The organism is Sediminibacterium sp. GW821-FHT12F12, assembly GCF_058806635.1.
The window spans coordinates 240,880-405,799 of the sequence record NZ_JBXAPW010000001.1 but is presented as its reverse complement, the minus strand read 5'-3'; the positions used below and the strand labels follow the sequence as shown (position 1 = coordinate 405,799).

General features: G+C 45.4%; 118 protein-coding genes, 3 tRNA genes and 3 rRNA genes (1 of these 124 cut by a window edge). 18 read left to right on the top strand and 106 right to left on the bottom strand.

The features are described from left to right. Nucleotides 1-142: 142 nt before the first annotated feature. The 8 genes from rrf to AC1RNB_RS01555 form a co-directional block, all read right to left on the bottom strand. Nucleotides 143-253: ribosomal RNA gene (gene rrf / locus AC1RNB_RS01590) — 5S ribosomal RNA — on the bottom strand. Nucleotides 254-373: 120 nt separating this feature from the next. Beyond that, a 23S ribosomal RNA gene (locus tag AC1RNB_RS01585) occupies nucleotides 374-3,174 on the bottom strand. 266 nt (nucleotides 3,175-3,440) lie between these two features. Then, nucleotides 3,441-3,514: transfer RNA gene (locus AC1RNB_RS01580), tRNA-Ala, on the bottom strand. Nucleotides 3,515-3,529: 15 nt separating this feature from the next. Next, nucleotides 3,530-3,603, bottom strand: a tRNA-Ile gene (locus tag AC1RNB_RS01575). Nucleotides 3,604-3,687: 84 nt separating this feature from the next. Continuing rightward, nucleotides 3,688-5,214, bottom strand: a 16S ribosomal RNA gene (locus tag AC1RNB_RS01570). Together the 16S, 23S and 5S rRNA genes with 2 tRNA genes alongside form the textbook arrangement of a ribosomal RNA operon. 319 nt (nucleotides 5,215-5,533) lie before the next feature. Next, nucleotides 5,534-5,800 (bottom strand): hypothetical protein, encoded by a 267-nt coding sequence (locus tag AC1RNB_RS01565; protein ID WP_493080105.1) that lies wholly within the window; start codon nucleotides 5,798-5,800, stop codon nucleotides 5,534-5,536. 133 nt (nucleotides 5,801-5,933) lie between these two features. Beyond that, nucleotides 5,934-6,680, bottom strand: a complete 747-nt coding sequence (truA, locus tag AC1RNB_RS01560; RefSeq protein WP_493080103.1) for a tRNA pseudouridine(38-40) synthase TruA — start codon at nucleotides 6,678-6,680, stop codon at nucleotides 5,934-5,936. A gap of 9 nt (nucleotides 6,681-6,689) precedes the next feature. Further along, on the bottom strand, nucleotides 6,690-7,439 hold the full coding sequence (locus AC1RNB_RS01555; protein WP_493080102.1) for a hypothetical protein: 750 nt from the start codon (nucleotides 7,437-7,439) through the stop codon (nucleotides 6,690-6,692). 127 nt (nucleotides 7,440-7,566) lie between these two features. Here AC1RNB_RS01555 and AC1RNB_RS01550 point away from each other — a divergent pair, with 127 nt between their 5' ends. Next, a complete protein-coding gene (locus tag AC1RNB_RS01550; RefSeq protein ID WP_493080100.1) occupies nucleotides 7,567-10,026 on the top strand; it encodes a M1 family aminopeptidase in 2,460 nt (819 codons plus the stop codon). Between the two features lie 230 nt (nucleotides 10,027-10,256). On the opposite strand, the gene AC1RNB_RS01545 is transcribed toward AC1RNB_RS01550, so the two are convergent. From AC1RNB_RS01545 to gap, 6 genes are all read right to left on the bottom strand, one after another. After that, entirely contained in the window at nucleotides 10,257-11,069 is an 813-nt protein-coding gene (locus tag AC1RNB_RS01545) for a hypothetical protein (RefSeq protein WP_493080098.1), read from the bottom strand. A 29-nt stretch (nucleotides 11,070-11,098) separates the two neighbouring features. Next, nucleotides 11,099-11,890 (bottom strand): TPM domain-containing protein, encoded by a 792-nt coding sequence (locus tag AC1RNB_RS01540; RefSeq protein WP_493080096.1) that lies wholly within the window; start codon nucleotides 11,888-11,890, stop codon nucleotides 11,099-11,101. Nucleotides 11,891-11,974: 84 nt separating this feature from the next. Further along, nucleotides 11,975-12,436, bottom strand: coding sequence for a TPM domain-containing protein (locus AC1RNB_RS01535; RefSeq protein ID WP_493080094.1), 462 nt, complete (start codon nucleotides 12,434-12,436; stop codon nucleotides 11,975-11,977). A 10-nt stretch (nucleotides 12,437-12,446) separates the two neighbouring features. Continuing rightward, entirely contained in the window at nucleotides 12,447-13,037 is a 591-nt protein-coding gene (locus tag AC1RNB_RS01530) for a LemA family protein (RefSeq protein WP_493080092.1), read from the bottom strand. Nucleotides 13,038-13,300: 263 nt separating this feature from the next. After that, nucleotides 13,301-14,497 carry a phosphoglycerate kinase gene (locus AC1RNB_RS01525; protein WP_493080090.1) on the bottom strand — a complete coding sequence of 399 codons (1,197 nt, stop codon included), beginning with the start codon at nucleotides 14,495-14,497 and terminating at the stop codon, nucleotides 13,301-13,303. 98 nt (nucleotides 14,498-14,595) lie between these two features. Next, nucleotides 14,596-15,612, bottom strand: coding sequence for a type I glyceraldehyde-3-phosphate dehydrogenase (gene gap, locus AC1RNB_RS01520; RefSeq protein ID WP_493080089.1), 1,017 nt, complete (start codon nucleotides 15,610-15,612; stop codon nucleotides 14,596-14,598). Nucleotides 15,613-16,293: 681 nt separating this feature from the next. On the opposite strand from gap, the gene AC1RNB_RS01515 reads away from it, so the two are divergent. The 3 genes from AC1RNB_RS01515 (at nucleotide 16,294) to AC1RNB_RS01505 (ending at nucleotide 18,505) form a co-directional block, all read left to right on the top strand. Beyond that, nucleotides 16,294-16,368 (top strand) — tRNA-Glu (locus AC1RNB_RS01515). 272 nt (nucleotides 16,369-16,640) lie between these two features. Further along, entirely contained in the window at nucleotides 16,641-18,122 is a 1,482-nt protein-coding gene (locus tag AC1RNB_RS01510) for a hypothetical protein (RefSeq protein WP_493080087.1), read from the top strand. An 8-nt stretch (nucleotides 18,123-18,130) separates the two neighbouring features. Further along, nucleotides 18,131-18,505: an HNH endonuclease signature motif containing protein gene (locus AC1RNB_RS01505; protein WP_493080085.1), complete on the top strand. Its 375-nt coding sequence runs from the start codon at nucleotides 18,131-18,133 to the stop codon at nucleotides 18,503-18,505. Nucleotides 18,506-18,814: 309 nt separating this feature from the next. Here the strand turns inward: AC1RNB_RS01505 and AC1RNB_RS01500 are convergent, their stop codons facing one another. From AC1RNB_RS01500 to AC1RNB_RS01450, 11 genes are all read right to left on the bottom strand, one after another. Beyond that, complete coding sequence (locus AC1RNB_RS01500; protein ID WP_493080083.1) at nucleotides 18,815-19,180, bottom strand: hypothetical protein; 366 nt, start codon at nucleotides 19,178-19,180, stop codon at nucleotides 18,815-18,817. A 90-nt stretch (nucleotides 19,181-19,270) separates the two neighbouring features. Then, entirely contained in the window at nucleotides 19,271-19,939 is a 669-nt protein-coding gene (locus AC1RNB_RS01495; RefSeq protein WP_493080081.1) for a hypothetical protein, read from the bottom strand. A gap of 19 nt (nucleotides 19,940-19,958) precedes the next feature. After that, complete coding sequence (locus tag AC1RNB_RS01490; protein ID WP_493080080.1) at nucleotides 19,959-21,011, bottom strand: nucleotidyltransferase family protein; 1,053 nt, start codon at nucleotides 21,009-21,011, stop codon at nucleotides 19,959-19,961. Then, a complete protein-coding gene (locus AC1RNB_RS01485; RefSeq protein ID WP_493080079.1) occupies nucleotides 21,008-21,748 on the bottom strand; it encodes a DUF6602 domain-containing protein in 741 nt (246 codons plus the stop codon). Before AC1RNB_RS01485 ends, AC1RNB_RS01490 begins: the two co-directional genes overlap by 4 nt. Beyond that, entirely contained in the window at nucleotides 21,745-22,680 is a 936-nt protein-coding gene (locus AC1RNB_RS01480) for an AAA family ATPase (protein WP_493080078.1), read from the bottom strand. The genes AC1RNB_RS01485 and AC1RNB_RS01480 overlap by 4 nt, the downstream gene beginning before the upstream one ends. Next, nucleotides 22,680-23,195: an HORMA-1 domain-containing protein gene (locus AC1RNB_RS01475; RefSeq protein WP_493080077.1), complete on the bottom strand. Its 516-nt coding sequence runs from the start codon at nucleotides 23,193-23,195 to the stop codon at nucleotides 22,680-22,682. The genes AC1RNB_RS01480 and AC1RNB_RS01475 overlap by 1 nt, the downstream gene beginning before the upstream one ends. Nucleotides 23,196-23,200: 5 nt before the next feature. Beyond that, a complete protein-coding gene (locus tag AC1RNB_RS01470; protein ID WP_493080076.1) occupies nucleotides 23,201-24,166 on the bottom strand; it encodes a CBASS oligonucleotide cyclase in 966 nt (321 codons plus the stop codon). A 318-nt stretch (nucleotides 24,167-24,484) separates the two neighbouring features. Continuing rightward, nucleotides 24,485-24,967: a hypothetical protein gene (locus AC1RNB_RS01465; RefSeq protein ID WP_493080074.1), complete on the bottom strand. Its 483-nt coding sequence runs from the start codon at nucleotides 24,965-24,967 to the stop codon at nucleotides 24,485-24,487. Continuing rightward, the gene (locus tag AC1RNB_RS01460) at nucleotides 24,964-25,455 is read right to left on the bottom strand and encodes a helix-turn-helix domain-containing protein (protein WP_493080073.1); all 492 of its coding nucleotides are present in this window, start codon (nucleotides 25,453-25,455) and stop codon (nucleotides 24,964-24,966) included. The genes AC1RNB_RS01465 and AC1RNB_RS01460 overlap by 4 nt, the downstream gene beginning before the upstream one ends. Then, nucleotides 25,418-25,834, bottom strand: coding sequence for a hypothetical protein (locus AC1RNB_RS01455; RefSeq protein WP_493080071.1), 417 nt, complete (start codon nucleotides 25,832-25,834; stop codon nucleotides 25,418-25,420). Before AC1RNB_RS01455 ends, AC1RNB_RS01460 begins: the two co-directional genes overlap by 38 nt. A gap of 736 nt (nucleotides 25,835-26,570) precedes the next feature. Next, on the bottom strand, nucleotides 26,571-27,767 hold the full coding sequence (locus AC1RNB_RS01450; RefSeq protein ID WP_493080069.1) for a redoxin domain-containing protein: 1,197 nt from the start codon (nucleotides 27,765-27,767) through the stop codon (nucleotides 26,571-26,573). A 124-nt stretch (nucleotides 27,768-27,891) separates the two neighbouring features. Here AC1RNB_RS01450 and AC1RNB_RS01445 point away from each other — a divergent pair, with 124 nt between their 5' ends. The 4 genes from AC1RNB_RS01445 to AC1RNB_RS01430 all read left to right on the top strand — a co-directional run bounded on the left by AC1RNB_RS01445 (nucleotide 27,892) and on the right by AC1RNB_RS01430 (nucleotide 32,682). Further along, entirely contained in the window at nucleotides 27,892-29,382 is a 1,491-nt protein-coding gene (locus tag AC1RNB_RS01445; RefSeq protein WP_493080068.1) for a sensor histidine kinase, read from the top strand. A 6-nt stretch (nucleotides 29,383-29,388) separates the two neighbouring features. After that, entirely contained in the window at nucleotides 29,389-30,078 is a 690-nt protein-coding gene (locus tag AC1RNB_RS01440; RefSeq protein ID WP_493080067.1) for a response regulator transcription factor, read from the top strand. Between the two features lie 1,070 nt (nucleotides 30,079-31,148). Then, entirely contained in the window at nucleotides 31,149-32,180 is a 1,032-nt protein-coding gene (locus tag AC1RNB_RS01435) for a helix-turn-helix domain-containing protein (protein ID WP_493080065.1), read from the top strand. Next, nucleotides 32,170-32,682, top strand: coding sequence for a PIN domain-containing protein (locus AC1RNB_RS01430; RefSeq protein WP_493080063.1), 513 nt, complete (start codon nucleotides 32,170-32,172; stop codon nucleotides 32,680-32,682). The genes AC1RNB_RS01435 and AC1RNB_RS01430 overlap by 11 nt, the downstream gene beginning before the upstream one ends. A 92-nt stretch (nucleotides 32,683-32,774) precedes the next feature. Here AC1RNB_RS01430 and AC1RNB_RS01425 read toward each other — a convergent pair whose 3' ends face one another. From AC1RNB_RS01425 to AC1RNB_RS01395, 7 genes are read right to left on the bottom strand one after another with little or no spacing between them, the layout of a single operon-like run. Beyond that, on the bottom strand, nucleotides 32,775-34,097 hold the full coding sequence (locus tag AC1RNB_RS01425; RefSeq protein WP_493080062.1) for an MFS transporter: 1,323 nt from the start codon (nucleotides 34,095-34,097) through the stop codon (nucleotides 32,775-32,777). Between the two features lie 35 nt (nucleotides 34,098-34,132). Then, the gene (locus AC1RNB_RS01420; RefSeq protein WP_493080060.1) at nucleotides 34,133-35,269 is read right to left on the bottom strand and encodes a sulfatase-like hydrolase/transferase; all 1,137 of its coding nucleotides are present in this window, start codon (nucleotides 35,267-35,269) and stop codon (nucleotides 34,133-34,135) included. 5 nt (nucleotides 35,270-35,274) lie between these two features. After that, a complete protein-coding gene (ilvD, locus tag AC1RNB_RS01415; RefSeq protein WP_493080059.1) occupies nucleotides 35,275-36,951 on the bottom strand; it encodes a dihydroxy-acid dehydratase in 1,677 nt (558 codons plus the stop codon). Then, the gene (locus tag AC1RNB_RS01410) at nucleotides 36,941-38,269 is read right to left on the bottom strand and encodes an FAD-dependent oxidoreductase (protein ID WP_493080057.1); all 1,329 of its coding nucleotides are present in this window, start codon (nucleotides 38,267-38,269) and stop codon (nucleotides 36,941-36,943) included. The genes ilvD and AC1RNB_RS01410 overlap by 11 nt, the downstream gene beginning before the upstream one ends. Next, nucleotides 38,266-39,252, bottom strand: a complete 987-nt coding sequence (locus AC1RNB_RS01405) for a hydroxyacid dehydrogenase (protein WP_493080055.1) — start codon at nucleotides 39,250-39,252, stop codon at nucleotides 38,266-38,268. The genes AC1RNB_RS01410 and AC1RNB_RS01405 overlap by 4 nt, the downstream gene beginning before the upstream one ends. 15 nt (nucleotides 39,253-39,267) lie before the next feature. Continuing rightward, complete coding sequence (locus AC1RNB_RS01400) at nucleotides 39,268-40,137, bottom strand: NAD(P)-dependent oxidoreductase (protein ID WP_493080054.1); 870 nt, start codon at nucleotides 40,135-40,137, stop codon at nucleotides 39,268-39,270. A 33-nt stretch (nucleotides 40,138-40,170) separates the two neighbouring features. Continuing rightward, nucleotides 40,171-40,941, bottom strand: coding sequence for an HpcH/HpaI aldolase family protein (locus AC1RNB_RS01395; protein ID WP_493080052.1), 771 nt, complete (start codon nucleotides 40,939-40,941; stop codon nucleotides 40,171-40,173). Nucleotides 40,942-41,249: 308 nt separating this feature from the next. On the opposite strand from AC1RNB_RS01395, the gene AC1RNB_RS01390 reads away from it, so the two are divergent. Further along, on the top strand, nucleotides 41,250-42,119 hold the full coding sequence (locus tag AC1RNB_RS01390) for an AraC family transcriptional regulator (RefSeq protein ID WP_493080051.1): 870 nt from the start codon (nucleotides 41,250-41,252) through the stop codon (nucleotides 42,117-42,119). A 16-nt stretch (nucleotides 42,120-42,135) separates the two neighbouring features. Here the strand turns inward: AC1RNB_RS01390 and AC1RNB_RS01385 are convergent, their stop codons facing one another. From AC1RNB_RS01385 to AC1RNB_RS01355, 7 genes are all read right to left on the bottom strand, one after another. After that, nucleotides 42,136-44,460: a DUF2264 domain-containing protein gene (locus AC1RNB_RS01385; protein ID WP_493080050.1), complete on the bottom strand. Its 2,325-nt coding sequence runs from the start codon at nucleotides 44,458-44,460 to the stop codon at nucleotides 42,136-42,138. 327 nt (nucleotides 44,461-44,787) lie between these two features. After that, the gene (locus AC1RNB_RS01380; protein ID WP_493080048.1) at nucleotides 44,788-45,516 is read right to left on the bottom strand and encodes a copper homeostasis protein CutC; all 729 of its coding nucleotides are present in this window, start codon (nucleotides 45,514-45,516) and stop codon (nucleotides 44,788-44,790) included. Between the two features lie 13 nt (nucleotides 45,517-45,529). Beyond that, nucleotides 45,530-46,555, bottom strand: a complete 1,026-nt coding sequence (locus AC1RNB_RS01375) for an isoaspartyl peptidase/L-asparaginase family protein (RefSeq protein WP_493080047.1) — start codon at nucleotides 46,553-46,555, stop codon at nucleotides 45,530-45,532. A gap of 85 nt (nucleotides 46,556-46,640) precedes the next feature. Continuing rightward, nucleotides 46,641-47,777, bottom strand: a complete 1,137-nt coding sequence (locus AC1RNB_RS01370) for a BT3233 family polysaccharide utilization protein (protein WP_493080046.1) — start codon at nucleotides 47,775-47,777, stop codon at nucleotides 46,641-46,643. Nucleotides 47,778-47,830: 53 nt separating this feature from the next. Continuing rightward, complete coding sequence (locus tag AC1RNB_RS01365) at nucleotides 47,831-49,810, bottom strand: heparinase II/III domain-containing protein (protein WP_493080044.1); 1,980 nt, start codon at nucleotides 49,808-49,810, stop codon at nucleotides 47,831-47,833. Between the two features lie 22 nt (nucleotides 49,811-49,832). Then, complete coding sequence (locus tag AC1RNB_RS01360) at nucleotides 49,833-51,566, bottom strand: RagB/SusD family nutrient uptake outer membrane protein (RefSeq protein WP_493080043.1); 1,734 nt, start codon at nucleotides 51,564-51,566, stop codon at nucleotides 49,833-49,835. Nucleotides 51,567-51,651: 85 nt separating this feature from the next. Further along, on the bottom strand, nucleotides 51,652-54,765 hold the full coding sequence (locus AC1RNB_RS01355) for a SusC/RagA family TonB-linked outer membrane protein (protein WP_493080041.1): 3,114 nt from the start codon (nucleotides 54,763-54,765) through the stop codon (nucleotides 51,652-51,654). Between the two features lie 480 nt (nucleotides 54,766-55,245). Here AC1RNB_RS01355 and AC1RNB_RS01350 point away from each other — a divergent pair, with 480 nt between their 5' ends. The 3 genes from AC1RNB_RS01350 (at nucleotide 55,246) to AC1RNB_RS01340 (ending at nucleotide 60,269) form a co-directional block, all read left to right on the top strand. Further along, complete coding sequence (locus AC1RNB_RS01350; RefSeq protein ID WP_493080040.1) at nucleotides 55,246-57,927, top strand: ROK family protein; 2,682 nt, start codon at nucleotides 55,246-55,248, stop codon at nucleotides 57,925-57,927. 12 nt (nucleotides 57,928-57,939) lie between these two features. Then, nucleotides 57,940-59,325 (top strand): sugar porter family MFS transporter, encoded by a 1,386-nt coding sequence (locus AC1RNB_RS01345; protein ID WP_493080039.1) that lies wholly within the window; start codon nucleotides 57,940-57,942, stop codon nucleotides 59,323-59,325. Between the two features lie 503 nt (nucleotides 59,326-59,828). Next, on the top strand, nucleotides 59,829-60,269 hold the full coding sequence (locus AC1RNB_RS01340; protein WP_493080037.1) for an SWIB/MDM2 domain-containing protein: 441 nt from the start codon (nucleotides 59,829-59,831) through the stop codon (nucleotides 60,267-60,269). 150 nt (nucleotides 60,270-60,419) lie between these two features. On the opposite strand, the gene AC1RNB_RS01335 is transcribed toward AC1RNB_RS01340, so the two are convergent. The 10 genes from AC1RNB_RS01335 to AC1RNB_RS01290 all read right to left on the bottom strand — a co-directional run bounded on the left by AC1RNB_RS01335 (nucleotide 60,420) and on the right by AC1RNB_RS01290 (nucleotide 76,976). Further along, nucleotides 60,420-66,518 (bottom strand): PAS domain S-box protein, encoded by a 6,099-nt coding sequence (locus AC1RNB_RS01335; RefSeq protein ID WP_493080035.1) that lies wholly within the window; start codon nucleotides 66,516-66,518, stop codon nucleotides 60,420-60,422. Between the two features lie 326 nt (nucleotides 66,519-66,844). Next, nucleotides 66,845-67,882, bottom strand: coding sequence for an LLM class flavin-dependent oxidoreductase (locus AC1RNB_RS01330; protein ID WP_493080033.1), 1,038 nt, complete (start codon nucleotides 67,880-67,882; stop codon nucleotides 66,845-66,847). 66 nt (nucleotides 67,883-67,948) lie between these two features. Further along, nucleotides 67,949-69,289, bottom strand: a complete 1,341-nt coding sequence (locus AC1RNB_RS01325; RefSeq protein WP_493080031.1) for an alpha-L-fucosidase — start codon at nucleotides 69,287-69,289, stop codon at nucleotides 67,949-67,951. A 169-nt stretch (nucleotides 69,290-69,458) separates the two neighbouring features. Then, nucleotides 69,459-70,898, bottom strand: a complete 1,440-nt coding sequence (locus AC1RNB_RS01320; RefSeq protein ID WP_493080029.1) for a PAS domain-containing sensor histidine kinase — start codon at nucleotides 70,896-70,898, stop codon at nucleotides 69,459-69,461. 6 nt (nucleotides 70,899-70,904) lie between these two features. Continuing rightward, on the bottom strand, nucleotides 70,905-71,348 hold the full coding sequence (locus AC1RNB_RS01315) for a response regulator (protein WP_493080028.1): 444 nt from the start codon (nucleotides 71,346-71,348) through the stop codon (nucleotides 70,905-70,907). Beyond that, nucleotides 71,345-74,317, bottom strand: a complete 2,973-nt coding sequence (locus AC1RNB_RS01310; RefSeq protein WP_493080026.1) for a PAS domain S-box protein — start codon at nucleotides 74,315-74,317, stop codon at nucleotides 71,345-71,347. The genes AC1RNB_RS01315 and AC1RNB_RS01310 overlap by 4 nt, the downstream gene beginning before the upstream one ends. A gap of 284 nt (nucleotides 74,318-74,601) precedes the next feature. Then, the gene (locus AC1RNB_RS01305) at nucleotides 74,602-75,027 is read right to left on the bottom strand and encodes a hypothetical protein (RefSeq protein ID WP_493080025.1); all 426 of its coding nucleotides are present in this window, start codon (nucleotides 75,025-75,027) and stop codon (nucleotides 74,602-74,604) included. Continuing rightward, entirely contained in the window at nucleotides 75,024-75,245 is a 222-nt protein-coding gene (locus tag AC1RNB_RS01300; protein ID WP_493080024.1) for a ferredoxin, read from the bottom strand. The genes AC1RNB_RS01305 and AC1RNB_RS01300 overlap by 4 nt, the downstream gene beginning before the upstream one ends. Continuing rightward, a complete protein-coding gene (locus tag AC1RNB_RS01295) occupies nucleotides 75,238-76,485 on the bottom strand; it encodes a peptidase U32 family protein (protein ID WP_493080023.1) in 1,248 nt (415 codons plus the stop codon). The genes AC1RNB_RS01300 and AC1RNB_RS01295 overlap by 8 nt, the downstream gene beginning before the upstream one ends. Next, entirely contained in the window at nucleotides 76,482-76,976 is a 495-nt protein-coding gene (locus AC1RNB_RS01290) for an acyl-CoA thioesterase (RefSeq protein WP_493080021.1), read from the bottom strand. Before AC1RNB_RS01290 ends, AC1RNB_RS01295 begins: the two co-directional genes overlap by 4 nt. 60 nt (nucleotides 76,977-77,036) lie before the next feature. Between AC1RNB_RS01290 and AC1RNB_RS01285 the strand changes: the two genes are divergently transcribed. Then, nucleotides 77,037-77,438 carry a c-type cytochrome gene (locus tag AC1RNB_RS01285; protein ID WP_493080020.1) on the top strand — a complete coding sequence of 134 codons (402 nt, stop codon included), beginning with the start codon at nucleotides 77,037-77,039 and terminating at the stop codon, nucleotides 77,436-77,438. Continuing rightward, a complete protein-coding gene (locus AC1RNB_RS01280; protein WP_493080018.1) occupies nucleotides 77,419-78,819 on the top strand; it encodes a cbb3-type cytochrome c oxidase subunit I in 1,401 nt (466 codons plus the stop codon). The genes AC1RNB_RS01285 and AC1RNB_RS01280 overlap by 20 nt, the downstream gene beginning before the upstream one ends. A 3-nt stretch (nucleotides 78,820-78,822) precedes the next feature. On the opposite strand, the gene AC1RNB_RS01275 is transcribed toward AC1RNB_RS01280, so the two are convergent. The 35 genes from AC1RNB_RS01275 to AC1RNB_RS01105 all read right to left on the bottom strand — a co-directional run bounded on the left by AC1RNB_RS01275 (nucleotide 78,823) and on the right by AC1RNB_RS01105 (nucleotide 139,832). Continuing rightward, on the bottom strand, nucleotides 78,823-80,373 hold the full coding sequence (locus AC1RNB_RS01275; RefSeq protein ID WP_493080017.1) for a sulfatase family protein: 1,551 nt from the start codon (nucleotides 80,371-80,373) through the stop codon (nucleotides 78,823-78,825). 48 nt (nucleotides 80,374-80,421) lie between these two features. After that, the gene (locus tag AC1RNB_RS01270) at nucleotides 80,422-82,569 is read right to left on the bottom strand and encodes a chitobiase/beta-hexosaminidase C-terminal domain-containing protein (protein WP_493080016.1); all 2,148 of its coding nucleotides are present in this window, start codon (nucleotides 82,567-82,569) and stop codon (nucleotides 80,422-80,424) included. After that, nucleotides 82,570-83,595, bottom strand: coding sequence for an NHL repeat-containing protein (locus tag AC1RNB_RS01265; RefSeq protein ID WP_493080015.1), 1,026 nt, complete (start codon nucleotides 83,593-83,595; stop codon nucleotides 82,570-82,572). It abuts the gene before it with no gap. Nucleotides 83,596-83,604: 9 nt separating this feature from the next. Next, nucleotides 83,605-85,059 carry a DUF1501 domain-containing protein gene (locus AC1RNB_RS01260; protein WP_493080013.1) on the bottom strand — a complete coding sequence of 485 codons (1,455 nt, stop codon included), beginning with the start codon at nucleotides 85,057-85,059 and terminating at the stop codon, nucleotides 83,605-83,607. 2 nt (nucleotides 85,060-85,061) lie between these two features. Next, nucleotides 85,062-87,383, bottom strand: coding sequence for a PSD1 and planctomycete cytochrome C domain-containing protein (locus AC1RNB_RS01255; protein ID WP_493080011.1), 2,322 nt, complete (start codon nucleotides 87,381-87,383; stop codon nucleotides 85,062-85,064). 180 nt (nucleotides 87,384-87,563) lie between these two features. Next, a complete protein-coding gene (locus AC1RNB_RS01250; protein WP_493080010.1) occupies nucleotides 87,564-88,676 on the bottom strand; it encodes an SGNH/GDSL hydrolase family protein in 1,113 nt (370 codons plus the stop codon). 33 nt (nucleotides 88,677-88,709) lie between these two features. Beyond that, a complete protein-coding gene (locus AC1RNB_RS01245) occupies nucleotides 88,710-89,336 on the bottom strand; it encodes a peptidylprolyl isomerase (RefSeq protein WP_493080009.1) in 627 nt (208 codons plus the stop codon). Between the two features lie 125 nt (nucleotides 89,337-89,461). Continuing rightward, nucleotides 89,462-90,787, bottom strand: a complete 1,326-nt coding sequence (locus AC1RNB_RS01240) for a Gfo/Idh/MocA family protein (protein WP_493080008.1) — start codon at nucleotides 90,785-90,787, stop codon at nucleotides 89,462-89,464. 32 nt (nucleotides 90,788-90,819) lie between these two features. Then, nucleotides 90,820-93,102, bottom strand: coding sequence for a GH92 family glycosyl hydrolase (locus tag AC1RNB_RS01235; RefSeq protein ID WP_493080006.1), 2,283 nt, complete (start codon nucleotides 93,100-93,102; stop codon nucleotides 90,820-90,822). A 6-nt stretch (nucleotides 93,103-93,108) separates the two neighbouring features. Beyond that, nucleotides 93,109-95,424 carry an alpha-L-rhamnosidase-related protein gene (locus AC1RNB_RS01230; RefSeq protein ID WP_493080004.1) on the bottom strand — a complete coding sequence of 772 codons (2,316 nt, stop codon included), beginning with the start codon at nucleotides 95,422-95,424 and terminating at the stop codon, nucleotides 93,109-93,111. Between the two features lie 8 nt (nucleotides 95,425-95,432). Continuing rightward, nucleotides 95,433-96,776: a 3-keto-disaccharide hydrolase gene (locus AC1RNB_RS01225; protein WP_493080003.1), complete on the bottom strand. Its 1,344-nt coding sequence runs from the start codon at nucleotides 96,774-96,776 to the stop codon at nucleotides 95,433-95,435. Nucleotides 96,777-96,805: 29 nt separating this feature from the next. After that, the gene (locus AC1RNB_RS01220; RefSeq protein WP_493080002.1) at nucleotides 96,806-97,843 is read right to left on the bottom strand and encodes an SO2930 family diheme c-type cytochrome; all 1,038 of its coding nucleotides are present in this window, start codon (nucleotides 97,841-97,843) and stop codon (nucleotides 96,806-96,808) included. Between the two features lie 2 nt (nucleotides 97,844-97,845). Beyond that, nucleotides 97,846-99,063, bottom strand: a complete 1,218-nt coding sequence (locus AC1RNB_RS01215) for a parallel beta-helix domain-containing protein (RefSeq protein WP_493080000.1) — start codon at nucleotides 99,061-99,063, stop codon at nucleotides 97,846-97,848. A 1-nt stretch (nucleotide 99,064) separates the two neighbouring features. Further along, entirely contained in the window at nucleotides 99,065-100,780 is a 1,716-nt protein-coding gene (locus tag AC1RNB_RS01210; protein WP_493079998.1) for a hypothetical protein, read from the bottom strand. Nucleotides 100,781-100,810: 30 nt separating this feature from the next. Next, nucleotides 100,811-101,956: a glycoside hydrolase family 88/105 protein gene (locus AC1RNB_RS01205; RefSeq protein ID WP_493079996.1), complete on the bottom strand. Its 1,146-nt coding sequence runs from the start codon at nucleotides 101,954-101,956 to the stop codon at nucleotides 100,811-100,813. A gap of 179 nt (nucleotides 101,957-102,135) precedes the next feature. Further along, nucleotides 102,136-104,055 carry a DUF8769 domain-containing protein gene (locus tag AC1RNB_RS01200; RefSeq protein ID WP_493079995.1) on the bottom strand — a complete coding sequence of 640 codons (1,920 nt, stop codon included), beginning with the start codon at nucleotides 104,053-104,055 and terminating at the stop codon, nucleotides 102,136-102,138. A 9-nt stretch (nucleotides 104,056-104,064) separates the two neighbouring features. Continuing rightward, nucleotides 104,065-106,077 (bottom strand): NPCBM/NEW2 domain-containing protein, encoded by a 2,013-nt coding sequence (locus tag AC1RNB_RS01195; protein ID WP_493079993.1) that lies wholly within the window; start codon nucleotides 106,075-106,077, stop codon nucleotides 104,065-104,067. A gap of 14 nt (nucleotides 106,078-106,091) precedes the next feature. Continuing rightward, nucleotides 106,092-108,062 (bottom strand): NPCBM/NEW2 domain-containing protein, encoded by a 1,971-nt coding sequence (locus tag AC1RNB_RS01190; RefSeq protein ID WP_493079991.1) that lies wholly within the window; start codon nucleotides 108,060-108,062, stop codon nucleotides 106,092-106,094. An 84-nt stretch (nucleotides 108,063-108,146) separates the two neighbouring features. Further along, nucleotides 108,147-110,315 (bottom strand): hypothetical protein, encoded by a 2,169-nt coding sequence (locus AC1RNB_RS01185; RefSeq protein WP_493079989.1) that lies wholly within the window; start codon nucleotides 110,313-110,315, stop codon nucleotides 108,147-108,149. A 24-nt stretch (nucleotides 110,316-110,339) separates the two neighbouring features. Then, nucleotides 110,340-111,842 carry an alpha/beta hydrolase-fold protein gene (locus tag AC1RNB_RS01180; RefSeq protein WP_493079987.1) on the bottom strand — a complete coding sequence of 501 codons (1,503 nt, stop codon included), beginning with the start codon at nucleotides 111,840-111,842 and terminating at the stop codon, nucleotides 110,340-110,342. A gap of 54 nt (nucleotides 111,843-111,896) precedes the next feature. Next, on the bottom strand, nucleotides 111,897-113,486 hold the full coding sequence (locus AC1RNB_RS01175) for a glycoside hydrolase family 28 protein (protein WP_493079986.1): 1,590 nt from the start codon (nucleotides 113,484-113,486) through the stop codon (nucleotides 111,897-111,899). 10 nt (nucleotides 113,487-113,496) lie between these two features. Next, nucleotides 113,497-116,205, bottom strand: coding sequence for a glycoside hydrolase family 2 protein (locus AC1RNB_RS01170; RefSeq protein ID WP_493079984.1), 2,709 nt, complete (start codon nucleotides 116,203-116,205; stop codon nucleotides 113,497-113,499). Nucleotides 116,206-116,276: 71 nt separating this feature from the next. Next, nucleotides 116,277-118,451: a hypothetical protein gene (locus AC1RNB_RS01165; RefSeq protein ID WP_493079982.1), complete on the bottom strand. Its 2,175-nt coding sequence runs from the start codon at nucleotides 118,449-118,451 to the stop codon at nucleotides 116,277-116,279. A gap of 9 nt (nucleotides 118,452-118,460) precedes the next feature. Beyond that, the gene (locus tag AC1RNB_RS01160) at nucleotides 118,461-120,089 is read right to left on the bottom strand and encodes an arylsulfatase (RefSeq protein ID WP_493079980.1); all 1,629 of its coding nucleotides are present in this window, start codon (nucleotides 120,087-120,089) and stop codon (nucleotides 118,461-118,463) included. Beyond that, nucleotides 120,086-121,273: an alginate lyase family protein gene (locus AC1RNB_RS01155; RefSeq protein ID WP_493079978.1), complete on the bottom strand. Its 1,188-nt coding sequence runs from the start codon at nucleotides 121,271-121,273 to the stop codon at nucleotides 120,086-120,088. Before AC1RNB_RS01155 ends, AC1RNB_RS01160 begins: the two co-directional genes overlap by 4 nt. Before the next feature lie 22 nt (nucleotides 121,274-121,295). Then, nucleotides 121,296-122,339 (bottom strand): glycoside hydrolase family 88/105 protein, encoded by a 1,044-nt coding sequence (locus AC1RNB_RS01150; RefSeq protein ID WP_493079976.1) that lies wholly within the window; start codon nucleotides 122,337-122,339, stop codon nucleotides 121,296-121,298. A 136-nt stretch (nucleotides 122,340-122,475) separates the two neighbouring features. Continuing rightward, nucleotides 122,476-124,047, bottom strand: a complete 1,572-nt coding sequence (locus AC1RNB_RS01145; protein WP_493079975.1) for a sulfatase family protein — start codon at nucleotides 124,045-124,047, stop codon at nucleotides 122,476-122,478. Next, the gene (locus tag AC1RNB_RS01140; RefSeq protein ID WP_493079974.1) at nucleotides 124,047-125,582 is read right to left on the bottom strand and encodes a sulfatase-like hydrolase/transferase; all 1,536 of its coding nucleotides are present in this window, start codon (nucleotides 125,580-125,582) and stop codon (nucleotides 124,047-124,049) included. The genes AC1RNB_RS01145 and AC1RNB_RS01140 overlap by 1 nt, the downstream gene beginning before the upstream one ends. A 4-nt stretch (nucleotides 125,583-125,586) precedes the next feature. Next, nucleotides 125,587-127,005, bottom strand: a complete 1,419-nt coding sequence (locus AC1RNB_RS01135; protein ID WP_493079973.1) for a sulfatase — start codon at nucleotides 127,003-127,005, stop codon at nucleotides 125,587-125,589. Between the two features lie 6 nt (nucleotides 127,006-127,011). Continuing rightward, complete coding sequence (locus AC1RNB_RS01130; protein WP_493079972.1) at nucleotides 127,012-128,553, bottom strand: sulfatase family protein; 1,542 nt, start codon at nucleotides 128,551-128,553, stop codon at nucleotides 127,012-127,014. A gap of 63 nt (nucleotides 128,554-128,616) precedes the next feature. After that, nucleotides 128,617-131,274, bottom strand: coding sequence for a DUF4962 domain-containing protein (locus tag AC1RNB_RS01125; protein WP_493079970.1), 2,658 nt, complete (start codon nucleotides 131,272-131,274; stop codon nucleotides 128,617-128,619). Between the two features lie 45 nt (nucleotides 131,275-131,319). After that, entirely contained in the window at nucleotides 131,320-132,351 is a 1,032-nt protein-coding gene (locus tag AC1RNB_RS01120) for a LacI family DNA-binding transcriptional regulator (RefSeq protein ID WP_493079969.1), read from the bottom strand. Nucleotides 132,352-132,372: 21 nt separating this feature from the next. After that, complete coding sequence (locus AC1RNB_RS01115; RefSeq protein WP_493079967.1) at nucleotides 132,373-134,760, bottom strand: GH92 family glycosyl hydrolase; 2,388 nt, start codon at nucleotides 134,758-134,760, stop codon at nucleotides 132,373-132,375. Nucleotides 134,761-134,954: 194 nt separating this feature from the next. Further along, nucleotides 134,955-136,823 carry a RagB/SusD family nutrient uptake outer membrane protein gene (locus tag AC1RNB_RS01110; protein ID WP_493079966.1) on the bottom strand — a complete coding sequence of 623 codons (1,869 nt, stop codon included), beginning with the start codon at nucleotides 136,821-136,823 and terminating at the stop codon, nucleotides 134,955-134,957. 21 nt (nucleotides 136,824-136,844) lie between these two features. Continuing rightward, nucleotides 136,845-139,832, bottom strand: coding sequence for a SusC/RagA family TonB-linked outer membrane protein (locus AC1RNB_RS01105; RefSeq protein ID WP_493079964.1), 2,988 nt, complete (start codon nucleotides 139,830-139,832; stop codon nucleotides 136,845-136,847). 203 nt (nucleotides 139,833-140,035) lie between these two features. On the opposite strand from AC1RNB_RS01105, the gene AC1RNB_RS01100 reads away from it, so the two are divergent. Beyond that, nucleotides 140,036-140,827 (top strand): DUF4350 domain-containing protein, encoded by a 792-nt coding sequence (locus AC1RNB_RS01100; protein WP_493079962.1) that lies wholly within the window; start codon nucleotides 140,036-140,038, stop codon nucleotides 140,825-140,827. A 66-nt stretch (nucleotides 140,828-140,893) separates the two neighbouring features. Here the strand turns inward: AC1RNB_RS01100 and AC1RNB_RS01095 are convergent, their stop codons facing one another. The 14 genes from AC1RNB_RS01095 to AC1RNB_RS01030 all read right to left on the bottom strand — a co-directional run bounded on the left by AC1RNB_RS01095 (nucleotide 140,894) and on the right by AC1RNB_RS01030 (nucleotide 156,336). Continuing rightward, nucleotides 140,894-141,301: a hypothetical protein gene (locus AC1RNB_RS01095; protein WP_493079961.1), complete on the bottom strand. Its 408-nt coding sequence runs from the start codon at nucleotides 141,299-141,301 to the stop codon at nucleotides 140,894-140,896. Between the two features lie 110 nt (nucleotides 141,302-141,411). Next, entirely contained in the window at nucleotides 141,412-141,792 is a 381-nt protein-coding gene (locus tag AC1RNB_RS01090; protein WP_493079959.1) for a hypothetical protein, read from the bottom strand. Nucleotides 141,793-141,803: 11 nt separating this feature from the next. Beyond that, nucleotides 141,804-143,213, bottom strand: a complete 1,410-nt coding sequence (locus tag AC1RNB_RS01085) for an NADH-quinone oxidoreductase subunit N (protein WP_493079958.1) — start codon at nucleotides 143,211-143,213, stop codon at nucleotides 141,804-141,806. A gap of 9 nt (nucleotides 143,214-143,222) precedes the next feature. Beyond that, nucleotides 143,223-144,707, bottom strand: coding sequence for a complex I subunit 4 family protein (locus tag AC1RNB_RS01080; RefSeq protein ID WP_493079957.1), 1,485 nt, complete (start codon nucleotides 144,705-144,707; stop codon nucleotides 143,223-143,225). A 7-nt stretch (nucleotides 144,708-144,714) separates the two neighbouring features. Further along, nucleotides 144,715-146,646, bottom strand: a complete 1,932-nt coding sequence (gene nuoL, locus AC1RNB_RS01075; RefSeq protein ID WP_493079955.1) for an NADH-quinone oxidoreductase subunit L — start codon at nucleotides 146,644-146,646, stop codon at nucleotides 144,715-144,717. A gap of 4 nt (nucleotides 146,647-146,650) precedes the next feature. Then, nucleotides 146,651-146,965 carry an NADH-quinone oxidoreductase subunit NuoK gene (gene nuoK, locus AC1RNB_RS01070; protein ID WP_493079953.1) on the bottom strand — a complete coding sequence of 105 codons (315 nt, stop codon included), beginning with the start codon at nucleotides 146,963-146,965 and terminating at the stop codon, nucleotides 146,651-146,653. 1 nt (nucleotide 146,966) lies between these two features. Next, complete coding sequence (locus tag AC1RNB_RS01065) at nucleotides 146,967-147,560, bottom strand: NADH-quinone oxidoreductase subunit J family protein (protein ID WP_493079951.1); 594 nt, start codon at nucleotides 147,558-147,560, stop codon at nucleotides 146,967-146,969. Further along, on the bottom strand, nucleotides 147,560-148,036 hold the full coding sequence (locus AC1RNB_RS01060) for a 4Fe-4S binding protein (RefSeq protein ID WP_493079950.1): 477 nt from the start codon (nucleotides 148,034-148,036) through the stop codon (nucleotides 147,560-147,562). Before AC1RNB_RS01060 ends, AC1RNB_RS01065 begins: the two co-directional genes overlap by 1 nt. Nucleotides 148,037-148,186: 150 nt before the next feature. Then, nucleotides 148,187-149,263 carry an NADH-quinone oxidoreductase subunit NuoH gene (nuoH, locus tag AC1RNB_RS01055; protein ID WP_493079948.1) on the bottom strand — a complete coding sequence of 359 codons (1,077 nt, stop codon included), beginning with the start codon at nucleotides 149,261-149,263 and terminating at the stop codon, nucleotides 148,187-148,189. Nucleotides 149,264-149,371: 108 nt separating this feature from the next. Continuing rightward, nucleotides 149,372-150,508: an NADH-quinone oxidoreductase subunit D gene (locus tag AC1RNB_RS01050; protein WP_493079946.1), complete on the bottom strand. Its 1,137-nt coding sequence runs from the start codon at nucleotides 150,506-150,508 to the stop codon at nucleotides 149,372-149,374. Nucleotides 150,509-150,514: 6 nt separating this feature from the next. Further along, complete coding sequence (locus AC1RNB_RS01045) at nucleotides 150,515-150,967, bottom strand: NADH-quinone oxidoreductase subunit C (RefSeq protein ID WP_493079944.1); 453 nt, start codon at nucleotides 150,965-150,967, stop codon at nucleotides 150,515-150,517. Nucleotides 150,968-150,981: 14 nt separating this feature from the next. Continuing rightward, nucleotides 150,982-151,527: an NADH-quinone oxidoreductase subunit B gene (locus tag AC1RNB_RS01040; RefSeq protein WP_493079943.1), complete on the bottom strand. Its 546-nt coding sequence runs from the start codon at nucleotides 151,525-151,527 to the stop codon at nucleotides 150,982-150,984. Beyond that, nucleotides 151,518-151,868, bottom strand: a complete 351-nt coding sequence (locus AC1RNB_RS01035) for an NADH-quinone oxidoreductase subunit A (RefSeq protein ID WP_493079942.1) — start codon at nucleotides 151,866-151,868, stop codon at nucleotides 151,518-151,520. The genes AC1RNB_RS01040 and AC1RNB_RS01035 overlap by 10 nt, the downstream gene beginning before the upstream one ends. Before the next feature lie 154 nt (nucleotides 151,869-152,022). Beyond that, entirely contained in the window at nucleotides 152,023-156,336 is a 4,314-nt protein-coding gene (locus AC1RNB_RS01030; protein WP_493079941.1) for a PAS domain S-box protein, read from the bottom strand. A 258-nt stretch (nucleotides 156,337-156,594) separates the two neighbouring features. On the opposite strand from AC1RNB_RS01030, the gene AC1RNB_RS01025 reads away from it, so the two are divergent. Beyond that, the gene (locus AC1RNB_RS01025) at nucleotides 156,595-156,852 is read left to right on the top strand and encodes a hypothetical protein (protein WP_493079939.1); all 258 of its coding nucleotides are present in this window, start codon (nucleotides 156,595-156,597) and stop codon (nucleotides 156,850-156,852) included. Between the two features lie 18 nt (nucleotides 156,853-156,870). Here the strand turns inward: AC1RNB_RS01025 and AC1RNB_RS01020 are convergent, their stop codons facing one another. From AC1RNB_RS01020 to AC1RNB_RS01000, 5 genes are all read right to left on the bottom strand, one after another. Beyond that, nucleotides 156,871-157,926, bottom strand: a complete 1,056-nt coding sequence (locus AC1RNB_RS01020) for a hypothetical protein (RefSeq protein WP_493079937.1) — start codon at nucleotides 157,924-157,926, stop codon at nucleotides 156,871-156,873. A 12-nt stretch (nucleotides 157,927-157,938) separates the two neighbouring features. Continuing rightward, nucleotides 157,939-158,667 (bottom strand): NRDE family protein, encoded by a 729-nt coding sequence (locus tag AC1RNB_RS01015; RefSeq protein ID WP_493079935.1) that lies wholly within the window; start codon nucleotides 158,665-158,667, stop codon nucleotides 157,939-157,941. Further along, a complete protein-coding gene (locus AC1RNB_RS01010; protein ID WP_493079933.1) occupies nucleotides 158,655-159,155 on the bottom strand; it encodes a hypothetical protein in 501 nt (166 codons plus the stop codon). Before AC1RNB_RS01010 ends, AC1RNB_RS01015 begins: the two co-directional genes overlap by 13 nt. A gap of 111 nt (nucleotides 159,156-159,266) precedes the next feature. Continuing rightward, on the bottom strand, nucleotides 159,267-159,668 hold the full coding sequence (locus AC1RNB_RS01005; RefSeq protein WP_493079931.1) for a DoxX family membrane protein: 402 nt from the start codon (nucleotides 159,666-159,668) through the stop codon (nucleotides 159,267-159,269). Nucleotides 159,669-159,685: 17 nt separating this feature from the next. Next, complete coding sequence (locus AC1RNB_RS01000) at nucleotides 159,686-160,153, bottom strand: YHS domain-containing (seleno)protein (protein ID WP_493079929.1); 468 nt, start codon at nucleotides 160,151-160,153, stop codon at nucleotides 159,686-159,688. Between the two features lie 177 nt (nucleotides 160,154-160,330). Here AC1RNB_RS01000 and AC1RNB_RS00995 point away from each other — a divergent pair, with 177 nt between their 5' ends. Next, entirely contained in the window at nucleotides 160,331-160,915 is a 585-nt protein-coding gene (locus AC1RNB_RS00995) for a peroxiredoxin-like family protein (protein WP_493079927.1), read from the top strand. A 2-nt stretch (nucleotides 160,916-160,917) separates the two neighbouring features. On the opposite strand, the gene AC1RNB_RS00990 is transcribed toward AC1RNB_RS00995, so the two are convergent. Together AC1RNB_RS00990 and AC1RNB_RS00985 are read right to left on the bottom strand one after the other, a co-directional pair. Further along, entirely contained in the window at nucleotides 160,918-161,367 is a 450-nt protein-coding gene (locus AC1RNB_RS00990) for a DinB family protein (RefSeq protein WP_493079925.1), read from the bottom strand. 12 nt (nucleotides 161,368-161,379) lie between these two features. Continuing rightward, nucleotides 161,380-162,069: an SDR family NAD(P)-dependent oxidoreductase gene (locus tag AC1RNB_RS00985; protein ID WP_493079923.1), complete on the bottom strand. Its 690-nt coding sequence runs from the start codon at nucleotides 162,067-162,069 to the stop codon at nucleotides 161,380-161,382. A gap of 180 nt (nucleotides 162,070-162,249) precedes the next feature. On the opposite strand from AC1RNB_RS00985, the gene AC1RNB_RS00980 reads away from it, so the two are divergent. After that, complete coding sequence (locus AC1RNB_RS00980; RefSeq protein ID WP_493079921.1) at nucleotides 162,250-164,658, top strand: hypothetical protein; 2,409 nt, start codon at nucleotides 162,250-162,252, stop codon at nucleotides 164,656-164,658. A gap of 226 nt (nucleotides 164,659-164,884) precedes the next feature. On the opposite strand, the gene AC1RNB_RS00975 is transcribed toward AC1RNB_RS00980, so the two are convergent. Beyond that, nucleotides 164,885-164,920: the final stretch of a MutS-related protein gene (locus AC1RNB_RS00975; RefSeq protein ID WP_493079919.1), read on the bottom strand. 1,743 nt of this gene lie beyond the right edge of the window; the window shows 36 of its 1,779 coding nt (coding positions 1,744-1,779); its start codon lies off the right edge, out of view; the stop codon is at nucleotides 164,885-164,887.

Here is a 164,920-nt window from a genome sequence, read left to right as displayed (position 1 = left end):
GGGTTATAATAAATATGGCAGCTACCTACTCTCCCATCCCGCCATCGGCGGGAGAGCACCATCGGTACAACCTGATCAGTCAGTTTTCCTTCAGTTCCGGGCACAAAAAAACCCGATCATTTTATTGATCGGGTTATAATAAATATGGCAGCTACCTACTCTCCCAGCGTGATGCGAGTACCATCGGCCATGGGGGACTTAACTTCTCTGTTCGGAATGGGAAGAGGTGAACACCCCCGGCAAAACCACCATAAGATCTTCATAAGCTGTGAGCCTATAGCTGCGAGCTGCGAGCTTTTGCTCGTGGCTCATGGCGCGTGGCTCATGGCTTAAATAAGTTACATATTGGGAAGCTAGAAAAACTACAAGAAAAAAAATAAAGCTTACGGGCAATTAGTACTACTTGGCTTTGTTGTTACCAACTTTACACCTATAGCCTATCAACGTCATAGTCTTTGACGACCCTTAAAAGTAAACTCATCTTGTGGAAGGTTTCACGCTTAGATGCTTTCAGCGTTTATCCTTGCCGTGCGTAGCTACTCTGCATTGCACCTGGCGGCACAACAGATACACCAGCGGCACGTACGTCCCGGTCCTCTCGTACTAAGGACATGTCCACTCAATTTACTAGCGCCCACCACAGATAGGGACCGAACTGTCTTGCGACGTTCTGAACCCAGTTCACGTGCCACTTTAATCGGCGAACAGCCGAACCCTTGGGACCTTCTCCAGCCCCAGGATGTGACGAACCGACATCGAGGTGCCAAACCTTACCGTCGATATGAGCTCTTGGGTAAGATCAGCCTGTTATCCCCGGAGTACCTTTTATCCTTTGAGCGATGTCCCTTCCATACAGAAACACCGGATCACTTTAGCCAGCTTTCGCTCCTGCTCGACGTGTTTGTCTCACAGTCAAGCACCCTTTTACTAATGCGCTCTTCGTACGATTACCAACCGTACTGAGGGTACCTTTGCGAGCCTCCGTTACTTTTTAGGAGGCGACCACCCCAGTCAAACTACCCACCATGCAATGTCCCCCGCAAGGGGTTAGGTTCTAAGCAACAAAAGGTTGGTATTTCAACGATGACTCCACAATGCCTGGCGACACTGCTTCAAAGTCTCCCAACTATCCTACACATTTGTTGCTCAAAATCAATGCAAAGTTGTAGTGAAGGTTCACGGGGTCTTTCCGTCCCGTGGCGGGTAACCGGCATCTTCACCGATACTACAATTTCACCGGGCTCGTGGAGGAGACAGTGTACAACTCATTAGACCATTCGTGCAGGTCGGAACTTACCCGACAAGGAATTTCGCTACCTTAGGACCGTTATAGTTACGGCCGCCGTTTACTGGGGCTTCAGTCAGGAGCTTTGGCTTGCGCCGAACACCCTTCCTTAACCTTCCAGCACCGGGCAGGTTTCAGGCTCTATACGTCAACTTTCGTTTTTGCAGGGCCCTGTGTTTTTGTTAAACAGTTGGTTGTACCATTTTACTGTGACCGCATCGCTGCGGTACGCTTTATCCCGAAGTTACAGCGTTAATTTGCCTAGTTCCTTCTCCACGGCTCACCCGAGCGCGTTAGAATACTCATCCCGTCTACCTGTGTCGGATTCCGGTACTGGCTGCTATGCTCGCTTTTCTTGGCAGGGATTTTATGGTTTCGCTTTGTCCGAAGACTCCACTCAGGCGTACACTTCCGTCCGTACGCAACCACCACGTCCCTGCGTCACTTTTAATGCATAGCAGGTGAAGGAATATTAACCTTCTTTCCATCAGATACCCCTTTCGGGTTTTCCTAAGGACCAGACTAACCCTGATCCGATTAACGTTGATCAGGAAACCTTAGACTTTTCGCGTTAAAGTTTTTCACTTTAATTATCGTTACTTATGCCTACATTTTCTTTTCAAATCGCTCCAGCATACGTCGCCGTACACCTTCTGTGCAGATTTGAATGCTCCCCTACCACTCTAGCAAGCTAGAATTTAGAACTTCGGTTCGTAGTTTGATGCCCGATTATTTTCCGTGCAGGATCTCTCGACCAGTGAGCTGTTACGCACTCTTTAAATGAATGGCTGCTTCCAAGCCAACATCCTGGCTGTTATAGAAATCCCACCTCGTTTGATCAACTTAACTACGTATTAGGGACCTTAGTTGCTAATCTGGGTTATTTCCCTCTCGGCCACGGACCTTAGCGCCCGCAGCCTCACTCCCGGAGATATATGATAGCATTCGGAGTTTGTCAGGGTTTGGTAGGCGGTGAAGCCCCCTAGCCCAATCAGTAGCTCTACCTCTATCATACTTCTATATCCGAGGCTGTTCCTAAAAACATTTCGGGGAGAACGAGCTATCTCTCAGTTTGATTGGCCTTTCACCCCTATCCACAGGTCATCCCAAGACTTTTCAACGTCAACGGGTTCGGTCCTCCATTCTGTGTTACCAGAACTTCAACCTGCCCATGGATAGATCACAAAGTTTCGCGTCTACCCCGACTGACTAATCGCCCTATTTGGACTTGCTTTCGCTTCGGCTCCGTTAAATAAGAACTTAACCTCGCCAGTCAGGAGTAACTCGTAGGCTCATTATGCAAAAGGCACGCCGTCACATATATTTCAATGCTCCGACCGCTTGTAGGCGCACGGTTTCAGGTACTATTTCACTCCCCTGTTCGGGGTGCTTTTCACCTTTCCCTTACGGTACTGGTTCACTATCGGTGTCTGAGGAGTATTTAGCCTTACCAGATGGTGCTGGCAACTTCATGCAAGATTCCTCCGGTCCCGCATTACTCAGGATACCTCTCGTCCCTACTAATTTGTATCTACAGGGCTATCACCTGCTATGGCTTAACTTTCCAGTTAATTCGATTTGATAGTAGTTTCTAAATGAGGTCCTATAACCCCAGATCGGCACGCCGACCTGGTTTGGGCTCTTCCCTTTTCGCTCGCCACTACTTGGGGAATCATTATTATTTTCTTTTCCTCCCGGTACTTAGATGTTTCAGTTCTCGGGGTTGGCTCTCTTTCGAGTGCTACATCTTCAATGTAGCGGGTTGTCCCATTCGGAAATCTACGGATATAACGATCGTGTGCATCTCCCCGTAGCTTATCGCAGCTTACCACGTCCTTCATCGCCTCTCAGACCCTAGGCATTCACCATGCGCCCTTAATTGCTTTAAAAAATTTGTCAGTTATGATCTTGCATATAATCATAACCTTCTTGTAATTGATTTCGCTTTCCCAATATGTCAAAGAGCTAAATAAGTAAAAAGTCAAAAGTTAAAAGTCAAAACGTATTTTGAATTTTGCCTTTTTAATTTTTAATTAAATGGCAGATGTTAAGGTTATGAACCTCCAGGCCTGTTGCCTACATCTATTGTTTGAAAAGAACTTGTTACTTTAACTTGTACGCTGCACCCACATCATGTAAACTTAGTACTTAAATGTGGAGGATAACGGATTCGAACCGTTGACCCCCTGCGTGCAAGGCAGGTGCTCTAGCCAGCTGAGCTAATCCCCCCGCTGTTATTATTAGTAGACCCGACCAGAGTTGAACTGGTGACCTCTACATTATCAGTGTAGCGCTCTAACCAACTGAGCTACGGGTCTGATTCGGGTACTAACAGTACTTGTTAAAGAGCTTAAAAAAATTGAAAGAGTTGGAAACAACAACAACGATTTACACCGTCTCTAAAAGGAGGTATTCCAGCCGCACCTTCCGGTACGGCTACCTTGTTACGACTTAGCCCCAGTCACCGATTTTACCCTAGGCAGCTCCTTTCGGTTACCGACTTTAGGTACACCCGGCTCCCATGGCTTGACGGGCGGTGTGTGCAAGGTCCGGGAACGTATTCACCGTATCATTGCTGATATACGATTACTAGCGATTCCAGCTTCATGGAGTCGAGTTGCAGACTCCAATCTGAACTGAGAGCAGGTTTTTGGGATTGGCTTCATATCACTATGTTGCAGCCCTTTGTCCTGCCCATTGTAGCACGTGTGTAGCCCTGGGCATAAAGGCCATGATGACTTGACATCATCCCCTCCTTCCTCACGCCTTACGGCGGCAGTTTCAATAGAGTTCCCAGCATTACCTGTTGGCAACTATTGATAGGGGTTGCGCTCGTTGCGGGACTTAACCCAACACCTCACGGCACGAGCTGACGACAGCCATGCAGCACCTTACTGGCAGTGTATTGCTACAAAGTGAGCTTTCACCCACGGTCTCCCAGCATTCTAGCCCAGGTAAGGTTCCTCGCGTATCATCGAATTAAACCACATGCTCCACCGCTTGTGCGGACCCCCGCCAATTCCTTTGAGTTTCAACCTTGCGGTCGTACTTCCCAGGTGGATTACTTAATGCTTTCGCTCAGACACTTATAGTGTATCACAAATGTCGAGTAATCATCGTTTAGGGCGTGGACTACCAGGGTATCTAATCCTGTTTGATCCCCACGCTTTCGTGCCTCAGCGTCAATATATGCGTAGTAAGCTGCCTTCGCAATAGGTGTTCTATGTCATATCTAAGCATTTCACCGCTACATGACATATTCCGCTTACCTCCACAATATTCAAGACAGATAGTATCAATGGCAGTTCTAGAGTTAAGCTCTAGGATTTCACCACTGACTTACCTGCCCGCCTACGCACCCTTTAAACCCAGTGAATCCGGATAACGCTTGCACCCTCCGTATTACCGCGGCTGCTGGCACGGAGTTAGCCGGTGCTTATTCATCTGGTACCGTCAAGTGACGAAGAATCGCCTTTTTTCGTCCCAGATAAAAGAAGTTTACAATCCAGAGGACCTTAATCCTTCACGCGGCATGGCTGGTTCAGACTTGCGTCCATTGACCAATATTCCTTACTGCTGCCTCCCGTAGGAGTCGGGCCCGTGTCTCAGTGCCCGTGTGGCTGATCATGCTCTCACATCAGCTACTGATCGTAGACTTGGTGGGCCGTTACCCCGCCAACTATCTAATCAGCCGCACACCCATCAAGAAGCGCCGAAGCTATAATAACAATGTGATGCCACATCGTTATGTTACGGGGTATTAATCCAAATTTCTCTGGGCTATTCCCCACTTCTCGGAAGGTTGTGTACGTGTTCCGCACCCGTTTGCCGGTCGCCGCCCAGTATTGCTACCTGCGCTGCCCCACGACTTGCATGTATTAAGCCTGCCGCTAGCGTTCATCCTGAGCCAGGATCAAACTCTCCATTGTAAATGAATTGTTCAATCTGACTATTACTCTCAATAAATTGAAATTAACGTCGGATATGTTTTGTTATTTTTTTTGATAGCGTAAATCTTACCATAAAATTCTAAATTTTATGCTGCTGTTGTTTCCAAACTTTCAAAGATCTTTTTGGCTTTACTTAGCCACCCTTTTTATCGGGGTTGCAAAGGTAAGAGCCTTTATTTTATCAGCCAAAATTATTTGAAGAAATTTCAAACTTTTTTTGCCGTAAAAGACTGTGTAAGAACTACCGTTTTTTCTAACGGGTTGCAAAGATAAGAGGCTTTTTTAACTCACCAAATTTTTATTCAAAAATTTGTTTTTTTCTTTCTCTTTTCTCCTTCAATGAACAACCGTTTTGTTGAACGGGCGGCGAAGATATGATTGTTGTAATAACCACCAAATTTTTCTTCCCAAAAACCAGAAAATTTTTATTTCCTGTTGTTATTGAATCCTGCAAAGAACTTCCTCTTTTTCTAAAAGCGGGTTGCAAAGATAACCCCGGAATCCTTATCTCCAAATCTTTTTCACCACTAATTTCCCGCTCAATACAGGAACCCTTTGCCAGCAAGGGTTTCAGCTGATAAAAAATTTGCCAAATAATTGTTATACCGGTTACATCCGAAGGAAACTGCGGCAGCTATTGTCGTAAATCACAGCTGTTTATATCTGCGTAGGGCTGAAAAGAGTTGTACACAGCACCGCTATAAGGGCTGTAATGCATCCTTGTAATATACACGATGTAAAAAGAGTCCCTGTGGCGGTGTAGAGAAGTCGGCCAGACTGCAATCCTTCGCTTCTATAATGCCCCTGAAAGCCGCTTCATCCAGCTGCCCCCTGCCCATTTTCAGGATGGTGCCTACCAGGCCCCTCACCATGCCTCTCAGGAAGCGGTTGGCTTTTACTTCAAACACCAATATCCCGCTTTGCCAGTACCAGCCGGCTTTTTCAATACTGCAGTTAAAATTGTTAACCTGGGTATTACGCTTCGAAAAACTGGTGAAATCACGGTATTCCTGTATAATGGCCACTCCCAGGTCTAAAGCTGCCTGGTTCAGCGGATAAGGATATAACCAGCCCCGATCGGCCAGAAAGGGATTTTTTTGCTGATAAATGAAATAGCGGTATTCCCTCGCCACCGCATCAAAGCGGCAATGGGCTGTGTCAGGCACAGCATAAAGGCCTTTAATGGCGATATCGGCCGGTAAAATGGCATTGAGGTTATATATATGTTTCCCCTGCAGGTTCTGTTCCGTATCAAAATGGAAAAAATTCTGGTCGGCATGCACCCCCGCATCGGTTCGGGAAGAGCCGGTAAGGGTAAAAGACTCCCGGAAAAAGGTCTGCAGGGCTTTTTCTACCTCCGACTGCACCGTTTCAGCATTATCCTGCACCTGAAAACCACTGTAAGCCGTGCCTTTGTAGGTTAATTCCAGAAAATATCGGGGCATAGACTCAATTTAAAAAAGGGTTTCAGGCAAAAGAAATACAGAACAGCTCATCGGCGAGCCTGATTTTACCGTTTTGGATGCATGGATGCTTCTGTGAGGCCCAACAAGGGCCGTTTGGCGGATCTCTGGTTCGAGCACCGGTATAAAGAGTGCAAGGGTATCGGTACGGTTGCCCGTTATAATTACATATACCTGGTCTATGCCGGAACTGCTACCCTTATCAAAAATCTTACGGATAGCCGTGGTAACCGGGATCCGGACTTTTGCTACGGGGGTGGTTTCTTTTTTAACTGGTAACGGTTCAGGCTTTTTTTGCTCAGGCGTTACAACACTGATTTTCTCCGCCAGCGGCGAAACCAGTTCTTCATACACCGGTTTGGGGTTGGCAGGAGGTAAGATCTCTTTGCCGGCTATCTCGGTAAAACTGACCATATCAAACAGCACCCATCGGTTCTGCACCGTTTGCCTGAGGGAGAATCCGCGGGGTTTATCAGCCATTTTAATGGTAAAAGAACTGTTATGCCAGATGGTTCCCGGAAAACTGATCTCCACAACCTGCTCGCCTGCCGGCATTTGTGGCACCACGAGGTAACCGGTGGGTGAAGAAGGATAACTGTTTCCGTTCCATATTAACTGAAAACCGGTGTTATTTTCAGATTGCAGGTAGATAAACCCTGCAGGTTGGGCTTTTGCAGCAGTACCCAGTATCATGCCAACAGTGAAACAGAAGAAGAGGGTACTATTTTTCCAGGAAAACATGCTGCTATGATTTGTACAAAATTACTTAAATAACTCTTTCAGCCTGATCCACTTATTCTGCCACTGGTAAAAATCTGCGGAGATAGTATCCTCTCTCCTATATCTTTATGGTACTAAAAAATACTTCATGAAGAAAATGCTATTCGCGCTGGCCTTACTGGTTGCCGGCGTTGTTAACGGCCAGGATGACTGGAAAAAAATCTACCGGTCCTTCCCTACCAAGATCAATGACCTGGTGCATACCAAACTGGATGCAAAATTTGATTACAGCAAATCTTACCTGAATGGTAAAGTGTGGCTGACCCTCAAACCCCATTTTTATGCAACCGACTCTTTGCAGCTGGATGCCAAGGGTATGAACATTAATACAGTAGCGCTCGTGAAAGGGGGTAAAAATATCCCTTTGAAATATAGCTACGACAGTCTGTTTCTCTCCATTCAGTTAGACAGAACCTATAAAAAAGACGAAAACTACGTAGTGTATATCGATTACACCGCCAAGCCGGATGAATTCAAATCGGAAGGCAGCGCAGCCATTACCGATGCCAAGGGTATGTATTTTATCAATCCGAAGGGAGAAGATAAAACCAAACCTACGCAGATCTGGACCCAGGGCGAAACCGAAGCCAGTTCTGTTTGGATCCCTACCATCGACAAAACCAACCAGAAAACCACGCAGGAATTCAGCCTTACCGTTCCGGCCAAATATGTAACCCTCTCGAATGGTAAACTGACCGCTCAGAAGAAAAATACAGACGGTACCCGTACCGATACCTGGGTAATGGAACTGCCGCATGCCCCTTACCTGTTTTTTATCGGTGTAGGAGATTTTGCTGTGGTGAAAGACAGCTACAAGGGCAAGGAAGTAAATTACTATGTAGAAAAATCTTATGAAAAAGTAGCCCGCAAGATCTTTGGTAATACGCCGGAGATGATGAAATTCTTCTCGGAGAAAGTAACCGGCGTGGAATATCCCTGGGTAAAATACAGCCAGATCGTTGGCCGTGATTACGTTAGTGGCGCCATGGAGAACACCACGGCCACCCTGCACCAGGAAAGCGCCCAGCAGAATGCACGCGAACTGGTGGATGCCAACAGCTGGGAAGGAACCATTGCCCACGAACTGTTTCACCAGTGGTTCGGCGATTATGTAACTGCAGAAAGCTGGAGCAACCTGACCGTTAACGAAAGTTTTGCCGATTACAGCCAGTACCTCTGGCAGGAATACAAATACGGTGCAGACGAAGCAGGCTTCGAAAACTACAGCGAAATGCAGAATTACCTCGGCAGTGCCGAAAGCCGTACAAAAGACCTGGTGAGATTTTTCTACCGCGATAAAGAAGATATGTTTGACCTGGTAAGCTACCAGAAAGGTGGCCGCATCCTGCACATGCTGCGCAAATTTGTGGGGGATGATGCGTTCTTCAAATCACTGAACAAATATTTAACCACCAACAAATTCGGTAATGGCAGTGCCCATAAACTGCGCCTTGCCTTTGAAGAAGTAACCGGCAGGGACCTGAACTGGTTCTTTAACCAATGGTATTTCGGCAGCGGACATCCCAAACTCGAATTCAGTTCCAGCTATGATGCTCCCACGCAAACGGCGCATGTGTATATCAAACAAACACAAACCGGCGATAAGCTGTTTAAACTGCCCATCCCGGTTGATATTTATCACGGAAGTAATAAAAAAAGATATACCGTTTGGGCTGAGAACAGGTCAGATACTTTTTCTTTCCCGGTTTCGTCTAAACCGGACCTGATCAATGTAGATGCCGACAAAGCCACACTGGCTGAGAAAAAAGACAGTAAAACACTGGCCGAGTATATTCACCAGTTTACGTATGGTCCGCAATATTTAGACAGAAGAGAAGCTCTGGATTTTGCTGCTAAAAATACCAGCGATCCGGCTGCGTATAACCTGATCGTTAAAGGATTGAGTGATCCTTCCTACCGCATCAGGATGCGTGCCATTAACAGCCTGGCCTCTGCCAAAGCAGATGCCGCCACTATCAGCAAGCTGGAGTCTATTGCCAAAACAGATCCTCGAACTGTTACCAGGGCTGTTGCTATAGATGCATTGGCAAGATTGAAAAATGAATCTTACAAAGAATTTTTCACCAAAGCCACCAGGGACTCATCTTATTCAGTAGCCGGTGCGGCACTGGAAGCGTTGGGACAGCTGGATGGGAAAGAAGCCTATGCCATTGCCAATAGCCTGGTGAAAGAAGAGAACAAGGGCCGTTTACTGATGGCTATCACCAATGTGATCATCAAATACGGCGATGAATCTGCTTTTGACTTTGTAACCGGCAAATTTGATGAAATGCCACTTTCGCAGGCTAAGTTCAGTGCAATTAATCCACTGGTTGAGTTCCTCGGTAAAGTGACCGACCTGGCCAAATTCAAGAAAGGGGTTGATATGATCGTGAAGTTCAGGGAGGAGATTCCACAGAGTGTGAGAGCACAGACCGATCCGTTCATCAATGGTGTGGCGCTGAAAGGCCTGGCAGATAAGAAAGAAGCTGCGGGTGCGAAGGAAATGGCAGAATATGTGAGATCGAAAATGCCGAGTGGGAAATAATGAGTGAATGAGTGGGTGAGTGAATGAGTGAATGTTTTGACTTGCGTAACATGAAAGAAGCCATCCTCAATTGGGGATGGCTTTTTTGTGTGGTTGATGTTGGGATGCTATATGATAATGAGTGAATGATAGTATGATAGAATGATAGAATGTTTTGAGTGGCGATCATGTAGTGAGTAATTGCCCGTCGACCACTCACCATTCGCTACTCACTACTCACCATTGACCATTTATTGAACGATCTGTGTAGATTGAAATTTAATTTGCATGGGGATGCGCTGGTCCAGCACTACCGTTTCGCCCTCGGCTGTGCCGCTGGATTCTTCTTTGATCAGCAGACCGGTGTTTTTGTTGTACCAGCGTTTGCTGTTGATCAGTCCTTTCACATTAGTTTTTCCTTCCATGCCCATCTGCTGAATGGTGGCATGGATATCCATGGTTGTTGTAACGGACAGTTCTATTTCTGTTTCCGTCATCCCCGTTACTTCCGACTCGGCGAGTAGGAATAATTCGTTGTTACGGATAGAGTCTACCCATTTAGTGCCTTTCGTAAACTTATCAAGGTCGGTTTTGTATAAGATGAATTTGAGGAGTTCCGACAGATTATCCTTCATGCCCATTTGCGCCATCATCGGATTGTTCAGCACTTCTCCGCTTAGCACACTGGCTTTTCTATCCTCTATCAGTATCTCGGAAGGTTTGCCGATCAGGGCAACTACTCCTGCAAACATTGGATCATTCCTGTCGGCTTCATTGTTAGTATCAAACGTTTTTTCAACACCGCCTCCTGCATAGCTGCCTTCAGTGCGCAGAAGTTTGGTGCGGAGCGAATATCCTTTTTCTGTAACGCCAGTGATTTCGTAATCGGTAGTTGCTGTATTTGAAGAAGCCATTGTTACATCCTGCCCCATGGCAGACATGGTCATATCTGTTTTAGACGAAGCTACCACGATCATTCTTTTGCCTGCAGGCACTTTCACCGACTGGGCCCGCGCATTGAAGCTGCACACAAGCATGCCCGCGAACAAAAAGAGGGTTTTCATATATAGGGATTGGTTGTAAAGCAGGAAAATTACCAGCTACCGCCGGCACCGCCGCCACCGCTGCTACCGCCGCCGAAGCCGCCAAAACCGCCGCCACCACTATCTCCACCACCCCAGCCGCCGCCACTGCTGCCACGGCCTCCGTTGAGGAGTGATGAAAGAATAACTGCTTCGGCAATATTGCCAAAGCCGCTGCGGCGTCCACCGCCCCAGCCGCCGCCACCGCCACGGCCTCCGCGGGCAATAGCCAGGATCACGATAACAGCAAGTATAAGGAAAGTGAAAATGGAACCACCACCCTTGCCATCGCCATTACCTTTCTTTTCGCGTTTTACCTTGTATTCGCCAACGGCTGCTTTGGTAAGTGCATTAATGGCATTGTCAATACCGCGGTAATAATTCTGTTTTTTGAATTCAGGAACGATCTCATTCCGGTAAATGCTGGAAGCTGTAATATCGGGGATGGCACCTTCGAGGCCATACCCTACTTCTATCCATACTTTCCGGTTATCAATGGCTGCGATGATCAGCACGCCGTTATTGGTCTTTTTATTTCCGATCCCCCACTCACGAAATAATTTAACCGCATAATCTTCAATGGCATAATCGCCGAGGTCTTTGATCAGTACAACGGCTATCTGGTTAGAGGTACTGTCGTCCAGTGCCACCAGTTTACGTTCAAGAATATCCACCTGTTCGGGAGAGAGCACACCTGCCGCATCGTTCACCAGTCTGGGAGGATTGGGTTTGGGCAGTACATTCTGTGCAAAGCCCGCAGACAATGCAAAAAAAGTGATCAGTATAAGAAGTAGTTTCTTCATGAAACCTGGTTATCGTTTTGTGTGGGCGGGTGGAATGAATGGTTGGGTTGAAAATAAGGTCAGGCCGCTGGAGCGTCCTGACCTTTATTTCCCAAATACGATATCATCCGGCAATTCGTTGGTATCGGTTGTTCTGTTGAAAGGAAAATGTTGCACCAATGCTTCGCCGATCTCACCAATGATCTTGGCAATACCGCTGGCATAGTGCTGACTGTTAAAATCAGCCAGCATTTTCTGCACTTCCTCATTCCAGAAAGCATTACCCACTTTGGCATGAATTCCTTCATCACCATAAATGGCCAGTTGCCTGTCTTTCATAGCAACATATACCAGCACACCGTTACGCGCTGCTGTATCGCCCATATTGAGTGCCGCAAACACTTCGCGGGCACGCAGCACAGGATCAACATACGTGCAATGGCTCTCCACATAAATCCTCACTTCGCCACTGGTGCGTTGTTCGGCTTTCTGTATGGCCGCTACGATCTGCTGTTTCTCTTCCGCAGAAAAGAACTCAACGGGTTTTCTTTTGAACCATCCCAGCATGCCGGTGTTTTTAGAATTTTACTTCAGGTGCTTTTTCAGATCCGGCTTCTGCTTTGAAACCTTCTTTGGTTTTGAAACCAAACATACCGGAGAAAATATTCATCGGGAATGAACGCACTTTTACATTGTATGCCTGAACAGCATCGTTAAAGTCGTTACGTGCCACTTTGATCCGGTTTTCGGTTCCTTCCAGTTGTGCCTGTAATCCGCGGAACGCGTCGTTGGCACGCAGGTTAGGATATTGCTCAGATACCACCAGCAAACGGCCCAGGGCCTGCGACAGTTGTCCCTGGCTGGCCTGGAACTGCTGTAATTTTTCAGGAGTCAGGTCTTTGGCGTCTACTTTCATCTGGGTAGCACTGGCACGGGCTTCGATCACCTGTGTTAATGTGGTCTGCTCAAAATTGGCTTCGCCTTTTACGGTATTAACGAGGTTGGGGATCAGGTCTGAACGACGCTGGTAATCGCTCTGTACTTTATTCCAGGCATTGGTAACGTTTTCGTCCTGTTTAACCAGTCCGTTATAACCATTGCAACCCGACCAACCCAGGATCACCACAATGGCGAGGATAACGATCAGGGTAATGTTTTTTGTGCTCATACAAAGTTTGATTTAGATGTAATTTACTTGTTTGTCGTAATAACGTTCCAAATATTACAAAACAGGTGCCACCGGTTTGGGGGTGGCAATTTGGCGGGGTTTGGTTAAAGAATTGTGAAGGAAGGAGTTAGCTGATAACGGTAAAGCGCAATGCCATCCGGTTGGGATGGCATTGTGACTGATAAAGAAGTTGCAGCCGGAGGCTGGGGGATATTTGTCACTCGGCGGAGCCGAGCGACTGAATGAGCGACTGAAAGAGGTGATTATTCGTTGATGGCAGCAATACCCGGTAATACTTTTCCTTCAAAGTATTCAAGCAATGCACCACCGCCGGTGGATACATAACTTACTTTATCGGTAAAACCAAACTGGTTAACTGCAGCTACACTATCGCCGCCGCCTACCAGTGAGAAAGCACCGGATTGGGTTGCTTCTGCAATGGCCGTGGCCACCATTTTGGTTCCGTGCTGGAATTTTTCCATTTCAAATACACCCATAGGACCGTTCCACAGAATGGTTCTGGAGCGTTTGATGCAGTTGGCAAACTGTTCGCAGGCGTTGGCACCGATATCAAGTCCCATCCAGCCATCGGGGATCTCGTTGCTGGGGGCGGTTGATACGTTGGCATCGGCCGCAAACTTATCTGCGATCACCGAATCAGAAGGAAGGTGAATACATACTCCTTTGGCTTCGGCTTTTTTCAATAATTCCAATGCGGTATCCAGGCGGTCCATTTCGCAGAGAGAACTGCCGATATGGCCACCCTGTGCTTTCATAAAAGTATAGGCCATACCTCCCCCAATAATGATATCAGTGGCACGTTCGAGCAGGTTTTCGATGATCAGGATCTTATCGCTCACTTTGGCACCGCCAATAATAGCGGTAAACGGTTTTTCGCTTTTGTGCATCACTTTTTCTGCGCTGGATACTTCGCCTTCCATCACCAGTCCGAACATTTTTTTATCGCCCGGGAAAAACTGCGCAATCACCGCCGTAGAAGCATGAGCGCGGTGGGCGGTACCAAAAGCATCATTGATATATACATCGCCCAGTTTGCTGAGTTTTTCGGCAAATGCGGCATCGCCTTTTTCTTCTTCTTTATAAAACCGGAGGTTCTCGAGCAGCAATACTTCGCCGGGTTGCAATGCAGCCGACTTGGCATAAGCCTCTGCACCAATACAATCATCGGCAAATTTTACGGTAGCACCGTTCAGTAATTTGATAAGGTGGTTAACGAGGTGTTTGAGCGAATACTTATCGGTGGGTCCGTCTTTCGGCCGGCCCAGGTGGCTCATCAGTATCACAGATCCCCCATCGGCCAGGATCTTGCTGATGGTGGGGATGGTAGCACGCATACGCGTATCATCCGTGATATGGAAATCGGCATCCAGCGGCACGTTAAAATCTACGCGGATCAGGGCTTTTTGTCCGTTGAAATTGTGTTCGGTAAATCTGCTCATAGTTGGTGGCTTAGGTAGTGGAAGGAAGTCAAAATTAAAAAGTCAAAAGTCAAAAAACTATTCTTTCGACTTTTGACTTTTCACTTTTGACCTTTAACTTATTTAGAGATCAGACCGGCAAAATAATGCACGGTACGAACCAGCTGGCTTACATAACTCATTTCGTTATCGTACCAGCTTACGGTTTTTACCAGTTGTGCATCACCTGCGGTGATTACTTTGGTTTGGGTAGCATCGAACAGGGAACCGAAACGGATACCGATGATATCGGTGCTTACGATCTCGTCTTCTGTATAACCAAAGCTTTCGTTGCTGGCCGCTTTCATGGCTGCATTGATCTCTTCTGCGGTTACTTTTTTAGCCAGGATAGACGTGAGTTCGGTTAATGAACCGGTAATGGTGGGTACACGCTGGGCGCTGCCATCCAGTTTGCCTTTCAGTTCGGGTAATACCAGGCCAATGGCTTTGGCAGCACCGGTGCTGTTAGGAACAATATTGGCGGCTGCGGCACGTGCCCTGCGGAGGTCTCCTTTGGGGTGTGGTGCATCCAGTGTATTCTGGTCGTTGGTGTAGGCGTGAATGGTGGTCATGAAACCGGTCTGGATACCGAATTGATCGTTCAGCACTTTGGCCATCGGCGCCAGGCAGTTGGTGGTACAGGATGCGCAGGAGATAATGGTTTCAGAACCATCCAGGATGGCATGGTTTACGTTGAAAACCACTGTTTTCAGGTCGCCGGTAGCTGGTGCAGAGATCACTACTCTTTTGGCACCTGCGGTGATATGTGCGGCGGCTTTGTCTTTATCGGTAAAGAAACCGGTAGACTCGATCACCACATCTACCCCGTGGTTACCCCATGGAATCTGGGCGGGATCGCGCTGGGCGTATATTTTAACGGTATCACCGTTTACAATGATCGAATCTTCTGTGGCAGTTACAGTAGCGCCTTCAAAGCGGCCCTGTGCACTGTCGTATTTTAAGAGGTGTGCCAATACTTTAGGACTGGTCAGATCGTTGATAGCCACTACCTCAATTCCTTCCATGTTATAGATCTGGCGAAAAACCAAACGGCCGATACGGCCGAAGCCATTAATGGCAACTTTAACTGTACTCATTGAATTCCGTGTTTAAAGATGAAAAAATCGAAAACGAGCCGCAATTTACAAGGATTGAGAGGAAATAACAGATTTTTTTAGATAACGGACGTTTGTTTACGTGAATCGTGAGTGGTCAGTAGTGAGTAGGTAGTTGGGAGATAGCATACCTCCAGCCAGCCCCCCTACGCACACCTCAGGTCTGACGACTCACCACTGACTACTCACACCCTCCCCCGCGCCAGCACTGCATTTGCGGGGAAAACGGGTAATAATTGTCATTAATTTTCAAAAATGTTTGGCAGAAATCGTGAGTAGTCAGTAGTGAGTAGGGAGCTCGAGGATAGCATGCCTCCAGCCCCCCTACTCACGCCTCACGCCCCACGACTCACCACTCACCACTGACTACTCACTACTCACCACTCACTACTCACTACTCACTACTCACTACTCACACCCTCCCCCGCGCCCCCATTGCATTTGCGGGGAGTTCGGTGGGCGAGTCTGACAATATCCAGCCAGCCCCCCTATTCACGCCTCACGCCTGACGACTCACCACTCACTACTCACCACTCACTACTCACACCCTCCCCCGCGCCCCCATTGCATTTGCGGGGAAAAGCGCTAATAATTGCCATTAATTTTCAAAAATGTTTGGCAGAAAAGGTGTGGAAACCTATTTTTGCGTCCCATTAAACGAACGGCCGGTTCGTCTATCGGTTAGGACAGCCCCCTTTCACGGGGCAAAGACGGGTTCGATTCCCGTACCGGCTACCAGTAAAGCCATCTGTTTCAGGTGGCTTTTTTTGGGCCTGCCCAAATTCACATTGTATTCTATAACACCTGCACGCAGAGGCTCTGCCACTGATGGAGTTATCATTACTCCCCCTTTTAAAACAAGAACTGCTTTAACTGAGCTTTCAACTGCTTCTAAACAGCTGAGTCCCCTACCGGGAGAGATCAGCGGGGACGTTTAAGATGGCTTTTTAAAAGGACACCCTACGGAGAATGAAAACAGCCTAATATGCGATCTTTGTATAATTTTAAAGATGGCTAATGAGATAAATGAAACCCTGATCACAGATACAGCATTAGAATTCAGTCAACACCTCGCCATCGAAGGCAACGAACGTATTTTATTTTCAGGAAAATTTGGCAAGGGAAAAACAACTTTCCTTCAGGAAATATTTATCAACCAGGAAAAGTATTTAGGTGCAAATCTATACGAATCAACATTCCTAGATCCTGTAAACTATTCGGTGGCAAACACGGAAGACGTTTTCAGTTATATAAAATACGACATTTTGTTATCGTTATTACAGAAGCAAATAGAGCTTGACACATTTGAATCAACTACCAAAGAGGCGGTTGAGTATTACCTATGGCAACACCCGGAAGAAGTAGTCAGGCAATTATTAAGGTTCATTCCTAAAATTGGAAAAGAGCTGGCTGGGGTTGTAGCTGGTATCGAAAATTTCTATGACAAGATAAAGAACTTAAAACGCGGGGTTGATGAAGCAACTGAAGAATCAAAAGTGCTAACCTTTATTGACTCGATCGAAAAAGGTGCATTTTCAATTTATGAAAATGACATCATTACTTTTCTTATACGTAAAATGCTCTCACAAAAAGAAGAGTCCAAACAAAACGTATTGGTAATAGACAACGTTGATAGGATAGACCCTGAACACCTCTTCCGTATCCTGAATATTTTCTCTTCACAGATGGATCACAAGCAAACTAACACCATCATCAATAAATTCCATTTCGATAAAGTGATTTTAGTTTGTGATATTGAAAACGTAAGGAATATTTTCGCAAATCGATACGGGGCGACTGTTGATTTTAGCGGCTACATTGATAAGTTCTATTCGACTAAAATCTTCCACTTTCAAAATTATGAACGGATCAAAACAATTTGCCATAAGCTCTTGCGGAAGCTTTCAATTGGACCTGATATGCAGAGGCTGACAAATTTGCCCAGTCTTGGCAATTATGGTTTATTCAATCTCGCCTCGGTACTAGTTCATACGAACAGACTCTCACTACGTAAAATGGTTACCTATGTAAAAGCCCCATTGATTGCTGATGAAATTACATTCATTACAAAAGGAAAGAACAGGACTTTTAATATCCACGAAACCCCGGTTTTAGAAATGCAGATACTGGCAGGAATTGTTGGCGGTTATAAGCAATTAAAGGAAGACATTGAATATTTAATAGAATTAGATGCGGGCTTATATCAGCTTGATCAATGGTTTAAAAAGTTGATGTTTTTTGAGGCTAGGCATAAGCATGATTTTAAGTCTGGATCATTCACTTTATATTATAAAAATCCAAGAAAAGAGCTGAATGTCGAATTCACTGTTTCTTCAAACATCTGTGAAGCAGATACGATGGAAGTTAAATATCTGTCCCAACCAGGCGATAAAACCGTTGGTAATATTCATTACGATATTGAGTCAATAGACTATTACGAACTGTATCTAAAGATTCTTAAAGAGTTCCACACTACTAAAGTCATCGAGTAATGAAATCTATGAAGAAAATACCGGAGGATACTGAAGCAGAAATATTGTTCAAAGCAAACCTCCTATGCTGTGTTGATCAAGAACGCGATGACCACATACATCACATTGACGGTGATCCATCGAACGCAGACATTGACAATCTCGTGCTGCTATGTTTTAATTGCCACGACCGCGCTACCGTAAAAAGCACACTGAGAAAGAAACTATCTCCCAAAGCACTTATGAAATTTCGAAACCATCATTACCAAGTCACCCAGTCTGCCCGAGACAAACTATTGAAAAAACTCGATCGCCCGATTACTCAATTAACCGAACAGGTTTTATTAAAAGCATCGATGGAAGTTACGATCCAATTTCAAAGTTCAAAAGGAATAGGGGAATAAGCATTGACGAAGACATACAAGGATACCGCTTAAATAATAATATAGATTAATTTGGGCTTACAAAACCGAAATACATGATTTCTCTATAACATTAAATACTATTGAAAACTTTATGCTCGCTAATTTGAATTACCGTGAAATTGAACGTCTTTTTGAAGATAACCGGATTCGCAGATCTATCTTTTATCTATCAAGACAAATGGTAATTCATTCAACTGATTACATAGCAGACAATAAATTTGGGTGACGAAAAAAAATCGGTATACAAAAAAGGAGAACCGGCGCTCTCTTTTTCGTTTTGCCTGACACTTATTTCTTGTAAGGATTTTGATTAATCTTGCGGATCACCGGTTTTTTTTTCGCAGGGTCCGGGTGTCCTGTCGCAATCGTCGCTACTGTTTCCACCTTAAGCACCGTTGCGCTTTCCCGGTTCTCGTCATTCCATACCGCTTCGTCGGACCCCCAGTATATGCAGTGAACAGGCTCTTTCGATTTCAAAATTCCCTTTTCATAAGACCCTTTTCCGGTCCATAGAGAGACATATTCACCCTGCTTCACCTCGACCGAAGGAAACCTGAAAAAATGCCTGAACACATTCGATGAATTACCATCTTCATCGAAAGTTTTATCGATCACGGCATAGTGACTGAGGTTGATGTCTGCGGTTGCTTTCAAAAGCAAATACTCTTTTGAAGCGTCTCCGTCTTTTTTGCAGCTTGTTAATTTCTAAATTCATATTATTTACTATTTTTTGTTCCCTGTTTATTACAAAAGCTTTTTTAGTTCGCTGATCATCGCATCTACTTTCGGATCGGTGACATTTTTATACCGCAGTTCACTCGCGCGCATCACATCCACCACGATACAGTTTGAAGTGTTCACCGAAAAACCCTTCGCGTAATTGGCCGAAAGAAAACGATAAGCGAGTTCAGCGAATACGCCGAGTTCTTCTTTTTTATAACCGTGCTGATATGCGACGAACCAGACTGCACCCACCTGTGCATCGCCATCCGGTTTGTCCTTGTAGGTGAATACATAACTCGGCAGTACCTGTACGGGCAGACCCTTTATCATCAGCAGTTCGGTGGTCTTCGGCACATGCATGATGTGGAGTTCCGCTTTGGCCTTAATGGACGCGAGATCGAATCTCTTAAAACCACTCAGCATGGCAATGTTACGCTTGTACATATCTTGTGTCTGCGGGCGCCTGGTTTCTTTGATCAACTTTTCAAGGCCCAGGATCTTTTCATCGATCAGGTCCGCATCATCATACTTCCATGCATTGCAGATGGCACTGGTCGCCGGGATCCAGTAGTCGCCACCGCCGCCCTCTTTTGGTGCCACAGGTTTCTTCAGTTTCTCAGCGAAGGTTTTCCTGGCTGCCTTGGACCTGTTCTGAAAGTCGATCAGTTTTTTTGCGTTCAGCTTTTGCATGTTGGTACATTTGGCGGGATTAGAAATGCTTTAGTATATCGTTCGGTTGATATTCTACGTCCGTGATAACCCTGCGGCAGGCACTTGTGATCGCACTGCGTTCACTACCCGAAAAATCAGTCAGGCAATTATTGGTATTTTCACGTCCGTAGAAATGATATTTATCGATGGAAGTTTCCATGTGTTTCACCACCATCATCAGCTTACCGGTCAGCGAAGCCGGAATTCGTCCCCTGTTTCGCATGTACGCATCATTCACCACAGTCTGCAGCAGGTAAGTCGAAAGAAGCAAATCATTTTCCCGCTTCCACTCCTTGAGTAGTACCATCAGTTTTTTTTGCGCGTCATTCAGCGGAAGGGACAGCGAGGCATTCAGATCTGTTTTGGTGCGTGAAGGATTTGAGAATAGGCCGCCGCTGTTCACAAAAAGATAGCCAACCGTTTTACTCACCCGCACGTTGCTTACACGCAAGGGAACGACATCTATCTTCAAATGACTGTTCCCATACGGGAACAGGATGCCGATCGATTTATCCTGGAGCCGCACCCTCGCGCCGCCATGCCTGGCTGCGAACGTTTCTACTGCATCCTGCAGATCATCGTACATACTTCCGGTTGAAAACCTGGAGGCATGAAAAGGCACACCAAGATCTATATCAAAATCCTTTGCAAGCGCGATCCCTTTCTCAGTGGAACCGTAAAAAGCCGGAGCCGATACAAGGTCACCATGATATTCGCTTTGAAGAAAAAAGGAAAGTTGATCCGCTTTTGTACGAAGGAAACAGTAGCGCGGATCAGACTTGGTAAGTACAAGTTCCCCCGCTCTCGTATGTAAGATGCAGTCAGTATTGATGCGCTTCTCACGCGCGTTGTAGTAATCCCTGACAGCACCCAGAACATACCCGCTGCCGCCGCCGATCAGCGCGCCGCCGGCCGTATTGCGCCCAAAAGCCTGCCAGTCGAACGGTTTGCCCATAACCAATGCAGGCGTTTGTTTTACAACACTGTAAATGGCTCCGCCTGCAGCGCCAAGCAGCAGGCCGTTCAACCCGTATTTGTTTCTCTTTTTCATTCGTCAGGTGTTAACCAATCCGCGTACGCCAGCACATCGATCATCGGAGCGGTTGCAAGCGATTGCAGTAAGGCGATCAGGTGAAATAAAAATGCGGTTGCGGGTTTGTCAACTTCTGCCCCGCGGTATTTTTTCATACCGGCATTCGCAGGGTCATCTTCCTGCAGGAAGTAACCATGCGCCGCCACGCAACCGATATCAATACAGTTTTTGTGATGTGCAAGATTGTCCAGCAATGTCTGACCGAGTGCAGGCGACCAATCGCTGCCAAGTGCAAGGTACCCGCCGAAAATATACCCCGGTTTCTTCGCAGGCGCCCATCCATTCGCTGTTGGAATAGGAAGACTCGTTCGGTGAAGGGCGCGTACGCTTTCGATCTTTCCACATGCATATTTGAGTTTTGCCGCATCGATCACCTGCTTGGCTTCAAGCACAGCATAGACGCTCTCAGCGGGTACGATCTTCGAACCCTTGAAATCAAAAATAAAGGGCGAATACTGGCGGTCGAAAACGACCACGTCGATCTGTTCACTGAAACTCCCTTTGGAATCAACCACGAAGGCCTTTTCAGCCTGGTAGCGCTTGGGCAGGTAGGTCTGCAGGAATTCGAGCCAGATATTCTCTGACGCGTCTCCCTTGGACCCCGGGTGATCGATCGATTTGCGTGCGATATCCAGCTTGGAATGAATGTCTTCGTGCAGGCTCTGCAGAAGTTGCGATAATGACCAATTGCTCATACTTGTGATTCTTTAAAAGGTGGTGTAGGTTGAATGGATCTGGCCACTTCGATGGCATGTTTTCCCGTAACGGCGTGATCCGGGTATGCTTCCAGCAATATAGTCGGCAGCAAGCGCTGCGTGAGATCGGAGAATGTAAAGCCAACAGGTCTGCCTGTACCCTTTCCTGTCAGTTCGACAATGTTTTTGATCTCTTTTGCAGAAAGACCCAGTTCTGTGAGCGGCGCTTCAAGAACAGACAATCTCTGTTCATCGGTTGGTCTTCCGAAAAGAAAAATATCTGCTGCCCTCCGTTTGATGGCAGGATCGAGGGATTCAGGTCGGTTGGTGCACATGATCACTGCCGCCGGCAACCTCCCGTTACCCAGGCGGTCAATGCCACGGATGAACGCATTGACGCCCGCTTTGTCTTCGTGGTGCATCTGCCCGCTCTCACGCGATTGGGCGAGTGCGTCCGCTTCATCAACCAGCAGGATAACCGATCCGCTTGCACACCCACCGTTACCCTGCATTTTTTTTGCGCGCTCGATGGTATAGTCAAATGCTGCAGAAACAAGTTTTGTCATTTCCCCGACCATGCCCTGCCCCCTTGCAGAAAGGCTCAACGGCAATAAGGTAACGGGGATGTTTTCCTGCCTCGCCACAGCATCGCCTATTGTCATGGCTAGTTCTGATTTACCTGCACCAACATCTCCGGCGAGAATCACCAGGGGAGGCCGTCTTGTAACGAGTGAAATGATTCGTTTGCTGTCCGGGTGGTGCTTGTCAGCCCATTTCTTGATCCCGTTCGTGTTCACAAGTAACCCCAGTATTTTAGCGAGCCTGCTTTTTGTCTGGTCGAGGCCCACCAGCATGTTGAACCTTTCGCGCATATCCATGTCAGGAAACTCAAGCGCCGGTTCGAATAATTGATCAAATGATGGTTTTTCCATTAGCAGCTTTTTACAGATGAACGGTTCAGTGATGTACCGCCTGAATGATAGTTTTTGTCTTGTGTCAATTGCCCGTTGATCCCCGGCTGAACACCGGCCACCCTTTGAAAGGGAAGACTGTTTTTGAATTTCTGTTTTTCTTCGGCGTTCAGGTTCATGTAAGCAGTAGAATACGACAGGAACGAAGTAAACTCTGCTCCATTGATATTTGCCCCGGTTCTGATTTTGCCGGGATCGTCATCTGTGTTGTACATTGATGAAAGCTCGCTCGCGGTGTAGCGCACAGTTGGCTCGATCCAACTGCCATCCTTTTTAAAACCATAAGTCACGTTACTTAAATAACCGTTACGCAGTAACTCGATCAGTTCAGTTTCATACTCGCTGATCTCGTTGTCGCTCGGGTTGGTATAGTAACGCTGTATACGTTTCAGATCGGTCGCTACTTTGGAGGCCAAGTAACGTGCATGCGTGACGTTAAAGGTCTGGGTTGTTGAATTGGTAAAACTTCCTGTCATGGTAATTAAATTTGAAATGAAGGCCCGAATATTTTCTGCCAGTAATAAATGGTTTTTTCTTTGGTGGTGGCCGCGAGCGCCGAATCGATGGCGTCACCGGCTTCCACTGCGGCTTCCACTATCGCTGCCGCCTGTGCGGTCGTATACAGGGAAGCCGCGTTGTTTTTTGGGTTCACCGGATCGATGATCCGAACGCGCTCCGTATATTTTTCCAGCGCCGAAGCTGGGTAATAGTCCGTAAACGAGATCAGTTCTTTTAAGTCGGAGGTAGCCAGATAAGTGAAGAAATGCTGCAGTCCTTCCGGGTAATCCGAAAAATCCTTACCCGCGTCCAGTAGTTTGCTTAAGACCAGCTCCACCATGAAAGATTTGAATTTGAAGTCCGGATTCTGCTGCTTCATATACCTGACCCACTGTTTGGCAAGCCGGATTACCTGCACGAAATGCGTGGGTTGTTTCGCCTTGCGGCTGCGGATGAACTCCAGGTGGCGCGGAATGCAGGTTTCAAGGAAGCTGCCGTCTTCCTGGCTCACAACCTTACCGTACCAGTCCGGATCGCCTTCATAGATCACGGGCACGACATCAACGTCGAGTCCGGTCCCCATGAAGGATACGGTTACGCTGTAGGTCTTGGGCTTGACTTGTTCCGGTTTGAAATTAGGGAACGCCTTTCGCAGTTTTTCGGTGAGGTATTCCAGCAGCGCGGATATGTCTTTTGGTGCGTCTGACCCGCTAATATAACAGGCGATGTCGATATCGCCCAGGCTTTTTAAGGCCGTGCCTTTAGGCAGGCTGCCCGACAGCTGCATTTTTTTCAGGGTAAAATCAGGATGCTCCTCCAGGTATTTTTCAAGCCTGGAACGCACGCCGTTCGCCTGCTCCCGCAGTGCGTCTGCTTTATCCTTCGGCAGATTCACCTTGTCTTTGGCGAACTGCGCGATTTCCGCGTGTGATACGTGTTCTCGTGACATTATATACGTTATTTGTTTACAGTCCGGGCATAGAGCTGGATATCACAGCCGGCCTGCCGCTCGTGATGAGCGGGGTCGACTGTAGTGATAACCGGACAACGTATAGAATGGCTAGTGATGAGGAAAAAAAGGCGGCACTACTTGGAAATGAACTCGTTCCGCCTATATTTGTACCTGAACACTTTGGAAAAAGAAAGCTTCTCTAGGGCTCGGCGCGATCATTTGCGCCGTTTATTCTCGATCCATTTTGTCTATACAGCCCGGCTAAAAAACCGGGCTTTTTTTATCCGAATGGTCATGCCCGAAAGCATACCAGCTTTATTTCTTTTTAACCAGTTTCTTTTTCACGGGCTTTTCCTGCTGCTGCTTTTCCTGCTGCTGCTTTTTCTTCTGCTCGATCAGCTCATTCAGGTCCAGCGAAGGAAGGATATACCTCCCGAACGGCGCGTTGGCAGTAAAACTGCTGATCAATCCCCTCAGGCTGTTGAGCCCGATGTAGATCGCGGAAAAACCTTCGAGTGTTTCCCGGTTCTGCACAGGAAGATCGCTTTTGTCATCAAAGCTGAAAAAGCAACCCGCTTCTGCATCGATGCTGTAACCATTCAGTTCTTCATCCGCATTGATCTTCGCGCGTACCCACACCTGGATCGTTTCATCTTTGCGCACCCCGAAATCAATGTCAATATCGTATCGGCTGAAAAGCTCGCTGATATCGGTATTATCATCCGGTGCCGAGATCCGGAAATCCATGCGCGTTATCGCAAAATCTACTATCGCTAATGGTGACGCGTTTGGCTTCATGCTATTTGCTTAAATCTTTCTTTGTAACCCGGTTTGTCAATCAGGCTCTCAATAGCCTCGCAGGTCTCCTTCGGACTTGGTGTTCCCCGCAGTTGTTCCATCTTACACCACACACCCGAGCGCACGGGCACCCTTCTGGTTCCGATCTCCTCAACCTGCCCGAAAATAAATTCCGCTTTAGCCTGCTCCAGACAACGGATCCTAATTTCAAAACAGGCGTCGAGCGCGTCTTCGAAGCGGGCCATCATATCCATATTGACCTGTTTAGCCCCCCTGAAGAGCTGCGTGATATAACTGGCCGAAGTCCCCACAGCTGCGGCGAGGTCTCTTTTGGTCATACTACGGTCTTCGCAGATCTTCTCAACCTCGCTCAAAATACGGTACGACATCGCCTGGGCCTCATGCGCCCTTTCTTCTTCTTTGGTCTTGAATGCAAACAACGCCTGGTATTCAGGGTTGATCTGCAGGTGTCTGAATTTTGTACTCATAACTTGCGACTTTATGGATGATAGGAATTTCTTTTTTACTCACACCTTCTGACTTCTTCCGTGGATACACCTCTGCTGTTACCACGACAAACACCCCATCCGTTGTTCTCATTTCCTTACAGTAGATCCTGCCGTTCTCCTGCCCCTTGAAAAACTTCATGGCAGTGACATGTTTTGACTTTGCATCGATATCCTCCTTATCGTAGAGATCCGTGATGCGGTGGCCACTTAGGATCAGTTGAACGATATGCATGAACTTATCCCTGTACCGGGGCGTCTGCAAAACGTACCCCATGATCTCTCCTTCGTTCTCGACATCTATACAGACTGCCTTTTTCCCGTCCGGCGATTGAGCGAATATCTTACAAAGTCTTGTCAAAGTTAAGCAATAGGTTAATATCTACAAAATAAAGCTATAGGTTAATTTTTGCCAAATTTTTTAGGCAAAGGTTTTCCACCTGAAATATTGGAACGTAAACAGGTAGCTCTTTAAATGCCATCGGGGGTATGGAAGAACGCATCGCGCGCATGGCAATGGTAAAACAATTCCTCAATTTAATCCTGAATATTTTGCCTTGAGAGTGATCAGGTGCTAACCGTTGAAAGACATCCAGGGGCTATTGCAAAACTCAATGCCGTATGCGTGGCTCCGCAATAGATACAATTATAAACGTTGCACAAAGTATGTTTATACACGGGTGAATAAATATAAAACAACCAAGGGTGCCAAAAGGCAGTCGTAGCTGATTCCAAAATTTTCTACTGCGTAATCTAATTTGGATTTGTCGATAGAATCAAATTTTACAACAGTGCCCCCCCGGCACAAATTGCCTGTTTTCGAACCGAGTAGAAAAAATTTATACTTATTGATTAAATATATCATAACACAATGTCATCAATCACTCTAGGCCAAATGCATCCCTGCTAACAGCTTTAAATCACCCAAAAAAACGTCCGAAATCTCCGCCGCCTTGGCTACTTAAAAAAATACCATCAGCATTCAACTGATGGTATTTTTTTGCAGTTTCCTATTATAGGGTTCTACCTCACAGGCAGAACTGCCGGAGGTTTATACTTGACTGGTGCAGGGAAAAATGGTTACTATTACAGGATTATTAGTAGATCCGTTTCAACACCAGAACCTCTACCTCCCTTTCCGCTATCTCCCAGTAGAGGCCAAGATTGGTGAAAGCTGTTTTTAAACTTTCTTTCCTCTCCGGCTGCCATTCAAAGAATATGTCATACCGTCCCGCAATGCCGGTTTCATCCATCACTTTCCCATTATACAACCCAAAATCTTCCAGGTACTCTGCCAATGCCTTAACCTGCACGCCATCACCTTCAAAATGACTACCCCCTGCACCAAACCTGTCGTTCGACTTTGTTGATGGCTTTAATTTTTTAGCGGCCGTACTGTCTGCTTTGATAATCAGCACTTTCATTTTCCTTTTTTCCATTACCGCATCAACATCCACAAACTGTTCCTTTAGTTTCTGTTGAAAAAAAGTATGTAACTGATTGTCATCTTCCTGTGCTATCCAGAAATCAAGGCAATATTTTTTTTCATCAATATATTTTCGTTTCACCGTATCATATTCATTGATCATCTGCGAATAGGTTTTGTTGTAAGCAAGCCGGTATAACCCATCCATCGGCATATTTACGATGGTCATCCGTCGGCCTTTAAAAAAACCTTCCGGGTAAACCCTGCTCATGGTCCCGGTTCCTTCAACTGGGGGAAGCATATTAAATGCCTGTTGCAGGGAGCTATCCACTTTGAAATAAGTATCTATATTAAAACTGGTATTGTCTTTTTTAAGTGGCAGGTTTACCACTACATTTTTTAAGGCAAGCTGCAACACTTCCGGGGTAATATGCTCCGCATTGGTAATCGCATTTACTTTGCCGTCTATCCCGATCAATATCGTATGGGGTATGGTACGGTGTGGAAATATGGGGCGTAAACTTCCGGCTGTATCACTACTGATCAAAAGGTTGGTGGGTCTATTGACCATAAACTGTTTTAACCTGCTTTCAGTTTCATCAGATACGGCCAAAACAACCAGTTTATCACCAAACTGTTTCTTGTAATTTTCAAATTTACCCAAAGCAGCCACACAGGGGCTGCACCAGGTAGCCCAGAAATCAAGGATCACCAGTTTCCCTTTCAGAGATGCAAGGCTGATCTTCCTGGATTTGCCGTTAATAACATTAACAACCTGTAGCCCTGGCAGGGAACTGCCAACTTTTGCTTCCTGCGCAGTAGTTACAATAGCTATTGCAACCATGGATAATACGATTATTGCTTTCATGTGAATGATTTAAGTGTAAAATTATTCGGGGCAAAAGAAGCAAGGCGTTAACCTAAACGAAACTGTGTTAATGTTTGTTAATGAAACTTCTATAAACGCAACAGGACGGATACATTTGCTGTATATGAACTCATCCCTTCGCCGCTTATTTGTTCTCGCACTTGCTGCAGGCACGGGCCTGCTGTGTTTGCAGGCATTCTGGATGCACAATGAATGGAAAAATTCTACCGATGTTTTACAACGCCAGATAACGCATGCCTTTCAGTCTGCTATCGACAGTGAAGAAAACAAACGAAAACAAATATTAACTGTTTATCTCAAATCTATCCTGTCCGATACAAATTATGTTGATATTAAAACGCGGTATAACGAGAAACAGCATCAATGGATGATCAATATGTATGATACGCGCAACAAAAAAGATTATTCCTCCTGGACCAATTCAGAAATGACCCTTGGGCCGGAATTAACGGCAGAACAAAAGAAAATGATCATTGACAGATATGTCAATGACAACGTAAAAAAAAATGTAGAAGAGAATGTTATCTTTTTTTATACACAACGTTTTGGCGAATTATGGACTCAGAAGTTTAAACAGCTTTCCCTCGATAGCGCTTACCTGCAAGCAATATTTAAAAAACAACTGCTCGAAAAAGATATTACCACTCCTTTTGTCATCAGGTATTTTGACACATCCCTTGTATCCCTCCCATTAGAAAATACCGGCAACGCCTTTGTAACAAAACCCGTATACATCAACTATTTAACCATTAATGATTACCGAAAAAAATATATGGCAATGGCCTATATATACAAACCGGCATCACTGCTTTTCGGGCGCCTCTGGTTGGCACTGCTAACAACCTTTTTATTGCTGTCGCTGACGCTGTATTGCCTGTACCGGATGTATAGAACCATCCTGCAGCAGAAACAACTAAACGAATTAAAAAATGATTTTATCGGCAATATGACCCATGAGCTGAAAACACCTATTGCCACTGTAACCGCCGCCATCGACAGCCTGCAGTATTTTGACGGGTTAAAAAGTAGTGAAAAAACAGAGCGCTACCTCAATACATCGCGAATGGAATTGCAAAGACTTAATGATATTGTTTCAAAGGTCCTCGATATTGCTATATACGAAAGACAAGAGGCAAAACTCAATAAAGAACCGGTAGAAATCCTGAGCCTGTTAAAAATGGTTGTACAGTCTTTTGAAGTAAAAGGGGTGGTCTTTTCATACGAAATACAATCCGATCAGGATAATATCACGGTGCAGGCAGATAAAACCCACCTGAAAAACGTTTTATATAACCTGGTTGATAATGCGGTAAAATATGTTCCTGAAAAATTGCAACTCGTTTTTTCTGTATCAGTACAAATGAGTACTGTTATTATTACTGTAAAAGACAACGGTAACGGCATAGAAGAAAAACACCTGTTGCGGATCTTTGAAAAATTTTACCGCGTTCCTTCAGGCAATGTGCAGGATGTAAAGGGTTTTGGGCTGGGACTTTTTTACGTTAAACAAATCATCGGGCAGCATGGCGGCAGTGTGGAAGTGAACAGTAACCAAACCGATGGAACTTCATTTACAATACAATTACCTGTATAAATACTTATGGATAAATTACCCAACATATTATTGGCGGAAGACGAAGTGGCCTTAGGTAATATCATAGCTGAAAGTCTTGAAACAAGTGGCTTTTCGGTAACCCATGTTACCGATGGCAAAGAGGCGTTACATTTATTATACACCAACAGTTATGAACTTGCCCTACTCGACGTAATGATGCCGGGAATGGATGGTTTTGCGATTGCACAGCAATTACGTTTGGCCAATTACCAGTTACCTATTTTATTCCTTACCAGCAAAACAATGCCACATGATGTAGTAACGGGTTTTGAAAGCGGTGGTAACGATTACCTGAAAAAGCCATTCAGTATGATGGAACTTGTGGTACGCATAAAAGTATTACTTGGAACCAACCGTTTACAGGCCGGCAGTACGCAACAGGTACCAGTAGCAATTGGCCGTTATCATTTCGATCCCACCCGGCAACAACTAACATTCAGCGCCGATATCCGTCAACTAACAGCCAGGGAGAATGATATTTTATGGCTCTTATACCGGCAAAAGCAAAGTTTATTAACCAAGCATGAATTGCTTACTACCATTTGGGGGGATGATAATTTTTTTAACGCCCGTACCCTGGATGTATTTATTACGCGGCTAAGAAAACTGCTTAAACAGGATCCCCAGGTTCAGATCATCAATATCCGTGGTGCCGGTTACAAACTGGTATGGTAAGTTGATCATTGTTGTTTAGGAAGCATAGTACAAATCATAGCATGATACGGCACTAAAAAATTGGCCATCCCGGCTACAAAAACGGATTGGTGTTATGCTATTCCTGCCAGCTATTTCAAATCCGGCAGAAAATGATGCGAAATTTGTACCGCATCCGCTACCATACAAGCCATCTGAAAGAGCTGGCTTGTATAACCTCCCCAAATCCACCTTGTCTCCCCCCCTTCGCAGTATATCCTACTGAGAATCTCCAACTTACGTAGTCTTCATTACTCCTTCTACAGCACAAAATCCCCCACCGGGAGCTACGATATACCCACATCTTCGCAGTTTTCCCCTTAGGCACCTGACTCCAGGTTCATAAAACACTGTAAAGCTTATTTAGTGCCACCGCTAAACACTGTAAAGCCCTGGTAGTAATTTGCCCCTCAACTGTAAAGTTTTTTCAGTACAAGACACAGTACAAGACAAGTACAAGACACCCCCTTCTGGTTCGGTATTGGTTCGGTATTCATTCGCTATTCGTTCGCTTTCCTTCGTCCCTTATTCGCTGTTTGTTCGCTTGTATACCGAAGAAACTACGAACGAAACAAGGGCCAAGTACGAGTGAAGTGTGAGTAGAACCCCTGCCCGGCCATTCTCTTCGCTTCCCTTTTGCCCCCTACTTATATTTTGCGTAATCATCTGATAACCATACACCTTCAAACACTCCCGGACGTTTATATGAGAAAATTTTCTCGCCAGGGTGCGGTTATCAGAACAGATTACGCTTGCCTTGTTCTAAAAACCGCCCGGTGGGAAGAGAGATTGTAAAAGTTATGCCTCGCCAGGAAATGCGGGTTCAATTACACTGAATAGCGTACCTGATCACTATAATCAGCTATAGTATGGGTGCTGTTGGGCATTACAATACTCCAAAGTGGTGGGTACACAGTAGCCCCTACCGGTCAAGATCGGCGGGAACGTTCAGGAGGGCTTTGTTTTTATACTATTCGGCAGAGAAAGAAAAGAATGGTTGACAAAATAATAAATTTATTTACTTTTGTCAACAACCGCCAAACTCCGCTATCATGAACCCGTTTCCCGAAAGACTCCGCGCAGCACGTAAAAAAAAGGGCTGGTCGCTGCAGGATCTGGCCAATCATATGCCCGTATCCATTTCAAAGCAGTCACTTAACAAGTATGAGGCTGGGCTTATGCAGCCAACCGGTGAGGTTTTGGTAGCACTCGGAAAAGCATTGGATGTGAAGGCAGACTATTTTGCAAGACCCCTGGTTGTAGACCTTCCCCCGGTAGCGTTCCGCAAAGCTGCTACTCTTCCTGTTAAACAGATAGAAAGCATTAAAGAAACCGTTCGGGATGTTATTGAAAGATACCTCGAAGTTGAGAACCTGCTTCAGATCAATGATCAGTTCATCAATCCGCTGCCAGCGCATATTGTGCAAGAACCCGAAGAAGTTGACGATCTCGCATACGCACTGCTCAAACACTGGAAAGTGGGTATCGATCCGATTCCGAATGTAATTGAGATGCTGGAAGAAAAAGGCATTCGTGTTATAGAAATCCCCGGGCCTGCTTCTTTTGACGGATTAAGTACCCTGGTTGGTAAAGTAGCCGTTATTGTTTTGAATCACAACTTTTCAATAGAACGTAAAAGGTTTACTGCACTCCATGAGCTGGGGCACCTGGTACTCACTATTGATGAAGCGGCCGATCAAGAAAAAATCTGTCATGCTTTTGCCGGCGCGATGCTTTTACCAGGGCAAACCCTGCAGCGTATATTAGGTGACAAGCGAAATAATATTGCACCAGGAGAACTGGTGAATATTAAAGAACAGTACGGAATCTCTACACAAGCTATCATGATGCGCGCCCTCATTCTGGGAATTATCACCCCTGCTACTGCAAGCCGGTTCTTCCGGTCCATGACCGGCAATAAAAAAGAAACCGGAATGGGGAGTTTCCGTGGTAATGAAAAAAGTTACCGCTTTGAACAACTCGTATTCCGCCTTGCTGCTGAAGACATCGTTAGTATGAGTAAGGCCGCAAGTCTTGCCGGGTTGAAATTGGCTGAATTCAAAGACAAACTGGATGCACGCTAAGATTGCTATACAGGATGCGTGCATCCTTATCGACCTTATCAACATTGAACTGTTGAACAAGTGCCTGCAGTTACCTTTCTATTTTTGTACAACAGAGATTATTATTGAAGAATTATACGATTGGCAAAAAGAAAAATTATTCCACTGCATAACAACAGGAAACTTTACCGTTATCTCTATCACGGAAAGTGACATGGAAGAAATCACATCCCTGGTAGAGAAACATCCCAGGCTATCCGCAGAAGATCTATCAGCCTATCAATATGCTACTACCAACAATGCACTTTTATTAACGGGTGATAAACTACTTAGAACACTTGCTGTAAATGCAAAAATTGAGACCGCGGGAATACTTTTTATTTTTGATCAATTGGTGGAGCACCAAATCATATTGCCTCAAAAAGCCGCTGAATTATTAAAAGACCTTTGCCAGAGAAATAAGCGCCTTCCTAAAGTGGAATGCGATCAGAGAATCAGGAGCTGGCTTCAATCAGTACGTTAAGCTTCCTTCGTATTGATTGATTCAGGTGACTATTTCATTCAGGGTGTTAATGAATATCTCCCTATTATCGCCCAATGCCTGTAATTGTTCATTTACACGCTGTCATCCTGCACAACCACCCGCTCCATGCGGGGCGTGAGAAAATGAATGATGAGCCATGCCAGCAGGTAGGCACAACCGCAGATCAGGAACAGCAGGTTGTAGCCGGTAGTGATATTTCCTTTTAGCTTATAGAGATCTAATAAATAACCCACCAGCATCGGAAACAGGATGCCCCCTACCGAGCCCGCCATGCCACCGATTCCGATTACGGAGCTCAATGCTTTTTTGGGGAACATATCAGAAGCTACCGTAAATATATTGGCACTCCAGGCATTATGGGCGGCGGCAGCCAGGCTGATCAATCCTACCGCCATCCAGATATTGGTGGCATACCTCGCAGAAATAATGGGTATTACACAAAGGGCCGCTATAAGCAGGGTTGTTTTCCTTGCCTTAAAAACCGGCCAGCCTTTTTTGATCATACGCGATGAAAGATATCCGCCACCAATACTTCCGATGGTAGTGGCCAGGTAAACAGCACCCAGCTGGAGACTTGGTTTGGTAAGATCTAACGCAAAAGTGGACGAAAAATAAGACGGTAACCAGAACAGGAAAAACCACCAGATGGGGTCGGTAAGGAATTTGCCGGTTATGAAGGTCCAGGTTTGCCTGAGTCCAAGCAATGTTATCCACCGGATGGGGCGTCCCTGTTCGGCGGCCTCATCCCGGTCGCTGTTGATATGATCATACTCCATAGAGCTGAGTCCTTTTTTACGGGAGGGAACCTCATAAAAAAGCAGCCAGAAGATCAGCCATAGAAAACCGAGTGCCCCTGTAATCAGGAACGCTTCTTTCCAGCCATAGGCCGCCAGGATCAGCGGAACCATGATGGGTGCTATTACGGCGCCGATACTTGCTCCTGAATTGAACAACCCGGTAGCCAACGCCCTTTCTTTTTTAGGAAACCATTCTGCAATGGCTTTGATGGCTGCCGGAAAATTACCCGACTCACCCAGGCCCAGGCCCGCCCTTACCCATACAAATCCCGTTGTACTTTTTACGAGCGAATGCAGCATGGCAGCAATACTCCAGAATATAATAGAAATGGTATACCCCAGTTTGGTGCCGATCTTATCAATCATGCGTCCAAAGAATAATAAGCCAATGGCATAGGTGAGCGAAAAAGCCATCACAATTCTGCTGTAATCGGTTTCAGACCAGTTAAACTCTTTTTCCAGTGTGGGTTTTAATAACCCGATCACCTGCCTGTCTATATAATTAATAGTAGTGGCAAAAAACAAGAGCACCACTACCACCCAACGAAAATTTCCTGTGTTGCTTTTCTGTGGATCAGACAAATCTGTTGGCTTCATGGTCAATCTTTTAGCGCATGGGGGTAATAAAATGGTTATCTGTTTGTCTTATCCAGTTTGGAAAGTTCATCACGCATCTGTTCAAGGATCTGGTTGTTCACCTCGATCAGGTGTTGTGTATTACCCGCCCGCTCCCATTCCAGGAACCTGTCGTGATGGTAAAATGGTTCAGGGGTCAGTAATTCATTTTCGAGGTAACTGATCAGGCTGGAGAAATACACATCTTTTTCACCGGCAATCATGATCCTTGCCCGCAGGGCATTATAGGCATTCAGTTGCTGGTTAAGGGTCTGTATATAACGGGGATGGGTAAAGCCTGATGCAACTGTTGTTGACAATACTTCTTTGACAAATACACCCGCTCCGCCTCCTGTGTTGGGTGGTTCAATCCCCATCAGCCCGGTTATGGTGGGTGAAAGGTCTGTGTGTTCGAAATAAGGAAGTACCCTTTTTTTCGCAACAGTGGGGCCCACAAATACCAGCGGCGTCATTACACTGTCTTCATCTATCATCGGATGCCAGCCCTGTTCAGATTGTCCATGATCGGAAGTAACCACCAGCAGGGTAGATTCCCATTTACCGGTTCTTTTCAGTTCATCGATCAGCTTACCGAGTAAACGGTCTGCCTGTTCAACAGCTGTTACATAAGGAGATCCTTCGCCCCAGATATTCCGGTAGTAAGGTTGATCGGGAGAAGTGGCCGAGAGATAACGCCCCTCGTTACCGGGTGTTTGCAGGTGTATTCTGCAATAGCGGATCTCCTGTTGGTGCAGCAGTTCCATACTACGGTTCACCACTTCTTCATCAGACATAGCGGGTTCATGGATATTGATATCGAAACCCCTGCTTACAGAAACATAGGCTTTTGTGTTGGCAATAAAAGCAGTGGTATCTGCTGGTGCAAACATTTCCTGCAGCATTTTATTGGCGGGGCTGATGAAGAGGGTGCCCTCCTGCAATACCGGGTTGGGAAAAGAAGAAGTATGGATACGACCGTATTCGCCAACGGTAGGATGGTGGGGAACAATCATGTACGATTTTTCGATATAAGTTCCCTCTTCTATCAACTGTTTAAACACCGGCATAAACAGTTTGCCCGGTGCTTTCCAGTGAAGCCCGTCTATCAGGAATACAATCACTCTTTCCGGTTTCCCATTCAATTCTGTATGCATACGTTTTAATTCCTTCTGCCGAATACAGCACCCTGTTCTATCGGCATTACATTATCAGCATAAAATTTCAGCCAGTTATTGTCTAGTTTGCGCTGCTTGGGTTGCCAGTTGCGCATCCTGTTTTGGTATTCCGCTTCCGGAATCTGCAGGTCTATTTTCCTGTTATCGAGATCAATCAGTATACTGTCGCCTTCTTCAATAATGGCCAGTGGCCCGCCACAGGCCGCTTCGGGCATTACCTGACCGATGGTGATTCCTTTGTTTAACCCCGAAAGTTCTCCATCAGTAACCACCGCTACACTATCTGCCAGTCCGGCCCCACTCAGTGCCGCCATAAAACTACAGGCAAAAACAGTACCCGGTCCGCCAACAGGTCCCATCATCCGCAGAACCACAATATCTCCTTTTACAATATTTCCTTTGGCCAGTTCCTGCATGGCCAGGTCTTCATCTTCATACACCCTTGCCGGCCCTTTAAAAATACGGTTTGCCCCATCAATTCCCGAAAGTTTCACAATAGCGCCCGAGGGTGCCACATTGCCGCGGATAATGGCCAGCCCGGGTTCTTTACGGAAAGGATCCGTTGTTTTCCGGATGATCGTTTCATCAATCACAGTTGCTTTGCTGAGAATTACCGAGAGTGTTGTGTTCTGTACTGTTTGTACACCGGTATTCAGTTGTGCCTGCAACCGGTGCATCACCGCATTCGTTCCTCCTGCCCTGTCAAGATCTTCGATACGGTCGGGACCATTGGGCCTGATCTGCGTAATGAGTGAGAACCCGGCCGATTCTTCTTCAAACATTTTTACAATATCCAGATCCAGTTCCGCTTCTACAGAGATGGCAGCAAGATGACGCACCGTGTTTACAGAACATCCGATAGAGATAGCTACCCTTACCGCATTCTGAAAAGCTTCTTTGGTGAGAATATCCCTGGGCCTCAGATCCTGTTCTACCAACTCCATGATCTTGGCCCCTGCAGTTCTGATAATCTGTTTCAACCGCTCGCTACCCGCCCGTACCGGGGTGGTTTGGGGTAATGCCATACCCAATGCTTCTGCCATACAATGCATGGAATTGGCCGTTGCCAAGCCGGCGCAAACACCGGGCCCCTGAATGGCGCAGCGGGTCCAGTCTTTCATATCATCCAGGGTCATTTTTCCTGTTAGTAAGGTACCCACTCCCTTGTATACTTCTTCTATATCTACCGCTTTGCCGTTGCAATTACCGCCCAGCTGGTATCCGCAGGGAACAATAATTGCGGGAACATTTAGCCTGGCTGCCGCCATAATATGAGCGGGGGTGGTTTTATCGCAGGATGAGAGCAGGATCATACCATCCAGTACGGCTCCTTCCATCATCACTTCTATATCATTCACCATCAGATCGCGCGTGGGCATGAGGTAACGTGCTTTTTTTCCGGCAGATGTTACAAAATCAGACGGTGCAATGGTATTGATCTCGAAAGCCAGTCCACCCGCTTCTTTTACAGCCTGCTGTGCCAGTACCGACAATTCATCCAGGTGCTGGTAACAGACAGAGAGTCCTGAAGAAGAGTTGATGATGGCGATCTTGGGTTTATCAAAATCCTGTTCAGGAATGCCCATGGCTATCCATTGCGCTCTGCGAACGGCCCAGCGGGTGCTTCCTTCCTCAAAATTGCTTCTTAGCTTATTGTTCATGTGTATCTTTTAATTGCTGTTGTTTCATCCATTGTTTTACCATCGTCCCATCCAGTGCTGTGGCTGCCAGTTTTTCATGCAGCATTAAACCACAGGCGGCTCCTGCTGCATAACCCATTCCGAAACACTGGGCCGTAACCCGGGCAGAAGCCAGCGCCTCGTGCTCGGCAGACATACACCTGCCGGCTACGAGATAATTAGTGGCATTTTGCGGAACCAGGGTTTCGAATGGAATATCATAGTAATCATTTTCCAGTTGAACAATGGTAACTTCTCCTGTGTTATGAATCTCCATGGGCCATGCAGAATACGTAATGGCGTTTTTATTTTTCCGTGCCTGCATCACATCTTCATTCAGCAGTTTGCTTTTTCCGAGAATGGAACGGGTTTGCCTGATACCTACCTGCGCTCCTGTATCAGAGAGGTATGCGTTTTTAAAAGCGGGTATTTCGTTGATGAGGAAGCGTGCATATTCGCGGGCCTGTTTTCTGCCCTCTATTTCGGCAAAGCTGAGGTCGGCAGAATCTATTCCCAACGGGATCCGGCCATCGGGGTAAGTGATCTTTGTCATATTACAAAGTACTTCGCCCGAATTAGGCAGCGGGAACACATATACATGATGCCTTGGCAGTTGATAGGCACCGGAGAGAGCCGCTTCTTTCACTTTCTGGTTCAGTTGCGTCGGACTTACCTGCTGAAAAAGATGATTGTCTACATTCCCCATTTTAAAGATCATGGTAGGGGTTTGCACCACGCCCTTATTACCCAAAAAAGTAGGGCCGGATATGCTATGAACCACTTCGGCATCTCCCGATGCGTCTATAACAAACCCTGGCTTAATAACGAACTGGCCTTCTTGTCCCTTTACTAACAAAGAAGTGATCCGGCCCTGGTAATCTGTGAATGCCTGCAGAAAACGGGTGTGGTATAAAATGTTGCAATGACCTTCCTGCAACAGCCCATCTGCGATTTCTTTCCAGCGGAGGCTATCGTGCGGTACCAGTAAGGTATTACCAAAGTGTACCGGATTGGCCACGCCGTTTTTCTGTTTTAATAATGTATAAAATTCATTGGCAAAACCAAATACGATCTGTTCGGGTTTTTGTCCGCTGCTGAATAAACCGCAGATGGTTCCACTCAGGCCCGCTACAGTAGCCCCACCGCTGAATCCATATTTTTCAATCAGCAGTACAGACAAATGCTGGCGTGCCGCCGCAACGGCAGCAGCCACTCCCGCAGGCCCGGCTCCAATGATGCATACATCAGGTTTGTACCTGACGGGAACCTCATACGCCGCTACCTGGAAATATTCTGTCATGCAAACTGTTTCAGTTTTTGTGCTTCGGGTAAATAATCGAGGTTACAGATATGCAAGGGAACCTGGCCGTTAAAAGTGTCGAGTACGGCCTGCGCCGCTGCAATGGCAATACGTTCATTGGATTCTTTGGTTGAGCCGGCCACATGCGGGGACAGGATCACGTTCGGAAAATGTAGAAGCGGGTTATCGGCAGCCAGTGGCTCCTCCTTAAAAACATCCAGTGCGGCACCTGCTATCCTGTTTTCGGCCAATGCCGTTACAAGGGCTGGTTCATCAATCAGTTCTCCGCGCGAAGTGTTGATCAGGTAAGCCGTTTTCTTCATCAGGTTCAGGTATTTTGTTCCGATGAATTTCTGCGTGAGCGGAGTGGATGGACAGTGTAGACTTACAAAGTCGGACTCTTTAAAAATCACTTCTATATCGTTTGTAAAACAGGTGTCCAATCCCACCTGGGAAATAAATGGGTCGTAGGCAATCACCTGCATGCCCAGGCACCTGCAGAAATGAGCTGTGGCCAGCCCGATATGGCCATACCCGATGATGCCCACTTTTTTATTCCTGATATCCATCTGTCTGGGCGAGAAACGTTCTTTCCATTGCTGGTTCCGCACGGCTTTGTCCATCAGGATGATCTGTTTGGCACAAGCCAGTATCATTGCCACCGCATGTTCTGCCACTGTTTCATCATTGGTTCCGGGAGTGTTACAGACATAGATGCCTTTTTCGCCGGCAAATTTGAGATCCACATTATCTACGCCAATGCCGGTTCTTACGATCGTTTTTAATTTCCCTCCTTCACCAATCACCTCTTTATCGAAGATCGTAGTAGCCCGCAGTATGGCAGCATCTGCATCGCCTATCAGGGCCAAAGCCGTTTCTTTGCGGGTATCAGGGGCTATCACTATGTCAGCTTTCCCCTGTAGCATTTCCATGCCTTTTGCATTGATAGGTTCTGATATAAATACTTTTGGCAGATCCTTCATATAAAAATTTTAGACTTAATTATTTTCCAGTACCTGTATCAATGCACTAAAATCCAGTTCACCTTTACCCGCCTGCAAAAGCGTTTCCATTTCCTGGAACATCAATTGTGTTCCCGGTAAAGAAAGCGAGTAACTACGGGCCGCATTTTGTGCAATACGCAAATCTTTTGAGTACAGTTTCAACTTAAAGCCGGGAGAGAAATCTTCACGGATGATTTTATCCCCGGTGATGGAAAGAGCTTTACTTTCAGCAAAACCTCCCAACAATGCTTCCCGCACTTTAACAAGATCTACCCCGGCTTTTTTGGCCAGTGTAAAAGCCTCGATCACCCCCTGGGTAGCCAGGGCAGTAGCAATCTGGCTGCAGGATTTGGTGATCTGTCCCGAACCGATATCACCCATATGGCTGATTCTTTTTCCCAAAACCTGAAATACCGGAACGGCCCGTTCAAAAGCGGCTTTACTGCCTCCTGCCATGATGGAAAGGGAGGCAGATTCAGCACCGGGCTGTCCACCGGAAACAGGCGCATCCAATGTATCTACGCCTATCTGCCTGAATGTTTCGTGTATCTCGATTTCTGTGGCGGCATCAATGGTAGACATGTCGATAAAAAGTTTACCGGCACGCAATCCGGCCATCAATCCATCCTTACCCATGGCCACTTCTTTTACCTGTGGCGAATCAGGGAGAATACTGATGATGATATCACTGTTTGCCGCCAGGTCTTGCAGCGACTTTGCTATCACGGCACCCTGTTGTGCAAGATCTTTCAGTGCATCCTGGTTGATATCATACACAGAGAGTTGGTACCCTGCCCTGATAAGGTTAACCGCCATCGGTTTTCCCATGATACCCAGTCCAATGAACCCGATATTATTTCCCACTTGTTTTTTTTAATGAATTAGGTAAATGCTCGTTTAGGAAAAACTGATGGCTTTCAGCATGGTTCCGGCGGTTTGCTGGGCTCCCTTGCTCAAAAAACCGGCATCGGTACCACAGGCTATAAAATGAATGCCCATCTCACTGTACTTTTTCACATCGGCCGGATCTGAGAGCAGTATACCCACCTGCTTTTGGGCATCTTTTGCAGCTTTGATGATCTGCCCGATTGTTTTCACAAACAACGGATGATCTGTCTGGCCAAAAATACCCAGTGCCATAGAAAGATCTGATGGACCGATAAATAACACATCTACACCCGGTGTATGGGCAATGGCATCGAGATGTTGTAAAGATGCCAACGTTTCGATCTGGATAACACCCAGCAATTCGTCACCGGCCGTTTCTCTATAACCATCAAAATCATCACCATACCTGGTAGCCCTGATCATTTTGGCTACACCCCTGATTCCTTCCGGTGGATATTGCATGGCTTTCACCGAGAGTTCCGCTTCTACGGCTGTTTCAATTCTGGGAAACATGATGCCATCTGCACCAAGATCAAGCACGCGGTGAACACGCTGGCGCTGGTATCCTTCTACGCGGATGATGGCAGATACATTACTATTCTTCAATGCCATTAACTGATGCACCACATCGCCCTCAGCGCCCACCCCATGTTCAAGGTCTATGACCACCCAATCAAATCCTGCATTGCCTACAATTTCGGTAGTAACAGGATTTCCCAGGCTTAGAAATGTTCCGATCAGTATCTCTCCTTTTTGTAATCTTTGCTTTAATCCTTTCATTCGTTTCTCAGAGTTTCGCAGAAAACATGATTAATATGTGTATATATTATTCAGTGCAGGAATTCCGGGTTTTACCATATACGCCGGGACTCCAACCTTCTTAGCAAATAAACTCATGTTTGCCAGAAAGACCGGCTTCTTAATTTGCAAAAATGAATACAATATTTGCCTGAGATCTGAGTAAAAAAAAGGGGGGTGCCAACAGGTATTCCGGATAGCTCATCAAACACATATACAAAGCAGAACCATGTGATGATTGTGTGAAATAATTATTACATTGAGAGTGAAATAACGATTGCCCGCCCCCCATGAAACCGATTCTGATTAAAAACAGTGCTTCGCCCAACCATTCTTTTTCAATTGAAGAACGGATCAGCCCTCATTTCAGCGTACCCTACCATTTTCATAAGGAATATGAATTAACGGCCATCCTGAAAGGGCAAGGTTCCAGGTTCGTTGGTAACAATATCCGCAGTTTTGAAAATACAGATATGGTGCTGATTGGCAAGAACCTGCCGCATCACTGGCATAATAACAAAGACAGCGATGTTCCGAGCGATGGTGTACAAGCCATCATCCTGAAATTTGATTCAGATTTTAACGGGATCAGGTTATTTGATCTTCCGGAGAACTACCCGATCCGGAAACTGCTCGACAAAGCTGCCAACGGCCTGCGGATTTATGGTAATACATTCACTGAACTGGTATCGCTGATGCAGACGCTGCTTACGGCTACCGGACCCGACAGAATATCCCTGCTACTGAAAATACTGCACAAGATTGCTGTTTCTGAAGAGCTCGAGATATTATCGAACGATGGGTATGTGCCCAAGAGCAAAGACAACGAAAGCGACAGGATGAACAGGGTGTATGAATACATTATGACAAATTACCTCGGTGATATCAGCCTCGCCAAAGCCGCGTCGGTAGCTTGTATGAATGAAGCCGCGTTCTGTAAATATTTCAAGAAACGCTATACCAAAACCTTTATACAGGTGGTAAACGAGATCAGGATCAGTTATGCGTGCAGGGAGTTAATGAAAGATGATACCAATGTAACAGAAGTATGTTACCAGAGCGGGTTTAATACTTTTTCAAATTTTACCAAGACCTTTAAAAAGGTAACAGGAACCAGCCCGAGAGAGTATAAAACGAAACTGAAAAAGCTGGGGAACTAACTTATCGTTTTCTCAATTATTTAAACACGCTTTGATCTGCCAGGTTTTCTCCGCTCCATATCTTTTGTTGTGTCCATTTTCCGGCGCTTTCTGTCCAGAACCTGTCCTGGGCAGGAATGCCGAGATGCGATAATCCTACTGTACACATATACAAGGCGCCTGTGTAATTATAATAATCGCGGGCATTAACCTGTTCGCCTACGATGCCTGCATTTAACCATCCGTTCTCATCAAAAGTGCCCGGTGCCAGCATCATTCTTTTGATCACTGCGGTAATAGCTGCACGGGTAGTAGCGGGATGTAAAGATTCCGGAAGTTTTTTCTCCCGAAAAGCCATATACGCTATCTGTTGTAATGCTGCTATACGATACACAGAAGAACGGCCGATAACAGGGAAAGTACCTTCGGGTGAGATCAGGTGCTCCAGTACTTCGGCATACCGTATTCCGCGTTCAATGGCCTGTGCCTGCAGTTTGTCAACCGGCATGCCCATTTCTTTTGCATTACGCAGTACTTCGAGTAATAAAGGATGTATCACATAACTGTTGTAATAATCCCAGTGAAAATCCGGACCATCTCCATACACGCCATCTCCCAGGTACCAGTCTGCATGTTTTGTAAGCGCGTATTCGATCGGTTTTTTATCACAGCTGCCGGTTAGTTTCCAGATCGCAGCTTCGATCAGTGCCGGGAACAGCAGCCAGTTGGTTTCATTGGGTTTGAAATTACGATGCGTTTTCAGTGCCGCAATCACCTGATTGCGTTGTTCTGTTGTCAGCGGATCCCATAACTGACTGGTAGCAATCAGTAGTGGATAGGCGATATAGGCTGCATGCACAATCCTTTCCTGCGTAGCATCTCTGAACATATAATCGCGCGAACCGGGATGGGTGGCATTAACCAGGCACTGTTGGGCCATCCGGCTATATTTGGCGCGGAGCACACCTTCTGCTGTTTTATCCGGCCCCAATGCTAACCAGGGTGCCATACCGGATAAGGTACGGCCAAATGCCTGTAAAGGAGAAGTCTGAATATTGCTTTCCCTTGTTTCCCATTCCTTCCTCGGAAAATTTACGGTAAGTTGTTCTTTACTGAGGGGGATCAACACCGGGTCAGCTATTTTCAGCAGCATGTTGAGTGTGAAAGACCTGTCATCCGTAGCAGGATAAACAGCAGCAGCAACTTTTGTTGCCGATGGTGCCAGTAGTTTATACAATTCGGATGCAGCAAGTAAAAAAGCACCGGTACCATAGGTTTCAGAATCGTCGTACTTTACATTGGTAGGAGAATCGCCTACTTCCTGTACATACCCCAGCTTTCCATTGGCATGAACCGATTCTTTGAGTGCAGCCCAGCCTTTTTCAATTACCGGTAAAAATTCATTGCGGGGTAATAATCCATTGTTTACCCCCCAGGATAACGCGAATACATAAAAGCCTGTACCACTGGATTCTTTTTGCGGATAGTTTTCGGGATCCAATAAACTCTGGCTCCAGAATCCGTTCTTCATCTGGATCCGTTTTAATTTATAGCTCATTTCCCTGAACTGCTGTTCAAAGAATGGGCGGGCAGGATCGGTCATGGGTAAATATTGCATTACACGGGCCAGCCCTCCCAATACCCACCCGTTACCACGCGACCAGAAGATTTTTTCACCATTGGTTGATTTCATTGTAAAGAAACGATCATCGCGGAAGAATAAACTGTCTTTGGGAGAATAGAGATAGGCGGCCGTTCGTTTCCATTCCTGCACCATAAAATCACGATACTTGGGTTCTTTGAAAATGGCAGCCATCCGTGCCAAAGCAGGGGGTGCCATAAACAGGGCATCGCACCACGACCACCATTCCCACCAGTATTTGTTCTTATCAAAACTGATATCCGGCACCAGGTCTCTTTTCATGGGGGCATCCATCACAAAACGCGATTTATCAACTACTGATTTTTTGCCGGTTAACTGGTACAGTTCCAGAAATACCTGCGAAATGGCAAGTACATTGGCATCGTAAGGACGGGCCTGGGGTTCCCAGTTTACTTTTTCGCCCATGGCTTCTATGGCTGTCAGGTATTTTTTTTCATGTGTAGTCTGATACAATGCCATCAGGCCAATATAAAATGGACCATACTCCCAGGAGTTCAATTCTTTCCCGGTAGGATTGGCCAGTTGCCAATCGGCTACTTTTTTCATCAGGCTTCTGATCTCATCGGGATGGATGGTTCCTGACGGCGTTTGCTCCGTTTGCTTTTTGTCAGTACCCTGCTTTTTGGTAACCTGTGCCGTAGAAGTTACTTGTAACAACAAAAACATACAAAGAAAAAAAGTAAAATAAATTCTTGTCATGGAAAATAGTTTATGGCATTTTGTTTGTCTGATAATTTAAGCTTTATTGTGTTGTACTATTAAAAATCACCTTGATAGTCCGGATTTCTTGTCGCTCACGGCCGCTAGGCCTCGTCCCTGTTCCCGGGCTGCTTTTTCTTCTGCTCCCGCTTTGCAGCGGGATGCTACGCATCATTTTGTCTGCCTTCGCCTTCGCTCGGCACCGAACAAAAAGAGGCCCGTCCGCCAAAGGCGGACTGATTAGATTTTTTCATCGATCACTCCGAATTGGCAGTTTTTATTTTTCTAACAACAGAAATTTTGAATTACCTAATAGAGCACAACACGTTAACCTTTCAGTACCTGAACCATGGCCCTTACTTCGGCAGCATCTGCAATATATACATGGCCATAGTCGCTTACTTCCGTATTAATATAAGTGACCGGGTTAGCGGCAACCCGCCGGGCAGAAGAATGAAATTCTGTTGCGCCTGATACAGCTCTCAGCCTGGCAAGATTAGCAGAATTAACCCCTGCGCCAGGCATAATGCTGATGCGGTTTCCCGCCTGTTGTACCAGTTTACCCAGCAACTCACCCGCATCAGGCGCGGCAGTTTTTAATCCGGAAGTAAGTACACGTTCACAGCCACATTCAATGATATCTTCCAATGCCTGAAAGGGATCGGGGGCGCAATCAAAAACGCGGTTACAGGTTACACCCATGGGGCCGGCCAATGCTACAATCTGTTTAAAGCGTTCTTTATCAATTGCTGCATTGATCAACTGTATCCCTACAGAAATACCATCACAGCCCAGTTCACGGCAGATCTTAATATCATTCTTCAGTATTTCAAACTCCTCTTCAGAATAATAATAACTGCCCGATCTTGGTCGCAGGATGGGATATAATTTAATAGAAATCTTCTCCCGTACCCGTTTAATGGTACCATAACTGGGTGTGGTTCCGCCTTCAATAGGGTTATCGCATAATTCTACCCTGTAAGCGCCTTCTCTTTCTGCTATGATACAGCTGTCGATATGAAACGCACACACTTCAAGTATTGCCTGGTTATTCATGTAATTGGTTTTCTTATTTATAAAAACTATCTGCTTTAAAAATCTGTTCTATCGTATGGCTTTTTACTGCGTAGGTAAAACCGGGTTGTATACTGTACCCGCCATAATTACCCTGGTTATCGAGCGCCAGGAATCCGACCTGTATAGACTTGCATTTTACAGGATTCATCTTAACCAGTCTTTCAACCGCTTTTTTACAGGCGGCTGCAGGTGCTGATCCTGAGCGCATATATTCTACCACTAAATGTGAACCTACCATTCGGATCACTTCTTCGCCTACACCGGATGAGGTGGCGGCTCCTGCTTCGTTGTCTACATACAACCCTGCACCTATTACCGGGGAGTCTCCTACCCTTCCGTGCATTTTATACGCGAGACCGCTGGTGGTGCAGGCTCCACTCAAATTCCCGGATGCATCCATCGCCAGCATACCAATGGTGTCGTGGTTTTCAGGCCCGCCGGGCATGGGATCATTTTCTTTTGAATATTTCCTGTTCTCTATATTGATCTCAGGCGAGTACTTCGATGATTTCAGCCATTCCATCCAGTCTTTCCGGCTTTTAGGGGTAAGCAGGTCCATCTTTTCAAACCCATTGGCCAGTGCAAACTGCAAAGCCCCTTCCCCGGCCAGCATAATATGCGGTGTTTTTTCCATAATCAGCCTCGCTACTGAAATGGGATGTTTGATATACTGCAGACAGGATACGGATCCGCAGTTGTAGGCTTCATCCATGATACTGGCATCCAGTGTAACAAAACCATCCCGGTCTGGCAAACCACCATACCCAACTGTCTGGCACAAAGGATCTGCTTCTGCAATTTTAACCCCGTTTTCTACTGCATCAAGGGCCCGGCCATTTTTACCGAGTATATCCCAGGCGCCTACATTGGCTTTTATCCCATAATCCCATGTGGAAACTACTACCGGTTTGTTTTTAATTTTTTGCGTAGAGCTGTTCCTGCCTGCAAACAGATCCAGGGAACTTAAGCCGAATGAAGTAAGTGCTGCGGAGTGTATAAATTTTCTGCGTGATGCCATAAAGATTCTTTTTTGTTTGATAGATCTCAATTCACAGGAACCAGGTCCATCGCAATATGCAAACCGATCCTTCCTCTCGATCTGTTCATCTGGAAGATTTTTTTATCGTAATCTGCACAGGAAACTGTTGTTTTTTCTGAAACGCCTGCAGGTAGGCGAACCATTGATCAGCGTTGGTAATTTCACCCGCTTTATCCCATGCCGCTCCACGGTAATAGGTTACCGGTTTATCCGGTTGGGCATCCAGCAACGTAAGCAGCTGCCCTTTTTGTACCAGTATATTTTTTACAGGCTGGGTAAACAGACAGCCTACGCCGGTTGTACCGTTATTGGCATCTGTGGGTTCCCAGTAAGCCATCAGTGCCTTTTGCTCATCAAAAAATGTAATGCCCGGTTGTTCCCGTTTCACAATACCCACCACTACCGGCAAAACAGGTGTGTTCTCAAAATGGTAACTGGCTTCCACTTTATGCAGCTGCGAGCCGGCATCGATGGTCAGTGTTTTTACCACACTTACTTTCTGAGCCGCTACGTTCCATTCATCATATATCAGCTGAAAAGTGGAACGGAGCGGGCCATTCTCCAGTATTTTCCAGCCACGGTAGTTTCCGGAATACCAGATCGAATCATTTGCGTAGGGAGCAATATTTCCTGCCCCCAAAGAAAATCCGACATGATAATAATCCATCCCGTCTCCATGATCATTGTGGTAGTCTCCTTTTCGATAACGCTGATCCAATACCAGCTGATCGGTACGTTTTACCCATACATCAAACCCATAGGCATCTTCACTGGTATTCTCCAGCGCTTTGCCATACGCGCGAAAAGCGATCTTATCATTCTCCCAGGCAAAATCATCTTTGCGTTCCGGTACATAGCGGCAGAATGTTTTGGATGGGAATTGCTGCGGCTTGGCTTTTTTGATCTGCAACACCTGTTTGGCACCTGCCCCAATCGTAACCTGGATCAACAGTTGCTGAACCGCTTTCTCTCCTTTGTATTCCAATTGATGGGGAACCTGTTTTCCTGTTACGGGATCGGCTACAACAAAATAAGCTGTATCAATACCCGGGTAGGCAGCTAATACTTCTTTCCAGGCAACAGACACTACCTCGCCGGTTCTTGTTACAGGTGCCGGGTTCGTAATCGTAATAACCGCCTGGCTATTGGCTAACAATGGGGTTAACAGAAAACCCATGACCCTTATCAAATACTTTTTCATACGCAACTTCTCATTAAACTTGTATAATCGTATCTATGCGCTGCTATCAGGCTTTACTTAGCAGGCGGAAGAGTGAATTCGAACCTGTTTTCGCCCGCCAGCTCTTTGTTATCAATAACAAAAGACAAACGGTATATTTTTTTACCCCAGGAGTTCACCATCTTGTCATCGTCCAGCAATTTTTCTTCTATCTCTGCCAGCGTTACACCTCTGTGATAGATTACCTGTAATACCCGGGTGCCTTTCTCATCATAAAAAATAAGCTTCCCGTTTGTATCCTTTCTCACTTCGCAACTGCTCAGAAAACTGATCTTTGTTTTCCCGGTCCTTTTTTCAAACAGGTATTTTTCAGAAAGTACCAACCGGTTCCTGTTCTGATCAAACAGAAATTGCCTGTTCCAGTTCTTTACAAAAGCAGTTGGTGGGTATGCAGTGGCTATGTCCATATCAATCGAAACAAGCCCCTTATTCTCTTTATAAGAAAGATTTGTAGCACCGTAGGCTTTCCCGTCTTTTTGCATCATACCGTTTATCAAGGGACAATTGTGCCATTGCGACTGCATATTCCACAACTCATACCTGTCGGCACTGAAGGTTTGCGCTGTATAAGTGCCCACACCGGCATCAATGATCACCGGTTTACCGTTTACATACACCAGGAAATTACCGATATCATTGTGGTTATGGCTTTCACCATTATGTCCGCCCTGCACAGCCAGAAATAAACCGGATGTAGATCCTGCCCGAGTCCTTGCAGTAAGCACCTGCAGATCGGGAAGGAAAGAAGCAGCCGGCAGCGGTGCTATTCCGGCGGTTCCGGTTAAGGCAGCAAAAGCATCTGCCGTTTCTAAAAAGTCAACCACGCTATTGGCCGGCATGGCATGCTGTTTCTGTGCAAAGAGGTAAGCGCCAAACTGTTTCAGCAGCTCATCGTTGAAGATCTCCCCAAAACGGTAAACACTTCCCGGATCAGGCACTGTTCTGGGCGTAGCATCTGCGAAGTTGACAAAATAATCACCCGCTATATGCATTTGATAAATATAGGTACCGATGCTGTGCAGTAACCGGTTATCAGACCAGTTTAGCTTACCGCCGGATATACCATTGGCGAGTTGCAGTAAACGAACCAGTTTACCTCCGGCAATACTCCAGTAAGACGGTCCCTCATCACAACCTCCATCATCCGGGTACTGATTTAAAAAATGATCCGTACTCCTGAATATTTTACGGATGAGCTGCGCAATTTTTATCGTATCCGTTTCTGCCAACAAAACTGTTTGTAATACATTGGTATTGATCCAGGCATTCCAGTTATTCACGGCTTTGCCTGTAAATCCCATCCACCAGTAATCATCCCGCTGCCAATAAGGATCCAGGATTCTTTTGTGCAACTCAAAAGAAATCCTTTTATGGATGATGGGAGAGATTGTTTCTAACTGGTCATACAGCATATACTGGATGGTTGCTACCATCACGGCCGTTTCGCCTCCCACCAGTCCGATAATTTCTTCAGCAGGATCGGGCAGATCTGTACCGGCTTTCTGCAAAGCAACTATTGCCGGAATCTCCCAGGTACTTTCTTCCAGCGTAGCCCATAAACCATTCAGGATCTGGGACAGGTATTTTTTATTGCGGGTGATCAATTCACCGATCACCAGGTTGTTCAGAAAATGTCTTCGCTCATTCTGTTTTGCCTCATACCTGACCCTGTTTCCGGTTTGTTTGTATTCGAGATACATACCGGCAGGCAGAGCGGGCCAGTTATAAGCAAGTGCGTGGTCTGCTTTGGCAACGCAGGCTGCTTTTACAGAATCAGGCAAGCTCCCGATCTTACGGAGGTAGTTTTCTTTTTGCCGGGCTCTCCAGGCTGATACCGTTTGCTGAGAAAAATCGATACCAGAAACATTCAAGGCAGTTGACAGGTAATTTCTTTCGTGGATCACCGGCTGCTGACTGTACGCATTGGTACACAGACATACCCAACACAGCAACATGGCAAAGAATGGTATTAAACTACAACGATTCTTTGCCATGTTACAATGTGTTTAGGAAAAATTACCAGTTAGGATTCTGGGCTAATTTAGTATTTAAAGCCAACTCCTGTGTTGGCAGGGCCCACAAATAATCTTTAGCCGGATTAAACTTGCGGAAAGAAGCTGCTTCCAGCACCACATACCCATTCAGGAGATTGGGTGTAGTACCTGCCGGATTTTCTGCCGCAAAATATTTTCTGCCCAATATAGCCTGCGGCAATACTGTTTCAGCTGTTTTCCACCTGAGCAGATCCCAGTAAGCCAGTCCTTCGAATGATAATTCAATGGCTCTTTCCCTTCTGATTTCTGTACGCATATCCAAACCATTGGCCGTTACAAATGCATTGGTTAGTAAAGGCAATTTGCTTGCATCGTTACCAGTGGCGCGGTTGCGGATCTCGTTAATGGTCTGGTTTAACTCTGCATCGCTGATAGAACCATTCAGTTCAAATTTGGCTTCTGCATTGGTGAGCAATACTTCTGCATAACGTAGTACGTTAAAATTGATAAAGCTGACATTGGCTGTCCAGTCGCTCACAATCCAGTATTTCCGGTAACGATACGTAATCCCTGCCACATAAGGAATCAAACCTCCAACAGAAGGTGTGATCAACGTTCTATTATACACAGACATAGCCATACGGGGATCCCTGTTCTGGAACTCGGTTAAAGAACTTGTCTGGTTACCGGAAGAATCAAAAGCAGATTTTCCCTGCGGTAATCCGTCTTTATATAAATAGGCATCCATGATTACCCGGGTAGGGGCAATGTTGGCCTGGTCCAGGTAAGTTCTGCCAAAAGAATGCGAAGCAATATTATTGCTTTGGTTCTGGCCATATAATCTTACCAGTATGTTCTCCTTGTTGGTGGCATAGGTGTAATTCACCTGCGGACCTGGAACTGACTGGATGGGGTTTCCATTGGCACCACCATCGTACTGGAATTCATAGAAATAACTTTCGGCTCCCTGTGAAGTGTACAACCTGTGTTTCCCTTCTGTTATTACGGTATTACTTGCCGTAACCGCTACCTGCAGATTGGTGTTGGCAGTGCTGATACCGCGGAATTTGTCCCAGGTTCCTTCAAACAAAGCCACTCTTGCCTTAAACGAGAGTGCAGCGGCCCGTGTAATACGTCCATACTCTGCTGCGGGTAAAACATCCGGCTGCGGGCAATTAGCAGCTGCAAAATCAAGATCGGCATAAATGCTGTCGATAACCGCCTGCCGGGGGGTGCGTGCTGAATACAGTAGAGAATCCGTTGGCGTCAGAATTTTGTTGATGTAAGGAACATCACCAAATCTTTTTACCAGTTCAAAATAGGCCATCCCTCTGAAAAAACGGGCTTCGCCCACATACCGGTTAATGGCCGCAGCATCGCCTGTAACACCGGGAGCTTTTTGCAGGATATTGTTGGCTGCGCGGATCGCTTTGTAATAATTAGACCACTCGTTGGAAGTAGCCGGTGCGGTGCTGGAACCATCGCCAAAACCTACAGAGCGTGCGCCGAAAGTTTTATCAGAATAATTATCCTGCAGCGGTGTAGGATAACCCGTTGGATCATCCGTACTCAGTCCACTTAAAAATGTATACAGATAATTACAGGCCTGGCTCAGGTCTGAAGTCGTTTTCCAGAAGTTGGCATCTGCCAACTGCGACTCAGGAAGCAGGTCAAGGTTCTTGTTACAACCCACCAGCCAGATAATGGCTGCCGGTAAGACCCACAGTATACGCCTGAAATGATATTTCCTTATCATGATTTTAATTTTATTTTTTAATGACTGGATTTCAAAAAGGAGAGCAGGGCGTTAACAATACCTGACCTGCTCCCGTTTTCTGAAATTAGAAAGTGACATTTACACCAAATGCATACGTACTGAAATAGGGATACGCGTATGAAACATTGTTCGGACTTTCGGGATCAAAATACTTGTACCACATTTTGGTCATGGTAAACAGGTCCTGTCCGCTGAAGAACACACGCAGTTTCTGTATTTTATACTTACTCAGCAGCTGTGCAGGTATGGTATAACCCAATTGCACGTTTTTGAGCCTGAGGTAAGCACCATCCTGTACAAAAGCACTGTTGATGCGCATATTGGTACCACCACCGGCAATAGGTCTTGGGAACCTGGCATTCCGGTTGCTTTCGGTCCAGTAATTATCAATATAATTATCCAGCGGGTAACGCCAGCTTTGTCCGAATGGAATTACCTGGTAAGGATAGAGAATAATATTCCTTTTGCCGGTTCCCTGGAAGAAAACAGAAAGGTCAAAGCCATTCCACTGCGCACCGAGATTGATGCCAAAATTATACCGGGGGGCTGTATTGCCAAGGTATACCAGGTCTCCGTGGTTGGCCGGGGTACCGGTACCACCATTGATCACACCATCTCCATTCACATCCTGGTATTTAATATCCCCAGGGCCCTGGTTGGTGGCTCCAAACTGTTTGGCACTTTGTGCTACTTCATCTACCGATTGAAAATACCCTGTTGATCTGTAACCAAAGATTGAGTTGATGGGCATGCCAGGTAATGCCTGGTTTACTCCTTCGCTGTACACTACGTTTCCGAGGTACTTAGTGATCTCATTTTTATTATCACTCAGGTTGAACCCTACAGAATAAGCTACTTTGCCGATTTTATCTCTCCAGTTCAGGTCAAGATCCCAACCCTTTGTTTTCATGGCAGCTGCATTAGAAGTGCTGGGTATTACGCCCAATACTGCCGGAAGGTTAACGGGGATCAGCATGTTATCGTTCACTCTTTCATACACATCAAAACTTCCACTCAGCCTGCTCTGGAAAAGGGAGAAGTCGATACCAATATTGGTAGTAGTAACGGTTTCCCATCCAAGTGCGTCAGAGGGTAATGCGCGCTGGTAAATAAAAGTGGAAGCGGCATTGTTAAAGGGATATACTCCATTTACCAATGTGGCGATAGATGGATAATTGTTCTGGTACAACTGACCCAGCTGTGCATTACCCAGTTTACCCCATGAAGCTCTTACTTTTAACTCGTTGACGAATTTGATCTTCTCCATCCATTTCTCCTGCGACATACGCCATGCTACAGAAAAAGCCGGGAAAGTCTGTGCACGATTACCAGGTGCCAAACGGGAGCTGGCATCATTGCGCAAAGTGGCTTCTACATAATATTTATTCTTATAATCATAGTTAATACGTCCGAAAAAAGACTGCCATGCATTGGCCTGCAGATCATCAGAGATGGATGTTACCGGTAAGGTAGCATTGGTGGTATAATTCAGGGTAGCCAGGTTATTGTTGATCAGGTTGGTAAGGCTGGCATTCATCCGGTTAAAATTATAACCCTGGTATTGTACACCTCCGAGCAGACGTAAATGATGTTCGCCAAAAGACGTACCATAATCTGCCAGGAAATTGGAGGTATAGGAGTTTTGAGAGATCCGGTACTTATTAAGCGAATTAGATCTGTTTACCCATGCGTTCTGTGCAAAAGTGCCGGAAGCTTTTACGAAACTGTACATGGGTACGGTTTTAAAGAACATATCCTGTACACTCTGCTCCAGATGGGGGCTATAGTTGGCACTTAACTGTAATCCCTTAACCAGGTTATCTGCTTTAAAAGTAAATACGGCATCCAGCACATTCTGCGTGGTATTGTTAAAACCACCATCCTTTAAAGTAGCATAGGTATTAACACCGGATAAATATTTTGATTCATCGCCCGGAACAAATATCGGGGTGATCGGCCTCAGGTTATAAATATTGTAGAGCAAGCCATAATCACCATCCAGTGAACCGGCCGCCGCTTCTACTTTATTCTGTGTAAAAGATAAACGTGAATCAAGGCTGAATATGTGATTGAATTTAGTAGTGAGATTGATCCTGGCGTTATAACGTTTATTCCTGTCGGGCCCCACTTTCAGCATACCACTGTTGTCGTTATAACCCAGTCCGATAAAATACCTTGTATTCTCATTACCGCCGGTTAAGTTGATATTGTGTGATACGGCACCGATATTCTTTTTTACCGTCATGGAAACATAGTCCATCTCGCTATAATAGAATGTATTGGCCGGATCGGTAGGCAGGAATGTGATATTGGGATCTTTGAACATGGCTATCTGTGCATCACTCCAGGAAGGAGCTCCCCCGTTGTTTTTATTGGCCAGGTTCTGCAGTGTGGCACTGATATTAAAAGGAACGGTCTTAGGAAGACTCAGTGGACTTTTATTCTGGAACATACCGGTATAATTCACCGTTACCTTACCGGCTTTACCATTTTTGGTGGTGATCAGCATCACACCATTAGAGGCTTTGGCACCATAAATGGCAGCGGCTGAAGCATCTTTCAACACAGAAATAGACTCAATATCATCCGGGTTAATCAGGGTAAGGTTGGCATATTCTACCCCATCCACCATTAACAGCGGGTTATTGGTTCCGTTTAACGAAGAAATACCACGGATATTGATATTCCATCCTTCGTATCCGGGCTGTCCGCTTGTACGGGTAACCACCAGGCCGGGAGAAAGCCCCTGCAATGCCTGGATAGCATTGGTAACCGGCCTGTTTTCCAACGATTTTCTGCCAATCACAGAAACGGAGCCGGAGAGACTCACTTTCTTCTGCGTGGCATAACCTACTACCACTACATCAGACAGCACATTATCTGCACTCTTACTCATTTTAACGGTCAGATAGCTGCCCGATACTTTCTGGGTAACCGTTACATAACCAATGAATGTAAATTCAAGCGTTGCGCCCTGCTGCGCCTGCAATGTAAACTCCCCCTTCTCATTGGTTGTGGTTCCCCTGGCAGTATTCATAACCTGTACAGACACGCCGGCTAATGGGGCATCATTTTCATCAGTTACTTTTCCACCAACGGTTTGTGCAAAGGAGATAAGGTACAGGCAACACCCGCAAAACAAAAGTAGCAATCGTTTTAAAAATTGATTTTGAGTCATGGCCTTGTTTTTATCGTTTTTAAGTGTTTAAGAAAATGCATAAGGCTTACAATTATTTCTTCTGTGTCAGGCATACATATTACATGCTATTACCCGGGATATGGCAACCCGGCTATGTTTCAACGAAACAACCCAAACCAGAATAGGATACTTGTATTTCCAAAAATAGATAGTTGCACAAAGGGTATCAACGCCAAAATTTGCTAAATGAAGTAAAATATTTGCCTCCTTTTTTTTACGCAATTTCTGCGTCAATTAAGTTGTTGATGAAGGTTTTCTTATTTAGTATTGTGTCCGCAGCATAGTATACAAACCGCAGTGCAGGCTACATTTTCAACAATTATTTTAGGCAGTAAAAAATAAAAGCGGCTCTGATCCGGCAATAAACAGCAGTCTATTTCAGCAGGAATACAAAACGTCAAAATCGTGTTGCACCCCAGTTATACACAGCAATCATTATAAGAAAAACCGATCACTCATATGACAGCAGCAACCAACCGGATGGGGATAGACATAGGAGGAAGCCATGCTTCTTTCAGTGTTATTGATATTACCGGAAAAGGAGAACCTACTTTAGAAGTATTTCGGAAACAAATAAACAGCACGGCCTCTGCCAATGAAATTGTAAACGATATTGCCGGCGGCATCCTGACCGTTCTGAAAACCTCCCCTGGCATCCATTCTATTGGCCTGGCGTTCCCGGGGCCTTTTGACTACCCAAAAGGGATCAGCAAAATAACCGGTGTGGGCGGAAAGTTTGCAACTACCTATGGACTTCATATAGCACAGGCATTGAAAACTGTTACCGGCTTGTACAATATGCCTTTTCATTTTTCTAATGACGCGCATTGTTTTGCATACGGCGTATACCAACGTCACCGGTTACGCAGCAGCAGAACCGTATGCATTACCCTCGGAACCGGTTTAGGTTCCGCTTTTATGAAAGATGGCAATCTGGTTACTGCGGATGACGCCATCCCGGAAAATGGTTGTTTTTATAACCAACCCTTCCTTTCCGGAACTGCAGAAGAATATATCTCTACCCGCTGGTTTTTTCAGGCATATCAGCAACAAACCGGCACACAACTTACATCAGTTAAGGAACTGGCCGATAGCAATACAGCTGTTTCCCAATCCATTTTTACTCAATTCGGCACTAACCTTGGGACTTTTTTATTACCCTGGTTACAACAATTCGGTTGCAACGAGCTGATCGTAGGTGGCAACCTGTCAAAAGCCCATCATCTGTTCGGTGCTGCTTTAACAAAAGAACTTGCCCCACTGATACCGGCACTGGACATTCTGTATTGTAACGATACAGAAGAATGTATTTTAACCGGTGCCGCTTTACAGGCACCATCCGATAACTATCCACCAACTGAAAACACAATGATCCATACATACCGAAAGTCAACACAACCATTATTACCTGTATCAACCGATATTTCAGAACAAAGCGGGTACCAGGTTTTCCCATCTTACCAAAGCCCTCACCCGGTTTTCACGGGGTTTCATTCCCTGGCCGAAAAAATACATAATGAAAAAATAGTTGTCATTGATGGATATGGAGGCGTACTGTGGGAACCTTTCAGGCAACAGCTGCAGGAAGCTTTACAGGCAAACAAGCGGAAAGCATACTGGTACGATATCAGCACCTGCCTGCATGACAGTACCAGGATCAACAGTATGTTGGCGGAAAATGTAAACGGCAACGATCCCGTTTTTGGAAAACGATATACCGGCGAACTGGCTGATTTTTTTGACCAGGAAAAAATAAACTTACTACAACCAGACCCCGCGGCCGACATCTGCATCGTGTATGGTACCGGTGCCGCTTTAAGTAACTGGCAGGGGCCGTTGATTTATGCAGATACACCCAAAAACGAGATTCAATACCGCATGCGGGCCGGTAGTATCACCAATATTGGCGCAACATCTGTTTCGTCCAACACCCAAACCTACAAACGGTTTTATTTTGTTGACTGGCCCGTACTGAACAAACACAAGGAAAAACTGCTTCCTGCAATTGATTATATAGTTGATGAACAGCGGATCACCACCATAACCTGGATGCAGGGTAACGATTTCCGCAACACTTTACTTGACATGACCAGTCATGCACTGCGTGCAAGGCCCTGGTTCGAAGCAGGTATATGGGGCGGTAACTGGATGAAAAAGAAAATTGCCGGACTAAACCAGGAAGAGATCAATTATGCATGGTCTTTTGAATTGATCACACCAGAGAACGGGATTGTGCTGGAAGGAAATAGTTACCTGCTGGAAGTATCTTTCGATTACCTGTTATTCATGAATAACCAAAACCTTTTGGGTAAGGCAGCCAAACGTTTTGGTAATGAATTCCCGATCCGTTTTGATTTTCTCGATACCTATGACGGGGGTAACCTATCTGTACAATGTCATCCCCGGCCTGCTTATATCCGGGAAAGGTTCGGTGAAAACTTTACACAGGATGAGACCTATTATATACTCGACTGTGAACCCGGAGCTAGTGTGTACCTCGGTTTTCAACAAGGCATTGACCCTGCAGAACTAAAGAATGCTTTAACCGATGCGCAGGAAAAAGCGGTGGCAGTGGATATTGAAAAATTTATCCAGAAAAAAGAAGCGCACAAGCACGATCTCTTTCTCATCCCTAACGGCACCGTTCATGCCTCCGGGAAAAACAATATGGTGCTGGAGATCAGTAACACCCCTTATATTTTTACTTTTAAAATGTACGACTGGCTAAGACTGGATCTGAACGGCCAGCCACGTCCGATCAATATTGAACACGCGTTCAATAATCTATACTTCGACAGGCAGGGTGATTATGTGCAGCAGCAACTGATCTCTCATCCTGTTACGGAAGCTGAGTGGCCAGGCGGTAGAAAACTGAAACTGCCCACCCACTCTGAACATTTCTACCGTATTGACCGCTATGAGTTTACCGGGCAGATCACCATTCCCACTAACGGCCACTGTCATTGCTGTATGCTGGTAGAGGGAACGCATATTAACGTACAAACCGGAACCAGGCAACAGGTATTTCATTATGCCGAAACATTTATTATACCGGCCGCTGCCGGTGAGTACCAGGTTTGCACAGAACCGGAAGAGAAAGCATACCTCGTAGTGGCTTACGTAAAAGATGAACACTGTTAAAATACAACAATCATGAAAAAAATAAATAGCGTTAATATCGGTTTCTTAACCCTGCTAACCTTTACGGCAGCACTGGGTGGTTTTTTATTCGGATTTGATACAGCTGTTATCTCCGGCACCATCAGCTTTGTAAAAAAGCAATACCACATGAGCACCCTTATGGAAGGTTGGTATGTTAGCTCTGCACTGGTTGGTTGTATTGCCGGTGTGGCCATAACCGGAAAACTCAGTAACCTGTCCGGCAGAAAAAAAGTAATGTTTTTATCTGCCTTACTGTTCATCATTTCCGTTATCGGGTGTGCCGTTACACCGGGCGTTTTTATGCTCATCATCTTCCGACTCATCGGAGGTGTGGGCATCGGGGTTTCTTCTGTTATTTGCCCCATGTACCTGTCAGAAATGGCTCCTGCCAACCTGCGGGGTAAATTAGTTACCTATTACCAGCTGGCCATTACCATTGGTATCCTGCTGGCTTATTTTTCCAACGCCTATATCCAGGCTTCGGCTTCTCCCCTTGCTACAACAGGATGGGCAGAACGGATATTTATACTGGAACCCTGGCGGGGTATGTTTGCTGTTGGTATTATCCCTGCAGTTATTTTTCTGCTGATGACTTTTTTGATCCCGGAAAGCCCCCGTTGGCTGGCTTTACAGAACAGAACCGGTGAAGCAGACAGTATTCTCACAAAAATTTCGGGCAGGGAATATGCTGCTAAAGAGATGGTTGCTATCCGTGATTCACTCAGTCCGGCCGGCTCCGTTAAAATAACCACTTTATTCAGCGGCAAACTCAAACGCCCTTTATTCATCGGTATCTTATTAGCGGCTTTATCGCAGTTCAGCGGTATCAATGCCATTATTTACTATGGACCTTCCATACTCGAAAAAGCAGGGTTTCAATTAGGCGAAGCACTGGGCGGACAGGTAACCATCGGGATCGTAAATATGTTGTTTACGGTAGTAGCCATCTATTTTATTGACAAAGCCGGCCGCAAGCCATTGCTTTTATGGGGTATTGGTGGAGCCGTTTTCTCTTTGTTACTGGCATCGCTCCTGTTTGCTACGGATATTTCAGGTGGTTGGCTGGTACTGGTACCTGTGATCCTGTTCATTGCCTGTTTTGCTTTTTCCTTCGGACCGGTTACCTGGGTGGTGGTATCTGAAATATTCCCTACCGGAGTAAGGGCCGAAGCGGTGGCTATTTCAACCATGAGCTTATGGATTGCCAATTGGATTGTTGGACAGTTTTTCCCGGTACTGCTCAACGGGGCAGGGGCTTCTGTTACTTTCCTTGTGTTTGCCCTGTGTAGCGTGTATGCATTTTATATCACCTGGAAAAAAATCCCAGAAACCAAGGGCAAAAGCCTGGAAGAAATTGAAAAGTTCTGGAACGGGTAACAACCAACCTTCAGGGAAGATGCGGAGTAATAAAATGAGTGAGTACACAGTGAAGAAAATGAATCTGACAAAAGATCGATTGTGAGTGATGAATAGGCAATAGGCAATAAACCAACCCAATCCATCAATCTGCCATATACCGACACCTCCTAATCCATTGACTTTCAGCACCAACTACCAATTTCTACTAAAACACCCTACATAAACCGTCACGTGCTGGCGGGTGATTTTGCCGCTTTTTGCTGAAACCTTACCCGCTCTGCTAATTGACCGCATTTGTTACTTGTCTAATGTGATCTTCCCGTATTTACCAGCCGTTTCAGGTATTGTTTCGTTACTGATGGAACAAACCTGGATTTTGCCCCGCTACAGCTACAGATACACCGGGAATCTACTTCTTCCCAAATAGGTAAGAAAATGTGAATTACTCAATGCCTTTAAAAGGCAGGATTTACGTAATTTGAGGCTGCAAACTGACCTGTTCACTTAAATTCTAAAACATTATGGCAAAAGTTGCAAAGAAACCCGCAAAAAAAGCAGTGAAAAAAGCTGCCCCAAAAAAAGCCGCCAAGAAGGCTGCTCCTAAAAAAGCTGCTCCTAAAAAGGCAGTAAAAAAAGCCGCTCCTAAAAAAGCAGTGAAAAAAGCTGCTCCTAAGAAAGCCGCCAAAAAAGCAGCCCCTAAAAAAGCTGCCAAAAGAAAAGCAAACCCTGCCTTATTAGTTCCTATGACTGCTAATGATAAACTGGCGGCTGTGATTGGTAACAAACCATTATCACGCGGACAGATCGTTAAAAAACTGTGGGACTATTTCAAAAAGAACAACCTGCAGGATGCAAAGAACAAAAGAATGATCAACGCAGATGCATTGCTGAAACCTTTATTCGGTAAAGCACAGGTATCTATGTTTGAGATCGGAGGCATTATCAGCAAGAATGTGAAATAATACCTTCTGCTTCATACCAAAAAGTGGCACCTGAACAGTGCCACTTTTTTATTGTACCAGGCTCATGTAGGAACTGCAGTAACACTGGTTATCTATTACTCCTGCTGCTGGTCGGCAACCAAGCTAGCAGGAGTAACAGTATACCTGATCTTATTTAGGTATTTCAACATAAAAAGTAGTTCCTACACCTTCTTCAGACTCCAGCCATATTTTTCCTCCTAGGCTTTCTGCTATTTTTTTACTGATGGTTAATCCCATACCGGTTCCTGAATATTCACTGTTTGTGTGCAGGCGCTGGAATAAAATAAATACCTTCTCAAAGTAATCGGAATGGATTCCGATGCCATTGTCGGCAACAAAAAACTGCCAGCGATCCGGGTATTCCTTCACCCCGATATGTATTTTTGGCGGAGTATCTTTTTTACTGTATTTAAGTGCATTACTGATGAGATTCTGGAATACCTGCCTCATCGGAGCTGTATAGGAAAAGATAACCGGTAAAGGATCAATGCGGATAACGGCTTGCTTTTCTTTGATCTTTTTCTGCAACAGAAGGGTAACTTCATTGAGTAAGGTTTCCATATTAATATTCTCCTGTACACTTTCTACCCTTCCCACCCTCGAATATTCCAGTAAATCAAGGATAATCTGCCGCATACGTTTAGCGCCATCTACTGCGAAATAGATATACTGTTTTGCCTTATCATCCAGCACTGCCTCGTATTTTTTATCTAATTGAGTAAGAAAACTGGTAATCATCCGCAACGGTTCCTGCAAATCATGAGAAGCTACAAAAGCAAATTGTTCCAGTTCCATGTTAGAAACTGCCAGTTCTTCCGCCCGTTTCTTTAACTGCAGTTCATTTTCTTTCATCTTGCTTACATCTTCAGTAGACCCGATCATCCGCAATGCTTTACCCGTTTCATCCCGTAAGATGTAGGCTCTCTCATACACATAGGCATAACTGCCATCAGCTTTTTTAACGCGGTATTCATCATCCATATAAAATGTTTCCGTATTTTCTATCATACTGAAAATTTTCTGTTGAATCCGGTCTGCATCTTCAGCATGTATCAGCCGTAACCAGTCAAAGTCGGCCGATTGTGATATTTCCGGAGGATAACCCAACATTCTTTCTACATTGTCTGCATTGCGAACAAACAGGTTGTTGGTAAGATCCCAATCCCAGATAATATCGTTGGTGGCTTTTGCTGCGAGGTGATACCTTTCGTTGGATTCTCTGACATCTTTTTCGGCCTGTTTACGGTAGGTGATATCTTTCACATAAACAGATAATCCCTGGTAAGAAGGGTATACACTTACTTCATGCCATAGATCCAACGAAGCAAGGTGCATTTCGAAACGCTGACTTTTCTGCTCTGAAAAAGCGGCATTCAGATAATAATGGTAGTTGTCATCAAAATCATCCTGGTAAACTTCATACAAATGACGGTCCATTACCTCAGCTCTTGATTTACCCAGCACAGTTTCTGCCATCCGGTTCCAGTAAGTAATCCTTAAATCCTGGTCTACGGCAAAAAAAGCGTCCCCGATACTTTCCAGAATCGTATCTTTTTCATGAAGAATTCGTGTTACCGCCAATGCATTTAATTTCTGGGCATTGATATCCTGACAACTTCCAAACACCCGGATACATTTATCATTGATAAACTCTGCCTGCCCAATAATTCTGACCCATTTTTCTTTTCCGCTGGCAGTAATCAATATTACTTCTATATCATACGAGGTTCCATGCATCATGGCTTGCTCGTACGATTTTTTAATGAGGGGTTGGTGTATTTCTTTCACAAACTGAATACTTGATTCCAGATCTGGAACATATGATTCGTCAACTTCGTATATGTCGCGGGTAATATCCGACCAGAAATAGGTCTGCTGAATCAGATCCGATTCCCATCCGCCAATCTGGGCCAGTGTGGTAGCGGAATCAAGCAGTTGCTGCAATTCCTTTCCCTCTGTTACATTTTTTCCGACAGCAAAAAACAGGTTTTCTTCCAGCAGTGGGGTAGCCGTCCAGGAGATCCAGATATATTTTCCGGATTTTGTTAGCCACCTGTTTTCATACAGAAAGGAAAGATCGCCTTCGAGAAAATTTTTTTGCTCCCGGATGGTTTCTTCCCTGTCGTTGGGATGAACAAATTCTATATAAGGAACCGATAATAATTCCTGTTCGCTATATCCCAGCATATCTGTGAGTGCCGGGTTAATCTTTTTAAAATAACCATCTGTACCCACGATGGAGATAATATCAGGTGCAATACTGAAAACGCGGCTTAACTCCTGTTCTAATTGTTTTCTTTTTATCTCTGCACTGAGGTAATTGCCGATTTTACTGAAAAGCAGTTCATTTTTTTGATGCGCATCCGTTGATTCGTGCCTGTTCAGGAACATCAATACGCCTACTTTTTCCTGCCCATTCAATAAAGGAACACCCCAGATATGCTGTAAACCGGAACTCAGCGCATCTTCTTTACGGATAAAATCGTCTATCGCAGGAATATCGTTCCAGTAATGGATCGTTCCTGTATCCAGCGCTTTTCCTACCAGGCCTTCTTTAGTGGAAAGTGACCAATAGTCTCTTACATTGGCAACCCACCCGATCGTATTGTTTCTTTCAAATTTTGTAATCTGGCGAATACGCGTCTGGTCGGCACTGAGTAACCAGGTTTCTGCCACGTCTATATCTGCAAAACTGCATATTTCTACCAAAACATTTTCGAGGATCTGTTTCAGTTCTACCGGCTCTGCAAACAGGAGACTGATTTTTGCGAAAAGTGCATTCTGCAATTCCTCCAGTTTCCGGATGGTTACGTCTCTTTCTATGGCGATCCAATGGGTAAACCAACCATTTTTATCAGCTATGGGACTGACTGAAAAATTGATCCAGAACTCTTCCCCTGATTTTTTATAGTTGATGGTAGTTATCTCACAGGGTTCCCAGTTACGCAAAGCATTTCCGAGTCGCGCCAATTCATTTCTATCAGATTTCGGCCCCTGTAGTATTCTTGGCGTTTTGCCAATAACTTCTTCAGCCCGATAACCTGTCATTTTAGTAAACGCCTCATTCACATATACGATTGTAGGGCCCGGAGCATTAAATGGTTCTGCTTCCGTTATCAATACGGCATCCTGGGTATTGGTGATAACAGATTCTAATAAGCGCAAATGCAGCTCTTCTTCTTTTTGTTTGGTAATATCCTGCATCGCACCAATAACCCGTACGGCTCTGCCTTCTTTATCTCTGATGATAAGGGCATTGTTGGATACAAAAGCATAACTCCCGTCCGACCGAAGGAAACGATGTTCTTCTTCCCAGGTAGTTACATTTGAATACAGCGATTCATTTACTCTTTTCACCAGGTAGTCCTTTTCATCCGGATGAATTCTTGCCAGTACATTTTCCATATCGGATACAGAAGGGTCTTCCTTAAATCCAAAAATCCGGTAGTAGTTCTCCCCCCAGATCACTTTCCGCGTAGGTATATCCCAATCCCATACAGCATCAAATGTTGCTTTGGTTACATATTCATAACGCTGGTTAGCATCTCTGATATTCTGCTCCGCTTTTTTCCGCTCGGTGATATCCTGGGCTGTACCGAATATTCTTATCACAGTACCCGCAGCATTTTTCTGCCCATACCCGAACTCTTCGATGACTTTTTCTTCGCCCGCCGGGGTAGTGATATGATATTCCATGGAAAAAGGATCGCCCATGATCCGGGTATGCCTGTTATTATTAATCACCAATTCCTTGTCTTCCGCGTTTACCAGGTTAACAAAGGATTCAAATGAATCTGCAAAAGATGATTTATCAATCCCGAATACTTCGTACAATTCATCTGACCAGGTAACTTTATCTGTACTTAAATCATAATTCCAGCTTCCCATTTTGGCTAACCTACGTGCTTCTGCGAGATAGGTTTCTGTTTCTTTCAGTTTCTCTTCTGCCTGTATCTTTTCTGTAACATCATTACTGATTACCAGCGATGCACGTCGGCCATTATAATCGATGATTTGTCCTTTCAGGTCTATCATCATGATTTCCCCGTTCTTCTTCTTATGCCGCCATATCTTCCGATGTACCGGTCCGTAAGAAGATTCGTCCCTTACAAACTCATTCAACAGAGGAATATCCTCCTCCGGCCTGAGATCCCAGATGGTGAGAGATAAAAATTCTTCTCGCGTATACCCGTATTTCTCCAGGGCAATGGCATTACAGTCAAGGATTTTTTTGGTCTCAAAATCCCATATAACCATCGGAAAAGGATTTTCATCGAACAGCGTTTTATATTTCTGTTCAGATACAACCAGGGCCTTTTCCATTTCTATTTTCTCTGTCACATCCCTGCCTACGGCATAGCGTAGTTTTGATTCAGGATCCCATCTGGCCGACCACTCCATCTGCACAAGCCTGCCGGTTTTATGTACGTACCGGTTTCTGATAAACTGAACAGGGTCGCCCCCCATGATTCTTCCGATTTTATGCTGGGTATCCGACAGATCCTCTTGATATATGATATCAGTAAACTTTTTCCCGATCAGTTCCTCCGGCGTATATCCCCAGATCCTTTCTGCGGCATGGCTTACCTGTATAAAAACGCCTTCTGCCGTTAATGCACAGATCACATCCAAAGAAGAATCAAGTACTCTTCCAAGTTTATACTTGGCCTCCTTTAATGCCTCAATATTCAAGACCTCTTCGGTAATATCTTTTGCATTACAGCACACCCCGTACAACTGCCCCTCATCGTTGTACATACCGCTGAATGAGACGAGGCTATGCTGCTCCTTATTTGTAAAAGGATTCAGAAAACTTTCGCGGATATTAAAATTTTCACCATTGAATGCTCTCTGATAGTAATTCACCCATTCCTTGTTTTTGGCAGAACCGTATACCTCTGTCAAAACAGGATCACCTTCTTTAATGGACTTTCCGGTAGTTTGTTCTGTCAGTTGCCGGAATGCATTGTTGGCAGCAATCATACAAAAATCCTTATCAACGGACCAGATCAGGTCATTGGTTCCATTAATCAATGCATCCTGGTTAAACTTGGCCTGTTTCAGGGCCGCGGCCTGTTGGGATTCGTTTGTAACATCCAGCACGGTAGAAATCATGAGATTCTGATCATAGATCGGAATATTTCTGGCATTGATGATTCTTTCTTCACCTGTGCGCGTTGTAATTTGCACTTCATTCCATTGCATCCTATCCCTTACCCCACTCTGCATATCGGCCAGGATCCGCGCTTTTATTTTATTCCGGTAAACTTCATCGGGGTATACTTTTGTAAAAAACGTTTCTACATCTCTGAGTTCTTCTTCTGACCATCCGTATATTGATGCAAACTGGCTGTTAATGAGTGTAACGGCTCCATCATCGATATTATTTACAGCAATGCCGATGGGCAGATATTCAAGTATCAGTTCAATGAACTTATTACGCGACCACAATTGTTCCGAAAGTTTTGTCTGCGTCGCCTCAAGTTGTTTCTCTACAGTTTTATCAATGGAAGTGATAAATACGCCGATAATTTCGCCGAGTTCATTTTTGGCTGGATGATATCGTACAGAAAAATATTTGACAGTCTGATCAGGCAGGGTAACTGTATATTCCAGCACTTCTGTCTTACCCGTTAATACCCGCTCATAGATACCAGCAGATATCTCTCTTCTTTCAGGAACAAGATAATCGAGCAGGTATGCACCCTTTTTAAGGTCCTGTTTAAAATGCTCTTTATAAAACCTTTCACATTGTGCATTAAAAGAAATGATTTTCAGCTCCCTATCTACCAGCACAAATGATTCTTCTGTATTTTTGATCATAAGAGCGGTTTCCTGTTCCGCCCGTTTTCGTTCCGAGATATCATTAGCAATGATACTGGTATAGGCCGTTCCTACGGCATCATAGAAAACCGAAGATGAGATTTCTATGGTAAACCTTTCCCCGTTTTTTCTGATAGCGATCAATTCCCCTTTGGCGTGGCCAGTGGTATTTCTTTGCGCAATAAGGTCTTGAAAAGATTTTGTAGTGGTATCCATTATTTCCGCCCACCCCAACTTCCTGAACTCTTCCACCGTATAATAAAACATATGGCATGCGGCCGGATTGGCATCCAGTATGGTTCCATCTGGTTTTGTGAAGAAGATGGCAGACATTGAATTTTCGATCAATGCTTTGTAGTGAGACAGGCTAATTTCGTCTAGTTGTTTATTGGAATCTTCTCTCATACAACACAGTAGTTGGATATCAGGAAGATACGCAACTTACCCTGTAATTACTATTCGTTTGTAGTGATTAGTGTAAAATTCTGGCGTACATCTACGCAAAAAGTAGTACAAATTCTACAAGTGAAATTTACTTAACAGGATAAGGCAAGTAGGTGCATTAACTGTAGTATACATGGGATATATAAATAAGGCTATTCACTTTACATGCATTGTTGCTGTAACAAGTAAATTATCCTGTACAGAAAGAATACGCATGTAAAATATAGCCAGCCGGTGGTTATTTATCATAATTGTACTCTCCGGGGTTTACCCCTAACTCCAGGCTCCTAACTTTTAACTCCCAACTCTTTCCGCACAGCCGGCACCACTTTTGTACCAAACAATTCAATCGAACGCATGGTCATGGTATGAGGTACCAAACCCAGGCTGGCCTGTGCCAGAAAGCGGGTATTACCGAACAATTCATATTCAAAAAGAATTTTTTCAACCACCTGTTCTACACTGCCTACCATTAAAGCTCCACGGGGTGAGCGGGCTGCTTCGAATTGCGGGCGTGTTAAGGGTGGCCATCCCCTGTCGCGACCCACACGGTTCATCATGGCCGCATAATAAGGGAAGAAATTATCAGCTGCCTGTTGCGAATCTTCCGCAATAAATACATGATTGTTAACCCCGACCTGCAGATCGTTGATTTGTTGGCCCTGCTGAAGGGCCGTTTGTTTATACAGATTGACAAATCCGGCAAACTGTTCAGGCATGCCGCCAATGATGGCGAGCATGAGTGGCAATCCCAGTTTGGCGGCTCTTACGGCAGAAGCCGGTGTACCACCTGCTGCCAGCCATATGGGTAGCCTGGTTTGATATGCTCTCGGATAAACACCCAGTTCTTTTATTTCCGGTCTGTGTTTACCCGTCCATGATATTTTTTCAGTTTTATTCAGTTTTAGTAAGAGGTCTAATTTTTCCGTGAAGAGGGAATCGTAATCGTCCAAGTTGTATCCGAACAGCGGAAAGGATTCAATAAAAGACCCACGGCCAGCCATGATCTCTGCACGGCCACCAGATAACAGATCAACCGTAGCAAATTCCTGGTACACCCTTACCGGATCATCTGAACTGAGTACGGTTACGGCACTCGTCAGTTTTATTTGTTTGGTAACCATGGCGGCAGCAGCCAGTACTGTGGCCGGAGAGGATACAGCATAATCGGGGCGGTGATGTTCCCCGATACCGAATACATCCAGGCCCAACTGGTCTGCAAGCTGTATTTCTTCCAGCAGATTTTTCATTCGCTGCAAACCATTCACCCCTTTACCACTGGTTTCCGGTTCCATATCTGCAAAACTCATCATGCCGATTTCCATAGTTGTCTGTTTTAAAAGCTACGCAAATTTAACAGGTAAACCAGTGCAACCCAGAGAAAGAAACATCTACTCCGCAAGTCCGCCCCTGCCACTGTATAACTGTATCGGTTTATCCAGTTTCACTTTTAATACGGTAACATAGGGATCCTGTACGCCTTCCGGCACCTGTATATATACCAATCCCGGAACGGGACTCCAGGAAATCTTTCCTACGATCTTGTGAGACAATTTTGTGTTATTACCCAATACGGAAATATCCTGTATTTTATTCTTTAATCCCTTCAGGGTAATTTCTCCACTGATTTTTCCCTGGAGAAAAAGATACAGGCTGGTAGAATCTTTCGACAAGGTAGTAGCACCATAAAAATGACCTTTCGGAATGCCCGCTATGGTATTGAATATGGCTTCTCCGTTTTTCCGGTTCCACTTACCAAGTTCTTTCAGCACATGGATCTGCGGTTCGGGAATGGTGCCATCTTCTTTGGGGCCCATATCCAGCAACAGGTTACCGCCATTGGCCACAGCATCTACAAAAATAGTGATCACTTCATACGGCGTTTTCCAGTTCTCGTCGTTGTGAAACCCCCAGTTATCGTTGGTGGTCATGCAGAGTTCCCACCAGTGGTAAGGTGGTTTGGTTACAGGAAAATTCTGTTCGGGTGTTTCATAATCGCCGTAGCCCTGTAAACGACTGTTAAGGATCGCGTTTGAATTACCGGATAAAATCATATTCCGCACTTTCTGCGCTTCCCATTCTTCGGCGCTGTGTTCCCAATCGCCATCAAACCACCAGAGATCGGGGTTAAACAGGGAATTGATTTCCTGGATCTGCTCCTGAAAGAAAGTTCTAAACCGGTTCCAGCGGCTGTAGTCCTTTGCCACCTGGTAGCGGGCACTATCTTTCAGGAAACCCGGATAATCCGGATGCGACCAATCGATGAGTGAATAGTAAGCGCCGGTTTTGATATTTCGTTTACGCAGTTCTTCAAAAAAAGGTTTGATCAGGTCTTTTTTGGCGGGAGTGGCTTTTACAGAACTGAGATTATTCAAACGGGTATCGTACATGGCTACGCCATCGTGGTGTTTGGTAGTAATAACCGCATAACGGGCACCGCTTTCTTGGATCAGATCGGCCCAGAAAGCCGGGTCATATTTAGCCAATGTGAACCCGTTTAACTGCTGCATATACTCTGCGTAAGGAATTTTTTTATTATAAAAACCCCAGGATTCATCTACTCCTTTTACACTATAAATTCCTGCATGAATAAAAATGCCCAGTTTGGCATCTGCAAACCATTGCATTTTAGGGCGGATGGATGCAGGATCGATTTTTGGCTGGGACTTACTCAACAGACCTGATAAACAAAACAGGAACAGCGGAATACCTTTTTTTATAATCGTTGGCATAGAGACAGTTTGTGATGATTGGCTATTTTTTCTACAGTATGCACCGGTAATGTAAACTGCAGCAGGCAGTACTGTAAATTTTCTGAAAAATACGGCTAAATTGTTTCAGTTGCTTACGAGGAGATAGCAACTCGTTGGGGACTTCTGCAGTATCTGATAAACCCTGCATTTATTTCCAGCGGTTGGGCACTATCACTTCTATCATAGTTCCCTGCCCCAATCCGGTTGTCAGGGTTAGTTCTCCTTTCAACGAATGGGCTCTTTCTCTGAGACCGATCAGTCCCAGATGGGTTGTTTTCTGGTTGGTATCAAACCCCTTTCCATTGTCTTTGATCAAGAGATGTATATTTTCACCTTGTTCCTTGATGTAGACCTCTACCTGGCTAGCCTGCGCGTGGCGCAATACATTGGTCATAGATTCCTGGCAGATCCTGAAAAATTCGGTTTTCGCTTCGGGTGATAATTTACTGTCGTCAAAATCCCGTGTAAATCGGCAGTTAATCTGATGGTTCTCCTGCAGTTGTTCACATTGCCATTGCAGGGCGTCGTTCAAATTACGTTCATCCAATGCAATGGGCCTGATGGAAGTAGCGATCCGCCGGACAGAGCTGATCATCAAATCAGACAGTTCCATTGAACGGTTTATCTTTTCAAGACAGGGTTCACTGAGATCAGCTGATTTCAATTTCAGCATGTATAACTGCAACTGAATAGCCGTTGCGAGCTGTCCTATTTCGTCATGTATTTCGCGGGCGATAAACTTCCTTTCATCTTCCCTTGCCTCTTTTAAGTGCTGGGAAAGCTGTTGCATTTCATCCAGTGTATTCCGTAACTGCTGTTCCGCATTACGCCTGGCAGAAATATCGGCGATCATGGAACATCCGATCTGTTTGCCATGTATGTCATGAAAAAGAACAGAAGCGATCTCGCAGGGAAATCTTTCTCCGTTTTTCCTGATCCCGGTAAACTCTCCCTTCACCTTTCCTTTTTCATCCCGCTCAATGATTTTTGCCTGTACGGTTTCATCTTTGGTATCAAACAGTGTATGATGGTCAAGTTGGGTAAACTCCTCACGGCTATACCCGAACATAGCAGTGGCTGCGGCATTGGATTCCTGTATACAACCCGCCGGAGGTGCAAGAAAAATAGCATACAACGAATTGTCAATCACTGCCCGGTATTTTTCTTCATTGGCCCTGATAATGCTTTCTGCTTCCTGTTTGGCTTTTCTTATTCTGAATTCTTCCAGTTCTCTTTTCACCGCTTCTCCCAGGCGCTGCAGGTTCCCTTTCATCAGGTAATCACTGGCACCCTTTTTCATCATCTGCACCGCTGCTTCTTCTCCAATGGTACCCGATATCAGTATAAAGGGGATATCAAAACCTGATTTCTTTACAATCGCCAACGCTTGTGCCCCACCAAAACCCGGTATATTAAAATCTGACAAAATAATATCCCATGCCCGTTGGGTTAACGCGTCTGATAGTGCGTCTGCATTATCTACCCTTTCCCATTCAATCTCAAAATTTTCTTTTTCCAGCTGCCTGATTATCAGGGCAGCATCCATTTCATCGTCTTCGCAAAGCAGTAACTGCAGTTTCATTTTCATAACCAATTATTTAACAGGTGGTGGAGTTTCATTTAGTATTAACCAGTATATCCCCAGTTGTTTGATCGCTTCTACAAACTGGTTAAAATCAACCGGTTTTCTGATATAACTGTTCACGCCCAGGTCGTAACTCGCTGCTACATCCTGTTCTTCTTTGGATGTAGTTAAAATCACCACCAGTGCCCGTCGGGTAATGGGGTGCTCTCTCACCCTTCGCAACACTTCCAGTCCATCTACCAATGGCAGTTTCAGATCCAGCAGTATCAGGGCTGGCAGATCTTCGATATTCCGGTCGGCATATTTTCGTTCTGCAAATAAAAAATCAAGTGCTTCCTGGCCATCTTCCACATGAATAACCGGATTCAACAGTTTGTTTCTGTCGAATGCCCGCATGGCCAATGCGGCGTCGCTGGGATTATCTTCTACCAGCAGAATAGATTTGCTATTCATGGTTTTTCTTTTATGGTGAAATAAAAAGTAGCTCCTTCATCAGGTTTGGCTTCTGCCCATATATCACCCTGGTGCAAACTGATGATCCGTTTTACGATAGCCAGCCCGATACCTGTTCCCGGAAATTCACTTTGCCGATGCATTCGCTGAAAAGCGCCAAACAGATTTTTGGCCGTAGCCATGTCAAAACCAGCGCCATTGTCTTTGACAAAAAAAGCCGGTTTCCCGTCATATTCCGTTAGTCCGAATCCGATCTCACCCCTTTCTTTTCTGGAAGTGAACTTGCAGGCATTACTGAGCAGGTTGGTGAGGGCAATCTCCAGCAGACTGGCATCACCCTTTACCATCAAACCGGGTGTAATATTGAAATGAATTTGCCGCCCGGAAGTTTCCTCCTGCAAACGCGCTACAATTATTGCCGTAATCTCCGACAGATCTACCTTTGCGGGCTTTAGTTCTGTACGGGCTATTCTTGACAATTTCAACAGGTCATCAATCAGTTCCCCCATTCGTTGTGTCTCGGTTCTTACTCGGTTAATATACTGGTTGGCTTTTTCATCGAGTTGTGTTCCGTAATCTTCCAGCAAAGCCAGGCTCCAGCCATCAATACCCCGTAAAGGAGCGCGCAGATCGTGTGATACGGAATAAGAAAAAGCCTCCAGTTCTTTATTGGCCGTGATCAGTTGGGCCGTTCTTTCATCTATAATATGCTCAAGTGAAATATTCAGCTTTTCAAGCTCCTTTTGTGCCTGCTTCAGTTCTGTTACATCAATAATGATTACCATCACTCCATGCACTTCGCCTGTCTCATCTTTCAACGGTATATAAGAAGAGATGGTACTGTATCCCACCATACTATCTTCCATCCTGACCTGGCCGCCACGCAGCACTTTTTGAAAAATGCCCATGATCTTTTTCGCCCTGTCGGGCGTAACAATATCCATTACTTTTTTCCCAAGCAGCTCTCCTTTGCTGTAACCAAATTTTTCCAGCATATCCCCTTCCACCAAAGTATAGGTGAGCTCTGTATCCAATAAACAGATAGCCGAACCCGGTATATTGGAAGCAATTGTACGGTACAGCCTTTCGCTTTTCTGCAATAATTGTTCTGCTACTTTTCTTTGTGTAATATCCTGGAGGTTAGCCACAATTGCCTGAACTGCATCATCGTTCAAGAGGTTGGTCAGAAACCCTTCGAGCCATACATAATACCCTTCAAAATGCCGCATCCGGAACTTGATGGGTACCGGTATTCGCTGGGTATGTAATATTTTTTCAATGCTTTGGTTATACGCAGGAACATCTTCCGGATGCACCCTCGACAGCCGGTACTCCGGTGTATTCTCTTCCATATACCCAATAATTCTGGCAGCAGACGGGCTCCGGTAAATGGTGTTAAGATCTGCATCCATCAATAAAAAAATCTCATGACTGCTTTCGATCACCCCGCGGAAACGTTTCTCGCTTTTGGCAATGGCTTCGTTCAGTAACCTTACTTTCTCATCCAACTCCCTTTTCATGGTTACGTCTGCAGAAAGTACGAAAATGCCTTCGGGCACGGGTTGCACACTGATCTCAAAAGTCTGAACCGTCTGGTCGGGGAAATCGAATTTCTCTTCGAAATGCAAGGGTTGGCGGTCTTTCAGGCATTTCTGGTACGATTGGTAAATGGGCGCCTGTTCCACACCGGGATATAATTCGGGTAATGTACGGCCGATCATCTGCTCTTTGGTGAATTTGGCCTGGTCGGCCAGTTTATCATTTACATAAATAAGGCGTCCATCAAATCCAATGATCTGTACGCCTTCCATCATGGTATCCAATGTCTGCCGGTACCGCGCTTCACTCTTCTGCAGTTTCTCTTCTGCTTCTTTCTGGCTGGTAATATCAAGACTCATGATCAGTCTTGCTTTTTTGCCTTCAAAGTCAATATCGCTTGCGTTAATACCCACACGAATGCGGGTGCCATCTTTTTTAACATGCTCCCATATACCTCGGTTGAACGTTTTATGGGGGTCGATGATTGGTGTTGTACTCAGAAATCGCTCTTTTTCTTTTTCAGTGCGGATATCTGCCGCACTCATACTGAGAAACTCTTCTCTCGTGTACCCGTAGTTGTCAATGGCTGCCTGGTTTACATCAAGGTAACGGTAACCGGGAATTTCTACCACAAACATGGGTATCGGACTTTTTGCAAAGTAGGTCCGGTATTTTTCGGAGGCTTCTGCCAGTATTTTTTCTTCCCTTTTACGCAGACTGATATCCTGTGCAATTTTGGAAATACCTACCAGTTTACCGGCCATGTCTTTTACGGGTGATAAAGAAATGGCTATGGGGATCCGTGTTCCGCTTTTGGTTATCCTTTCTGTTTCATAGTTATCCACCCTTTTGCCAGACAGGATATTCCGTACCAGAGTCGCGTCTTCCTCCATCAGATCCGGGGGAATCAAGATGGAAATAGTTTTACCGATCAGTTCCTCCTTGCTATAGCCAAACAGCTTTTCTGCGCCGTGATTACAACTGATAATCTTTCCGTTCAGGTCTTTACTCAGCACGGCATCATCGGTAGAATTGATGATCCATTCCTGCAACTGCTGTTTTTCTTCTTTGTCTTTTTTTTCTGTGATATCTATACTGATGGATAAAGACTGAACCAAAGTACCTTCACTATCAAACAATGGAATAATGGTAGTATCCATCCAGAATAAGGAACCGTTTTTGCGTTTATTTTTGATCTCGCCCTTCCAGATATGACCGGAATTACTCGCTTTCCATAAACTATCGAAAAAAGATTGGTCATGATAACCAGAAGCGAGGATTTTCCGGTTTTGCCCCAGCAGTTCATCAGACCTGTAACCCGTAACAGAACAGAACAACTCATTCACATGAAGAAATACGCCTTCCTTACTGATCAGCGCAATCATCTGCTCAGGATTTTTCAGAATTAGATCGGATAGCGGGAGATGCATTTTACACTATTGATTCAGTTATCAGATGAAACAAGTGAAACGCCTCTTAAATATATAATAAAAAAATTATCTATCCTACACTTTTTTGTTTTTCCAGCACTCCAATTCTACTATTCTGATCTTCAGTCAAATAAAAATATACTGTTTCACTTTCTATCAATCAGGTAATCAATGCGTAAGCAAATATTACCCTTACCAAAAATCAATTTCGGCGGCTTACGAATAAAATGGGTAATCAAATCGGCAGTTTATGAATCGGGCGGTTCGGCTTTACCGGAAAGCTGTCAGGCCTGGCGGCTCCAGACTATTTTTTTTCCGAAACCCAGACTGCTATCCGTCATTTTAATATTGTCGATGCGGATGGTCCAGACAAATCCAGGTATGGCCACTGCCATCGGGTTCTTCAGATAATACTGTGTAGCGGCATGCCGGGCAAGCGGATCTTCTTCGGATAATAATGCGCCTTCAAACTGTATCCCTTTTACCAGCATTTTCTGCAGTTTGTCAGGCAGGATGGTTCCGGCCACTTGCGGTTTATCCTTCAACAGGATAGAATGGCGGGTATCTTTAGATGATTTATAATACAATAAATGCTCTTTGCTATCGTATGCATAAAAACAACTAAAACAATAAGGCATACAGTTGGTATCCATACAACAAATGCTCGCAGCGGTCTGTTGTGATATGAAATCGTTGATAGGATCTTTCATACAATTTTGATAATGTTCACCGGGCAGGCTTTGGCTACAACTGCAGACTGTTCCATAACCTCCCCGGGAACGGCTAACTGAAAAATGCCCTTTTTGCTGATGCTTCGCAGCAATATGGCTTTGCCATCTTTTCTCGACATACGCCAAAGCGAAGGTTGCTGTTCATAACACACGCCACACCCGACGCATTTATTGCGGTAATGAATGATCTTAGGCATGTGTTGTGTCTACCATTTTATACAGTTTATCTGCTGCGGTTACTTTTAAGGGAAAGAGAAGCGTGATCCTGTCTCCTTTATCTGCTTTAAGAGCCTGCACTCCATTTACATACAGTGTTTCCGGTTTTTCTTTTACCATGCCGCAAAGCGGGCCTGTGATGAGTAAGGTATCTCCTATTTGTATACTGCCCGACTCAATTGTAAACTCTGCCACTTTTTTTTGTGGATAGTAACGGCTGCCTTTCCCGATATAGATCTTTTTCTCTGTGGCAGACGAGCCGGATTGTGTGGTCCATTCGCCTGTTTTGCGGCCCAGGTAATAGCCTTCCCAGAAACCCCGGTTATACACTTTCTCCAATGCTGTTTTCCAGCTGGCGATTTTTTCGGCGGTAAAACTGCCTTCCGCTACGGCATCTGCTGCTTCCCGGTAACATTGGGTAACAGTGTGTACATAATCGGCACCCTTTGGGCGGCCTTCTATTTTCAATACAGATACACCAGCCTGGATCACTTCGTCAAGTATGTCAATGGTACAAAGGTCTTTCGGCGACATAATATATTCATTCTCTACCAGCAGTTCATCACCGCTGTCGGTATCTTTTACCAGGTAAGAACGGCGGCAGTTCTGTGTGCAGGCACCGCGGTTGGCGGAAGCATTCTGCTGGTGCAGGCTGAGGTAACATTTGCCTGACACGGCCATACACAAAGCCCCGTGAACAAAAATTTCGATCCTCACCAACTCGCCCGAAGGGCCCGTAATGTTTTTTCGTTTGATGCCGGCAACGATCTGCGCTACCTGTTTCAGCGTTAATTCTCTCGCTAATACGATCACATCTGCAAAAGCAGCAAAGAATTGTACGGATTCGATGTTCGTGATATTAGCCTGTGTAGAAATATGCAAAGGCATTTCCAACTCCCGGCAGTAGCCGATCACGGCAAAGTCGGCCGCAATCACGGCATCTATGTTTTGCTTTTTCGCTTCCTTGATCAGGCTCCGCAGCAACTGCCTGTCGTGATCGTACATTACCGTGTTCAGTGTGAGATAGGCTTTGATACCGGCAGCTTTACAGGCCTGACTGATTTTTTTGATATCTGTTACTGAAAACACATTGGCCGAGCGGCTGCGCATATTCAATTGTTCCACCCCAAAATAAATGGCGTCGGCACCGGCGTTGATCGCTGCCTGCAAACTATCGAAAGAGCCAACGGGGGCTAAAATTTCTACCGTTCTTTTTTTCATACCAATACAGGTTTCGTTGATAGCTTTCGTGCGACGGCTGTTTCTCTCCGTATCAAAGCCCCTTCGTATTCCTCTTTTTCTGATGCAGTTACAGGTTTCATACTGATCACTTTTGTTACTTTTCCCTTTTTATCCAGGGCCACAAAAGTGAAATAAGCTTTACTGATCAGGTATTTTCTGGCTTTCAGCACTTTACGCGCATGCGCTTCCACCAGAATTTCCATAGAGCTGTTAAAGGCCCTGGTGATGGTGGCCCGGATGATAATAATATCTCCGCTATACGCCGCCGCTTTAAAAGCCACTTCATTGATGGAGGCGGTAACACAGATCTGATCAGCATGGGTTTGCGCACAAACAGCTGCAGCAATGTCCATCCATTCTACCAATCTGCCACCCTGTAGTATTCCCATCGGGTTGGTATCGTTGGGGCATACCACTTCGGTTTTAATGGTGACTGATTCAGCTGCTGTTTTATCATTCACTTTTTTCATTCGGTAAATATTGGCAAATATAATAATTAAGGATAGTTTTGTCCTTAATTATTTAATCCTATGGTTACAGACAAGTCCAGGCTGCTGACGTTGGTGTTGCTCGCTATCGGTTTTCTCCTGTATTCCATTACTTTATACTCAACCCAGCCCCGAAAAACCCCGGCAGTTACTGAATTGAGCAGTAAGGGTAAGCTTGTTTGGCAGCAGTATAACTGCACCGGATGCCACCAGGTATATGGGTTGGGAGGATATCTGGGACCCGACCTGACCAATACCTATTCCCGCAAAGGGCCCGCGTATATCAAAGCGTTTTTAGCTGGTGGCACAGTTACCATGCCCAACTTTCGGCTCAGCGCGGAAGAGATGGAGGCGCTGGTGGCTTACTTACAAAATATAGATGCATCGGGTACAGCTGACCCGAGAAGTTTTACGATTCATACAAATGGAACCATTGAACAGTAAACAATTATCGACCGCCAAATTATTTTGTATTTCTGGCCTGTTATTACTCGCCAGCGGTATGGTATGGGGTGTTACCGGCGGACTCCAATACCTGGTACCCGGATTTCTTAAACAGTATCTTTCATTTGAAAAAGTCAGGCCCCTGCATGTATCTTCTGTGGTATTCTGGATCATTTTCGGCGCCATGGGTGCAGTGATGAGTTACCTGCAGCAGCATACCGGTAAAAAAATGTATTCGTCTCTGCTGTTCAGGATCCAGTTCCTGCTTTTTGGTATTACTGTAATCCTGATACTGGTTTCTTACTGCGCAGGTATTTTTGGCGGAAGGGAATATTGGGAATTTCATCCCCTGTTGGCTTTACCTATTGTGGTGGGTTGGCTTTTATTCCTTTTCAATTTCCTGAAAACAGTAGGTAGCCTGCGGCAACAGCCGGTATATGTGTGGATGTGGCTAACAGGTATTGTCTTCTTCCTCTTCACCTTTCTTGAATCCTATTTATGGGTATTCCCGTATTTCAGGATGCATGTAGTAAAGGATATGACCATTCAATGGAAATCCTATGGTTCGATGGTGGGTTCCTGGAACATGCTGATCTATGGCAGCAGTATTTTTCTGATGGACAAGATCAACCAACACAAAAAATACAGTTATTCCACTATTGCATTTGTTTTGTACTTCACCGGACTTTTTAACCTGATGTTCAACTGGGGTCATCATATTTACACTTTACCCACCCATGCCTATGTAAAACATATCAGTTACGCGGTAAGTATGACAGAATTATTTATCCTGGGCAGGATCATTTATTTATGGAAGGTTTCGCTTACAGAAGCTAAAAAGCATTTCTTCAGGCTAAGCTACCGTTTTCTCGCAGCGGCAGATGTATGGGTGTTTTTAACCCTCGTGCTGGCGATCTTTATGTCTATTCCCGGCATCAATGTGTACACGCATGGCACGCATATTACGGTGGCACATACCATGGGTGCTACCATTGGTATCAACAGTTTTATCCTGCTTGCCATTGCTTTTGATATACTGTCTGATACCTGCCAATCCTTCGAGCCTTTTAAGAAACTATTCAACAGGGGTTTCTGGCTGGCTAATATTTCGCTGCTGGTATTCTGGCTGAGCCTGATCGGAGCAGGCTTCCTAAAAGCCAAATGGCAGATGCAAACTGACCCCGTGCCGTTTCAGACCATGATGCTACAACTACGGCCCTTTTTCGTCCTGTTTTTGATATCGGGTATTACCCTGATGAGTGGCATGTTACTGCTGATCTACCCGCTGGTAAGAAACCAATGGGTATGTTACTTCCAGCAATCAGGTGATAGACAAAAACCACAGCACTTCCCTCGTATGAGTCGATTTTCCATTGAATAATGTTCAGTGCCCGGGTGTTGCTTCTTTGGCTAGAATATCCGCCGCTTCTGTATCCCGGTAATGTGCTATCTGCACACGCAGTTCAGCCTGTAGTTGCCGCGTTAATCGTTCATATCCTTTTTGCCCGTATACATTTTTCAGTTCGGCCGGATCAGCTGTCAGATCAAACAACTCCCAGTTAACATCCGGACCATAAAAGCGGATCAGTTTATGCGTAGCGGTGCGGATACCGAAATGAGGTGCCACCCGGTGTGGCTCAGGATATTCATAATAATGATAGTATATGGTATTACGCCATGCCGTTTGTTCTCCGGGTTTGGTGAGCAGGGGCAGAAAACTTTTTCCCTGCATTTCCACCGGTGTTTTGATGCCTGCGATGTCGAGTATCGTTGGGGCAAAATCGATATTCACCACCATCTTGTCTACGGATGTACCGGGTGCAATCTGACCGGGATAGCGCATTACAAAAGGAGTACGGAGGCTTTCTTCATACATGAACCGTTTATCGAACCAGCCATGTTCACCCATATAAAAACCCTGGTCGGATGCATAGATCACCACCGTATTTTTGGCCAGTCCGGTAGCGTCAAGATATTGCAGGATGCGGCCGATATTTCTGTCGAGAGATTTTGCCGTAGCAAGATAATCTTTCAGGTATCGCTGAAATTTCCAACTCTCCAGGCGGGCGCTATCATTCTTTACTGCATCGTATTGTAATGCAATGCGATCATAGTATTTCTGAAAAGCCGCCAGCTGTTCGGGATCAAATCTGCCGAACTGGTTCCTCGCATCATAATCAGGACGCACTTTCAGGTCATTTTTTACAGACATGGTTCTCCTGATCAGCATATCCTGTTTCTGTGCTGCCGTTCTGCCCTCATAATTGTCGTGAAAAGTAGCTGGCTCCTGAAAATCAACGGCATCATACGCACCCAGGTCAGGTATATCCGGCAGCCAGGAGCGGTGTGTGGCTTTTTCGCCCACTACCAGAAAAAAAGGCCGCGCCGTATCGCGCTGGTTCAGCCAATTCAGCGAAAACTCACTGATGAGATTGGTAACATAACCTTTGTACCGGATTGTATCATTGGGCATATTGATAAAATCAGGCTGGTAATAATGTCCCTGATCAGGTAAAATGCGCCAGAAATCAAAACCCTGCGGTAAAGTCTGCAAATGCCATTTGCCGATCCAGGCAGTTTGGTATTGCTGGGCAGCTAATAATTTTTGTACCTGCTGCTGACTGCCATCAAAACTGCGTTTTACATCATTATCTTTTAAACCATTCAGATGACTGTACTTACCCGTCAGCAGTACAGCCCTGCTTGGTGCACAAAGAGAGTTGGTCACAAATACATTACGCAGGATGGCCCCTTCACTGGCAATGCGGTCTATGTTTGGCGTCTGCATCAAGCTGCTGCCATAAGCGCTGATAGTTTGATCAGCATGATCGTCTGAGAAGATCACCAGAATATTGGGCCTGGTTTGCTGGGCAGTTACCGGAAGAGATAACAACAGTAAAAAAAGATATACAGCGAGAGACAGGATCTGTTTCATATCAATGTGGTTTATATAGCATAGTGCTTGTTTTCTTCTATTGCGTTATTAGTGAAAGATTACTTCACTCATAAAAAACCAACCTGGTTTTCCTTTGGCCGGATGCCATAGCGGAAGTTTGGGAACAGGTTCTGCTTCCAGTTTAATATAGCGGGCATTAGCGGAAGGGAAGGAAAGCTGGTATAGATAAGTAGTTACCGGCTCTATTTTCGCAGGTGGCCTGGGTTGTTGGGTAGAAAGCAAGCGCCAGTGCTGCTGATCGCTGCTGCCCCATACCCGCAAAACTACCGGTGGAAAAACATGTGCTGCAGTATTGTGCAGCGAATTGATCAGCACTTCTTCCAGTTTTACAGATGCACCCAGATCACACACCACCACCGCTTTGTTTTTCTGAAAACCCAGCCATTTGGAACTGAAGTCTGACTGATCGCCCAGATCCAGGTCAGACAATATCTTTCCCCCTCCCATATTATATTTCGCATCAGCAGGTTGCAGCAAAGTGGTGTTACTAATGGGCAATCCCGCTTTCAGAAAAGAAGCTTTTACTACTTCGCTTGAGATCCAGCCTTTTTTGAAAGCTTTTACCTGCAGCGTTGTATTCTTTGTGATCCTAATCGGCGTTTTGTATACCAGACTGGTACTACTGTCCGGAGCCAGCCCATCCAGCGTATATCGCAGTTCTGCGCCTTTGATCACATGTGAGAGAACGATCTTACCGGTATCTTTAAAAAAACCTTCGGTTGTTTTAATCAATGGTTTGTTCAAGGTAACAATCGTCGTATCCGCTCCCTGGAAACCCGTTTCAATGAGCAGTTGCGGATATTTTTGTTTCACGGTAGTCAGTTCGTTGGCAGCGATCCGGCTATCCCATACATACACTTCTTTCAGATGCAGATTGGCTCCTAATGTGAGAAGTCCATCAGTATCTACTGCAGTGCCAGACAGCGATACGGCCATCAACTGTTTCATCCGCGCCAGTTGTTTCATTCCTGCATCGGTGATCTCGGTATAATTCAGGTTCAGTCTTTCGAGGTTGGGAAAACCGCTGATGAATAACAACAGTTCATCCGTTACCGGCATCTTGGCAAGGTTGAGGTGAATGATCTGTTTTTTGAGCGGCTCCAGTTCTTTCAGCCTGTCAGCTGTAAACATAGCTTTTCCAAAAAAGGATACCGATAGTGCGGGAGAGTTTTTACCGAGTGGTTTGATGACCCGGTAATTATCAGATAACTTTTGTATAGTAGCCGGATCGGCTTCCGCGAAATCATACACAGGTTCATCCGAAACTTCCTGCCGCGAATGGATATAGGCATCTGCCGCCAAACGCAGGCTATCGTTAGTATTTCTTTCCCTCAGTTTTTGTGTAAAGGGCGCTCCTGCTTTAACCCATGCCTGTAACAGCTCCATCTCTTCGGGTGTTAACTGCGGTTTGCTGGCGAGTGGCATGTGTTTTTTGTCGGAGAGCGGTAAGTGCAAACGCGAGATCAACAGACTTTTCTCCAGGTCGCCCAATACCAGCGCCTTAGCAGTTTTACCGCCTTTCATAATGGCGATACTATCTGCCAGCGATAAACCTCCTTTCTGGTTACCTGCTTGGTGACAGCTGCCACATTTTTCTTCAAGCACTGTGTAAATGAGATCTGGAAAAATAACCGCCTGTTCCGGATCAATGGTTTTTTTGGTTGAGCCAAGAATGGGACCACTGAGAAAGTTTTCGCCATGGGTGAGGTTAGCACCGAGATGACCGGTTACCAATAACAGGCAGGCAGCCACTACAGAAGTGCCTTTCGACAAAGAAGCTTTGGCAGCTATCAGTTGCGCATGAAAACTATACAGGGCCCAGGCCATCAGTGCCAAAGCAGTGCCTGACCATTTATGATACTGTAAACTCGTACCCTCCGTACCCTGTTCGATAGATAAAAAGATCCCCATGATAGCGCTGGCCAATGCAGAAAGCGCAGCAGCTAACCGAATGAGTTCCCATGTATTTTCCATCGCTGCTTCCTTCGGAATCCAGTAAGGAAACAATGAGATCAATACCAATACAATCGGAAAATGCAGTAACAGCGGATGCATGCGGCCCACCACCTGCAACCAGGCGGGAACAGACAACTGCCCGGCAAACACGAAGAGGAACAACAAAAAAACCAGTCCCGCCAGCGCTAACAGATTACCTATGCTCCTGATCCTGTTCATTTATGCCTGGGTAAATTTATAAGGATATACTTTCCCGGATGCCCATTGTGCCACGTAGATACTTCCTTCCGTATCTACACAAACATCGTGTGGATGGGTGAAGATCTTTTCGGTTTGCGATAGGGGATTGAGTTTACCATTCTCGTATACCGGTTCTGAGCCACCGAGATTAGACACCACTTTAAAATCTTTATTGAGTATGGTTACAAAACCGGAACCGGAAGTATTCAGATCAGGAGAACGTAATACCGCGGCATACAGGTAATCTCCTTTGATCACAGGGCGGCATACACAGGCACCGGGTAAATGAATTACTTCCAGCAATTTCCCATCCAGCGAAAATCTTTTGAAAGCATTGCGGCTCCGGTCTGTTACCACCAGTGTTGGTGTTGCTTTTCTGCGGTCGATGCAGATCCCATGTGCATTATCGAGAAATTGTTCTCCCTCACCTCTTCCACCAAAGTAACGGATCAACTTACCCGTGGCCGAATAATGCAGGATATACTGGGCACCATATCCATCTGCTATATAAAACTCTCCATTATCGAGTACTGCTGTTTCGGTTGGAACAAACGCTTCTTTTTTGGAATAGATGCCTGTTTCCAAAGGAGCATCTACCGTAAACAGTATTTTACCATCGATCGTGGTTTTGTATACCTGGTGGCGATTGGTATCTGTGATAAACAGAAAATCTTCCTTACCGGTTTTCTGAATAGTCAATCCATGTGCGCCGGGAAATTCTGTGCCCCAGGTACTGATCAGTTTACCGGAAGTATTGTAGATGATCACATTATTTTTTGTTTCGTTGGTGAGCAGTAAGATCCGCCCTTTACTATCCTGTACCATTTCATGACAGTCGTTCACCGGTGTTGTATCCGGATTCAGACTGCCCCATTGGGTATTTAACCGGTAACGCATGTCATTGTGCCCATACACCGTGCCCTGCCTTCCGGCAAACATATCTTTCGCGATAAAAAAACCGGCGGTACCCAATACGGCCTGTTTTACAAATTGTTTTCTGTTCATAGCTGCTTTTTAGGCAATGATATTTTTAACAACGTTTCCGTACTGATCCGTTAAACGGTATCGTCTGCCCTGGAATTTATACGTTAGTTTTTCATGATCCAATCCTAACAGGTGTAACACGGTTGCCTGAAAATCGTGCACATGTACCGGATCTTTGATAATGTTGTATCCAAACTCATCCGTTTCGCCATATACCATGCCGGGTTTTACACCTCCGCCTGCCATCCAGATACTGAAACAGCGTGGATGGTGATCGCGGCCATAGTTATCGGCCTGCATTCGGCCCTGGCAGAAATTGGTGCGCCCAAACTCGCCTCCCCAGATCACCAGTGTTTCATCGAGTAATCCTCTTTGTTTCAGGTCGGTGATCAAGGCGGCAGAAGGCTGGTCTACGTCCATGGCCTGCCCTTTCATTTCTGCGGGCAGGTTTCCGTGCTGGTCCCAGCCCTGATGATACAATTGTATAAACCGCACACCGTTCTCTGATAATTTCCTGGCCAGTAAACAATTGGCAGCATAGGTACCCGGCACCAGGCAATCGGGACCATAAAGTTTGATGATGCTTTCTGATTCTTTAGACGTATCCATGATCTCCGGCACGGCCGTTTGCATACGGTAAGCCATTTCGTACTGCTGTATCTTGGCCGCAATTTCGGGATCACCAAAGTTTTCATATTCCAGCTGGTTCATCTCATTGATCTTATCAATCATCATTCTTCTGGTCTTCCGGTCCATCCCCTCCGGATCCTGCAGATACAGGATCGGATTTTCACCACTGCTGAACTGCACACCCTGGTGTACAGAATCGAGAAAACCATTGGTCCACAATTTGGAGTATACACCCTGCCCGTTTCCTTTTCCCCTTGATAACAATACGCAGAATGCCGGTAAATTATTATTCTCTGTTCCCAATCCATAACTTACCCAGGAACCCATGCTGGGGCGATTGCCCTGCTGTGCGCCTGATTGAAAAAAAGTAAGTGCCGGATCATGGTTGATGGCTTCGGTGTGCATTGACTTAACAATACATAGATCATCCACGATCTTAGCCATGTGCGGAAACAGATCACTTACCCAGGCACCCGATTTTCCATACTGGTTGAAGTTGTAATAAGAACCCACCAGTGGGAAAGATTTCTGCGAAGAGGTCATGCCGGTTAACCGTTGCCCCTGGTGAATGGATTCGGGCAGATTCTCTCCCATCATCTGGCAGAGCAGAGGTTTGTAATCAAAGGTTTCTAATTGAGAAGGTGCCCCATTCTGAAAAAGATAGATCACCCGTTTGGCCTTGGGTGCAAAATGCGGTAATCCGCGCATGATGGCTTCTTCGGCCCCCTCGCCACCACTGAAAAATTCAGGTATCAGCAAAGAACCCAATGCGGCTGAACCCAAACCAACACTTAACCGTGACAGAAATTTTCTGCGGTTAATATTAAGGCCATGTTCGAGTATTTCTTTTTCCATAATCAGGTTTTGGTAATGGCTTCCTGCATATTATACAAAATCTGGATGGTCTGCATGGTAGCTGCCAGTTTGATCTTATGGGTGGTTCGGGGTTGATAGGCACCCGGTGTCAGTAATTTTTCTGCTTTGTTTTGATCAATGTCCTGCATTGCCTGTTTCCAGTACACTACTAACTGATCTATCTCTTTGGCAGAAGGGGTACGACAGATAATGGCACGGAATGCTTTCTCCAGCAATTGTGCGGGATCGCTATACTGCTGCAGTAATTTATCGGCCAGTGCCTTCGATGCCTCCAGCATGGTAGGATCATTCAACATTACCAGTGCCTGTAAAGGTGTATTGGTACGGTAACGGGTTACCTGGCATTCGTCGCGGTTGCTTCCATCAAATAACATCATAGATGGTGGTGGTACCGTTCGTTTGATAAAAGTATACAAACCTCTTCTATACAAAGCCTGACCCGTATCCTGTACATATTTTTTCAGCAAACCTCTCCCGGAAGTAGCCAGTTCCCACAAGCCTGGCGGCTGGTAAGGCTTTACACTGGGGCCACCGATGGTTCTGTTCAACAAACCACTACTCGTCAGCAATACATCGCGTACGATCTCGGCCGGGTAACGTACCCTTGGTGCATAGGACCAGTAAAGGTTCAATGGATCCGCTTTCAGTTTTTCTTTGGTTACCTGGCTCGATTGGCGGTAGGTAGCAGACAGCACGATCTGTTTCACCAACCGCTTCATATCCCATCCATGTTCGCGGAAATCAACTGCCAGCCAGTCCAGCAAAGCCGGATGTGTAGGCAGTTCTCCCTGCATGCCAAAATCTGCTGCTGTTTTTACAAAAGCCCTTCCAAAAAATTCTGCCCAGATCCGGTTTACAAATACACGTGCCGTTAAAGGATTTTTCTGATCAAAGAGCCATTGCGATAAACCCAGCCTGTTTTTGGGATAATTTTTATTGAACGGAAGAATAGCCGATGGTGTGGCCGCCTGTACCGAATCGGTGGGTGCATCATAACTTCCTCTTGCGAGGATAAAAGTTTTTCTTTTGGCCGTATCCCGATCGGCCATGATCGATACTTCGAGTTTGCCGGTATCCTGCTTGTTGATAAAAGCCAGTGTGGTACGCACATCTTCATTGGTGATCTGCATACGTGGGTTCTTGGCAAAAGTTTCGGGTCCACCTACCGTAGATTCCAGACCTACTTCTTTGATATTATTAAAAAAGGCAGAGAGCTGGTAATATTCTTTCTGCAGGATGGGATCATATTTGTGATCATGACATTTGGCGCATTCTACCGTCATGGCCAGCATGGAGCGGCTGAAAGTGCTGGTGCGGTCGTCTACATACATCAGGCGGTATTCCTCATCTATCACGCCACCTTCTTCGGTGATCTTATGGTTACGATTAAACCCAGTTGCCAGGATCTGTTCTTTGTTAGCATTGGGCAAGAGATCGCCTGCCAATTGCCAGGTGATGAAGGTATCATAGCGCAGGTTCCGGTTAAAAGCACTGATCACCCAATCGCGCCAGGGCCATTGCGAGCGGTAATTATCATCCTGGTATCCGTGCGAGTCTGAGTACCGGGCAATATCCAGCCAGCTGATGGCCATACGTTCTCCGTACTGCGGTTTCGCTAATAAACGATCCACCATTTTTTCATAAGCGGCCGGATCAGTATCTGATACAAATTGCCGGGTCTCTGCTTCGGTTGGCAGTATACCGGTCAGATCCATGAACACACGCTTTGCAAGCCTTTCTTTATCGGCCGGTGCATTGGGTGTAAGTCCTTTCTGCTCCATTTTCTGGAGGATGAAAAAATCGATCTCATTCACGGGCCATTGCCGGTCTGACACTTCCGGTACGGGTTGTTTTTGGGGCACTACAAATGCCCAGTGAGGTTCATACACCGCTCCCTGTTTGATCCATTTTTTCAGGATATTGATTTCCCTTTCGGTTAAGGCAGGTAAACCGCTTTTAACAGAAGGCATCTGCAGTGAAGTATCCTTAGAACTGACACGAACGATTAGTTCAGACAGATCCGGGTTACCGGGAACGATCGCATGTTTGCCCGGATGATCCTGCAAGGCTTTGTAGGCTTCTTCGGCTATATCGAGGCGCAGCCCGGCTTCTCTTTTCTGTGCGTCCGGACCGTGGCAGTTAAAACATTTATCAGATAAGATAGGACGTACATCATAATTGTAACTGATAGTGGCAGGAATACCCTCTCCACCACCACTGGCACTGGTACAGCTGTCAAAGATCGCAAAGAGCGAGAACAGGCACAGCGGTGCCGCAATCAGCAATCGTTTGGAGTGGAGCATGTAATGTACTTGTGGTTACAGAATAACATCCCGACGGGCATGTATCACTACCCGCCTGTACCTGCTAATAAATATACCTGAATTTGTTTAAAAAAACACGAATGTAATAGTTGTTAACTGGCATAGCGGAAAAGTCTTCCTTATTGTGGAATAAAGGGGTTACAACTTTCTGTTTATCCTCTATTTTACACGGGCAGGGGGAACCAGTTTGTATTTTCTGAAAGCGGCAATCAGGTGGTCAGCAAAACGACTGAAACCCAGATCGGTAAAATGCACCCCGTCTACCGTTCCTTCATGGTCGCTGCCGAGGGCATTCTTTGCAGGAACATAATAGAGATTGGGTACGGCTTTGGCACGCAGGCTGTCAAAGATTCGTTTGAGATTGCTGTTCTTCTGCTGTAATTGCTCCTGCAGTTTCAGATCGTGTACCGCCGTTTCGTAGAAGGTATTTTCTACCAGTACAATAGGTGTAGTGGGGCGTTTGTTACGGATGGTGGCCACCAATACACCTGTATTGGCTGTGATCAGCTCTTTTGTCATGTTGGGTACACAATCTATCACGTACAGCAGGGCGTCAGTATCCGCCAGCAGGGCTGCCAGGGGTTGCTCCATTCTGCCATTACCACTGAAGCCGAGATTCACACATTCGATATCCAGTTTTCTGGCAATAATGTTTGTATGTGCCATCCCGGGCCTGGAGGCACAACCTCCCTGCGTAATACTGGTTCCATAAAAGATGATTGGTTTGGCAGTAACCGGCCTGGGTTTCGAAAGGATTTTACCAGAATCAATACCGATCTGCAGCGATACCACTCCGTCGTACAAAGGAAGATATAAACGGTACTCCCGCAGTTCCCCTTTCATATTACTGATCAGCGTTGCATCTGTATCCTTACCCGAAGCCGGTCTGCCGGTATTCACATATTGCCATTGGCCCGCCTCTTTCACATACAGGTCAACACCTTTTACACCCGAAGCCGCCATGTGATTCATGGAGAAATTATTCAGTACCGTCCACCGGGCAGCGATAGTGGTTGCATTGGTGACAAAACCAACGGTGATACCAGCAGATGCTTTAGACAGGTCCCATACTTCTTTTCTTACTTTTTCTTTGTAGGCTAGTGGCAGTCTGTCGTAGGCATTTTCTTTTTCCTGCTCATTAATCCGGGTGCCGCCTATCTGAAAATATTCTTTTGAAAAATAGACGAGGTTCTTTTTATCCGTTTTAGCCGGTTGCGAATAAGCAAGCGTGCAAATGAATGGTATCCATAATAGGCAGAGGGTTCTTTTCATAGAAGGCTATTAGCAGTGAATGCAGTATCGGATTTATTTTTTGATCAAACGTATTTTCTGCAGGGAATCCAGCCGGGGATATTTTTCGAGAAAGGCTTTTTTATCTCTCATCAAAAGACCATACTGCGCAAATACCCGGTCTCCGTATCCATTGTACAGGCTATCTACAACTTCCATGCCTTTGGTTACCTTGCCCAATACGGGATAACCTTTTACACCTTGTGAGACCAGTGTATCCAAACGGGGAGAATTATTCTGCAGGTTAATGAACAGATCATTATCACGACTGTCTTTCCCGCTTCTGGCATAACTTATGGCACCCCGTTCATTGGGTTGCAGAACGGGTTCATCGGGCAGTTTTACCGTATTCCATTTTTGTAATTTCAGTGAATCGTCTCCGCCAAACTGTACCACATAGTTGGGCCGAACGCGGTAAAACAAGGTATGATCGTAAAACCTGTGTTTGATCTGTGCATATAACCTGTCTACCGCCAGGGGTGACCATTGCCTCGTAAAATCAGCCTCAAAATTACCTCGTGATGTTTCGAACAGCACACTGAAATGCTCCGGCGCTTTTTCTTTGAGCCATTTTGCACGGAACAACGGTCGCTGACAGGCAATGGCCAGGAAGAATATGCAGAATAAGAGCAGGTATCGCATATGGTTGGTTATTTGTTAACTGAAATTACACAATCGCCTTAAACCAACCGTGCCTTCGTGCCTTTGTGTGGAATTTTATCACACAAAGGCACGAAGGCACGGTTGGTATTATATTTTAGAAGCGCTTATAGCTTGATGGCCCACTCATTTACCATCTTGCGACCCAGCAGGGCATTGGCTTCTGCATCGTTTTTGAACTGCTCAGTAACAGGGTTCCACTCGAGCCTGCGATTGAGCTGGTAAGCGATATTACCAATATTACATACGGATGAAGTGCGGTGACCGATCTCTACATCGCAGATGGGCTTGCTGCGCAGGCGCATGGCACTGAGAAAATCCTTGTAATGATCCTCGCTTTTGTACACATGTTTCTCATTGGCACCAATGCCTTTGTCTTTCAGTGCCGCAGGCGAAGTTTCCAGTTTACCTCTTTGTACTTTCAATTCTCCCCTGGTTCCAAAGAAATGGATCGCATTGTTCCATTCCCATTTTTCATGTGTCATAGTTATGCCATTGGCATACCGGTAAGTGAGGAAGGGATGGTCCTTACCATCCGGTGCGATCACTTCAACGGGGCCGGTATGATCCATATCCAACGCCCACTGTACAATATCAAACATGTGTGCTCCCCAATCAGTTACCATACCTCCGCCAAATTCACGGTAGTTACGCCAGTTTGGATACACATCTTTGCTGACAGGAGGTGCCAGTTCTGCATTAAAGGCAACGGGAGCATTGGGTCCGAGCCATTTTGCCCAGTCAAGTCCATCAGGTATGGGTTCTGCCGGCAGATCATAGGGTTTTGGTGGCGGACCCACATTTACTTTTACAGATTTGATATCACCGATATAACCATTCCGGATCAGTTCTGCTGCCTGCCTGAACTCGGGCCAGGAGCGCTGCATACTGCCGGTCTGGAATACCCTGTCGTATTTGCGTGCGGCATTCACCATAGCTCTACCTTCCTTAACGGTTAAAGCCAATGGTTTTTCGCAATAAATATCTTTACCCGCCTCTGCCGCTTTTACGGCCATCACTGCATGCCAGTGATCAGGTGTAGCTATTACTACGGCATCCACATCTTTTCTTCCCAGTAATTCGCGGAAATCATTGTACACAGCTATCTCGGAATAAGTACCATACTTTGGATTTTTTTCATATTCCGCTTTGATTCTTTCGAGCGTGAGATCGGCTTTGGCTTTATACACTTCGCTGAGCGCCGTAAAACGGATCTGTTCTGTTTTCAGGAAATAACCAGAAAGGATCTTCCCCTGTTTACCGCCCCCGATCAATCCAAGATTAATTATATCGCTGGGGGCGGTATATAATACACCTGCCTGGCTTTTTCCACCCAATACATACCTGGGAACGATCATAAATCCTGCCAGCACTTTAGCCGAGTTGGTCATGAAATCACGCCGGGAGACGGAGTTGGTTTTTTCTTTTTTCATACGGGCTGTTTAATGTTATATAAATGGTTGTATTATTTCTGATCAGAAAATGAATAAGGTTTTGCTGCCTTACTGACCCCTCTTCCCAAAGCGGGTTTGCTTCCCATATTGAAACGGAGGGTACCTCCTTTCAGTATGCTGGCATGTTCAATATAATTTTTCTCAAACGATTTTCCCCGCAGGTCAGCAGATTGAATGTACACATTTTTACTGCTGTTAAGCGGTGCTTCGATCACAAAATATTTTCCATTCTCCAATTGCAGGGTGGCTTTTTTAAAGAGGGGCGAGCCAATTACGTATTGGTTGGTACCGGGTGTAACAGAATAAAAGCCGAGCGCGCTGAAAACATACCAGGCGCTGGTTTGTCCATTGTCTTCATCGCCGCAGTATCCATCGGGTGTGGCCCGGTATAAGCGGTTCATGGCATCGCGTACATGGTATTGGGCCTTCCAGGGAGCGCCGCAATAATTGTAGATATAGATCATGTGCTGGATGGGCTGGTTACCATGCGCATACTGGCCCATGTTCATGACCTGCATCTCTGTCATTTCATGTATCACACCTCCTTTATAGGCAGAGCCATCAAATACCGGTGGTTGATGATACACACTGTCGAGCATCCGCTCCATCTGTTTATCACCACCCATCAATTTCGACAACCCTGTAAAATCCTGGAACACACTCCAGCTATAGTGCCATGCATTGCCTTCTACAAACTCTCCGCCCCAACGCAGGGGATTGAATCCGGGATCGAAACTTCCATCCAGGTTCCTGCCACGCATCAGTTTGTGTTTCGGATCAAAAAGGTTTTTATAGTTCTGCAGCCGAGAAACAAATTTATCGATCACTTCCTTCGGCTTCTGCAAAGCAAGACTGATCTGATACAAACAGAAATCTGCATAGGCATACTCCAGTGTTTTGGCCGCACTTCCGCCATATTTATCTGCAGGCACATAACCGATCTCGTTGTATTCTTTCACACCTTCTCTTCCCAATGTCCTGATCGGCCCCATGTTCTCGGTATTCTTCATCAGCGCTTCGTATAATACCGTGGTATCAAAATTTTTGATGCCTTTCATAAAAGCATCTACCACTACAGAAGCCGAATTACTGCCTACCATGGTGGCACGGTGGCCCGGACTGGCCCACTCAGGCAGCCAGCCACTTTCTTTGTACGTGTTGGCCAATCCCTGTATCATTTGGCTCTCCATTTCGGGATAGAGTAATGTGAGAAAAGGAAACAGGGAACGGAACGTATCCCAGAAGCCGGTATCGGTAAATAAATAGCCTTCAGCAATTTTTCCTTCGCCATAAGGACTGTAATGGATCATTTTGTTGTTGACATCAAACTCATAAAACTTTCTGGGAAATTGTAAGATGCGGTACAAACAGGAGTAAAAAGTCTGGATCTGCTCCTGTGTACCGCCTTCTACTTTGATCTTGCTCAACTCCTTGTTCCAGGCAGCTTTGGCCTGATCGCGGATCTGCGTAAAGGATCGTTTGCCTATTTCGCGCTGCAAATTCAAGTCAGCCTGTTCAAAGGAAATAAAAGAAGAAGCTACTCGCAGCCGGACCTGTTCGCCCTTAGTTGTTTTGAAACCCACAGCTGCCTGTGCATGCAAAGTTTTTATTTCGTTCTGAGAAATATGAATCACACTATCGTCTATCGTACAGGTAAGCGTAAAAGGTTTGTCGAACTGAATAACAAAATAGTTCTTAAAATTAGCCGGTACCCCTCCGCGGTTACGGGTGGTATAACCGATGATCTTGTTTTCTTCGGGAATGATCTTGATATAGGAGCCCCTGTCAAATGCATCGATCACAACAAAGGAACTGTCTGACGCAGGAAAGGTAAATTGCAAGATGGCCGCCCGTTCGGTGGGGGTGATCTCTGCCAGCACATCATGATCGGCCAGGTACACACTGTAGTAATATGGATTCGCTGTTTCGGCTTTGTGAGAGAACCAACTGGCTCTTTTTTCTTCGTTCACCTGTAGTTTGCCCGTTATGGGCATGATGGAGAACTGGCCGTAATCGCCCATCCAGGGCGAGGGTTGATGGGTTTGTTTGAATCCGCGGATCTTATCAGCCGTATACGTGTATTGCCAACCATACCCATTGGTGCCGGTCTGTGGTGTCCAGCAGTTCATTCCCCAGGGAAGGGTAATGGCAGGATAAGTGTTACCGTTTGAAAAACTGTATTTGGAATCGGTGCCCATCAGCGGGTTCACCCATTCTTCCGGACGAAAAGAAGATTGGGCAGCTGCAGAAAAGCAGATACACAGACAGCAAAACCAGCTAATTGTTTTCATCATCTTCTTCTATTGTATCGTAACCTGGTGTTGGCCCGCCCCCATTAATGGGAAACGGTAATACCCTTTATCATTATTGAGTGATATTCTTTTCCCATCCAGTGTCACTGTTTTACTACCGGTTCTGACAGGAAGCGATACTTCTGCCTTTGTTCCACCGGGAAGCCGGATCTGGTAGAGATCCGCTGCAGTAGTTCTTTCAAAAGCAACCAACACCTCTCCCTTGATAGTAGGTGTTCTTAGTTTGGCAAACTGCAGTGAACCCATTTGTGGTTTGATGCGGATGGTATCTGCGCCCGGTGTAAGCGGTTCTACCCCCATCAGCTTACGCACAATAATATTCGCCGGCGCCGCCCCCCAGGCATGGTTCCAGTCGAGATTGGGTTTGTATAATTTGTCCCATGCTTCAAGACTAACCGTTGATCCGAGGCGGATCATGTGGTACCAGCTTCTTTCTGTGGTAGACGAGAGTAAGGACAAAGCATAGTCCTGTTCCCCGGCCTCATACAACGCATCCAGCAAAAACTGTGAGCCATACACACTGCAGGCCATCTTGCGCGACTTGATGAATTTGACCACCGCAGGAAGATCCTGTTCCTGTATCAATCCAAAAGCCAATGCAAACATATTGGCGTGCAAAGAAGTATGTGATGTGGTATCGCCATCTTTGATCAGTCCGGTTACCGGGTTGCGGAACACCTGCTGAAAAGAGCGGTAATGTTCTTTGGCTTTGGAGAGATAATCAGCTGCCTCGTTCGTTTTTCCAAGCGCTGCTGATATCTTATGCATTAATACAAGTGTTCGGTAGTAAAACGCGTTCACCACCGCATTGTAATCTGTGAATACAAAACCATCCGTTTCGCCGCCATGTTCTTTTTCAGTACCAATATAACTGCCGCGCTGGGGCCAGTCTACGATGTCTTTCAATCCACGTTTACCATCGAATATTTTGGTGATATGGATGGAGCGTAGAAAATCATCTTCCTGGAATTTAGCGGTGGTGCTGATCAATCCGTTCGGTGCTGCCAATGGCATCAGTATTTTTTTCTGCAGTTCCGGATAATACCGGCAGATAAACTGGTCATCGCCGGTATACAGGTAATCGTTCCATGCCAGCAGGATATTCTGCAGACTCCACTCCGTGGGCCAGGTAGGATGAAATAACAGGTAGGCCATGGTACGCCTGGCGATGCTGTATTCGGCATCTACTGCATAATGTGATAACTGGTTGATCACTGCATCGGCTTCATAGGGAAGCCTCTCCCGGTCGCCATCTACATAATAACCTGTAAAACTGGTGGCTTTCATGGAATATTTGCAGAGTTCCCATACCTGGTTCAAAACGGTATCGCTGGAAACAAAATCAGCTGCGGTATCATCAAAAGGATAAAACACAGCCTTACGTGTCAGGTCGCCCCTTTGTATGGTGCCCGACAAATTTGTAACAGTAAGATAGCGGAAGGGGAATACCTCACCGATATAGTCCGGCATCTGAATGGGGTTACGCGCATTCCGTTTGGCATCTGTCGGCCAAACCAGTGTATAGTCATGTGTTCCTTTCTTTACAAAAAGCCCTTGTTTGCGGTAACGGATATTACCCCCATTCGAAAGCAGGTTGCCGGGCGACTGCAACGCTTCTGCTACTGCTATCCAGATAGAATCTTCCTTGTTGCTGGTAATACGTAACTGCACCTGGGCAAAAGCCGCTTTACCGAAATCATAGAAATAACTGCCATCTGCTTTTGGATAGTGCTGGATGGGTTGCTGTATCTCTGCCGTTAATGGATAGTAGGAAAAAGATTCTGTCGTGTCTGCAGCTTGATATACAAAAGAACTTATAGGTGAAAAAGTGGATGCCCGTTTTTTCAGATCCCATACCTGCACTCTCCAGTAATAAACCGCTCCCGACGAAAGTGTTTTACCGCTGTACCGGGCTTTTGCAGCAGTGCCATTGATCCTATGTGAATCCCATAAATCTGGTTTACCTGTTTCAAGTTGTTGCAGCGAAGAAGCCACGTGTATGCGGTAAGCCGTGGAGGATAATGCAGCAGGTAATTCCCAATATAACATCGGTGCTGCACTGCGTACCAACGGAAACCGGAAGCCGTTTTCTTTTTGGGCTGCAGCCAGTGAAGTATTTACCGGCAATCCATTTTTCCAGACTTTACCGGCATGCAACAGTCCATCTGCCCGCAAACGATAGGGTTGCAAAGATGACTGACCAAACACGGAACTGGCTGTTAGCAGGGAGATAAAAAGGGCCAGTAAGCTTTCGCTTACCGACCCAAAACCAAACTGCCTGCGAACTTTTTTTTTACCCTGCATACCAGTGGTTATTTAATCTCTCTGATCTTGATATTTCTGAAGTACACAGAATTATTATGATCCTGTAACAGGATTGGTGTCTGATCCATTTTGGCAAAGTCTTTGTTCTTTGCGTATTTACTATGCGCCAGCAGTACTTTGTAAATATTGCTGTCTTTCTCGTACTCTACCACTTTAAAACCATTCAGCCAGTGTTGTATCAGTTTGTTTGGATACACAACAATTTTGGCCTGGTTCCACTCGCCTATTTTTTTCTGAAAACGGGGATCTACTTTGTTGGAAGGGATCAGATCATACAAACTACCCATGGTACGGTTACCTTCGGTTCCCATTTTGGCATCGGGGTGTTTGGCGTCATCCAGGATCTGGTATTCCAGTCCCAAACCGGCATTTTGATAGGTTTCTGCCACAAAATACTTAACCCCCGAATTGGCGCCTTCTGTTAATTTGAAATCGAAGTTCAGTTCAAATGCCTTGTATTGATTTACAGAGATGAGGTCTCCGTATTTGGTACCATCGTTCTCACTAGGCAAAATATGCAATACACCCTCTTCCACTATCCATCCTTTTTCAGGTGCGGTTTGTTTGCCTACCGACCTCCAGCCACTGAGGTCCCTGCCGTTGAACAGTAAACTGAATCCCTGTGCCAGCTCCTGCGGCGTCAGTGTATTCTGCATATAATTCGCTACCGGTGTTGAGAGATCCAATGGTTTGGGTTTCATAGCTGCGCCTGTTTGGATGCGTATATTTTTCCACTGAATACTTTCGCCCCCTTCTCCTTTTACCGCATGCACCTGCAGGGCAATAAATCCTTTCAGCGTAAGATCATCCACCATATAGGCTACCGGCACATCATTCACCCAGGTTCTGAATACCGGCCCAATAGCTTCTATGCGATAATGGTTCCAGTCGCCTTTCTTAAATGCTTTTTTAGCAGCCGGATTCATTTCTGTCTGGTACATCCAGCCTCGGCGCGCTTCATCGTAAATACCGCCAGACCATGCCCTGTCTGAAGGATCGATCTCTACCTGGTAACCATGTACCCGACCATTATTGTATTCGGGTTTTGACAAACTCCGGATCTGTATGCCTGAGTTCATATTACCCACTTTCAAATCCACTTCCAGGATAAAATCACCATATTCCTCATCAGAAGCGAGAAAAGAATTGGGTTCTCCTTTTACGGTAGAGCCAATAATGGTTCCATTCACCACTTCATATTTGGCTTTGCCATTCAGCTGGTGCCAGCCCTTCAGTGTTTTTCCGTCGAACAGGTTTTTCCATCCGCTGTTTTGTGCCCAGGCACCTGTAGCAACCAGTAAAAAGAGGAAGAGTACGCTTTGCTTTTTCATGCTGTTATTTTTATCTATCTGTGTATATATTACTTCATTTTATCGATCCATTCCTTTACCAAAGCCAGCCCTTCTTTATGCACCAGATTCCTGCCCAGTTCCGGCATCCTTTCGCCGGGGTCGCGGGTCTGCATCCGGTACCAGAGAATAGAGCCTTCTGCATCACCCGGTTTAATATCTACCATGCGGCCACCAGATCCCTTACCTGCAGCCACCGGCGATTTGTTGATTCCGATCACCGCAGGATCGGTTTCTGCCTCTGTTAGAAACAATCCTGATGTTTGCGCCGGCCCTTCTCTCCTGTGACAATGCGCACAATTGATGGCGAGATAAGCCCTTGCCCTCGCGTTCAGGTTTCCGGTTCTGGCATCGTTCCACACCGCTGTCCGTGGTACGGTTGCCAAAGCTGGCAATTGCGTCAGCATACCCTGTTTTTTCCAGTATGTGAGCTGGTTCTGTACACCGGTTGCATACGCATAAGATCCATTCAACTGTGCTACACCCGGACCGATCGGCATGATCCTGTCGTTCGAATTATGACAACCCTTACACTGGTTCTGGTTAGGTATTACATAACGTACCTGCTGTTTTTCGCCATCTTTGTCAATGAAACTGATATTCCTGTCATCACCAGCAATTTCGAGCAGGGCATCCGACTGGTCTTCGTTCCATACATAGGTGATCGCCTGCCATCCTGCTTCTTCTTTTACCAGTAATCTTGTTTCTACTATGTCTTTCGCTACGCCCGGTTTCCTGAAATCGGCGGAGTAATAAAATGTTTTTACCAGCAGCGTTCCCGTTGGAAAATCCAACGTGGTGGCTGCTGAATAGTTAACTGACTTACCCAGCGGCAAACGCACAAACCGCAACTTCTCCGCATAGTCTGTATACAAGGGTGTATTCAGCCCATAAGGTACAACGCCTTTGGCAGGTTTCAATGCATTCATCTTACCTTCAAAAATGCCCCAGGCCGATAATTTTTCGGGATAATTTTTTATCGGCTTATTCGCTATAAAGGGTCCCGAAACAATAAAACAGATAACCCCTATGATTACACCCCTTAGCATACTCAGTTATTGCAGTTAAATGAATCATCCGCCCGTTTCATATCCCTGAAGCCGTGTTCCGCATCCAGGTTCACCACAGATTGCTCTTTGTTATTGATGATGGTGATACACTGACCCGAGATCCAGTTACCTGCCGGATCCAATAGTTTGGGATTCTTGATCCCATCATACAGGATATGCGGAATATCCTGTCCGTATTTTCTGCCTACGATCATACCCAGCGGGTCTTTGCTGACCGGCAAACCCGGTTTTCTTTCATACACATTATCATGAATAGAAATGGCAGAAGGATAGGGATCATAGGATTTGTCTTTGATAGGTTTCATCGTTGTAAAATAGCTGATGATACCGGTACTTACCGACTGGTTATTGATGATCCTGTTACGGTACACTTCGATACCCTTGGTGGCGAGTATCAACAAACCCGTACCACTGGGAACTGTAGCTACGATATTTCCCTTGGGAGCAAAGTTTTCATAGTTATTATCATGGATATAGTTATTATACACTTTTACATCACCACCACGTTTCTGTACCAGGTCGGGTAGATCGAACACGAGCATACCGCCGGTATTTTCCCAGGCTTCATTATCATATACCCGGGCCCGCAAAGAATTTTCGATCTCGATACCCGCCACATTGTGCCAGGCTTTCGAATTCTTAACGATGATATCCTGCGATTGACCCACATAAATACCCGCATCAGAAGCACCCACTGCCATACATTGATCTATCAGCACACCGGTACACTGTACAGGATATAATCCATAACCACCGTTCTGCGGACCAGGTGTACCTGTCCACTCTGTTTTCACATCACGAAAAGTGATGCCGGTCACGTGCATGGTTTTGATGGCATCACCCTTGGCGTCCTGTACCGTAAATCCTTCGAGTACAATATCGGTACCATCGCTTACACGGATGCCTTCAGCCCCATCGGTCTGCCCCTTGAAACTGAGAATGGTTTTATCCATTCCCTTACCCCGGATAGTGATTTTTTTCTTTCCTTCCAGCGACAGTGTATTGGTGAGTGTGAAAGTTCCTTCCGGCAGTTCTATCACCGCGCCGGTTTCGGCGAGGATCATTTCTGTCTGGTATTTTTTCTGAAAGGATTTCTGTGCCGGCAGAATTGCGGGTAATAACAGGACACACAGTATACAAAGGACCACCTTCTTTTCTATGGTATGAATTAAAAAATTCTTTGCTCGCTTATGCATCATATCAGGATAATTGAATGGTATGTTTGAATGGGGTAAACCCTGTCAGGTACACCGTAGGCGCATCTACCGCCGGTAAGGCACCTCGTAACTGGATTCCTTTGTGTTCCTTTTTACCCGGACCGAAACGGATCGTATCTTTTCCTACCGTATACGTTCCCTGTAAATCGTTGAATAAATAAGCATCTGCTTTACTACCATGCGCCTGCACACCGGTAAACTGTCCGCCTTTTCTGAAAATCAGTTCCATCGATACCGGAACATTATCGGTTCCTTTCATTTCTATCTCAACAGCAATGCCCTGGTTAGCTTCAGTGATGGTGACAGTTGTTTCGAGGTATTGCACTTCGCTCTGCTTACGCGCCGATTTGGGCATTTTGGCCATATCTCCGTCGGCGGCAATTTTATCCGCCGGTAGTGGTTGAAAATAAGGGCCTTCCAGTTTGCGTGTTAAAACCCAGGCATTGCCTTTTTGTGTGATCGTGTCTGATTGAAACTGCCCTTTCCCAAAAAAAGAAGCAGCAATACGCATACCCTGTAATACCGCGTTCCCTTTGTGAAAAGTGAGCCAGCCCGGATTGTTGGAGAGAATGGTAGTGTCCCATTCATTTCTGCGGATACGCACCACACCGGAATAGGGAAATGATTTTACATAACTCACCGGTAAAGGTTTGGTGGCAGGTAACTCTTTCCATAACGAAGGATCTTCCAGGAAATAACTCAGCGAATCAGTCAGTTTTCTGAAAGAAGTTTTTTCGATCAAACGGCACATGGCCGCCATTTCGCCATCGTTGTCCAGTAAGGCAAGGTAACGACAGGCATAATAATAATTTTCCATGGTGCCGATCTGGCCCTTGTCCTGCCGGTTAGAAGCTTCCGTTACCACTTCCCCATTGGGATGGAGGTAGTAATGCATCATACGCAGGTTCTTCCGAACGGCATCCAGCAATTCGGGCTTGTGTAACCCTTTGGAAACGGTGATCAGCACACGATCTATCACGGCAGAATACCCATAGGTACTTTTTTCTGTGTATTGTCCATCAGGATCAAGATCGATATGTTCTGCCAGCCACTGGTTCACCCGGTTCACGTAACGTAGATCGGGCCATTTCTCATTCAGCTTGGTTAATGCGGCAGATACCACCCAACGATGATTGGGCGTATGAATACCACCAACGATCAATGCCTCGCCGGCACGTTGTAAAAACTGTTGCAAAAGTGAGAGAACAGTAGCCGTATCTTTTATACCCGAAGCCTGCAGAATATTATACGACTGTACCAGCCGCTTCACCATAAATGCCGTATCGGGTGTAGAGTGAAAATTAGTGTCCATCAGATCAATGGTACCATCGGCATGTTGCATTTTCAATAAACTGCCCAGTGCCAGTTCCATGTCTTTGAGGATAGGTGCCGATTGGTAATACTCCGACTCCTGACTGGCCACTGCTTCTGCGGCTTTATTGATAAAGGCACAGGTACTATGCGGATTGGGGATATCAACACCGGAAAGGTATCCTCCATAAAACCGGAGAGCGGTATCGGTGATCTTGTATTGGCGAAGGTTTTTCAGCTCCCCGTCGTTGAACTTGATCAGTTCTACCAGCCAGGCAGGTTTTACTGCCGGTGCCGCATATTGTGCTGTACGAAAAGCGGCTGCACCCAGAAAAGGCATCATACAAACCGACGTGGCACCGAGTGTTACAAATTTTCTTCTGTTCATCCGTGAATTTTATTGCTGAAAGATTGATGCTTATTTGCGTATGCCTTTGTATTGTTCATAAGCCAGGCCGAACATGATAAAAGATCCATAACCAAAACCGGTACCCTCGGTGATCTTCCTGGTAAGATAATAATTTTCATCGCCCACACAGGTGCCGCCTGATACCCTTGCCGGAACCAGGTAACCGTTGCCGGCATTGGTCATACTCAGGTTACGAAGTCCTTTATAAGCCTGCTCTACCATGGGCCTGTATTTTTTGGGGTTCAGCAGTTTCAGCTGCAGGCCCTTGGTAATGGTATACGCAAACATGGCCGTGCAGGAACTCTCCAGAAAATTCTTCGGATTATCCGGAAGCGTGACCAACTGGTACCAGTGACCGGATTCCTTGTGCTGCCAGGGAGCCACACTTTCTACATAATGCAGGAAAGCTTTTTCCAATGGTTTTCTGTATCCTGAATTTTTAGCAATCGTTTCCAGTGCATCTGCCAACGCCATCCCTACCCAGCCATTTCCACGGGCCCAGATCTGGCTGCTTTTGCGGGTGGTTTTATCGGGCCAGCCCATGATGCTGCAACCATCGTTGTAATCAGTGTCGTCTGCGTCCCAGCCATGCACCCATAAACCGGATACGGGATCGGTGAGTTTTTCATTGTGTGCGTTGAACTGTTCTACAAAATCCGCGATATATTTTTCATCACCTGTTAAACGATACATTTCAAGCAGGAACATGTTGAGCATATACACCGTATCGTCCCATAACTCAACGGTTTCGGCACGGTGCGAGAGGCCGCCATTGGGTGAGCGGGGTACCTGCAGGTATTGGGCATAGATTTCCTTGCTTTTATCGAGGTATTTTGGATCGCCCGTGATCCTTGCGAGAAAAGCCATGCCATGCGCCGAAGCTACCGCGTTGGGATGTTTGCCATTGGCTACCGCATATGTGGCATCCATGGCTGTTTTGATATAGTTGAGATAGGTTTTTTTCTCTGTGTCTGTTTTGCTGTTATACAGATGCACCAATGAATTGAGGAAAGTAGCCTGGCCCCAATCCCACTTGTATTTATCCGCAGGCATAAACACTTCGCGGCCATGTTTATCAACTGAATCTACCCATGACTGGGAAAAGGAAGAAAAGTACAATAAGAGGGCAATACCCAGGATGGTTACTCTTTTCATGGCAGTTGGTTTGTTCCTGTAAACAGCTGTTACAGTGCAATCGGTTTCTGTTTAGGATGGGTAAGTTAAAACGTTTTAGTAGAATTAACAATAAACCGCCGCTTGCTTTTCTGCGAAATCGTTTTCGTGTAGAAACTATCCTGAAACCAACAGTCAGATCCAGGCAGTCATTACTGACTTTACCTGTATTTTGCCATAATGGGTTTACCCAATTCTTCACCATCAACCATGAACAGAAAATCTTTCGGCAGTGTGAAGGGGTTGGCATATGATATCCGCTTTTTATTGAGCAGGTCTGCCTGCACACCCAGTTTTCCGGAAGGGGTTTGTACGGAGATATCGGTGATACCATTGGTTTCTTTCACCGTTACCGGTGCAGTTAATACTGACTGGCGGAATCGGGCGAAATCAGCCTCGGTACGGATGCCTTCAGCCGTCTTCCACCACATGGCGATAGTGGCTTTGCCATCGTTGGGATGTTGCAGTGTCAGTCGTAAAGCTTTATTATTGCTCAGGGTGAATTGCTCCCTTGTGGAGGAATACGCGAACCCATCGTTATACAAGACGGGGCTTACCCCTTCAGCAGCATTATACTGTAGGTAGCGAAAAGCAATGGCCACCTCTTCGAACCTAGCAAAAAAAGTGTTGGTCTCATCCAATATGAGGCTCTCTCCTTTGGCAGGTGCATTCTTCTTCGTTTTACCGATCCATATCTCATCAAATACATCAGGGAGAATGATGGTTGAGTTCAGGTATTCCTTGATACAGTTATGGTCTTTTGCACCGGATACCAACATGACGAACTCACCCTTGTTCTGCGCCGACTGCATAAAAGGCATCAGGTGTCTTGTTTTACCCCATCCGCCATTGGAGGGATAATTGGGCGGCATCAGGTGTTTCATCTTTTCGCCCATACCAGTAGCACCCCAGGTACCATAATGATCATCCCTTCCTTCCAGCACGTAGGCAATATTGGCCATGGCGGGTTTTTTAGCACTGCTCAGGTACATCACAAAGGGTTTATCATCCGGACTATATGCCTGGTTGGTAGAAGCGATAGATACTTGGTTGCCGTGGTAATCGGAAGCATAGGTATGTGCGAGGCTATCCCATCGCTGCACTATGAAACGGTTCTTCCGGTTCATGAGCTCTTTTTGTTTGGCCGACAAGCCCAGTTTTTGCAGGGCATCGAGGCACACCTGGTGAAACAGGTGTGTGTTGGTACTTTTACCACCTAAAAGGGGATTGAAATATTTTTCTTCCAGCAGATCGCGGCCGAATACCCGGTTGTAATCGCGGCTATGAGCACCTTCGAGGTAACCACCGCGTTGGTTATAATGCGCACTGAGATCGGTCAGGAATAATCTGATCGCATCAGCCGCTTTATTTTTAATATCCGCATCGGCGATGAAAGTATGAATCAGCAACAAAGATTCAAGATCTACCCCGCAATAGGTAGGACTATCATATTCGCGGTTACCATACCTTGCCACGTGCTGTAGCCAGAGATCAAAATATTTTCTTCCTTCATCCAATACGGACCGGTCATGGTACACTTCTCCATACGCCACAAAATTCCAGATCCGCATGAGGTAGATATTGGTATAAGAGATCCTGATCTCCTGGTTCCGGCCACCTTTCAGCGCAAGCGAAAAAATATCATCCAGCTCGTTCCGTGCTGTAGCCGATAAGCGATCATTGAACAGTAATTTTACCAGCATCCCGTATTGCATACAAAACTGTACGTTGTTACCGTCTCCTATATCAGTTCCCGTTTCGTGCCAGCCCCAGAAAATATTGCCATAACTTCTTCCCGCTTTCGGATCGGTGATCATTCTTGTTTTTACCAGTTTCAGTAACCATTCTACCTCTGCGGGTTGCAGAAAATTCGCATCCATGGCATCTACCAGGAACAGAAAACAATCTCTTACTCCCAATTGCCGCGGCGTTTTCTGCACAGCTGCCCATTCACGTTCCAATGTGGCTTTGCGTTCTGAAGCATTGGGCATAGCAGGAATGGTATAACCAGCTGGTTGCTGTGCCATCAGACAAGAAGGAACCAAAACGGTAAGCAACAGGGAAAAGAATATTTTTTTCATATCAGTATACTATTGTTTGGTGAGTCTGAATATGACCACACCATGGTGAGGGATCGTTGTTGGAAAACCCTGCTGGAAATAACCCAGGTCTTTCTGCCGCCACAGATCACGGATCTTCCATTTTCCTTTCAGCCCCAATGCGGCAAAATCGAATGTATATGATCTGGCAGATTCATTACCCCAGCGGAAATAAGATTGCGGCGTAGTGCCAAACCCGTCGATATTAAATAGTCCCACTGCATAAGAACCATCTTCCAGTGGTTTCAGCCAGGTTTGTACGCCGTTGGTATCTGCTACCAGTCGCGCAGCTTTTCCCAATGGATCCTGGTTAACAGCGATCACTTCATCATTGGAAAGAAGGCTCAGCGTAAAATCATCCAGTCTTTCAATCGGGCACCCGATCAGCATCGGAGCAGAGAGCAGACTGAAAATACTCACATGACTGTATTGCTCATCCGGTGTTAAGCGTGTGGGATGTAATACGGGGCCAATCGATACATCTCCCACAATCATCATATCCGGATCGGCCCAATGGCCCGGCCCGGTATAAGGGCCCCATTTATCCAGCGAAAAACTGGTCTGGTATAAACTGTTCCAGCTGTCTTTGATATCGGGCCCGGTGCGATACATATTCGATAAACGTACCCAGTCTTTTACTTTTTCGAAGGGTGCGTTGTTAGATAAACTCAATACAATATCTCTTCCTGAGTTACGCAATGCCTGCGACATGCGCTCGGTAGAAGCCACATCTATACGCCAATCGTATTTCAGAAAATCCACTCCCCATGCCGCCATCTGCCTCGCATCGTTCGGCTCAAATTTATATCTGGCAATACGACTAAAAGGAGGGCGGTTTACTTTGATAAGCTCATGCGTTTCGCCGCCAGCCGGATAATCGGAAGAAGCGCCTACATAGCCTGCATAACTGGCAATATAGGGGGTGGAATAGAGGCCGGCTTTTAATCCCATCGAGTGGATCTCATCGATCATGCCTTTGATATCGGGAAATTTTTCATTGGGTTGCAAAGCCGTATCCTTTCCTGTTCTGATCCCCTGCCAGGCATCGTCAATATTGATATAGGTCCAGCCATGATCACGTAAACCTTTATTCACCATAGCATGGGCAGAAGCCAGTACTTTTTCGCGATCAATTTTTGATTCCCATGAATTCCACCCGTTCCAGCCGATAGGAGGTGTTAATGCGATTGTATCGCCAATTTTGATCTGTAATTTTTGCGTTGCTTCTCCCAAGCGATTCTTTGCTTTGAGTATGGCGGTATAGGTTCCCCGTTTGGCCACAGTACCAGTGATAATCCCGGTTGCTGCAGATACCGACAAACCTTCGGGCAGCTGTTGCGCCGAGAACTGCATAGGTCTTTCGCCGGTAGCGGCAATAGCATACAGAAAAGGATTACCAGGTGTAGCACCAAATACTTTCGCCGAATTGATCCTCGGCTTGGGTGATGGTTTGGGTGTAAGAATATATTTTTCGTCCGTGAACTGGATATGCCCGGGTTGGTGCCCCGCATACATTTCCAGTCTGGCATTGGCCCAGTTGGCATACGTGCGTTTATTACTGATACCTCCGATCTTATCTGTGATCAGCAAACCCAGCTGTTTGATCCCGGTAAGATCAAGCTCCACTTGTACAGGTGCATCGCCCATTTTCATTTCCGGACTCTGGAAAAGGATCTTTTTATCTCCCAACACATAAAAGGTCAGGGGGATCTCCTTATTGCCCTGATCATCCAGTCCCACCAATGCCGAAAACTGTTTTGCTTTTTTATCCAGGTCAAATACCAGGATACTGATGCTTTGTACACCCACGCCCCGCAGGTACCGAACCCCACTCATCCGTATGGTATCGTGGGCATAATTACTTTTCACAGAAACCGGTCGGATGGCTTCTGAAAATGTTTGCATGGGTAGATCATCCAGCCATACAGTATGGGTTGTTTGCGCGGTAACCATGGTTGACAGGCACAAACAGGTGCTCAATAAAAATCCTGCTATTTTTTTCATGATACAGATACAATTCATTTGGTTTGGAAAAGCCGGATCATGGTTACGCCATGATGCCTGATCTTGGTTTCGAATGTGTTGGTATAAGTGCCCAGCTCTTTTTGCCGCCATACATCTTTCACTTTCCATTTGCCTTTGAGGCCAAGCCGGGTAAAATCTAGGGTATATTTCCGCTCCTGCTCATCGCCCCAGCGGAAATAGGATTGCGGGGTCTTTCCATACCCGTTGATATGAAACATGCCCACGGCATAAGACCCGTCTTCCAGTGTTTTAAACCATACCTGTACATTACCATCATCGGCCACCAGTCTTGCCGGTTTACCTAGTGGATCCTGGTCTATGGAAATTACTTCATCATTGGTCAGCAGGTTCAGGGTAAATGCATCCAGTTGTTCTATCGGACAACCAATCAGCAATGGCGCGGATAATAAACTAAACAGGCTCACATGACTGTATTGCTCATCCGGTGTTAAACGGGTGGCATGCAGTTTGGAACCGGTGGTAACATTACCGAGGATCATCATATCCGGATCGTTCCAGTGCCCCGGTCCGCCATAAGGCATCCATTTATCCAGTGTAAAAGCAGATACATAAAGACTTAACCAGTTATCGCGGATATCCGGACCTGTGCGCCAGGCATTGGCAATCCTTGCCCAGTCTTTGGCCAGTGCGAAGGGAGCGGAGTTGGATAAACTGTATAAGATATCTCTGCCTGATTGTTGTAATGCTACAGACATGCGTTCTGCAGAATTGAGATCGATGCGCCAGTCGTATTTTAAATAATCCACGCCCCATTCCGCCATCTGCAAAGCATCTTCTCTTTCGAAACGGTATTTGCCGACATAACGGTTGGCGCGTTTATCTTTTTCGATAGAATCGGTGTAAGCCCCATTCTCGAAATTGGAAGAGCCTCCCGTTTTCCCCACATAACTGGAGATCCACGGAGTAGAATAGAGGCCCAGTTTTAATCCTTTTGCATGGATCTGGTCTGCCATGCTTTTAAAATCCGGAAACTTTTGTGTATTAGGCTGGATGGCATTGTATTTACCGCCCCGTAATCCCTGCCAGGCATCATCAATATTGATATAGGTCCAGCCATGACGCTGTAATCCCATATTCACCATGGCATTGGCCGATGCCAGTACTTTTTCCTGGTCTATTTCTCTGGCCCAGGAGTTCCATCCATTCCAACCGATAGGTGGGGTAAGCGCAATGGTGTCGCCAATTCTGATCCGTAAGGTTTTGGAAGCTACTCCCAACTTATTTTTCGCACGGAGTGTAGTGATATAAGTTCCGCTTTCTTTTACGCTTCCACTGATTATGCCTGTTGCCGGATCAAGCTGTAATCCCCTGGGCAAACCCGATGCTGTATATACAATGGGCATATCTCCGGTGGCTACGATCGTATATAAAAAAGGATTACCCGGCCTTGCACCAAAAATAGCAGGTGAATTGATGCGGGGAGAAGCAGCAGGTTTGGGTGTGAGAATATATCGTTCTCCATCGTTCGGAATAGAAGCTGGCAAAGCATTCCCCAGCATTACCAACTGCGCATTGGCCCAGTTGGCATAAGCCCGTTGCGATTCTTCTTTGGGCAGAATCAGCAAGCCGAATCGTTTGATTCCGGTCAGGTCTACTGTTACTTTTCTGGCAGCTTCTCCTTTTTTCATTTCACCACTTTCAAAAAGGATTTTTTTATCACCGATTACATAAAAACGACTGACTGTTCCTTCTGCGGCTTTATCATCAATACCTGCTTCCGCAGTAAATGTCGCAGCTTTTCCATCCAGTAAAAAAAACATGGCACTGGTACCATGAATACCCAGTCCCCGTTCGTACCGTACCCGGTTGATCTCGATAGCTCCACCGCCCGATGCTGTTTTCAGCGAAACAGCCGGTATAGCCTCGTTAAAAGAAGGGATACTGAGTTCGTCAAGGTAAACAGCTGTTTGGGTTTGCGCACCGGCAGTGTTCAGGAGGGCCATTGTTAGTAAAAAGGCTACAGCTTTTTGCCATATCCTGTTCTTTTTTCGGTTCTGAATAATTTTATACATCTCGTTGAATGATTACTATAAGTTAGTTTGTATGGTTGCTGACCGGGTGGAATCAGCGATAATTGTTTTTGCTATTCCTTTATCCACGGTAAAAAATACATCCGCTTCTCTGCTGAGTCGTAAGATGTCCTTTCCGTTTTGTTGTATGGCAGTAAATCCCGTAGCTGCCAGTTTTTGTACATTTCCCTGCGCATCCAGTTTTACGGCTGCCAATCCTTTGTATTGCCCGGTGTACAGTTTACCCTTGTATGCAAACCGGAATACCGCCGGCTGGTTATTGGCGAGTGAGGCTGTATTGGTAAAAGTGAATGACCCTTCTTCGTTGGTTACCCCATCTTCCAGCTGATTGGCTGGTATCCCCAGCCGAACCAGGTTCTCAAGAGAATAACCGATGGATACTGCTTTACTGGCAATCTGTTTCCAGGTGGCAGTAATATCTTTCCCCAGAAAATCATGGGTGGCATTTCCTTCCAGCAATAACTTACCTCCCTTGTTTACATAGTCCTGAAAAAAACGGGTGGTAGCTGGTTTGGTATATTGGGGGTTGAGGAAAACGATCGCATCAAACGTATATCCGTTCAATATGGGTTTACCCGCAGCGTTGAGATGTAAACGTCCGTCTTCGATCAGATCTGTAGGTACGGACGCATTCAGGTATCCTTTCTGCCAGAGCTGAATGGATTTTTTTTCCATTTCCAGCTTATCATTGATATCATACATTCCCCGCTTCGAAATATCGGGATACCAGTTGTACATGGCTTCCATACCATATACCACCAATAATTTGATCTGTGGAAAAGGTGGATCAAAACGGTTCAGCAACCGGGCCGCGTTCTCTACTTTATTGATTCTTTCCAATGCAACAGGATCATCTATCGAAACACCCCAGCCCTGCACATCATTGGCCGCATGGTAATGTGTGCGGATGCCATAGCGGAGATCGGTAAGGGCTTTGGTCCAGATGCGGGTCAGGTCTTTGCCATAATACATATTGTACATTGCATTCTTCTGGTACCCCATACCTATGCCGATCTGAATAGGTGTAGCTGTTTCCTCATCACTATGGCCGTAATCTCTTTTAATGCTCCACCAGCTTACACCGGTTTGCCATACTTCATCCCTGTCCAGGTTGTTATGAAAGGTATTATGCAAACCGATAAAGGCCTTTTTCCCATACATTTTTTTCCCCAGATCATACACGGCTGCTTCTACCGGTAAAGTAGCAAACCGCAAGAGGTTCATATATTGATTGATCGCACTGATCCTGACTTCAGGTTTATCTTGTGGTGCGTACCGCATATCCAGCAACACCCGATCCAGCTCTTTACCGGTCTTCTGTTTCATTTGTTTTGCCATACCCAGTGAATACAGCCGCTCCCTGAAAACACCGCCTTCCTTTTCCAGTACTTTCTGCTGGGTGATTTTCAGATTCTTGTACTCGTCGAGGCCAATCCCATCAAAAGGGATATCGCGGTAGGCCTTGAATACATTCAACAACACAGACATGGCCTGTTGAGAAAAATTACTGCAGGAGTTATAATAATGCTGCGTAAGAATATAAGCGGTATACCCTTTCATTTCTTTACCCACTGCAAGCGATAGGGTAACCTGATCCTTTGTTTCAACCGTTTTGGCAGCAGCGGTTATGTCTTTCAGTGAAGCCGGGTCATATATACCCTCTGCGGTTTTCTTAAATGCATAGACTTTGAACAATTCGCTTTTTAACAGGGTCTGCATTTCTCTTGCTCCCTTGGCAGCAACCGTATAGGCGGCCGTACCTGCCTCATCCAATGTCACTTCGCCCTCCTGTATCAGTCGGTCCGTATTTTCGATGGCGATGTTAAAATCCCTTTTCCATACCTGTAGTCCTATCTGCAGCCCCTTCCTGTGCGCATACGCTACCAGTTTCTCAAAAACCGGGTGCATAGCGGTTGTGTCGTAAAAACTATTCCCGCTTCTTTCTGTGAGAAAGACCAAAGTATACTTACTGAATTTGGCAAAACTGTCTATTTTGGCCTGATAGGTTTCTTCCTTCGCCATATTCTCCGTAAAGAACCAATACGCTACCTGTGGATGATTCACATTTTCAAACGCATCTACATAACTGGTTTTAACGGTTTGTGCATTGCCATTAAAAACAGCCAGCCAGCAAAGTGATGTTACTATAAAAAATTTGACATTCATTATTTTCATTTTAGCATGAATCGATTATTTACCCGCCGCCTTATCCGCTACCATCTGCAATACCGTTTTATCGTTCCATTCGGCCGTGTGGCCGGCCATGGCGGTAAAGGAGATCTTGGCATCTGATACAGGATGGGTTGTTTTATCCAGGAACGTTTTCAAAAAACGTGTTGCTACATTGGAATAGAGCCCATCCATATCACCGGTCCAGATCCAGAGCTTGCCCTGTAGTTTAGGTCCTAATGTATTCCAGTTCTTTTCCAGTATTTTTTTCAGGTCATATTTTTCCCATTGCCGGGCAATCTGGTGATCAATTTTTCCGGTAAACGGATCAAACATAAGGGAAGGAAGTCCATCTGCCCCCCTCGGCCCGAAAACCGCATTATAGGCTCCGAACTGCCCACCGGATATCCGGTAATCGCCGGTTCTGCTGTTCACATTTTCGCCCGCTATCCAGTCCTTCATCGAAAAAGTAGGTTCACCATAAATGGTTCTTCTTCCGGGTTGCAGGTATCCGAATTTGTTATAGAAGATGGTTTCATCCTGGTAAACATTGATGAGGCCATAGTGTTCAAAATCCACGGGGTCGGGACTATAAGACCATGTACCATCAAAGAAATCAGGATACATAATCTGTAACCCCAGCGATACCCAGCCGCCTGTGGAAGCTCCGCATAGATAACGTTTCCGGGTTTCCGGTTTATATCTTATCTGTTGTTCTATGGCAGGGATCAGTTCTTCTGTCAGTGCTTTTCCGCAAGGACCGTTGTTTTCAGAATCCATCTGGTACGTATCACCATAAGGCCCCTGCGAATCCAGAAATACATACATCACCTGTGGAGCTTCTTTGGCAAACCACCAGTCGGTAAAACTTTTCTGTGCCATCAGGTTATTAATGGCACTATATCTTCCATTTAATCCTGCCGCCCGGTAACAGATTGGATAATCTCTTTCCGGATGATCGAAATAGCCGGAAGGAAGCAGTATCGCAGCCTTCAGTTGTCGTGGTTTACCAAAGAAAACGGAGAGGTATTTACTTTCAACAGTAACTACTTTCACAAAAGGATGGTCAACGATTACAGTGGGCGGGACGATTTTACTCAGCCTAAGATGTAAAGATGCTGCACTTGTCAGTGAAAAAGAATCTACCTCGCTATACAGATTACCCGGCACATTCTCATTACCATCATCCATGTTCTGCTTATATGTTATCTGATAATAATATTTTTCGGAAAGATGGTCGCTTAACTTCTGCATTCCCGTGAACAGAACATTTCTCTTATGGGTATTGATCACAAAATCATTTTCCCCATCCCAATTTTCCGGTGTAACACCAATGGTTACTTCGGAACGGTTTCGGGGTTCACGTTCATGCTGACTGGTGAGATGAAAAAGCAAACGCCCGCCCCTTTGAAAAGCAGCACGCATCGCCGGCGCTACCGATACCGTTATCTTCAGCGATACCTGTTGCTGACTTTGAACAGCAACAGCAATAAACAATACGCAAACGGTTACATATTTTTTCATCTTAACATACATTCAGATCAATGTGTTTGTCAGCTGTCGCTGTTATATCAATCCTTATTTATAATTCGTTTTCAGTATGCCCTTCGCTTCCGAAAACGGCATCCGGAGGTTTTTAAAATTCACATTACTGGCATTATTCAATTGTATTACCGGCATTTCTTTCGCTGTAGGGATCTGCACATCAGTGAATGTGATCCGCTTTACATCATCCAAAACAAATGCTGGCCTGAAATCGTCTTCGAGGTAGCTTACTTTTACATTCTTTAGTTGTATCCCTTCTGCATGACGCATGTATAATCCCCAGGCAGGCAATTCACCAAACATGGAAAATTCAGGATAAGCGGCTGCATTTTCAGGGATGCGGGTAATCTCTGTTAAGGGAATATGTGCAATAGACTTATCTGCCCTCCCGCCATAACTGATCTCAATATTTTCCAGTGTCACATTCTGTACCGGGTACCCGGGTAATCCCACAATAGAAGAAGGCACCAGGTTATAAGGCAGATATGGATGCCCATAGATATGAAAATGAGAAGGACGTACAGGCATTTTATCAAAACCCGGACGTAAATGATCAGGTGGTCCTTCGATCGGATATCCCTGATCCGGTTTCAGTAAAGGTGTTTCCACTTTTACATTAGCGATATAGATGTCTTTGAGCGTACCCACTTCACCTGTGGTATTTCTGCGGCCGCGACGGATAAAAATGGCATTACCGGTATTTTTGGCCTGTACATTCCGGATATCGATATTATCCATAAAACCTCCATCCACCGATTCCAGTGCAATAGCTGAACGATATGTATCAAAAATGGTAAGATTGGTGATCTTGAAATTCCGGAAACCGCCATGGTTAGCGGTACCAAACTTTAAACCGTTGGCACTGGAACGTAACGTACAGTTGTCTACATACACATTCTCGCAGGAACTTTTTGGATTATCCGATTTAAAACAAAGTGCATCATCCGATGCATTGATAAAACAGTTAGTGATACGTACATTTTTAGAATCGGTCACATCCAGCCCATCATTGTTCCAGTAAGCAGTACTCTGTACAGTGATCTTATCAATAACCACTCCATCACATTCGCGGTAATCCTGCACCCAGTCAGAAGCATTTTTCAGCGTAATACCCGTTACAGTAACATTTTTACAACCTTTCAGGTACAATCCCAATGCACGGCCCGGACCGGGTCTTTTCAGTAACCAGGCAGAGTCTGACTTCACTTCTCCACTTCGTAATCTTTTAAACACATCCAGCATGAGTTCCTGGCCCTGAAAATCAATGATCCCCTCTCCAGTAATGGAAATATTTTTTTGTCCCTCTGCTATAATCAAAGCGGCCCGGCCAGCCAGTTTTTTGTAATCGGTGGTAAGATGAGAGCCCAGCAACACAGCTCCCAGTTCCACATGCAATTCCACACCGGATTTCAGTTCCAGGGTTCCTGTCATATAATTACCGGGGGGAACGATCAGTTTTCCACCGCCTTTTGCAGACAGATCATCGATCAACTGCTGCATAATTTTGGTATTCACCGTTCTTCCATCAGCCACAGCACCGTACTGGCTGATGATCACTTCTTTCTGTGCGTTTGCTGCAATAGTAGTTATCAGCAAGGCAACAACAACATACAATTTTTTCATAGTATTCATTTTACTTGAGTTCGTAAGTAATCGCTGGAATATTCCATCCCTTTACCACCAGTTTTACCTGATCAAGGCTTTTGCCGATGGCATAGGTTTCTATGGTAACCTGTTTGGTTTCGCCTGGCAAGAGCGAAAAGAAATTATCTGTGTAAAAAGAGGGGCGAACTGGTTTTAGCGCCTGATCCAGTAACTGCAGTTGTGTAAAAAATGCAATTTGCTTGCCGGGATTTTTGATCTCGATTGCTATGTAATGAGCTTCCCCTTGTTTATGCACAGTTAACTTTGTTTGCAACTGCACCTGTTTCATGGTGGCCAGTGATTCAAAACCGGCAGATGCAGGACCGGAAAGGGTTTCTTTACCGCGATACGGATCGGTGGAACGCCAGTAAAAACTGTTCGTTACCGGATTTCCCTTTCCATCTTCAATAGATAACCTGATAAAATGTACCGGCGTTATCTGCTCACCAAATTCAATGGTCAACAGGTTATTCAACACCGCATCTTCCGGTATGGAGGGCAATACAACCGATTTTGAAAACAGTTTTTTACTGTTCAGATCATATACGTCTGCTTTGAGACGATAGTTGACAAAGGAGATGAAATAATCATTATACACAGACACTGTATTCTTCAGGTAATCAAATTGAGCATGCAGTGGCTCCAGTGCGTTTTGCGTATAATACAAAGCGGAAGTAGGCTCCAGCGACCAGTCCCACATTCTGCCACATACCTGCCGGGTAGGTGAGTTGTGATACCAGAACAACAAACCAGAACAGTATCTGTTGCCATAACCAAACTTATTCGCATTCCATACTTCCCAAACAGACTTCGCATTGATAGCATTCAGCAACTGGGCTTTTTTTGCGAACTCATCAATAGAAACAGATGTGCCATACTGATTAACGAGATCTTTGAACTTGCCTGTCATTCCGTGAAAAGCATCTCCATCCAGGTAATCCCATACGGTTTTGTTAATGGGCCAGAGATCTTTTTCATCCATCATCTCCCTGAGTACTTCTACAGTAGGTAATGAAGGCGCGCCATATTCCGGATTAAATCCATCCACCCTGCTGCCGCGTGCCGATGCGGTGTTTTCGTAATGCTGCATAGGGTTTACCTGCTGGTAAGGGCTCCCGTCATGTACACCATCTACTTCAGACTGCATCTGGTAAGGTCGGGTGCCATCCAGATTATTCAGTACATCACGGATACCCGATACTTCTGTGCTTTCGTTGGAAGCTACATAAAAAGCCACGGAAGGATGATTACGGATTCTTTTGATGGTAGAACTAAGATTACTGAAATACAGATCCTTATCGTTCGGATGTTTGGTATCTCCTGTAAGCCAGAACTCCTGCCATACCAGCAAACCCAGTTCATCGCAGCGCTGGTAAAAATAATCTGACTCAGCAATACCCCCTCCCCATAAGCGCAACAGGTTAACACCGGATTGCCGGGTATAACGCAATTCCGCATAAGTACGTTCATCTGAGCCACGTAACATGGCTTCCGGAATCCAGTTGGTACCCCGGATAAAAATCTTGCGGCCATTCACATAAAAGGTTTTGGAACTGTCGGGTGTTCTTCTGTCTGCTGTGATCTCCCTGATTCCGAATTTGGTTTTAACAGAATCACCTGCTACCCCATTTACATACGCCACCATTTTTAATTCATATAATTCCGGTTTGCCTTTAAACACGGGCCACCACAAACGGGGATGTTGGATGCTGAGTTGCGGAAAATCTTTTGCTGTAAAACTGACTATCTTATCCTCGCCCCGCAAAAGGGTAACTGTTTTTTCAAACTGTATGCCTTCGCCCACAATTTCGCCCTTTACCACACAGCTAACCATTTTCATGGCTACATTAAACAGTTCTACCGAAACAGTTTCATCTGCTTTGTCGTAAAGCGGTTTGGCCAGCGCTGAACGTACAAAGGGATGTCGCAAGGCCACTTTATTGGTAGCGTACAAACTGATATTTTTCCAGATCCCGGTATTCCGGTCGCGGATACCGTCTTTGAAAGTAAAGTCCCAGCCAACCGACATCAGCATGGTTGTATTTAAACCGATATTACCATCTCCGCCATTGCGGTTCTCGCCCCTGGCACGCCAGGGTTTGGCTTTATTGGTTCCGGGAATATCCACCGGGTATACTTTGATGGCGATCGCATTTTTTTCTCCTGCTTTGGCAAAATCGGCAATATCCACCTGGTCCTGGCGGAACATGCCCGACAGGTTCATTACCTGGTTGCCGTTTACCCAGATCTCTGCACGGTAGTTAATGCCATCTACCTGCAACCAGATATTTTTTTCTTTGAAAGAAGCCGGAATGAGTAGTTCTGTGCGGAACCAGTACGTATAAAAATCCCTGCCCACCTGTGCGATATCCGGAATCAGCTTACTGGATAATTTATTGTTGATACCATAATAAGGCTCTGGATACACTTTGTTAAACACCAGTGAATTGAGTACCGTTCCCGGAACGATGGCGGGCATCCAGCCACTGGTGGCAAAACCGGGGCGGGAGATCTCTTCCGGCGAAGTCGTTACTTCTGCTGCTTTTTTCATTACCCAGTCAGAAGAACCACCATGCACTTCTTTTGAGTTGAGGTAGATCCTGCTGGCATCCAATGCAAGATTATTCACCTGTGCATTGACAGCCGTGAACAGCAATCCCATCCAGATAATAGATAACCCGATTTTCAACTTCATCATTTCACGGCTTTGTCTGTACAACTTTTTCTGCTTCCTGAGTAACAGTAACACTATCTTATCAGAGGGCAGCATTATAATTTATTGATCACCGGTTTTTTCTTCCCGGTTTTGTCGGCAATGATCAGCTTCACTTCTTTCGCCTTCCGCTCCACAAAAACATCTGTAGGCTCCTGAAAGCGTAATATTTCTTCTCCGTTACGACGTAAACTGGTAAAACCGGTTACCCCCATTTTCTGCAGTCCTGTTTTTTTACCTGCCTTGATTACGGCCAGTCCGCGGTATTCACCTGTATATTCATCTCCCTCAAAATTCACTGTAAAACTGGCTGCCTTACCGGTACGCATTGATACCAGGTCGTTGAACGTGTATGATCCATCTTCGTTACGGCAACCATTGGGCAACAGGTTCTTCTGTAAACCCAATCTTGGCAGGTTCTCTACCGAATACCCCACCACTGTAGCTTTATCGTAAATCGCTTTGAAACGGTTAGTAATCAGGTTACCTGTAAAATCACGATCTGCATTACCTTCCACCATCAGTTTTCCACCTTTGCTTACATATTGTTCCAGAAACTTCAGTACAGGTTCTCTGGCATATTGGGGATTGATATAAAGTACCGCATCAAACTTGTGTCCGTTCAGTACAGGTTTGCCATCTGCACCAATGGTAAGCTGGTTGTTTACAATCAGGTCTGATGGCACGAGCGCATTCAGGTAACCCGATTTCCAGATCTCTACGGCTCTTTCTTCGATCTTCATTTTGTCGTTGATATCATACACCCCCCTGTTAGCATAATCAGGATACCAGTTAGAGAGACCTTCCATTCCAAAAATCACCAGCAGCCGGATATCGGGTAAAGATGGATTGAACTTGTTCAGCAGCCGGGCACAGTTTTCATTGGCATTAATACCCACAATGGCATCCGGATCTTCCAGGTCAAAACGCAAAGGGCGTTTATCATTCATAGCATGGTAATGGGTTCTCACGCCATAGCGCAGATCATTGAATGATTTTACCAGTACCGGTTCCAGTACAGCATCATAATACTGGTTATACATGGCGTTTTTAGGATGTGCCATGGCAATACCCATCTGTGTGGGCAGAAACGTTTTTTCGTCTGTTTGTCCGTAGGCGCGGGGAGCGCTCCACCAACCAATACCATTGGCCCAGATCTCATCATTGATCAAACTGTTGTGATATGTATTATGGATTCCGCTGAAAATCTGTTTGCCGTATATTTCACGCGATGCATGGTATACCGCCGTTTCTACCCTTACGCCGCCTTTGCGCATAAACTCCATGTATTCGTTGATGGCTTTGATGCGTACTTCGGGTTTACCGGTGGGCGCATAACGGCCATCAAAAAGCGTTTGCTCCAACGAACGACCTGTTTCTTTGGTATACTCCCTGGCCATGGCATTGGAATACCAGCGGCCGCGGTAAGGAGTGGGTGTATTCAGGTCAAAAATGCGCTCTATAAATTTGTTTCCATATTCATCCAGCGAAAAACCATCGAATGGGATATCGCCGTAGGCTTTCATGGCTGCTATAAAACCATCGATCTCTACATTGTCCCAGTTACTGCTCTGGCTGCAGTATTGCTGTGTCATGACGCAGGCTGTTAGACCTTTCATAGACTCCCCGGCTTTGATCTTTACAGCTACCGTTGCTTTATCAGGCAAACCCACTTCGCAGTGTTGGGTAATATCTTTCAGTGTGGCGGGGTCGTAAAAACCATCTCCGGTTTTCCTGAATGCATATACTTTAAACAGATCCGATTTCAACAACCGGTGTTCGAAACGAATGAACTGGGCTTTGATGGTAGCTGCTGCATTACCTGCCTGATCCAGCGGCAGTTCCGTTTCAATGATCATTCGTTGTGAACCCTCAATCGTTTTATCATTGTAGTTGCCCCAGAGCTGCAGTCCTACTTTTAATCCCTTTTTATGTGCCGCTGCTACCAGGTTCTTGAAAACAGGATACATTTTTTTGTAGTCGTAGAAATTCGCTCCTTCCCTCGCGGTTAAAAAGATCAGGGTGTATTTACATTTTTCTGCAATACTATCGATATGTTTCAGATACAGATTTTCATCGGTGATCAGATTGGGAGAGATAAACCAATAACCGATCTGCTCATGGTTTTCATTGGCAAACTCAGGTACATGGGTTGTTTTTTTTGTCTGTGCAAAAGTTACAGCGGTACTCACTGTTAACAGAAAAGCAATGGGGAGAAATAATTTTTTCATTAGTGGTGTTTATTCGGATTTAGTAGCACTTCTTCTGGGTGTTTTTACATGCATGTTCTGCGCCCAGGTTTCATATTCTTTTTTCATACTGCTTACCCTATCGGGATATTCTGTAGCCAGGTTGCGGGTTTCAGAAGGATCGGCTGCAATGTTATACAGCTCCCAATCGGGATCTTCCCAATCTTTCACCAATTTCCAACTACCGGTACGGATCGCTTTGTTACCCTCATGTTCCCAGCAAATGGTCCGTTCAGGAGCCTGTTTGTTTTTCCAGAGATAGCTGAGACTTTGCCCGGCTATCCCTTCCGGGGCAGCGGCCCCAGCCAACTCAAGTGCAGTGGGCATCAGGTCTGTTACATGCCCAGTTGAAGACAGATATCCTTTCTTCGGTTGAATGGCTTCTGGCCATTGCAGTATGCAAGGAGTAATAATCCCCCCTTCATGCATAAAATGTTTGTATTTGCGGAACGGGGTATTGGATACATTGGCCCAAGGCATATCATAGGTATAGTAAGAGCCGCGTTGGCCCACCAGTTTGGTACTGTCATTAAAATTTCTATTATTGGTATTTTCAGCACAGCCCCCGTTATCCGACAGAAAAACAATCATGGTATGCTCATATTGTCCATTGGCTTTTAATGTAGCAATCAGCCTGCCTATGTTCTGATCCATCCGTTCTATCATAGCAGCATATACCGCCATCTTCCGGATCCATGTTTTTTTGTCGGTAGCATTTTCCCAAGCAGGAATATCAGCAGGTCTTTCGGTCAGATGATAACTTGCATCTACCAAGCCCAGTTTTTTCATTTTGGCATACCGTTCTTTTCTGATGGTGTCCCATCCTCTGGCATATATCTTTTCATACCTTGCAATGAGTGCCTCATCGGGAGAATGGATCGGAAAATGAGGAGCTGTATAGGCGAGGTATAAAAAGAAAGGGGCCGCATCTTTTCTTTTTTTCTCTGTTTCCAGGTATTCCATGGCATGATCCGTAAACGCGTCCGTCATATAAAACCCTTCCTGCGGAATATCATAGTCCTTATCTTCCAATACCACATGTCTTTTGTTTTTTTCCTGCGGCAGGATCTCATAATAGCTGCTGGCGCCCGAGATCAGTCCGAAATAATGATCAAACCCTCTTTTCCTGGGCCAGTGTTCCGGGCGTTCTCCCACATGCCATTTACCCGACATGTAAGTATGATAGCCTTCATTTTTCAGCAGCTCCGCTACAGTGGCATAACGGGGATCAAGAAACCCCTGGTAATTACCCGGCTCATATGATGCGGGGGGCGTAGTAACCATTAAGCCCATTCCCACCTGGTGCGGGAAACGGCCGGTAAGCAGACTGGCGCGGGTAGGGCAACAACGTGCGTTGTTGTAAAAGCTCCGCAACTTGATTCCATTGGCCGCCAGCTGATCGAGGTTGGGTGTATTCACTTCTCCTCCGTAGCAACCGATATCGGAATAACCCATATCATCGGCCATGATATAGATGATATTAGGACGGGAGGGCGTTAAGCGAGGTACATTAGCAGATAACAAAAACGAGCAGGTAGTTACCAACAACAACAGCTGTAACTTATGCTGCTGGTACCATGCCTGCTTTGGCGCATCTGTGCATTTTTTTATTGTATTCATAGTATCCAGATTAAAGGATGACGGAGAGGAAGGTTACGTATCACTTCATCGCCCTTGGGCTGATGATCAAGTCGTTTCCAGATATCGAACCAGCTTTGTGTATGGTAAGCAACAGCACCCAATACCAAAGCCGGTTGGGCAACAGGCCATTCATCCCAATGCATTACATCTTTACGATAAGGCCAATCATTTTTCTCAGCAATAAAAGGAACCATATACTCCATTGCTTTTCGGAAACTCCGGCCATCGGGTGTGGCATAGTTCCAGAGATTGTCTTCGGGAGTAGAGAGCAGCTGACATACTGTTGCCATCGCATCCAGGTTAAAGAGCGAATAGCCGTAGGGTTTGGTCCGTTTTAATTCCAGCGGAAAACTACCATCAGTGCCAATTTGCTTCGGAAGCAGCGTGTTTTTAAACCGATCCTTACAAAAAGCAATCTCAGCAGGCATTTGTGCGAACCTTGCAAATGCCGCCACCTGCATTACCCAGCAAGTGCCATGATTATTTTCCCGCTTCATTTCATCCTGTCCGTAAGGATGCTGCATCAACCAGTTTACATAATCTGCAAACCATTGGCGAATAGGCGCTATATCTGCCTGAGAGCTTTGGTCTTGCCCCAGCATAGCTATCAGTCCCTGCGCCACTTCTATCAGATGGATGGTATCAATGATCCCGATACCTCTGCCGGTTACACGTCCTTTAATGGCCTGTGCATACAGCAGTCGGGGATTCATACGCGTTGCCGTATCAACAAACCAGGCCCGGCAGTGAAGCAATGCCTGGTTCAGGTATTTTCTGTCATGTGTAAGTGTATAGGCCGAAGCCAATGCCGCCACAATATTGCTGAAGCGGATCATAACATGACGGTGGGCCACAAAATTGCCGGGATTAGACATACCATCATGATTGATATACGGGCTATCCGGATGTGTGGGATTGGGCCAGAAATAGTCAGCTTCAGAAAAAAAATCGTGAATTCCCCCGGCAGTTCCGGGTGCAGCAAATGCGGTAATAGTTTGTGGTACCTGCTGCATGGCCCATGCTGCTTCTTTCATTACCTGGTTTCGCAATACCTGTACAACAGCCTCTCTGTAGGAAGCTGTTCTGCGATTATTGCCCGCTTGGGTGAAAGCACACAACAGCACAGTTACAAAAAGCAAACAGGTAATGGCGTATTTTTTCATGATACGTTTTCTGGTAATATTTTTATTTAAGAATCTGCAGCATGGCCGAACCTGCCAGTAAAAAAGCCCCTGCCCCGTATGACTCCCAGCTTTCTGCATTAAAATTTCTCCTTGGGTCTGCCCCAATGGGCTGTACCCAACCTACTTTACCTTCTTCTGTAACCAACGTACTCAGTGCCTCCCATGCTTTTTTTACCACGGGCATATATGTTTTTTTATCGAGCAGTTTCTGCTGTATCCCCCAGGCCAGCGCATAACAATAGAAACCGGTTCCGCTTCCTTCTCCCCCTACGTAAGATCCCGGATCCAGTAAGCTGGTTCTCCATAAGCCATCGGGTTGCTGCAGGGTGATGATTTTTTCTGCCATTTCTTTGTATAACTGTATATAAAATTTCCGGCCGGCATATTTTCCGGGCATTTCCTGCAGGTATCTCGCCAATCCGGCCAGTACCCATCCATTACCCCTCGACCAGAATATTTTTTCGCCATTGGCTTCTTTTTTGCCCACCCCATTTGCATCTATCAGGTAAGAGGCATCTCTTGCAAAAAGATGAGCCTCTGAATTGTAAAGCAATGCATAGGTCTGCCGGAAAAGTGTATCGCTCCATACAAGATAAGAGGGTTCGTGCAGGGTTTTGGCAAGTTTGGCCATAGCGGGCGGTGCCATAAACAAAGCATCACACCACCACCAGGTAATACCGTGCTTTCTTACCTCATTACCCTCCACTTCTTTCATTTTCTGCAAAGAATCGAGTGTGGGTTGTATCATTTTTTGGTCTTTCGTTAACCTGTACAGGTCTATATAGGTCTGGCAGATAGCATAATCATCAGCATGATCAAACCGGCGGCCAGGTTGCCATTGTTTCCGCTCTCCCATTGCCATCATAGAATCCAGCAGTGTGTTAGACCCGGTGGCTTCAAACGCAGCAAATACGCCTGTGTAAAAAGCGCCATTGGTCCAGTCGTTCAGGGGTTTCCGGTTGGAATGATTCATTTGCCAGTCTGCAACTTTCAACATAGTTGCCCTGATCTGATCAGGCTGAAAAACGGCTGATGTCTGTGCCATTGTTCCGGAATACATGCCAAAACAAATAACCAGCAACAACATAATCCTTCGCTTACAATAAGGTAGATGCATATAATTGATTTTATCAATGGTCATGTCAGTAACGTAACTACTGACAATCCTTCATACAAACGTTTTATTGGGTAACCCTTCTACCCCTGGGTGCTTTCTGTATCTTTTTTAATTCTTCCATCAGTTCATTCACTTTTTCAGGATGCTCATTATACAGGTTATGGTCTTCATGAATATCTGTTTCAAGGTTATACAGCTGACCCACAGGTTGCCCCGGCTGGGGGGTGATATTAACCGGAACAGTAAACCCGCCGGATCCAAGTTTGGTAATCAGCTTCCAGGAACCTTTTCGGATATTCAGTGTTCCCTTGGAAGAAATATTGACAATAGCGGGTTGTTCTTTGACCACCTCAGTTTTACCCGTCAGTATCGGAAAAATAGAATAGCTGTCTTCTGTTTCAAAACGCTCAGCATGATTGCCGATGAGATCGGCACAGGTGGCCATAAAATTGGCCAGTGTTGTAGAAACAGCTGATTGGGTTCCGGCTTTTACCTTACCGGGATACCGAACAATCAGCGGCACCCGATGACCACCTTCAAATACATCCCCTTTCATTCCCCTGAACTCGCCGGCAGCTTTGTGTCCAAACTGCTGTACAAAATTTTCGCGCCAGTAGGGTCCATTATCACTGGTAAAAACCACCATCGTATTTTTAGAAAGTCCCATACTATCCAGCACCTGCAGTACTTTACCCACGGTGGCGTCTACTTCCTGTACATAATCGCCATACTCACCGGCCTGTGAAGTACCGGTATATTCCTTCGTTGGAACCCAGGGTGTATGTGGTGCAGGCATAGGGAAATACAGGAAAAAAGGATTTGACGCACCTGCCTGCTTACGGATAAAATCATTTGCTTTACGGGTAAAAAAAGGCAGTACATCGAAAAAATCAAAAGAGGGCGACATTAACCCTTCTCTCCAGAACGGACCGGTATAACCCGATTCCAGTTTATTCCCTTTGGTATATCCGTTCAGGGATTCCGTTAAACGGTCATTTTCGAGATAACAGTAAGGTGGCATATCCAATGAAGCCGGCAGAATAAAAGAATAATCAAACCCCTGTGTGATGGGGCCACGGTCAGGCGCTTTGGTAAAATCGATCTGTTCAGGTTTCATTTCGTTGAGGATTCCATACAGGTTATTGCGGTTGTTCTCCGGCTTCAACGAATCTTTGTATGCTTCTTTCGGTACCCAATCCAAACCCAGATGCCACTTACCCACTACACCTGTTCTGTAAGATTTTGTCTGCAGAAGATTGGCTACTGTTGGCAACCCATCTTCAATCAACGTACGGCTGTATCCACGCAGCACACCCACCGGCAAACGGCTTCGCCAGGGATACCTGCCCGTAAGTATGGAATAACGCGATGGCGTACAAACAGAAGAAGTGGTATGCGCATCAGTAAAACGCATACCCTGCTTAGCCAGTCTGTCTATATTGGGCGTTTTGATTTTTCCATCCGGATTATTAACAGATACATCTCCATACCCAAGATCATCGGCCAGGATGTAAACAATATTGGGGAGCTGCGTTTTCTGCGCAAACAGTCCTGCATTATTGCTCAGCAAGCCATATCCCAGCATAACAGCAAGGAAGAGCCGGTATTTTACGAAAGTGTAGGATTTTTTATTCATTATTGTACTTTATCTGATTTTTGAATACCGTTTTTATAATTTTTCAGGAACCGCGTACGCAGATCATCCGGCAGGGTGAGCCTGTCGCCTGTCTGTTTCATGTAAGTGGATAATTCACGGATCATATCGTCTGCAATAGCGGCAAACGACGGATTGAATAAAAGGTTTACACTCTCTTTGGTATCTTCCAGCACATCGTATAATTCAAGATAAGCTTCATCTTTGAACATGTCTACCACCAGTTTATAATTTCCTTTGATCACACAACGCTGCGAACTACCCAGTGATCCATTACCATCATATTGCAGGAAAATAGATTGCCGCTGCTGTGGTTTGCCCTTGATGACAGGTATGAGAGATGTTCCATCCATGGTAGCAGTAGTTTTGATACCGGTATAATCAAGCAGGGTAGGCAGAAAATCTACCAGGCTGATAAGTGCTCCCGACTCTTTTACAGACACGGATTCACCGGCTGGCATTTTCAGAATAAACGGGACCCTTGCCGATTCTTCATACATGCACATTTTCTGCCACAAAGAATGGCTACCCAGCATTTCACCATGATCGGCGGTAAAAAGAATGATGGCCTGATCATATAGTCCTTCTTCTTTTAAAGCAGCTATCACACGTCCCACTTCATCATCCAGTAATTTTACCAGACCCAGGTATTTGGCCCATACTTCTCTCCATTGCTCCCTGTTGTATCTTGAACCGATAAAACCTGTAAGATTATACATCTGCAGAGGCGATTGACCGGGATACCATTGGCCTATATTATCCGGTAACGTAAAATCCTTTGGCCCATACATAGAATAATAAGGTTCCGGGATGCTGAAAGGCGGATGTGGTGCCAGAAACATGGTATTCAGTAACAGCGGTTTCTTTTTATCCCGGTTCCGGATGGCTTTGATACTTTCATTGGCGATATACCTGTCGAGGAAAAAATCCGGCCCGTCCTTATACACACCCACTGCCGGAGTTGAATAAGAACGCAGCTGCGTATGTGTGCCCGACACCAATTCCGGCGCATTGTCTTTATACTGTTTTCCACCGGGTTTTGTTTTCTTTTGCTCTTTTATCCAGTTGCTGTAATCCTCCTGTGTAATCCATTTGGTTCCGGAAGCTGGATTCTTATCTATTTTCTCTTCGGTAAAAAAATGTTGTTTACCAACATGGTAACTGTCCCAGGTTCCCTCCATCAACTGGTACAGATTGGGTAATCCGGCCCGGGTATTACCAAACACTTCGTCTTCCTTTTCCCATGGATTAATCATTGATCCGGTTCGGTTGGGATAATTGCCTGTAAAAAATGATGCCCGCGAAGGCGCACAAAGAGGTGCAGCACAGTAAGCCCTTGAAAATACAATGCCATCTTTCTGAAGGGCGTTGATATTAGGCGTGAAAGGGCCTAACACATCGGCCCGTAACTGGTCTGCCATGATAACAATCACGGGCGGGGGCACCTTTTTTTGTGCAGATATGTTTATTTGCAACAACAAAACCAGGAACAGCAATAGGTTATATTTTACAGACATGGCATCAGTATGTTTTAGCTAGTGTTGGGTTTACCTGGTTGATATACCGTAGTAGTTTTGCTTCCAGTTCTTTTACTTTTCCGGGTTCACGGGAAGCGATATCAGTAAGCTCACCTATATCATTGTGCAGGTTATAGAGTTCGATCTTTTGGGTCTTCCAGAATTTGATCAGCTTATAGTCACCGGAGATGATAGCTGAATGCGGATAACCGTTGTTATAGCGATGAAAATAAAAATCATCCGTTGTGCGGTGCAGGCTTCCTTTGCCTCCGTTACGCAATAAAGTTGCCAGGCTTACGCCATCCCTATCAGCAGGTGCCTGTTGAACCGTTTGTCCAGCCAGTTCGGCTATCGTAGGCAGTAAATCCCAGCCCGCCACCGGAATATCCGTTTGTGCACCACCACTAATGCCCGGCCCTCTTACTATAAAAGGTACACGGATCCCTCCTTCATACAGGGTCCATTTACCGCCACGCAACGGGTAGTTACGCATCTGTGCGGTAAAAGAGGAAGGAGGATCCAGGCGATTACGCACAGGTGGTATAAATTCCACTGCGCCATTATCAGCCATCAAAAAGATATAGGTATTATTGGCGATACCCAGGGCGTCTACCGATTTCAATAATTCCCCGATAGCTGCATCGAGGTCATTGATCATACCTGCCCAGGCTGGATTATTGTGTTTATTTCCGACCGGCTTACGACTGAACCGTTCATAGCTTTCTTTTCTGGTTTCAAAATTGACATGTGTGGCATAATGTGAAACCTGCAGATAAAACGGTGCCTTTGTTTTCACCTGCTCTTGCATAAAACGGATGGAACGATAAGTAATACTGTCTATCTGTTTGGGATTATCTGTAATAAAAAACTGTGACCATTTCTCTTCCCTGTCGGATGAAATGTCACCATTTTTATTGCCTGTATCTCCATCGCTTTCATCATACCCCAATTGTTCAGGGGTAATTTTTGCCCGAAAATCCCATTTGCCAAAATGAGCGGCTTTGTAACGGCTATCAATACCTTTTAATACCTGGGGTATTGCCTTGTGACGGCTTTCTGGAGGTGCATACGCAGCAACAAATGAGTCATCGCCCTGCCGAATGGATGTTTGTCCGAACTGAATACTTCTCCTGCTGGGGGTGCAGATGGGGTCGGGGGCATACCCTCTTGTAAACCGTAAAGATTGTGCAGCCAGACGATCGATATTGGGTGTTTCATAATAATCACTTTTCGAATCGGGCAGCCTGTCATCCATACGGAAAGAGAAACAGGACCAGCCAAGATCATCCGTCAGGATCAGAATAATATTCGGGCGTTGTTGTTTCTGTGCCTGTAAAACGGAGATTGATACAATGCCTAACAGCATCAGGCAAAGTAATTTCCGAATGATTTGCATAAAAGATATGGTACTGTTATACTGCATAGATTTTTATTTTTTAAGGTAAGCCGGATTATACTTACCCCGTTCTTTAAATCCATCAAAAGGGCGCATGAGGCCAAACCTTGGATACGCATCAAACACATCTCCCTTACCTGTCATCCGCGGATCACCTTGCAGGGTCAATTGTTGCTCCAGCTGTTTTCTGAGTGAGTTGCGGATTTTTTTCATACCAGGATTACCCGAAAGATCATGCAGGCAATCAGGATCTTTGCTGATATCATATAATTCTTCACTTCCCCTTTTGGCGAAACCCAGCTGAAACAATTCGGGAAAGAGTGATTTGTTTTTGATGACAAAAGATTTGGTTGGTGAATCATCAATGTCTTCATATCCTTCCAGGATCGGCTTCATATCTGTTTTGCCGGTAACAGATCTTTGTTCCGCAGGTGGCGGATCTCCCAATGGCCAGCGATCGGGTTTATCATTTTTAATAAACAGGTATTGTTGTGTTCTGATGGCACGTGCCGGGTAACCCAGATTATCCGGCCGCGCATGCGAATGCCGTTCCCTTCCGGCCAATATGAAACTGCGCGAAGGGTCTGTGATTCCGGATCGGGCATCTGAAAAAATAGGCATTAGTGTTTTGCCGGTGATGCCGGCAAAGTGATCCAGTTGTGCAATATCCAGGAAAGTGGGCGCCAGATCTGTCAGGCTGACGAGATCGTCGATTTTTCTTTGTTTACCGGTTACCACAGGACCGCATACAGCAAGCGGCACATGTATACCATACTCCTGCAGGTTGGCTTTTGCATATGGAAAAGCCATCCCATTATCGGAAGTGATCACAACCACCGTATTGGCCAGCTCGCCCCTTTCCTTCAGCAGTTGCAGCATTTTTCCTAACTGCGTATCAAACCATTGTATCTCCAGTGCATAATCCAGCATATCATTTCTTACCAGAAGTTGATCGGGCAGAAAAGCGGGTACATGTACTGAGTCGGGATGTAAACCAGCAGCAGCGCCGGATCCTTCTTCGTAATTGCGATGCGGCTCCTGTGCGCCAAACCAGAAAAAGAAAGGCTGGTCAGCTGATTTTGCCGACAGGAAATCCTTAAAATTGGCAACATAATCCGTTTTACTGATGCCCGTTGTGGGGGGCTTTGTTAATTTTTTTGAATTGTATTCGGGACCCACCGGATTTCTTTTCCAGCCGCCTGCGAGATAATTGCCCGGATCCCATGGCTTACCTGTATAACCAATCAGGTAACCGGCTTTCTCCAGTGCATCCGTAAACACAGGAAACTTATCAGGGAAAATACTGGCATGCGTTCCTGCCTCTTCCAGTTGCCAGATATGCCTGCCGGTTAAAATGGCCGCTCTTGAAGGACTACATTGCGGAGCCGCTACAAAAGCATTGGTAAACAAAAGGCCGTTGGCAGCAACACTATCAAACACCGGAGTATGAAATACTTGCTGACCATAAGCAGATGAATGCGGATAAGACTGGTCGTCTGAAATAGCAAACAGAATATTAATATGCGGAACAGGATGGGTCTGCTGTGCCCGGCCTGTCAGGCAACCGGCCAGCATAGCCAGCAGTGGTAGACATCTAATTATATGTTTTATCTTCCTTATCATAATCAGTAATCCGGTTTACCGGATCGGTGGCAGCAATTGATCACCTGTTTCTGTGAATGTTATTTTACCGTTTACCAGTTCTATCAGTTTTGAGCTATTGGCAGTTTTGCCTTTGTATGTATTTCCCATAAAACCGAGTTCTTCGCCATAGGCAGTAAAAGTCACTTTACGCACCATAGACTGAATTTGCAGATGGGGTGCAAGATCGCTGGATAGTGCCGCTTCAATTTCCCAATCACCTACGGTTATTTTCGTTATTCCGTTTTCGGTAGTAGCTTCTTTGAAACCAATAACTGCTCCGTTCTTATCTACCTGAATAATGGCAAGAAAACGCAGTTGTTTGTTCCTCTGCCTGTTGGTTGCTTTTAGATGCCATTGTGTTTTTTCATATTTTTTGGTCATCATTCCTGTATAATTCCTGTATACCACTGCCGGCACAGCAAAAGTGTCCGTAATATTCCAAGAAAAAGGTGCTGAACTCCATAACCTGCCAACACCTTTCCAATCCTCCACCGTAGCGGTAAAGCTGTTATGCACTGTATCCAGCTTCATGTTTTTTAAACTATGGATCAGCCATGACCAGCTTACCTCGTTTTCTGCCTTCAGCTCATCATAGATTACAATGACACCAGGCTTCAGCAGCACTGTATGACGGTCAAATTTTGATACACCATAATCTTCTTTGGTTTCCTTACTTTGGTAGGCATTGGCTGCATTCCCTTTCATATAAGCCAGTTCTCCACCCTGCAGAAACCTGCTGAAATAACCGTTCGATTCTACGCTGTATGGCTGGCCTTCACCGTTAATCAGCATGCCATTCATACTCCTGGTATGTTTGCTCCACTTCAGTCTATGCGGGTCATCCATGGCTACTTTATACCCTGTTCGGTAGAATAAGCGTTTACCACCGGCAAGAATGTTGAATGTATTCTGATCAGCGAGGATATGACCGTAGGCACCGAACGGACTGCTTCGCATCGTTACCATCACATCATTCTTCGTATTCGCAGGATTTGTGTGCAGTGCCGCAACACCCGTTTCTCTCGATATATATCCCATCGGAAAATATTGGGGGTTGGCGGCGGCAGGCATGCTGAGATGACTGGTATACTTCATCCTGAACCATCTTAAAACCAATTCTTTGGTAAGATCAGGTTGTTGATGCTTGATTAACTGACCTGCATACCAGGCATATTTTCCGTTCTGCATCAGTTTGGCCATCACTGTTGCAAAAGAGGCATAAGAAGCCGGCGGCTCAAACAGATCTTCGGTATTATCGCCATAACCGTCTGCAGAAGACAAAGGAGGGAAATGATAGATCAACCAATCAGCCTGCTGTTGATACCAGGGATGTGCTTTCATGAAATCAAACCCGGTATATTGTTTAATGAATGCAGGTATCTCTACCAATGTTTCCATATTCATCTGGAAATAAGAAGCCCCTTCGCCCCAGCCACCGTCTGCGCCTCCCAAAACGGGCGATCGGCCAAGGAACAATTCGTAGCCATAGGAAAGCCAGGTCCCTGCCGCTGCTTCATGACCGTATAAAGCCAGGCTTGATTTAAAAAATTCATTCAGTATGAGCTGCCATACATGCCCGCTCAAAACTTTTGATTCAATGTTATTTACCCAGCTGTTATAAAATTTTGATAGTCGTAGTGCGATAGCTTTTTGCAGAGTCTGCCGCTGGATTGGGGAAAGATCATCATAAAAGGTATCAAAAACGAGTGCCATATTGTACATACACATCCCGTCTGTAAAATCACGCGAGCCGGAAACGCCTTCCGGATCCCATTTAGCCACTTCCATACCCATAACAATGGCTTTATCCCTGTATACAATTTTACCTGTGAGCAGGTAGGCCTGGCATAAGGGCAGCACCATTTTATATACATGGTTGCCAAGCGCTACAATAGCATCAGACAGAATTTTTTTATCCTGCCCGGCATTAAAGCCTTTTACCGCAGGTTGCGCATCTGCTTCTGTATAGATTCCCCTGTTAAGAGCCCGGTCTGCTTCTGAAAGAATTGTTCTGGCGTCTGGTGTATTTATAAACGCTGTTAGTTTATCCGCTTTGCCATTGGCCAGAATCCGCGGATGTTCATTGGGAACTGATGCTAAAAATTTTCCGGCCGTAGGAGATATCATGGATACAGCTTTATCTGTAACCCTGAAATGATACACTGTTGACCAGTCTTTACCTGAAACCTTATAACGCCAATACCAATTTCCTGTAGCCAATGCCTGATGCGGATTGTACATGGCTCCACTTAGTTTTTCAGCAGTAAGTGTGGCGTTTTTTTCAAAAGTACTGCTGGGCGAAAGTTGAACATCATAGGTAGCCCGTTTCCCTTTCTGAAAAGGCCAGCGTAACACTGGTGCATTAAAAAACACCTCAGTTCCATTGGCAGGTATCGGTTCTTCGAGAAACATATTATAGACAGCCTGCTGCGCAGATGAGTTGTTGTTAAAGCCAACAAGAAAGAATAAACCTGCTACTGCCAGACCATACGCATACCGGTGAATAGATCTGGTGTTCCGGGTTTGTACGTTTTTACTATTCCCTGACAGAAAAGCATCATGGCTACAAGTGATCTTATCTACTTGCTTCTGAAAATCTCCGGAACCGTTTACACCGGGGTTTAGCTGGTAAAGTAATTTTCTTTTTTGCATGAGTTGTCAGGATAGGCAGAATAATTCATTGATACCAAGCGGCTACTATTTTTTGATTTTGGGAGAAGACTCCCTGATAATGATCTCAGGTTTAATAATCTCTCCCACTGTCATAGATTGTTTCTGTTCTTTTTTAATCACTTTTAACAACAGTTCGATGGACTGGATTGCGATTTCCTTAATAGGCTGTGCCGCCACCGTGATGGAAGGAGACAACAGCCGGAACAGGTCATTATCATCAAAACTAACTACCGCAATATCTGTGGGAATGGTCAGCTTGCATTTCTGTAAAGCATCAATTCCCATCACACCGAGATAGTTGGTGGCAAAAAACAAAGCATCCAGCTGGGGATTGGCTTTTACATATCGGGTAATGGTTTTGATAATCTTTTCTTCGCTGTCAGAAAAATTTACTTTTAGGATTGATTTGGCCGGAACGGTAAGTTTCGCATCAGTCATAGCCTGCTGAAATCCTTTTTCTCTTTCTGCCATCATCGACATTTCGCTGAAGATGGAAATGAAACCGATCTTTTGATACCCATTATCGATAAGATGACGGGTAAGATTATAACTACCTGAATAATTATCGAGTATTACATAATTGGTTTCCACATCAGGAATTAACCTGTCTATGAGTACAAAGGGAACATTTTCCTTTTTCAGCTTAAGTATCTCTTCGCGTATGCCCTGTGTAGCCGTAATAATATATCCATCTACAGAACTGTTACGCATTTTATTGATCAGCTGACGCGCTGTATCATCATTATTTTCGGTGCTGCTGAAAAAGACACTGTAACCGTTTTTATTGGCTTCTACTTCAATGATCTTGGCAATATTTCCGAAAAAATAGTTCCCGATATCTTCTACAATGAGTCCAATGGTTTTGGACTTGCCGGTGCGTAACATTCTGGCAGCACTATTGGGATTAAAGCCTCTTTTCTTGATAAGGTCACGCACTTTTTTTTCCGTAGCCGGACTGATACCCATTTCGGCACTTTTTCCGTTGATCACAAAAGAAACCGTTGTGATGGAAGTATTGAGTTCCTGGGCTATATCTTTCATTGAAATTTTCTTCATAGGAATTGTTTTCAATTTCTTTTATTTAGAACCCGACATGGAAGGTGGTGCTTTGCTCAGATCACTGCCCCATAACTCGTTAGGACTTGCATCCATGTCGAGCACAAGTTTTCCTCCTTTCACCAGCGTATCATGCAGAAACCAGGGTTGGTTCCAGGATATTCCATTGAGGCTCGCTTTCCGGATGTATACATTGCCCGGCGCGTTGTTTCTGGCTACTATCACAAATTCTTTTCCTGGATAATATTTGGGATGCAGTTTAATGGTGATCTTATTGAAAACAGGGCTACTGATCTCATAAAAAGGTTTTTCGGAAGTACCGCCATTAGTAGAGAAAAGTCCGATCTTAAGTAAGACCGCCAGTGATCCCATCAGGCCCTGGTCTTCATCGCCACTATATCCTTTCTGCGGAGAGATGCCACTGTATACCGAATCAATCAATTGGCGGGTCCAGTATTGTGTTAACCAGGGTTTTCCCGCATAGTTGAACAGGAAAGGCGTTTGCATACAGGGCTGGTTACCGTAATTGATATACACTCTGCGCAGTAATTCCTGGTCGGTCGGATTCTCTGATTTACCCGAAACAAAACTGTGGGTTCTGGCTTCGAGAAAAGAGCGGTTCAGTTTATTGGCAAAAACTTCTGCACCACCCATCATGTTTATCAATCCTTTTACATCATGCGGCACCCACCAGGTGTATTGGGCTGCATTTCCTTCTTCAAACCCATGTTCATACTGCAGGATATCGATGGGTTGGTTCCATTTTCCCTCGCGATTACGTGTCCACATCCATCCTGTATCTTTGTTAAATACATTCTGGTAGTTCAACGCCCGTTTGCTGAATACTTCATAGTCTTCTTTTTTGCCCAGCACTTTGGCCATCTGTGCCAGTGCATAATCCTGGTAAGCATATTCCAGTGTCTGGGTAGCGCCATCCATATGGAATCCGTATTTGATCTTGCTGAGCGGATAAGGCACATATCCCAGCTCCATATATTCTTCAATCCCCCCACCTTTAAAAGTAGTGTGTTCATATCCTACCTTACTCATCATGCCACCCGGGAAATGATCCTTGCGCATACCCTCGTAAGCTTTGGCAATATCAAATCCCCTGATGCCCTTCAGGTAAGCACTTACAATAAACGGTGTTGTTGCAGCACCCGTCATCACATACGTATAATTGCCGCCGGATGGACCGCGGGGTATCAGCCCACCATCATCATACATTAATAAAAGCGAGTTGATGAACGATTCAGTCACTTCGGGATACACCAGGTGCCACAAAGTGTTCAGCGACCATTGTGCACCCCAAAAAGAATCGGAATTGTATTCATTAAATTTCGGCTTGCCGTTTGCGCCCAACGGAATCTGGCGCTTACGGGGTTGTGCCCCTGTGTTGTCGATGTAGGTGCCGCTGACATCACTCACAATTCTCCGTCCCTGCAGTGCATGCCAGAGATCAGTATAAAAACGTCTTTGCTCGGTAAGGGTACCTCCTTCTACCTGTATTCTGCTAAGCCACTCGTTCCACTCGTTGGATGATTCTTTTACGATGCGGTTAAAATCCCAATGTGGTAATTCAGCCTGCATATTCTTTCTGGCCTCTTCAATACTTACGTAAGAGATGGCTACTTTCATCTGTCTTATTTCATTGGCTGCGGTGGCAAAACTTACATAGACACCGTTATGCGAACCAGATACCTGTTCCTGCACACCCGTCAGTTTGCCATCCTGCCAGCCGTTGAACGACTCGAAGGGTTTATCAAAATCGGTAACAAAATAAACGGTAATGGGTTTGGGTCGGCGAATGGTTGCTGCCATCGTGACTTCTCCCTCTATCGATTGATTACTTACTTTTTTCACACGGGCACTCTGTGTTTCGGAAGAACCGAGCATGGTGGTGAAATCGAAAAGGATATGACTGTCCGCCGATTTTGGATACGTGTATTTATGAAACCCTACGCGGGTGGTTGAACTGAGTTCTGCTGTAACCCCATAATCTTTCAGTACTACTTTATGATAACCCGGTCTGGCGATCTCCTGCTGGTGCGAATAACTGGAGCCGTAATTGTCGGGGCCTAGCTGTCCTTTGAACGCGCCTGTAGTAGGCAATACCGGAATCCCGGAAAGCTCCCAGCAATGAATATGGCTGAATACCTTGATGGTATCCTCGTTGTAGCGGTAACCGGTATTCCAGGTGCCCTTGAGTACCATATCCGGACTCAGGTTTACCATTCCGAACGGGCGCGAAGCCGAACTGAAATAAAAAAATCTGGAATGGGCGGCATCTACCATCGGTTCTACCAGGTCTACAAAACGAGGCTTGGGTTTGCTAACGCCTTGTGCAGAAGAGACTGTACCCCGTAAAAGGAACAGCGAAACCAATAAGACAATTTTACTGCATCTCATAGGAGGATACTTTTCTGGAAAATGATTGAAAAGATTACTAAACTATTTAAATCGGTTACACAAAATACGCTACAACCAAGATCACTATCCGGTGCATATAACCATACTATACATCAGTTTCACAGGTAAAGAAAAAGGACCTGTTCAGCAATAGGAGACATAACCCACTGAACAGATCCTTTTACCAATAACCATTAATAACCAGGATTCTGTGACATAGCAGGATACGACAAGTCTATCTCACTTTGTGGAATCGGTCTTAAATAATGTATGTCTTTGATGCTGTTGCTCTTCTTGGCCCAAGGGTTAAACCTTAATACCCGCTCAATCAGTTTACCTGTTCTCTTCAGATCAAACCACCTGTCGTATTCACCCAGCAGTTCCCTGGCTCTTTCATCCAAAATCAGGTCAACAGAAATATTGGCAGCAGTAGCACGGTAAGAAACGGCAGCCTGCGATTTGATATCTTCCGGCGCCTGTGCACATTTAGGATCAGCACCGGCTGTGGTCAGTGCCCGGTCAAGTACTTTGTTATAGTACACTTCTGCACCACCTAATTTACCACCGGTAGCCCCTTTTACAATGGCTTCGGCTGCAATCAGGTAAGCTTCTGCAGCACGGAAAACAGATTCGTTAAAAGTTCCGTAAGCATCACCGTAAGGAATGCCCGGCTGCCAGAACTTCCACATGTTGGGTTCGCCGGCGGGCAGATTGGTAACCGATACACCTCCCACAATCGCATATCCACCACCCCATTCATCGCAATTGATAACAGAGTATTTACGCGTACCTCCTACATCAACACCTCTTTCAGCGGAAGTAGTAGCAGGTCTGTTCCATGGACGATAATAAACAACTGTATCGCCAGCTTTGAAATCTACTTTTACGGTTGTATTATTTTTGATAGGCAAAAATCCGGTTACAGGTAACAAGGCATAACCCACATCCAGAAAATTATGATCATACCGTGAATCTATCTGCGGATCATACATACGGTAGATAGCTGCACCCAACGGATAAATAGGTTGTGAACGGTTATAATCACTGGTTCTTCCTTTGGTGCCGGGGAAACCTTCGCCACCACCGCCAAATACTGAATGCAGGTTATTACCACCTGCCGCATCCTGTGTAAAAGCAGGATCGGTTTTATTGGTGAGTACATCAGAGTTCCACTGAATAGAAAAAATAATCTCAGCATTTTTATCATTCTGCGCACCGGTATACTGTGTTAACGGATTTTCGGAACGAACAGGAAACAGGTCTTTGTATTTCGCAGCCAGTGGATACGCAGCGATTACTTTATCAGCATATTGCAGGGCTGAATTAAAATCTGCCGGTGTACCGCCTAATGCATTCTTAAAGTTCCATCCCCGGGTCAGGTAAACCTTAGATAATAAGAACTGTGCTGCACCTTTAGTAACTCTTCCATAATCAGAAGCAACGGCAGGCAGACTGGCCTCGGCCTCCAGCAGATCATTGATGATCTGTTTGTAGATATCAGCAGAAGGAACTCTCTTGGCTTCTTTACTCGCACCTTGTGTTTCTGTTAACGGCATCGGAACATCTCCCCACTGCTGTACCAGGTAGAAATAAGATAAGGCACGCAGGAACTTGGCTTCAGAAACCCTGGTAGCTTTTAAGGCATCCGTCATACCGCTAACACCTGGCGCCCTGGTAATGGCTGTGTTGGTACGGCCGATCTCTGCATAAAGAAAGGTCCAGAGCGTACCGAGATCAGCGAGAGAGCCATTCAGTCCCACATCGTACTGGTTCAGCGAACCGGCATTGGCAGGCGATGTGGCAAACTTGGGATCGTTATAACCACCCGGGTAAAAAAGGTCGGTACCATTCAGTACCAGCGATCTTGCCTGGTGAATATTCCGCAATAAAGGGTAACAGGATTTCACCAGGTCATCAAAACCGGTGGCTGTTTTATAATACACATCCGTTGTAAGTGTAGATACCGGATTCTCATTCAGAAAATCCTTTTTGCAGCCGGTACCCAAAACACCCGCAAAAGCGAAGGTGATGACTGCATTCCGTATATTAAATATTGATTTCATAATGATAAGTTTTGATGAAGTTTAGAAACTGACATTAAAGCCGAACGTTAACAATACAGATGGTACATCATCCTGATAGATCGCAGAATTGAATTCCGGATCAAATCCTGTGTACTTGGTGAAAATAAAAGGATTGGTAACCTGTCCATAAAAACGGGCACTACTGATTTTCAGTCTATCTAAAGTTCTTTTGGGCAATGTATAACCCAATGTTATATCAGATACACGCAGGAAACTGGCATCCTGGTAATTGATGGCCGATCTGTAAGGATTGGCTACATAGGGTGAAAAATAAGTGTTGGATGGATTGTCTTTTGTCCAGTAATTCAAAGATGCCAATGAATTGTAACGTGTGCCCAGCTCTCCGAAAGTTCCGGACAAAGTTGAGTTACTATACTGAACGCCGTTTCTGTAATACAGGAAGAAAGAAAGATCAAAATTCTTGTAATTGAAGCGGTTGGTTACACCCAGAATCCAGTTGGGCATTTGTGTTCCCAGATAAACCCTGTCATCAATATTATTTGAGGAAGAGATCTGGTTATCGTTATTCTGGTCTACAACCCGAACAGAACCCGGTAACTGCTTATACACTTTGGCAGCATTCGAATCGGCCAGTTGCCAGATACCGGCAAACTGGTAATCAAAATTGGCTCTGATGGGGTAACCTACAAACAATTTATTTCCTTTATCCACCAGCTGTCCATCGCCATATAGTTCCAGTAATTTGTTTCTGTTAAGTGTAAACGCAAAAGAACTGTTCCATCTGAAATTCTCTTTCGCAATGTTCACAGTATTCAGGGTAAGTTCAATACCCTTGTTCTGGATCTTACCTACGTTGGCCGTAACCTGGTTAAAACCGGTTACATTCGGGATCTTCTGGTTCAGGATCAGATCCACCGTTTTTCTGCTGTACAATTCTACGGAAGCGGTAACACGGTTCTTCAACACACTGAAATCAAGACCCAGGTTCAACTCCTTACTTCTCTCCCATTTCAGGTCTTTATTGGCCAGGTTCAGCGGCGCAAAACCCATAGCAGCGGCACCATCAAAGTCATAACCCGTATTCAGCAAACTGGCCTGTGTACTGTAAGGATTAACTGTTGAGTTACCTACTTCTCCATAACTCATCCGCAGTTTTACATTAGAGAAAACATTCTGTTTCAGCATAAAATTCTCATCTCCCAATCTCCAGGCCAATGCTACTGAAGGGAAGAAAGCCCATTTATTACCTTCGGCCAGCTGAGAAGCTCCATCCGAACGACCTGTTACTGTTAAAAGATATTTCTCATTAAAAGTGTAGTTGATTCTTCCCATATAAGATGACAAAGAACGTTCTACCAGTGAGCTACCCTGTGCCGTAATGGTTCCGGTATTTAAGGCATACCAATAGGATACATAAGGCAGGTCTTTTACAGCAATGGTAGAAAGTTCATCACGCTGGTAAAAAGCACTCTGTAAACCGGTAATTTCCAGTCTGTGTTTGCCGAATTCTTTTTTATAATTCACAATATTATCAATGGTATAATTGGCTGTTTTCCTGTTATCCAACTGGGTACGAGGTTTGGTACCAATCTGAGATTTGGACCAGGTTCCTCGCCAGTCGCCGATCTGCTGTGTATTATAAGAAGCAGAAAGGGATGAACGGAAAGTAAGTCCCTTGGCAATAGCCACTTCCATATAAGCATTGGTAATGGCAGACAAAGTGGTGGTCTGCAGTTTAGAAGTAGTAGGATCAATATCACTCAAAGGATTAGGCACCTGTTTGTCATTGATTCCCATCCAGATGGCCAGACCATTTACATCAATGTCACCATTCTGAGATGGATTGGTCAGGTCTTTATAGTAAACAGTACCGGTAGGTCTTGCACGGAAAGCACCACGCAGTGATTCCTGAGAACCCCAGTTCTGGTCGCTGTAGGTAAGATAAGAAGTGAACCCTACTTTTACATGTTCACCCACTTTACTGTCAAGTCCGGCATTCAGGTTATACCGTTTGAATCCGGTATATAACACATTACCTTTCTCATTCAGGAAACCACCCGAAAAACGGTAAGTGGTTTTTTCACTACCACCCGAAACGCTGATATTATGGCTGGTTTGTAATCCGGGATCGGTGGCAAGATCTACCCAATCAGTGGTTTGCCCCGCATCAATCTTCTGCTGCTCTGCTGTAGTGAATACCGTTCCCGATAAACCCGCTGCAACCCTGTCTGTAAAAGCTAACTTATAAAATTCAGGAGTTGTTCTCAACCTGGGAACATGTGCCAGGTATTTGGTACCCACATATCCATCATAGGTTACTTTGGGTTTGCCAGATATCCCTTTTTTGGTGGTAACGATTACCACACCATTGGCACCACGGGCACCATATATAGAGGTGGAAGAAGCATCTTTCAGCACATCCATTGTCTGAATATCGTTCGGGTTCAGGTTATTGAGATCACCGCCCATCAAACCATCGATCACGATCAGGGGTTGTGTTGAGTTATTGATCGTATTTTCTCCTCTGATAGTAATACTGTAACCGGCACCGGGTCTGTTACTCGATTTGGTTACCGTAGCGCCTGCTACCTGACCTTGTATAGCTTTGGCCGCCTGTACCGGGTTGGCACGAACAATATCTTTGGATTGCACCGAAACCAATGCACCAGTGAGGTCGCGCTTTCTTCTTTCACCGTAACCAACTACTACGATGTCTTCCAGCGATTTGGTTTCTGAAACCAGGCTTACCGTTAAAGTAGTCTGTTTTTCTACATACACTTCCTGGCTGGCAAAACCAACCGAAGCAATCACAAGGACCGTAGTCCCGTTCGAGGGAATACTGATGGTAAATTTACCATCTGCATCTGTAACCGTGCCGCGGGAAGTACCTTTTACAGTAACACTGGCACCCGACAGAACCGTTCCGTTTTCGTTGTTAACAACGCGCCCGGTTAGCTGGCGGTTTTGGGCCCAGGCCATGCTGGCTATGGATAACAGCAGCATAGAGAGGAGGAGGACTTTTCTCATAATAGCAATTTTATGTTTAGCAATTGTTGGTTCCATTACAACGTCATACAGTGCACGATCGGAGTAATGGTGAACTAAACTTATTAAATCCTTTTAGTAAAACGTTTAAACCAGCTCAAAATAAGTACGAAAACGATTTCGGAGAATAGGGGCTTCTGCGCGGTAAAGAAGCCCTTAAGCGTGTATATTTATTCAAAAAGAGCATGAAAAAATACTTCGCCCTGCTGTTATATAGTCTCCTGTTTCTCTCTGGCAGCCTGCTGGCGCAGCCCGCTACCGTAACCTTGGATTATTTCTTCAATAATGAATACAAAAAGAACGCCCAGGGTGTAGTGGAGCGTTTTCACTATACATGGGAAGATAAAAGCATCAATGGTTATTCGATCTGGGCAGATAGTTTCAGATCAAAAAATGCCGTCGTAAAAAGTCTGCCGGTAGCTCCCACCGCAGCCAGTCTGAAGGGAACAGATATCTATATTATCACCGATCCGGATACGGATAAAGAAAGTCCGGCACCCAACCTGATGACGGCCGCCCATGCAGCAAATATCGCAGCATGGGTAAAAAAGGGAGGCGTTCTCGTAATGATGGTGAATGATTCTGCCAACGCCGAACTGCATCAGTTTAACCTGCTGGCAGATCTGTTCGGTATCCATTTTACAGACAAAGTGCGTAATTCGGTACAGAAAGATATTAGTGTAGGAAAAATCATGGTGCCCGCCCAACACCCCATTTTTCAAAAAGGCAAACAACTGTACCTGAAAGGGATCTGTACCATTGCCCTGCAGCCCAATGCAAGGGCGGTACTGGAAGACAAAGGGGATGTGATCATGGCTACTGCCCGGTATGGCAAAGGAACCGTATTCGCTGTTACAGATCCATGGATCTATAATGAGTATATCGTAAACGACAGGCTCAACACCGATTTCCAGAATGCAATAGCCGCCGGCGAATTCAGCAACTGGTTGCTGCAACAGATTCCAGCCCGTCGTTAACAGACGGGTTACAACAAATACATACTAACTACCCATCAGGGCAGGTTGATGCGGTTCTGCCCCCTTCTAATCACTGTCTTCCAGGTGCAGTTTCTGGTGGTGTGCCCCGGCTGCCAGGTGCAAGGCAAAACCTGCAATAGCTGTATCATTCAGCATATTGATCAGTGCCATGGCTCTGGTTTCGGCGTTACCGGCATTCAGATAATTGGGCAGGTGAATGACAATCACAAATACAAAGAGCAGTATTGCCAGCAGGTAACCTGCCATTTTTACCCACCGGTTCAGTATAAAAGAGAGCCCACCCAGGATAAAAGCAACACCTACCACATGTACCCATAATACACCACCCGGAACATAATCGGGGATATATACAACAAGATCATGTGGTTTGAATAAGTGAATGAAGCCGTAGGCAATCATCACTGCTGCTAACAGATAGATAGCGATCCGGGAAACAATATGATACTGTTTCATGGGATAAATTTTGGTTGCTAAAAGTTACAACAGTTCCCAGCCAAATGCAATAGCTGCCGCATCTTTATTTTAGTACCTATCAGGCAGCAACAAACGCCTGTGAAGCCATCTTACAGGTTCTCGTAATAAGGGATCTGGTCGTGTGGAAACCGTTCTTTCTGTTTCCAGTAAGCCAGTGTTACAATTCTGCCATTACTGGTTTTCAGTAAACGGCCAAATATGGCATTGGTGGCATTGAACATCACATCGGTAACCCCAATGGTAAATGTTTCAGGTGCGGGAGGTGGCGGAGGAGGTGCTTCGGTGCCTTCTGCTACAGGTGCAGCCGGGGCGGCTTTGGGTGGCGGACTGGCTACCACCACTACGGTATATCCATTGGTTTCGAGCAGGGGCTTCAGAAAATCGACCCTGTTATGAGAAACATTCTTCTCTACGATGGCGCATTTTACACCATCCAGCTCTTCAAATTCGTGATTCTTATTGATGGCCATATTACCGGTATTTATAAGCCGTAGCTGAGTGAGTAAATATAATCATAGACCATACTGGCCAGTCCTGTAATAATGATACCTGCCAGGCAGATATACAGCGAAAGTCTGGGCAATGCCGGGATCGTCAGTTTGGTGATCGGTGTTTCATTCGCATCCATGAAAATGGTTTTTACTACCCGCAGGTAATAATAAAAGGAAACCACCATGTTCAGCGCTGCAATACCAATGAGCCAGTAATTGCCCTTGGCCGCACCCGCGATCAGTAAAAAGAATTTACCAAAAAAGCCCGCAGTAGGCGGCACACCTGCCAATGAAAACAAAGCAATCGTTAATACCCAGGAGAGAAAAGGATTGGTGGCATAAAAACCCTTGTAATCGGCTACTCCCTCTTTACCCGTTAACGCACTTACCAGCGATACCACCCCAAATGCGGCAAGGTTAGAGAATACATACACAAGGATGAAGAAAATCACCGAAGCCATACCTGCCTGCGAACTACCGGAAATACCCACCAGTATAAAACCTACCTGTGCAATAGAAGAAAAAGCCAGGAAACGTTTCAGGTTATTCTGCCGAAGCGCAAATAAGTTACCGATGATGATGGTTACCAGCGCCAATACAAACAAAACATGGTACCAGGTTTCTGCCAGCGGCTTGAACACCGTATACAGGATTGGCACGAACACAAATAATACAGCCGCTTTCGATACCACTGAAAGGAAAGAGGTAACCGCTACCGGTGCACCTTCGTATACATCAGCCGTCCATAAATGAAAAGGCACGGCAGAGATCTTGAATGCGATACCGGATAATACCAGTACAAAAGCCAGTATATGCAATGGATCGGCAGAAAGATGTGCCGGAATTTCTGCAAACACCAATGTACCGCTTACACCATACACCAACGAAATACCCAAAAGCAGCAAACCGGAAGAGAAAGCCGATGATATGATCATCTTCATGGCTGCTTCAGAGGATTGACGTTTGGTAAGATCAAAATTAGCAGCAGCAGCCAGCGGAATGGTAGACATTTCCAGTCCGAGGTAGAACATCAGCAGGTTACCGCTGGAGATCATAAAGAACATACCGAGCAAAGAGGTTAACAGCAGCAGGTAAAACTCGAGTACATGTTTATGCGTTTGTAACCAGCTATACGATTGCAAAGAGATGATCCAGAGGGCCAGGTTCAGGATATTTTTTTCCAGGTTGATGAGTGAATTGGTCCGGAACATCTCGTTAAAGAGCATACCCTCCTGGTTACCGAAGAAACCAGCGGCCAGGTTCAGGAACAGCAGGAAATTAATGATCGAGAGGATCGATTCATTGGACCGGTCTTTACCCAGTTTCAGGAATAATAACAGGAAAATAATGGCGGTGATCACCAGTTCCTGTTTCAGTAATATGAAGAATTCAGTTACCATGGGTCAGTTTCATTTTTGGGTAATCGCTTTTCCTACCTGCAGCATGATTGTATCTGTTCCGGGCATGATGAGTTGGTTGATGAGAAAGGGTGCCACACCTATCAGTACAATACCCACGATCAATATAGCTGCCGCCAGTTTCTCGTTCCAGGTGGCATCGGTTAACAGATTGTATTTCTCTTCAATAGGCCCCATCACTGTTTTGCCCGCGGCACGTAAAATATACACCGCTGTTACCACGATGGAGGCACAGGCAAGGATAGTGGCAAAACGATACCAGCCATCCGGGTTCTGCCAGGCACCCATGAATACGGTCATCTCGGCCACAAAACCACTAAAGCCGGGTAAGCCCAGCGAGCAAAGACCTGCTATCACAAATACGGTTGAGATAAAGGGCATCACTTTTAATAGTCCTCCCAGCTGTGCCACCAAACGGGTATGGGTTCTGCTGTAGATCATGCCAATGGCGGCGAAGAAAAGGGCCGTCATCAATCCATGCGATACCATCTGCAATACCGCACCATTGATCGAAGTGCGTGTCAGCATGCCGATACCCAATATCACAAAACCACAATGGCTTACGGAAGAATAGGCGTTGATATATTTCAGATCGGTCTGCATCATCGTAGCAAATGCACCATAGATGATCGCGATCGTGGCTAATAAAATAATGATCCAGGAATAGGCATGTGCCGCATCTGGCATCAGGAAAGTGGCTACGCGCAAACAACCATATCCACCCAGTTTCATCGAGATCCCCGCCAGGAACATAGAAGCTGCAGTGGGAGCAGATGCGTGACCATCCGGTACCCAGGTATGAAAAGGAAACAGCGCACCAAATATGCCAAAGCCCAGAAAGGCAAAAGGGAAAAAGAATTTCTGTACTTCCAGCGGAATAGCCGTGGTAGCGATCTGCATCAGGTCAAAAGAACCTGTCTGGTAATATACACCCATCAATCCGATAAATACCAGTGCCGAGCCGCCCATCAGCATCAGGGCCAGTTTCATAGCGCTGTACTCTTTTTTACCGCTTCCCCAGATCCCGATCAACAGGAATTTGGGGATCACAGCTACTTCGAGGAAAAAGAACAAAGTGAATATATCGAGCGAGATAAAAAATCCATACGCCCCCATGCTTAACAGGAGCAGCAGGAAGAAAAATTCTTTACTCAGTTTTTCCATGGTCCATGATACGAGGATGCCCGCCACTACTACCGAAGCAGTTAACAGGATCATGGCAATGGAAATACCATCTACCCCGATATGATAATTGATATGCAGACCGGTAAACCATTCGTGTTTGCTTTCAAACAACATGGGTGATGTGTTACCGGCAGCTCTTTCATTACTATACAACAGCAACAAACGTAAGGATACGGCCAGTTGTGCCACAGAACCTACCAGTGCCGCCATACGAACCTGTTTCAGTCCGTTGCAGAAAAGGATCACAACAGCGGTGACCAGTGGGAGTAAGATGAGTAAGGACAGGTTCATAATAAGCTCATTTCCATATATAAATAAATAGTACCGCCAATGCGGCTACCCCTCCAAAGAAATACAGCGCATAGCTCTGTACCCTTCCGGATTGTAGCCCTTTGATCCATTCAGAGATCTTAGCTGTAACAGCCGCCAGCAGGTTCATCAGTCCGTCTACAATATTTTTATCGATCCACGCAATCGGCGCACCGATGAGCGGGAAAATTATTTTTTGGGTGATGAACAGGTACAGTTCATCCATATAAAATTTACGGCTCGCTGCTCTGTACAAACCACCCATGGCGGCAGCCAGCTTCGTTGGTTTATCATTGGCCACCCGGTACATAGATGCCGCCAGCAGAATAGCGAGTACCGATAAGGTTACAGGCGCAATAGAAAAACTCAGATCCGTATGTGTTTCCAGCGCCGCGCCATCAGAAGTGATAAACTGCGCGAAAGGAATAAATCCTGCTGCTACCGCACAGGTAGCCAATACCACCAGCGGAAACTTCATAGAGAAAGTTCCTTCGCCATGTTCTGTATGCAGATGTGGTGCTTCTTTGCTCCAGAAGATAGAGAAATACAAACGGAACATATAAAAAGAAGTCAGTGCCGCCGTAAACAGGGCCACACCAAAAATGAGTTTGTTGGAATGATAGGCCGCCAGCAATATTTCTTCCTTACTGAAAAATCCGGCAAACGGCGGAACACCGGCAATGGCCAGGCAACCGATCAGGAAGGCGATATGCGTGATAGGCATCAGCTTGCGCAGTCCACCCATATCTTTCATATCATTACTATGCACTAAATGTATCACCGCACCGGCGCCAAGGAATAACAGTGATTTAAAGAAAGCATGTGTAAAAAGATGGAACATGGAAGCCATATAACCCAACCCCCCTTCACCCCCCTGTTTGGCAATACCAAGCGCAAACATCATATAACCGATCTGCGACATGGTAGAATAAGCCAGTACCCGTTTAATATCTGTTTGTGTACAGGCAATTACGGCCGCGAGTAAAGCGGAGAAAGCACCTACATACGTTACTACCTGCAGCGCACTCGCATCCATGGAGTAAATCGGGAATAAACGGGCTACCAGGTATACACCAGCCACCACCATAGTAGCAGCGTGGATCAATGCGGATACAGGTGTAGGACCTTCCATCGCATCAGGTAACCAGATATGCAGGGGGAACATGGCCGATTTACCGGCACCGCCGATAAATACCAAAGTTAATCCCCAGGTAAGCATAGATACACCCAGAAAACCCGCGGTAGCCATACCGGTGAATTCGGTGGATTGTGCCGATGTTAATCTTTCGATCAGGGTAGCAATATCGAGTGTATGTCCGTAAAAAGCCAGTACCAGTATTCCCACCAGGAATCCCAGGTCGGCAAAACGGGTAACGATGAATGCTTTTTTGGAAGCTGCAACAGCAGAAGGTTTGTTGTAATAATAACCTATCAGTAAAAAAGAAGAAACACCTACCAGTTCCCAGAACATATAGATCTGGAACAGGTTGCCGGATAATACCAATCCCAGCATAGAAAATGTAAACAGACCGAGATAGGCATAATAGGTAGCAAAGCGCTCCTCTCCTTTCATATAACCAAGACTGAACACATGCACCATCAGTGAAACAAAAGTAACCACCACCAGCATCATTACAGAGATCGGATCAACGATGGCGCTGATATCAATGGATACGCCGGGCGAAAACTCGAGCCAGGTAAATTTAAAAGCAGTGATCTTCTGGTAAACACCATTCAGCTTTCCATCGCCCAGAAAATACTGCCTGGCGGCCAGTAAGGATAAAACGGTGGCAGCAAGCAAGGAGCCCGTACCCAGGATACCGGAAAAAGTTTTCAGGTATTTTCTTCCAAACAGACCCAGCACCAGGAAAGTGATCAGTGGCAAAAGCGGGATCCATACTATGTAGGAATAGTTTGACATCGTTTTAATATTTCAGTTCCGTGGCATCTTCCACATCTATAGAGTTATGGCTTCTGTACAGGTTAATGATAATGGCAATGGCCACCGCCGCCTCGGCAGCAGCAATGGTAATGATGAACAATGTGAAAAAGATCCCGTCCAGCTTTTCGGGCCAGAGGTATTTATTGAAAGCTACAAAATTGATGTTTACACTGTTCAGCATCAGTTCTATCGACATCAGCATGGTGATGATATTACGGCGGGTAAACAAGCCATACATGCCAATGCAGAACAGTGCGGTACTTACAAACAGGATATGCGCCAGGGGTACACTATTCATATCAAGCCTCCTTTTCTGTTGTGGATGAAGTAAAATCTGAATGAATCATCAGTTTGCCGGCCGGCGGTTCAGCTGCTTCCAGGTTGCCGCTTTTGTTTTTCATGGCGATCACAATACATCCCACCATGGCCGCCAGCAATAACATACTCACAGCTTCAAAGGGCAGGATAAAACCGTGTTCGGTAGTACTCAGCATCTGCATACCAATTTCTCCCACTGCTACCTGGAATGGTTGGGATGCCTGTTCGGCAAAACCGTATTCTGAGATCAGGTTATAGATCAGTGCCAGTCCGAACAAAACGGCCAGCAACGAAAACAAGACATGTTTACCCGAAGGTTTGGCCATTTCTTTACCCGATTGCTGGGTAAGGAAAATGGAAAAAATGATCAGTACCACAATACCTCCTACATATACAATGATCTGTACAGCGGCTATAAACTCTACCTGCAGCCAGAAATACAAGGCAGCAATGCCTACCAGTGAGAACAGCAGCCAGATGGCAGACCGGAATATTTTTCGTGTGGTAACAGCCAGTATACCTGCTCCGAGGATAAAAGCTGCTATGCAATAGAATATGATGGCAGATGCTTCCATTATTCAACGCCCTCCCTTACTTTAGAACCTGGTTTATTTAATTTTTTGGTGAGTTTGTTTCTATCGTATACACTGTGCTCAAAATTCTGCGCCATGCTGATGGCACCTGTTGGGCAGGCTTCCACACATAAATTACACATGGTACAGAGTTCAAGGTGATAGATGAATGTATCGATCGCTTTTTTCTTTTTCCCTTCGGGAGTCATGTCAAATTTGGTAATGATCTTGATGGTACCGTTAGGGCAGGCCAGTTCACAGGCAGTGCAGCCCGTGCAGGCATGTTCGTTATTGGCATCATGCGCCATTACCACTTCGCCACGGAAACGCTCGGCCAGTTTCAGTGTGGCGCGGTTATCGGGATATTGCTCGGTGATGATCTCTTTGGGATGGAAGAAATAATAACCGGTCTTCCGCATCCCCTTCAGTAAAGAGGTTACGCCACCATAAACATCTTTTATGTACTCTTTCAAAAACATGTATCCTGTTTTATTTACTCTGTGATCCCCGGTAGCTCCTTGTCTTTGTGTTGAAAATATTTATTTACGAATAATACTTTTTCAACACAGAGACACAAAGAACACGGAGTTGCACGGAGCGTTACTGAATAAAAGCCCCTCACGCTCAACCTAAAAATGCCATCCCAATATTGCTATCAGTGTTACCAGTAAGAGGTTGAATAAACTTATCGGTAACAGGTATTTCCACTCCAGGTTCAATAACTGGTCTACCCGCAAACGCGGGAAGGTCCACCGGAACCACATAATTAAAAAGATGAGGAAAAATGTTTTTCCCAAAAACCAGACAGAGGAGGGGATATAATCCATCACGTGGTTAAAGCCTTCCCAGTTGCCGATATGCAAAGGCATCCATCCTCCCAGAAACAGGGTGGCACCAATGGCACACACAATAAATATGTTGATATATTCCGCCAGAAAGAACAGGGCAAATTTCATCCCCGAATATTCTGTATGGAATCCGGCTGTTAGTTCTGATTCCGCTTCTGCCAAATCAAAAGGTGCCCGGTTGGTTTCTGCTGTAACAGCGATCAGAAAAATCACAAAAGCAATGATCACCGGAATATGCCCCTTAAACAACCACCAGCCATCCTGCTGCGAAGCAATGATATCAGAGATCTGCAGGCTGCCGGTTAATACCACTACGGATAAGATGGCCAGTCCGGCAGACAATTCATAACTCACGATCTGTGCACCACTGCGCATGGCACCCAATAAAGAATACTTGTTATTACTGGCCCAGCCTGCCATCAGGATCCCGATCACGGAAAGGGAAGAAACCGCAGATACATACAACACTCCGATATTGATATCCCAGATCTGAAAATTTTTAGCAAAAGCAATGGGTGCCAGCAGCAGCATGGCCACGATCATCACTACAAATGGGGCGAGATTGAACAGGAACTTATCCGCCAGATCGGGGGTAAGCCCTTCTTTCATGATCAGTTTCACTGTATCGGCCACCGTCTGGAACATACCACCCGGACCTACGCGATTAGGCCCCAGCCTGATCTGGATATGCGCGGCCACTTTTCTTTCCATCAGTACCAATACCAATCCCAGCACCGCAAACAAAGAAATGGCCAGCAGTATCACAATGGCGCATTCAATCAACAAAGCCACCTGCGGGTTGAATGTGTTGAGCAACCAGTTCTGTACCGTGCCTGTAATGCCTTCTAAACTGAACATCGTTTATAAATTACTTTCGTTTATGATCGCGTTATTGTGAATGGTCAATTGTCAATTACCTATTCACCATTGCCCATTGACAATTCACTACTGACTACTCACCACTCCCTACCTGTCAATATCCGGTATCACCAGATCCAATGTTCCCATCGTGGCCATCAGGTCTCCGATCTTGCTGCCCCTGGCCATATGATCCAGCGCGGAAAGATTGGAGAATCCGGGTGAGCGGTATTTTATCCGGTACGGCGTGGTTCCTCCCTCACTTACCAGGTACACACCCAGTTCACCACGGGCTGTTTCTACTCTTGTATAAAACTCTCCTTTCGGTGGTTTCAGTACCGCTTTTGTTTTGGCCTGAAATTCTCCTTCCGGAATGGCATCAATCAGTTGTTCGATGATCCGGATAGACTGGTTCATTTCTCTTACCCTTACCATATAACGGGCAAAAGAATCTCCGGCAGTATCCAGCACTTCATCAAATTGCACCTTATCGTATACTTCATAAGGATAGAGCTTCCTGATATCACAACTTACCCCACTGGCCCTTGCTACCGGGCCGCTGCAACCATACGAGATCGCATCTTCCTTGGATAAAAAACCTACCCCTTTGGTACGGCTCTGGAAAATCACGTTATTGGTAACCAGGTCCTCGTACTCAGTTACTTTATGCTTGAACTGCGTTACAAACTCTTTTACTTTTTGCTGAAAGGAAGGATGGATATCATACATCACACCACCCGGCACCATATAGTTCATGGTTAACCTGGCGCCGCAGGTTTCTTCCATGATATCTGTGATCAGCTCTCTTTCGCGGAATGCGTAGAAGAAGGGAGTGAAGGCACCCAGGTCCATAGCCATGGCACCGATCCACAGTTCGTGCGAAGCAATACGGGTCAACTCATTCATCAATACCCTGATCACTTTGGCACGTTCGGGTACTTCTATCTGCATGGCTTTCTCCACCGTCATGGCACAGGCCAGGTTATTGATATGGGCAGAGAGATAATCCATCCGGCTGGTTACATAGGTAAACTGGCGGTAGGTAAGACTCTCCGTCATTTTTTCAATAGAGCGGTGAATATAACCCAGGTGGGGTTCGATTTTTTTGATGGTTTCGCCGTCGAGTGTGATCACGAGATGCAGCACGCCATGTGTGGCAGGGTGCTGCGGCCCCATATTAATCACCAGTTCGCCTTCAGGACCGTCTGCTGTGGTATCTTTTATCACATCTGTTTGCGTATACATGCCCGGCTACAGTTTTATCATATTAATAGGATCCTCAAAATCTTTCCGCAAGGGGAATCCTTCAAAATCATCTGTCAGTATCAGCCTGCGCAGATCCGGATGGTTCAGGAATATCACACCAAATAACTCAAATACTTCCCGCTCATGAAATTCTGCCGTACGCCAGATATCGCATACCGTTTCAATTTCTGGTGTGGTCCTGTCAAGGTTGGCTTTTACTACGATAGTATGTCTGTGTGTGGTGGAAGAAAGATGGTACACCATGGTAAGGTGGGTTTTCCAGTCAACACAGGTGAGACAGAAAAGGTAATCAAAGTGCATCGCCGACCGGCGCAGTCCCTGAGCCAGTGCTTTCCATTTGGCAGGTTCTACGAGAATATTCAGCCACTCGCCGGTTTCGTCAAAACTGACGGAAGGTTCCAGGGCGAGGATCTGTTCTTTGAGTACTTCGTTCGTCATACAGTTTCTTTATACTAGGCTTTTGATTGCTCGCGGATCTGTTCGCGGGTCAACCCACTTTTTATCTTTTCCTGTAAACTGATCATGGCATGCAGCAAAGCTTCCGGTCTGGGCGGACATCCAGGGATATATACATCTACCGGAATAATATGATCGGCTCCTTTTACTACTGAATAGGTATTGTAAAAGAAAGGTCCGCCGCTGATAGCGCAGGCACCCATGGCAATTACGTATTTGGGATCGGGGATCTGGTCGTACAAGCGTTTCAGCACGGGTCCCATTTTATTAACGATGGTTCCGGCAATAATGATCAGATCGGCCTGTCTTGGTGAGGCGCGCGCCACTTCAAATCCAAAGCGGGAAAAATCGTATTTGGCCGATGCGGTAGACATCATTTCGATGCCGCAGCAACTGGTAGCAAAAGTGAGGGGCCATAAAGAGTTGGAGCGTGCCCAGTTAATCAGGCCATCAAAACTGCTGACAATGATACCACCGCCTGCTGTGGGAACAATTTCTCCCGGAAAATCAGCCCGTTCCTGTAATGTATCGGTTAACTCCATTTCAATGCTCCTTTTTTATGTGCATATAAAAAGCCCATGAACAATATAAATATGAAGATGAAAATCTCTACCAAAGCAATGATCCCTATTTTCTTTACCACCACGGCCCAGGGATAGAGGAAAACCAGCTCCACATCAAAAATGAGGAACAAAAGGGCAAACAGGTAATAACCTACATGAAACTGGTGCCAGGGAGATGTTTGTGTCGGGATACCACATTCGTAAGGCTGGCCTTTCTGTGGATTGGTACTTTTCTTCAGCAGGAACTTTCCAACCAGGATGCCGCCGGCAGAAAAGAGGATGGCTGCCAGACCCAAAGCGATCAAAGAAATGGCTCCCATATGCAAATTCGGGTGTGAATTTTATACCCACCCCAAATTACGGAATTTCATACCAAAAAAATGATGTAGACAAAGAATTGCAACGCTTATTTCAAAAAAAACAGAAATAGCATAAAATCATCGGAAAACCTTTCTTTCCAACAAATGACTTTCATCATTTTTCTGACAAGCCTCTGATAATCTGTAGAATCGTTTCCGTTTCCCGGCGTGTGTCTGATAGGAGGCCGGCAATAGACGTTTCATCAAATGCTGTTAATGCATCTATCTTTTTGGCCAACTCCGAAAGTAATCCCAATCCTGCCGTTAACGTAGTTCCTTTTAATTTGTGCCCCCCGCTTTTCAGTGCGGGCAGGTCTTTTTGTCTGAAATTTTCTTCCAGTTCAAGGATGGATTTACGGATCTCTGTTTCTATGGAAGACAAAAATACGTTCAGCATGGCATCATCGGCCCCCACTATATCCCGGAGCTTGTTCAGGTTAATATGCTCTTCTATCTGATCCATAGTGTTTACCGGTTCTCCTGTTTCTGAAGGTGTATGAGAAGCAATGGCCCATTTATTAAAAACAGTTCTAACCGTGTCTTCTATAATCGGCTTTGCGATAAAATCATTCATACCCGCCTCTATACATGTTTCCCTCTCTCCTTTTACATTACCCGCCGTTACCGCGATAATAGGCACTTCTTTGCCGTTTTCGAGCAAGCGTATTTTGCGGGTAGCTTCATACCCATTCATTTCAGGCATCTGGATATCCATGAAAATGAAATCTGGCATCTGCCCGGTACAGATCCGCAACGCTGCTTTACCATTTTCCGCTTCCAGGATCTCTGCATTGGGTGCGATTCGCTGGATGATGGTTTTTGCCAGTAACATATTCACAGCCCCATCTTCTGCAATCATTATCCGCAGAGCGTTCAGGTTGGCCACGGGTAAATTGGCTGCTGGTGCCACTTCCTGCCCTTCTTTCTGTAAACCCAGCCTCGATAAAGCCGTATACAGATCCTGCATTTTGATCGGTTTTACCAGGCGAAGCGATACCTGCAGTTCCTGGCATTTGCGAACCAGACCCTCATCATCTGACGAGCTTGACAGGAGAATGATCGGCTGCTCTTCGGCCGTTGCATAAAAACTCTTCCTGATCTTCTGGATGGTCTCGAGTCCGTCCATGATCGGCATATTATAATCCGTAAGAATCACATCATATTTTTTTCCGGTTCCCAGTATCTGCAGGGCTTCAATTCCATTCTGGGCCAGATCGGCCTGAATATTCTGCAGCAGGAGCATCTGGGTAATGATCGTGCGGTTATTCTCATTATCATCTACAATCAGCACTTTTTTGATGGAGGAAATATTCTCCCATCGAAGGGGTTGCCCCTGTTCGGCTGCCAGTTGCAGGTCGAAATAAAAACTGCTCCCCTTTCCGGGACTGCTCTTCAGTTGTAACTGGCTTCCCATCAGTGCCAGCAGGCGGTTGGATATGGTGAGTCCCAAACCGGTTCCGCCATATCGTTTGGTAACTGTTCCGTCTTCCTGCGAAAATGCCTGGAAGATTTTTTTCTGTTTATCTTCCCTGATACCGATACCAGTATCTCTTACTTCAAAACGGACCATGATTTCTTTATCTGATACCGCGTGTAACAATTCAATTTTCAGTTCTATCTCTCCCTGTTCTGTAAACTTAGATGCATTGCTCAGCAGGTTAATGAGGATCTGTTTTAGGCGAACCGCATCGGCCCAGATAAATCTCGGTAACTCAGCAGAAATATTCAGCAGCATTTCCAGGCGCTTTTTCTTTACCTGAAAGCTGATCATATCTGCCGCCTGACTGGCAATTTCATAGAGATCACATTTTTCCATTTCCAATTCCAGTTTTCCGGCTTCGATCTTGGAAAAATCGAGAATATCGTTGATGATACTCAGCAGGGTATTGGCCGATTGGTTAACGATAGACAGGTACTGCTGCTGGGTTTCGTCCAGTCTGGTTTTCAGTATCAGGTCGGTAAAGCCGATCACACCATTCAGTGGGGTGCGGATCTCATGACTCATACTGGCCAGAAATTCAGACTTGGCCTGATTGGCCTGTTCGGCGGTTTTCTTGGCTGTTTTTAATTCATCGCGCTGCAAACAGATTTCTGTGATATCCTGGGTAAACATCATGATACCACCAATGGATCCATCAAAGAGATACCAGGGTCTTACTTCCCACCGCAGGTATTGATCATGCGTCCATCCCGGCGGACGCCATACATCTTCTTCATTTTTTTCAATGGCTCCTGCCAGGCAACGGGCATGTATTTCTTTCCAGTGCTGTGAGATATTGGGGAATACCTCGTAATGCGATAAACCGATAATATTTTTACCCACCAACTGGTATTCTTCCATCCAGCGGTTACTGATGGCAATATATCTCACTTCCCTGTCGAACATGGCCACTGCCGCAGGAGCATTCTCTACAAAAGCAGAGAGGCGGGCTTTTTCAACGATCAGTTCCCGCTCGATCTGTTTTCGTTCAGAAATATCCTGGATTACCGAATACACACGTTCTTCCCCGCTTTCATCCGTAAACCTGATCCCATTCAACAGCACAGGGATGGGATGCCCATCTTTGTGCAGGTATACTTTTTCGTATGGACCATACCGGCCGGTATCTGTGAGCGACTGGCGATGTTTGATCTCCTCTGCATCGTATCTGGCGGGGGTTACATCATGGTGACTGAGTTGCCTGTATTCTGCTTCCGTGTAACCGATCATATTGTACAGTGCCTGATTGCCATCGATGAATTTACCATCTGCGTGGCGATTAATGGCTATGCCAACCGGAGAGTTATCGAAGAAAGCGCGGTATTTGGCCTCATTGATCTGAAGCGCCAGTTTGACTTTTTTCTGTTCATCAATATCCTGAAAAGCGCCAAAGATTCTTTTGCATTTCCCATCTACCATTTCTGCCTTACCCAATACCCGCACCCATCTTTCGTTACCTTTGGCAGTAACCAGTTGCAATTCAAGATCCCAGGAACCACCCGCTTCCATGGCTTTCGACACGACTTCTTCGATCAGCTGCCGGCTCTCACCTTCTTTGTAGAAATGAATGGCAGTAGTAAGGTCGGGCACAAAATCTTCCGGCACTTCATGAATCTGGCAGGTAACAGGCGACCAGAATATTTTATTTTTTTCTGGTAAAATCTCCCAGGCACCTATGCGGGCTACCTGGTTGGTATTTTCCAGAATTTCTTTGGTTCGCTGCAGGTCTTTTTCAAGGCGTAACCTGTCTGATATGTCAACCGAATTACCGATCACATACAAATTTCCTTCCCCATCCCTTTCCACCGTATTGTTATACAGCCATACCCGCAGAGAACCGTTTTTATGCAGAGTGGTCATCAACCCTTTCGATCTTCCAGTGGTTTCCATTTCGGCCAGGTAAGTATGTATCGAAGCATGGTGAGCCGGTGGAACAATATCGAAAAGTGTTTTCTCAAGTAACTCAGCGGGTGTATAACCCAAGAGCTCCGCACCCGCGGTATTGATACTGATAAATGCCCCGGTCATATCATGGGTACACATTAATCCCTGCGAATTCTCGAAGAAGGACCTGAACTTACTTTCACTGGCCATCACTTCCTGCTCCTTGATTTTTTCAGAAGTAACATCACGGCCGATGGCAAAAAGATAACCACTCTGGGGCTCGGGTGTGGCTACCCATTGAATGATCTTATACGAACCATCTCTGGCGCGGAAACGATTGCTGAAGTTGATCGTTATCTCACCTGCCGCCAGTTTACGGATCTCATTTTCTGTAATGGCTATATCATCCGGATGAATAAAATCAAAAAAACTACTGCTGAGGAAAATGGCTTCCTGCCAGCCTAATATTTTTTCAAATGCGGGGTTAATTCTTTTAAAATAACCATCTGTAGCTGCCACACCAATCATATCATTCGACATGGTAAAGAGCTTCTCGAAATTCTCAAGCTCTTCCCGCTGGCGTTTTTCTGTGATCAGCGACATGACTTCTTTGGCCAACAGGGAAAGCGATTCCTGCTGGTTGGCAGTCAATTTTCTGGGAACACGGTCTATCACACACAAAGTTCCCAACGCATAGCCTTTATTATCTATGAGTGGGAAACCCGCATAAAACCGGATATGGGGGTCGCCGGTTACCAGTGGATTATGCTTAAAACGTTCGTCAAATGAAGCATCTTCTATCTCAAACAGAGATGGCTGCAAAATGGCATACCGGCAAAATGCCTGCTCGCGGGGTGTTTGGGTAATGGAAAGTCCTTGTTTGGATTTGAACCATTGCCGGTCTTCATCAATTAATGTAACCAGTGAGATGGGTACGTCGCAGATCAGCGAAGCCAGTTTGGTAAGGCGGTCATAGACTTCTTCACCCAGGGTATCCAGTATATGATACGCTTTTAATGCCTCCAGTCTTGCAGTTTCATTTATAGGCTGAATATCATCTCGCATTGTCTGGATATCAATAGGATTTGAGTTGAGTTATCCTATTTTGCCGATGGCATAGCAGGATAATGGATTCTGAAACAAGATACAGAATTATTGAAAACAGCATTGTCAAAAAAAAGAGGCAATTACTTCCTTTTACGGTTACCAATAGCTCTCCCCGACCCTCAATTCTGCCAAACCAAACAATTTGCGTAGCTTACCCCGCTGTTGGATGCAAAAACAGCCTTTGGGGAGAGTTATCCAGCCATTAATCCTACTATTTTGAAGCAAGGCAATTTTGAATATATCAACAAACACAAAAGCCGTAGTTCTGCAGACCCCAAACAACGGATCACGTATAGCTTTCATAACAAAGAATATACCATTATTGGCCAGGTAGAAGAAGAAGGTAACCTGGTCTGTATTTACGAATACCGCGGCAAATATATTGGTACCGAATTCCTGATCTCTTTCTCTAAAAATTCTGTTTCGTACAGATTGATCAATGTAGATGAAATAGGCAATGAACCCGTACAATAATGTATATGGCTTGCAGGGTTAGGATCCCGGCTGTATCTTTTTCACATACACAGCATTCTCCCTGAACATTTGTAAACCGGAAGCAGTAGACAGATAAGGCAGATGGTACCTGCGGTGATTCTGCCTACTGATCTCTAACAGGATATGCCAATGCCGGATAATTTCTTTCCAGGCAAAAAATACAGAATGCCGGGGATCATACATATGTGTAGGCTCACTGCCTGCACCGTTTAATTCTATAATGGAAAAGTGTTTCCCTTCCTTCAGCTCTTCCCAGCTCCGGTAACGGATATCCAGGCGGCCAAAATAAAAACCGGGCACCTGCTTACAAATTCCATCAATCATAGAAACAAGCTTTCCATCCGCCCGGTCACTGTCATCCAGAAACAAGGCTCCGCGGGCATGGTTACCATAAGGAACCAATACTTTTTTTTCGCCGGCTGGTACTACTTCGGCCAATAAATGCTGCATGGTTTGTTCCAGAATAGGCAACTGTAGTATGTACCGGGGATCACGCAGCAGCAGTTCCCTTGTCGGTGTTTTTCCATCACCTGTTACCGCCAGGAATTCTTTTTTCACGATGCCGGAAATATGGCCCGAAGCTTCATCAGGATAACGATAATAAAAGATCCCGATCTCATTTTCATAAGGCACATATTCCTGCACCAGAAAATCAACCTGGCTTTCCTGTGCATACAGTAATGCTTCTTTTTCATCAGCTAATCTGGCCACAGCCAGGCCACGCATCCCAATGTCGGGTTTGGCTATCAAAGGAAAAACAAAACCGGCTGCTCGTATCTGTTCGATCATCTGTTCAACCGGGATACCGGCTGTAAATAACATTGTCTGGGGGTAATAGCGCTCAGGAATCAAATCATAGATCTCCTTTTTGCTTTCCATCAGAAAACCGCCGTTTTTGATACTGGGGTTAGCTGTATTAAAAAAGAAAAAAGAACGGGCCCGGGCACAAAGTACAAACCAGTAGAGGTAAATCGGGCCATACAACATATTGAACGACCAGTACTCCCAGTGCAGCAATTTGATCAAAAAGGGATGATTCAGGATTTTTTTCATCTGCAGATTTCGTTACGAAGAAACGGATTGTAGCGTAAATGGAAGCAGTGACTGGTCGTTACGATTTGCTAACAGATCAAAGTAAGTCATCTTGCCCGCCAGTGGATGAATTTCCATACTCGTAATACTTACTGTAAGCATCCGGTTATCACGGTTCATCCTGATATCATTGACCGGATCACCATCGCCGGCAAAACGATGAAAAAGCAGGATATCTTCCATAGTTGGAGCGGGATACTGTTTCAGCCATTCCGCAAACCAGTATTTGCGTTTGGCGATAACCGCAGGTTCGTATAAAGTTACGGATGACCAGATATGCGGCTGCTCCTGCGATAGTACACGGGTATGCTTGCGGGAACCATCCCAGCAACATTCATAGAGATTTGTCTGGGATAATAAAACAAGGGTAAAAGGCTGGATCCGGAACAGATCTGCCGTGAGAAAACTATCCAGGGGACTTTCTGCCGATAATATCTCTACAAAAATCAGTCCCCGGCTCTTTCGGTACGGTGGTGTTTCAACATGTTTGATAAAACCGCCATTTAACAGCACGGCAGCATACCCGCTTTCGTTGATCCCTATCCAACTGCCACCTGCATCCCCATCTCTGGGGAACAGGATTTTCTTTCCATTAACCATATAGGTTTGTGGGGGCAAGGCAGGCAGGCGGATATTTTTTTCATCGCGGTTAGATGTGATATAATACCCATTATTGGCAGGCAAAAAACTTACTGTGCACATGAGGCTCTGTATTTGAGTGTAGAAGAAGCTACCCCGAAGCCATCGGGCAACACCAGTTCCGTTACTTCTGCTACCGCTACCCTGATCAATGCCATATGATGCACCGTGTGTTCCAGGTTATACAACAGTTCCCGGTAATAGTTGGTAGAAATCGTAATGGTTGCTCCTGAAGAACTTTCCCCGGAAAACTCGAGTAAGAGTGAGGCATCTGCTTTTCCTATCCGGGCATACAGATTTTGTAAGAGGTCTGCAGCCATGGCTTTATCGGTTTCGATCTGTATATCTCTTTTCCGCTTTTCATAATTTACCACACCATGGGCATAGCCCATTTCCAGACAAAGAAACAGTTCGATCACATGCCGTACATGCTGGCCGATAGTAGCCCCGGACAGGCGCTGACTCGCTTGCCTGTATTGTGATGAAGATATATTTGCGAGTACATCCTGCAACTGAACGAATACATGACCGATAGCTTCCTGTATAAGCATAACAAAATTAATTTTGTACTTGTATTAGTGAACCGGTATTAGCGCATGCATTATGCTGATTATGCCGGATTAAATTACTATTTGTTCCAGATATTTATTCAACCACCGGAACTATTTTCCTAACAAAAAGAACAAGGGGGTACCGGGCCGTTTTCGGTACAGCAGCACCAATAACAGGCAGGCCATAAAAACCACACAGGCATATATAAAAAGCAGGCCGCCATCACCCATCACCTCAATACCTAATTGAGTGAAATGCGAAAAAAGAGCACCGGCCATCAAACCCATTCCCAACAGTGCCCCCCAGGCCGTTGTGCGATGATACAGGATCAATACCGATGCCAGTAACTCCATTACACCAACACCAATCCGTCCCCATGGCTCCATGTGAAGGGTGGTGAATATATAGACCGACTCTTGCGAAGCGGTAAATTTAAAATAGAGTGTCTGCAGCATGATAATAGCCGCCAGCAGACGAAGTATCCACACAAGTACCGTAGATTTTTTTTTCATAGCAATCAATTAAGGGATCAACGATTGAGGTGTTGCCAGTTGGCATCTGCCTGGTTTTTTAAATTTGATTCACTCCTGTTCCAGTCATTCAGTGTGTTGTTAAAGAACTTGTTATAGAACAGATACAGTTTATGTTGAATGATTTTGAATGTACCGGGATCCACTGGTACTTTTTCGCCCTTGGCTCCCATGGCATAAGCACACCAGCCGCCATAGGCCGGTTCGTAGGTTGCCGGTGCCTGTTTAAAAGCCTCCTTGTTTTCCAGCGTGGCAAAATAGTAGGTGACTCCTTCATATAATGTAGCCAGTTCTTTTTTCCCTTTTACGGCTTTGTTCTGGGTAAAATAAGCCACAGGGTCGTAACCCTGAATAGCAACCCCTTTTTCCAGGTTATTGTGCTTTTTACGCAAGGCAACTGCATCCTGCGCCTGCAGACCTGATAGTAAGCACAGAACAAATACGATCAAGAGCAAAAATCGGTTCATGGTTTTCATAATTTTTAATAGTTACGATGTTATACCGGAATGAAGACGAGTGAATAGCGGTTTCCTTACCAGAGTATCTGTTTTTTATTTTCCGGTATAATGGCTACCGGCTGTAAGGAAATTTTCCATGCTTCGTCCATATCAGGGTAACTATATTTTTCCAAGAAAACCAATTGTATGCAAAAGATCTTTCTTTCGGTATGCCTTCTGCTCAGCATGGCAGCTACTGCACAAAACAGTCCTAAAGGATTGACACTCAACGAGCAAGCCCCTGATTTCAGTTCCTCAGATCAATATGGAAAAACCATTTCTCTCAGCAATGAGTTAAAGAAAGGGGCAGTTGTATTGGTCTTTTACCGCGGCCAATGGTGCCCGTATTGCAATAAGGCACTGAAACAACTGGAAGATTCTTTATTATTTATTAAAGAAAAGGGGGCATCTGTTATTACCATCACACCTGAAAAACCGGCTTACATCAACCAAACCATCAGCAAAACCAAAGCCAGCTATTCCATCCTGCATGACGAGGGACTGTTGATCATGAAAAAATATGACGTAGTCTTTCAGGTTGATGAAAAGACCATTGAAGCCTATAAAAAATACGGTATCCATTTTAACGAGGTGAACGGAGAAGCGAATGGAGCCAATTTACCAGTACCGGCCGTTTACGTAATTAACAAACAGGGTAAGATCGTGTACCGCTATTTCGACAAAGATTACCGGAAACGTTCCTCCGTTAGGGATATACTCGCGCATTTATGATCTCAGCTGTTGCCAACCACCCTACGATGGAAATTGATCTGACCCAGATGATAGTTGAGATGCGCCAATGTATGTACCAGGTAATAACCGGTGGTCATGGTGTAATCAAATACTTTTTCAGGATATTCAGTTTCCATTGTTTCTGCAGACAGTGAGCGGATGGTTTTGGTAACGATCGCCGCGGTATGATCCAGACTGAGAATCATATCAGCTCTCGGAATATGTTTGCTGATGAATTCTACGGGCCGGTTTCGTACATACCCGCTGCTTCCCAGTACGGCACCAATATAATGCTGCAGATTACCCAGCAGGTGCAGGCATAAGTTGCCCCCTGAATTGGAAGTACCCGGCGCTACTTGCCATAACAGTTCTTCATTTTCATATAAACTGATCTCAGCTTTCAGTTTCAGTATATCGCGCTCGTATAATTGGGCGAGGTTTTCTGTGAGCATAGTTATTCTTTATCAGGCGTTATTATACACTTTATACACAGACTCACGCAAAGGCGCTCCGGCATCAGACACAATAAACTCGAGTATGGCCGCCAACGCTTCCGGTTTTACCCAGCTATCCGGATTTACATCCGGCATCGATTTACGGTTTAATGCCGTATCAAGCGTAGAAGGAGCCACCACCGTGGCGGTTACATTTTTTCCTTTGGCTTCTTCGTTCATATAATCGGCTAATGTAAACAGGAGAGATTTACTTAACCCATACGCTACCAGATTCTTACCTGCAGAAGGCTCCAGTGCGGGACGCGCTCCTATAAACACCACTCTGCCCTGCCCCTTTGTCAGCATGTGCTGAAACAACGGCCGGGCCACATGGTAAGCGGTTTTGAAATTAAGTGACACCTGCTGATCAATGTCGGCAGAAGAAGTATCCGCTACAGACCCCATAGCAAATCCACCCACCAAAAGTAAAGCCGCATCGATGGAATGGTATTGGTCGATCACAAGCTTTATGAAATTTGCTGCGGCTGTCTCATCGGCCAGATCCACCACATGTACATCCAGTTGTGGCGCAACTGTCAGCCCGGCTTTCATGGCTTCATTGGCAACAGTGGCAATTACCTGGTAATCTTTATCAAGAAAAAAACGGGTAACAGCTGTACCGAGATTTCCATTGGCACCGGTGATAATAACAGTTTTCATGGGTAAAAAGGATTATGCTATGAAAGGAACAGGAACTGGTAAATTACTCATTTTTCAGGAAGATTTCTGTTTGTTAAGAACTAGTTAACAGCTATATCTGCTTAAAATTACGCCTTGCAACAGAAAAATAAAACGGTTCTTTGTACTTTGAATCTATTTTTGAAAGACAATATTACGCGGATGAAACAGGTTTCTTTACGCTTACTGGCCTTACTGTTTACTGTACTGCTGGCACAGACAGGAAAAACACAACTGATCGATTCCATGATGGCGGTATATGCCGAACAGTATCCCACCGAAAAAATACATATCCATTTCGACAAAAGCATTTACAACAAAGAAGAGACCATTTTTTACAAAATTTATCTCTTATCAGGCACAGAACTGAGTTACCTGAGTAAGAACATGTATGTAGAGTGGTATGATACCACGGGTAAGATGATCAAACAAACAGTGGCACCACTGTTTCAATCAACCGCCAAAGGTTCTTTCGAATTACCTGCTGATTACACTGGCAATTTTATCCGTATCAAAGCTTTTACCCGCTGGATGCTGAATGACGATCCTGCTTTCCGGTATGAAAAAGATATTACACTCAACATCAGTGCCACCCCTACCCCCAGAAAACCGGTGGCGTATAAAACAAAAGTGGAGACTTTTCCTGAAGGTGGCTTTCTCGTTAGTGGATTAACCACCCGTATCGCTTTCAAAGCCACCAACCAGTTTGGCAATCCGGTTTATGTGAAAGGTGTATTGGTGAATGATAAAAACAAAGTACTGGATACCATCAAAGCCAGGCATGATGGTATGGGTAGCTTTTTTTTACTGCCTGCACCACAGGAGAATTACAAGATCAACTGGACAGACGAATACGGCAAAACCGGCAGTACTCCTATACCGGTTACCAAAACACAGGGTGCCAGACTCACTATCAGAACCACCAACGAAAAAGCATTGGTGCAGGTAGAAAGAACCGCGGTTGTACCCGAAAATTTCAAACGGATGAACCTCCTCGTTCACATGAATCAGGTTCTGATGTATAAAGTAAGCATGAACGCCTCGGAGAAATTATTATTGAATGCAGAAGTGCCGATTGATGAACTGGCTACCGGTTTATTGCAGTTCTCTTTATTCACTTCTGACTGGATACCTGTTGCAGAAAGAGTGATTTTTGTGAACAACCGTTTACACGAATTCAATACCAAACTGAATACGGCACTGGTTAGTCTTGACAAACGGGGCAAAAACGTATACGAGATCTTTGTATCAGATACGGCCAGCACCAACCTATCAGTATCTATCACCGATGCCAGTATCGGCGAGCCGGATGAGCGTACCATTTTTTCGGATTTGTTACTCAGCAGCGAGATCAAGGGTAAGATTCATAATCCCGGTTATTACCTCAGCAGTGATGCGGATAGTGTAACAGCCAACCTGGATCTCGTAATGCTCACCAATGGCTGGCGCAGGTTTGACTGGGATAAGATCAAAGCCGCTGTTACACCTACCCAACAATACCCGGTAGAAACAGATTTCATGAAAATTACAGGTAAAGTATTTGGCGATAAATCTGTGATTGCAGGGAAACCGCTTTTGCTGAACCTGATTGTTACAGGTAAAGACAGCAGCCGGAACTTTTTGTTTCTGCCTGTAGACAGGGACGGTAATTTTGAACAGAAAGGCGCTTTTTTTTACGATACGGCCCGCATTTTCTACAGCTTTAACGGTAATGATAAACTCACCGATCTGACACAGGTGAAATTTGAAAATGGTTTGTTACGTTATACCCCCAAATCCATCCAGTTTGGAGATACCTATCGCCCCCTGCGCTACAGCGACAGTATCGCGAAAGCCAGGCTGAATTATTTTCTGAATGAGCAGGAGTTATTGAAAAAAAGGATGGCTTCTACAACGCTGCAGGAAGTAATTGTAAAAGCTAGGGCCAAAACAAAGGAACAGCAACTCGATGAAAGATATGCACGTGGATTGTTTTCGGGTGGTGATGCATATTCCTTTGATTTAACAGAAGACATCGGGATCGGCGGTGCTATGGACATCTTATCCTACCTGCAGGGAAAAGTACCCGGATTAATGATCAGCGGATCCGGCGCCAATATGAGTCTGAGCTGGCGTGGTGCTACACCCGATCTGTATCTGAACGAAATGGTATCTGCTATAGATATGGTACAAACCATCAATATCCGCGATATTGCCATGATCAAAGTATTCCGTCCACCTTTCTTTGGTTCTTTCGGAGGCGGCAGCGGCGGTGCCATTGCCATCTATACCAAAAAAGGCAATGACGCAAAATCCAGTGCACCTAACAGTAAGGGACTGGAGAATACCATCCTCGGAGGTTATTCCCGTTTCAAGGAGTTCTACAATCCTTCCTACGAAAAAGCCAGCGATAATTTTGAAACAGATAACCGTACCACTTTGTACTGGAACCCCTACCTCATCACCAACAAAAAAAATCCAAGGGTAAGATTCCAGTTTTACAACAATGATGTAAGCAAAAAACTGCTGCTGGTGCTGGAAGGGGTTAATTCAGACGGGAAAATGACTCGGGTGGTGAAACTCTTAGAATAAACATTAAACAATCACTGTTGTCTGGTAAAACCTGTTTGTATTACTTGAAAATTTTACCAAGACAAGCAGTTTAAAGAGCTGACTATCTCTATGCTCCTCTGTTGCTCTGCGACCTCTGTGTAAAAAAAAGACAGTTATCATCAGGTAATCGGAATAAAGTATTTTTTTCAACTCAGAGATCTGGAGCTACACAGAGGAAGCAGCTTTTTTCAGCGGACAACAATGACTATACAATCCCCATCTGTTTCATCAGGTACGTGGC

Bases quoted from the DNA above. Each gene is read 5' to 3' on its own strand.
- AC1RNB_RS01235 (WP_493080006.1), bottom strand. From the start codon at position 93,102: ATGATGAAAACAATTAGCTGGTTTTGCTGTCTGTGTATCTGCTTTTCT.
- AC1RNB_RS01485 (WP_493080079.1), bottom strand. From the start codon at position 21,748: ATGAGCAATTGGTCATTATCGCAACTTCTGCAGAGCCTGCACGAAGAC.
- AC1RNB_RS01325 (WP_493080031.1), bottom strand. From the start codon at position 69,289: ATGCCAACGATTATAAAAAAAGGTATTCCGCTGTTCCTGTTTTGTTTA.
- AC1RNB_RS01350 (WP_493080040.1), top strand. From the start codon at position 55,246: ATGACAGCAGCAACCAACCGGATGGGGATAGACATAGGAGGAAGCCAT.
- AC1RNB_RS01195 (WP_493079993.1), bottom strand. From the start codon at position 106,077: ATGAAAAAAATAGCAGGATTTTTATTGAGCACCTGTTTGTGCCTGTCA.
- AC1RNB_RS01445 (WP_493080068.1), top strand. From the start codon at position 27,892: ATGAACTCATCCCTTCGCCGCTTATTTGTTCTCGCACTTGCTGCAGGC.
- AC1RNB_RS01470 (WP_493080076.1), bottom strand. From the start codon at position 24,166: ATGTCACGAGAACACGTATCACACGCGGAAATCGCGCAGTTCGCCAAA.
- AC1RNB_RS01545 (WP_493080098.1), bottom strand. From the start codon at position 11,069: ATGAAAACCCTCTTTTTGTTCGCGGGCATGCTTGTGTGCAGCTTCAAT.
- AC1RNB_RS01460 (WP_493080073.1), bottom strand. From the start codon at position 25,455: ATGAGTACAAAATTCAGACACCTGCAGATCAACCCTGAATACCAGGCG.
- nuoL (WP_493079955.1), bottom strand. From the start codon at position 146,646: ATGTCAAACTATTCCTACATAGTATGGATCCCGCTTTTGCCACTGATC.
- AC1RNB_RS01480 (WP_493080078.1), bottom strand. From the start codon at position 22,680: ATGGAAAAACCATCATTTGATCAATTATTCGAACCGGCGCTTGAGTTT.
- AC1RNB_RS01230 (WP_493080004.1), bottom strand. From the start codon at position 95,424: ATGCAGGGTAAAAAAAAAGTTCGCAGGCAGTTTGGTTTTGGGTCGGTA.
- AC1RNB_RS01050 (WP_493079946.1), bottom strand. From the start codon at position 150,508: ATGTATACGCAAACAGATGTGATAAAAGATACCACAGCAGACGGTCCT.
- AC1RNB_RS01275 (WP_493080017.1), bottom strand. From the start codon at position 80,373: ATGAAACAGATCCTGTCTCTCGCTGTATATCTTTTTTTACTGTTGTTA.
- AC1RNB_RS01140 (WP_493079974.1), bottom strand. From the start codon at position 125,582: ATGTCTGTAAAATATAACCTATTGCTGTTCCTGGTTTTGTTGTTGCAA.
- AC1RNB_RS01260 (WP_493080013.1), bottom strand. From the start codon at position 85,059: ATGGAAAAAGAAATACTCGAACATGGCCTTAATATTAACCGCAGAAAA.
- AC1RNB_RS01000 (WP_493079929.1), bottom strand. From the start codon at position 160,153: ATGAACCGATTTTTGCTCTTGATCGTATTTGTTCTGTGCTTACTATCA.
- AC1RNB_RS01030 (WP_493079941.1), bottom strand. From the start codon at position 156,336: ATGCGAGATGATATTCAGCCTATAAATGAAACTGCAAGACTGGAGGCA.
- AC1RNB_RS01015 (WP_493079935.1), bottom strand. From the start codon at position 158,667: ATGTGCACAGTAAGTTTTTTGCCTGCCAATAATGGGTATTATATCACA.
- AC1RNB_RS01010 (WP_493079933.1), bottom strand. From the start codon at position 159,155: ATGCTTATACAGGAAGCTATCGGTCATGTATTCGTTCAGTTGCAGGAT.
- AC1RNB_RS01450 (WP_493080069.1), bottom strand. From the start codon at position 27,767: ATGAAAGCAATAATCGTATTATCCATGGTTGCAATAGCTATTGTAACT.
- AC1RNB_RS01095 (WP_493079961.1), bottom strand. From the start codon at position 141,301: ATGAAACAGTATCATATTGTTTCCCGGATCGCTATCTATCTGTTAGCA.
- AC1RNB_RS01540 (WP_493080096.1), bottom strand. From the start codon at position 11,890: ATGAAGAAACTACTTCTTATACTGATCACTTTTTTTGCATTGTCTGCG.
- AC1RNB_RS01115 (WP_493079967.1), bottom strand. From the start codon at position 134,760: ATGAGATGCAGTAAAATTGTCTTATTGGTTTCGCTGTTCCTTTTACGG.
- AC1RNB_RS01090 (WP_493079959.1), bottom strand. From the start codon at position 141,792: ATGGCCATCAATAAGAATCACGAATTTGAAGAGCTGGATGGTGTAAAA.
- AC1RNB_RS01125 (WP_493079970.1), bottom strand. From the start codon at position 131,274: ATGCAAAAAAGAAAATTACTTTACCAGCTAAACCCCGGTGTAAACGGT.
- AC1RNB_RS01210 (WP_493079998.1), bottom strand. From the start codon at position 100,780: ATGAACAGAAGAAAATTTGTAACACTCGGTGCCACGTCGGTTTGTATG.
- AC1RNB_RS01205 (WP_493079996.1), bottom strand. From the start codon at position 101,956: ATGAAAAGAGTAACCATCCTGGGTATTGCCCTCTTATTGTACTTTTCT.
- AC1RNB_RS01465 (WP_493080074.1), bottom strand. From the start codon at position 24,967: ATGAAGCCAAACGCGTCACCATTAGCGATAGTAGATTTTGCGATAACG.
- AC1RNB_RS00985 (WP_493079923.1), bottom strand. From the start codon at position 162,069: ATGAAAACTGTTATTATCACCGGTGCCAATGGAAATCTCGGTACAGCT.
- AC1RNB_RS01135 (WP_493079973.1), bottom strand. From the start codon at position 127,005: ATGCAGTATAACAGTACCATATCTTTTATGCAAATCATTCGGAAATTA.
- gap (WP_493080089.1), bottom strand. From the start codon at position 15,612: ATGAGTACAGTTAAAGTTGCCATTAATGGCTTCGGCCGTATCGGCCGT.
- AC1RNB_RS01355 (WP_493080041.1), bottom strand. From the start codon at position 54,765: ATGACTCAAAATCAATTTTTAAAACGATTGCTACTTTTGTTTTGCGGG.
- AC1RNB_RS01410 (WP_493080057.1), bottom strand. From the start codon at position 38,269: ATGACAGAATATTTCCAGGTAGCGGCGTATGAGGTTCCCGTCAGGTAC.
- AC1RNB_RS01080 (WP_493079957.1), bottom strand. From the start codon at position 144,707: ATGAACCTGTCCTTACTCATCTTACTCCCACTGGTCACCGCTGTTGTG.
- AC1RNB_RS01430 (WP_493080063.1), top strand. From the start codon at position 32,170: ATGCACGCTAAGATTGCTATACAGGATGCGTGCATCCTTATCGACCTT.
- AC1RNB_RS01490 (WP_493080080.1), bottom strand. From the start codon at position 21,011: ATGAAAAAGAGAAACAAATACGGGTTGAACGGCCTGCTGCTTGGCGCT.
- AC1RNB_RS01395 (WP_493080052.1), bottom strand. From the start codon at position 40,941: ATGAAAGGATTAAAGCAAAGATTACAAAAAGGAGAGATACTGATCGGA.
- AC1RNB_RS01085 (WP_493079958.1), bottom strand. From the start codon at position 143,213: ATGGTAACTGAATTCTTCATATTACTGAAACAGGAACTGGTGATCACC.
- AC1RNB_RS01250 (WP_493080010.1), bottom strand. From the start codon at position 88,676: ATGAAAAGAACCCTCTGCCTATTATGGATACCATTCATTTGCACGCTT.
- AC1RNB_RS01530 (WP_493080092.1), bottom strand. From the start codon at position 13,037: ATGAGCACAAAAAACATTACCCTGATCGTTATCCTCGCCATTGTGGTG.
- AC1RNB_RS01040 (WP_493079943.1), bottom strand. From the start codon at position 151,527: ATGGAGTTAACCGATACATTACAGGAACGGGCTGATTTTCCGGGAGAA.
- AC1RNB_RS01385 (WP_493080050.1), bottom strand. From the start codon at position 44,460: ATGACAAGAATTTATTTTACTTTTTTTCTTTGTATGTTTTTGTTGTTA.
- AC1RNB_RS01065 (WP_493079951.1), bottom strand. From the start codon at position 147,560: ATGGAAGCATCTGCCATCATATTCTATTGCATAGCAGCTTTTATCCTC.
- AC1RNB_RS01405 (WP_493080055.1), bottom strand. From the start codon at position 39,252: ATGAAGGATCTGCCAAAAGTATTTATATCAGAACCTATCAATGCAAAA.
- AC1RNB_RS01160 (WP_493079980.1), bottom strand. From the start codon at position 120,089: ATGAATACAATAAAAAAATGCACAGATGCGCCAAAGCAGGCATGGTAC.
- truA (WP_493080103.1), bottom strand. From the start codon at position 6,680: ATGCCCCGATATTTTCTGGAATTAACCTACAAAGGCACGGCTTACAGT.
- ilvD (WP_493080059.1), bottom strand. From the start codon at position 36,951: ATGAACAATAAGCTAAGAAGCAATTTTGAGGAAGGAAGCACCCGCTGG.
- AC1RNB_RS01045 (WP_493079944.1), bottom strand. From the start codon at position 150,967: ATGACGAACGAAGTACTCAAAGAACAGATCCTCGCCCTGGAACCTTCC.
- AC1RNB_RS01320 (WP_493080029.1), bottom strand. From the start codon at position 70,898: ATGAAAATGAAACTGCAGTTACTGCTTTGCGAAGACGATGAAATGGAT.
- AC1RNB_RS01335 (WP_493080035.1), bottom strand. From the start codon at position 66,518: ATGAGAGAAGATTCCAATAAACAACTAGACGAAATTAGCCTGTCTCAC.
- AC1RNB_RS01005 (WP_493079931.1), bottom strand. From the start codon at position 159,668: ATGAAAAAAAAATCTACGGTACTTGTGTGGATACTTCGTCTGCTGGCG.
- AC1RNB_RS01020 (WP_493079937.1), bottom strand. From the start codon at position 157,926: ATGAAAAAAATCCTGAATCATCCCTTTTTGATCAAATTGCTGCACTGG.
- AC1RNB_RS01120 (WP_493079969.1), bottom strand. From the start codon at position 132,351: ATGAAGAAAATTTCAATGAAAGATATAGCCCAGGAACTCAATACTTCC.
- AC1RNB_RS01305 (WP_493080025.1), bottom strand. From the start codon at position 75,027: ATGAAAGATCCTATCAACGATTTCATATCACAACAGACCGCTGCGAGC.
- AC1RNB_RS01295 (WP_493080023.1), bottom strand. From the start codon at position 76,485: ATGAAAAAAAGAACGGTAGAAATTTTAGCCCCCGTTGGCTCTTTCGAT.
- AC1RNB_RS01510 (WP_493080087.1), top strand. From the start codon at position 16,641: ATGGCTAATGAGATAAATGAAACCCTGATCACAGATACAGCATTAGAA.
- AC1RNB_RS01310 (WP_493080026.1), bottom strand. From the start codon at position 74,317: ATGCATCTCCCGCTATCCGATCTAATTCTGAAAAATCCTGAGCAGATG.
- AC1RNB_RS01380 (WP_493080048.1), bottom strand. From the start codon at position 45,516: ATGAATAACCAGGCAATACTTGAAGTGTGTGCGTTTCATATCGACAGC.
- AC1RNB_RS00995 (WP_493079927.1), top strand. From the start codon at position 160,331: ATGCAAAAGATCTTTCTTTCGGTATGCCTTCTGCTCAGCATGGCAGCT.
- AC1RNB_RS01425 (WP_493080062.1), bottom strand. From the start codon at position 34,097: ATGAAGCCAACAGATTTGTCTGATCCACAGAAAAGCAACACAGGAAAT.
- AC1RNB_RS01170 (WP_493079984.1), bottom strand. From the start codon at position 116,205: ATGATGAAGTTGAAAATCGGGTTATCTATTATCTGGATGGGATTGCTG.
- AC1RNB_RS01315 (WP_493080028.1), bottom strand. From the start codon at position 71,348: ATGAATAGCAAATCTATTCTGCTGGTAGAAGATAATCCCAGCGACGCC.
- AC1RNB_RS01245 (WP_493080009.1), bottom strand. From the start codon at position 89,336: ATGCGATACCTGCTCTTATTCTGCATATTCTTCCTGGCCATTGCCTGT.
- AC1RNB_RS01375 (WP_493080047.1), bottom strand. From the start codon at position 46,555: ATGGCATCACGCAGAAAATTTATACACTCCGCAGCACTTACTTCATTC.
- AC1RNB_RS01240 (WP_493080008.1), bottom strand. From the start codon at position 90,787: ATGAAAAAAGAAAAAACCAACTCCGTCTCCCGGCGTGATTTCATGACC.
- AC1RNB_RS01270 (WP_493080016.1), bottom strand. From the start codon at position 82,569: ATGAACAGGATCAGGAGCATAGGTAATCTGTTAGCGCTGGCGGGACTG.
- AC1RNB_RS01340 (WP_493080037.1), top strand. From the start codon at position 59,829: ATGGCAAAAGTTGCAAAGAAACCCGCAAAAAAAGCAGTGAAAAAAGCT.
- AC1RNB_RS01265 (WP_493080015.1), bottom strand. From the start codon at position 83,595: ATGAACAGAAAACAATTTGTAAAACAGGCCGTATTGGGTACCGCCGGT.
- AC1RNB_RS01495 (WP_493080081.1), bottom strand. From the start codon at position 19,939: ATGCAAAAGCTGAACGCAAAAAAACTGATCGACTTTCAGAACAGGTCC.
- AC1RNB_RS01155 (WP_493079978.1), bottom strand. From the start codon at position 121,273: ATGAAAAAATACGCCATTACCTGTTTGCTTTTTGTAACTGTGCTGTTG.
- AC1RNB_RS01535 (WP_493080094.1), bottom strand. From the start codon at position 12,436: ATGCTGGGATGGTTCAAAAGAAAACCCGTTGAGTTCTTTTCTGCGGAA.
- AC1RNB_RS01060 (WP_493079950.1), bottom strand. From the start codon at position 148,036: ATGTTTTTGAAAGAGTACATAAAAGATGTTTATGGTGGCGTAACCTCT.
- AC1RNB_RS01435 (WP_493080065.1), top strand. From the start codon at position 31,149: ATGAACCCGTTTCCCGAAAGACTCCGCGCAGCACGTAAAAAAAAGGGC.
- AC1RNB_RS01550 (WP_493080100.1), top strand. From the start codon at position 7,567: ATGAAGAAAATGCTATTCGCGCTGGCCTTACTGGTTGCCGGCGTTGTT.
- AC1RNB_RS01175 (WP_493079986.1), bottom strand. From the start codon at position 113,486: ATGAAAAAATTGTATGTTGTTGTTGCCTTGCTGATAACTACTATTGCA.
- AC1RNB_RS01285 (WP_493080020.1), top strand. From the start codon at position 77,037: ATGGTTACAGACAAGTCCAGGCTGCTGACGTTGGTGTTGCTCGCTATC.
- AC1RNB_RS01525 (WP_493080090.1), bottom strand. From the start codon at position 14,497: ATGAGCAGATTTACCGAACACAATTTCAACGGACAAAAAGCCCTGATC.
- AC1RNB_RS01420 (WP_493080060.1), bottom strand. From the start codon at position 35,269: ATGCATACAGAATTGAATGGGAAACCGGAAAGAGTGATTGTATTCCTG.
- AC1RNB_RS01225 (WP_493080003.1), bottom strand. From the start codon at position 96,776: ATGAAAAAGCAAAGCGTACTCTTCCTCTTTTTACTGGTTGCTACAGGT.
- AC1RNB_RS01100 (WP_493079962.1), top strand. From the start codon at position 140,036: ATGAAAAAATACTTCGCCCTGCTGTTATATAGTCTCCTGTTTCTCTCT.
- AC1RNB_RS01290 (WP_493080021.1), bottom strand. From the start codon at position 76,976: ATGAAAAAAGTGAATGATAAAACAGCAGCTGAATCAGTCACCATTAAA.
- AC1RNB_RS01370 (WP_493080046.1), bottom strand. From the start codon at position 47,777: ATGAAAAAGTATTTGATAAGGGTCATGGGTTTTCTGTTAACCCCATTG.
- AC1RNB_RS01110 (WP_493079966.1), bottom strand. From the start codon at position 136,823: ATGAAATCAATATTTAATATACGGAATGCAGTCATCACCTTCGCTTTT.
- AC1RNB_RS01300 (WP_493080024.1), bottom strand. From the start codon at position 75,245: ATGCCTAAGATCATTCATTACCGCAATAAATGCGTCGGGTGTGGCGTG.
- AC1RNB_RS01390 (WP_493080051.1), top strand. From the start codon at position 41,250: ATGAAACCGATTCTGATTAAAAACAGTGCTTCGCCCAACCATTCTTTT.
- AC1RNB_RS01190 (WP_493079991.1), bottom strand. From the start codon at position 108,062: ATGGCCCTCCTGAACACTGCCGGTGCGCAAACCCAAACAGCTGTTTAC.
- AC1RNB_RS00990 (WP_493079925.1), bottom strand. From the start codon at position 161,367: ATGCTCACAGAAAACCTCGCCCAATTATACGAGCGCGATATACTGAAA.
- AC1RNB_RS01105 (WP_493079964.1), bottom strand. From the start codon at position 139,832: ATGAGAAAAGTCCTCCTCCTCTCTATGCTGCTGTTATCCATAGCCAGC.
- AC1RNB_RS01345 (WP_493080039.1), top strand. From the start codon at position 57,940: ATGAAAAAAATAAATAGCGTTAATATCGGTTTCTTAACCCTGCTAACC.
- AC1RNB_RS01165 (WP_493079982.1), bottom strand. From the start codon at position 118,451: ATGAAAAAATTATTTCTCCCCATTGCTTTTCTGTTAACAGTGAGTACC.
- AC1RNB_RS01555 (WP_493080102.1), bottom strand. From the start codon at position 7,439: ATGTTTTCCTGGAAAAATAGTACCCTCTTCTTCTGTTTCACTGTTGGC.
- AC1RNB_RS01130 (WP_493079972.1), bottom strand. From the start codon at position 128,553: ATGCTGGCCGGTTGCCTGACAGGCCGGGCACAGCAGACCCATCCTGTT.
- AC1RNB_RS01035 (WP_493079942.1), bottom strand. From the start codon at position 151,868: ATGGGAGCCATTTCTTTGATCGCTTTGGGTCTGGCAGCCATCCTCTTT.
- AC1RNB_RS01145 (WP_493079975.1), bottom strand. From the start codon at position 124,047: ATGAATAAAAAATCCTACACTTTCGTAAAATACCGGCTCTTCCTTGCT.
- AC1RNB_RS01220 (WP_493080002.1), bottom strand. From the start codon at position 97,843: ATGCTAAGGGGTGTAATCATAGGGGTTATCTGTTTTATTGTTTCGGGA.
- AC1RNB_RS01365 (WP_493080044.1), bottom strand. From the start codon at position 49,810: ATGGCAAAGAATCGTTGTAGTTTAATACCATTCTTTGCCATGTTGCTG.
- AC1RNB_RS01150 (WP_493079976.1), bottom strand. From the start codon at position 122,339: ATGGCACAGACATCAGCCGTTTTTCAGCCTGATCAGATCAGGGCAACT.
- AC1RNB_RS01330 (WP_493080033.1), bottom strand. From the start codon at position 67,882: ATGGAAATCGGCATGATGAGTTTTGCAGATATGGAACCGGAAACCAGT.
- AC1RNB_RS01255 (WP_493080011.1), bottom strand. From the start codon at position 87,383: ATGCTCCACTCCAAACGATTGCTGATTGCGGCACCGCTGTGCCTGTTC.
- AC1RNB_RS01180 (WP_493079987.1), bottom strand. From the start codon at position 111,842: ATGAAAAAATATGTAACCGTTTGCGTATTGTTTATTGCTGTTGCTGTT.
- AC1RNB_RS01360 (WP_493080043.1), bottom strand. From the start codon at position 51,566: ATGATAAGGAAATATCATTTCAGGCGTATACTGTGGGTCTTACCGGCA.
- AC1RNB_RS00980 (WP_493079921.1), top strand. From the start codon at position 162,250: ATGAAACAGGTTTCTTTACGCTTACTGGCCTTACTGTTTACTGTACTG.
- AC1RNB_RS01215 (WP_493080000.1), bottom strand. From the start codon at position 99,063: ATGATGCATAAGCGAGCAAAGAATTTTTTAATTCATACCATAGAAAAG.
- AC1RNB_RS01200 (WP_493079995.1), bottom strand. From the start codon at position 104,055: ATGAAAAAAATATTCTTTTCCCTGTTGCTTACCGTTTTGGTTCCTTCT.
- AC1RNB_RS01505 (WP_493080085.1), top strand. From the start codon at position 18,131: ATGAAGAAAATACCGGAGGATACTGAAGCAGAAATATTGTTCAAAGCA.
- nuoK (WP_493079953.1), bottom strand. From the start codon at position 146,965: ATGAATAGTGTACCCCTGGCGCATATCCTGTTTGTAAGTACCGCACTG.
- AC1RNB_RS01475 (WP_493080077.1), bottom strand. From the start codon at position 23,195: ATGACAGGAAGTTTTACCAATTCAACAACCCAGACCTTTAACGTCACG.
- nuoH (WP_493079948.1), bottom strand. From the start codon at position 149,263: ATGTTCAGTTTAGAAGGCATTACAGGCACGGTACAGAACTGGTTGCTC.
- AC1RNB_RS01185 (WP_493079989.1), bottom strand. From the start codon at position 110,315: ATGAATGTCAAATTTTTTATAGTAACATCACTTTGCTGGCTGGCTGTT.
- AC1RNB_RS01280 (WP_493080018.1), top strand. From the start codon at position 77,419: ATGGAACCATTGAACAGTAAACAATTATCGACCGCCAAATTATTTTGT.
- AC1RNB_RS01440 (WP_493080067.1), top strand. From the start codon at position 29,389: ATGGATAAATTACCCAACATATTATTGGCGGAAGACGAAGTGGCCTTA.